This window comes from Larkinella sp. (genome assembly GCF_965227735.1).
In the GTDB taxonomy this organism is placed as follows: domain Bacteria; phylum Bacteroidota; class Bacteroidia; order Cytophagales; family Spirosomataceae; genus Larkinella.
Map to the genome: position 1 here is coordinate 1,499,205 of NZ_OZ245776.1, position 230,686 is coordinate 1,729,890.

The following is a 230,686-nucleotide window of genomic DNA, read 5'->3' on the forward strand; positions in this document are numbered from 1 at the left end:
CACTTCATCAGGGCAATTTCGACCTCGCAGTCGAAAAAGCGTCTCAGCGACTCAATCAGCCGCGCGGGCTCTTTAAGCGGGGCTATGAAACGGCTCCTCAGGTGCTGAAAGAAGCCTTTCGACATGCGTACGATCAGCATCAAACTGTCATCCGGCGGCTCTCCTCAGCCGCACCGGCTGACCCCAATCAGCCTGCAACCTTTCGGTGGGAGACGGTTTTTCAGGAATATGCCCACCTGCAAAACCTGACCGACAACGCCCGGCGCGGCTTCGTTCGGCAATGTCCGGCCTGTGCGGAGTGGCTGGCAGCCTACCCCGCTTCGTATGTGGATCGGCAGAATGAAGTACGGGAATTGGCCGCAGCCGACCGGTACCAGGTTGCTGAACAGGCCTTTACCTTCCGCGAAGAAAACCGTTTAGCGGCCAAAGAAGCTTACCAGCACTACCAGAAAGCACTGAGCTGGGTACCCAACTACCGACAGGCCCGCGCCCAGTCCGAAGCGGTTTTGCCTTTTGCCATTCTCCGCATCGTTGTCGACCCCCTGCATCCGACCCGAGAAATTAGTATCAAGGAGAATCGAAAACTACAACAGCTTATTTTTCAACGCGTTGAACGCAACCCCAAACCATCCCATTTCGTACAGCTTTACCTGCCTACTGAACAGGCGGGCGATGGTTTTCCGATTCATCAGGCCGTCCAGATGCAGGTGACCGGTTATTTGCCCTTCGCCGAAAATACATTCTCCTCTTCCGCCACCATCTACAGCAATCAGGCGTATAAAGTAGGCGAGAAAAAAATCAACGACTCCACCAAAGTCGACATCATGGAGAAAGTCAGTGGCACGTTAACCACCCACCGGCTGGAAATCCGCGCCGGCCTGGATTTACGGATGTGGGCGGTGGATACGCAAACAGGAAACGTCTTGTGGGAAGAACCCCTTGGGGAAAACCGTCACTGGGTTACCGAATGGGAAACCTTTAGTGGCGACGATCGGGCACTCAATGGCAATTTGCTTAAACGGGCCGACCCTTTCCCACCCTCCCGCTGGCAACTCTTCGACAACATGCGCGACGAACTGGCCGACGAGGTTGCCCGGCGACTGCGATCGAAGTACGCGAAGGAGTAGGATCAGCACAGAAGCACCGTCCTAACATCAACATCAGTACCCTGTAAAGCGGGTTCTGCTCCTTTATTTCAAGGTAAAGGCGATATAATTTCCTCCAATTTTCTGGCCTCTGCCGCCACCAGCGGCAATCACCACATACTGCTTCCCGTCAATTTCGTAGGTGATCGGGGTGGCAAAACCGCCCGCCGGAAGCTGGTATTCCCAGACTACCTTGCCGGTTTTTTTATCGAACGCCCGGATCTTTTCATCCCGGGTACCCGCGATAAACACCAGTCCCCCTGCCGTAGAAAGCGGCCCGCCATAGCTGTCGGTTCCGGTGATGGGAATGCCCTTTTTCGTCAGTTCCGGGTATTCGCCCAACGGAACCCGCCAGAGATACTCCCCGGTGTTGAGGTCGATGGCGTTGAGCGTTCCCCAGGGCGGCTTGATGCCCGGATAGCCGTCCTGATCCGTAAACCGCTGCCAGACTTTGCTCACGTAAGCCGGTACGTACGGAAAACCGCCCGGGTTGGCAGCCGCCGGAGCCGGGGCGCTGGCGACCGTCGCCGGGCCGGTTTCCCGGTTCAGCAAAAAGGCAACGATGGCATCGCGGTCTTTTTCGGACAGGTGCTGGAACGAAGGCATCCGGCCACTGCCGGTTTTCAGCAGCGTTTTGATCTCCTCCGCCGAGCGTTTTTTACCAATATCGACCAGCCCCGGCAGTTCCGGTCCGCTACCTTTCCGGTCCTGGCCATGACAGGCTGCACAGTTGGCAATGTACAGGGCATTCCCCGCCGTTACCGGGTTTTTCTGCGTAGTCAGGCTGGCCCGCTCCGTCATAACCAGTTCCCAGGGGTCTTCATTGACGTTCTGGTACAGAATTCCCTGCGGATCGATGGCGTTTCCGCCCCATTCAGCACCACCGCTGTAGCCAAAGAGCAAGGTTCCGGTCGTATTGGGGGGCGCAAATTTGTTGTCCGTTTTTAGTTTCAAAAACCGTTCTTTCACGTAGGCATGGGCTTCCGGCGACAGGTCGGTAATATCGGCTTCGGTATACACCTGCCGGTTGAGCGGCAGCGGTTTCAGCGGGTATTTTTGCGTCGGATACGGATGTTCGCCGGGCAAGCCGTTCGTGGGCACCTTGCGTTCCTCCACCGGAAACAGCGAGGTACCCTTGTCCCGATCCAGCACATACACCAATCCGTCTTTCGTCGCCTGCACTACCGCATCGACGGTTTTTCCGTTGCGTTTCAACGTAATCAGGTTCGGCGGACTTGGGTGGTCGCGGTCCCACAGATCGTGGTGAATCGTCTGGTAATACCACCTCATTTTGCCGGTTTCGGCCTCCAGTGCCAGAATGCAATTGGCAAACAGATTGGCACCTTGGCGGTCGCCCCCGTAGAAATCCGAAGCCGGAGAACCGGTGCCGAAATAAACTACGCCCCGTTTCTCATCCAGCGACAGCCCGCTCCAGTTGTTCGTGGCTCCAATTTTCTTGTACGCATCTTTCGGCCAGGTGTCGTAGCCCAACTCCCCGGGCTGCGGAATCGTATGAAAAACCCACTTCAGTTTTCCGGTCACCACATCAAACGCCCGCACGTGACCGGGAGCCGCATCACCGGATTCGGACACGCTCGACCCCATCACGACTGTGTTCCGGTAGATAATTCCGGGCGACGTGGCCGTCACCGACAGTTTGCTGACGTCATGATCCAGATTAGTCTGTAGCCCTTCGTGCAGATCCACCCGCCCATCTGTTCCGAAACTGGATACGATTTGCCCGCTTTTGGCATTGACTGCGTATAAACTCGACCCTACGGTGTACAAAATGCGTTTCTCGTTCCCATTTTCCCAGTACATCACGCCCCGGTTAGAGTTCAGCCGGTCGTTTTTCGAAGGTTCAAATTTCCAGAGTTGTTCGCCCGTTCCGGCTTTCAGGGCAAACAGTTTCAGTTCGGGCGTGGTGCCATACAAAATGCCGTTCACGACAATGGGCTGGCACTGAATGGCGCGGCCCCGCTTGCGGGCGGGGTCATTCGGATCCGATTTTTCGGAGGCATCATACTGCCAGGCCACCTGCAAATTCCGGACGTTTTCGGTGTTGATCCGGGTGAGTGGCGAGTGCCGGTTGCCGGCTTTGTTTCCCCCGTAAGCAGGCCAGTCTTTACCGGTATCCGGGGCCGTCTTCCGCAGCTCCATACCCGACAGCAGGCAACTTCCCAGCAGCAAACCGGACGCTACCATTTTGTGCATCCCGGTATTGAATCCTTTCTTAAAAAGATTCATTTTTCGAATTTTCATTGATCACGGTTTAGGAACGTACGCGAATACCAGGGACTTTCAGGGTGCCGATAAAATCAATTCTGTCCATTGGCTATCCTCGAACCCGGCACAAATCATCTATAAATAATGCAATAAAATAATACTATTTGTAAAAATATCCATTTACTAGAAAAAGAGACAAATTTCCAGCTCAAAGCAGAACAACGGGAGCCGTTTGCCGTTACTAAATAATAATTGGCAAAAATCGATTATCGCAATACATACCACTTCATCCACGGTTTTCGGCGGCTTAAACCGTCGTTTTAACCGCTGACACAAAATTATTTAGCAACTTATTTATCGGAAGTTTACCTTCGGCTTATCAACACATACAACAACCACATCATGAGTGTCGTCATTAAACCAACCGTCAGTAACATCATCAATCTCTGGTTTGGCGCAGATACGCCCATCCGTCAGTACAAAATCAAACTCAATCCCGATTTGTGGGGCGCTTGCCAACAAACCAATCAAAACTTCACACTGACTCGCAGTCAGCCCATCGAGCAATACCGGAAGTCCGACAAAGTGGCTTTTGCCAAAGCTGTTTTGATGGAACTGGAGCGAAATAAGCAGACACTGGCCACCACGCCCCGCTGTCTGAACTGACCGACAGGTCATAGGTCGCCTTGAAACGTATGCGCCAATGCCGGGTTTTGAGGTTGCTCCGTCAGGAGCTGAACAGCGCAGCGTCGCCGGGCCGCCGGAGCGGTAGCAACGTCAGTTTCCCGCCCTCCCCGTGTGCCGTCAGGTACACAACCGGCTGTTTGATGGGAATCGTTGCGTACCTCACGGCACGCTGGGGTATGAGATACCGTGTCAACTACCGACGCTACGCTGTTCGGTTCCGCCGGAACGGATTGTTCTGTAGAACCATACTTTTACCGAACCCCTCACCGGGTCATGAATTCCCAGGAAACGGTGGTGCAGTGGCAATTCGGGTCTTTGGGCGCGGTCCAGCTACCGGTCAATTCACGTTTTTTGTTCTTTTTCACGTCCAGTTTCGTCCAGGAAAATTTTCCGCGGTCATAGCCGAAGGTTTTGCCATCATCGTCGCAAGGAAAATAATCTCATAGCAGACCGTAAATAGATGGCTTTCCAGACGAATTGCTTATTGAAATACGTACCAGGTTTGACTTTTTGCGGGAATACTGACTTTCAGCGTTAGTTTGCTCCCATCCAGCGGCCGACTCGCAAACGCGCCGTCCTGTTTGCTCACGGCAACCCGGTTTTTCAAACCCGTATAGTATAAATCGACCGTCAACGTTCTCGTAATCGGCTCATCCAGCGGGTTATACACCATCAGCAGGCCTTTCTCTTTTCCGGCGGCATCCACGTGCAGAATGGCGTCGTAATCCCGCCCGTCGGGTCGGCGGAGGTGGATGAGGTCGGCGTCCAGAATGGGGCGGTGTTTCTTGTAAAAGCCCACCCATTTTTTCACCACGGCTTTGGTTTCCGGCGCGTCGTACAACTGCGGTCCGCGGTAACAGGCCTGCACACCCGCCCCGAAAAGATTCGCCATCCGCTGCTCGTAATGCGGTAAATGATCTTTCAACGGTTCGATGGTAGCCGCCGGGCCACCGCCGTGGTATTCGACCAGCGGCACAAACATCCAACCCATCGACGGCGTTTTTTCCCAGGTACCATCGTAGATATTCTGCCGTTCGATAATCTCCTGGTATTCACGGGGCAGCGACCAGTTCGTTTCGCGGTAGCCCATCGCAATCTTGTTGCTCCCCGCCAGAAAATACCAGTCGGGCACGTTCAGGTAAATGCCTTTTCCGCGACACCATTGGTAAAAATCACGGATTCGGGCAAACTGTTTCCACTGCGAATCTTCCAGACCCGCGTGGCCGGGGTGACTCGTGGAAGCGCAAATGTCGCCCGGATATGAACCGTCGTGCTCCAGGATGTCCATGCCGGTTTCTTTGTAAAAGCTGTATAAATTTTCGAAATACCGCTGTCCCCAGGCACTTTCCAGACAGGGCGAATGACCGAAGATGGGAGTCATGCCGGGCTTTGGCATCACCACGTCATTTTCTGTATCGATCGACCGGCTGGCCAGCAGGGAATACCCGCCAATGGCAATGCCTTTCGAGGCAGCGTAGTCCTTCAGTGCCTTCATGCGCTGCCGGTTTTGCCGGGTCGAATCTTCGATGTTAAAACCGCTGCCGAACGTCAGAATGGCCATTTCGAAACCGGCTTCCGCGCACTGATCGACGGCTTTTTTCACGTCGGCGTCGGCCGAACTGCGGATGTGCATCAGGATTGGATTTTCGGTCACCCAGGGCGCGATCGTGCGGTACATTTTCCGCTGCGCCAGCCCCCGGCGTTCCCGGTCACCGGAGTCATAGAGCAATTCCCAAAGCCGCATGCTTTCAAACGACTGCCCGCGAACAATCTTCTGCCCAACGCCCTGCCGGGGTTGGCAAACCAGCACCGACGGCGTTTTGAGGCTGTAATTGACCTGCGTGCGGTACGTCGCGTCTTCCTGCCATTCGACACAGGCATTTTCGGACGCGTTGGGCGCCATTGACTGGAATGCGAAATCGCTCTGGGCAAAAATCGGCGGCAATTCCCAGCGCCGTTTGACTTCCACAGAGTTTTCGGCCTCGGTCACGGCCAGGTGTTCGGTTCGCAGATTGTTCAACACAAAGCCATCAGCCGATGCGGTTTCGACCGTCACCCATTTACTGAGCAGCGGCAAACCGTCGTACAATTCGTAATGCACTTTCACGACCAAACCGTTCAGAAAATCCAGATCAGCCCCCGGATTCTGCGGGCCACCGAGCAAGGTCAACTGCTCAATCCGGCAGCGGCCCGTCGATTGGGAAGCAGGCTGCTCCGAGGTAGCGCCTTTCTGATCGGTTTTCCCGATTCGGATGCCTTTCGGAACCGAGTCCAGGTTGAGTGTGCGAAGCATTTTGTAACCAATACCGTCTTCCGAAACCGACAAAAGCACTTTACCCAACGCCAGTTCGATGCGCAGATACCAGGATTTGGCGGGATCGAAGCCCTCGAAAAACTCCCCCTGATCGCCATTTTGAAAACCAAACTGCCGATTACCAGGCGAAAGATAGAATTTCAACGGCGGCCGATCCGCAAATGTGAGCGCCACACCCGGCCCGTAGTACACACTTTGATCCGTTCCCGAATTGAGTTTGCAAATCACCACGGCGGTTTTTTCGGGCAATGGTCGTTCCGCAAACAGCGTGCTGTTGGCCGGAATCTGAATTTCACCCGCTTTGCCTTCATTCGTAAACGACGCGGACTGATTGCCCGGCGACGCCATGATTTTCCAGTCAGGCGACAGACTCCGAAAACCGTCGTCCAGCAGTTTCGTGCGCCGGTCATCGGACGTCAGGCGGTTTTGGTTATTGTGGATGATGTCATCTGTCGTTCCGTACGTAAACGTAACTTCCAGCCCTTTGGGGGGCCAGTCGGCTTTCTGCGTCGACCAGGCCGTCCGGCGGTTCCACTCCATCCGTTTTTTAATTGGAGAAACCTCATACGACAGCATTTTCAGGCTATACGGATCGGCTTTCATGGTTTTGAGCCAGCTCGTCAGCAGGTAGTTCTGGATGGGCTGGCCGGTCAGCCCGCCCACTTTGATCTCGTGGCCGTTGATCCAGAGAATGGATTCCGGCGACACCGACCGCAGTAGCGACTCCCCCGTCGTCAGGTTATCCAGACCGACCGATGCGCCGTTGGGTTCAAGAGAAAAGGTTCGGGTAATGAGCCCGTTGCTCAGGGCCAGAAAACCTTCTTTGGTTCGATAAACCGCCGATTTCTGGGCTGGGGCAGCCAGAAGCCAGTCAGTTTTGCTCCGCAGTTCTTCGCCGGAATACACCGGCAGACGGGCAATGGATTGGGCATGAAGCGCCGAAACGACGCTCCACAGAAACGCGATGGACAGAACGGGTCGGTAAAGGGAATGGGTCATGGAACTTGATACAAAACAGTCGGTGGTGGGAACGTCTTTTCGGAAAATAAGCGAATTCCAGCCGGTTTCCCGATTCCATCGGGGCTTTTTTTTATTCCTGATCGGCCCAGGCGATGCAGATTGGCAAAATTACTACGAATGCTTTCTTTCCGCGCGCTGTACTTTGTCGTAAACCGAATCGCGGGCGGTTTTGGGCGTTTCGCTTCGCACCGCAGCCCAACCCGTCGGCAGACTTGCTTTCTCCGTCTTCGCCATGTCTAAACCAATCAAGATTCTGAACATCGTCGGTGCCCGGCCTAACTTCATGAAAGTGGCACCCCTTCACCGGGCCTTTCAACACTACCCGCAGGTTCGCTCGATCATCGTTCACACCGGACAGCATTACGACGCCAAAATGAGCGACGTCTTTTTCAGCCAGTTGGAGCTTCCGAAACCCGATTATTTTCTGGGCGTTGGTGGGGGGTCGCACGCGCAGCAAACCGCCCGAATCATGCTGGAATTTGAAACCGTGATGGAAACGGAGCAGCCGGATCTGGTGCTGGTGGTGGGCGACGTCACCTCCACGATTGCCTGCGCGCTGGTGGCCGTTAAGATGCACGTTCCGGTGGTTCACGTAGAAGCGGGTTTGAGGAGCCGGGACCGGCGCATGCCCGAGGAAATCAACCGCATCCTGACCGACAGCATTTCCGACCAGTTGTTCATCACCGAGCAGGCCGGTCTGGATAATTTAAAGGACGAGGGCGTTTGTGCCAAAAAAGTGCATTTTGTGGGCAACGTCATGATCGACTCCCTGGTGCATTACCGCCAGAAAGCCGCCGAAACCAAAACCGTTGAGCAGCTCGGTCTAAAGCCGCAGGAGTACATTTTGATGACAATGCACCGCCCCGCCAATGTCGACACGGAAGCCGGTTTACGGAGCATCCTGCAAATCATCGAAGATACCGCTCCCTACAAAAAAATCCTGTTTCCCATTCACCCGCGGACGCTCCACAACCTGGAAAAATTCGGCCTGTCATCCCGGCTTTCCGCCATCGCCAACCTGACGCTGATGGAACCGCAGGGGTATCTGGAATTTCTGAACCTGATGGAACACGCGGCCCTGATCGTGACGGATTCGGGCGGTATTCAGGAAGAAACGACCTACCTGCAGGTTCCCTGCCTGACCTTCCGCGACAGCACCGAACGTCCTGTGACCGTCGAACTCGGCACCAACCAGTTGCTGGCCGATCTGAACCCGGAAACCGTTCATGGCAAAGTGCTGGAGATTCTGGAAGGCCGTGCCAAAAAAGGCACCATTCCCCCGCTCTGGGATGGAAAAGCCGCCCACCGAATCGCCGAGATTCTGTTTGCCTGACAAAAAACAAACCCGGCCCTAACAGGCCGGGTTGTTCCACGTTTCAAAGAGTTACCCTACCTCCATAGGATAACGCTGCAAGCTAGGCGGTTTCTATTGCGTGGACTATAGTAAATTTTCTATTTTACAGACAAATCAACATTCGTTCGGGTAGACCAACCCCTCCCCTGCCCATATTTGGCTAGTTTTCTACACGACTGCCCCGGGCCATCCGGCTATATTTACAACACAGAGCCCGGACCATGTCCCAGCCGCTTCAACGCAACTATAGCACTTTCATCGTGATTTTTTGGGGTAGAATATCTTGCAAAACAGTTCACTGGCAGACCGGCCTGGCATTGATCATGGCTTTCGGAATATTGACCTCTTCCGTAGCGCAAAAAGTGGCGGATTTAACCGAAGAGCAGGTTCAGCAATTTATTCAGCAAGCCAAATCGAGTGGACTTTCTGAGGCACAAATCGAACAACTGGCCTTATCCAGGGGATTTACCCAGGCCGATATTACGAAAATGCGCCAGCGGGTTTCCGACCTCAACACTGCCCCCAAATCAGAACCGGTTCGCGAGCCAACCGGCGGCCGCACCCAGTCGGAAGACTCGCCGGTTCCTGCTCCGACGCCACCCACCAGCGAAACCGCCCTGCACACCCCGACGGTCTTTGGTGCTTCTCTGTTTACCAACGCGAACCTGACCTTCGAACCCAATCTCCGGATTCCAACGCCCAAAAACTACCAGCTTGGCCCGGATGATGAGCTGATCGTCGATATTTTCGGGAACGCCCAGCAAACCTACCGCAGCCGGATCAATCCGGAAGGCACGATTCGTCTGGAAAACCTCAGCCCCATATCCGTCAATGGGTTGACGATGGAACAGGCCGAACAGCGCATCGTTGCCCGGCTCCGGCAATTGTATGCGGGCCTGAACACCCCTGGCAGTGGCATCCAGGCGCAGGTGTCGCTGGGAAACATCCGCAGCATTAAAGTCACCCTGATTGGCCAGGTCGTCAGGCCCGGCACCTATACCCTGTCGTCACTGGGAACGGTTTTTAATGCCCTGTATGCCGCTGGCGGACCGGACCCCGGCCGCGGTTCGTTTCGCGACATCCGGGTATACCGCGCCAACCGCCAGATTCGCACACTCGACATTTACGACTTTCTGCTTGGAGCCGACCAGAAAGACAACATTCGGTTACAGGATCAGGACATCATTTTCGTCAACCATTATGACACCCGGGTGGTGTTGAGTGGCGAGGTGAAACAGCCCGGTCTGTACGAAGTCAAAAAGGGGGAAATGTTGAAAACTGTATTGGCTTTTGCCGGTGGTTTCACCGACCGGGCGTATACGGCCTCGCTGACCCTGCGCCGGAATACACCCAAAGAACTCGAAATCGGTACCATTCCGGCCACGGCCATCGATGCCTTTGTACCCCAGCGCGGAGATCAGTTTGAGGTCGGCAGCATTACCGATCGCTTTAGCAACCGGGTGGTGGTCAGCGGGGCCGTATTTCGGCCCGGCACATACGCGTTGCAAAACAATGCTACCCTTAAACAGCTCATTTCGTCGGCGGAAGGCTTGCGGGAAGACGCGTTTCTGAACCGGGCTACCATCCGTCGGCTTCGTAAAAACCTCGATCCGGAATTGATTTCTGTTGATCTGGGGAAACTCATGCGGGGAGAAATGACCGACATTCCGCTGCAACGCGAAGACAATGTTACCGTTCTGGCGTACAGTGACCTCCGGGAGAAGCGAACCGTTGCCCTGCAGGGAGCGGTCAACAAACCGGGAACATTCGACTATGCCGACAGCATGAGCGTGGCCAACCTGATTGTTTTGGCGGGTGGATTTACCGAAGGTGCCACGGCCTCACGCATCGAAATTGCCCGCCGAATCCGGAATGATTCCACGGGTTTACCAACCAATCAGAACGTGCGGCTCTTTCAGTTTGATCTGGATGAGCACCTCCGGCTTAGCGAAGCGGATGCCCGTTTCAGTCTCCAGCCTTTCGATGAAGTGTTTGTGCGTACGTCGCCCCGGTACGAACAGCAAAAAATGGTGACCATAACGGGAGAAGTCAACTATCCGGGACGTTACGCTATCCGCGACAAATCGGAACGGATTTCGGATTTGATCGATCGGGCGGGCGGGTTACAAACCAGCGCCTTTTTGAAAGCAACCCGGTTTGTGCGAAAAGGAGAGCTGATCTCGATCGATATTCATCAAATTCTGCAAAAACCAACCGACAGTGGCAACCTGCTTCTGCTGACGGGCGATTCCATCGTTATTCCCCGGAAAGTTGAATTAGTCCGCATCCGCGGAGAAGTCCTGAACCCATCGACGGTAGATTTTAATCAGGCCAAATCGTTTCGCTCCTACATCAACGAATCGGGCGGTTTTACGTCAAAAGCCCAACGCCGAAAAGCATACGCCATTTATGCCAACGGTCAAATCCGGCGGACAAAACAGCTTCTGCTTTTTCGCTCGTTTCCCAAACCTGATCCGGGGATGGAACTGGTTGTTCCATCCAAACCAAAACGGGAAGAAAATAAACTATCGCCCGCAGAGCGGGTGGCTGTCATGACCGGAATCACGTCCCTGGCGGCTGTCGTCCTGACCATCATCCGATTATTTTAACCAGCGACTCTGATGACGACAGCAAACCATGTGACCATCACCCAGTCTCCTCAAGCCGGTTATTGGATGGATTTATCGCCCGGACGAATTGGAAAGGTGCTCTGGCGCAGCCGGACCCGGGTGCTTTCCATCACGGCTCTTTTTGCGGTGACCGGCGTTGTCGTCTCTTTGTTAACCCGGCCTGAATACGTCTCTGAAGCGCGAATTATGCCGGAAATTAGCCAGGGAACGGGCGATGTGCTTCAGAAACTGGCCTCCGTGGCCGGTTTTGCCGGTCTGGAATTTGGCGAAACCGGGGGCGTCGAGGCCGTTCGTCCCGACCTGTATCCCAACGTGTTGCAGAGCACGCCCTTTATTCTGTCGCTGCTGGAACAACCGGTTCCGACCAGCGACGGCGGCAAAACAAGCGTGTCTGCCATGCTAACGACACCGGATTCGTGGTCGTGGCTCACATCCAAAAAGAAGCCGGTCCCGCTCCGGCCCAATGCCAATCCGAACACCCTCCAACTCACGCAGGAGCAGCAGGATTTGCTGGAAGACATTCAGCAGCGGGTTTCGGCGAAAATGGACACCCGCTCCGGCATCATTACGGTATCGGCCCGCATGCCCGATCCGACGGCGGTGGCGGCTGTTACGCAGATCGCCCTGGATTATTTAACCCGATACGTATCGAATTATCGTACGGAGAAAGTTCGCCGTGACCTTGAATTTTATACCAACCGATTGAAAGAAGCGAAACGACGTTTCGAGCTTGCTCAATACAGCCTGTTCCGCTACAACGACCAGCACAAATACATGGTGGTGCAGGCCGCTTCCATGGAAAAACAGCGCATCGAAGCGGAATTGACCATTTCTCAGGTCGTTTATACAGAATTGGCCAAGCAATTTGAGCAGGCCAAAATTAAGGTGCAGGAACAAACACCCGTTTTTAAGGTATTGGAACCCGCCAAAATTCCCCTGAAACGATCGTCGCCCCGGCGCACGGTGCTGGTAATCCTGTATACGCTGGCGGGGTTTGTGGTGGGCAGTATAACGGCGCTGGCAGTGGGGTTCGATGTGATCGGACGGATGCGCCAAAGCCTGGCCGAGTAATCGCACAGAGCCGGTTTGGTAAGCCGGGAATCGTAATGAGTCATTTAATCCCGGAAACAATGTTTCGCCGTGTTTTACATTCCATAGCGGCCAGCGTAGTGGGTCAGGCCAGCCAAATTCTGATCCAGTTGATCAGTGTGCCGCTGCTGATTCAGCATTGGGGATTGACGTATTACGGCGAGTGGTTGCTGTTGTTTACCATACCGTCGTACCTGAGTCTGAGTGATGCCGGGCTCGCTTCGGCCCTCTCCAATGAACTGCTGATTATGGTCAATAAAAAAGACGAGTTGAAAGCGGCCCGACTCCTGGGAAATGGCATCACCGCGATTCTTGGCTTTGGGGGTCTGGGCGCGGTTCTTCTGGCGCTCGGATTGAAACTCACCGGTTTTACGACCTGGCTGAAGATCAACCACATCAGCGAATCGGACGCCTGGCAGACTTTGCTCTTTCTGATGATGTATGTGGTGCTGGCTCTTCAGCAGGAACTCCTCAGCACTATTCCCCGGGCAGAAGGAGACAACGCCAGCGGTCGGATTTGGATTACCGGCACACGTCTGCTCGAATTTGCCGTGGTGATCGTGCTGGTGCGCACCGGTAGCCAGGCTGCTGCGGTGGCAATGGCCTATTCGGTGGTGCGCGGCAGTAGCTGGGCGGGGATGTTTCTGTGGTATCGCCACCGCTACCCCTGGGTTCGTCAGGTCAAAACCGGCTTTTTTCCCCTGGCCGAAATCCGGCCCCTGCTTAGTCCTTCGCTGGCTTTTTTTGGATTTGCACTGGCCAATTCATCGTTCTGCAAGGCAGCACACTGCTCATTGGCGCTTTCATGACCCCGGTTCAGGTGGTGGTCTACACGACACTGCGTACCCTCAGCAATTTTATCCGGCAAATCATCAACGTCCTGACCTCCGCCATCTGGCCGGAATTGACTCGCGCGCTGGTGGCCCACAATTATTCCACGGCGATTCTGCTCCACCGCCGGGTTTGCCAGATTGCGCTCTGGTCGTCGCTGCTGTTTCTGATTGTCCTGGAAATCACCGGTGGATCGATCCTTTCCGTTTGGACCAAAGGTGCCGTACAACCCGAACAACCCGTTTTCACCCTGCTGTTGCTAACGTCTCTCCCCTACAGTTTATGGAATAGCAGCGCCACCACGGCCATCTCGGTGAACCGGCACCAATCGATCGCTCTGGCATTCGTGGTCAGCAGTTTAGGTTCTTTGCTGGCTGCCACCTGGCTGATTCCGTCGTATGGACTGGCCGGCATGGCCATCGGCCTTTTACTGGGTGACGGTTTCATGCTGTTTCAGGTTTTTCAGAACAGCCTCAGCATTCTTTCGGAAGAACGCATCGGGAAACTGGTGCCGTCCCTTGTCACGGATTTCGCGTGGTTAAACCCCTTACGCAAATGAGCAGACTCCGCCAATCCGTAACCGCCCATGCCGGTGCCCGCGACCACTACCAACTGAGTCTGGCGCTGCACGAAGCCAACTGGCTAAATCAGTTAATTACCGAGTCCTATGCCCCGGACTGGCTGTACCAAAGCCTACCCTCTTACGCCCAGAAGCGGTATTGTCCGGGTTTATCGGCGGCTAAAATCAGCCTATCCCTGCCCGCTTCCTGGAAAACCGCGAAAGCGCACGCCCTGCAACGCGACTACAGCTCCGCCATCGATAAAGCAATCAGTCTTACCGCCTTACGAACTGCGGAAGCCGCCGGGAGCAACCTGTTTCTCTACAGCTACTACGCTTTTCAGGCTTTCCAACAGGCCGAACAGGCTGGCATTCCGCACCGGATTTTATTCCAATTGCATCCGCATCCGCTTTCAGTGCGGACGCTTCTGTCGGAGGAGATCGATCGTTTGCCGTTTGCCAGCCAGTCGATTCGGGCTGAAACGGAGTTTTCGCTGGCGGATCAGCGGCTGGAAGGCCTGATCGCCGAACCGCAGTTGGCCACTTCCTGCGTTGTCGCGAGTCAGTTTACCCGAAAAACGCTGATCGAGAATGGCCTGGCCGCCGAGCAGATTCGGGTCGTACCGTATGGCGTCGATACGGCGGCTTTTCCGCAACGCCGGAAGGCTCCTGCGGCCCATCCATTCCGAATCATTTTTGTGGGCCGCATGAACCAGCGCAAAGGGCTGGCGGATCTGTTGCAGGCCGTCCGTTTGCTGAAAAGCCACACCATTGAGGTGATCCTTTGTGGACGCGGCTACATCGACCACAACATTTTAAAAGAATATAAAGACCTGAAAATCAAAGTACACGAAGCCATTGGATTGAGTCGGCTGGTGCAGGAGCTTCAGCAGAGTCACGTGTTTGTTCTGCCTTCGCTGGCGGAAGGTTTCGCGCATGTCATTCTGGAAGCCATGGCGACCGGATTGCCCGTCATCACGACGGAGAACACCTGCGGGCCGGATGTCATCGTGGAAGGAAAGCACGGGTATTTGGTACCCATCCGCAATCCGGAGCGGCTGGCGGTTTTGCTCGATGCCGCCATAGCCGAACAGAACACCTGGTTTGAAATGGGCCGTTTGGCCGCCGTTCAGGCCCGCTCGTTCACCTGGGCGCGGTTTCGGGAAGGAATTCGGGCGGTATACCAGGACCTTGCTGGCACGAACTAAAACCGGTTATGAGAAAAATTCGACTGAGTTTTTATACCAATATTCCAACCCCCTATCAACAGGACTTCTTTGAAGCACTGTCGGTTTATTTTGATTTAACGGTGGTTTACTACGCCAAAACGGAAACGGACCGGCAATGGTCGATCAAAACCGAAAACCGTCCCTATCAAATTCAGTATTTAACGGATACGATTGTTGCCCGGTGGATTCAGAAACGCCTGAAAGATTACCACTATAGCTGGTCCATCATCCGATTATTGATCCGTGACCAAGCCGATTATGTCGTTTTCAGTGGTGCTTACTGGATCCCGAATACGATGGTCGGTTTGATTATTTCTAAATTTAAAAATAAGACCATTGCCTTTTTTGGGGAGCGCCTGACGGATCCAGATTCTCCCTTTAAAAAATACGTGAAGCAACTGAGTCTTATTCCGGTAAAGTGGGCCTGTCAACGCTTGTTTTCGGGTGGAAAAGAAGCGGCACAATCTTATCAATCTTACGGTTTTACATCGTCTATTTCAATCATTCCTTACAATATCGACATCACCCGCTTCGATAAAAACAATTTAAATCATGACAAAATAGATTCCATCCGAAGCCGCTATAAACGCACCAATCAGCTTGTACTTCTTTCATCAGGTTCGCTGATTACCAGGAAGAATATGGCAACCTTAATTAAAGCCGTGAAAAGCAGTGATATGCCCGTTTCTTTCATAATTATTGGTGACGGGAATGAACGTCATTATCTGGAGGAATTGATTGGAAATGATGAGCGCATTCATCTGACAGGATTTGTTCAGGCCAGTGAGTTACCTTATTACTACAACCTGGCCGACATCTTCGTTTTTGCCTCCCGGTATGACGGCTGGGGCGTTGTAATCAATGAAGCGATTGCCGCCGGACTCCCCATCATCAGCAGCGAAAGCGTGGGAGCAGTCCGGGAATGGCTACTCGACGGCATCAATGGATTTGTGTGTCCGCCAAATGACCCCAAAGCGTTCCGGCAATCCATCGAAAAGTTAGTCAACACACCCGGTTTGCTGGAGAGTCAGGCTGCCTACAACCGAAATTTTCGGATCAAAACCAGTTCTACGTATTACGCCAGATTGATGTACGAGGCAATTAAACAAGACTTAGGATGATTTGGCTTTATATATTTCTTAATGCGGTCGTTCTCATCAACGGATTTCGGTACGTTCACCGAATGGGAACCCGACAGGTGATGCCCTTTGCCATCTGCCTGGTTTTATTGTCCATTTACTGCCTTTTCACACCAACGTATTTTTATCTGATTGATCGCCAGACCTCCATGGGAGATGATGGATTATTCCTTTTTACCGGCAAAAATATTACGGAATATTATGAAAAGGGAATGCTTTTTTATATGACCGCCAATGCACTTTTTATAGCCGGTTTTATATGGAAACGGTATCCAATGCATTCGCTCAGGTGTAGGATTAAACCAGAAGTCATTTCACGCCTTCAAAACTGGTCTCTTTTTCTCTATTGCCTTTTTTTCAGTATCGTGTTCATCGATATTGCCATTAGCGGCATCAATCCATTGGATATTTTACTGGGCAGTGCGGATGAAAGTCTGTTTGGGCAGGAGAGCATAACCAATTCGTATTATTTTCGAAACTGTGCCGATTGTATCATCACTACGATTGTACTTTTTGCGTATTTAAAGGGAAACAAATACAAAGTAACGGCCATGACCTTGCTGGCTTTTATTTTATTTGCCATCATGGGATTTCGTTACCGGATCATCTTGACAATTCTGGGTCTTATTCTGGTCTATGGTCTGGATACCAAAACGATCATTCCGTTCAGTCGGATTCTTTTAACCAGCATGGCGCTCCTCTATTTCATTTTTTTTATTACCTACAACCGTTGGAATTTCATACAGGGACGATTTTCGGATTTATCCTACAATCCGGTTGAATTTGAATATGGTGTTTTTTTCGAGCAAACCCGGGCTTCTCTGGCCGATTTTAATTTGATCCGGTATTATGAAGCGAATCCGGAAATCCATCATGATTATGGCCTGACGATGTTTGGCTACGTATTGATTAAAGCATTACCCAAATTCGTTTTCCCCAATGGTGTAAAACCCTACCCTCCCCCCGCGCTTACCGTTCTGGATCATTCCCTGGAATTACCGAAACAATGGGCGAGAACCGGCGAAGCGACGTTGCATTATGGCGCTTTTTACGGGGCATTCGGCGGGTTTGGTTTTGTCATCATGCCCTTTTTGATGGGTTTTTGGCTCCGCTTCGTCGTCAGTCGAAACCCGGCTTTCACTCCCCTCGGTTTTCTAAAACAGGTGGTTTTTTCACTGGCCATTTTCCAGTTTGTGACCCGGGGGTATTTCCCGCAGTTTGTGGATCATTTTGTTTACATCTCTCTTCCGGTTTGGCTGCTAAGCGGGCTGCTGAAACGGTCGACGGTTCTCAGTACACCATGAAACTACTCATTAATGCCTTTAACCTCGCTTCGGCCGGTGGGCTTAACGTAGCCCTGAATTTCCTGAAAAACGTCCCGTTTTTAAAAACAGAGGCCGACCACATTCATGTAATTGCACCACAAGCCTGTGGTTATGAAGCACTTGAATCGAATATCTTTAAAATTCATTACTTACCCAAAGCGCTAAACCACTGGATGACCCGGCCCTTGATGGACCATGTCTGGTATCCGAAGGTATTGAATGAAATCAAGCCGGAAATTATTTTTACCATGGGCAATTTTCCGTCCCCGGTCCCCTACAAACAGGTTGTTCTGTTGCATTTACCCCACCTGGCGTATCCGGAAGACAAAGCCCTCTGGAACCAGGTGGGGCCGGAGATTATCTTCAAGATCAAACTGCGTGACTGGGTTTTTAGAAGGCGGTTAACGCATGTCGACCTTTTGCTGGTGCAGACCCATACCATGCTGAAACGACTGTTGCAGGTGTATCCCCAACTTCCTTCAATACAGCTTTTTCCGAATGCTTACACGTTATTAAACAGCCATTCGACCTATGAATTGCCCGTCAAAAAGCAGCCCAACCTGACGTATTTGATGTGCTTGTCACGCTATTATCCACACAAAAATCTGGAAATCCTCGTTGAAGTGGCCCGGCTAATGAAAGTCCGACAGATGCCCTACCGGATTTTTATTACCATCGAAGCCTGGCAACATCCGAAGGCGAAACGCCTTTTGGAAATGATCGCGCAGGCATCGCTGGCGGATTTCCTGATTCCCATCGGCAATGTTCCCGCCGACGGTGTAGCCTCTCTTTATCAGCAGGTTGACGGGCTGATTCTGCCGACCCTGCTGGAATCGTTCACGGCTACCTACGTCGATGCCATGCACTTTGGCGTTTCTATTTTCACCTCTCAACGTGATTTTGCCGAAGAAATCTGTGGTGAAAGTGCGCATTATTTCGATCCGCTTTCAGCCCAAAGCATTGTCGATACGATTCATGCCGGCTATTCGAACGAGACCAACCGGCAACACAAGATTTCGGCAGGACGTCTGCGTTCAACGACTTTACCCGATTGGCCGGAGGTTAGCCGAACGTGCTGGGAATTACTGGTATCCCTGGCCGAAAACAAGGAAATAAACGTAAAACAATGACCAACTAAAACTGTCCTCCTCTTGAAAACCATGAATCTGATCACAACCCTTCGGTGCTTTCGCCCGCTCATTCTGCCCTTCGTGGGCATAACCGCCTTTCTTTTTCTGGATGCCTGCCAGCCGTCCACCACCGATCCCATCGCATCCGGTTACGACTACCAGCCCCTGGAAAAAGGCAATTACTGGATTTATGAAGTGACGGAACAGCAATTTGCCCTCAACGGCAGCGTAACGACCCAAACGTATCAGTTGCGGGAAACCATCACCCATTCGTACGCGGATGCCGCCAACGCCGACCCGACCGGCAGCGCCACCTTTCGCGTGGAACGACACCGCCGGATCAACGACAGCCAGACCTGGCAACCCGACTCCGCAAACAGCATACGGATCACTGATAATCAACTGGTTAAAACCGAAAACAACTTTTCCTATATCAAGCTGGTGTTTCCGCTCATCGACCAGTTTCAGTGGAATGGCAATGCTTTCAATTCGGCCGGGGAAGACCTGTATCAACTCAAAAATACCGGCAAACCATTCAGTGTTTTGAGCAAATCGTTTCCTGAAACCGCCACCATTGTCCAGCAAAATGACTCGACACTGGTGTCGCAGGACAAACGACTGGAAATCTACGCGCGCGGGGTGGGTCTGATTTATAAAGAAAAAGTACAATTGCAATTCTGCTCTTCAACGCCTTCCTGTGTTGGAAAAGCCCAAATCGACTACGGAATCCGGCAGTATTTTCGCCTGCGCGCCTACGGAAAATAAAACCGCAGCGTTCCGGTTTGGTCCCCAACCGCAGAATGGATGATTTTCTACAGGAACGCCCCCCTGCTTCTGACGATATTTGGTATGAGTACCGGACCAAGAACCGCCAAGATGAATGCGAAACAACAAGTCCACGATTTCTGGAACGAAGCCTCCTGCGGTGAAGACTTATATCTGAAGGGGGAAACGCTTCGTCAGAAATACCATCAGCAGGCCAAAGAACGATACGCCCTGGAACCGTATATTGCCGATTTTGCTGATTTTCAATCATTTGCCTATCGCCAGGTTCTGGAAATCGGGGTAGGCCTGGGGGCGGACCACCAGAAATTTGCGGAAGCCCGCGCCAACCTGCACGGCTGTGATCTAACCGAGCGCGCCATTGCACACACCCGTGAACGATTGGCCTTGTTCAGTTTGCGCTCGGAACTACGGGTCGCTGATGCCGAAAATCTTCCGTATGCAACCGACGCGTTCGATCTGGTGTATTCATGGGGCGTTATCCACCACAGCCCGGATACCCAGCAGGTTGCGGATGAAATATACCGGATTTTGAAACCCGGAGGACTGGCTAAAATTATGATTTATCACAAACACAGCTGGGTAGGCTACCTGCTCTGGCTGCGGTATGCACTCGCCCGGGGGAAGCCCACGACCAGCCTGGCAGCCATCTATGCCAACCACCTGGAAAGCCCCGGAACCAAAGCCTACAGCAAGGCTGAAGCCCTGCGGTTATTCGCCCAGTTTCGGCAGGTCTCCGTTAAAACCGTCCTGACCCACGCCGATTTGCTGACTTCACAAGCCGGTCAGCGGCACCGGAGCTGGCTGCTTACCATCAGCCGCCGACTGTATCCCCGCTGGCTGATTAGAACGTTTTTTCCGGGACACGGACTGTATATGATGATCTCCGCGACTAAATAAGCATTCAGGTAAAGTCCGTTGATCGTTCAGGTTTATAGTCACCCTTTAAATTATTGAATACCAATACTGTAACTAGCCGATTACAACTATAAATCATGAACTTTAAACCGGTTTACTTCTAGCATGTGCGGCATTGCGGGCATCGTCAGTACTTCCATTCCGCCGTCCGTCGATCTCCAATCGACCCTCCGCCACCGTGGGCCGGACGGGGAAGGTGTTTTCAATGCCCCGGGAATCCAACTGGCTCATACCCGTCTGTCCATCCTGGATTTATCGCCCAATGGCAAGCAGCCCATGCAAACCGCCGATGGTCGCTACGTCATTGTTTTTAACGGTGAGATCTACAATCACCTCACGCTGCGGGCTGCCCTGACCGACCGCTATATCTTTCGCTCGACGTCGGACACCGAAACGCTGCTATACGGTTTTGCGGCCTACGGAACAGCAGTTTTCAGAAAACTGAACGGGATTTTTGCCTGCGCCATTTTCGATACCCTCACGCGCCAGCTGGTGCTGGCCCGGGATCAGTTTGGCGTCAAACCGCTGTATTATTACCACAGAAACGGGTTACTGCTCTTCAGTTCGGAGCTAAAAACCATTGCCGCCTATCCGGGAATCGATAAAAGCATCGATTATCCGGCGCTCGTCAACTATCTGCATTTTCTGTATTCACCCGGTATGCAGACGCCTTTCCAGCACGTCAGCAAGCTGTTGCCGGGTCATTTGATTCAGTTGTCGATCGACGAATCCGCGTCCATCTGCATCAAGCGGTATTACGACCTGCCTTTCCGGGGCACCTATTCCGAACAATCCGAATCCCAGTTGCTGGAAGAACTTGACGAGCGGCTTTTCTGCGCCGTAAAACGCCAGTTGCAATCCGATGTTCCCCTGGCTTTTTTTCTGTCCGGTGGCCTGGATTCCAGTCTGGTCATGGCGATGGCCAAACGTGCGCATCCTACCGAGCGGCTGACCGGTTACACCATTCGCACGGCATTCCGGAACGGGAAGTTCGAAGGCTTTGAAAACGATTTGCCGTATGCCCGGCAGGTAGCCGCCCATTTAAACGTCGATCTGGTGGAAGTGGATGCCAATGTAGACATCGTCCGCGATTTCGACCAGATGATTTACCACCTCGACGAACCGCAGGCCGACACCGCACCCTTTAACGTCCTGAATATTTGCCGGGAAGCCCGCAAAAACGGGCATACGGTTTTGCTGGGCGGAACAGCCGGAGACGATGTTTTTTCGGGTTACCGGCGGCATCAGGCCCTGAGTATGGAGCCGTTTCTGAACCGGATTCCGCCCGCCGTGGGTCGCTTGCTAAACCGCACCATCAACCTCGGTACCAACGATGCGCCCCTGCTTCGGCGGCTTCGGAAATTAACCGCCGGTATGGGCCAGCTCCAACACGAACGAATGGCCGATTATTTTGCCCGTCTGCCCCTTGCCACCAACCATAACTTATTCGAAAGCGCTATCGGAAAAACGCTCTACGGCCACCAGCCAAGCCACCAGTTGCTGGCGGCACTCGAACGGATTCCTGATGAAAAAAATTTACTCAATCAATTATTATTCTGGGAGTTGTCATACTTCCTGCCGGATCATAATCTAAACTACACCGACAAAATGAGCATGGCGGTCGGTGTCGAAACCCGCGTACCTTTTCTGGATACCGAGCTGGTAGAATTCAGTACCAAGCTACCGCCCTCGCTGAAAATGCACGGACGAACCACCAAATACCTGCTTCGAAAAGTGGCCGAGCGGTATTTGCCGCAGTCCGTCATTTACCGCCCCAAAACCGGCTTCGGTACGCCCCTGCGCGACTGGCTCCGCACCGGCCAGTTGAACGAAATGCTCCAGCGGTATCTCTCCGTAGAAAGTCTCCGACAACGGGGCATTTTCGATCCGGTAGCCGTAAACCAGTTAATTCGGGATAATCAAAACGGAAAACTCGATGCGTCCTATTCCATCTGGGGATTGATGGCCATTGAGTCCTGGTTCCGCCAATTTGTAGACCTCAACGAATGAAACAACTGATTCTTCACCTGAAAACGGGGAACACCTTACTGGAAGACGTACCGGCCCCACAAGTTCGACGCGGGCAGGTGCTCATTCAAACGCGCCGGACGCTGGTTTCGCTCGGCACCGAACGGATGCTGGTCGAATTTAGCCGCGGCAGCCTGATTTCGAAAGCCCGCCAGCAACCCGACCGCGTGAAGCAGGTGCTGGAAAAAATCCGAACCGATGGCCTGATTCCAACGCTGGAAACGGTTTTTAACAAACTGGACCAACCACTGCCGCTGGGCTACTGCAACGTTGGCGAGGTGGTGGCCCTGGGAGAGGGCGTCACCGATTTATCCGTTGGCGACCGCGTGGCTTCCAATGGACACCATGCCGAAGTAGTTTGCGTTCCGCGGAATCTGGTGGCGCGCGTACCCGACCGTGTCAGCGACGACGAAGCGGTTTTTACCGTCATTGGTTCCATCGGGTTGCAGGGCGTCCGGCTATTGAATCCGACGCTGGGCGAAACCGTGGTGGTCGTCGGCCTGGGGCTAATCGGGTTGCTCACAGCCGAACTGCTCCGGCTGAACGGATGCCGCGTTATCGGACTGGATGTAGACGAAAAAAAGCTGGAACTGGCCCGCAGCCGGGGTGTAATTGCCCTGAATCCGGCGGGTGGTACCGATGCCGTAAAAGCCGTCCTGGCGCTCACCCAGGGCGTTGGCGCGGATGGTGTCGTGATCACAGCCTCGGCCAAAAGCGACGAACTGATTTCGCAGGCCGCCCGCATGAGCCGCAAACGCGGACGCATTGTGCTCGTGGGTGTCATCGGCCTCAACCTGAGCCGCGCCGAGTTTTATGAGAAAGAATTGACGTTTCAGGTTTCCTGCTCCTACGGCCCCGGCCGCTACGACGACCTATACGAACAACAGGGAGCCGATTATCCCCTTCCGTTTGTTCGCTGGACGCAAAACCGCAACTTTCAAACCATCCTGCAACTGCTGGAAACGGGTCAACTGGATGTCAAACCGTTGATAACGGAAGTGGTTCCGTTCGAAAATTTTGACCGGATTTACCGCGAAATTTCCCATTCAGCCTCCATTGCGTCGCTGCTGAGTTACCCGGAAAAACGGAATCTGGAACCGGTCATTCGATTGCGGGAAAGTCAATACGAAGGCGTTGGAACGGCGGTCGCGGGCCTGATTGGTGCCGGTAATTTCACGAGTGCCGTCCTCTTACCTGCTCTAAAACAAACCGGTGTCGCCTTAAAAACCATTGCCAGCGCCAACGGATTGAACGGAACTCTATTGGCCCAAAAATACGGTATTGCGCTCAGTACCACCGACTACCGGGAAGTCCTAAACGATCCGGACATCAATCTGGTGGTCATCACCACCCGTCACCAGCAGCACGCCCGGATGACCCGCGAGGCTTTGCTGGCGGGGAAACACGTTTTTGTCGAAAAACCGCTCGCCATCTACGAAGACGAACTGGAGCAACTGGTGGAGGTGCATCAGCAAACCGACAAAACGGTTCTGGTGGGTTTCAACCGCCGGTTTTCGCCCCACGTTCAGAAAATGAAAGCACTCCTGGGCGGTTCGGCGTCCGGCGATGTTCCAATGAACGTGATCGCCACGATGAACGCGGGTTTTATTCCGGCCAACTCCTGGGTGCATGACCGGGCCGAGGGCGGAGGACGAATCCCGGGCGAAGCCTGCCATTACGTCGATTTGATCACGTTTCTGACCGGCAGCCGGGTGGTGGCGGTTTGCATGAATGCGATGGAGCGGCAAATCTCCGAAACGAGCGATTCAGCATCCCTCCTGCTGCGGTACGAAAACGGTTCGACGGGCGTCGTTAACTACTTCGCCAATGGCAGCAAAGCTTACGCCAAAGAGCGATTTGAGGTGTATTCGCAGGAACGGACGCTGGTTCTGGATAATTTCCGAACGCTGAAAGGCTACGGTTTCAAAGGCTTCTCCGACTTGTCGACCCAACAGGACAAAGGCCACAAAGCGCAGTTTCAGCGACTGGTGGAGCAGGTGCGCACCGGCGGAGAACCGCTGATTCCGTTCGACGAACTGGTCAATACCACCCGCACGATGCTGGCCGCCCTCCAAAGTTTAAAAACCAGACGGTGGGTGGAAGTTGCCGCGGGGGTTAGTGTGATTCAATCGGCAGAACCGTCTCCTATTCTATGAAAAAATGGCGGCTTTATTGGAACACCATCCGGTATTTGCGGACGCAGCAACTGCTTTATCAGTTGGTAAACCGCTTGCGTTCAAAACCGTCATTAACCCTAAAAACCGTTCCGCCCGTCACTAATTTTCTGGCTTTTACAGCTCCCGATAAACCGCAGCGTCTGACTGGACATACGTTCACATTTCTAAATCAGTCCGTTTCGTTTCCAGCGGAGGTCGACTGGAATTATGCAAAAAACGGGAAGCTCTGGCTGTATAACCTCAATTACTTTGATTTTCTGAATCAACCCGGTCTGGATCTTGAGCAGGGTATCAGTTTAATCCGGCAGTTTATGCGCCAGTCGGCGGAATTGAACGGCGGTCTGGACCCCTACCCGGTTTCGTTGCGCATCATCAACTGGATTCGTTTCCTGTCGCATCACCAACTCCGGTTAGCCGACATCAATGTTCATCTCCAGGCCCAGGTTCGGCTGCTGCAAAACCGGCTGGAATACCATCTTTTGGGAAATCATTTGCTGGAAAATGGCTTTGCCTTGCTGATCGGGTCTTTGTATTTTCAGGATCGGCGCTTGTACCAAAAAGCCATTCACCTCGTCCGGTCGCAACTGACTGAACAGCTGCTGCGGGATGGCGCGCATTACGAACGCAGCCCGATGTACCACCAGATTATCCTGGACCGGCTGCTCGACACCTGCCAGGTTCTGAAAAAAGACGATTGGCATGACGATCGCGACGCCGACGGTTTTCTGCTGGAACAGGCCCGGCGGATGCTGAACTGGCTGGTGACGATCACCTTTTCGGACGGAACGATCCCGCTGGTGAACGATGCCGCCGACGAAATGGCACCCACCACCGCCCAACTTCGCGCCAAAGCCGAACGAATCGGGATCAAACCGCAGCGCACTAGTTTATCAGACAGCGGTTTTCGCCATTTCCTGACGCCGAAGTATGAAGCTCTGGCCAAGGTCGGCACCATCGGACCGGCTCATCAGCCGGGTCACGCACACGCCGATGTCTTTCATTTTGAGCTTCACGTCCACGGTCAGCCGGTTCTGGTGGACAGCGGCACTTCTACGTATGAGATCAACGCCCGGCGACAATGGGAACGCAGCACGGCAGCCCACAATACCGTGCAGGTTTTCGATGCCGATTCGTCGGACGTATGGGGCGGTTTTCGCGTGGGACGACGGGCAACGGTCACGCTGCTGGAAGAAACACCCACCCTCATCCGGGCGCAACACGATGGTTTTCAGCACCTCGGCATCCGTCACGAACGCCAGTGGGTCGTGGCTCCCGACCGATTGACAATCATGGACCGGATCGACGACGGGCCAACCGCTGTGGTCCGCTTTTATCTGGCGCCCGGCGTTCGGCCGCTGGTGATAAACCCCAATCGCCTGCGCTTTTCCTGGGGTGACATGGAGTGGCAAAATGCGCTCGAAGTCAGCCAGAAAGGGGTTCAGGTTGCCCGGCAGTTCAATCAGCTTCTGCCGACGCTGGTGATTGAGGTTCAGTTCAAAAAAACAGTACGGACGATAATTACCTGTGTGGAATGAAAATTGTCTATTTTTATCAATACTTCTCAACGCCAAAGGGTTCCTGGGGAACCCGCGTGTACGATTTTGCCAAACAATGGACAGAAAAAGGCCATTCGGTCACCGTTGTCACCAGCATTTACGCGAAGTCGGATTTGAAGGCCAGCCGCTGGACCGAAGAACAAACCATCGACGGCATCCGGGTGAAAATCCTGAACCTCCGCATCGACAACAAGCAGTCACCGCTTCGGCGAATCTGGACCTTTCTCGCCTTCTCGATCTGGTCGAGCTGGTATGCCCTGACGTTGCCCGCTGATGTCGTCGTGGCTTCTTCCGGCCCCATTACGGTGGGCATTCCCGGTTTGGTAGCCCGGTATTTACGGGGTCGGAAGCTGGTTTTCGAAGCCCGGGATCTGTGGCCCGACACGGCCATTCTGATGGGCGCGCTACCTCATCCGGTTCTCCAAAAACTGGCGTACCGGTTTGAGCGGCTCTGCTACCGGGCCGCACACCTGATCGTTGCCCTTTCGCCCGGCATTCAGCAGAACATTGCCCGGCGCTGCGGTTTCGACCACAGCATTTCCATCCCCAACGCAACCAACCTGGATCTGTTCGGGACGCCCGTTGCCAACGTTCCGCTGCCTGCTTTACTGTCGGGTAAAAAAGTCGTTATTTACACGGGAAACATCGGAGCTGTCAATAATTCCACCCTGCTGTTCGAAACGGCCAAAGCCCTGCGCCACCGAACCGACATCGTGTTGCTGCTCATTGGCGATGGACAACAGAAGCAGGAACTTCTGGCAAAACAGCAACAGGACGCCTTGCCTAATTTCTTTATTTATGATTTAATGCCTAAAAACGAATTGGTGGCCTACGTCCGTCAAGCCTGGTTAGCCATTGTCCCCCTCAAACGCGCGCCCCTGCTCGACACCTCATCGCCGAACAAACTGATGGAAGCCCTGGCCGCCGGAACGCCGGTCATCCAGACCACCGATGGTTGGATAAAAACCTTCCTGGAAGAACACCAGTGCGGTTTTACATTTAGTTCGGATGATCCGGCAGCCCTCGCGGCATTGCTCATTTCATTGGCCGACGACCCCACCTGGCGTCCGGCCATGAGCCAGCGGGCAGCGGCTGTGGCCCGGCGTCTGTTCGACAAGAACCAGTTAGCGACCGACTATTTAACCGCTTTAACCAATGTCTGCCAATCCAAACCCCAAGCCACCGACCGCCTTACTGACCGGACACAATGGATTTCTGGGTAAATACCTGGCCCGAAGTTTGACAGAAACCGGGTATCAGGTTTTAACGCTGGGACGAACCGAAGGCGTTATTCGCACCGATCTGGCAACCCAACAACCGGACTTGTCTGGAAATGTCATCAATCTGGTGGTTCACGCGGCCGGAAAAGCGCACAGCCTACCGCAGAGTGTGGAAGAAGTCCAGGCTTTTTTCCAGGTAAACCGGGACGGCACCCGTCGGTTGCTGCAAGCGCTTGAACGGCTGAAAACACGGCCCGATGCCTTCGTTCTTATCAGTACGGTGGCGGTTTATGGGTGCGAAACGGGGGAAAAGATAAGTGAAGAAGTCACTTTGAGCGGAAAAACACCGTATGCTGAAAGCAAAATACAGGCCGAGGCATTGGTGCAAACCTGGTGCGCACAGCAGGGCGTCCGGTGCTGCATTTTGCGATTGCCGCTGATTGTCGGTACCGATGCGCCCGGTAATTTAGGGAAAATGGTGCAGGCCATTCGGCGTGGGCGCTACGTCCACATCGGTGCCGGTTCGGCCCGGCGGAGCATGGTGCGTGCCGACGATGTGGCCCGAATGATTCCGAAAGCCGCCCAGACCGGCGGAATTTATAACCTGACCGACGGCATTCATCCGTCGGTGCGGGAATTGGGGGACGCCGTTGCCCGGCAAATCGGCCAACGAACGATCCCAACGGTTCCAATCGGTTTTGCCCGGATTGTGGCCCGGCTGGGAGATGGCATCAATGGGATCATCGGACGGAAATTCCCCTTCGATTCGATTACTCTGGAGAAAATGACGGGTTCTCTAACTTTTTCGGACCAGTTGGCCCGGGAAAAACTAGGCTGGCAACCGCGTTCGGCCCTCTCTTTTTTCGCTCCGGATTTGGACATCGACCGTAACTTTATCCAACCCGCTGATAAACGGGAACAGACCTATTAACCATTTCGTATGAATCAAAAGCGACCACGGGTTTTACACATCAGCACGGCTCATCCTCCATACGATCCGCGCATCCTGTATAAATATCTGCCCGTTTTAGCCGACCATTACGATGTTTTTTGCGCCATTCCCAACGCTGATCCGGCCGTTGTTCCGGCGGTGCATTTCATCAGGTTGCCCTATTTCAAACGCGTCATTTTGCGGTTTTTGGTTACCTGCCCTTTTATTCTCTGGAAAACACTTCGGCTTCGCCCGGCCCTGATCCACGTCTATTCACCTGAATTTCTGCCATTTGCCTATCTGTACCGCATCCTCGGCACCCGCGTCATCTACGAGGTTCAGGAAAACCTGCATAAAAAAATCCATTTGAAACGCCATAACCGGGGCTGGTTTCTGAAGGGAGTTTTCGCGTTTTTTGACCAGATGGCACGTCGGCATTTTTCCCTGATTTTTACGGAGCATGGCTACCTGACGACCTACACCAACCTCGCAAAACCGCACGCCGTGATCTACAATTACCCGCTGTTGTCTTTCCTTGATACCCACCGACGGCCGTATCGGCAGGCATCCGACCCGGTGGAGTTCTTTTACATCGGCTGGCTGAGTTTCGAACGGTCGATTGTTACCCTGCTGGACGGTTTGGCCCTGGTTAAAACCACGCATCCTCATTTTAAAGTACACTTGTTTGGACATCGTTCTTTTACCGATCAGGACCTGGAAGCCCTTCCGGCTTATTCCATTGTGAAAGATAACCTGATTTTTTACGGCTACACCGATCAGGCCAAAGCGTTTGCGCAGGTTTCCAGGGCGGTGGCCGGATTGGCGCTGTTGAAGCCGATCGGAGATTATACGGAATCGTATACCACCAAAATGTTCGAATACATGGCCCTTGGCCTGCCGGTTATCACCGCCAATTTCCCGTTGTATCGCCCCGTGGTCGAAGGCAATCAGTGCGGTTTTTGCATGGACCCATCCGATCCGGAGGCTTTGGCCCGGCACCTGCGGTATCTGATCGATCACCCGCAGGAAGCTGAAGAAATGGGGAAACGCGGACGGCAAGCTGCGGAGAAATTCTACAATTGGGCCAGTGAACAACCTAAGCTACTGAATCTGTACCAGTTAGTCCTTTCACCGTCTGCATCATGAATGGATTTGTCTATGCTGGCGTGGCCATTTTATTATTTGGGGCGGAAGTGCTGTACCTCCGCCTGGCCACCCATTACCACATTGTCGATACACCCAATCACCGCAGTTCGCACACCCAACTGACGGTGCGTGGTGGCGGCATCATTTTCTGGCTGGCGGCCTTTCTGGCTTTTGTGGTTACGGATTTCGCATCGCCGGTCTTTTTTGTGGGCCTGACCCTGGTGGCGCTGGTCAGTTTTCTGGACGACATCTCTTCCATCTCAACCCGCATCCGGTTTCTGATTCAACTGATCAGCCTGGGGCTGTTGCTGGAACAAACCGGCCTTTGGTCCGAACTGAGCTGGTGGATGCTGCCGGGCCTCATCTTGACTTGTGGCGTGTTGAATGCCTACAATTTCATGGATGGCATCAACGGCATTACGGTTTTTTACAGCACCATCACCATAGCGACCCTGCTGATTATCAATCAGTTTTATATACCATTCACCGGGGCGTTGCTGCTCGTATTTTCACTCATCGGGCTCGTCATTTTTGCGTTTTTCAACGCCCGCCGACAGGCTCTGTGTTTTGCGGGAGATGTTGGCAGCGTGTCGATGGCGTTCATTGTGATTTTTCTGCTCGTCAGTTTGATGCGTGAGAGCGGGCAATTAACGTACGCATTGCTGCTGACGGTTTACGGCATCGATAGTGTTATGACCATTTTGTACCGTTTATGGCGGGGTGAAAACATTTTTCAGCCCCACAAACTGCACCTTTTCCAGTTGCTGGTGCATCAGCTACAATGGCCGCACTTACGGGTTGCCGGTCTGTATGCCCTGACGCAGGCATTCATCAATGGGTATGTGATCTGGCTCACCCACTGGGATGCTCAAATGCAGTTTTGGGGCGGGTTTTCCCTGCTGATGGGGTTGACACTGGCCTATGTTGTCATCAAAAGCCGGTTGATAGCGACTCGCCATAAACCCGGTCAGGGCCGGGAAAAGTCCCAGGTTTTTCGGAGACTAAACTGAAACCCGGTGCTGTTGGGATACAAGGCCCCGTGGTCGAGGGCAAGCGACACCCTGGCCTGCATCCCATGCGCGAAAGCCGGAAAACCCAGTAGCAGCAGGGACGAAAACTGCCCGATGGTGGTAGGAAACGGATGCCCGTAGGTGCCCAGATTCTGACTCATCGAGCATTTCAACTGAAACAGATACCGCTGCGACCAGTTACCGGACACGCCCACATGAAAAACTTTCACCCGGTTGTTGTTGCTAAAAAAGTAATTTTCAACCCTTTGCGCGCGCGGCAAACCGGATCGGGTATGGTTGGTAGGCGGAATAAACGGCGTGCCGATGGTATGACCCCCATACGACCAGCCGTCGATGTATTGTGAATGGTTGAAGTAATTATCCGCACCGCGTTCCTTATCAAGATCCCCGAATTTGGCGCCACCCTGGCTTTGGGTATGGAGCAGTTCCACCAGAACGGTCTGAATCTGAAACCGGTGGCTCGCCGGGCGGTTATTTCTGAACCGGATGCCGTGCAAACCATCCGAAATATTGGTCAGGTAAAACAACGAACCGTCGTCGTAAATACTCTGACGATACAACAGCAGGGAAAACCGTTTGGCGTTGATTTCAAACCCGATATCGAGCGTCCCGAGGTGATTGCCCAGGCGGTTTCCGCGGTCGGCTTTGCTGAAGAGCGTAGTATCAATGTTGTCGCCCCGCGCAGCCAGCGAGGTACCCGTTACGGCATTAAGGTAGTTCCTGAAACCCGTCGGAAACCGCCCGTTTTTGATCTGGTTTTCATTGGTAACCACCTCGCTTCTGCCTGCCCACTGCACCTGATGGTTGAAACCAGCGTAGAACCGAACCGGCCAGCCCGGTTTTCCCAGCCGACCATACAGGGCTTTCTGGTGTAAATAGGAATGCGTGACGGCCCCCTGGTTGCCAAACCAGCCGTGGGCATACAGACCGCGAAAGGCAACCACTCCCCTGGTAAAACCGATCGGCGTATAGTCCGCCAGGGCAAGCTGGACTTTAGGGATCGGCATCGCATTGCCGGACCAGATGTAAGGCCCCGTTCCCAGCGTTGAATCGGCCAGCCCAATGACTTCTTTCCGGCGCCCCACCATCAATTCCAACCCCCACAGCCGCCCTTTCACATAGGCTTCCGGGATCAGAACGGCCGACTTCCGGCTTGCATTTCCCACCACCTCCAGCCCATAGCCCCAGCCGATCAGTCGCCGTTTGTTTTTGATTAAGTTAACCGGTTTGGTAATGTCGCGCAGGAAATTGGCCGAAACTCCGCCCCGGAGGGTTCCGAATGGCGAAGTCGTTGGCACGGTTCCGTACTGGTTGGTGCGCAGCCAGAACGGCGTTTGCTGCGCGGTGCTGGCCGAAAAACCGGTTTCGGCAAAAAGGCTAAGTTCTTTCGCTTCCAAATCCGGCCGAGAAATCTCGACAATAGATCCCAGGGTCGTTGAATCGACCGTTTGCGCCCGGGCATCGAACGGAACCAGACCGGGCAGCATCAGCAGGAAAGGGATTCGGCAGGCTCTGATGAAGTCGATCATGGATTGTTGAGGTTAAACATTACCGGTTGATAATCACCCGCCCGGTCAGGTGCCGACCATCGTCCCGAATAAACTGAAAAACATACAAACCATTGGGCAAAGCCACGCTCCCCTGATCCGTACCATCCCAGTAAAATCCATTTTCGCCGATGCGAAGCGGTTGCCGGAGCGTTCGAACCACCTGCCCGTTCAGGTTCCGAATCACCAACTGCCCGTTGCCCGGCAGTTCCTTTCCGGTAATCGTTAACTGAAAACGGGTCTGCGCCCAAAATGGATTGGGTACCGGCCGGATGACCGACAGACTATCCTCCAGTTTTACCCGAAAATTGATTTCATACGGACTTAAACCGGCTTTGTTGCCACTGACATCGGTGGCCTGAACACGCAATGTATAGACCCCTTCGGCCAGATTCTGCGGGCGGTAGTGGAGTAAAAACCGGTTATTGTCGCTGGCAGGAGTCCAACTCACGTCGGAATGGCCAAGAACCACCCGTTCAAAACCGCATGTTTCGCAGGGTTTGCGCAGCAACAAATCGATGCCGAGCGTATCCCGGCGAATGCGGTACGGATCTTCATCCTGCACACTCACCTGAATCACCGGATTGGGCGAAACCAGCGCACCGTCGGCAATCCGGGTTCCGTCGACGGTTACATCCAGCAACGGATTGAAGAGATCGGGCGGAAAACGCTGGCTCGAATCGGGCAAAACGAGGGCGTACTGATCACCGGATTTCGAAACCGAAAACACCAGCACATTATTGGTTTCGTCTAACTCTTCCACCCGGTTTTCGCCATCCAGGACCAGTTCGTGCCGCGTCGGGCCATCGGCATCCAGCTCGGGTCGAAAGCTGTAATAAACCGTATCCCGAAAGGCTACCGCGGCTCTCGAAACGGTTTTATAGGATTGAAGCGATCCGTCGGCCAGCCGCTTCCGAACCATCAGGCTCAGGCGTTCCTGCGGATGATAACGTCCGGCATTAACCACGATCACCCGTAAACGGACGGAATCCGCGGCATTGTCGGTCCGGAAAACCCCCGAAGACTGCACCTGAAAATCAGCTCTGGGCAACGGAAACAGCCGGAGAGCCGGGTCGCCCTGCAACACCATCTGGTTGGTGTTGCCAATTTGCAGGGCATCTTTGGTCGTAGCCAACACCCGCCGGGTTGTTTCCTGGTGAATAACGCCAATCGGTTTTGAGAAGTAGGTGCTGTCCGTAAAAAGCGTCTTGTAAAATTGCACCGTGAACGTGTTGAGTGGCGTGGTAAATCCTTCGAAACAGTGCGCCAGAATGGCAATGGCTCCTTTGTCCGGCGTCAGTAGCCAATTGGTACTGAGCACATTACCGCCGTAAAAAATATTCCCAAGTCCGCATCCATTGAAAAACATGAGTGGATACCGGCCTTTGTTGTTATAGCCATACACCGGATCGGAAGCATACCCGATGTCGAGATCGGCAACGGTGGGCGATGAATGGCCAAAAAACGTGATCATCGCAACCCCTTTGTTGACCTGGTCGCTGATGTCGATGCGCTCGACGGGAGCATCGGTGGTTTTGGAGCGCGTGGTGACTTCCGAGCCTAAATACGGTTGCTGCACGAGGGCTTTTGCATCATTCAGAATCGCCTTGAAACCAGCCAGTTCCGACTGCGAACGACCTCCGCTCAGGTGCAGAACTTCCTTGCGCCACGGCACATTGGCCGCATTGCTTTCAAACTCTTTCACCTTGTTTCCGTAGTTTAGCACCTCCTGCGCCGAAAGTGTATTGAGCCGCCCCGTGGCCATAGCAGGCACGTTTTCCGGAAAACCGGCCAAACCGGCGGTCAACAGCACATCCGAACCGGGGACATTGCCGATCGTCGGAACCAGATCCAGGTAATACTGATTGGCATTCTTGCGAAACGGGAAATAGACCGACGAGCGGCCTATCAAAAACAGAAACTTGCCGGGGCCGCCCGTCAGCATGTAATCGGCAAACCGCCGAATGGCCAGCGGAGTGCGTTCGCCAAAGCTGAACTGGTTGAACAACTCCTTCATGGTCGCCACGAGCGTATCGTACTGCCCGCCTTTCGCCGACGCCCGGTATGCTGCGTAGGCCCGAACCGGGTCTGCCACCTGCCCCACCGGTTTCATCAGAAGTTCGTGTGAAACAATCAGAAAATTCGGTTTGGCCGGATCAAATTTGCGAAAAACCACCCGTTCCAACCGAACGGGCGTTATAACCCGGGTTGTCACCAGAAGTTGACGCGGGGATGTGGTGTTGGGTACGACCACCTGCCGGGTCGTACCTTCCTGCGTGCCGGTGAGGAGTCGGGCCGCGCCCGGTTCGGTGATGTCGTAAATGACGGTACTGGCCGGGGCATCCGCCAGTTCGAGGTAAGAACGTCCGCCAGCTTTCGGTAGTAGCCGGAGTAGTTGCTGCGTCCCATTTTTTAAGCTGATCGTTTGCGGATACCGAATCCGAACGGTACTCACGGAATAACGATCAAATTCATCCGAACCGCGCGACACGGTGGTCAGCGCCAGGTCCGCCGACGCGTCACTCTTTAGAGTAAAATCCGTGGATTGAAGCGGTGTAGAAAACCGGCTCGGCTGAAACCCACTGAATTTCAGAAGCCCCAACGTCCGACCTGACGCACCGGCGGAGAAATCGACCAGATGTTGATAAGAATCCCGGCCATTCAGCAGCACTTCCAGTTCCGGTTTTTCGGCCGCCGAACTGACCCAGCCCGCAAGGTTGAAAAGCTGCGTATGTGGTTTGTTTTTCTGTTGCATCGGCCCCGTCCAGCCCTCCCCTGCTTCAAAATACACCTCATACTGGCTCACAAAAGGCACTGGACCCGTACTGGGGTTGGTAGACATTTCATCTTTCAGCACCAGCAGTTGCTCGGCAATGTGATATGGTTCCGGCAGCAAACCGGCGGGTCGGGTTTCCTGCGTGGTGACAACCCGTTTGCCCGGTTTTCCGTCGGAGCGCCAGGTCAAAAAATAAGCCGCCGTGTCGGAATACATGCTGTAGTAAGGATGCGGCTGGGCGTTCATCGGTCGGTAGAGCAAGGTATCCTGCAAACCGTCATTGCCTTCGCCTACAAATTCGATGTAATCCGCAGCGTCGAGTTTCTGATCCGATTCGCCGGCAACCAGGATCGCCTGCTCGATTCCGCGCCGGAACAGTTGCAGAGTCGTGGGGTTAACGGACGCAACCGGGATACCGGCCTTTGCCAGATCGGAGGTTGTCAGTCGGTAAACAGCCCTTTCCGTAACCGGGATTCGGAAATAGGACTGGCTGTGATTAATCCATTCGTTTCCGAAGCGGCCCGTTTGGGCATTCACCCCACCGACACCAATCCATAAAAGCAAACCAACGATCAGTTTCCGCATAACATTGTCTGAAAATAAAGCATTGATTTCGTAGTGTCCGTGGATGCAGGAGAGCTTATGGCAACACCTTTTCTCTGGCTGGCAGCAAAACCGGCCGATAGGGTTCCGGAATATAATCCCGCTTGGAAAACAGATCGCTCGCTAATGCCAGCACGATGCAATCCGGCGAAAAATCGTACAATATCCGCCAGTCGGAAGGGAGCAGATGCAGGGCCTGGTTCGGACTATTCAACTGATAGACTGCATCATGCTCCTCAGATTGAATGTATACAGATACCGATCCAGTCAGGCAGAACAAAATGCTGTGATTCTGCTGGTGGCGGTGTTGTCCCCGGCACTGACCCGCTGGCACCTTATAAATGAGGTACGACCGCAGAAAGGATAATCCGGTCAACTCCTCCAGTTCAGCGATCTGGCTCTTAGACGTTTTTAAAGTGTATAACAGGGCCATGACAACGGCTTTTATGTCGGATAACCACCCGGTTTCAAACCCTGAAAGGTTATTAAAACCGGAATGACCATTCCACCCGGAACAGATACAAATCAATCGAAGGAGACGATCTTATTCTGTAGAAAATCATCCATTTCAGGAAGCCGGCGAAACCGCACTCTGGGCAAAGGCGGCAGGGTGACGAAAATAAGCAGAAAGGCGTCGTTCAAAATACGTTTTTTTCTACAAAAGCCGACCCACAACCTGCTTATGTTTGGGAGGATTATCCGGCTTTGCGCAATCTATGTTTACCCCAAAATGGAGCGAAACGGTCTGTAAACAGATGACTCCACGATCCGGCACGATGACTTTTTTACCGTTCTTGCTCTGGACCGGTAGCACGTCGGCGTCCGCCAAACCGGCTATCGATCAACCGGTTTGGCAAACCGTCGGGCTTTTTCTCAGTTGGAATAATCTAATTTTACCACCCGTTCTGGCGAGCTTGCTTGTGGCCGTTCTGGTCTGGTTTTTCCTGCGAATGCGCTACCGAAACCGGCACCAGCAACACCTGAGACTGGATCATGAAACCCAGGATCGCATCTTGCAGCAGCAGAAATTAATATCGGAATTGCGGTTACACAACGACCAGTTAAAAATTTCGAAAGAGAATCTGCACCTGTCCATCTCCGAAAAAGACCGTTTTATCGCGATTTTGATCCACGATTTGCGATCGCCCTTGCGGTATTTATATAAAAACACGGCCTACTTATTCCGAAACTGGAAGCGGGACTCCCACGCCGAACTGGACGATCTGATTACGGAAATCAACAATTCGACCAAGCAAATTCATTTTCTGACGGAAGAAATAATGCAATGGATTTCGACTCAGGATCAAGCGTATGGAGTCCGGATCAGGGAGTATCTATTGCCGGAACTCATCCGTGAACTGGAAGCGTTGTACAAGGAGAATATTCTTCACCACGGCAATACGCTTCAACTCGACATTCCGCCCCGGATGAAGGTGAATACGGACAAATTGCTGCTGAAAACCATCCTGCGAAATCTGATCGATAACGCGAACAAAAACACGGATGACGGCACCATCCGGATTGAAGCCCGGCAGGCTTATCAGAAAGTGGTCATTATGGTATCGGACAGTGGCATTGGCATTTCTCCCACCTTGCTGCGGGATATAAACCGCTATTTCAGCACTTCTGAACCTATGCCGGGCTTAAATACACAGTTTGGCCACGAAATCATCCGGGATTTTGCCCGCTTACTCAATGCGACTGTTTTTTACGAAACCCCCGAAAGTGGCGGCTTACGGGTTTCGCTAACACTACCCTATTGATCAGAAACCGGCCGTTCGCAACCCATCGTTTGGCTGTACGATTGCCCTTCCGGCCTTACCACGACCGATTATTCCCGGTCGGCAGTTCTTCAGACCAATTGTTTTTGCAGTATGTTCGTCATTTGGAACATTTTCAGTATCATGTGCAAACATTCACGGCCTTTTGTCACCTGGCAGTGCCATGTTACGGCATCCTATAGAAAATCACCTTCATGAAAAGTGGACATCCCTTAATCGGTCGTCTGAGTTGGGTTCTGCTGATTTGCTGGTCTTTCAGTTGCGATTTTTACGCAATCCGCAATACCGATCACCAGGCTCACGTAGACAGCCTGATCAACCGGGCCACGGTTCTGAAGTTTTCAAAGGGAATCGAACGTTCCCGGATGTATCTGGATTCTGCCTACGCCCGGTTTCCCGACGCGGGGGTTATGGATAAATACCGCAAATATGATTTTCTGAGAGATAATTACTTTGATGAGAATTTCAAACCCGACTATGAGAAGGTTCAGAGCTATATTGACAGTATGTTTGGGGTTCTTGAACCCGGAATCCTTCGGGAAAGATACAAAAAAGATTATGCCCGTATCTATCTTTTGCGCGGTGGTCTGTTGTATCATCAGAAACGGTACGAAGAAGCGTACAGTCAGTTTTTCCAGGGGAAGATCCTCATGGAATCGACTTTCGACAGTTGTCAAAGCAGTCAGTATACCAGCCGGATCGCCGGGATGAATTACCAGGAAAAAAACTACACCAAAGCCGCTACGTACTATAAACAGGCCTTCCGTGAAGTAATGACGTGTTCGAACGAAGGAAACTTTGATGATTTGTTTGCGAGTCGTCAGGGCTATTTAAGCAACATCGGCTTATGTTACTCAAAACTGGAATTACCGGATAGTGCGTTGCACTACTATGATCAGGCTTTACGGTTTATCGGGCAAAATGAGTACAAATTCCCGAATCAGAAAGATTTTATGGCGATGGCCCGGGCAGTCATTTATGGCAATCAGGCCACCATTTATCTCCAGCAGGGCGACTTTCCACAAGCCGAAACCCTGCTGAAAGAAAGTATCCGCATCAATCGGCAAACCGGCTACTACAACCGGGATGCCCAGTTGTCACAGGCCAAACTTTGTGAAGTCTACCTGACCAATAATCAACTGGAAATGGCGCGCAAAGAGCTACTTTCGCTGAAAATGTCGCTGGATACGCTGCAACACCCGGAAGCCCTGCTGCGGTGGCACCATGTCCAATCGCAATACTACGAGAAGGTTCATCAAATCAGTCAGGCCCATTACCATCTTAAAACTCACCTTGCGCTGAAAGACTCTTCCGATCAGGAGAAGGCGGTTTTTAAAGGTATGGACCAGGCATTGCTGAACCTGGATAGTCAGCACAAAATTGAATTGTTAAATAAAAAAGAGGAACTGAACCGACTGTATCTGATGGGAGCGGCTGCCATTCTGCTGATGGCCTTCGTGATTGCCTATTTGATCTGGCACAGTTGGAAGCGAACCCAGAAAAACCTCTTAAAACTTGCCGCCTTAAACCGGCAAATTATTGGCCGAAATACCCAATTACAAACCACATTGACGGAACTGGAACGAAGCCAGCAGGAAAATGCCCGTTTATTGCAGGTTGTTGCGCATGATTTACGCACGCCAATTGGGGCCATCAGTATGGCGGTCGATCTCTTGCTGGAAGATCAGTTGAGGGTTCATAAACCGCAGTATTTCCTGGAAATGATCAAATCATCTTCAGCTAACTCGCTTATTCTCATTGACAACCTGCTGCATTCCAACGCCACCATCAACAAGATGGAACCGGTTGATTTGCAGGAGTTTCTGGCGTCGTGTGTCGATATGCTGGAATTAAAAGCATTCGAAAAGAAGCAATCCATTTACCTGGTAACCGATAGCGCCCGGATTTTGGTCGACCGTCAGAAAATGTGGCGGGTGATTAGCAACCTCATTACCAACGCCATCAAATTCAGCCCACCTGAATCTACCATCACTGTGGGGCTGGAAAAACGGGACGATGCGGTTCAAATATCCGTCAAAGATCGGGGAATCGGCATTCCGGCGCCATTAAAAGCCACTATCTTCGATTTATTTACGGTGGCCCGACGACCCGGCACCGCCGGCGAAAAATCGTTCGGGATGGGACTCGCCATTTCCCGGCAAATCGTCGAAGCACACCACGGGAAGCTTTGGTTTGAAAGTGAAGAACATCAGGGAACCACCTTTTACGTCGAATTGCCGGTACAATGAAACCCGAACGGCTTTGGCACTGTCTTTTTCCGATAACGTACGGCCGATCTGCCAAAAAAGCCTACGAAGAATCTTCATAGGCTTTCGAACTATTGCGAGATGTAAAGGTTAAATGTTAACGTGATAAAGTCAGGGAGCGGGTGAATTTCCGTCCGTCGCTGAGCCGAATGCTGTAGAAGTATGTTCCGGTGGGCAGGTCTTTGTTGCGATCCCGGCCGTCCCAATCGTTTTGGTAGTCTTTTGATTCGTAAATAACGGTTCCATTGCGATCAAAAATTGTTACCTCCGCAGACAGTTTCCCCAGATTGACAATCGTGAATTTGTCATTGGTACCATCCCCATTGGGCGAGAACCCTTCCGGAATCCGTAGCTCCCCTTCTGCATCTGGATTTGAACCGGAACACAAGCTGGAAAGCGATTTGATGGTCAGATTTTCAAAGACCCCACTGGCTTTGGCCACGTAGGTATCGTAGTCAAACTCAGGAGTGGACTTCTTAAGCACAACCTCACTTAAGCCCGTGACGGGAAAAGCTTTGTCATCATTCCAAACCAGCGTTGTTCCGGCTTTTTCATCCGGATTGACGAGATCGAATTGCAGAGTCGCAATGGGAAGCCAACTCGTGGAAACCGGCGTCGCGTTCTGTTCCGAACCGCTGTAAATGATGTTCAATGAAACGATGCCGCTGGCATTCCGTTCGACCGAACCGTTCAGCGACAGAGGATTGTAGTTCAGGCTGGCATTGTCGCCCTGGCTGGTAAAATTCTGCTGATCGGCAATAACCGGTGCTTTGATCAGGTGAGCATCATACAAAAAACGAAAGTTTGCATTGCCCATCAAAAAGGTGCTGCCATCATCATGGGCCTTCACTTCTACAGCCACCAGCAGCTTCTTTTGAGTGCAATCCGCTTTTTTTAGTTGTAAACGCACATCGAATTTGCCGTTTTGGGCCTCCGCCAGAAGTGAAGAGCAGACCGCGAAAAGAAAGAAAAACCGTTTCATATCCATTGGTTTTACGGAAAATAGAATTCAAACTTCAGAGTTGGATCAAGGAAGGTCCAGTGGCCGAAACCGCTGAACCTTCCATTGATGTCAATGCGGCACTTTGGAATAGCGTCCATTATTTTTCTTCCACAACACACTGTCGACAAAGTTCACATCGGCGTCCATATTGAAGTCGCCATAGCGATACTGATCAAAAATACCGCTCTCGTCCTTCCACAGTTTCGAGTCGAAGAAGTTGATGTCGAAGTTGTCGCTAAAGACGTCTTTTTTACCATCTCCCCCGTACATCATCCATTTTCCATCGACAGCGATTTCACCGAAGGACGGCGGATCAGCAATGGTGTAGGAATCCTGGACGGTAAAGTCGAACAGCAGTTTGTTGTTCACAATGGTCACTTTCGTCGGCGACATGACGCCCATGTGATTCCGGTGTTCAACCACCGCATGGTAGGAACCCGCCGGGATATTGAAGCATGGATTCACGAACGTAATCCGTCCGTCATCGTGCAACAGACCCGCTACCCGGAATACCGGTGTTGTCGACAGTTCATCCGCCCGCAACGAAACCAGCACCCAATCCACCACATCCTGATCGTAGGTAGTCACACTTTCTGTTCCGGTGTAATTCCACGGAGCCGTGTTGTAAGGCTGACCCGCCGGTGTAGCCACGGCAAACTGACCAATTGGGGTCTGACCCGGCAACAAGCCACGCTGGTTGAGCACCGTGTTCATTTTGTGGGTCGAGGTATTGTAAGGGCCCTCCAGCAACACCTTGAGTTCCAGAGTAACACAGGTCAGACACGTACCCGGGGTTACAAACAGCGGTACATCCGTGTCCGGCGACGACAGCCCGTCACTATCCGTTACCCGGATGACTGCTTTGTCGTTACCCGTAAAACCGGGTGCCGGGATGTAAGTGATCAAAATCCGGTGCGTTACCTGATCCACGGTAGCCGTAATCGTCCCGTTCAGTGGTTGCGACAAGACCATGACACTGTGCGTATTGTCGGCGTTGATGTCGAGGATCGGCATGTAGGCTGACGTAGTCGATGAGCAGTTGGTCACAACCGGAACGATTGACAGTGCCGGTGGATTGGGGATATCAACGACCGTGATCGGCACCTCGATCACCGTACACCGGTTGGTTTGATCGCAGATGGTGATACACACCTTATCGGTTCCCACATAGTTGGCATTCGGGGTATACTTGACACACAACATATGCGTCGTGTTATTCACCGTTATCTCTGCCGTACCGTTCTGTGGACCACCGCAAATGGTCGCGGTATGAACATCCGTCGGCGTGTCGACAATGGGGACACAAATTTCCTTCGGATTATTTTTCGTGGTAATAATCGGTTGCGGAATCACCACCGGCGGTGTTCCGGTACAGCCACAAACGCAGCGGATTACCTGGATCGGCACATAAACCTGATCAAAGTTTCCGCATTTATCCGTGACCGTCACGCAGACCTGGTCGATTCCCTGGAAGCCCGGAGCGCCTTTATAGGTGATGAAAAGCTGACGTGTCTGGTTATCGACACCCACCGTCACCGTCGCATTGCTCGTTCCAACTCCGCAAACGGTGGCGGAGAATGAATCGCTGAGGTCAGCGTCCAAAATCTGCATGGTTACCGTCTTGGTGCTGTCTTTACAGATCAGTAGCGGTTGAGCAATGATCAGGGGCGCATCTGTGCATTGCGAACAGGCCGTGCTGCTGGCAACCGAAGCCGAAACCGGCACGGTATTGCGGCATCCACCCGCCGAAAGAACCGTCAGACTATAGGCTCCGGACGTTAGGCCCGTCACCACCAGCTGACCATTTCCTGCGGCCACAAACGGCGCACATTGCGTCGCTGCACCGGCCTTGCTGTAACAAACCGTATAGCTCTGGTTGGCGGTTAATCCACCCAGCGTGACACTGCCATTGGTTCCCGAGCAGGCTGTCGGTGCCGTTGACGTTACCAGCGTCGGCGCCGGTATCGCCATGACCGTGATCGGAACGATGGCCGGAATCGACGTACAGCCGTTGACGGTCTGTATTACCGTGTAATTCCGCACCCCGGTCGTGGTTGGCAAAGCCGTGGCAACTCCGCCGGCAATACTTGACAAGTCTAATCCGGTCCACGTGAAGGGGCCGTCCAGGTTGCTGGAAGCGGTCAGCGTTACGGACTGTCCGATGCAAATGGTGGCACTCGGTGATACCGACACATTCGGTTGAGCCGGTGTCTGACCAACCAGTGTTGCCGAAACCGGCTGGCTGCTGCAGCCTCCATTCGATACCGTCACACTATAAGCCCCCGCTGTCAAACCGTTCATAACGATATTACCCACGTTGTTTGAAGCCAGTTGCAGACAAACCGCTGAACCGACATTGTTAACCCGGTAGCAAACCGTGTAGGTTTGGTTAGACAGCAGCCCGCCCATGGTGATGGCCCCGTTGGGGTTTGCACACGCGCCCGGATCATTTTTGCTAATCAACGTTGCACTCGGTACCGGGTTGACCGTGATGGAGATAGCCGTCCACGACGAACCACAACCGACAATCGACTGTGTCACGGTGTAGCTCAGGGTTCCCGTCGATTGCGGATTCACGGTAACTACACTGCCCGTCGTTCCCAGGAGTCCCTGTCCTTTCCAGGTGAAACTTGCACCAGGCTGACCGGTTGCCGTCAAACTCAGGGGTTGTCCCAGACAGACGGTTGTGCCGGGAGCTACCGTTATCACGGGGTTTGGCAACGCAGGATTCGTCAGCACGACGGCTTTTGGCAAGCTGATGCAACCCAGCTCCGTCACGGTTATATTGGTGTAGGAACCGGCCGATAATCCTGTAATTGTAAGCACGCCATTGACATTGGCCAAACGTTCAGCACAGACCGGTTGACCGGCGTCTTTGGTGTAGCAAACCGTGTACGATTGTCCCGGGGTCAAGCCCATCAGGGTGATGCTGCCATCGGGGCCATTACAAACCGTCGGATTGGTTGCCGATACCGAGAAGGTCGGCGTCGGTTTCACCACGACCGTAACGGTTGCCGGCGGAGACACACAGCCATTGGCCGATTGGGTGGCCATGTAGGTAACAATACCGGTCACATTTGGAATAGCCGTTACCGGACTACCCGTAGCGCTTTGCAGACCCGGCCCTTGCCACTGAATGTTCGTTCCCGAAGCAGTCAGCGTAATGGATTCACCCACACACACCGCCGTGACACTACAGGTCGCCGAGGGGGCAGGCAATCCGCCTACCAGCGTTACCGATACGGCATTGCTCATACATCCGTTTCGGCTGGTGGTAATATTTGAGTAAACCCCTACTCCTAACCCGGTTACTAAAATCCGTCCATTCTGATTAGCTGTCAGGGTTTGACAGAATGGCGCATCCAGGTTTTTCGTATAACAAACCGTATAACTCTGCCCTGCCGTTAAACCGGTCAACGTCAGACTGCCATTATTGGCCGTACAGGTTGTCGGGTCACTCGGGAATGGCAAGACGGCAATCGTCGGACAAGGCGGTGTTGTTCCCGGAATGACCGTGATGGTGATAGGCACCTGGGTACACAGACCCGTCTGGTCGCACACCTGCAAACAGCCTCCCAACGGCTGACCGCTGTAGCCCGCAGGCGGGGTGTAGGTCACACAAACCATGTGGGTTACGTTGTTGACCGCGCCCACCGTGATCGTGCCCGCCGAGGGCTGACCACAAATCGTCGCCGTGTGAATGTCCCCGAAATTCGGGTCGTTGATCTGAACACACACCGTCTGGGGAACGTCCACCGGGGTGATGATCACCGGAGGTACCACCGTTGGCGGCTGGGGCTGCGTCGGAGGACCCGGTTTGGGAATCACCACAATCGGGATGGTCACATCCGTACACAGGCCCGTCTGGTCACACACGTGCAGACACAACTCGTCGGGACCGCTGTAGCCCGCAGTCGGCGTGTAGGTCACACAGATCTGGTGCGTCGTGTTGTTGATCGACACACTGGCCTGGCCGTGCTGCGGCTGACCACAGATCGTGTAGCTGTGCACATCGCCCACATTGGGATCCAGAATCGGATAGCATTCCGTCTTGGGTTCGCCCGTGATGGTCACAATCGGCGTCACCGGAACCACCGGCGGTTTGCCCACCGTGGTGGTTGGCGAAGTCGGAACGATGGTGATGGGAACGTACGTCGTGTCGCACAAACCGCCCTGATCGCAGGTGATCAGACAAACCTGATCCAGGCCCGTGTAACCCACCGTCGGCGTGTAGGTAAAGCAAACTGTGTGGGTCTGGTTGTTGACCGTCATGGGCAGACTCACCGTGCCATGGGCCGGTTGGGCACACAACGTCACCGTGTGGGTATCGCCCACGTTCGGATCGGTGATCGGCAGACAAACCGTTACGGGTTTGCCCGGTTCGGTCACCACCGGATGACCCGGCACCAATGGCGGTTCGTTGGTAGAAGGTCCCGGAATGACCGTGATGGTGATAGGCACCTGGGTACACAGACCCGTCTGGTCACACACCTGCAAACAGCCTCCCAGCGGCTGACCGCTGTAGCCCGCAGGCGGGGTGTAGGTCACACAAACCATGTGGGTTACATTGTTGACCGCGCCCACCGTGATGGTGCCCGCCGAGGGCTGACCACAAATCGTCGCCGTGTGAATGTCCCCGAAATTCGGGTCGTTGATCTGCACACACACCGTCTGGGGAACGTCCACCGGGGTGATGATCACCGGAGGTACCACCGTCGGCGGCTGGGGCTGCGTCGGAGGACCCGGTTTGGGAATCACCACAATCGGGATGGTCACATCCGTACACAGGCCCGTCTGGTCACACACGTGCAGACACAACTCGTCGGGACCACTGTAGCCCGCAGTCGGCGTGTAGGTCACACAGATCTGGTGCGTCGTGTTGTTGATCGACACACTGGCCTGGCCGTGCTGCGGCTGACCACAGATCGTGTAGCTGTGCACATCGCCCACATTGGGATCCAGAATCGGATAGCATTCCGTCTTGGGTTCGCCCGTGATGGTCACAATCGGCGTCACCGGAACCACCGGCGGTTTGCCCACCGTGGTGGTTGGCGAAGTCGGAACGATGGTGATGGGAACGTACGTCGTGTCGCACAAACCGCCCTGATCGCAGGTGATCAGACAAACCTGATCCAGGCCCGTGTAACCCACCGTCGGCGTGTAGGTAAAGCAAACTGTGTGGGTCTGGTTGTTGACCGTCATGGGCAGACTCACCGTGCCATGGGCCGGTTGGGCACACAACGTCACCGTGTGGGTATCGCCCACGTTCGGATCGGTGATCGGCAGACAAACCGTTACGGGTTTGCCCGGTTCGGTCACCACCGGATGACCCGGCACCAATGGCGGTTCGTTGCAATTCATCGGAGCCGGGATGTTCACCACTTGTGGGGGACAACTGCCGTTGCTGGCCGTCAGACTTACCGGCGTTCCCAACGGAATCCCCGTAATCATCTGCGTCACCGCATTCACCATACCGGAACTTGCCGTTACCGTTACCCCCGCTGGTGCAAAGTATTTGACACTGTAGCTGGCGGTTTCACAACTCGTCCCTGCCACACTCACCAAGGGATTCGTACAAACCGTGGGCGTCGTGCAATCGATGCCCCCCACGATCACCGTCTCCGAAGTAGCGCAACCCGCAATACTGGCCACAATCGTCACATTCGATGTTCCCACCACCGTCACCAGACCGCCGTTCATTGTGCCACCAAAGGCCGTGATCGTCGCTCCAGCGTTGGCCGTCACACTCACCACATAGCTCGTGCCGTTGCAAACCGGCTGACCTACTTTCAGACCTGGAACCAAAACACAGGGAGGAACCGTACAATTCGGGGCCACAACCGTGAAGCTGCTCACCGAACCGCATCCACTGGTGGCTGTTACGACCACATTCTGACCTGAAGGTATGCCCGTGATCATGCTCAGAGCAGCATTGACCGTACCCCCGCTGGCCGACACCGTCGCACCTGCACTGACCAGATAGCTGATCGAATACGTGTTGGTCGCCGTATTACACACCGGACCTGTTACTTCCAGCACCGGTTTCTGACAAACCGTACAGTTGGTAACGGCAATGGAAGTGGTGGTTTCTTTCGTAACAGAACAACCTGCTGCCGAACCGGTTACCACGACGGTATAGCTTCCACTATTAGCCAGGGTGGCCGGGTTCACAGTCACCACCGCTCCGTTGGCGGTAAAATTGTTCGGTCCTTTCCATGTATAAGTATAATTGCCCGACGGAAGAACCGTAGCATTTAACACAAAGCTACTGCCTGCACAGGCCGTCGCGCTGCTGATCGTTGCCGTTACGGTCGGTGCCGGATTAACCACTAACGTAACGGTTGCCGGAGCAGAAGTACACCCGTTCACCGTTTGCGTGACGAAATACGTCAAGGTACCCGTCGTCGACGGGGTTACGGTGACGGGGTTGCCACTGGCGGTGACACCTGGCCCGCTCCATTGGAAGAATGCCCCAACGGAACCACCCGCAGTCAGCACCACACTCTGACCCTGGCAAATTGTACCCGGATTTGGCGCTTGCGGGGTTGGCGGAGTCAATGGTCCGTTCAATGTGGCCGAAACCGGAACGGCAACCTGACAACCGAAGGCACTGATGGTTATGTTTGAATAAGCACCTGCTGACAGATTAGTCAAAATAAGCTGACCCGCCGGATTGCTCATCAAAGACTGGCAAATGCTGTTGCCTCCGTTAAAGCTAAAACAGACGGTATAAATCTGGTTCGGTAAGGGACCCGTTAGGGTAATCGTCCCATCATTCAACGTACAGGAGGTCGGATTTGTACTGGCCACCTGGGTAATGCTCGGCGTCGGATTAACCAGCGCTGTCACCGTTGCTGGCATACTTGTACAGCCCGAAACCGTTTGTGTAACCGTATAGGTCAGCATACCCGTTGTAGTCGGTGTGACGACCGCCGGACTGCCCGTGGCCATGAAGCCACCGGGGCCGACCCACTGGATGGTCGCACCCGGCGTACCGGTTGCCACCAGTGTGAATGATTGGCCCAGACACACTACGCCCGGATTGATCGATAAAGGCGTTGGCGGGTTGACCGGATTGTTCAGTGTGGCCGATTTGGGTATACTGATACAACCACCGATACTAACCGTAATATTGGTATAAATCCCGGCTCCCAATCCGGCAATGGTCAGTTGACCTATTCCGTTTGCGATTAACGCTGAACAGACCGGACTGTTTCCATTTTTGGTGTAACAGACCTGATAGCCCTGATTAGCCAGTAGGCCCGTCAGAACAAGAGAGCCGTCCGTGCCGGTACAGGTGGTAGGATTGTTAGCGATGATGGATGCAATATCAGGCAATCCGCTCCCCGTGATCGTTACAACCTCCCCGACCGAACAGCCTTTGCTATCGGTTACGGTTACAGTATACGTTCCTGCTGGCAGATTACCCGCACTGACCGTTTGATTAGCCGCATTGGTAATCATCACCACAAATTGTGGTGTACCACCGGAAATATCAGTTACCACCAAACTCCCCGGTTGACCACAGGTTGCAGGGGTTACCTGGACATTAAAGTCAATGGCTGAGGGGACAGTAATCCCATACGTCTGGCTGCTCACGCAGGAGCCTTCTGTTCGGGTCACGATGTAGTTTCCTGACCCAACGGCAAAGCTTTGCGCTGTAGCCCCATTGGTAAAACCGATCATGCCAACACCAACCTGTGTAATGGTATAGAACACCGTTGGGGATTGCCCGCCCAGGAATACCAGCGAGCCCATCTGACCAGCACAATTCGGCTGATTTACCGACCAGTTGCTTACCGCAGGAGCCTGCGTTGAATTCAGCATGACGGTCGTTGTACTGGATGCACAGGTGGGTATACCACTGGTAGCCACACTGATTGTATAAGCCCCTGACGATAACCCACTCAAAACAGTTGATGTACCAGCGACAGTCGTCGTGACCCCATTGACAGTAAGTTGATAAGTGCTATTCCCAGGAACGGCGGTCCAACTCAGAGAAATACTACCATTGTTGGTCCCGCAGGCCGTTGGCGAAATACCATTGGCGGTCAAACTCAAGCTGGAGGGTCGTTGCGGAACACTGATGGTTTGGTAGGAAACACAGGGGGTATTGCCCGCCGAACTAATCGTAAAGCTATAGTTACCCGAAATCAGACCGGTTACTGCGATAGGGCTGGCACTGGTCATTGTTCCGGTTGCCGCCCCGCTCCACCGGACCGTGTACGGAGAAGTCCCCCCGGTAGCGGTAAATACCAAACTACCATTAGACAGACCACAGTCAGCACCTACGAGCGTGGAAGGTGTTACCTGAATTCCATCCGACTGGTTGATAATCGCTGTATCTGCATAGGTACACGTCAAACCCGCCTGTGTGATGGTTACCAATAATCGGTACAGGCCCGCCGACAAACCATTCAAACTCGACGTATTACCCACGGTCGCATTGTTAACCAGGTTAGTCCACTGATAGGTAACCGTAGCACCTGCTGGTGCTGCCGGCACTACCATCGCAGTGGCACTACCAGTCGATAAACCGCATTGGGTACCAACTGACTGCAGGCTAATATCCCGCGTCGGGCAAAGCTGTGGACAGTTCATAGGAGCCGGGATGTTCACTACTTGGGGAGGACAACTGCCGTTGCTGGCCGTCAGACTTACCGGCGTTCCCAACGGAATCCCCGTAATCATCTGCGTCACCGCGTTCAACACACCGGAACTTGCCGTTACCGTTACCCCCGCTGGTGCAAAGTATTTGACACTGTAGCTGGCGGTTTCACAACTCGTTCCTGCCACACTCACCAAGGGATTCGCACACACCGTGGGCGTCGTGCAATCGATGCCGCCCACGATCACCGTCTCCGAAGTAGCGCAACCCGCAATACTGGCCACAATCGTCACATTCGATGTTCCCACCACCGTCACCAGACCCCCGTTCATTGTGCCACCTAAGGCCGTGATCGTGGCACCCGCGTTGGCCGTCACACTCACCACGTAGCTCGTGCCGTTGCAAACCGGCTGGCCTACTTTCAGACCTGGAACCAAAACACAGGGAGGAACCGTACAATTCGGGGCCACAACCGTGAAACTGCTCACCGAGCCGCATCCACTGGTGGCCGTTACGACCACATTCTGACCTGAAGGTATGCCCGTGATCAAGTTCAGAGCCGCATTGACCGTACCCCCGCTGGCCGACACCGTCGCGCCTGCACTGACCAGATAGCTGATCGAATACGTGTTGGTCGCCGTATTACACACCGGGCCTGTTACTTCCAGCACCGGTTTCTGACAAACCGGGCAGTTCGTTGGTGCCGGGATCAGGATTACTTTATCCAGGCAAGGTCCTGTAAAGTCAGCAATTGGCAGGGTAGATACTGTCAAACTCACCGGGGTCCCCAGGAGAATTCCGGTTATTTTTCCGGTTGCCTGATTAACCTGACCTGAACTCGCCACTACCGTAGTACCGGTGGTTGTTGTGAAATTGACGGTATACGTGGTCGTCCCCGTTTCACAAACAGTACCCCCAATGCTAATTCCCGGGTTTACACAAGGTGTTGAGCAATTGTCCGGGCTCTTTATCTCGACGTTCGTGACGCAATTTCCACTACCCGCACTGATGACCGCGCTCGTTCCGAGTGGAATCGTAATGGTATGATTAACCTGGTTGATAGAACCGTTTGTGGTGGTAACGGTCACCCCTGATTCGGCTGCGAAACTAACCAAATAGACGTTGCCTGACAGGTCGCAAATGGGCTGGCCCACCTCGAGTTGAGGAGGTACGCAGCCGGTTGTACAACTTGCTGGACTCTGTACCGTTAGTGTGCTTTCACAGCCTACCCCGGTAGTCGCAGTAATCCCCACCGGTGTTCCCAACGGGATATTACTGATCGTATTCCCATTGATGGTACCGACATTCGAGCTAACACTGGTCGTGCTGCTGAAAAAGGAGACGGAATACGTGTTTCCATTACAAACCGGACGGCCTGCAGTCAAGGTCGGTTTGCTGCAATATGTACAACTTGCCGGAGGCAACACAATGCCACTAGCGGGGCAACCCGGTGAATTCACCAACAGACTGGCACCTGCTCCAGCCCCGGCGACTACTTCAATCGTACCCGTAGCCTGATTAACCGTCCCGCCCTGGCTGATGGTAACCGTTGTTCCAGCCGTTGCGATGTAGTTAAAGTAATACGATGCTCCTCCCGGTCGGCAAATGGGTCCACTCAGGCTAATGCCCGGATACAGACATGGATTGGTACAATCAGGGCTTCCTACGTTGATTCGGGTAGTGCAGTTCCCTGTACCCGCAGTTACAACCAGATTGGTTCCCGCGGGAACGTTACTAATGGTATTGCCATTGACATTTCCGGCATTGGCAGTCACACTCGTACCGGGATCCACGGCAAAACTTACCGCATACGTCGCTCCATTGCAAATCGGTTGCCCGACCGTCAGTTGGGGTGGCACACAGCCGGTTGTGCAACTTACAGGACTTTCTACGGTCATCGTATTATCACAGCCCGCTCCGGTACTGGCGGTAATTACCACCGGCGTACCTACCGGAATATTACTGATTATATTGTTACCGATCGTGCCTACATTCGAACTGACACTTCCCATGACCATTCCCGCAGAACCTACATAGAAGCGCACCGAATACGTATTGCCATTACAAACCGGAGCTCCCACCGTCAAGATCGGTTTCTGACAGGTGACACAATTGCCTGGGGCGGGCACTGGAATAACCTGCATGCAGGTGCCATTGCTGGCGGTCAAACTCACCGGTATTCCTAACTGAATCCCTGTGATCGTCTGCGTAAGCGCATTCACCACACCGGAACTTGCCGTTACCGTTACTCCCGCTGGTGCAAAGTATTTGACACTGTAGCTGGCGGTTTCACAACTCGTCCCTGCCACACTCACCAAGGGATTCGTACAAACCGTGGGCGTCGTACAATCGATGCCCCCCACGATCACCGTCTCCGAAGTAGCGCAACCCGCAATACTGGCCACAATCGTCACATTCGATGTTCCCACCACCGTCACCAGACCGCCGTTCATTGTGCCACCAAAGGCCGTGATCGTGGCACCCGCGTTGGCCGTCACACTCACCACATAGCTCGTGCCGTTGCAAACCGGCTGGCCTACTTTCAGACCCGCCGTCTGGGTGCAGGAAGGAACCGTGCAATTCGGGGCTACAATCGTGAAACTGCTCACCGAACCGCATCCACTGGTGGCCGTTACGACCACATTCTGACCTGAAGGTATGCCCGTGATCATGCTCAGAGCCGCATTGACCGTACCCCCGCTGGCCGACACCGTTGCGCCTGCACTGACCAGATAGCTGATCGAATACGTGTTGGTCGCCGTGTTACACACCGGACCTGTTACTTCCAGCACCGGTTTCTGACAAACCGTACAGTTCGTTGGCAAACTCAATGTAGCCGTTCCTCTGGCTACGCAGTTCAGGGCGTCGGTCACCGTCAGGGTATAACTCCCCGCCCCTACGCCGGTTAGTGAAGGGGTGTTGGCGCCATTACTCCACAGATAGGTATACGCCGGAGAACCTCCGCTGACGCTTACCAGGGTAATGTTGCCGGTTGTAGTGCCACAGGCAATGGTACTGGCCGACAATTCGGCCACAATACCCAGAGGCTGTGTAATCGTTATCTGGTCACTCGTTTTACAGCCGTTGCCGTCCGTTACGATTACCGTGTATATTCCGGCGGCTAAACCGCTGATGCTGCTGGTCACCGCACCCGTACTCCAGAGGTACGAAACCGGTGCGATTCCGCTCGTCACATTGACGGAAGCAGTTCCGGTGGCGCCCCCCTGACACGAAACATTGGTTTTATTGATGGTAAATTGAGGGCCGCTGACATCATTAATGCTTACCACAGCCGTTACCGAACATTGATTGACATCAGTTATTTTCACCGTATAAGTACCCGCTGACAGCCCGGAAACACTGGCGGTCATTGCTCCGGTACTCCAGAGATATTGGTACCCGGAACTGCCGCTGGCGGTTACCGTTGCCGTTCCGGTTGCCTGACCACAGGCCGATGCGGTTCCGCTGATGGTCGCGGTCAGGTTTCCGGGGGTACTCGGTATGGTTACCAGCGTCACATCTTTACAACCGGACTGGTCGGTTACGGTCACGCTATACACACCGGCCACAACGGCATTAATACCAGCGGTAACGCTTCCCGTACTCCACTGGTACGTATAAGCCGGGCTACCACCGGAAGCTGTTACACTGGCAGCACCGGTTGCTCCTACGCAGGATGCCGGCGTAATCGAAGCGACGGTAAGTTGCGGTCCTCCGGCATTCCCGACCGAAACCAGGGTCGTTGAGAAACAGGCAGTATTGGCCGCATCTGTTACCGTCACGGAATAAACTCCCGTCGCCAAAGCCGATAGCGTGGGCGTTGTCGCCCCGGTGTTCCAGCGATACGTATAGCTACCGCTGCCTCCACTGGCGGTTACCGTCGCCTGACCATCCATCTGGTTACAGTGAGCACTGGTGGAGACGACGTTCAATCCGATGGCACAAGGCGGTTGACAAACCAGAATACCGATGGACGTCGTGGTCACCTGGGTAGTCGAGCACCCTGTGGCATTTGTTACGACGACGGTATAGCTGCCGCTGTTGGCGAGTGACGCGGAATTCACCGTTACCATGGCCCCGGTTGCCGTAAAATTATTCGGACCACGCCAGGTGTAGGTGTAGCTACCAACCGGGGTAACGGCCGCATTCAGGACGAAACTACTGCCGACACAAGCGGTGGCACTGCTGATTGTTGCCGTTACCGCAGGTCCCTGACCACCACCAATGGTAACCGTTGTGCTGGTCAAGCAGCCTCTGGAATCCGTTACGGTCACTGTATACATTCCGGCAATCAATCCGGTACTGCTCGCACCTGCTGTTGTCGTGCCGGAGACCGGGCCGGTGTAAGAAACGACATAACCAGGCATTCCACCTGTGATGTTGGTAACTACCAGACTGCCGGGTTGTCCGCACGTTCCGTCCGTTGGCTGGACGTTGAAACTAATGGCCGGCGGAGCAACAATTTCCAGCGTCTGGGTCGTGATGCAACCCGTTGGTTCCAGGCGGGTAATCACATACACGCCCGCACCCAGTGTGTAGGTTCGTGGAATGTCACCCGTTGTGCTGGCAATCAGCGTATTGTTCAGGTACGCAAGTGTGTATTGTGTAGAGGAAGATTGGCCTGCGCCAAAGGTAATGATGCCGGTTTGCCCCGCACAATTGGGTTGTTGCTGGATCGCCCATCCGGAAACCGCAGGAGCCGGAACAGGGTTGATCGTAACGACCTTACTATCAGACACACACAGCGGATTGCCGCTGGCGATTTGAATGCTGTGCGTTCCCGCGCCAATGATCAGGGTCCGGGAAGTACCGGAAACCGGCGTAACAACGCCATCGACCGTTAGCTGATAGGGCCCTCCGACCGAATTCCAACTGACCACGATGGTACCCGAAGTCCCACAGGTAACGGGTTGGAATACCTGCGTAGCCAGACTCAAACTGGTTGGCAACACCGGAATACTGACGTTCTGTAGTCCCCTGCAACTGCTCCCGATGCCGGTCACCGTAAAAATGTAATTGCCTGCTGACAAACCATTGATTTGTACCGGGCTTCCCGGTGCGTTCATGCTACCCGTGCTGGCACCACTCCAACTCACTGTGTAGGGTGTCGTTCCCCCCGTGACAATCAATTGAACACCGCCATTGGTGGCACCACAGTTGGCTCCACTAATACTGGCCACCGACACATCCGGGCCGGGGGTATCGCTAATCGGCACCTGACCCGTAAATATTTGTACGCAATTACCCGTTGTCTCGGTAATGGTCACAGAATAGACCCCGGCAGTCAGCGCAGAAACCGAAGCCGTATTGCCCACAACCGCATTGGTCGCTACATTTTTCCAGAGATAGGTAACCAGCGTTCCTACCGGAGAAGCCGGCAGCAGCATGGCGTTTACGGAGCCATCGCTGGAATTACAGGAAGGATCTTCCGCCGTAAACGAAATTGAAGCAGTCCGGGGTGGGCAGCAATCAGCTACAGTGACAGACACGGGTGTCGTCGCTGTAACACTGCAACCGTTCAGGTCGGTAACGACGAAGGTATAAGACCCGCTGTTGCTTACCTGGGCCGGAGTGATAATCGGATTTTGGAGTGAGGACGCGTAGCCGTTGGGGCCGGTCCAACTATAGATATATGGCGGAACGGTACCCGTTGTTATATCGCCAAGTAAATTCAGTGAACTACCGGTACAAACCGATGCCGCCACAAAATCGGCTTTGATGACCGGCGCCGGGTTAACGGCTACAACGCCCACCGCGGTTCCGGTACAGGCATTACCGCCCGTCACCACCACGGTATAACTACCCGCGTCCGAAGCGTCTACTCCGGTCAGGACAATCACCGGCCCACTGGCGGTGAACCCGTTCGGGCCAGTCCAGCTATAACTGGATGCACCACCGCTAGCCGACAGCGTTACATTGCCCCCCGCGCAGGCCTGTTGCGGCTGCACCTGCACCGTTGGAGCCGCACCCACCGTCGTGCTAACCACCTGCGCAGCGGTACAGCTATTGACGTCGCTGACCGTCAGCGTGTAGGCTCCGCTCATGGTAATCTGCGCATTGGAACGCGTCAGAGGATTTCCGCTTAATGTTAATCCATCCGGAGTTCTCCAGGTGCTGGTGACGGGTTGAGACCCGCCGGTCAGGGTGGCTGACAGACTCAATACCTGCCCTACACAGGCCGGTGTAGCCGTCAAATTGGCAATGACCGGATTGGGATTGACAAAGACCGTAACGGTCGCGATGCTGGTACAATTGGGTGCTCCGGAGTCAGTCACTACAACCGTGTAGGTTGTGGTAGAAACAGGGGTCACGGTTACGCTCTGGCTATTTCCCAGCACGACATTTGGGCTCCACTGATAGCTAAGCGCACCCAGACTCCCCGTTGTCGTAGCAGAAAGTGTTGTACTTCCACCCACACAGATCGTCATCTGAGTAGCCGAAGCCGTTGCGGTTAGCGAGCAACAGTTGATCACGCTCACGGCCACTGGCGTTGCGGATGTTGCCGTACATTGGTTGGCATCCGTCACCTGTACCGAATAATTTCCGGTATTGGCCAGGGTTGCATTGGCTATCGTTACCGGATTAGCGGTTGTCGTTGTCGAAAAATTAGGGCCCGTCCAGGTAAAAGAATAACCCGGTGTTCCGCCGGAGGGAGTAGCTGAAAGACTCAAACTGCCGCCCACACAGGCGGTTGCCGAAAGGGCCGTCGCTGTAACCATCGGTGCCGGATTGACCGTGACGGTCATACTGGCCGGTGCCGAGACGCAGCCACCTACCGTCTGGGTTACGGTATAGACAAAACTGCCCGCTGTTCCGGGCGAAGCCGTTACCGGATTACCCGTCGTTTGCATCAGGTTCTGACCCGTCCAGGTAAAACTGGCATTGGCAGCACCCGTCGCGGTTAGGGTCAGGCTATTGCCCAGACAGATAGTGGCAGAAGGCGGAAGCGTTGGCGTGGCCGGTGGATTGGGATCCGTTAAGGTGACCGATATCGGTGTGCTTGCACATACACCGATTAAGACCGTAAAAGAATAGACCCCTGCCGATAATCCGGTAACCGTTATCTGACCGGATCCGTTGGCGATCAGGGTTTGAGCGGGCTGCCCCGTTCCATTTTTAGTATACGCTACTGAATAACTTTGACCCGATGCCAGACCGTTTAAGGTCACCGTCCCGTCTGCTCCGGAACAGGATGTGGGATTCGTCATCGTGAAACTGGACACATTGGCTCCATTGACAATCGTCAGGGAAGTGGTAGCCGTTGCCGTACAACTCCCGGCTGTGGTGGCCAAAACTGTGTAGCTATAAACGCCCGGTGCCGATAAGGTAACGGTAACCGGATTTCCGGTCGATGTGGTTAACCCGGGACCACTCCAGTCGTAGGTGCTAAACCCACTGGTTGCGGTCAGCGAAGCTGTGGCGGTTCCGTTCGAAAGACAGACCGGCGGATTGTTTGCAATTGACACCGTGCCCGAACTAAGCCACGAGATGACCACACACGCCTGATCGACAGACGTATTACAGACATCTCGGAGGGAGTTACAGATGGTTACTGAGCCGGGTTGCGTTACCCCATTTACGGTGGGGAAGGTAATGGTATAGGTTCCTGAAACAGGGTCGGTTACGACAGTAGCCTGCGGAACATTCGGATTTTGGGTTACGGTAAAATTGCCCCAAACCTGATTGGCGGTGGAAACGACGGTGGTTCCTGCCGGCAAGTTGGCGGGATTCCAGTTCCGGAGAACCTGGGTAAAATAGTTATCAGAATACGAAGTAGTGGTTGCGCATAGAGTTTTAGTATCGTCTTGAATATCGGGTAATACAATTGTTGGGGAACTAAGTGGCGCATTTTTACAATAGCGCTCCAATGCCGGGACAAAAGCCGCCCGGGGAATCTGGATGGTAATTTCATTATTCAGGTTGGCCCCGAATACACTGAGTACATCATTGCGAACCGGTTCACCATTCACCAGAATCCGCAAAGCCGACGCGCAACCCGTTCCCGGGAACGAAAACAAAGGAACTGCTACGCCCGGTATGACGGGGTCCATCGTCGTTAGCGGACCGGCCGGACCGTCCGGGTCGATATCGATACCAGCCGGGGCCATCCCGACCTGGTGAACGGCCAGGCCGTTCAGCGTGCCTAATGGGGTGGCTCCGACACTGGTGATCAACTCATTATCCAGTACAAAATCCGTCCAGGTACCGTTTAGATTGGTAATCTGGAAGTCGGAATCACGGCCATTGCCCAACGGCGTAGTAAAGCCGTTGGGTGCAATGATCGTGAACTGACCGGTTACGGTACGATGCAACGTGTTGTCGGTTGGAATATACCAGGCCGTGTAGCGATTTGTGGCCGGATCGTAGGTCAATTGAAAATCAACCAGGGGAGTTCTACCCAATGGATCACAACCAGGGACATTTTGTGCCCTGACAGCATTTCCCCACGCTCCTGCCAGAAACAGGAGCATGATTACCCAGGGTTTTAGCCACATATTCACTACAGCTTTCATGTTGATCGTGTTTTTAATTCTGCTACCTGCGTTCATTCTTGTATTTCTCATGATTCGCTCCAAGTTTCTCATCATGCTTACGGAAGTTGCTCTACGATGATAAATGATGGTGTATTCAAAACATTACTTGGGTGCTGAATCATGATGTTGTAAATAATATGCGTATCGTTTTGCTGGCCCTGGAAGATGGTCTTGCCGTTCAAATTAACATCCCCACTGAAATAACCATTTAGAATGAATGACGGAATGTTAAAGAGGTTGGCCGGCGCACTGAGCGGCTCCGTAGTGATCTGGACAAACACTTCCATTGGATCATTCAACTGACTTTGGTAAATGGTTGCGTTGTCCACATTGGCATTACCACCCCACAGCGCATACTTGCCTGGTGCCCATGATATATCCCGGCGTTCCTTGTTCCCGTAGAGGTTGACAATGTTCGGATCGCTGGTATCGTGCCAGATTTCAGCCGGAGTCAGGTTACGGAAATCGACCGTTACGTTCGAGCCGATTACATTCAGGCTACGCGTCGTCTGTGTCATCACACCCAGGTGGTTCCGGTGCCGAACGGCCACGTAATAATCACCCGGTGCAACGTGACTGATGTTCAGACAGGATGTTCCGTCGAGATCGACAATCGTACCATTTCGCAACACCAGTGCCGAGCGGGTGTATTTAACAATCGACGGCGTGGTCTTATCGCGGAATTCGACGAACACCCAGTCAACCACCGAATTCTCTCCCCGATTGGCAAACGTAACCGCCGGGTTGGTGATCGTTTCGTTGAATGGATCCAGTGCCGGGATCGAACCGAGACCACCCGGATAGAAGGTTCCGATATAGGGTATAACCCGGTACGGATCGTTCACAGGAATGATTCCCAGTGCCCGCAGATCATCGCGCATAAGTGGTATGATGTTCCCGCCTGTCGACGCTGTACTGCTTACCGGATTCGTCGGCCAGACCCCATCGTCATCCACCAAAGCGCCCTGTAGGTAGACGTATGGCGTGAAGCAGAAATTACAGTTTCCGATGGTGAGGCTAACCGCCTGACTGATCGTACAGCCGTTCGCATCACCCACCGTTACCGTGTAGCTGCCAGCCGATAAGGCCGTCAGATTCGCCACGACTCCGGAAGCGCTGGTTACCGTGGTGGTATAGGGGGCCATTCCGCCACTGGTTTGAACGATCGCAAGGCTACCACTGGTCAGCGAAGTACAGGTCGGCTGACCGTATTGGACGTTGATCTCCAGACCCGCAGGTTGAGAGATGATCCACGTTTGAACGGCAACACACGAGTTCGACGTTGTGCGGGTTACCAGATACGTACCACCCGGCAGGTTCAGCGTCAGCGGTACATTCCCCGCAGTCTGTCCTACGATGGTATTCGAACCGGCAATCCGGACGACATATTGATCAGTAGCAACACCGGGAGCAGGAACATAACTAAGGGTACCACTGCCATCGGCGCACAGGGCATTCGTTTTCGACCAGCCCGCAATGGCCGTGCTTCCTGTCGTATTGATGAGCACATTCGTTTTGGCAACGGAACAACCGTTGGCATCCTGCACCGTCACCGAATAAGCGCCCGCAGGCAGATTCGGGAAGGTTGGGGTTCTGCTGGTGGTCGAGAGTGTGATGTAGCCGTTGACCGTGTAAAGGAACGGTGCTGTACCGCCGGTCACATTCAGCGCAATCGAACCGTTAGCCGCTCCACAACCCGTTACATCAGTCGGTGTTGCCGATACCTGCATTACTGCCGTGTCATTGTGAGGAATCGTTACTTCCACCAGAGTCCGGCAAACACTGGTTCCTGCCGATACACTAAAAATGTAATTTCCGGCAGGCAGGCTACCAATCAGAACCGAACCGGCACCCGCGGCATTCTGCGATCCGGTAGCGGCACCCGTCCAGGTCACCTTGTAAGGAGTTGAACCACCTGAAAGGGTCAGAATCACACTTCCATTCGATGCGGTACAACTCGCACCGGTCGTTATGGCCACCGTGGCAATTGGGCCGCCGATCTCATTTACATGAACTACGTCAACATATTTGCAGCCGTTATACACGCCACTCTGGGTGGTGACTGTCGCCGTTACGCTGTAGGTTCCGGACGCCAGCCCCGTGATGGTCTGCGAATTCTGTCCGTTGCTCCACTCGTACGTTACAAATGAACCCGCCGGAGCACCCAGTAAGGTAGCCGTTGCTGTGCCGTTTGAGACGCCACATTCTGAATCCAGAACCGACTTGTTGAACGTCAGAACCGGACAGACCTGCGGACAGGGTGGCACGGTAATCAGAACACTGCTCACACCGGTACAGCTATTGATGTCGGTGACCCTAACCGTGTATTGACCCGCCGACAGCGTGTTCAGGTTCGAAACGACCTGATTCTGGCTATTAAAGACAGTCACGGTATAAGGTCCCGTTCCGCCACTGATTTGAACCACCCGGATTTTGCCGTCCTGGTTGCTACCTCCGCCCGGCGCACAGGTTTCACCCGTGTACTGGACGTTGAAGTCGATGCCATCCGGTGCCGTAATGGTAAGGGATTGATACGAACTGATGCAATTGTTATCGCGCCGTTCGATGACATACGTGCCACGCGAAACCGCAACGGCAGCCGTAGTATTACCCGGTACGGTGGCAATCAGCGTGGTGCCGCCCAGGAGAACCCGGTAGGTAACCGTAGCCGCCTGACCACCCGCGAAGGTGAGCGTTCCACTGTTGTCGGGACAAAGCGCGCTCTGCGGTGTCCAGCCTGTCACTGACGGACCACCGGTGGTACCGATGGTGGCCGTAACCGTGGTCGAACAACCATTGGCCGCAGTCACGCCAACCGTATAATACCCGGCCGGTAGATTCGGAATCGACAATGAAGTCGAAGCCTGGGTGGCATATGCTAACCCGTTCAGGGTGTAGGTATAGTTCGGCGTACCGCCGGTCACCGTCACCGCAATCGAGCCATTGCTCGCGCCACAACTACCGGCACTGGTTGGCGTGGCCGTCAGGGTGATATCCGCCGAAGTAGACACCGGCACCGTGACGTTTATGACGCCCTGGCAGTTCGAACCGGTTCCCGTCACCACGAAGGTGTAACTACCCGGTGCCAGGTTCGAAATCAGTACTGACGATGGGTTCGGAGCCGCCTGGGTTCCGCTAACCGGGCCAGTCCAGCTTACTTTATAAGGTGCCGTACCGGCGGTCAGACTCAGAGACACCATACCCGTATTGACCGAGCAACGCGAGGGAGCGATGGCCAGAACGGATGGAATTGGGCCGCCCATTTCGTTAACATTAACAGTACCGACATACTCACATCCGATCGAAGTGCCGTTCGGCGTACCGGTTACCGTAGCGGTTACGCTGTAGATACCCGTACTCAGGCCAACTGCCGTGGGGCCGTTCTGGCCGTTGCTCCAGAGGTAGTTCACTGCACTGCCTGCTGGCAAACCGCCCAGAGAAGCAACCGCTGTGCCGTCATTGGCACCACAATTGGCATCGACAACCACCGTATTGAGCGGCAGTACCGGACAGATTCGCTGACAATCCGGAATGGTGATGAGCAATTGCTGGATACCGGCGCAGTTGTTGACATCCCGCACCTCAATGATGTAGTTGCCAGCGGTCAAACCATTGGTAGCCGTACTGCTGCTGACCATGGTGTTGTTATTGTCCAGAATCCGAATCGAGTACGGTGCTTTTCCACCTTCGATCTGGATGATCTGGATACTGCCATCGTTCTGAGCCACTCCGTTAGGTCCACAGGTCGCAGCTTTGTACTGAACATTGAAGTCCAGACCCGTCGGCGCATTGATGATTAAATTTTGAACGGATGTACACAAATCCGCCGTACTCGTTCGGATGACGGCATAAGACCCGGCACTCAGCACCAGCGTCGTTGCCGTAGCACCGCTGACGGTGGCGATGGTTCCGCCGTTCACCACACTTACCACACGGTAAGATGTCGTGCCGGGTTGTCCACCGGCAAACACCAGCGAGCCAATATCACTCGGACAAGTGGCACTGTTCGCGGTCCAGCCCGCTACCGGTGGTGCGCTCGTATCCCCGATCAATACCGAAACTTCGTTAGCGGCACAACCGTCAGCACTGCGAACACCGACCACATACGAGCCCGCGATGAGGTTGCTCAGGGTGAAGGTCGGCAGCGATGACGTACCAATTACTTGTCCATTGAGTAGATACGTGAACGGTGCGGTTACGCCCGGCTGCAGAGCAACTGCGTACTGGATGCTACCCGTTGGGGACCCGCAGGCGGTGGCATTCGTTGGCGTTGCTGTGACGGAAATCCGTGCGGCATCGTCCCGTGGAATATGAACCGGCACATAACCGGCACAGGTAGCCCCATTAACGGTGCTCGTGATGCGGAAGACGTAATCACCAGCCGCCAGACCGCTCACCGTCTGGTTGCCCAGATTACCTGCCAGCAGCGAACCGCTAACCGGACCGGCGTAGCTGATCACAAAGGGAGCAGTTCCGCTTTGAATGGTGAGGGTCACCTGTCCGTTGGTATTACCCGGACAAGTCGCAGGCAGAACGGCTCCTTTGATGGCAACCGGGCCACCGATTTCATTGACGTTGACCGTATCGACAATGGCACAACCGTTCAGGTATCCACTCCCCTGCACATTGGTCACCGTGGCGGTTACCGAATACACGCCGGCTACCAATCCCGTAATCTGTGGTCCACTGGCGCCGTTGCTCCAGTTATACCCAACGGTTGCACCGCCGGGCAATCCACCGACCAGTGCCTGAGCACGACCATCGTTGGCACCGCAATTGGCATCGACAACCGCCGTACTGAGCGGGAAGTTACACGGTGGCGGGCTGCAACTGCGCACGACAATGGTCGCCGTGGCCGTCGAACTACCGCAACCGGTTACGGCCGACGTATACAGAATCCGGAAGGTTCCGGCCTGAGAAACAATCCCGTTGAACACTGACCCTACCAGCGCACTGCTGCTGGTCAGTTCAGTAAAGGTTCCGCCTGCCGGGAATCGCGTGGCGAGGTCAAAAATTTCATTGTTACAGATTGACAACACAACGCTGCTGGCAGCTACCGGAGCGGGCGTTACGGTTACCGAAACCGGCGTCACAGCGGTTTTACTACAGCCGTTGGCATCGGTAATGACAACCGTGTAGCTGCCACTGTGGGCTGCCGTTGCAGAAACGATATTCACCGTTGGAACCGTTGTCGTTGTGCTAAAATTAGGCCCGCTCCATACGTACGTAACCGGTGTAGTTGCTCCGGAGGCTGTTGCGGTCAGGCTAATGGTTCCACCCACACAAGCCACCGGCGAAATTGCTCCAACAGCCAGGGTCAGATTACAAGGCGGTGCACAAGTTGGGGCGCTTACCTGCGTCACCTGGGTCAGCGAACATACGCTGCTGATGGCGGTGATGGTCACTCCGCTACCCAGTGGTATGTTCGAGATTCGACCCGCCACCAGCGTATAGTTGCCCACATTCGAGGTCACGACAACACCTGTGCCCGCCGTGTAATTCACCGTGTAGGTGCTGCCGTTTCCGTCGCACACCGGGCCACTGATGCTCACCAGCGGACCGCTGTCCGTACAGGTGCTCGTACACGTCGGTGCGGTAATCACCCGAGTCTGAATACAACTTCCATTTGTAGCAATCACCGTTACATTGCTACCAACCACACCCGTCACCAAACCGGTGAGCGGATTGAAGCTGCCACCAATAGCAGTCAGGCTTGATCCCGCACTGGCTGTTACACTCGCCACGTAGGTCGTACCATTGAGACACACCGGTGTTCCGGCCGAGATCGCCACCGTACAGGTGGTACAGGTAGCACCTGTTACAATCGTCTCACTGCTCACGCCACAACCTGCAGTAGCCGTTATAACTACCGCCGTGTTCAGCGGAATATTGTTAATTGTATTCGTAACCAAGTCGATTGTGCCCGCGCTGGCTGTTACACTCGCTCCGTTGCTCACGACAAAGGTCAGTGAGCTTAAGCCCGTTACCGTGTTACAAACTGGTCCGGTCAACGTCAGCACTGGATCCACACAGATTGGGCAATTGGTCGGTGCCACCAGCGTAGCCTGACCGATGGCCAGACAGCCGTTGCTGTCGGTGATCGTCAAGCTGTAGGTGCCCGCCACCACGGCACTCAAACTGCTTGTCGTCATGCCATTGCTCCAACGGTAGCTGTAGACACCCGAACCGCCACTGATGCTCGTCAGCGTGATGTCCCCCGTCGTGCTGCCACAAGCAATCGTCGTCGGTGACAGGTTTGCCAGAATCGACGCTGGCTGAACGATCGTCTTCACATCACCCGCCTTGCAGCCGTTGCCGTCCGTCACCACCACACTGTAAACACCCGCCGACAAACCGCTCAGGCTGGCCGTCGTCGCGCCGTTACTCCACAGGTAGCTGTAGACACCCGAGCCGCCACTGGCCAGAGCCAACGCCGTACCCGTCGCACTGCCGTTGCACAGCACCGCCGTCGTGCTTATTACCACACTCGGACCCGCCTGGTCACTCAGCGTCACATTCTGCACGAATGAACAACTGTTGGCATCCGTCACCGTTACACTGTAGGTACCCGCCACCAGGCCACTGATGCTGGCCGTCGTCGCACCGGTATTCCAAAGATATTGATAGCCGCTGCTGCCGCTGGCCGTCATCGTCGCACTGCCCGATGCCTGGCTACAGGCCGATGGCGTACTCGACATCACACCCGTCAGACTACCCGGAATCGTGCCGATGGTCACCTGGGTGATGTCCAGACACCCTTTCGAGTCGGTCACCGTCACGCTGTACACACCCGACACCACACCCACCAGGCTGCTGCCCGTTGTGCCGTTGCTCCACACGTAACTCAGCGGAGCCACGCCACCCGTTGCCGTCACACTCGCCGTACCCGTCGCACCCAGACAGATCGCTGCACTCGTCGAGACCTTCGTGAATTGCGGACCTTCCACATCGCCCAGCGTCACCACCGTGCTGCTGGCACATCCCGCCACGTCGGTTACCACCACCGTATAGGTACCGGCCACCAGATTCGTCACCCGGGCACTGGTAGCTCCGTTGCTCCACAGGTATGTATACGTTCCCGAGCCACCACTGGCCGTTACCGTGATCTCCCCGTTGGCTTTGCCACAGTTGGTCTCCGTTTGTACAATTGCCAGGGCCGGGGCTGCGGCTGTCGCCGTCACCGATACCACCTGGCTCGAACGGCATCCGTTCGCATCCGTCACTACCACCGTATAACTGCCCGTTGCCAGGTTGTTCAAATTCGTTACCACACCCGATGGACCCGTCACCGTCACCATCGTCGCACCCGTGCCCCCGCTGATGTTGCTCACCGTCAGGCTACCCGGTGCGCCACAAGCGCCCGGTGATACCGATACGTTGAAGTCGATGCCCAAAGGCAGAGCGATCGTCACCACCGTCGTGCTCACGCAACCCGCCAGAGAGGCACTCACTACGTAATTACCAGGAGCTACCGTGAAACTTGTGCCAGTGCTTACCAGTGTTCCCGAAGAAGTCAGCAGGCTGTAAACAACCCCGCCCTGCGGAGACACTACCGCGATCACGCCCGTGCCACCCACACAAAGCGGCTGAACCGTGCTCACCACCAGCGCCGGACCGTTGCTCGTCGGTACCGTCACCGAAGTCGTCGAAAGGCCGCAACCCGCGTTGCCAGCCACCGAAACCGTCACCGCGTAACTGCCACCGGCAAAACCGCTAAACGTCGCACTCGTGCCCGATACCACCGTCGACTGACCGCCCACCGTCACACTGTACGAGCTCACCCCCGCCAGCGCACTCCAGCTTACCGTCACACTGCCGTTGGTGCCCGTGCAGGAAGCCGGGCTCGCCGTCGCCAAAGGTGACAAGGACACCGACCCTTTCGGTGCGATGACAAAGTCTTCCACTGCCGTACAGCCCCTGGCGTCTCTCACCGTCACGCTGTACTGACCCGCCGACAGACCGCTCAGGCTCACCGGACCCGAAACCGCCACCACGCTGCCCGTCACCGGACCACTGTAGCTCACCGTCAAAGAACCCGTCCCGCTCACCGTCAGCAGGGCACTGCCGTTGGACACCGCACAATCCGTCGCACTCGTCGATGACACCACCAAAGACGCACTGCCCACATCGCTCAGCGACGTGATCGCACTGTAAGAACACACCTGACTGCCGTTGGTCACCGTCACGCTCACCGTATAACTTCCCGCGGCTAAACCGCTTACACTCATCACATTCGTGGCCACCACCGCATTGCTCACTACATTCCGCCAGCTCGTGGTGATCACACTGCCACCGGCGACCGTACCCGACAACATCGCCGTGATCGTGCCCGTGGCCTGACCGCACAACGGATTGACCGCGACCAGACTGATATCCCGGCTTTCGCAGGGCGGAATACAGTTGGTCGGCAACACCAGCGTGGCACTGCCCGTAGCGATACATCCTTTCGAATCCGTGATCGTCAGGCTGTACACACCGGCCACAACGCCCGACAGACTCGCCGTCGTCATGCCATTGCTCCACCGGTAGCTGTAGACACCCGAACCGCCACTGATGCCCGTCAGCGTGATGTCCCCCGTCGTACTGCCGCAAGCAATCGTCGTCGGGGACAACTCCGCCAGAATCGACGCCGGCTGGATCACCGTCACCCCGTCGCTGGCTTTACAGCCGTTGCCGTCCGTCACCACCACACTGTAAACACCCGCCGACAAACCGCTCAGGCTGGCCGTCGTCGCGCCGTTGCTCCACAGGTAGCTGTAGACACCCGAGCCGCCACTGGCCAGAGCCAACGCCGTACCCGTCGCACTGCCGTTGCACAGCACCGCCGTCGTGCTGGTCACCACACTCGGACCCGACACGTCATCGATGCTCACTGCAGCCGTGAAGGAACAACCGGCGGCATCCGTCACTTTTACACTATATATGCCCGAGACCAGACCACTGATGCTGGCCGTCGTCGCACCCGTATTCCAAAGATATTGATAGCCGCTGCTGCCGCTGGCCGTCATCGTCGCACTGCCCGATGCCTGGCTACAGGCCGATGGCGTACTCGACATCACACCCGTCAGACTACCCGGAATCGTGCCGATGGTCACCTGGGTGATGTCCAGACACCCTTTCGAGTCGGTCACCGTCACGCTGTACACACCCGACACCACACCCGACAGGCTGTTGCCCGTCGTGCCGGTGCTCCACACGTAGCTCAGCGGAGCCACGCCACCCGTTGCTGTTACACTGGCTGCGCCCGTCGCGCCCAGACAGACCGCCGGACTCGTCGACAGCACCGCCAGTTGCGGGGCTTCCACATTGCCGATCGAAACCACCGTGCTGCTGGTGCAACCGGCCAGATCCGACACCACCACCGTGTAGCTGCCCGCCAGCAGGCCCGTCACGTGACTGCCCGTCAGGCCGTTGCTCCACACATAACTGTACGTTCCCGTACCCCCGCTCGCCGTTACCGTCGCTTCACCGTTCGGCTGACCGCAATTCGCGTTGGTCGCCAATACATTCAGACCGAACGGCTGGCAACACACGGTAACCGTTACCGGGTTGGTCATGACCGCCGATGAGCTACAACCGCTGGCCGAGGTGACAATCACGGTATAGCTGCCGCTGTTGGTAGCCAGGGCACTATTGATCGTTACCATTGCCCCCGTGGCGGTAAAGCTGTTGGGTCCGCTCCAGGTATAGGTGTAGCTTCCGGTCGGGCTGGCACTTGCCGTCAGAATCAGACTACTTCCGACACAGATGGTATTGCTGTTTACTGAAACCGTTACAACCGGCAGGTTATTGACCGTCACCGTTGTCGAAGCCGTACCGGTACAGCCGTTGCCGCCGGTAATCGTTACGGAGTAAATACCGGCATTGGTAAGTTGAGCGTTCAGAATCGTTGCGCTTGGGCTGCTGGTAACCGTCGAGAAGTTAGGACCACTCCAGGCATAACTCGTACCGCCCGGCGTGGCATCAAGCGTTACCGTTTGACCCACGCAAACCGTCGATGGGGTTGCAGCCACTGTCGGCGTCGCGCCAACGGTCACACTGGTCGACTGAACCGCCGTACAACCGACAGCGTCCGTGACGACCACCGTATAGTTGCCGCTCAGGGTGGCTGTTGCCGTCAGGGTCTGGCCGGTTCCGGCGAATCCGCTGGGGCCGCTCCAGGCGTAGGTTAGCGGTGTCGTACCGCCCACACCCGTTGCGCTCAGGCTGATGGGTTGGCCCACGCAGACAATCGCTGGCGTTGCCGCTGCGGTCACCGTCAGGTTAGAGCCCGTGGTCAGAACTTTTATGCTGCTATAGGTACAACCCCGGCTATCGCCCATTGTAATGGTATAGCTACCGGCTGGCAAGCTTGTTACGCTGGCCTGAGTTGATACCACACCCGTTGGACCGGTGATGGTGTAAGAGTAAGGCGCGGTTCCGCCGGAAGGCTGAACCACCGTGAAGCTACCCGATGCCGGAGAAAGACAGGTCGGATTGCTGAACTGAACGTTGAAATCCAATCCGTCCGGCTGATTGACCGTAATCGTCGTTACAGAAACACAGGACGTTGAGGTTGTTCTGGTGATTAAGTAGGTTCCACCCGAAACCGAGTAAGACGTTGGCACATTGCCAAAATTCCGGCCAATTTCGGTTGCGGTTCCGGCAATCGTTACGATGTACTCGTCGGTAGCAATTCCACCAACCGCACCGTATTGAATGATCCCGGTATTTTGTGGGCAAAGGGCATCGGTTTTGGTCCACCCGGCTATAGCGGGTTGACCGGTCGGATTGATCAGGATGTTATTTTTCTGCACGACGCAACCATTGGCATCCATCACTTCCACCACATTGACACCCGCCGGTAAGCCCGATGCGGTGAAGGTCCGTGAAGCACTGGTACCTTTTACGTAGCCGTTCACACTATAGGTAAAAGGACCCGTTCCCCCCGAAACGACCACTTTGATGGAACCATCGGACGCTCCGCAACCACTGGTGTTGGTTGGGGTGATCGCCAGTGTAAAGCCGTTCGGCGTGCGGGTTGGAATCACGACATCGATGACGGATTTGCAACTCGTGGTGGCATCTGTTACCGTGAAGACGTAATTACCGGCTTTCAGGCCCGTGATGTTCACCAGACCCAGGTTGGAAGCAGGCTGCGTTCCGGTGGTGGCACCCGTCCAGGCAATCGTAAAGGGCCCGGTTCCGCTTTGGATATTGATGGCTGCGGAGCCGTTAGAAGCCGTACAACTGGCACCGGCAGTAGCCGATACACTGGCCACCGGACCGCCGATGTCGTTAACATTGACCGTATCCACGTACATACAACCCGCGTAGATGGTATTATCAGCAAACAGGCTGGCCGTCACCGAGTAGACGCCGGAGGTTAATCCGGACGCAACCGGTCCATTCTGGCTGTTGCTCCACTGGTAGGTTACCGTAGCACCGGCCGGTACGTTCAGCAGGCTGGCCGTTGCTTCTCCGTTGGTTTTTCCGCACAGGTTATCAATAACCGAGGTATTGAACGCCAACGGAGGACATTTAAGCTGACAGGGTGGTACGGTGACAAGCGCACCGTTGTTGCCGGTACAGCCGTTGGCATCCACCACCGAAACGAAGTAATTACCCGCAGTCAGATTGGTATGGCTGGCTCCTGCCAGCACCTGACCCTGGTTGTTGACAATCGATATGGTGTAAGGTTTCGTGCCGCCGTTGATCTGAACGATGTCCAGCGTACCGTCGCCGTTGCCGACGCCACCGGGTCCGCAGCTTTCTGCTACGTACTGAACATTGAAGTCGATACCAGCCGGTCCGGCAATGGTAAAGTTCTGGAAGGAGGTACAGGCCCCATTCTTGAGTTCGATGGTGTAGACACCCTGCGGCAGGCTAAAGACAACCGGTCCTGTGGCATTTTCCGGGGTCGTGCCAACTTGAGTGGTCCCCAACAAAATACGGTAGGTTCCCGCACCTGAGCCACCGGCGTAGGTGAGTGATCCCTGATCGAGGGCACAAAGCGCGCTTTGTGACGTCCAGCCCGTTACGGCGGGTGAGCCGGTTTCGTTGATAGTTACGATGCGTTCGGTTTGGCAGCCGTTGGCTCCGCTCGTGACGCCAACCCGGTAAACCCCGGCGGGGAGATTCGGAATGGATAAGGTATTGATAGCCACGGAGGTATACGCCGTTCCGTTGAGCGAGAAGGTATAGTTAGGACCACTGCCCGACGCCGTCAGGTTGATCGAACCATCCTGCGCTCCGCAACTGGAGGTGGGGTTCGGCGTAGCGGCCAGGGTGATGGAGCTGCTCGATGAAACCGGGATCGTGACGTCCAGTACGGTTTCGCACGACGAGTTGGCACTCGTGAACGTGAAGACGTAATTGCCCGCAGCCAGACCCGTGACCGGGAAAGACGAGATCGGAATCGAACCGGATACGGAGCGGGAACTGCTCACCGGACCTACCCAGGTGACGGCCAGGGGCGTCGTACCGGCGGTTACGTTGAATGTCACCGTGCCGGTATTGGCCGAACAGCTTGAAGGAACCACCGTCAGTTGCTCGACTTTCGGGCCACCCATTTCGTTGACATTGACGGTTTCGACATACGCGCAACCGGTAAAGGTTCCTGTCAGCACCGTGGCCGTAACTGAGTAGACACCCGACGACAAACCGGTGATGATGTTGCCAAAAGAACCGTTGCTCCATTCGTACGTAACATCGCTGTCGGCGAAGGTACCCAGCGTGGCTAATGCGTGGCCGTCGGAGGCTCCGCAATTGGCATCCACGACGTAGGTATCCATCGGAATAACCGGGCAAACCACTTTACAATCCGGAACGGTAACAAAGACGCTTTCAACGCCCGAGCAACCTTTCGAATCGAATACTTTGACGTTGTAGATTCCCGGTGCCAGGTTGGTGTACACGCCCGGCGAAACCGCAGCGATCACCTGATTCTGGGCGTTGGTAACCGTCGTTGAATACGGCCCGGTGCCGCCCGCAATCTGCACCACCGTGATCGTGCCGTCGTTGTTGGCCGTTCCACCCGGTCCGCAATTGACTTTGGTATATTCGACGTTGAAATTCAGTCCTTCCGGCACCGTGATGGTAACCGTGGTGAAGGAGGTACAGGCCGACGCCGTCGTGTTTCCTTCAATACTGTAGGTTCCCGCCGGTAGTGTCAGCGTCGTGGAAGTGGCTCCGCTGATGCCGGCCGTTGGGCCAACAATCGCACCCGAGCTTACTTCCCGAACCAGGAACGTGGCCGTTGGCTGACCACCGGCAAAGATCAACTGACCCTGATCGGATGGACAGGTCGGGTTGACCGGCGTCCAGCCCGCAATGACCGGGGCACCGGTTTCCGTGATCGTTACCGGAATTTCGGCGGAAGTACAACCACCCGCCGAACTTACGCTGACCATGTAGACGCCAGCCGCCAGACCCGTTACCGTGTAGGTCGGTAAAGCCGAGGTGCCGAGGGCAACCCCATTGAGCGAGAATGAATACGGTCCGGTTACGCCCACCGCCGGAGTAGCCGTGATGACGATGCTGCCCGAGAACGAACCGCAGGCCGTGGCATTGGTCGGCACGGCGGCAATGGTGATCTGATCGCTGTCGTCTTTCGGGATCGTAATCGCCAGGAAAGACGAACAGGCGGTATTGCTCGTGGCACTACTGATTTCAAAGCTGTAGGAACCGGGAGCCAGATTCGGAATTGTGGTCACACCCAGGGTGGCACCGGTCAGCGAGCCGGTGGCGGCTCCCGTCCAGGAAATCGTGAAAGGTCCCGTGCCGGTGGTGATGTCGATGGCGACGGCACCGTTGTTGCCCAGACAGTCGGCGGAGGTGATCAGGTCGATTTCGCCGATGGGTGCGCCAATGTCGTTGATGTTCACGCTATCGACTACCGTACAAACGCCGGTGGTCGTGGTGATGGTGGCCGTTACACTGTAGACGCCAGCCGCCAGCCCGGTGACGTTCGGGCCGGTTTTTCCGTTGCTCCAGGCAAAACCGGTCGTCGCTCCTGCCGGAAGTCCGCCGATGGAAACCGACGCGGTTCCGTCACTGTTGCCGCAGGTCGCATCGACTTTGCCCGCGCTAACGGGGTAATTACAGGCCAATGGCGTACAATCGCGCACGACGATGGTCACGAAAGCCTGATCGATCGGGCAACCGTTGCCACCGACCGCATACGCTACCGTGAACGAGCCGACACCCGATGCAATGCCGCTAAAGACCGTGCCGGTCATCGACCCGCTCAACACCGAGAAAGAACCCCCGGCGGGGAAGTAGGTCGCCAGGTCGGCGGTTTCGTTGTTACAGATGGACAAGGTTTTGTCTTCCCCCGCCGAAGGTGCCGCGTTGACGGTTACACTAACCGTTGCCGTGGCCGTACAGCTCTGGCCGTCGGTCACCGTCACGCTGTAGAGTCCCGAAGCGGCCGCCGTGACGGGCGAGATCGTCGGATTGGCCGTGTTGGCGGTAAATCCGTTCGGGCCGGTCCAGGCGTAGGAAACCGGGGTCGCCACCGGAGCCGTCGTGCTGTTTCCGGCCGTCACGGTCAGGTTCAGCATACCGCCGACGCAGGCGACGATGGGGTTTCCGGCGGTGGCCGTCAGCGAACAACAGTTGCTGACCAAGACCGGCACCGTGGCCGTTCCCGAACAGCCCGTTGCGTCCGTTACCAACACCAGATAGGTTCCGTTGTGAATCGCGGCCGCCGTAGCGGTTACGAGTGGCGTCGAACCCGAAGCGATAAACCCGTTGGGTCCCGTCCAGGCATAGGTCAATGGCGCCAAACCGCCCGTTGCCGAAGCCGACAGACTCAGTGGCTGACCGATGCAACCACTGCCCGCGGCTACCGAAGCCAGCACATTCAGACCCGGATTGACGACAATCGTACAGGTGATGGTGGTGGACGACGGACAGGAGGCCGGGGCGGCACTGACGCCCCAGACCTGAAACGTGATGGTTTGGGAAACCGGCCCGGTGTTGAACAACGCCTGACTGATATCGCCGGTGCCGGATTGGTTGTTGTCGAGTCGCAACCAGTGGACGACGGTGCCGGGAAGGTCACTGATGAAGCTAATGGCACCCGTCTGACCCGAACAGATGGTTTGGGAACAGACCGAGGGTGTGACCACCGGAACCGGATTGACGGTTACAATGGATGTAGCTGTATTGTTAGGACAACCAAATGAAGTGACCGAAGCGGTATAAGTGAAGGAGGTTGAGGCCGTAACCGATGGAAAATCCGTGACGTTGCCCAAACCGGTTACATTACCCGGCATTCGGGTCCAGACGGTTTGCTCGCCCGAGGGAACCGTGGTGTAGTTGATGGCGACCTGTTCGCCTGAGCAAATCGTGGCCGATGTGAGGCTCGGCGTGATGGTGATGGGCGGACACGCGCCCGCCAGTGTGTAGACCGTGAACGACCCCGGCACAATGGCCGCCGTGGTGGTGATGGAACCCGCCGTGACCTGAGGAGCCAGGCCGGTGAACGTACTCGCGCTGGTGTTCTGAATGAGCGAACCGGTGTCGTAGGCCGACGGAATGACGACCCATTTCGTGCCGTCCCAGCCGACGATGGTAAGTTTGCTGAAGTCCCCTCCTACCATCGCGGTGATGGGAGTGTTGGCATCCCAGGTGAGGGTGATGCGCGCGGGCGTGGTGCCGTCGATGTCCCAGTATTCAACGTTGTCGACTGTGCCGACATCCGTGGCTTTGGCGGTGGTGGGAAAAGCGAGACCTCCGCCGGGCAAAACGCCGTAGGCTCCGCCCATGAGGTTGCTGGTGGTGGCCAAACCGGGATCGACGCCGTAGTAAGCGGCCGTAGTCGGAGCCGCGAATGAGGAAGCCGAAACCGCAGCGGGGCGGTATTTATCGTTGTCACCGATGGGGAAGGTGAACGCACCGGTATTGTAGGTGCGGACGTAGCCATCCACAAAAGCGGTATTGCTCGCGTTGATCCAGGAGCCGTTGGGACCCACGAAGCTGTACATCCCGATGGCGGGTTGCCGCTCGGAGCCAATGATCCCGGCATTGATGGTGCCACTCCCGGTGACGAAGTTGTGCTGCGCATAAATAGCGTCCTCGCCCCCGGTATGCATGAATGTGCTGCCAAAACTGCCCGACTGAGCGTACACCTGTTGGCTAAGGACGGTAAACACAAACGTTATGAAAACCAACAACTTGTGCTTTCTGGTATAATTTCCCATCACCTTATCGCGATTTAATAACTTTATTGATTGACTACTGAATTATGGTACTTACTCCCCTCCCCCAAGCCCCGAAACATCGGCCCGGCCTGCAAGTGGACACTTTACCCCCATGCCTCGGTTTTGCTTCTAAGCCTCGGGTTTGATTCCCAAGCCTTGGTTTGCTCCCTAAGCCCTGGTTTGCTCCCTAAGCCCTGGTTTTGCCCCCAACCCCCTGAAGGGGGCTTAAAAAAACCGGATGCAGAAGCCCCCTTCAGGGGGTTGGGGGCAAAACCAGGGCTTGGGGGCGAATCCTGACCTTGGGACAAACAGTGGTATTGCTGGAAATCAAAAGAACGTTGCGCCTTCGTACCAGTTGGAAGGCTGAAGTTTCAGAATAACGGACTATGCGCTACTCTGAAATTGTGCCGGTGACCTGCAAAAACCGGTCATAAATTTTTATTGACTGACTGATACAATTGTTTGTTGATTGGCATAATCATCACTACCACAGGGAGATAATGCAGCAGCCCCCAACCCTATGGTTGCTGTTGTTGTCCCAATATTAGCCCAATTGATCATGTATGTCTTTACGTTATAATTTCGAACTGGAAGGTTTTTCAGTGCGTGCTTGAAGTTCAGATAATACCCACTACAACCAACGCTTGACTCCTGTACATAATATTGATCTACCAGTTCAAATACCCCGGGAGTTGTCTTATCCACGTAAAGCAGAATAAAAAAAGAAACCAGAGCATTATGACCATTAACGGAATGGTTACCCGTATAGTCGAGTATAACATCATTGATAGGGCTTGTTATTGAGAATGCCGCATTCCGACTCAGATCAACGGCACAAGCAGGAGGTGTAGAACCCAGTGCTGGCAGAGCGCAGTATCCACCACCCGCAGGTCCTCCGGGTGGTATTGTTACTCTAACTCCAGGAGCAGACTGTGAAAATGAAGTTACCCCTGTAGTTTTCACTGCCGGTGCCAATGCCACCCAGCCCGTACCATCCCAATAATATTCGCCTATTTTAGCCGCCAGCGTCGGATAGCTGGTGGTCGATGAGGTAATGGAAGCATTGGTATTGTACACGTGCATCCCCGCCGTCGGGGTTCCCGCCAAGCCCCAGGTGGTGGTGGTGGTCAGGCTGATGCGGGGCATCAACAAGCCCTTGTTGGTGCTTTCCATCTCAATCAGCGAACCGGGGTTGATGGAGGTTGGATTATTGCCCACTTTCATCTGAGCTTGAGCCACCAACGTGCTGGCTAAAAAGGCGATCATCGCGAGCGTATGCTTGATAGAAGTTTTCATTGCTGGTCGTGGTAAAAATTTGTTCCTATTGATAAAATTTCGTTGTTCTCATTGAATCGCCCCGTTCCCCGGTTTTGCCCCAGTCCCCGGTTTTGCCCCCAACCCCCTAAAGGGGGCTTCTGCATCCGGTTTTTTTAAGCCCCCTTTAGGGGGTTGGGGGCAAAACCGGGGACTGGGGCAAAACCGGGGCGGTGGCAAACGGCAACCCGCCCCGGCAAAACCACTCAATTATTCACCGTGATCTGCGACGTGACGGGGGCGCTGGTACACCCATTTTGCGTCGCGGTAAAGGTGTAGAGGTACGTTCCGGCGGGCAACACCTGGTTGATCGTTACACTGCCCGTTCCGGTGCCGGTGCTGGCGGGTGGATTCGGCGTGGCGGGTGTGCGGGTCCAGTTGAGGGTTGCCGTGGGCGGAAAAGCCGTAGCCACAATATTTGTTTGTTCTAACAAGCATATAATTGCATTTCTAGGAATGACCTGCAGGGCCGGAGCCGGGTTAATGGTGAGGGTAACCACCTCGGTGTCGGCGCAATTCCCGGCCTGGGCAGTAACGATGTAGGTAATCGTTTGGGGTACGCCATTGAGGTTGCTGATGCCGGCAAAATTGATGGTTGTTCCTGTTCCACTTTGTCCCAGATTATTGATCCACGTTACGGTGGCTCCGGCGTCGCCCGCCACCACGAGTGTGGTGCTTTGGCCGGAGCAGATCGTCAGACCCGAGCCCGTACTAATACTTAGACTGGGTTGGGTCGCAATGGTCACAGTTGTCGACGAACTTGCTGTACATCCGGCCGCATTGGTAGCCGTCACGCTGTAGACGCCACTGGCTGCGGTGGTGGTGACGGGGATGGTCGGGTTCTGCTGATTGCTCACAAAACCGTTCGGTCCGCTCCAGGCGTAGGTGGCAAAACCGCTCGTGGCCGACAAAGACAGGGTGCTGGCACTACACAGCGGGCTGTTGCTCGTCGCCATCACGGTCGGGGCGGTTGGGCTATTGATGGTGGCCGACAGCGCGGTCGTACAGGTCGGGTCGCCTATGGCCTGAACCACAACGGTATAGCTTCCCGGGGCGAGGTTGGCGATGGTGAAGGGACTCGCACCGAGGGCCTGAGCCGCTCCGCCATTCACACTATATTGGTAGGTCTGCGAACCGGTGTAGGTGACCAGAATGGAACCGCTGTTGGGCGTGACGCAACTCGTGACCGAGGTCGGGGTGGCCGTCGCGACCAGGTCGCAGCAGTTGTCGACCACAATGGTGCAGGTGATGGTGGTAGACGACGGACACGAAGCCGGGGCGGGTGATTCGGCCCAGACCTGGTAGGTATACGTCAGGGATGTGGGGCCGGTGTTGATCAGCGACTGGCTGATGTCGCCCGTGCCGCTCGATGGTGCCGGGGAGGTTGGCGTCCGCACCCAGTGAATGGTGGAACCGGGAATGGTGGTGGTGAACGTAATGGCACCGGTTTGGCCCGAACAGATCGTTTGCGAACAGAACGAGGGCGTCACGATGGGAACGGGATTGACCAGAACCGTGGTGACGGCGGTCAGGCTGGGGCAACCGAAGGACGTAACCGCAGCGGTGTAAGTATAGGTGGTGGGGGTACTGCCGGTGGCGGTCGGAAAGTCGACCACGTTGCCCAGGCTCGTCAGGTTGCCCGGCATCCGGGTCCAGATTGTTTGTCCGCCCGTTGGGGTGGTGGTGTAGTTGATGGCGACCTGCCCGCCCGAACAGATGGTCTGGCTGGTGAGGTCGGCGACAATGTTGGTGGTGGGGCATGAGCCCGCCAGCGTATAAACCGTGAAGGAACCCGGCACCACGGTGGCATTGGTGGTGATGGAACCCGCCGTAATCTGAGGCCCCGGCCCGGTGAAGGCACTCGCGCTGGTGGTCAGCGTCAGCGAAGCCGGATCAACCGTCGACGGAATAGCGACCCACTTGGTGCCGTCCCAGCCGACGATGGTGAGGTTATTCAGGTTGGCACCCACCATCGAAGCGATGGGCGTGTTGGCATCCCAGGTGAGGGTGATGCGCGCGGGCGTGGTACCGTCGATGTCCCAATATTCGACGTTGTCGACCACGCCGACGGTGGCGGCTTTGGTGGTGGTGGGGAACGCGCCACCCGCGGGCAAAACGCCGTAGGTGCCGCCTTTCAGGTCGCTGGTCATTGCTGAACCCGGATCGACGCCGTAGTAGGCCGCCGTGGTGGGGGCTGCTGCGGACGAAGCCGACACCGCGGCCGGGCGGTATTTGTTGTTGTCGCCGATGGGGAACGTAAACGCGCCGGGGTTGTAGGTCCGGACGTAGCCATCCATAAAGGCGGTATTGCTCGCGTTGATCCAGCTACCGGCCGGGTTGACGAAGCTGTAGACCCCGATGACGGGCAACCGCTCCGATCCCACGATCCCGGCGTTGATGGTGCCGCTGCCGGTGACGAAATCGTGTTGTCCCAAAATCCCCATCTCCATTCCGGTATGGACGTAGGTGCTGCCAAAACTGCCGGATTGTGCCCGTACGCCCTGGCTTATGACGGTTAGCACAAACAGCCAGAGAACTTCCCACCGGTGCTTTTTCGTAAAATTCCCCATCATCTGATTGCGCGTTAAATGCGTTGTATATGAACTGGTTAATGATTTTATTCTTATTTCGTTTCGGGCTGTTGCGACGGCCACTACCCTACGGTTGTGCTGTTTCGACGCTTTTGCCCCGTTCGTCGGTTTCGCCCCTAAATCCCCTAAAGGGGACTTGGACAATGCTTTGGACGACGCTTGTTACTCCCGCTCGGTGTCCAAGTCCCCTTTAGGGGATTTAGGGGCAAAAGCGTCGGCAAAATTTGCTTTGCCAAGCAATTATTAATCACCCTTTACTCCCACTCCATCAACACCCTGCCAACAGGTCAGGCAGCCTGTCGATGCCGGATTACTTCCACCTCGGCTCCCCGTTCGATGGCTTCATTCATTCAAGTCATCCAGACGATCCCGAACCGTTTCATCGCTAATGGAATCTTGCTCGGACTTATCATAAATAGCTAACAGAAAAAAGTTTTAAGATCCCGCTCAAAATCAGCCGTAACTTCTACTTTATAACTCATTAACAGTACTTTCGCTTTTTGCCCCGTTCCCCTAAAGGGGACTTGGACAATGCTTTGAACGATGCTTGTTACTCCCGCTCTGCGTCCAAGTCCCCTTTAGGGGAACGGGGCAAGAAGCGAAAGGGTATTGAATTATCAGACGTAAGTCCTCATTAAGCAGTTCTCTGGCTGATTTCAACTTTATTTTCCCCTCCACGTGCAACTGCGCCTGGCGATAGCCCCGTTCAATGGCGTCCAGAATTTCTTCGTTCGTTGGCGAAACGTCTTCCGTCTGAGCGTCACCCTCGCTTTCAATTCGTATCTGCGCCTTTAACGACTTAGCCAGTTCCAGAAACAATTGCTTATACCGGGCGTCCGTTTCGATGATCAGTACCATGTCGAATCCAGTTAGTTAGTGCTTACCAAAATTACACAAAATCGGCAGTTTCTGTTCATGCACCGTTTCCGGATGCATTGGGTTCCCTGCCTTTGTCGCTTGAATAGCCGAGTGACAATAAATTAGTTAGTTCGCAATTTTGTAGGCATAAAAAGAGGATACTACTATGCCAAAAATCGACCCGGTGGCTGGCGTGGCTGCCGCGGTTAAATTTATAGTGTCTCCTGCATTCAGGAACACGATATTTGACACGGAAGCCGAAAAGGTTACCACATTCATCTGTGAACAAGCTTGACCAACAATTGTACCTCCATTCACAACCAGTCGCAAACAAGCTGCATTAAAGACTGATGCCCCAATTGCATTGTTATCAAATTGCGTGGAGCCGAATACCTGATAAAATCCAGTTGAAGGAGCCGTGAAGGTTCCAGTAGGCGGATCGAAAGAATTGGTGGGATCAGCGGTTTCTGCCTGAAATGTGACATTCTGGTAGTTAGAAGGCCCTACCGATGAATACATGTTTTGCCTGGCCTGCGTGGTTGTTCCCGCAAAAATGGTAAGGCTTACACTTTGCCAACTTGCCCCCCCCACGGCATCAGACGTCAACACTTTTCCCGTCCCTTCGGTCCCATCCTGAATCGTCAATTGACCAGTGGTTTTATCGACTTTCACCTTGCGGTTGGGCGTGGAGGCTTCCACTTCGAGGTTAGAGGTGGGAGCGGCAACGGTGGGGTTGGTCCCGATTTTCACCTGAGCCTGGACCACCAACGTACTGGCAAACAGGGCGATAACAGCGAGGGTATGTTTGATTGCGGTTTTCATGGATATGCGTTGTAAAGAGTTGTTTAAAAATCAATTCTGCACCACGACCTGCGACGTGACCGGGGCACTCGTGCAACCGTTCTGCGTTGCGGTGAATGAGTAGTCATACGTGCCGACGGGCAGGACTTCATTCACGGTTACGCTGCCCGTTCCGGTGCCACTGGCCGGGGCCGGAATCGCCGGGGTCCGTGTCCAGTTGATCGTGGCCGTGGCCGGGAAAGACGTTGCCGTCACGGTCGTCATTTCCAGCGCGCAGACCACCGCCTGTTTGGGTACCACCTGCAGGGCCGGAACCGGTTTGATGGTCAGCGTCACCACCTTGCTGTCGGAACAGTTTCCGGCGCTCGCCGTCACCACATACGTGATCGTCTGGGGAGGACCGCTGATGTTGTTGATCCCCGCAAAGTTGATCGTGGTTCCGGTGCCGCTTTGGCCGAGGCTATTCACCCAGGTGACATTGGCCCCACCGTCGCCCGACACCGTCAGCGTGGTGGCCTGGCCCGAACAGATCGTCAGACCCGAACCGGCTGTAATACTTAGACTGGGTTGCGTCGCAATGGTCACAGTTGTGGAGGCCAAACCGGTACAACTAATGCCGTCGGATACCGTGACGGAATAGACGCCACTGGCTGCGGTGGTGGTGTTGGGAATGGTCGGGTTCTGCATCGTGCTCACAAAACCGTTCGGCCCGCTCCAGGCGTAGGTGGCAAAACCGCTCGTGGCCGACAACGACAGGGTGCTGGCACTACACAACGGGCTGTTGCTCGTAGCCGCTACAATGGGGTTGCAGCAATTGTCGACCACAATCGTACAGGTGATGGTGGTGGACGAAGGGCAGGACGAAGGTGCCGGACTGACGCCCCAAACCTTGAACGTGATGGTCTGCGACGTAGGGCCGGTGTTGGTCAGGGCCTGGCTGATGTCGCCCGTACCGGTTTGGTTGTTATCGACGCGCAGCCAGTTGATGGTGCTGCCGGGAATGCTGCTGGCAAAGGTGATAGCACCCGTTTGCCCCGAACAGATCGTTTGCGAACAGATGGAGGGCGTTACGATGGGAACCGGGTTGACCGTCACCGTGGTGACCGCCGTCAGACTCGGACAGCCGAACGTGCCGGTGACCACGGCGGAGTAGGTGTAGCTGACCGGCGTGGTGCCGGTAGCGGTCGGGTAATCCAGCACGTTGCCCAGTTGAACAAGGTTGCCCGGCATCCGGGTCCACTGGATTTGGGAACCGGCGGGGGTGGTGGTGTAGTTGATGGCCACCAGCGCACCCGTACAGATGGTGGTGGAGGTGATGTCGGGCACAATAGTGGTGGGCGGACAGGCCCCCGCCAGCGTGTAAACCGTGAAAGATCCCGGCACCACGGTGGCGTTGGTGGTGATGGAACCCGCCGAAACCTGTGGGGCCAGGCCCGTGAAGGCACTCGCGCTGGTGGTCAGCGTCAGCGAAGCCGGATCGACCGTCGACGGAATGGCCACCCACTTCGTGCCGTCCCAGCCGACGATGGTGAGGTTATTCAGGTTGGCACCCACCATCGAAGCGATGGGGGTGTTGGCATCCCAGGTGAGGGTGATGCGCGCGGGCGTGGTGCCGTCGATGTCCCAGTATTCGACGTTGTCGACCACGCCGACGGTGGCGGCTTTGGAGGTGGTGGGGAACGCGCCACCCGCGGGCAAAACGCCGTAGGTGCCGCCTTTCAGATCGCTGGTCATCGCTGAACCCGGATCGACGCCGTAGTAGGCCGCCGTCGTGGGTGCCGCGAAAGAGGAGGCCGACACCGCGGCCGGGCGGTATTTGTTGTTGTCGCCGATGGGGAACGTAAACGCACCGGAGTTGTAGGTTCGCACGTAACCATCGACAAAAGCCGTATGGGCCGCGTTGATCCAGGAGGCACTGGCCCCCAAAAAGCTGTACAGCCCGATGACGGGTTGCCGCTCCGAGCCAATGATCCCGGCGTTGATGGTGCCGCTGCCGTTGATGAAGTCGTGCTGCCCCAGGATAACCGTCTCAATTCCGGTGTGGGCATAGGAACTGCCCACACTACTCGATTGAGCGTGTACCAACTGGCTGATGACGGCAAGCACGAGCATCCAGAGAACGGCCCATCGGTGCTTTTTAGTAAAATTCCCCATCATTTGATTGCGCGTTAAATGCGTTGTATATGAACTGGTTAATGATATTATTCTTTTTCGTTTGGGGCTGTTGCCGCTGTTTTACCCCGTTCGTCGCTTCCGCCCCTGTTGACGGTTTTGCCCCTGTTGACGGTTTTGCCCCTGTTGACGGTTTTGCCCCTAAATCCCCTAAAGGGGACTTGGACAATGCTTTGGACGACGCTTGTTACTCCCGCTCGGTGTCCAAGTCCCCTTTAGGGGATGTAGGGGCGAAACCGTCAACAGGGGCGAAAGCGACGGCCCGGCAAAAGCGTCGAAATACAGACTAGAATAAATTGCTTGTAAAAGCAATACAATAAACATGCTTTTATCCTTACTCAATCAACCCATCAGGCAGCCTGTCGGTGTGGCATTCCTCCACCTCGGCTACTCAAGACCTGTTTTGTTTTAAGGCACATAATAAAGCGACATTGACCCGGTGTATACGTTTGTTGCACATCCGGGTGGTTCATAATTGACCGAATAGGTGACTTTGATAGTTACAATGTCATTAGCATTCAAATGCAAAAGCTCATTAATTGCATTAGTCCACCCACCCGCGCGTCTTGTCAAATTATTATTACCAGCGAAAACGCCCGTTGCAACTCCATTAATGTATAAATTCATAGATGTTGCAATGAGCGCATTGACGTCCGTGCATCCTGCACCGTTTTGAAGGCCGGTGATACTATTTAACTGATAGTAACCAGTTACAGGCGCTTTTAATCCGTTGCCAACTTTTGCTGCTCCTCCTTCTGTAAATTCAGTAGTAGTGTATTGCACCTCCTGAGATTGAAAATTGCTTGTAAAGACCGGAGTAAAACCTCCTGTTACTCTAATCTTGGGCAATTGATCAATCGCAGTAGCGGGAATTTTTTGCCAACTCGCCCCTCCAACCGCGTCAGATGTCAAAATTTTACCCGTTCCTTCGGTCCCATCCTGAATCGTCATTTGCCCGGTCACCCGATCGACTTTCACTTTGCGGTTGGGCGTCGAGGCTTCCACTTCCAGGTTGGCGTTGGGGTTGGTGACCGTCGGGTTGGAACCGATTTTCATTTGGGCTTCTGCCACGACCGTACTGGCGAAGAGGGCAAAAACGACGAGGGTATGTTTGATGGCGGTTTTCATGGTATAAATTGTAAAGAGTTGTTTAAAATCAATTCTGCACCGTGACCTGCGACGTGGCCGGGGCACTCGTGCAACCGTTCTGCGTTGCGGTGAACGTATAGGTGTACGTGCCGACGGGCAAGGTTTCGTTCACCGTCACGCTACCCGTTCCCGTACCACTGGCCGGAGCCGGTATTGCCGGGGTCCGTGTCCAGTTGATCGTGGCCGTGGCGGATAGAGCCGTTCCGGTGACGGTCGTCATTTCCAGCGCGCAGACCACCGCCTGAACGGGAATCACCTGAATGACCGGGGCCGGGTTGATGGTCAGCGTCACCACCTTGCTGTCGGAACAGTTTCCGGCACTCGCCGTCACCACATACGTGATCGTTTCGGGGGTGGCGTTGGTGTTGCCAATCCCGGCAAAGAAAATCGAGGTACCGGTGCCGCTTTGGCCGAGGCTATTCACCCAGGTTACTGCCGCCCCGCCGTCGCCCGACACCGCCAGCGTCGTGCTTTGTCCCGAACAGATCGTCAGACCCGAACCGGCTGTAATACTTAGACTGGGTTGCGTCGCAATGGTCACCGTGGTGGAGGCCAAACCCGTGCAACTGATGCCGTCGGATACCGTCACGGAATAGACGCCACTGGCTGCGGTGGTGGTGACGGGGATGGTCGGATTCTGCATCGTGCTCACAAAACCGTTCGGCCCGCTCCAGGCGTAGGTGGCAAAACCGCTCGTGGCCGACAGCGACAGGGTGCTGGCACTACACAACGGGCTGTTGCTCGTGGCCGCTACCACCGGATTGCAGCAGTTTTCCACGACAATCACGCAGGTGATGGTGTTTGAACTGGGGCAACTCGCGACCGAAGCCGGGTAGGTCGCCCAGATCTGGTAGGTATACGTCAGGGAAGTCGGGCCGGTGTTGGTCAGCGACTGGCCAATGTTGCCCGTGCCGCTCGACGGAGCCGGGCTGGTGGGCGTTCGAACCCAGTTGATGACGCCCCCCGGAATGCTGGTGACGAAGGTGATGGCCCCGGTTTCGCCCGAACAGATCGTTTGCGAACATTGCGAGGGCGTCAGGATCGGCTGCGGATTGACGGTCACGATCGTGGTGGCCGTATTGCTGGTGCAACCAAACGCACTGGTCACCACAGCGGTGTAGGTGTAGCTGACCGGGGCGGTTCCGGGGGCGGTGGGGTAATCGAGCACATTGCCGAGGTTGGTCACATTGCCCGGCATCCGGGTCCACTGCACGGTTTGGGCCGCGGGCGTGGTGGTGTAGTTGATGGCGACTTCGCCCCCCGAGCAGGTCGTCAGGGAGGTGATGCTGGCCGTTACGCTGGTGGGTGGGCAGATGCCCGCGAGGGTGTAGACGATGAACGATCCCGGCACTACAGTGGCGTTGGTGGTGATGGAACCCGCCGAAACCTGCGGAGCCAGGCCCGTGAAGGCACTCGCGCTGGTGTTCTGGAGCAGCGAAGCAGCATCGACCGTCGACGGAATGGCCACCCACTTCGTGCCGTCCCAGCCGACGATGGTGAGGTTGCTGAGGGTCGTGCCGACCATCGCGTTGATGGGCGTGGTGTTGTCCCAGGTGAGGGTGATGCGCGCGGGCGTGGTGCCGTCGATGTCCCAGTATTCGACGTTGTCGACCACGCCGACGCGGGTGGCTTTGGATGTCGTGGGAAAAGCGAGACCTCCGCCGGGCAAAACGCCGTAGTTGCCGCCCATGAGGTTACTGGTGGTGGCCACACCCGGATCGACGCCGTAATAGGCCGCCGTGGTGGGCGCTGCTGCCGACGAGGTCGACACCGCGGCCGGGCGGTAGCGGTTGTTGTCGCCAACCGGAAAGGTGAACGGGCCAGGGTTATAGGTCCGGACGTAGCCATCGACAAAGGCGGTATTGCTGGCATTGATCCAGCTTCCGTTCGGATTAACCATGCTGTACATCCCGATGGCGGGTTGCCGCTCCGAGCCAATGATGCCGGCGCTGATGGTGCCGCTGCCGGTGACGAAATTATGCTGCGCATAAATGCCGCCCTCCCCTCCGCTGTGCATGAAGGAACTGCCAAAACTGCCCGACTGCGCCCGTGCCAGTTGGCTGATGACGGTCAACACAAACGTCAGGAAAATACCCCATCTGCGTTTTCTAGTAAAATTCCCCATCATTGACTTTGCGTTAAATGCTTTATGTGTTTACTCTTCAATCAATTGTCGTATTCAATATTTGATTTGACAATCAAATAATCTACCAATCCAATGTGCATTCCCTATAAAACGAACTGGCTTTCAAATAATCAACTAGTTACTTCTTGCCACCACCATTCAAACTCAGCGATAGGGTGATTTTCGGCCAATAATTGCAATTAAGATATTGGTATCAAGGACGATTCTCAGACCGGTAATGTTCATTAGCCCAATTTTTCATATCTGCTTCGGTAAGATTCTGGTTCTGTTCATTAACGGTTTTTCTGCAACGACTCCAACGCTTTGCCGTGCTGATGAATCATCACAATGACGGGTGCGACCCACCGATTGCCACCCTTTTTATATTCCGGAATACTTCAGGAACGCTACACTTTTATACTCATACGAAAGCCAGGGTTCGCGTGATTTCCCAAAATATTGTTCCGAAAGTAAACCGGTTCAAAGAAATACGTTCTGCTTTTATTTCGAGATGAAAGCACCCGTAAAGTTGAAAAAGAAAAACGTTGAGGTTTGCCCAGGTTGGAGACTGGCATTGAATCTCATATCAACCACATCACCGGCGTTAAGTGGCATTATAATCGTACCTGCTCCCGCTATACCACTGCCAATAGAACAGTTTGCGACGCTTAAATACCTAGTTAAAATCCCATTTACATAAATAGGCACATATACGCCTTGTAAATAGCTTAGGTTCGTTGAAGAATAAATGGTACTGAATTGATAAACCCCAGTTCCATTGGCCGGTACGGTAAATGAATTAGTCGCCAAATTAAAACTGTTATTTTTATCATAATTCTTGACCCCAAAGATCGCTTTATCAGTAGCCGAAGCGGCCACCGTCTGGTTAGCGGTATTGGAAACCGAAAACAACACCGGAGAATCCTGGATGCCCAGCGGTGCCAATGCCACCCAGCCCGTTCCGTCCCAGTAATATTCTCCCACTTTGGCCACCAGCGTCGGGTAAGCCGTGTTGGTCGAGGTGATGGACGCATTCGTATTGTACACATGCATCCCCGCGGCCGGGGTTCCCGCCAGCCCCCAGGTGGTGGTATTGGTCAGGCTGATGCGGGGCATCAACAGCCCTTTGTTGGTGCTTTCCATTTCAATCACCGAACCGGGGTTGATGCTCGTCGGGTTGTCCCCGACTTTAAACTGGGCTTTTGCCACCAACGTACTGGCAAAGAGGGCAAGAACGACGAGGGCATGTTTGATCACGGTTTTCATGGCTATAAGTTGTAAAGAGTTGTTTTAAATTAGTTCTGCACCGTCAGCGGCACCGTTACCACCTGGCTCGTACACCCGTTCTGCGTTGCCGTGAAATTGTAGGTGTAGTTGCCCGCTGGTAAGGCTTCGTTGACCGTCACACTTCCCGTTCCCGTACCACTGGCCGGGGCCGGAATCGCCGGGGTCCGCGTCCAGTTGATGGTCGCGGTCGCCGGTTTCGCCGTGGCGACAATGTTGGTCATTTCCAGGGCGCAAATCACCGCGTTCTGGGGAACCACCTGCAAAGCCGGGGCCGGGTTGATGGTCAGCGTCACGATTTTGCTATCCGAACAATCGCCCGCTTTCGCCGAAAACACGTAGGTGACGGTTTCTGGCTGGCCACTCACGTTGCCAATACCGGCAAAGACGATCGAAGTGCCGGTGCCGCTTTGTCCCAGGCTGTTCACCCAGGTGACTGCCGCTCCGCCGTCGCCCGATACGGCCAGCGTGGTGCTTTGTCCCGAGCAGATCGTCAGACCCGAACCGGCTGTAATACTTAGACTGGGTTGCGTCGCAATGGTCACCGTGGTCGACGCCAGTGCCGTACAACCGGCCGCATTTGTCGCCGTGACACTGTAGGTGCCACTGGTGATCGTAGATGCGTTCGGAATGGTTGGGTTCTGCTGGTTGCTCACAAAACCGTTGGGGCCGCTCCAGGCGTAGGTTGTAAACCCGCCGGTGGCCGCCAGCGCGATGGTGCTTCCGGCGCAGAGCGGACTGTTGCTCGTGGCCTGTACCGTCGGCAGAACCGGGCTGCCAACCGTGGCCGTCAGTGACTGCATACAGCTTGGGTCACCCACCGCCTGAACAACAATCGCGTAGGTTCCGGCGGCCAGGTTCGGCACGGTAAACGGACTGGCTCCCAGGCTCTGGAACGCTCCGCCATTTACACTGTATTGGTAGGTCTGCGAACCGGTATAGGTCAGAACAACGGCCCCGCTGTTGGGCGTGACGCAACTCGTGACGGCAATCGGAACCGCCGTAGCCGCCAGATCGCAACAGACCGAGAGGCTCACCACCGAGGTAACGGCAGTCGTTGCGCAATTGGCAGCATCCGTTACCACGACGGTGTAGCTACCCGCAAGCGTCACATTCGAAACCGTCGGATTTTGCAGGTTGCTGGTGAAACCGCCGGGGCCGCTCCACGCGAAGGTGTAGGAACCGGCCGGCGTCACCGTAGACGAGAGTGCCAGCGAACCGCCCGCACAAACAGCCGCCGGGGTAGCACCCGCCACCACCGTCAGGTTCGAGCCATTGGTCAGGGTCACGACCTCGCTCAGCGTACAACCCCGGCTGTCGCCCATCGTTACCGTGTAGCTGCCCGGTGTCAGATTGGCCGCCGTGCCGCCACTGCCCACCACGCCCGTTGGACCGGTGATGGTGTAGGAATACGCGGCACCCGTTCCGCCCGATGGCTGCACCACCGTCAGACTTCCCGAGGTGGGCGACAAACAAGTCGGGTTTTTGTATTGAATATTGAAATCCATGCCCGTGGGCTGGTTCACCGTGATGGTGGTGACCGATACGCAGGACGTGGAGGTGGTTCTTGTAATCACGTAGGTACCACCCGGAACCGTCAGCGACAGGGGCGTTCCGGCCGTTGCCTGACCCATGATCGTGGCCGTATTGGCAATCGTGACGACGTAGGTAGCACCCGCATCCGTTCCCGGATTGGTGTATTGAATCGTGCCGTTTTCGTCCGGACAGTTGGCGTCCGTTTTGGTCCAGCCCGCGATGGCCGGTTGGCCCGCCGGGTTGATGATGACATTGGTTTTCGTCACCGAGCATCCGTTGGCATCCGTCACCGTGATCTGATACGTTCCGGCGGGCAGACCCGTGCGGGTAAACGTCCGGACGTTGCTCACGCCTTCGATGTAGCCGTTCAGGCTGTAGGTGAACGGCCCTACCCCACCGGTTACGGTGATGACGATTCGACCGTCGTTGGCTAAGCAACTCGTAGCGTTGGTCGCTACCGCCGTGGCGTTGATCACCGTCGTGCTGTTGCTCGGAATCGTGACGTCCAGCACGGATTTACAGGTGCCGTTGCCGGTCAGTGTAAAGACGTAATTACCGGATTTCAAACCGGAGATTGTCACCGGAGCCGCACTCGGCTGGGTCTGACTCCCGGTGGTTGGGCCGGTCCACGAAATCGTGAAGGGTCCCGTACCGCTCAGGTTCAGTACCGCGCTGCCGTTGGCAACCGTACAACTCGCGGCTGTGGCCAGTTGCAGCGACAGGATGGGGCCACCGATGTCGTTCACATTGACGACTTCGACGTATTTACAGGCATTGTAGACATTGTCGGCGGAAGAAACCGTGGCCGTAACCGAGTAGGTGCCAGCCGCCAGTCCCGAAGCCACCGGGCCGTTGGCGCCGTTGCTCCACAAATACGTTGCCGTGGCTCCGGCTGGCACCACCAGCAGATTCGCCGTGGCCTGACCATTGACTTTCCCGCATTCGTTGTCGATCACTGTCGTTTCGAACGTCAGAGCCGGACATTTAATCTGGCAGGGTGGCACGGTGACCAGGGCGTCTTCATTGCCCGGACAGCCGTGGCTGTCTACCACACTGACTTTGTAGTCGCCCCCACCCAGGTTTTGCAGGTTCGTTGCGGCAATACCGGTTGTCAGGTCGGTAACGGTTATTGTATAACCCGGTGTTCCGCCGTTGATCTGAACCACTTGCAGCGTACCGTCGCCATTGCCCGTGCCACCCGGTCCGCAGGATTCCGGCGTGTACTGGACGTTGAAGTCGATGCCATTCGGTACGTTGATCGTGAAGCTCTGGAACGAGGTACAGACGCTGCTGCCCACCGTTTCTTTCCGCTCGACCACGTACACCCCTTTTGGTACGCTCACCGTGGCGGAGGTATTGCCCGGAACCGTCGTGATAACCGTTCCACCCGAACCGAGCAACACCCGGTAGGTTACGTTGGCCGCCTGTCCACCGGCGAAAATCAGCGTTCCGTCGTCGGTCGGGCAGGTTGCGCTCTGCGACGTCCAGCCCGACACCACCGGTGCCCCGGTTTCGCCAATGGTTACCGTCCGTTCGGTTTCGCAGCCGTTGGCCCCACTCACAACCCCGACGGTATAGACGCCCGCCGGTAGTCCCGGAATGGTTAAGGTATTGATGGACACGGAGGTATAGGCCGTGCCGTTGAGGGAGAAGGTATAATTAGGACCGCTGCCCGACGCCGTCAGGCTGATCGAACCGTCCTGTGATCCGCAACTTGAAGCCGTGTTTGGCGTAGCCGCCAGCGAAATGGCGCTGCTCGACGAAACCGGGATCGTGACATCCTGCGTACTCTTGCAGGACGAGGTGCTGCCGGTTAGCGTGAAGACGTAGTTGCCAGCCGCCAAACCCGTGCGGTTGAAAGAGAAGCCGGAGCCGGTGTTGCCAATGTTGGCAGAACCACTGCTCGGGCCGGTCCACGACACCACATACGGCCCTGTGCCGCTGGTGACGCTGAACGAAACCGAACCGGTGGCACCCGTACAGCTTGAGGGGTTGATGATCCGGCTTTCAAATACCGGCCCGCCGATGTCGTTGACGTTGACCATTTCGACGTAAGGACAACCCGCGAAGGTGCCGGTCAAAACCGTAGCCGTTACCGAGTAGACCCCGGCGGCTAAACCGTTGGTGTTTTTGCCGGAGAAGTTATTGCTCCACTGGTAATCGACGTCGTTTTCACTGTAGGTACCGAGTTGCGCGACGGCCCGACCATCGGAAGCTCCGCAATTGGCATCCACCACGAAGGTATTCATGGGAATAACCGGGCAAAGCTGCTCGCAGTTGGGTACGGTGACGAAGATGCTTTCAACACCCGAACACCCTTTCGAATCGAATACTTTGACGTTGTAAACGCCCGGTGCCAGGTTGGTATACACGCCCGGCGACGAGGGCGCAATCACCTGATTCTGCGCGTTGGTCAGCGTGGTCGAATACGGGCTGGTGCCGCCCATGATCTGGACGACCGAAACCGTGCCGTCGTTGTTGGCTACGCCACCCGGCGCGCAGGTTACTTTCGTGTATTCGACGTTGAATTTCAATCCTTCCGGCACCGTGATGGTCACCGTGGTGAAGGACGTACAGGTCGACGAGGTTGCCGTGCTTTCGATGCTGTAGGTTCCCGCCGGTAAGGTCAGGGTGGTGGAAGTGGCACCGCTGATGCCCGCCACCGGGCTGACAATGGCACCCGTCGTGACTTCCCGAACCACGAAGGTGGCCGTGGCCTGACCGCCCGCAAAGACCAACTGGCCTTTGTCGGCGGGGCAAATCGGATTGACCACCGTCCAGCCGGTGATGGCCGGTGCGCCGGTTTCGAGGATCGTTACCGGAATTTCGGCCGACGAACAACCACCCGCCGAGCTGACGCCCACGGTATAGACCCCGGCTTTCAAACCCGTCACGGTGAAACTCGTGTTGGCCGAAACGCCCACCGCCACGCCGTCGAGGGAATACGAGAACGGTCCCGTTACGCCCACCGCCGGAATGGCCGTGATAACGATGCTACCCGAGAACGAACCACAGGCCGTGGCATTGGTGGGGGTGGCCGTCACGCTGATGCGGTCGCTGTCGTCTTTCGGAACCGTGATCGGCAGGTAGGAAGAACAGGCGGTATTGGTGCTGGTGCTGGTAATTTTAAAAATATAAGAACCGGGGGCCAGATTCGGAATTGTGGTGACGCCCAGGGTGGCACCGGGCAGCGAGCCGGTGGCGGCTCCCGTCCAGGAAATCGTGAAAGGTCCCGTGCCGGTGGTGATGTCGATGGCGACGGCTCCGTTGTTGCCCAGACAGTCGGCGGAGGTAATCAGGTCGATTTCGCCGATGGGCGCACCGATGTCGTTCACCTGCACGCTGTCGATCACCGTACAGGCTCCGTTGGCGGTAGTGATGGTGGCCGTGACGCTGTAGACCCCAGCCGCCAGCCCGGTGATGTTCGGGCCGGTTTTTCCGTTGCTCCAGGCAAAACCGGTGGTGGCTCCCGTGGGAAGTCCGCCGATGGAAACCGACGCGGTTCCGTCACTGTTGCCGCAGGTCGCATCGATTTTACCCGCACTGATGGGGTAATTACAGGGTGGCGGGGTACAATCCCGCACGACGATGACGGCCAGCGCGGGGGCCGAACACACATTCCCCGGCGCGTAGGCCACCGTATAGGAACCGACGCCGGAGGCAATGCCACTGAAGATGGTGCCGGTCAGCGACCCGTTGAGGGCCGAGAACGAACCACCGGCGGGGAAATAGGTGGCCAGATCGACAGTGACGTTGTTGCAGATGGCGAGGGTTTTGTTCTCGGAAAGCGAGGTCGGATTGACCACAATCGTACAGGTGATGGTGGTGGACGACGGACAGGTTGCCGGGGGCGAACTGACGCCCCAGATTTTGTAGGTGTAGGTTCCGGCGGTGGTGAAGAGCTGGCTGATGTCGCCCGAGCCGGTGGCCCCGTCTTCGACCCGCAGCCAGTTGACCGTTGTGCCGGTGACACTGCTGACAAAGGTGATGGCCCCGGTTTGGCCGACGCAAATGGTTTGCGAACAAACCGAGGGCGTGATGACCGGTACGGGGTTGACTGTCACCACGGTGGTGGCGATGTTGCTCGGGCAACCGTAGATGCTCGGGATTACGGCGGTGTAGGTGTAGCTGACCGGCGTAGAACCCATGGCCGTGGGGTAATCCGTGAAATCACCGGCCCCCGTCAGGCCACCCGGCATCCGCACCCACTGCACCACCTGTCCGGTTGGGGCGGTGGTGTAGGAAACCGAAACCGGTGCGCCAGAGCAGACGGTCAGGGCGGTGGGGTTGGCCGTGATGGTGCCGCCACCGGGGTTGATCACGATCTGGTAATCCTCCACTTCGCCGTCAGACGCCGAACCGCCCGGCGTGTTGACCGTGATGGTGGGGTCGCTCGTGAGCCGGACGCGGGCGTAGGTCGTTCCCGGTACCAAACCGCTGATGCCCGTCCAGGTGAGGGTGTAATTGCCTGCCGTTCCCGCAGGAATCGACACGCCTTCCGAGGCTTCGAACGTGCCGTTCTGGTTGAAGTCGATCCAGCCGATGAGACGGGCGGAGGGCGAACCGGTGTTGTTGACATCGACCACCAAAGCGGTCAGGCTGGTGGTGGCCGTACAGAGAACGCCAAAGGTTACGGCGTCTTCGTCGTTAATATTATCGAGGTTATCGCCGTTGGCGGTGCTGGGAAAACCGTCGGTTTCAATATCGAGCAGTGTCCCCATGCGCAGATTGGCCGATCCTTTGTGGGAAGGACCACCGCTGGCAAGGCTGGTTTTGTAGGTATCCGGTGCATCACCGAAGTCGCAACCCACGCCGATGGTGATGTCGTCGATGCCAAAGTCGTTACCATAAACACCCAAGGTCTGTTGATTATTTCGAACAACAAAATCAGCCACACCATTGATATCTGCCGTAAATTCCAACTGAAATTGTTGCCAAGTTGGAACTCCATTTACCATGTGAATATCTCCAGTTGTCGTAGAGGCCAATAAAGTACCATCTGTTTTACGGGATTCCAGTAAAAGGTTAGGCAGAATAATATTATCTGTATTAAAACCTATAGCATAAATGGAAAGATAATAAGTTGCTCCCGGCACCAAACCGGTAAACCGACGCCTAAATACCTCGTCTTTAGCAAAGCCCCCATTTACAAACATGTAATATCCTCCTACATCACCGGGAGTATGGTCAACATAGCTCGAATTTCCTATAAAAGTATTACCGGCGTCATTTACAATCGCGTACTCTCCATTTCCCAAGACAGACCCAGTACCGAAATTATTGTAATGATAAGGAGTGTAGCCATTGGGCAGTACCGGCCCATATGAACTGGTAGTTGTTCCGGCAACTCCGAAAGTTTCTACATATGGACTACCACAGGTGTTGACGATAGCTGAACTAATAATGTTGACATTGTCAAACTCAATGAAGCTAGACTGACCAGTAGTGACGGTAACGGTGGCTGTGCGCGCTGACAGGTTTGTCGAAACGGTTCCTCCCGACGTAATAATGTTGCTCAATTGCCAGGTTGATGGCGGAGTAGACTCGGTGATTGTATAGGTTCCTGGAGCTACATCAAATACAACAGTATTGGTGTTGGTTGTGCGAACCGAATGATCATCGAGCCAAGTTCCATCTTCCGTCCGTTGCATCAACCTTCCAGATTGTGAAGAGTATGCTAAATAACCGGCGTATTGAGTTAGATAGGGAACATCGCCATCTGATCCTGCGGAAATACCACCAAAGGAAGTTCTCAAGCCTGAGCTACCCGGATCGTTAACAAAAGAACCACCCAAACCACCAATCAGTCTATGCATCTGTCTTCCAATGGAACTGACAGCCCAAACTGTTCCATCAGCGGCAACAGTGATATCATCATAAGCGCCCGGATACGTATTCGTTACAGTAGCTGTAGAACCAGAGATGGTAATCCGGTAAATATTCACACCATCGATAACCCATACAGCTCCATCGGGTGCTACATCCAGCCGAGTACCGCAAATATTCGGGAACGCAGTAAAATCATTAAATCCGTTATTATACCGGTTTAAGACTGCGCAGGAAGAAGAGCCCGCCAGCACGTAAGTGAATTGGATAGCTCCTGCCGATAATCCTACATCAACGATGTTATTGCCACCAAACCCGATAGTTGAAACACCGTCAGAATGAAACAAAACGCCACTACTTGCAAACGTAACATTACCATCCTTATCCGAGTCCAGTCGATTGCCAGTGGCACCACTCAAAGCGACCCAAGAAGTACTTCCAGTGCTCCGGTGGTAAATTTGTCCGACACCTCCACCCGATGGCGGCATTTCTGCCACCCACACCTTATTGTTATTACCAACCCCTACATCCTGCAAAGGTATATATGCGGCATCATCCGTCAGGTTAAACGTACTCCCCCCCGGAATGTTGGAGGTAAAGCCAAACTGCTGCCCCGCCGTTTCGGACTGGGCTTTCTTGGCAATGGTGATGGTGGCCTGGGCCTGCACCCGCTGCGCCCCGATGAGGGTGGTGAACAAAAACCCGATGAGTACGACCCACTCCCGCCAGCGACCGGCGGAAGACCCGTGTACTTTCGGCAGGATTGGGTCGGATAAACCCCGGCCACTACCGGTTGAGGGTATAGCTGGATGAGAGATCGTTGTAGAAGGTAACCACATGGTCGTACTGGTTATTTGTTTGTTCACGCAATATTTTGATACCGAACCCATACTCGTATCGTTTAATCTATCTGCTGCTATTCTTGCCCCGGTTTGCTCCCACCCCCCTGAAGGCCGGGCGCGCCGGTGCCGGGCTTTGGACGACGCTTATGTCCGGTTTTACTCCCAACCTTCGTTTCGCCCGGGATTTGCCCCCAACCCCCTGAAGGGGGCTTATGCATCCGGATTTTTAAAGCCCCCTTTAGGGGGTTGGGGGCAACGCTTATGTCCGGTTTTATTCCCAACCTTCGTTTCGCCCCGGATTCGCCCCCAACCCCCTGAAGGGGGCTTCTGCATCCGGATTTTTAAAGCCCCCTTCAGGGGGTTGGGGGCGAAACCGGGCTTGGGGGCGAAACCAGGCTTGGGGGCGAATCCGGGCTTGGGGGCGAATCCGGAGATAAATCCGGTTGCCTTATCCGTAAAAAGCTTCTAATCCGATCCAGCACCGAGGGCAGATGGTGAAATACCTCTTCGTTGCTAAACCGTAGCACGGTGATTCCAAACTCTTCCATCAATCGGGTGCGCCCTTTATCGTATTCCATCTGCTCTCGTTCCTGGTGTATGCCCCCATCGATTTCGACAACCAACCGGGCCTTATGACTATAAAAATCAGCAATAAAATGGCTCAACGGGTGCTGTGACTTAAACCGAAAGCCCTCCAGTTGATTGGCTCTCAAAGCCTTCCAAACTATTTTTTCAGCCGGTGTCAACATTCTCCTTAGTTCATCCGCTTTCCGAAATAGCTCTGGTGTTGCGCCATAAAACATGTCGGTCGCCATGGGCTTCTTCTTTTTAGTTTACATCTGCTCTTTCGACTGGTTTCGGTCCCCAAGCCCGGTTCGGTCCCCAACCTTTGTTTCGCCCCGGTTTCGCCCCCAACCCCCTGAAGGGGGCTTCTGCATCCGGATTTTTAAAGCCCCCTTCAGGGGGTTGGGGGCAACGCTTATGTCCGGTTTTATTCCCAACCTTCGTTTCGCCCCGGATTCGCCCCCAACCCCCTGAAGGCCGGGCGGCCGGTGCCGGGCTCTGGACAACGCTTATGTCCGGTTCTACTCCCAACCTTCGTTTCGCCCCGGTTTCGCCCCCAACCCCCTAAAGGCCGGGCGGCCGGTGCCGGGCTTTGGACAACGCTTATGTCCGGTTCTACTCCGTGTCAAAAGCCCGGCACCGGCCGCCCGGCCTTCAGGGGGTTGGGGGCGAAACCGGGGTTGGGGGCAAATCCGGGGCGAAACTACTGCTGCACCGTAATGGCCACCGTCGCGGGCAGCGTGCTGCTGCAACCGCCGTTGGTCGCGGTGAAGCTGTAGGTATACGTCGCCGGGGGCAACACCTGGTTGATCGTTACACTGCCCGTGCCACTGCCCGACGCTGCGGGTGGGTTCGGCGTGTTGGGCGTTCGGGTCCAGGTAATGCTCGCCGTGGCCGGATTGGCCGTGGCGGTTATGTTGGTTTGCTCCAGGTTACAGATGATCGACGCATTCGGGACCACCTGCAAACGCGGTTCCGGCTTGACCACCACCTGTACAATTTCTTCATCCGAACACGATCCGGTGCTGGCCCGAATCCGGTAGGTGACCACCATCGGCACCGTTCCGGCGTTGACCAGCGTTCCCGACGTAATGGTCGTTCCTGTTCCGGTTTGCCCCAGGCTGTTGGTCCACGAAACCGGCGCGCCGTTCGAACCCGCCACAATCAGCGTCGTGGATTGGCCCGAGCAAATCGTCTGGCTGGGTGAACCGGTCACCGTTAAATTCGGCTGGGTTGCCACGACCACGGCGGTGGTAGCCGTTCCCGAACAACCCTGGGTATCGGTCACCAGCAGGTTGTAGTTCCCGCTTTGGGCCGTGGTCGACAGCGCGAGCGTCGGGTTCTGAACCGCACTCACAAAACCGTTCGGCCCCGTCCAGGCATAGGTGTAAGAACCTGATCCTCCCGCGGCTATACCCGTCAGCGACAGGCTGCCCGTCGTACAAACCGGGCTGTTGCTGGTCGCGACTACATAGAGCGAACCGACATTGAGCGTAACCGTAGCGGTTTTGACGCAGGACGTGCTGGCCGTGGGGTCCGAAACCGTCACGGTATAGATGCCCGCCGTGGCCGAGGTGGCGGCTGGCAGGGTCGGGTTGGCGGCATTGCTGGTGAAACCGTTCGGCCCCGTCCAGAAGTAGGTCACCGCTCCGGCATTGCCCGAAATGGAGGTTGCCAGGGTGACGGCCTGCCCCACGCAAACGGCGGTTTGGCTGGCCGAGGCCGTGACCGTCAGGCTACAGCAGTTGTTGACCATAATCACACAGGTAATGGTGGTGGACGACGGACACGAAGCCGGGGCCGCACTGACACCCCAGATTTTGTAGGTGTTGGTTCCGGCGGTGGCAAAGAGTTGGCTGATGTTGCCGGTTCCGGTGGACCCGTCTTCGACCCGCAGCCAGTTGATGGTGGCCAACACGGACGATGTGAAGGTAATGGCTCCGGTTTCGCCCGAACAGATGGTTTGGGAGCAGACCGAGGGGGTGATGACGGGAACGGGGTTGACGGTAACCCCCGTCGTGACGGTTGTCGATGAGCAACTTCCGGCGGCATTGCTGATCCAGGCCGAATAGGTATAGCTCACGGGCGTGGTGCCGGTTGCTTGTGGAAAATCCGTCAGGTTACCAACACCGGTAATACCGCCCGGCATCCGCATCCACTGGACTGTCTGACCGGTTGGATTCGTGGTATAGTTGATGGTTACGGGTGCGCCCGAACAGATGGTAGCTGGTGTTGCCAGCGTGGCGGTTGGTGGCGGAATGATGCAGAACGGAATAAAATAATCTTCAACTTCGCCATTGGAAGCCGCACCATTGGCACTATTGCTTGCCAAAGCATCCGTTGTAATCCGGAAACGGGCGAAAGTGCCGGTGGAGCTTCCCGTGACGCCCGTCAGCGTGGCCGATGGCCAAACCAATTGCGCGGACGTGGCGCCCTTGGCGACGGTTACACAAACTGATTCGCTGGCGTCGAAGGTGCCGTTGTTGTTCCAGTCGATCCAGCCGCAGAGGTTAGCCGCCGTGGTCGTGTTATTGCTAAGGGCCACATTGACGGTGTAATTGGAAAAACTCAAGCCATTGGTTCCCTGAATCACCGGGAATGATGAAACGCCGTCTTCGTCGTTAAAATTTGACGTATTATCGCTGGTGGCCGTAACCGACGCGACACCATCGGCTTCTGAGTCGATGAGGTTCCCTAGTTTTAAGGTGACAACCCCGTTGGGATCGGTTTCAACAATATGCCCAGCCGCGGAAGTCGTGCGGCTGACATTGTAGCTGGCTGGTGCATCGCCAAAATCGAGACCGGGGCAACTGGTGATGTTTTGCCCCAGAAATCCGGCCAAACCCGGTTTGGAAAAGACCTGCACTATAATTTCATTTTGACCCAACTGCCAATTGTTCTTCAGTACCGTTTGCGTTTGGTTAGACAGGAAGAACCCCCCGCCCGGCAAACCAAACTGCGGAGCCTGCCCGACGCCATTGATGTAAATATTTTGGGTTTCGTTATCGGATAAAAAGTTGAGTGTCAATTTAAAAGCTGGCAACAAATAGGGGTCAGTGATGTTGAACCGATACCGGAAAAAATACGAATTCGGATCTCCAGGAATAGCTGTAGGATCAATCCAACTGGCGTCATAGGAAGTCTGCGTATAACTGATCCAATTGGCATTGCCAAAGGGGCTGTTGGCCCAGGTTCCGGGCACCTTGTTACCGGTAACTACTGCTGGTACAAACGTGGCATTGGCAATGGCTGAAATGGGGATTGGTTGCCCATAGTTTCCCCCGGCGTTCGGCACCCAGGCGGCTTCCCAATTGGCATCAAGCCGGTCTATTGCTGCGATGCCCGTGCCGGTAGCGTTGGTTCCGGTATTCAACAAATTGGCATTAACGCAGGAAATATCATTCAAAACGGGTGGTGAACAGACAATGGGCAGTAATTCATTGATAACGCCGTACGAGCCCTGGTATGTGGCGTTGACAATTAACCGCATGTACCGGGCATTGACAGCCGTCGTAAAATCAACTTCCAGTGGATTACCGATGGATTTTCCAGCATCGAGAACAAAAGCCGAAGCCGGATTTATAACATTTTGTTTGGCAATGCTTCCCGATTGAATGGTCGTAAAATTGATTCCGTCATTGCTGGACTGCACGGTGTACAAATAGATGTCCTGAGCCGCTGCGGTTCGGGGATAATAGATAAACCCTACTAAATTTTGAGATGTGCCATAGTCAAACGTTATGTAGCTGCCGATTGGATTAGCGGGAGTAGCCCAACCTCCTCCGTCTATGGTGCTACCATCGATTGCTCCGGTTGGTGAAAAACCGGCAGCCGTTGCTGACGCCGTGGCCGACCAGCCCGGTTGTGGTTTCAGCACGGTGCGGTTGGCACACGACGTGGCGGCATTGTTGGCAACACACACCGACATGTTATCGAAATTGGCATAATCCGTCCGGGCGGCAAAACGGAAGGTGTACGTTCCGGCGGGTAATACGGATGAAATACCGCTTGCTGTCACCCAGGTTTGGTCACCCAGCGCTGCGTTTAACGTAACGATACTGGACAGTGCGATCTCATAGGTTGCTGTAGCGTCTAAAATCTGGATAAAGGCATCCCCTCCTACGTATCCCGATCCGGGCACCGACGAAACCCGATTGGAAAACGATCCGGAAAATGCGATTGCCGCGGGAGCGGTCAGTGTAAACGTTTGATCCATGATCCCTAAAGATCCTTGCAAATCGATGTATTGGCTCCCGTTGGCAGGGGTAGAGGGAATTTGGGTGAGGACACCACTCGGTCTAAAGACGTTTACCGTCGTTGGATCGATCGAATGGTTGGTCCAACCCGGTATGGAAGCGACCAGATTGTTCGTATTCGCCGTTACCACCGGCGACTCGAAGCTTGGGTTGGTCAGCAGGTTGGGGCCGCTGCACTGCGCTTTTGCTGCGGGGATCCAACCGATGGTCAGGATCAGCAACAATACGAAGCAGAGATTTCGTCGCCCGACCGGCCACCCGGTTTTGGTTAATCTGGTAAAAGCGGGAGAAGCCAGTATACCGGCCACCCCCTTAGTCGGATGCATGCCCCGGTTGGTAGTATAAATGTTCATGGCTGACGGGTTTATTCTTCCCAAAACCTGATGATGCTGAAACGAAAATAGGTGCTTCATAATGAATTTATAACTAAGCGTTATAACTGCCGCATCCACGGCCCGACTCAATTGTTTACCGTTAGTGGCACCGTTACGGGGCTGCTCGTACATCCCCCTTCCGTTGCCGTAAACGTATAGGTATAATTTCCGGCCGGTAAAGTCTCATTGACGGTTACGGTTCCTGTTCCCGAGCCACTTGCTGGCGTTCGCGTCCAGTTGATGGTGGCCGTTGCCGGGGTGCTTGTTGCTTTGACATTGGTTTGTTCCTGAGCGCAAATGACGGCCTGTTGCGGAATGACCTGCAAAATCGGTACGGGTTTTATGATGATATCGACGGTTTTACTATCCGAACACGCCCCGGCGTTGGCCGACACCACATAGGTGATGGTCTGCGGTTGTCCGCTCAGGTTGGTGACACCGGCAAAGTTGATCGTCGTTCCCGAGCCACTCTGCCCGAGGTTGTTGGTCCAGGTCACGGGCGCGTTGTTGGCCCCTCCCACGTTCAGCGTTGTACTTTGTCCGGAGCAAATCGTCAGACCCGAACCGGCTGTAATACTTAGACTGGGTTGGGTGGCAATGGTCACTGTGGTTGACGCACTTCCCGTACAACCGACCGCATTGACGACCGATACGGAGTAGACCCCACTCGCCACGGTTGTGGCCGTGGGAATGGTCGGATTTTGCAGGTTGCTGACAAAACCGTTGGGGCCGCTCCAGGCGTAGGTGGTCAGGCCGCTGGTGGCCGACAATGACAGGGTGCTACCGGCACACAACGGACTGTTGCTGAAGGCGTTGATCACCGGCGAAACGGGTCCATTGACGCTTGCCACCAACGTTTGCGAACAGGTTGGTGTTCCGACAGCCTGCACCACGATGGTGTATGAGCCAGCCGCCAGGTTGGTGATGATGGCCGGGCTTGCTCCCAGCGCCTGGAACGCTCCGCCATTGACCCGGTATTGATATGTCCCGGTACCAGTATACGTAATGGCAATGGAACCGGTATTGGGCGATAAACAACTGGTCACAGAAGTTGGCAAGGCGTTGGCTACCAGATCACAACAGTTATTCACCACAATGGTACAGGTAATCGTCGTGGACGACGGACACGAAGCCGGGGCCGCACTGACACCCCAGATTTTGTAGGTGTTGGTCCCGGCGGTGGCAAAGAGTTGGCTGATGTTGCCGGTTCCGGTAGCCCCGTCCTCGACCCGCAGCCAGTTGATGGTGGCCGACACGGACGAGGTGAAGGTGATGGCTCCGGTTTGGCCCGAACAGATGGTTTGCGAACAGACCGAGGGGGTGATGATCGGACGCGGGTTGACGGTGACGACGGTGGTGGCGACGTTGCTCGGACAGCCGTAGAGGTCGGCAATGATGGCCGTGTAGGTATAGGAGGTTGGCGTTGTGCCGGTGGCACTGAGGGCTTCGCTCACGCTGCCGAGGGCGGTGACGTTGCCCGGCATCCGCACCCAGCGAACGGTTTGCCCCGCCGGGCTGGTGGTGTAGTTGATGGAAACCAGATCGCCCGAGCAGGTGGTGAGTGCAGTGGGGCTGGCCGTGATGGTGCCCCCACCGGGGTTGATCACAATTTGATAGTCTTCCACTTCACCGTCAGCAGCCGAACCGCCGGGGGTAGCAACCGTAATGGTGGGATCGCTCGTGAGCCGGACACGGGCGTAGGTCGTTCCCGGTACCAAACCGCTGATGCCTGTCCAGGTCAGCGTGTAACTTCCCGAGCTACCCGCGGCAATGGTAGCGCCTTCCGAGATTTCAAAAATGCCGTTTTGGTTGAAGTCGATCCAGCCAATGATCCGGGCGGTGGGCGCTCCGGGGTTGTTGACGTTGACGACGAGGGCCGTCAGGCTGGTGCTGCCGGTGCAAAGTACGCCGAAGGTGACGGCGTCTTCGTCGTTAATGTTGTCCAGGTTATCGCCGTTGGCGGTGCTGGGAAAACCGTCGGTTTCGATATCGAGCAACGTCCCCATCCGCAGGTTGGCCGAGCCTTTATGCGAGGGACCGCCGTTGGCGAGGGTGGTTTTGTAGGTATCGGGGGCATCACCGAAGTCGCAACCGACGCCGATGGTGATGTCGTCGATGGCGATGTCGTTGCCATCCGTTCCTAATAGTTGCTGGTTATTACGGACAATAAAATCAATGGTGCCTGATGCATCCGCAGTAAACTCCAACTGGTATTTATGCCATTGTATACCATCGTACAGAATATCACCAGATGTATAGGACGCGAGAAGAGAGCCATCTATTTTCCGGGCTTCCAAAATGAGGTTGGGAACGATTCGGGCATTGGTAAAATTTTCCGCATACAAAGAGAGGAAATACGTTGCTCCTGGAACTAAACCAGTGAACCGACGGCGAAAATACTCATCGGGTGTGTGTCCGGAATTGATAAGTACCATATAACCTCCTACATCTCCCGGCGTATGATCAAGCTTGCCGGGAATTCCGACTGTAGCCATATCATTCAAGAGAAAATAGTTTCCACCCGCAAGGAGTACCGGGTCATAGTGGTACGATGTGTAACCATTTGGTAGAGCTGGACCTACGGTTGGGGTCGTTGTTCCCGCAGAACCAAAGTCTTCGACATATGGAACACCACAAGAATTGGAAACAACCGCCGAATTGATAAACGCGTTATCGAACTCCACATAGCCTGCTTGTCCCGCTGTTACAGTAATAGTTACGCTACGAGTTATTATGTTAGGTGAAGCAGTCCCGCCAGCCGTTCGTACATTGGTTAACTGCCAAGGGGAAGGTGGACTATTTTCGGTAATGGTATAGGTGCCGGGAGCTACATTGTAACTTACGGTATTGGCATCAACTGTATTAACAGTGTGATCGTCGAGCAATGAATCATCTTCATTTCTCTGAAATAATCGTCCACCAACATACTGTATTAAATACGGCGTATCGCCATCTGATCCAGCCGAAACGCCTACAGTAATTTCACCACCAATATTGGAATCTATTACAAAAGCCCCCCCTTGTAACCGATAAGGCATTAAATTCCCGTTGACAGCCCAAACGGTTCCATCTGCAGCTACGGTTACATCCTGCCAAGTGTTTGGATAACTGCCAATAATACTAAAGGCTGTGCCCGATATTGACAAATGGTAAATCACACCAGCGTACACCAGCCATACCGTTCCATCGGGAGCAACGTCCAACCGAGTTCCGCAGGCTCCGGGGACTTGCACAAAACCAGCTCCATTATAAAAATACAAATCTTTACAGGCCCCGCTGCCCCCCAAGGCATAGATAAACTGTGAAGCGCCTGCCGAAGCGCCAACATCGACAAAAGTAGGCCCCCCTAAACGGGTTAAGCTTATGCCATCCGAAGTGCTATAGACATCTCCAATCGAATTAATGATGTAAGCCGTTCCATTTTGATCCACATCTATTTTATTGGCAAAAATCGTCGTTGCCGTCCAGTTGGTGCTTCCCGGATTGCGGTAATACACCAGCCCATCTACACCAGATGTTGGCTTTGCCACCACCCAAACTCTATTAGTAACTCCTACACCCACATCCTGCACGCCAATAAAAGCCGCATTATCCGTCAGATTAAACGTACTCCCGCCGGGAATGGTGGACGTAAAGCCAAACTGCTGACCTGCCGTTTCCGACTGCGCTTTCTTGGCAATGGTAATCGTGGCCTGGGCCTGCACCCGCTGCGTCCAGGCCATGATCAACAACAACCCGACGACCCAGGTCCACACCCGCCAGCGACTGGTGGCAAGCGGGACAACCGTCATTCTGGTGAGGTCGGCATAACCCCGCCCGTGAGCGGTGGCGGGTAAACCGGGATGGTGAATCGGTGTAGAAGGTAACCACATGGTCGTACTGATTATTTGTTTGTTCACGCAATATGCTGATACCGAACCCATACTCGTATCGTTTGATCGTTCTGCTGCTTCTTTTGTCCCGGCTTTGCTTCCAACTCCGGATTCGCCCCCAACCCCCTAAAGGGGGCTTTGGACGATACTTATGTCCGGTTTTACTCCGTGTCCAAAGCCCCCTTTAGGGGGTTGGGGGCGAATCCGGGGCAAAACTACTGCTGCACCGTCACCGGCACGCTGGCGGTTTGGCTGCTGCACCCGTTGGTGCCGACTGCCGTGAATTGGTACGTGTAGGCACCGACCGGCAAGGTCTGCTGAACGGTTACCGAACCCGTGCCACTGCCGCCCGGAACCGGCGGATTGGGCGTGTTGGGCGTTCGCGTCCAGTTGATGGCGGCCGTGTTTGGCAGCGCCGTGGCCGAAACCGTGATCTGCTCCAGATTACAGTAGACGGCCGCGTTGGGCGTCACCTGCAAAACCGGTTCTGGATTGACCGTCACCACCACCAGTTCCTGATCGGTACAGGCGGCCGACATCGCCGTCACCACGAAAGTGACGGACTGAGGCTGGCTGCTCAGGTTGCGAATGCCGGTAAAATTGATGGCCGTTCCGGTTCCGCTCTGGCCGATGCTGTTGGTCCAGGTCACGGTCGCTCCACTGTCGCCCGTCACATTTAGCGTCGTAGCCACGCCCGAGCAAACCGTCAGGCTGGGGGCTCCGCTGATCGTCAGATTGGGCTGAACACCCACGGCGACGTAGGTGGTGGCCGTTCCCGAGCAGCCCCCCGCGTCGGTGATCACCACCGTGTAGGAACCGCTTTGGGCCGTGGTCGACAGCGCGACCGTCGGGTTTTGAACCGCGCTCACAAAACCGTTCGGCCCCGTCCAGGCATAGGTGAAGGTGCCGCTGCCCCCGGCGCTCAGACTGGACAACGACAAAGTACCCGTCGTACAAACCGGGCTGTTGCTGCTGGCGGCCACATAGAGTGAACCGACCGTAATATTGACCGAAGCGGTTCGGCTACAGGTGGTACCGGAGGTCGGGTCACTCACCGTCAGGAAGTAGGTTCCCGCCGTGGCCGAGGTCGCGGACGGAATCGTGGGGTTGGCGGCATTGCTCGTGAAACCGTTGGGGCCGCTCCAGGCGTAGGTGACCGTGCCGACATTGCCCGACACCGACGATGTCAGGTTGATGGCTTGCCCGGTGCAGACCGCCGTCGAACTGGCCGACGCCGTCAGCGTCAGGCTACAGCAGTTGTTCACCACTACCACACATGTAATGGTGGTCGACGACGGACACGAAGCCGGGGCCGCACTGACACCCCAGATTTTGTAGGTATTGGTTCCGGCGGTGGCAAACAGTTGGCTGATGTTGCCGGTGCCGGTGGCCCCGTCCTCGACCCGCAGCCAGTTGATGGTGGCCGACACGGACGAGGTGAAGGTGATGGCTCCGGTTTGGCCCGAACAGATGGTTTGGGAGCAGACCGAGGGGGTGATGACGGGAATGGGGTTGACCGTGACGACGGTGGCCGTTGAATTGATCGGACAACCAACTATGGCAGCCGTTGAAGCCGTGTAGGTGTAACTTTCGGGCGTGGTGCCGGTGGCAGTTGGGTAGTCGCTGATGTTGCCGATCCCGTTCAGGTTGCCCGGCATCCGGTTCCAGAGTACCTGCTGACCCGTGGGCGTGGTGGTGTAGGTGATGACGGCTTCGGCACCCGAGCAGATGGATAGGCTCGTCACGCTCGGTGTAATCAGTACATTGGGGCAGATGCCCGCCAGCGTATACACGATGAACGAACTGGGCACGACCGGGGCATTCGTGGTGATGGAACCGGCAGAAACGACGCTGGCCGGACCCGTAAACGAACTCGCGCTGGTGTTCTGCACCAGCGAACTGGCGTCGAAGGTCGACGGAATGGCTACCCATTTCGTGCCGTCCCAGCCGACGATGGTCAGGTTGCTCAGGTTGGTGCCAACCATCGTACTGATGGGCGTGCTGGCGTCCCAGGTGAGGGTAATGCGGGCGGGCGTGTTGCCGTCGATGTCCCAGTATTCGATGTTATCGACCGTGCCGACGCCCGTGGCTTTGGAAGTGGTCTGGAAAGCGGGGCCACCGCCGGGCAGAATCCCGTAATTGCCGCCCATCAGGTTGCTGGTCATCGCCATCCCCGGATCGACGCCGAAGTAGGCCGCCGTGGTGGGTGCCGCACTCGATGAGGCCGAAACAGCCGCCGGGCGGTATTTGTCGTTGTCGCCGATGGGGAACGTAAACGCACCGGGGTTGTAGGTCCGCACGTAGCCATCCACAAAAGCGGTTTGGCTGGCGCTGATCCAGCTTCCGTTCGGATTGACGAAGCTGTAGAGACCGATGATGGGTTGCCGTTCCGACCCGATGATGCCGGCGTTGATGGTGCCGCTGCCGGTTACGAAATTGTGCTGCTCATAGATCGCCGTTTCGGCTTCCGAATGGGCAAACGTGCTGCCAAAACTGCCGGATTGAGCGTGTCCCCATTGGGCTATGACGGTAAACACAAACGTCAGTAAGCCGCCGAATCTGTGTTTGTTAGTAAATATACCCATCATCGAATTACGAGTTAAAACCACTATTATTGAATACGGATATTGAATACGGAATGACTGAATCGGTCTGGAATGTAAGAACGCTGCGCCTTCGTACCAGTTGGAAGGCTTGAGTTCGAACGGGCTGTCAGGCTCGCCCGAATAGTTTAAGAGTCTCACTGTTCAATGGAATTGAACCTGATCAATTGGATAATTTGGTAATTTCGAGAATCGCGGTTCCAAACCGCCAGCCGCCAGCACTGCCCCCGGCAGCATCACCGGCCGTTACCCAGACCGTATCCCCCGCATTCAGTTTTAGCAGCGCGGGTGTCGTACGGGCAAAACCAGCCCCGGCAATAACATTATCGTTGAATAAAAGCCGGTCTGCAGTTCCATTGACCATCAAATAGGCATAACGGCCCGTGGCATAGCCCAATAATTCAGGAATACCGCAGTCGACGTTGAAGTTGACCAGATAGAAGCCCGCAGACGGTGCGGTAAATTTGTCGGTAGCTAAACTAAAATTAGACCCTTTGTCAAATTTCGTTGAAGTGAAATTGACCATAGCTACCGCTGTGATGGTCTGAGAACCCGAAAATTCTACGCGAAGTACGACGTCCGCACTCTGCGCCCCTCCTAACGCCACCCAACCGATTCCGTCCCAGTAGTATTCCCCGATTTTTGCCGCCAGCGTAGGGTACAAAGTGTTGGTCGACGTAATGTTCGGGTTGGTATTGTAAACGTGCATGCCCGGCGCGGCCGGCGCGGTGCCCAGGCCCAGTACCGGTGCCCAGGTGGTGGTGTTAGTAAGGGCAATTTGCGGCATCCGCAGACCCCGCGTGTTGCTTTCCAGTTCGAGCAGCGAACCGGAATGGATGATGGTCGGGTTATTACCGATTTTCACCTGCGCCTGCACCGCGACGGTACTGGCGACGAACGCAACGAGTGCCAGGGTGTATTTAGTCAATGTTTTCATTGGATGAGGTAAATAGTGAGTCATCTTCTTGGTTTTTTTACGGTTTTTTATCCCGGCTGGCCGGGCCGCACCACCGGTGCGCATTCGGATTGGGTCAGTCCTTCGGCGGTGGTGCCGACTGGGCCAAATCCGGCGACCGGTATTCAGCACGAACGCCCGGTTTTGCTTCGCGCCTGGTTTTAGGAAGCGATTTTGCGGGTCGCTCCCCGGCACTGGCCAGCAGGTTTGCATCCAGCAGCAGCAGTTTTTTCGGGTGGGTCATCGCATCGGTTTCCGTTTGCAGGGTTATTCCCGACCGAATCAGACGGCACCCCGGCAGAACCGCTACTGTCGCCAGCGGCAGAACCCGGAGCTGCGCACCCGGCAGCATCGCCAGATTTCCGCGTTCGATGGTCAGCGATTTCCGAATGGTCAGGTTGCCCTTCAACGTCAAGCCCTTCGGATTCCGGACGACCAGATGCTGAATCGTTTTCGCTTTGGCGTCGATGGTTTGGGGCGTTTCTCCCGCCAGCATCAGTGTTCCGTCGCCATTCACATCGTGCGCCAGCGTCAGGCTGTCTGTAAACACACTCACCACGGCGGTTTCCATGAGCTGCAAATCTCCGATCACCGTCATGCCCGTCTGGGCGCGAACGGCGCTTTCCACGAAGGAAAGCAGGAGGATAAGCAGGGTGGAAAGTCGGTTCATTTGGTTTACGGTTTACGGTATTCGGTTTACGGTATGCGGTATGCGGTATGCGGTATGCGGTTTATCGTTATTAGTTTAAATTAATCACCTTACTGTCATTCAGTTGATCCGAAAACCGTAAACCGAATACCGTAAACCAGTCTACTGCTCAATTATTGACAATGACCTGCGTCGTTACCGGTGCGCTCGTACATCCTCCCTGCGTGGTGGTAAAGCTGTACGTATACGTTCCGACCGGCAGCGTTTCGGTCACCGTGACACTCCCTGTTCCCGTTCCGGTGGCCGGGGCCGGGGTTGCCGGGCTGCGGCTCCAGTTGATGATCGCCGTGGGTGATTGGGCTACTGCCGTCACTGTAGTTTGTTCCAGCGCACAGACGATGGACTGGAGCGGTGTTACCTTCAACGTAGGCATCGGGTTGATGGTCAGGATGACGGTTTTGCTGTCGCTGCAGGAACCGGCATTGGCCGAAACCACGTAGGTGAGTGATTGCGGGCTTCCGCTCACGTTCAGCAAACCCGGAAAGTTAATCGTCGTTCCGGTGCCGCTCTGACCGAGGTTGTTCGTCCAGTTGACCGTTGCTCCACCGTCGCCCGTGACCGACAGCGTTGCGGGTTGTCCCGAGCAGATCGTTAGACCCGAACCCGTTGTAATACTTAGACTGGGTTGCGTTGCAATCGTCACAGTTGCCGACGAAGTTGCCGTACAACCTCCCCCACTCGAGGCTGTTACGGTATAGATACCGCTAGCCGCCGTGGTGGCATTCGGAAGGGTTGGATTTTGCTGGTTGCTGGCAAAACCGTTGGGGCCGCTCCAGGTATAGGTCGTAAACCCACCGGTTGCGAACAGCGTCAGCGTGCTGCCTGCACACAGCGGACTGTTGCTGAACACCGCAACGGTCGGAGAACCCACCGTGACGGTGACTGCTGCGGTTCGGATACAGCCCGTACTTGATGACGGATCGCTGACCGTGACCGTATACGTACCGGCGGTCAATGAACTGGCCGACGGAAGGGTCGGATTTGCCAGCGTACTCGCAAAACCGTTGGGGCCGCTCCAGGCGTAGGTCACCGGGCCAACATTGCCCGTGACGGTCGAGGTCAGGTTGATGGCCTGCCCCACGCAGACGGCGGTGTTGGTGGCCGCAGCGGTGACGGTGAGGTTACAGGGAACGGTACACTGATTCACCACAATCACACACGTAATGGTGGTCGACGACGGACACGAAGCCGGAGCCGCGCTGACACCCCAGATTTTGTAGGTATTGGTTCCGGCCGTATTGAACAGTTGGCTGATGTTGCCGGTTCCGGTGGCCCCGTCTTCGACCCGCAGCCAGTTGATGGTGGCCGACACGCTACTCACGAACGTGATGGCTCCGGTTTGGCCCGAACAGATGGTTTGGGAGCAGACCGAGGGCGTGATGACCGGGACGGGGTTGACGGTGACGACGGTGGTGACTACATTGCTCGGACAGCCAAACGCACTGGCAATCCAGGCGGTGTAGGTATAACTGACGGGCGTGGTGCCGGTGGCGGTTGGCACGTCGACCACATTCCCGACGCCGGTTAGACTGTCCGGCAGGCGCGTCCAGTTGACCTGACTTCCTACGGGATTGGTCGTGTAATTAATAGCGATCTGCGTCCCCGAACAAACCGTCCGGGAGGTGATGTCGGGCGTAATGGTTCCCCCGCCGGTGGAAATCGACAGGCGGTAATCTTCTACTTCGCCATTGCTGGCCCGACCCGCCGGGGTGCTGTTGGTGATGGCCGGATCACTCGTGAGTCGCAAACGGGCGTAGGAAAAACCGGCGGAAAGGCCACTCAGGCCACTCCAGACCAGTTGGTAACTGCCGCTCGAAGGGGTGTTGACTGTGGCGGCTTCCGAAGACTCGAATACGCCGTTGCGGTTAAAATCAATCCAGCCGATGAGTCGCGCCCCCACTGTGCCGGTGTTGGTAACCGGAACCGTCAGCGTGTAACTGGTCGAAGTGGTACAGAGATTGGCAAAGGCACTGACGCCGTCTTCATCGTCGGAGCCAATGTTGTCATCACTCTGGGCAGCCGCATTGGCCGTGGCCGGAATGCCGCTCGCTTCAATGTCCGGGGCTACGGCGCCGATGTGCAAACCGGGTGTAATCAGGTGACTGGCCCCGCCGGTTGCCAGCGAAGTCAGATACGTATCAGGAGCATCACCAAAATCCAGCGGACATTGTGATACGGGAATGATGGCACTGGCGATGGTTCCCGGTGCATAACAACTGGCATCGGAGCGCACCAGGTATTTGATGGTGTCTGTTCCGACAAAGGCCAGGTCCGTGAGGGTATATACCAACTGGTTGCTGACAATCTGAGCCGTACCGTGCAGGGGCTGCTGCGTGATTTGATCGATGTACAAATTGCCCGTCGCGTTGTTGACATCGTTGGTCAGGGACGCAATGGTAGTGCTTGTTTGGCTGCAATTGGTAATCCCCGTCGCCTGATCGTTGAGTGCGGTCGGAGGAGGAATCAGCGATAAAAAATCCGGAAACCGGTAACTAAAGGTATTGACGGGTAAGGGAAAACTTACGAAACCATCTACCACAGGGTTTTCAATATTAAACGTGGAGCGAACCGCCCGGTTTGTTCCGTAAGGATCCCCGCCATAGCCGTTGGTATTTACCCACAACTTTCCATCGGGGCCCGTCTTCAAGCCTAAAAAGGGAAGGTTAGGCCAGCCATTTCCATTTCCGTTGATATTTCCAATATCAACGCCAGTTTGCATGTTATAGGCCCGGAGAGCACCCACACCGTTTGCTGCTATGGAAAAATAGAGCCACTTGCCACTCGGTGAAAACTCCGTACCATAGGCAATAAAAGTTGATGGCGGACTGTAAAAATTAGCAGCATTCGTTACCCCCGATATCGCACCGGTCGTATTGTTAAAATCACCTACATAAAGATTATAACCACCCAAATATCCTAAACTCAGCGCAAATTTTCCGGTTTTCTGATGATAAGCGATTGAACCCAATAACCAATAATAGGGATTACCAGCAGCAGTCCAGGCGGTCGACCAGTTAACACCAGCTATTGTATACGTCGATACCGGCGTGGCGGTTACTGTACCGGCAGCGGTTACGGCATACACTTCAATCCGGTTCGTCAAAACATTATTCAGGATCAGCCAGGCACCCTGGTTATCCGGACGAGCGACCACAAACATCGACTCGGTAAACGCGTTCGTAGTCAAGATGCGGGTTGGTTGCTGGGTTACCGCCCCCAAACCAGCATTGGCATTCATATCGATCTGTCCGATGTAAATGGACCCCGGTTTTGCCGAACCTCCCCACTCATTGGCGTCATTGATGAAATAAAGGAATTTTCCGCAGTCGCCCGTGGCAACGCCATTGGGTTTTTCGATGACCGCCACGCTTTGTGCTCCGTTTACACTTTGTACCCATCCCCCAGCCGGGTTAGCCACCGGGGCCGGGGCCGGGAATACCAGATTCCCCCCCTGCATGACCTGATGGTTTCGGTTGATGATCTCATTCCCCGAGGTATAGAACATCAGTTGCCCGGTGGTCGGATTGGTCGCGACAAAGCAGCCTTCGGCTCCAAACGGGGTATACTGGTTGTTCAGGGCTGAGGGTTGGTTCGTCGCATTATCAAAGCTGATCCCGGCCGTTGAATTTCCAAAGTACCAGATATGATCCTGGAACTGCGCCCGGGCCTGTGAAAAGGGCAGCAACAGCAGCAACAACAGCCCAACGGCCCATGAGGCACAACTTCCTTTGTCCCGACGGGTGGCAGACTCCATCGGAGTCGTTCTGTAAACGGTTCTGGTATTCATAATAACCTATTTTCTACAATGTCAATCCTACACTGACTATGGAAATTTCCGATCCTTTCCCCGGTTGCCGGAGCGGCACCGGTTTTAATTATTGACCGAAACGGTCACCACGACGGGCAGGCTGGTGCAACCGCCCTGCGTCGCTGTGAAGGTATACGTGTAATTTCCGGCGGGTAAAGGTTCGTTGACTGTTACATTGCCCGTTCCCGTTCCGCTGGCGGGGGCTGGTGTTGTCGGTACCCGGTTCCAGTTGATCGTGGCCGAGGCCGCGGTGGCGGTGATGCTGGTTTGTTCCAACGCACAGATGACCGAGTTCAACGGAATCACCTGCACGACGGGGGCCGGGTTGATCGTAACCGTTATGATTTCGGTATCCTCGCACGAACCTGCCTGAGACGAAAGCGCGTAGACGACGGTTTGGGGTACGCCACTCACGTTGACGACGCCCGCAAAATTGATGGTCGTCCCGGTGCCGCTTTGGCCCAGGCTATTGGTCCAGGTAACGGGCGCACCTCCATCACCGGTGACGTTCAGGGTGGTGGCTGCACCCGAACAAACCGTCAGGCTGGGCGTACCGCTTACGGCCAGATTAGGCTGCGTTGCCACGACAACCGCCGTCGTCGTACGGCCCGAGCAGCCGCTCAAATCCGTAGCAGTGACGGTATAGCTGCCACTTTGGGCGCTGGTGGTCAGGGCGAGGGTCGGGTTCTGACTCGCGCTGTTAAAGCCGTTCGGACCCGTCCAGGCATAGGTATAAGAACCGCTTCCCCCTGCGGCCACAGCCGACAGAGACAGGGTTCCACTGGTACACTGCGGACTGTTGCTGCTGGCGAATACGCTCAGCGAACCAACCCGGATTTCAACCAGATAACCGGCAACACAGGACGTGCTGGCCGTTGGATCCGTAACCAGCAGGGAATACATGCCCGTCATGGCGGTGGTGGCCGCGGGCAAAGTCGGGTTGGCGGCATTGCTCGTAAAACCGTTGGGGCCGCTCCAGACATAGGTCACTGCGCCCAGATTCCCCGTTACCGTCGACGACAGGGTCACGACCTGCCCCACGCAAACCGCCGTTTGGCTGGCCGACGCGGTGACGGTGAGGTTACAGGGAACGGTACACTGATTCACCACAATCACACACGTAATGGTGGTCGACGACGGACACGAAGCCGGGGCCGCACTGACACCCCAGATTTTGTAGGTATTGGTCCCGGCCGTATTGAACAGTTGGCTGATGTTGCCGGTTCCGGTGGCCCCGTCCTCGACCCGCAGCCAGTTGATGGTGGCCGACACGCTGCTCACGAAGGTGATGGCTCCGGTTTCGCCCGAACAGATGGTTTGGGAGCAGACCGAGGGCGTGATGACCGGGACGGGGTTGACGGTGACCGTTACGACCGTAGAGGACGTACAGCCAAACTCGCCGGTCACGGCAGTATAGCTTACGAGAATTGGGGTCAGCCCGTTGTTCGCTGGTGCCGTTACCATCGTTGATGAGAATCCGGCGGTTCCGTCACTGCCTGTCCACCGCACCGGTGAGCCTGCTGGCGTTGTTGCAAAGGTTACACTGGCCTGCTGCCCGGAACAGATCGTCAGGCTGTTTTGGCTGGCGGTAAGCGAAGACGGTGTACAAACAATTGTTAGCTGATAATCTTCTACCTCCCCATTGCTCAAAGGACCGCAACTGGCTAAAGCGTTGAAAGCAGGATCCGACGAAAGCCGAAAACGAGCATAAACCGGTCCGGCGATGAGTCCCGAAAGACCATTCCAGGACACATTGATGTTCCCATTCGTCCCGGTTGGCACGGTGGCAACGGCAGACGCTTCCCCGGTATCGAAGGTTCCATTTCGGTTAAAATCAATCCAGCCAACCAGACTGGCTACAGTGCCTGTCGTATTTTGTACCGTTACCGGAACCGTATAGACCAGCGTAGAGGTTGTCAGCACCGGGAAAGCGGCTACGCCATCTTCATCGTCCGGCAAAATTGACGACAAGACAGAAGACGGAATTGGTTGCTTGGTAACGTTCGGTCCGGCGTAAGAAACCGTCAGTAAGGCACTAAAATCGTTCCCCTGCCAGTAAAGCACTTCAATCTGATGGCTACCGGGTGCCAGTGTAATGGTTCCGGATCGTTCGGTGGGCGTTTGTGCAAAATCATTATTAACAACGGTAGTACCATCAATCTTCAGAATCGATCCGTCGTCGGAATTGGTATAGAACGTATACACGCCCGCATCTTTGATAGTAATGTATCCTTTCATTCGAATCCCGTACATATTAGGATCGCCTTGATTGGCAGGAACTACCCCGAAGCTCGATACCAGACCGGTTACAGTAGCGCCCGAGGCAGGAATGTTAGCCGTGCTTCCCACCACACCATTGTAATATTCATACGTCAAAAATCCATCCCCGTTGTTATCATCTCCATCTGGAAGTGCCCCTGCTGCTGCGGGGATACCGTCCGTATTGCCATCGATCAATGCTCCCATTTTCAGGCCGGACGTAATCAGGTGACTGGCTCCGTTTGAGGTTTGCTCCGTACAATAGGTAGCGGGCAAATCGCCATAGTCACGCGTCAGATTTAAAGTAAAAACCGGTCCGAATTCCGACGTATTGTTTAAGGCATCGGTGGCGGTGGCGGTTAGTTTCAGGATGTTATTGACAAAAGCCGGAAGCGAATTTTGAGGAATAATTACCTGAAAGCGGTTGGCATTGGCATCGGTATTGCCATCGGCCACCGAATAGGATCCCGTCGTGGCATCCAGATCAATACCGACCGACCCTTCCTGAAACGAATAGAAGAAGTGTTCCCCCTCACCGTATTTGAAGCTCAAGCTTCCGCCGTCCGCGGTGTTATCGGCAGCAAACAGCTCGATTTTAGCTGCGGGTCGCGCAAATCCCGACACCACCAGATCTCCATTTGAATTGATGACGGCACTGCTAATGATCGGAAAATCATAGCCAATATTTCCCAAGCCAGTAGTGGTTATCCCATTGTTGATCGTTACCCCATTTCCCTGATCCCGGGTATTTGCCGTTGTTTCATCGGTCAGGTCAATCCCAAGCGTTCCATTGTTAAAAGTTGAATTCTGAGAGACCAGATTTCCGTTTCCGTTCGCAACCAGGATGGCCGGGCCACCACTGGCCGTGATGACGTTTTTCAAAATCTGATTGTTGAAGGTTGCCGGTCCACCAAAGGTAACAAACTGATTTACTGCTATTCCAGCCGTTTCCTGAACCAGTTGACCAGCTCCGATAATGGTGTTATTGCGAATGATATTATTACTGGCCCCCTGCAACAAGTGCATGCCATTGGCACCGGGTTTGAATATATAATTCCCCTCTATCAAATTATAATTAGGGTGATTAACCAGTGTGATGGCATCGCCAACCGTCGAAGAGAGCCCCGCCTGTATAATTTTATTTTGCTTGGTTACATTGTTATTCACGCCCAAGCCATTCAGGATGATTCCTCCGCCATTTAAATTATAGCCTACGATGTTATGGCTTACCTCAACATTGCTTCCCAGAATTTGCAATATACTACCGGTAGTAGCCAGGCTATTTCCTGAAAAAATACCCGTCGCGGTTGGCCCCAGGAAACAGTTCGTTATTTTAATGTTACTGACGCCCGGTTCAATTTCAGCCAAAGTTCCGTTCGTCGGCGATGAATTGGGCCCTACTACGGCAATGTTATCCATGACGGTTCCATCCGCTCCGGTGTTAATAAAAAAGCCTAACGTAGTAACACTGGGAAACGTGACTTCCACTTCAGGGCAATCGAAAGCCGGGATGGTGACCTGATCCACCCCTACCGTAATGGCTTCGCTGTTTAGACACGCGGTATTCGAACGCCCCGAGTTAATGGCCTGAGATTTCCCGTCAATGAAGACCGATCCTGAGATCAGAATTCCAGTCGGCATCGTAATTTTTGCGACATTGTTGGCATCCAACAGCGCGGGCGGTATGTTAAATTGAACAACATCCGCACCTGGATTTGCATTCGCATCCAGCAGTGCCTGATGAAATGACCCCGCACCCGTGGCATTGGTATTAGTAACCACATAGATATTGGCGAAAGCCGGTGCGACCATGCCCAGAATAACCAGAATCGTTCCGAATAAATGATAGAACAGAGATCGGGTCTTTCCCTTATCCTTTTCTTTTCCAGCAATAATCTCAAGATTCATAGCATTCATGCAGTTAAAAAGTCTTCGATAAGTATCCGGCCCGGTCTTCATTGCTGTACAGTTACGGTGACTGATTGGGATGAACTGGTGCAGCCATCATACGTTGTCGTAAAATTGTACGTATACGTGGCTGGTGGCAATGTTTGCGTCAGCAATACGCTGGTTGTACCGGTGCCACTGGCGGGTGGTGGATTGGGCGTGTTGGGGGTTCGGGTCCAATCGATCGTTGCTCCCGTCACGAGCGCGGTGGCCTGGACGGTCGCCGTTTCCAAATTACAGACAATGGAAACCGTGGGTGAAAGCTGGAGAATCGGTATGGGCTTTACTTTGATATACACTATCGCATTGTCCTGACACCCATTGGCCTGTGCGTCAACGACAATTTTAATGATTCCCGCTTCGCTGGCGTTGTTGGTTATGGTTCCCAAATTAATAGTCGTACCCGTGCCGGTTTGGCCAGTCGATGCCTGCCAGGTTACAGTAGCCCCGTTCGAACCGGAAACCGTCAACTGCGCGGGTGATCCGGAACAAATGGTGTAGGTGTCGTTGGGCAGACCAAAACTTAAATCAGGCGCATCGGTGATGACGACCGCGGTGATGGCCGATCCCGAACAACCATTGGTTGCAGTGACCACTAAAACGTAATTGCCACTCGCACTGGCTGTCGGATTGACGATGGTGGGATTGGGTTGATTGCTTGCAAACGAATTCGGTCCGGTCCAGGCGTAGGTAAAGGGAGCATACGTCAAGTCGGGTACGTTCGCATATAACTCCAGTGTTCCGCCCGAACAAACCGGACTGTTGCTGCTCGCCATTACACCCAGCGAACCGACATTGACCGCCACCGAAGCCGTTCGGATACAGGAGGTTGAAGAGGTTGGATCAGAAACGGTAACGGTATACAAACCGGAGGTGGCCGAAGTGGCCGCGGGCAAAGTCGGGTTGGCGGCATTGCTCGTAAAACCGTTGGGGCCGCTCCAGGCATAGGTCACTGCGCCCAGATTCCCCGTTACCGTCGACGACAGGGTCACGACCTGCCCCACGCAAACCGCCGTCTGGCTGGCCGACGCCGTCACCGTCAGGCTACAAATGGTTTCGATTCCCGCCAACGTATACACTGTGAAAGAACCCGGCACCACCGTGGCATTCGTCGTAATGGAACCGGCCGAAACCTGAGGTCCCAGGCCCGTGAAGGCACTCGCGCTGGTGGTCTGAACCAGCGAAGCCGGATCGACCGTCGACGGAATCGTAACCCACTGCGTGCCGTCCCAGCCGACAATGGTCAGTTTGCTGAAATCAGTGCCGATCATCGCGCTGATGGGCGTGTTGGCATCCCAGGTGAGGGTGATGCGCGCGGGCGTGGTGCCGTCGATGTCCCAGTATTCGACGTTATCGACCACACCGACGGTGGCGGCTTTGGAAGTGGTGGGAAACTCGGGGCCTCCGCCGGGCAGAATGCCGTAAGTCCCTCCTTTTAAATCGCTGGTGGTGGCCAGCCCCGGATCGACGCCGAAATAGGCTGCGGTGGTGGGGTTGGCACTGGACGAAGCCGACACGGCTGCCGGGCGGTAGGCATTGTTATCGCCAATCGGAAAAGTAAAGGGACCGCTTTGAAGAGTCCGCACGTAACCGTCGACAAAGGCCGAACTGCTGGCCCCAACCCAACTTGCGTTGGGGTTGACGAAGGTGTACATGCCGATGGCGGGTTGCCGCTCGGAGCCAATGATCCCGGCATTGATGGTACCACTCCCGTTCTGGAAGTCGTGTTGTCCAAAAATACCCATCTGCCCGCCGGTATGGACGAACGTACTGCCCGTGCTGCCGGATTGAGCCTCTGCCCAGCGGGCCATGACGGTCAACACAAATGTCAAGAGAACTCCCCATCTGTGCTTTCTGGTATACTGTCCCATCATCTTCGTTGCGATTTAAATCCTTTTATCTTTTTGTACTGATTGACTGACTTTCAATCTTTAATTGATTGAGCAAGCAAATTAATTGTTCGTTATTTTTAACAATCAGGGTTACTGAGGCCGTTTGCCTTTTTTACTGATACTGCAATCATTATTGACTTTATTTGTTCTTAGGACTTACGTCTGATAATTCTTTACACTTTCGCCTTTGCCCCTAAATCCCCTAAAGGGGACTTATAGCATCCGGATTAAGCTGCGTCCAAGTCCCCTTTAGGGGATTTAGGGGCAAAAAGCGAAAATCCTATATTTGGATTTTCAGCGAGCTTTCGTTGCAAATCCATCAATTCTGCCTGTAATGAAGGAAACTTTTTCAGCAAGCGTCTGGCTTCCCGCTTAAAGTTTTCGCTAACCCGGATTTCGACCTTCATTCTTTCTGCAACTCAGACAGAAAATCGTCTAATTTCTGCAAAGGTTTCCCCAGTGCGATGGAGTCGTGGACTTCTTTTAATCCCTGCTGAATACCCGTCATCACACGGACTTTTTGATGTAACTTTTTATAGCGCATCTGCATATTTTTCCAATCCTCAAGCGGAATTTGAACCATGCCCTGTTCATTGACGATATACCGCATAGGTGAATACCGGTTTTTGTTCACTATGCACCAAAATTACACAAATTCGCCCATTTCTCTTCACTCCGACACCGTCCACCTGCCGCACCTGCCCCCGATCCCAGGAACCGCCGACCCGGTTTGCCACCGCTCTGCCTGATGATTAATTCGAGATTTTTGTAATGGTCATATAAGCAGGCGCGCATGTCCCAGTCCAAATCGAGTTCACCGGAGGTTGGCCATCGGTCTGCATAGTATATCCCTCAAGAGAAATTCCATCACCTGGAGCCAACTGACCTGTATAAACCACTGATTGCCAGTCACCAGCAGGTGCTCCCATAGCAGTCACTCCTTTAAATAACGGGCCACCGTTTTCTGAAGTGATCCAGATCCGGGTCCAAAGTGCAACGGCTGCTCCCGTGGTACTGTTGCAGGATAGGCCAACCTGCACTGAATAGGTACCTGCCGTTGAGGCAACCCATCGTTTAGTCGTAGCATTCCATCCCGAACCGCCAATGGTCGGCGTCAACGGAATACGTTGATCAAGTTGATCGTGTGCTGTCCATGCTGGAATAACGTAACTAGTTGTTAGTTTTCCGCTAAATGCGGTTACAGGGATATTTAGCGTCGCTGGTTCCTGCCAACTCGCTCCCCCCACGGCATCCGATGTCAACACTTTCCCCGTCCCTTCTGTGCCATCCTGAATGGTCAACTTGCCGGAGGTTTTGTCTACTTTCACCTTGCGGTTGGGGGTCGAGGCTTCTACTTCCAGATTGGATTGGGTTTCGATGACCGTCGGATTGGAGCCAATTTTCACCTGAGCCTGGGTGGTTAATGCACTGAAAAGAAGGGCGGTTATCGCCAACGTATGTTTGATAGCGGTTTTCATGAGTGGTTCAAATATGAGAATGACAGAAATAGGAACAGGAACGGACGGGGCAGATCAGGCCCAGGGGGGTGTTGCCGTTCGGGGTAAAGAAGGAGCCTGGTACCTTTCGGCCGCACGGTAAATCACGGCGGATTCGGCGGATATCGACATGGTCACTACCCAGTGAAAATCGGTCGGCAGGCTATAAACATCCGGATGCTGGTTTTGGGCCGTCGGGGCCGTAGTTCGATCGGGTTTGAAACCGTCCGGCAGCGGACTGAACCGGCTTCCCGGTAACACCAGCAGCCTTGCCTGCGGAGCCAGCACCAGGCTGGACTTCGGCAGCACGTCGAGATGGCCGCGCTCAACCACCAGGGACTGGCGGACGATTAGTTTGCCCCGCACTTTCACGACAGTAGGATTGACAATCACCAGGTGGCTGACGGTTTTGTCGGCGGCTTCGATGACCTGGATTTCGTTCCCGGCCATCACCAGCCGACCTTCTCCCCCGAGGTCGGCGTTCAGGGTCAGTTGATCGCCAAAAAAACCGATGGATGCGTCGGCTGCTACGGAACAATCCCCAAACACCGTCAGGCCCGTCTGGGCTTGAACGGCGCTTCCCAGCAGGGGAAGCAGGATGGTTAGTAACAGCGAAAATGGTTTCATCCCGGTTTGGCAGATGCATATTCATCCGCATTGATCGTTGGCGATGGTATTTGTATTCTATTATTTGCTTACCCAAGCAATTATACTCAATCGGTGTCGTTTTACTTGAGACCGAAGCACCTGCAATTTGTCACTTTCCAATCCAAATTTATACACTTTTTTTCCTTATTTAGGTCTATTCCAAACACTTAACGGATGGCTGTGGCACAACCAGCGCACGGTCCCGGCAAAAAAAAATTACGTTTTTTTCAAACTTCGTGATAGTACCCCGTTGCCGAAACTTCAGCAACGGGGCGAACTACCAGAACGGGGAAATATGGTGTGTGTATAGTAAATAATTGCTTGCAAAAACAAGTTTTGTTATTCCTTTTTAATTCTCTTTCCCGTCATAGACAGTGACTACAGGTCTTCAAATACTGTACCCCATTCAATTGAAAAGTCCGCCAATGTGCGAACGGGAATCAAACCGGGCTGGTAAAAATCGGCAACCAGTTGATACCGATCACCTTCCAGCACAAAAACCGAGATATTTTTCTCACCCGGTGCGACGATCCAGTATTCCTTTACCCCGTTTTCCTCGTACAGATCGAACTTCTCTTTGGTATCGCGGGCCATTGAGCCTGGCGACAGAATTTCGATGATCCAATCCGGAGCACCGATACACCCCTGTTCATCGAGTTTAGCCGGATCACAAATGACGCTAATGTCCGGCTGCACGACGGTTTCGATCTCTTCGTTGGTTATGACGTGCGTAGTAGATAAACGCACATCGAATGGCGCATGATAGACCTGACACGTTTTTCCGCGGAGATATTGCTCGGTTTCCGCAAAGAGCCGTCCGGATAGGCGTTGATGAATCCGTTTCGGTGCCGGGCTCATTCGGGCGACTTTTCCTTTTATCAATTCGACCCACTCGTCCAATTGCCAGGTCAGGTAATCGGCATAGCTATATTTTTTACTTAGGTCGAGCTGCGAAAAGTCGGTGATGGTTGCCATAGGATTCTGATAAAGCGGTTTTAACAAATTTAGGCATGATTTACCATAAAACCCGAACCAGTAACGCATCATTCCGCTTGTTGAATTTCCTGTTCCTCATCCGGTGGTCGTCGTTTCGTTCGTTTTCGTCGTTTCGCCGATTGGGATTGAGCCCCCTCCTCGAATACAGTGTGAATGAGTTTCGCGACCAGTTCATCCCGTTGACGACCGGTGGCATGGTGTAACTGGATGACATCGATTTCGAATTTCCGGTTTGGCGATGATTTTGATCCCATTAGTGTGCAGATTACGATGAGGACTAAACGCAACAGCAAAGCCGGGCCAACCCGTTGACCCGGCCTTGCTTATAATCGTCCTTTTTTCGTTTGCGTAATGGTGATGGGAATACAGGCGGTTGGTTTGCAGCAATCTCCGTTGACAAAAATAGCCGGGCAACAACCCTGGATCGGGCACTGCGCGTTGGAAGCGGTAAATGAGTAGCTGCCGGCGGTCGTCACCTGCAGGGATAAGCCGGTAGCGCCCTGAATGATTTGTCCGTCTTTGTACCATTGAATGCCCGTATACCCGCTGGGTAAGCCAATCTGGTAGGTGTCGCCATCGCAAATGTTGACCGGGATGGCGATGCAGGCCACGCCGATGTCGTCTTCCAGCAGGTTATCGTTGTTGGGTGTCGAGTCAGTATCGGGCTGGTCGGCTTTGCTGACTTCGGCTTTGTTAAACCAGGTGCCCACCGTGGTTACTTTTGCGGTGATGACCAACTGAACGGTAGCCCCCGCATTGACTGTACCAACGGTCCAAATCCCGGTATTGGCGTTGTAGGTTCCGTTGCTGCTCTGGTACATCAATCCCGCCGGTAGCAAATCTTTTACTTCGACGCCGGTGGCATTGCCTCCCCCGCTGTTCAACAAGGTCAGTGTATAGGTAATCACCTCATTCAGCGCCGGTTGTGATTTACTAACGGTTTTGGTGAGCGAGAGGTCGATGGATTGAACGGTTGTTTGGGTCACGGTGATCCGGAGCCAGGCCTGGTCGCAAACCGTCGGATTGTTTTGCTTACAGACCTGATACTGAACGCTGTCTTTACCGACGTAGCCATTGGTGGGCGTGTAAATGTAAGAACCATCAGGGTTGATGGTAATCGAACCGTGTTTGGGAGCCGTAACGGGCGTCGTGGTCACGACCAGGGTCAGCGGGTCGGTGAGGTCGTTGGTGCGAACATTGCCGTTGACGGGCGTATTGACGGGCGTGGTGGCGATGTCGTCGATGGCATTGATGGAACAATAGTCGGGAATACAAACCTGCAGATTACCGAAAATGCCGCCAGCCGCCACGTTTTTGAGTTCGTACCCACCGGTTGCCTGCGCATTGGTGATGTACTCATTCATCCCGGTAACCGGAAAAATGGTATCGGTATGCCAGACGATGGAAAAGCAGTTGTTTTGAATCAGTTGCGTATTGACGATATCGAACTGAATGGTCGAAACGGTGATCCAGTTGATGCCAACGGAAGCGGCTCCGGTTCCCGAACCACCATAGGTGGTGTTGAGCGAAACGGTTCCTATGGTGGGCCCGAACGAACTGCCGTTCAGATTCTGGATTCCATACCGGACATCGCTCGCCGGAGCCTGGCTGGAAAAATTTTCCTGCGTCAGAATGACCGGATTTTTGATGATTCGGGGGTCATAATCGAATCGGTAGTTCGCATCGCCCATCAGAAACGTACCCTGCGTATTGCTGGCTTTCACCTGCACGTTGATAACGGCTTTGCCGGTGGTACAGTCGATGGTCTTAACCAAAAATCGGACGTCGAATTTTCCATTCTGAGCGAATGAGGCACTCACCGCTAACAGAAAAAGACCCGCAAGGAGGTAGATTTTTTTTTTCATATTCATCAACGACTAACTACGACAAGTGCTATGACTCCAACTGGTTTTTTACAATGTATTTCATCAAAAACCGGCTCCGGCCACGTTTCCGGCCCTTTCGGGAATAACATTCGTTAATGTAGACTTCCTATTGAGAAAAAAGTCACACTAATATTTTTGTGTGTACAAAATATTATTCAGGCAAAAACCGTCATATCTGTCGAGCTTAAAAGTAGACATACGATGGCTTTCCGGCTTACGGCGTTTTCAAAATCCGCTCCAGCATCTGCTTTCCGCCCTGGTTATCGGCATTCAGCTCAATTGATTTCCGGTACATCGCAATGGCTTCTTCTTTCCGGCCATTTCTGAACAGCGCTTCGCCGTAGCTGTCATACACATTCCAGCTTGCCGGAAACAAGGTTACATTGAGTTTGAAAATGCTGAGGGCTTCGGTTAGTTGTCCCCGCCCCATCATCCGATACGCCCAGTCGTTCAGATCGGTTTCGGATGGTTGGAAAGCCGCGTTCTTTGCTTTTTCTTCCTGAAATACCGCATAGGCCTGCTCAAAACCCCGTTTCCGCAACTGCATGTGGAGCGTGGTAATGGGATCGGATTTCGGAATTTCCGGATTATAAAAACCCGCCAGTTCGTCAATGAATTCTTCCGGAGAAGAACCGGCCAGGTTGGTTAAAACGATGATGGCCAGGTCGTCTTCGGGGTAAACAAACAAAGCCGAACGACCACCGCCGGTGGTAATCATGGCCCGGTGGCGGGGTCGTGGTTTGGTTACCCAGCCCATCGCCCACTGCGTCGGCGTTCCGTCATTGTAGTTTCCCGGCGTCCAGAGGGTCGCGAGGGCGGTTTTGGTTCGAAAAAGTTTGCCCTGTTGCAGCGCCATGACCCAATGGGCCAGATCCTCCGCCGTGCTGTTCATGCCCGAAGCCGTCCGGCGAAAGGCTGGAAAAATTTCGTACGAATTAGTGATTTTGCCTAGCGGATAGGCTTGTCCATCCATTCGGGTCACATACCCGTACGACTGCGTTTTGTTTGGAATCACATCGCGGGAATCGCCAAAACCGGTGTTGGGCATCCCTGCCACCTGAAACTGCCGCTCCCGGAAAACCTCCGCGAATGGTTTCTCCCGGAACTGATCAATGATCTTCCCCAGTAAGGCATAGTTCGTCTGGTTATACAGAAATTGCGTTCCGGTCGGAAAATCCATAGGCATGGCTTTCGTTTTCGCCCAGGCCGTTTCTTCATCCATCACCCGGCCCATCGGCGCGGAGTCGATGACCCGGAGAATGTCCGGCAATCCGGAAACGTGCGTCAGCAGTTGCCGGATCGTGACGGGTTGCCAGCTTGCCGGCAGGTCGGCGAGGTAGCGGGATACCGGAGCCGCCAGGTCTACTTTCCCTTCTTCCACCAACTGCATGATGGCCACGCCGGTGAAGGCTTTCGTGCAGGAATTGATCGAAAAAACACTCTGGGTGGTCACCGGTGTCCCATACTGGAGATTACCGATCCCGTACGATTTGAGCAGAACGAGTTTACCCCGCTGAACCACCGCCACCTGAAGGCCGGGAATCCGGCGTTCCTGCATTTCGCGCCGGATCAGGGTTTCCACCTGGTCGGTTTGGGCCAGCGAGGCCGTGTTGATGAACAGGCCGATAAGTAGTAAGGTCATGACTGCCATCCGTAGCAGCCGGGGATCAAGTTTGTCGTTCATTGTTTTTGTTGTCTTTTTCGGGGAGAATATCGTTCAACGGTGTAAAGACCAAAGATTCGTCACCACGTTGCGCGGGAAACTCCCGGAACAACCAAAGGTTACACGCAGACGTCAATTTTAATGTCAACCGAACGGTTTTAAGGCAAGGACGAAAGAAGTATATATAATTAAATTATATATTGCAGAAAAATACCGCCTTTGCTATGCTTGTTCCGACTTTTTCTATAGGCATCCGTGCCCATCTCCTCTTACTCCTATCCGGTTGGTACACGACGACCCAGGCACAATCCAATCTGTCCGAAAAAATCCGGCAAATAGAAAATCATCTTTTACCAGCCATCGTCGTGGAGGGCGAAGAGGTCGAACCGCTCAACATGGCTGATCGGATGAAGCAACTCAGAATCCCCGGACTCAGCATTGCCGTGATCAAAGACGGAGAAATAGAATGGGTAAAGGGCTACGGGTTTGCCAGTCAGGAAGAGCAACGGGCGGTCAATGAAAACACCATGTTTCAGGCGGCTTCGATCAGCAAACCGCTAACAGCCCTCGCAACGTTGCACTGGGTTGAAAAAGGAATGTTCTCCCTGGACACGAACATCAATGCCTACCTGAAAAACTGGCAAGTTCCTGATACGAAATACACAACGACTGAAAAAGCAACGCTCCGGCGAATCATGAGCCACACCGCCGGGTTGACCGTACACGGTTTTCGGGGGTACGCAGCAAACGAAGAAATACCGTCCCTCATTCAGATTCTGAAGGGTGAAAAACCGGCTAATTCACCGGCTGTTCTACCGGACACGGTTCCCGGTCGCATCTTCCGGTATTCGGGGGGAGGGTATACGGTTTTGCAAAAAGCATTGGTCGATCAGCTCAAAAAACCGTTTCCAACGCTGATGCACGAGACGGTTTTATCGAAACTCGGGATGCACCACAGCAGCTACGAACAGCCACTCGCGGAGCGGTTTCGTACTTTGGCCGCCACTGGTTATCAGAGCAACGGCAAGGCTCTCAAAGACCGCTACCATACCTACCCCGAAATGGCGGCTGCCGGTTTATGGACTACCCCTTCGGATCTGGCTCGCTACATCATCGACATTCAGCAATCGCTGCAAGGCAAATCCAACCGATTGATTTCCAAATCAATGGCGGAGCAGATGTTAACCAAAAACCTGGATTGGTATGGTCTGGGGCCGATGATGCAAAACGAGGGAGATTTGCTGCTTTTTATTCACGGCGGCTCCAACAAAGGTTTTCGCAGTTTGTATGTAGCGCAGGCTAATCACGGCAACGGCGTGGTGATTATGACGAATTCGGACAATGGTTTCACGATTATCTACGACCTGATGCGAAGCATCTCGAACGTGTATGGCTGGAATTTCTACCGTCCCATGTCCGTTAAAAAATTCACCCTGAATCCCGGGCAGATCAGCCGGATCGTTGGAAAATACGACATGACGCATTATTCATTTGAGATGATTCAGACCAACGGTAAAATGTATCTCAAACCAAACTGGGATGAACCGGCGGTTGAAATGATTGCTGAAAGCCGGGAGGTTATGATTGACCGGGACGGACAGCACCGGCTGGAGTTGCTATACGACGATGCTCATACCGTTGTAGGTGCCCACATATTCGGAGATGCCTTCAAGAAAATGAAATAAAGGAGCCAATGCTGGTGTCAGGCAAACGAGTTTTTCCTAACTTCCCGGCTCGTGCTTTTCAAGACCCGATTCACATGGAAGACCAACTCTTAGGCCTGCACCACATCACCGCCATCGCCGGAAATGCCCAGCGAAATTTCAATTTTTACACGAAAATCCTCGGGCTCCGGTTTATCAAAAAAACCGTCAATTTCGACGATCCGAACACCTACCATTTCTACTTCGGCGACGAAGGCGGATCACCGGGAACCATCCTGACGTTCTTTCCGTGGGGAACCGTTCAGCCGGGCCGCAGAGGCACCGGCATGGCGACCGAAATTGGCTATTCCGTTCCCGAAGGAAGCCTGGAATTCTGGCAAAAACGCTTCGTGGATCACAACGTCATTTACAACAAACCGACGCAGCGATTCGGCGAAACCTACCTCCCTTTTCTCGATCCCGATGGCCTGAAACTCGAACTGATCGTTTCCAAAACCGCCGACGACCGGAAACCGTGGGAGACGAACGACGTTAGCGCAGCCGTTGCCACCAAAGGATTTCACAACGTGACGCTGACGCTGGAAAACATCAAAGGCACCGCCGATATTTTAACCGATGTCTTTGGTTATCAACTCATCGACCAGCACGTCAATCGCTACCGGTTTGCCACCAGCGCGGTCGACAATGCGAATCTGGTGGATCTGGTGGAAGTGCCGGGCGAAGCGCGCGGGCATGTGGCCGGTGGCACCATTCACCACGTCGCGTTCCGGGTCAAAGACGAAGCCGTTGAGAAACACTTTCAGGAAAAAATTGCCGCCAAAGGTTTGCAGGTTACCGATCAGATCGACCGGAATTATTTCCATTCCATCTATTTCCGCGAACCGGGCGGTGTGCTGTTTGAAATCGCAACCGACAATCCCGGTTTTACGATAGACGAACCGCTGAATGAACTGGGGACGCATCTGAAACTACCCGCCCAGTATGAACCCCGCCGGGCGCAAATCGAGGGGCAGTTGCCGGTTTTGGTGTAAATTGAAAATGGGTAACTCCGTAAATTGATTACCCATTTTCAATTAGTTGTCCGTATACGTTTACGTTGGTCTAGTTGGTTTTATTAAATAACCGGGACGTTATTACCCCGTCAGGGGTTCAACAGCGCAGCGTCGGTAGATAAGGTTATCCCCGTCCCTGCGTGCCGTCAGGTACGTAACGCTTTACCTCAACCATGCTGTCGCGTGCCTGACGGCACGCAGGGATAGGGTGATTTCATTTTTTTGACTACCGACGCTACGCTGTTAAATCCCTTCGGGATAAATAGGGATTATTACAAATACACCCTCACCATTTGCTGCCAGTATTCGGCCCGGTGCGCCCGGCCTTCCCAGACGTACAAATCGTGCGGAATCTGCTTTTCGCCCAATGAAAAACTCAGGGCCCGGTTGTTGTCGAAGAAGGGATCCTGCTGACCGATGGCGATCAGGAAATGCATCCGGCGCAGCAACGCCAGCGTGCCTTCGTCGTGGAGGTTGGGCAAAAAATGCGTGGGGGTATTGAAGTAAATGGTTTCGTCGTAGTAGGAATCGAACAATCCGCGAAAGCTCTCCACGGGTGCCGACAAGTCATACCGCCCGCTCAGGGCGACCACTTTCCCGAACCAGGCAGGATGCCGCAACGCAATGTTCACCGCGTGAAAAGCGCCAAAGCTACAGCCCAGGGCGATCATGAACGGCTGGGGATTTTTCATCCGGGTGAAGGGCAGCACTTCTTCCAGAATGTAATTTTCGTAGTGCAGATGACGGTGTACACGCTCGTGCGGAGGAATCCATTTGCTGTATAAACTCTCGGCATCGATGCTATCGACGCAGAACAGTTGCAGATTCCCGCTTTCGAGTTTGTCGGCCAGAGCATCGACCAGACCAATGTTTTCAAACTCGTAAAACCGCCCCCGCCGGGTCGGAAACACCAGCACCCGCGCACCGGCATGACCAAACACTAAAAGCTCCATGTCGCGGTTCAGCCGGGGACTAAACCATTTTTGGTATTCGCGATGCATACAACTTCTTTATTCGGCAGGCAAGATGCATCCTTTTTTAATTACCGAACAGCTTTTTAGTTAAACAATTTGTTAAAAAATCTCAGGATGCTGCAACAACGTCTGTTGCCACAATGTATAGCCTGTCCGGTTCAGGTGCAGGCCATCGCTGTCGAACAGTTCCCAGCGGGGGCGTCCTCCCCCATCGAGCATCGGCGTGAAGACGTCCACAAAGTGATAACCGGGCAGGGTTTCGATTTTCTGCTGAATCAGGTGATTGGCAAACCGGATGCGGTCGATGATGTGCCAGCGGGCGGGGCTGGGCTTGATGGCCACAAAGGTAAACGGTGTTTCCGGCATGTATTGCTGCATTTTACTGGTCAGCGCGCAGAAGAACAGATACACTTCCTCCGGATGACGTCCATCGCCCAGGTCGTTGTCGCCGGCATAAAACACGATGGAACGCGGTTGGACCGGCAGTACCAGCCGTTCAAAAAACCAGCCACAGGCCGCCAGTGTCGAGCCCCCAAAACCAATATTCAACACCTGTTCTCCGGAAAAATCGTGGTCCAGCGTTTTCCACAGGCGGATGGAAGAACTGCCGTAAAAAACCGTGCGGTTGGTAACTTCTGCGGTGGAGCGAACCTTTTTTTCAAGTTGATGGACCTCGTCTTCGTACCAGAACATAGGGGTTTGGGGAATAGATACGCAAAAATACAGCTTTGCACTGAACGTACCTACGGACTTCAGGCAATAGCCAGCCGAAAGTAAAAAGCCGCCCCCGGTTCAACCCCTTCTTTCAACCCGATTTCTCCGCCCATTGTCTGAATAAATTCCCGGGAAATGGCCAGGCCCAGGCCCGTACCGCTCACCGAACCGTTCTGGCCGGGAGCGCGAAAATACCGGTCGAAAACCCGCGCCCGGTGTTCGGGGCGCAAACCGGGGCCGTAATCCCGAACCACAAACTCCACCTGATTGCCAAGCTGCTGAGCCGAAATATGAACCACATTTTCTTCGGGACTGTGTCGGATGGCATTCGACAACAGGTTGACCAACACCCAGGTGGCTTTGTCGGGATCGGCTTTGATCGCGGGCAAATCCGAAAAACCGGACACCTCAAACCGCACCTGCCGCTGCTGGGCCGCCACTTCCAGCGCGCGGGTTGCATACTGCACCAGATCCGACGGATCGACGGCCTTGATCGTCAGTTGAATCTGACCCGATTCCACCTGCGCCAGATTCAACAGCTCACCGGTGATGTTCAACAACCGGTCGGCGTCGTTGCGGACGTGATCAACCAGTTGCTTCTGTTCTTCGTTCAACGCGCCCACCCGCTGATCATCCAGCAGTTTCAGACTCATCTTGATGGCCGAAATCGGTGTTTTCAACTCGTGGGAAACCGTTGCGATGAAATTCGTTTTGGCCAGATCGCGCTCCTGGTAGGCGGTTATGTTTTCCAGTACAATCACCCACCCGGCGGCCACCGGCTGGTTTTCGCCGGTGCGCGTCAGCGTGACGACGTGCGTCTGCCGGTTAAAATAGCTTTCTTTTCCTTCGTCGACAATTTTGAGTAAACCGCCCGCCACCTGGGGTTCCGTCGCCGGTTCCACCAGATTCTGGAGCAGCGTCCGCAGCAAATCATTGGTCAGGGCCGCATCCGGCGCGTATTTTCCGATTAGTTCGGCTTCCTGAACGCCCAGCAACCGGCAGGCAACGGGGTTCACAAACCGGATTGTCTTTTTCTCGTCCAGTCCGATAATTCCGTTGTCCATCAATTGAATGAGGGTATCGATGCGCTTCTTTTCAAACAGCACGTCGGCCAGTTTGGTGTGCTCATACTCATCCAGTTTGTGCGCCATCGAATTGAACGCCCGCGCCAGATCACCAAATTCGTCGTTGGATTTAAAATGCAGTCGCTCCTCAAAATTCCGGCTGGCCACTTCCTGAATACTGCGCGTCAGTTCGCGCAGCGGATTGGCAATGTAGCCGGGAAAATTGATGATGAACGAAAACAGAATCAGGAAACTGAAGGTGCCGGTAACAGCCAGCCAGATCAGCGCATCTTTGGCGGTTTGCTCGGCCACGGTATTTTTCCGAAACATGGCCTGCTGGTTAATGGCTCCCAGTTGCAGCAGGTTCTGTTGAATCCGGGCCACCGTCAGGGAGTCATTCCGACTTCCTGATTTCAACCGGTCGAAGTCTACGCGCACAGCTTCCACCAGTTCCTTCTCCCCTTCTTCCGTCAAATTTGCTTCCTGCCGACGCAGTGACGTGTCGAAGGCCTTGATTGAATTGGGGTCGGAATTGCGCGTCAGCAACGCTTTCTGCATTCCGCCAACGAATTGAAGGGAGGTATAATTATCCTTCAGAATGGCCCGGGCGTCGTCCGATAATTGGTTCAGGTAATACATTCCCAAACCGCCCAGCAACAGCATAACGGCAAACAAGAATCCGAGCGCCAGCGATAGTTTTAGTTTAATCGTCATGACAGAATAACTAAATCAATGTCCGATTCCGATAACATAGTGAGCAACTGATTGAATGCATGGGTCCGCAGAATCACCTGGAAGAGGTTGAAATGCGGTTTGCCGATGCAGACCGTGGTAATCTTGCGCTTTTCACACTCCTCAACCAGCGCATTAAAGATACTCGTGTTTTTTACCCGGATCACCTCGGCCCCCAATTCCGTCGCCAGTTTTAAATTATTGATCAAATGCCGTTGCACATCCAGCTTGATGCGGTTGGGGTCTTCGGCGGGCGTCTGCACATAGAGTACACACCACCGGGCCTGGTAATAAGCCGCCAGGCGGGCGGTTTTGCGAATCACGCGCCGGGCCACGACGTGGTTGGTGCTGATAGACGCCATCAGCCGTTCGTGCCGAAACTGGGTGTTGACGGGCAGCGTGGTTTCCACTTTCCGTTCCACTGCCGTCACCACTTCCTTGAGCGCCAGTTCGCGGAGTTGCAGGATTTTTTCCGCCTGAAAGAAGTTGCGCAGGGCGGTTTCTACCTTGGCCGGATCGTAGATTTTCCCTTCTTTCAGACGTGTAATCAGTTCATCTACCGTTAGATCGATGTTCACCACTTCGTCGGCTGCCTGCAAAACCCGGTCGGGAACGCGCTCGGCAACCTCGATTCCGGTGATGTCGTGAACCTCGTCATACAGACTTTCGATGTGCTGAATGTTCACCGCACTCACCACGTTGATGCCCGCATCGAGAATGTCGAGCACATCCTGCCACCGCTTTTCATTTTTCGAACCGGGAATGTTGGTGTGCGCCAGTTCGTCCACGATGACCAGTTCGGGATGCCCGTTCAGAATCGTTTGCAGATCCATTTCTTCCAGCTCGCGGCCTTTGTAAAACACCTTCCGTCGCGGAATCATCGGCAAACCCGCGATCAGTGCCTGGGTTTCGGACCGGTTGTGGGTTTCCACGTACCCGATTTTTACGTCGATTCCTCCCCGCAGCAAGGCGTGCGCTTCCTGCAACATGCGGTAGGTTTTACCCACGCCCGCACTCATCCCGATGTAAATCTTGAATTTTCCCCGGCGCGACGCCTGAATGAGCCGGAGAAAGTGTTCGGCGGATTGATCGCGGTCGTTTTCCATTGTTTTCTGAGAGGATAGAGGATAGACAAGAGAGTAAAGACGCAATTTCCTCACGAAGAACTTTTGTCTTTACTCTCTTGTCTATCCTCTCCCTTCTATTTAAAAACTGATCGCCAGTGAGGTTGTCAGTGCGTTGTTGGTTCGTTTGGCCGGGCTGGTTGCGGTTTCGGCAAAAATCGCATCCTTGCTGTTGAAACCCCGGTATTCGATTCGCCAAACGGCATTTGGCAGAATATGGTAGTCATAGTTGACGGAATAGCCCCAGGTTTTAAAACCGTTGGGCCGTTCCGCCGATAGTGTATTGATAATCACTCCGTTCGGATCATTGTAATACTCAACCCGCCCGGCAACGTAGCTTTTTGAACTGGTGGCATACCGGAAAAGGATCACCGGCGAATACCAGACGTATCGCTTCAGTATTCCCTCATCAACGATCGGTTTTCGCTCGGCTCCGATGTCGAAGCCCAGCGTAAGTCCGAACTTGCCGGTTGGGTTGATGATGGCATAAAAGTTATTGAAAAACCGGGGCTGGTCCAGTGAATCTGCATGATCGGCTCCCAGAAACGTGCTCCAGTTTAGGGTCACTTTTGAACTCGGCCTAAACTGTACCTGCGTACTGAAAGCCGGTTTGGTATACCCCGGTAAGCGGTTGATCCGCTGCCAGCCGTTGAGCACTGATCCCAGCAACGTCCATTTTCCGTTCGGCGTGTTATACGTCAGCTTGGCTCCGGCCAGGTAATACGGCGAATTTTCGGCTAACATGCTGCGTGTCAGCGTCCAGCAATCCCTGGAAACCGCACTTTCGAAACCGATGTGCGACGAAAAAACACCGGCATCGAGCCATAAATCGCGGTTTTTGCTAAGCTTCACACCCGCATTGGCTTCGTAAATATTGCGGAGCAGCGGCTGCTCGGCGGCATAATTGTATTGGGCATACGTCCCGACCTGAATGGCCAGATTGGCGCGGACTCCCTCATTCGCGTAGGCCGCTTTGAGAAAAGCCAGATTCACATTGACTTCCCGGTTTCGCTTGTGGTTATACAGAAAACCGGGGCGTTCCTGCGCCCGGGGCTGGTCCAGATCCTGAACGTAATACAGTTCGGCGTACCCGGAAAGGGTGAGACCGGAAGCAGAAGAGTTTGTACTATCTACTGATTGAGCGAATGAATATTCATTGCCTAAAGCCAGCAATGGGATGATGATGAAAAGCTTTTTCATGATTTTAAACGGACCAAAGACTAAAGTCGGTGCGATCCCGATACTCCCAAACAATACATTTTAGAAGGATCACACAAACGAATTGACTTTCAATAACCAGGTATTCTTACACATTTTATCGGTCATCCCTACGGGATTTGTTGCATCTGATCGGCGCCTGATTCGGCGGGTTGAAACCCACCGCTACAACATGATTCATCCCTACGGGATTTATGTATTCGATCCTGACTACATTGGGGGGATAGAACCCACCGTTACGAAATGCTTCATCTCTCCGGGATGATCAAATCTAAAAATCCCGTAGGGATGAAGCATCTTGTAGCCCCCGGTTTGAACCGGGGGTAGAGATGAATGAGGTAGGTCTAAAATCCCGAAGGGATGACCGATAAAATACGTAAGAACGTTTAAACTTAAAACTTACTAAATTCGTTGGGCACTTAATTCGTCTAAACTGACATTCAGACGCAATACATTCACTTTGGCCGGGCCGAAAAGCCCCAACAGAGGCCCTTCGGTTTGGCTATCAACCAGTTGGTTTATTTTTTCAACGGAAATCCCGCGTACGCTGGCAATGCGCGCCACCTGAATTTTGGCCGCTGCGGGCGACAGATCCGGATCGAGACCGGAGCCGGAAGCCGTCACCAGTTCCACCGGAATATCGGCTTTCTGAACGCCCGGATTATGCACCAGAAACGTATCGATCCGCGCCTGAACGGTTTTCAGGTAATCCGGGTTGCTCGGACCTTTGTTGGAACCCGCCGAACCGGCTGCGTTGTAATCCACCGCCGACGGGCGGCCGTTGAAATACCGGTCTTCCGTAAACGACTGCCCAATTCGGGAATATCCGACCACTTTTCCGTTGACGACAACGGTTTCACCCTGGCCACCGCCGGGTACTAACCGGGAAATACCGGCCACGAGCAAGGGATACATGACCGCTAACAAAACCAGCATAACGAGGGTCAGTCGAAGGGCCGGGAAGAGATGAGTTTTCATTTTTGTATTTGATTAAACGAATAAACCGACTACTAAATCCAATGCTTTGATGCCGATAAACGGCGCGATGAGCCCGCCAAACCCGTAGATAAACAGATTCCGGCGGAGCAGCGCACTGGCCCCAATCGGTTTGTATTCCACACCCCGCAGCGCCAGCGGAATCAGCATCGGAATGATGATGGCGTTGAAAATAACCGCCGATAGAATGGCCGACTCCGCGCTGTGCAACCGCATGATGTTCAGACTCTGCAAGGCCGGTATCGAAACCGTAAAAAGCGCCGGAACGATGGCAAAATACTTGGCGACGTCGTTGGCAATCGAGAAGGTCGTCAGCGTTCCGCGGGTAATGAGCAACTGTTTGCCAATCTCCACGACCTCGATCAGCTTCGTCGGGTCGTTGTCCAGATCGACCATGTTCCCGGCTTCTTTGGCGGCTTGTGTCCCGCTGTTCATCGCCACGCCTACATCGGCCTGGGCCAGGGCCGGGGCATCGTTGGTGCCATCGCCCATCATCGCCACCAGCTTGCCGCCGGTTTGCTCGTTGCGGATGTAGTTCATTTTGTCTTCCGGTTTGGCTTCAGCGATGTAGTCATCGACCCCGGCTTTTTCGGCGATAAACTTGGCTGTCAAGGGGTTATCACCCGTTACCATGACGGTTTTAACGCCCATTTTCCGCAGCCGGTCGAAGCGTTCGGCAATACCGGGTTTGATAATATCCTGCAACTCGATGACCCCCATCACGCTATCGTTTTGGGAGACAACCAGGGGCGTTCCCCCATTCGCAGCAATTTTTTTGGCCTGCTCTTCAGTCTCTTCCGGGAACGCATGACCTGCGCGTTTGACCATTGTCCGAATGGAATCCGTCGCGCCTTTGCGAATCCGAAGCAGACCGTTGCTTTGATCCGGCAGGTCGATCCCCGACGAGCGGGTTTCGGCGGTAAACTTGATCAGCGTCGCGCCGGTGGTGCTCAGATTACGCGTAACCTCCGTGCCGGCCAACTCCACAATCGACTTGCCTTCCGGTGTTTCATCGGCCAGCGAACTCAGTGCGCTGGATCGGATCATGTCGGTTTTGGAGACGCCCGGCGCGGGATAAAAGTGGGTGGCCTTCCGGTTTCCAATCGTGATCGTCCCGGTTTTGTCGAGCAGCAGCGTATCGATGTCGCCCGCCGTTTCGACGGCCCGGCCCGACTTGGCAATCACGTTGGCCCGCAGCGCCCGGTCCATCCCGGCAATTCCGATGGCCGACAGCAAACCGCCAATGGTGGTTGGAATCAGACAGACAAACAGCGAAATCAAGGCCGCAATCGTGATGGGCGTATTGGCGTAATCGGCAAACGGTTTCAGCGCGACGCAGACGATGATAAAAATCAGCGTAAAACCGGCCAGCAGGATCGTCAGCGCAATTTCATTCGGTGTTTTCTGGCGACTGGCTCCTTCCACGAGTGCGATCATTTTATCCAGAAACGATTCGCCCGGCTGGGTGGTCACCTGCACTTTAATCCGGTCGGACAGCACTTTGGTACCACCCGTTACGGATGATTTATCACCTCCGGCTTCGCGAATGACCGGGGCCGATTCGCCCGTAATGGCCGACTCGTCGATGGTGGCCAGGCCTTCGATAATCTCGCCATCGGACGGAATGATGTCGCCGGTTTCGCAAACAAACACGTCGCCTTTCACCAGTTGCGACGACGGAATGGTCTGGACTTCGTTTACTTTCATGTTTCCTACCGCGCGAATCACTTTGGCGGGGGTTTCCTGCCGGGTTTTCCGCAGCGATTCGGCCTGCGCTTTCCCCCGGGCTTCGGCAATGGCTTCGGCGAAGTTGGCAAACAGGACGGTAATCAACAGAATCAGGGTGATGACGGTATTATACCCCAGCGTTCCCTGCGAAGTGTCGCCTGAGAGAGCAATGTACGCCGTTACCAGTACCATGATCAGCGTGCCGATTTCGACCGTGAACATGACCGGGTTCTTGATCAGAACCACCGGATTTAATTTGATAAATGACTCCCGAATGGCTTTCCCAACGAGCTCGCGCTGGAAGAGGGAGGATTGTTTTGGCTGTGCCATAATGTTATCTTTGAAAAAAATGTCTTGTGTTATGACCGTTCATCAGGCTGTTATTGAATTAGCCGTTCAGGAAATTGGTTATGAGTCTGTTTATGATTACGCGGCTGAAAAGCTTCGGGACTCCTTATTGGCCGAGATAAAGGTTAGTTTAGATGCCATCGCCGTCTTTGAGAAGAAGTATGGAATGGATTACATCCGTTTCCGCTCGCAGTTTTTCGAATTAACTCAGTTTGCTTTGTTCGAACGAGAAGACGATAGTATGGACTGGTCTGCCGAATTGGAACAATTACGTTTACTCGAAAAGCGTTTAGCACAGCTGCTGCCCAATGCAATTTCCTGATCTATCTTCTTTCCATTCCATTATTAAGAATCAGGAAGTCGTACAGGTAAAACTGCGCCCCGACCTGGTGCATTTTAAGCTTAAAATCACGTTTATCGACGATTCGATACTGCATGTTCGGGAGAATCATTTACCGGTTTCAAACTGGCACGAATATTCTTACCAGTGGCAAGACTCCAATCATCGGCTCATCCATCGATGGGATAATTCCCATGAACGTCATATGGTATCTGTTCCACCCCACCATCAGCACGTTGGTTCCGAAGAAAATATTCAGCCTTCGGAACCGATGACGCTGGAAAAAGTGCTTGAATACATTGCCAGTCAGCTGTCACTTCAGTGAAAAATACTCCGCCAGCGGCCCCAACGCCAGGGCCGGGAAGAACGACAGCGCGGTGATGATGAAAATAACCGCGAAAATCATCAGTCCAAACGTAGCCGTATCGACCGGCAAAGTTCCCGACGATTCAGGGACGTACTTCTTCTTCGCCAGCAAACCGGCAATCGCAACGGGGCCGATGATCGGTAAAAACCGCCCCAGCAACAGCACAATTCCCGTTGAATAATTCCAGAAGAAATTGTTGTCGCCCAGCCCTTCGAAGCCCGAGCCGTTGTTGGCGTTGGCCGAGGTGAATTCGTACAGAATCTCCGAAAAACCGTGAAAACCGGGGTTGTTTAGCCAGGCGGAAGGCTGAATGGCCCAGTCGGCCTGGCCGTACTTCATAAAAATCCAGGCTCCCAGCGCCGTGCCGCCTTTCACCAGCAGCGCGCTCATCAGGGCTACAATGGAGGCAATCTTGATCTCCCGCGCTTCGACCTTCCGGCCAAACAATTCGGGCGTCCTGCCCACCATCAGCCCCGACACGAAAACGGCGATGATCAGAAAATAGTAAAAATTGAGCAAACCCGCACCGACCCCGCCGTAGAACGCGTTGACCATCATGCCCAGCAGTTGCATCGCACCCGAAAGTGCCATCGAACTGTCGTGCATCGAATTGACCGAACCGGTGGAAATGATCGTGGTTACGATGCTCCAGTAGCCGGATGCCAGGGCACCAAACCGAACTTCCTTGCCTTCCATCGCGCCCGTCGGTTGCGAGATGCCCATCCGGGCAATGGCCGGGTTGCCGCCCAGTTCCGAGCTAATCGTGGGAATAAGCAGACAAAGCATCCCGATCGTCATGACGCTGTAGACGACCCAGGCGAATTTCCGGCGGTTAATGTAGAATCCCATCGCAAAAATCATCGCGATCGGAATCAGCACCTGCGCGATCATTTCGACCATATTGGTCAGGTAGTTAGGGTTTTCGAGTGGGTGCGCCGAGTTGGCGCCGAAATAACCGCCCCCGTTGGTTCCCAGGTGTTTAATGGCGATCAAAGCAGCCGCCGGGCCCCTCGAAACGCCCACGGTATCGCCCTGCAAGGTAACGATGGTGTCTTTGCCATCGAACGAAGCCGGGGTGCCATTGAACGCCAGAATCAGGGCGACAATCAACGATCCCGGCAACAACAAACGGGTGATGGCTTTCGTAAAAAGCACGTAAAAGTTGCTGACGGTTTCAACGCTTTGGGGCATGAAGGAACGAAACAGCAAAACCGCTGCGGCAATTCCGGTGGCCGCCGAAACGAACATCAGGAACAGAATTACCCCGATCTGTGTCAGGTAGGTCAGGCCCGTCTCCCCCGAATAATGCTGCAAGTCGCAGTTCACCACAAAACTGATGGCGGTATTGAACGCCAGATCCGGGGTTTGCGACGGGTTGCCGTCCGGATTGAGCGGGAGGCTCCCCTGGTTCAGCAACATCACGAATGCGTAGACCAGCCAGACGGCGTTGATCGTCAGCAGGGCCACCAGGTTTTCTTTCCAGTTCATATCCCGATGGGGGTCGATGCCGCCCAACCGGTAAATCAAACGCTCCAGTGGAGCCATAAAATCGAACGCATTGGGTTCACCTTTGAATACTTTAGCAAGATACTTGCCGAGCGGAATGGCCAGCAGGACCGTCAGTCCGTACATGACCACTACACCGATCCATTCTGTTGACATGGTTGTATGGGGTTAAAATTTTTCCGGTTTCATCAGCACGTACAGCATGTACGCGAAAACCAGCAGTGCGACAATAAAAACAAGCGTGATCATGGGGTACGATTAGATTTTTTCGAACCATTCGATGGTTTTGTAAAAAATAACAAAGCTCAGGAGTGCGGTAACGACGAGCAAAAGAAGCGTGGCCATGCGTTGATTAGTTAGTGTTGCTAATCAGTTGGCAAAAAGGAGTCCGGGGGTTTAACACCTCAACCACCTCGGTACAAATATTTGATATACAGATACTTAATACCTATAATATTTTTATAGAGTAGAATACAGAAAAACAAACCCTACCAAAATGGTGTGATTATTTTTCAGAACGGGAAGGAATTAATAGGCTGCGGGATCAGTGAAGGTGTATGATCCGATGAACCTAAAATGGATGAGAGGAATTGACAGTGGGTAGGAATCAATACTTCCTTTTATTCAGGTAAATCTTTCTCTCGTCGAAAGATTTACCTGAATAAAAGGAAGTGTCAACGGATGTGCTTACTTCTCAAACTGAAAAATCTGATCCATTAAAATCCACTTCTGGCCTTCTTTGGCCCAGGGCAGCGGCTCCTGAAATTTCCACATCAGTTCTTCCCACCGCTGCACGTGCGGATTGACGGCATCCAGTGCGGCTTTCTTTTCGAAGGTAAAATCATCGTCGGTTTCCAGAATCATGACCATGCGGTTTCCGGTGCGGTAAATTTGCAGATCCAGAATGCCGGATGCCAGGTCATTCGCCCGGACTTCCGCCCAGCCGCGGCCTTTGGCGTGCCACTGTTCGTATTCGGCGATCAATTCGGGGTCATCTTTCAGGTCGAGGGCGAGACAAAATCGTTTCATGGTCTATGGTTTTCAGTTTACGGTTTTTGGTTTACGGTAGCTGACGCATGCCGACTACCGTAAACCAAAAACCGTAAACCGTATACTAAGTAAAATACTGCTTAAACGCGGCAATCGTTTGCCTTGCAGCCTCATCAGGATCGGGCCAGGGAAACGCTTCGGCGGAAATATATCCTTGATAATCAATACCTTGCAAAGCCGTTACAATGGCCATCATGTCGGTGTGGCCAAATCCAATCGGTCGGCGGTTGCTGTCGGCAAAATGGACGTGGCCGATGTATGAACCAGCCGACCGGATGCTGTCCGCCAGCGACACTTCTTCGATGTTCATGTGGAATAAATCGGCCAGCAGCACCACACGCCGGGTTTCCAGCGATTTCAGGAAAGTAACACCGGTTTCAAGCTGGTTGATCAGGTTGGTTTCGTAGCGGTTCAGCGGTTCGTAAATCAAGTTGACGCCTTGCTCCTCCGCCCGTTTTCCCAGACTATTCAAACCCTCGGCCAGCCAGGCCAGTGCCTGTTCTTTTTCAACGCCCGGAACCGCGTTACCCTGCATCGACCCGATAATGGCCGGAGCACCAAAGCGGGCACCAAAGGTCATCATGTCCGAAATGAACGCAACGGCTTTTGATCGAACCGCCGGATCGGGGTCGGTCAGCGTCAGGCCGTGCAGCACCTTCCCGGCTCCGGTGCCGACGGCCGCAATGTCCAGCCCGAACTGATTGCTCAGCGCCATCAGCCGGTCGATGCTGACGGCATCCGCCGAAGGCGTGAACAGTTCGACGGCATCGAATCCCAGATCTGCGGCCTTGGCCATGCTGGTCGATAAGTCGTGCCAGTAAATCCAGGGGCCGGTTTTGATCGAAGGAACCAACGCAATGGTGACGCAGGATTTCATGAATTCACACTGTTATCAAAATCAACCATAATTTTCGTAATCGGCCCCGGATTTTCCGACCAGTCGGCCAGGGCGGCTCCGGCTTCGTCCAGCGAAACCACCCGACTAATCACGGCATCGACCGGAAATTTACCCGCTTCCAGGTATTCGATCACATCCGGAAAATCGCCGAGGCAGTTGCGGGAACCCAGAATTTCGATTTCTTTCCGAACAAACGTTCCGGTATTGTAATCGACCGGTTTTTTGGCGTAACCGATGTACACCACCCGACCGGTGTAGGCCACCTCTTCCACAGCCGCGCGATACGTCATGGCATTGCCCACGGCTTCGATGATCACATCGGGGCCGTCACCGTCGGTGATTTCCAGCAGGGCTTCGTGCAAATCGACCTTCGTGGTATTAATCGCATGAGCAGCACCCGCCAGTTTGGCAATCCGCATTTTGGAATCGTCGATGTCGATGGCAATCACCTCGGCCCCGCGGTGGACGGAGGCCGCAATGGCGCCCATCCCGACGATGCCGCAACCGATCACGGCCACCTTCTCGCCCGCCGAAACCCGCCCCCGCGCGGCCGCATGAAACCCGACCGTCAGCGGCTCCACCAACGCCAACTCCCTGACCGACAGAACCGAAGAAGCATGCAATTTCTGATACGGCACGCTGATAAACCGGGTCATGGCTCCCGGACGACGAACACCCATCGTCTTGTTATCCTGACAGGCATTCGGTCGGCCTTTCCGGCACGAAACGCAATGGCCACAATTCAGGTACGGATTGAGCGTCACTTTCATGCCCGGTTTAAATGCGTCGGGAACCTGGTTGCCGGTTTCCAGAATGGTGGCTCCCACTTCATGGCCCAGCACATTCGGGTATTCCTGCAACTCGAACAACCCGCGAAAACCGTTCAGGTCGCCCCCGCAGAAGCCGACCATATTGACCTGTAAAAGAACGTCTTCCGGCCCAAAATCCGGTATTTCAATGGTCCGAACTTCCGTTTTTCCGGGTTCGACCAGCACCAAGGCGCGTTGATTAGTCATGTTGAAAAGAGGGCTTGGGAAGGTTGTTTTCCGGTTTTCCTTCAAACCAGAGCTGGTTTTTAACCGGGGCCACCAGCGTTTCGATCCTGTGAAGGAGTTCATCGGGAATCGTTAACCCGAGTGCCCGGATGTTCTGTTCCAGTTGCCGCTGCTCCGACATGCCGATAATGGTTGTGGCAATCACCGGATGGCTGACTGCATATTTCAAAGCCACATCGCTCAGTGCCAGCCCGTATTCCCGGCAAAGGGCCAGGAGTTTCGGTTGCAAATCTTTCACGGCCTGCGGAGAACTTTGCCAGGCCGGAATGGGCGCATCCGACAGAATCCGTTGCATGAGCGGGGCCGCGTTCAGTAAACCAAATCCTTTTTCGAGCGAAAGCGGCACCAGTTCGTCGTTGATTTCGTCGGCGAGCAGCGTGTAATGGCCCCACGACAAGACCGTATCGACCTCGACCTCGCGGGCGACTTTCGACAGATACCGAACCGGCAAACCCGAAAATCCAATGTACCGGGCTTTCCCGCTTTCCTTTATTTTCTGCACCGCCGGAAACGCTTCCTGAATCACCTGATCGTGGTCACCAAACTCAATGTCGTGAACGGTTAGCAAATCGACGTAATCCGTTTGTAGCCGTTCCAGCGATTCATCGATGCTGCGCAGGATGCGGTCGTAGGAAAAATCGAACACGCCATTGCCGTAGCGACCGCATTTTGTGGCCAGAAAAACCGAATTCCGTTTCGTTTTCAGGGCTTTTCCCAGACGGGTTTCGGCCAGAGTGTCGCCGTAAAACGGGGCAACGTCGAAAAAATTAATGCCGTGATCGATGGCCGCGTGAACGGCCCGAAACCCCTCCTCTTCGTTTGTTTCATCAAAAACATTGCCCAACGGCGACGCTCCAAAACTCAGCAGTGAGACGGTTAAATCAGTTTTACCCAGTTTACGATATTCCATAGTTACTTTTACGAACCATTTTTCCCAAAACGGGCACTTGTTCTTAAAACCGTTTAAATCGATCCGAATCCAGCTTCTTTAAGTCCTGAAAGCCCTATTTCTACTTTTATATTCCCCGAAATAGCCTCTGGTCAGGCGGTTTTCATTCGAGTATCCTTTTTTTAAACAATTGATTAAACTTTTTGATTAACGCATTTGTTTGTTAGTTTTACAGAGTCAACATTTGAACCACTAATCAACAGGACAATGAAGTGCATCTCAGAATCAACCGAAGAACGCATCAAGGAAGCGGCCAAAACCGTGTTTCTTGAAAAGGGCTTTGATGGTACGACGACGCGGGATATTGCCAAGGTGGCTGGCATCAACAGTGCGCTGATGAACTATTATTTCCGCAGCAAGGAGAAGCTGTTTCAGTCGATTTTCAATGACATGTGTACGCTGATGTTCGAGGGTATGCTCGATCTGGTCAATCGGCCCATCAGTCTGCGCGATAAAATATCGAAACTGATGGATCACCAGTTTCAGATGATGATGCAGAATCCGAATCTGACCATCTTCATCATGAATGAATTACACCGGAATCCGGAACGGCTGTATGCCACCGTTGGCATGGCTAAAAAGATACCGGAGTCGATTTTTCACCAGCAAATCGAAGATGCCATTGCGCAGGGGATCATCACCCCGATCGATTCACACCACATCATGACGATGATCATTGCCAACATTCAGTTTCTGTTTGTGTCCAAACCGATGACAATGCTGGCCCAGGGACTGGACGAAGCGGGTTTCAACGCCTTTGCCAAACGCCACATGGAATACGTCAAGAACATGATCTGTGATTATCTTTTCAAACCCGAACTGAGTTCGTAATTTTTTTGTTCGCGCCTTAATCAGATGATTAAACCGGTCGATTTAATCATTCATGAAATTTTCTTCAATCCATGGCTTAACTACCCAATGACATGACACAGGCCAATACTCATCTGCAGGCGTTCAGGCACGACACCGTTTTTAAGGAAGAAATCAGTAAAGTATCCGATTTTAAGTTTGGACAAACCGTTGCGAATGTTTTCGACGACATGGTCAACCGGTCGGTTCCGTTCTACGAAGAAATTCAGCGCATGATCGGTGAACTGGCGGTCGATTACACCCAACCCGGCACCGTCGTCTACGACCTGGGCTGTTCGACCGGCACGACGCTCATCAACATGAACCGCCGGATTCCCGACGACATTCGCTTCATCGGCATCGATGATTCGGCGGAAATGCTGAAAAAATGTGAGGTAAAAATCCAGGAACTCGGCATTTCCCGCCCTTATGAGCTGCTGGCGGGCGATATTCAGCAGGATGTTGCCATCGGCAATGCGTCGGTGGTGGTGCTGTGTCTGACGCTCCAGTTCATCCGGCCGATTCACCGGCAGAAGGTACTAAAGAAAATATTCGATGGTCTCGTGCCGGGGGGAGCGCTGATCCTGGTGGAAAAAATTCTCACGGAAGATCACCAGTTTAACCGCGACTACATCACCTATTACTACGACTACAAACGACGGCAACACTACAGCGACCTGGAAATTGCCCAGAAACGGGAAGCCCTGGAAAACGTTCTGATTCCTTACAAACTCTCGGAAAACCGCCTTCTGTTGCAGGATACGGGCTTTTCACACGTCGAAACCTTTTTCCAATGGTATAACTTCGCCGGCATCATTGCGGTAAAAAACGAAGCAGCGTCATGATCGGAATCGGAAACTTCTTCTTCAAATACCGGAATCTGATTTTCATTTTTCTGTATCTAGCCCTGTTTATTCCGTCGCCCCCGATTTTTTCGACGGCGGTTTTCGGCCCCTCGTTTTATGTCTGGCCCATCGGTTTGGGGCTTCTCATTACGGTCAGCGGTCAGCTCATCCGGGGGGCCACCATCGGGCTGGCATATATCGTCCGGGGTGGAAAGGACAAAAAGGTCTACGCCGAAACGCTGGTGACGGAGGGAATCTTCAACCACTGCCGGAATCCGCTCTATGTGGGCAATGTTCTGATGTTGCTGGGGGTTGGCATTCTGGCCAATTCGCTGCTGTTCACGGGCGTTTTCATGCCGCTTTTTCTGTTCATCTACCAGGCCATCGTCATCGCCGAAGAGACTTTTCTGCGAAACAAATTTGGCACCGCATTCGATCAATATTCGCACCAGGTCAACCGCTGGATTCCGGACCTGCGCGGCATCGGCCGAACCTTTTCCAGTATGCAATTCAACTGGGTGCGGTGGGTGCTGAAAGAGTACAATACGCAGTATGTCTGGCTCACCGGCATTACCCTCATTCTGTTTCTGAGGTACCCCGTTTTATTCCAGTCCGATCACCGGTACACCCTGCTGGGTTTTCTCTTGGCCCTGTGGCTGGTGCTGTATCTGTTCGTGCGGTATCTGAAAAAATCCGGCCGGATGCAGGCCTAGCCCACTATCGATGCAATTCAAACCCGTTAGAAACCGCCTGAGGAGATCAAAAACCGCTAATCAATCGTTTTGATCAATTGATTAAATTTTCTGGTTAAAATGTTTGCTTATCCAATTTCAGGACTTTACCTTTGACCCGTCATTCTACCAACACCATGAAATGCCTCACTGACACAACCGAAGAACGCATCAAGGAAGCAGCCAAAACCGTGTTTCTTGAAAAGGGCTTTGATGGTACGACGACGCGGGATATTGCCAAGGTGGCTGGCATCAACAGTGCGCTGATGAATTATTATTTCCGCAGCAAAGAGAAGCTGTTTCAGTCGATTTTCAATGACATGTGCACGCTGATGTTCGAGGGTATGCTCGATCTGGTCAACCAACCCATCAGTCTGCGCGATAAAATATCGAAGCTGATGGATCACCAGTTCCAGATGATGAAACAAAATCCAAATCTGACCATTTTCATCATGAACGAGCTGCGCCTGAATCCGGAACGGCTGTATGGAACGATCGGGATGGCCAAAAAACTACCGGAATCGATTTTTCACCAGCAGATTGAAGATGCCATTGCGCAGGGGATCATCACCCCGATCGATTCACACCACATCATGACGATGATCATTGCCAACATTCAGTTTCTGTTTGTGTCCAAACCGATGACAATGCTGGCCCAGGGACTGGACGAAGCGGGTTTCAACGCCTTTGCCACCCGCCACATGCAATACATCAGAGACATGATCTGCGAGTATCTTTTTAAACCTGAATCGGTTACCTGATATTTTTTTGTACCGGATTTAATCAACTGATTAAACCAAACAATTTAATCATCCCAAAATCCTGTTTTTAGTCCATCAATCCGCTTTACTTACACTTTTTGACATGAAACGTACACCATGGTATCTCGGCCTGATACTCGCTTTCACCAGCACACTCACTCAGGCTCAAGACCTTACGCTCCAACAATTGATCGACAAGGCCCTCACCAGCAACCTCAGCGTGCAGTCGGCCCAATTTGACGAAACCAAAACGGAAGCCCGTATTGCTGAGGTGAAAGCCGGGGCAAGACCCTCCGTCAACCTGACCGGTGATTACAAACGGTATCTGAAGATTCCGGGACAGGTTGTTCCTGCATCGGCCTTCGGTGGCCCCGAAGGCAGCTATTCCGTGTTGGCTTTCGGTCTGCCCTACAATCTTTCAACTTCGGTGCAGGCTTCCCAGGCGTTGTATAATCCGTCGGTGATGATTGGGTTGAAGGCCGCCAAAACCAGCCGCGAAGTGTCGGCACTGCAAACCCGGCAGGTGAAAGAAGATGTCGCCTACAACGTGGCCGCCACCTATTACAACCTGCAAACGACGGCCCAGCAAATGGCTTTTCTGCGCCGGAACATCGTTTCGTCCGACAAGATGATCCAGATTACGGATCTCCAGCGGCAGAACCAACTGGCGAAAGGCGTGGATGTCGACCGGCTGCGGTTGAGCAAAACCGCATCGGAAACGCAGATCGAATCGTTGCAGGCGACCTACAACCAACTGCTGAACCTGCTGAAATACCTGACCGGAACCCCGCAAAGCGAGCCACTGGCGGTACTGACCCAGATCGATGAAACAACGCCGACGGTGACTTTCGAAGCCCCCAACATCAACCGCACGGATCTGCTGCTGCTCGACCGCCAGAAAGCCCTTAACGCCCTGGATCTTCAAAACATCAAAGCCGGTTTTTTACCCACGGTTTCGGCCTACGGTGTTGCCAACAGCACAGTGTATGCCATCGGCGGGGATAATTCCTACCTCAAAAATGTGCCGGGGTATTGGGTGGGTCTGCAACTGAACTGGAACGTGTTCGACGGGATGGCCCGCAAATCCAGAGTGACGCAGAAAAAACTCGATAACCAGAAGCTTGAAACCCAGCTCCAGCAAACCCGCGAGTCGATTACGATGGACGTGACCAACGCCCGGAACAAACTGCTGGTGGAACAACGAAACCTGACGACCAACCGCGCGCAGGTGACACTCGCCGAAAAAATCTACACCCAAACGCAACTTCAATTTAAGGAAGGCACGGTCGGCATCAGCGAAGTCATTCAGACCGAAGACGAGCTGCGCAACGCCCAGAACACCTACCTCAGCACGCTGGTCGCCTTTCGTTCGGCCGAACTCGACTGGAAAAAAGCAACCGGAAACCTCATTGTCAATCCATAACATACACAACCTGTTAACACCATGAAACGCATCATCATTGTACTCGTTCTCGTTGGCACCCTCGGCCTGACTGCCTGGACGCTCCTCGACAACAAAGAAAAAGTAGAGGCCAAAGTCTATAAACCCGACGCCGACCTGAAAGTGGGCGTGCGGACGGCCACCGCCGAACTCCGCAACCTGTCGGAAGAAACCCTGTTCCTGGGTTCGTTTTTGCCCAACCGCGAAGTCGAAATCCGGCCACAAGCCGGTGGCCAAATCACGCAGTTACCGATTGAAGAAGGCCAGTTGGTTGGCGCAAACCGCCTGATTGCCAAACTGGACGACGAACAACTTCACTACCAGATCGAAGCCCTGCAGGTGACCCTGGAAGGCTACCAGAACGACGTCCGGCGGTATGACGCCCTGGTGAAAGGCGATGCCACCCCGGCCATCAACCTCGAACGGGCGCAACTGAACATCCGGGCCACCGAAGCGCAGATCAAACAACTCAAAAAGCAGATCGCCAACACGACCGTCACCGCTCCTTTCTCGGGCATTGTAACCCAGAAAATGGTGGAAAAAGGTTCGGTCGTTTCCGTCGGTTCGCCAATTGCCAAAATCACCGATATTTCATCGCTGAAACTGGTGGTCGATGTACCGGAAAAAGCCATCAACCAGTTCCGCGTTGGCCAGTCGCTGCCGATTGAAACCGAAGTGTACCCCAACGTCCGGTTTACAGGACGCGTGACAATGATCGGTGCCGAAGGCGATGCGGCCCACAACTACCCGGTTCAGATTACGGTGAGCAACTCCGGTGCCAATCCGCTGAAAGCCGGCATGTACGGTTCCATTGCCAACCAGAACAAGCTGAAAACGCAAACGCTGTCGGTGCCGCGTCAGGCCATCATGGGATCGGCCAAAGCCCCGCAGGTGTACGTAGTTGAAAATGGTAAAGCGGTTCTCAAAACGGTAGAAATTGGTGCAACCACCAACCAGTATTACGAAATCACGAAGGGTTTGCAAGCGGGCGATCAGGTGGTCACCAGCGGTCAGATCAACTTACAGAACGGCACTTTGGTCAATGCACAATGAAATTATTGAGTGAATGAGTGAATGAGTGGTTGAGTGGGCCGCCGATGCGGTGAAATTTCCAGTCGCGAACCTTCAATCACTCAATCGCTCAATCACTAACTCACTCAATAAAAAAGTCTATGAACTTCTTCGAAACCATCATCAAGCGCCCCTCGATGATTATCGTGCTCTTCGCGATATTGACCATCGGCGGTATTTTTTCCTACCAGATGTTGAGTTATGAGTTGTTGCCGGAATTTTCGGTACCAACCATCACCATCACCACGGTTTATCCCGGAGCGGCTCCATCGGAAGTCGAAACGGAAGTCAGCAAAAAGCTGGAAGACGCCATTTCCGGACTCGATAACCTCGATGATATAAAGGCCAATTCGTTTGAGAATGCCTCCGTTATTGTCGTTGGTTTTAAACCGGGTACCGATGTCGACAAAGCGCTGGAAGACGCCCAACGAGCCATCAACAAAATGGTGAGCGACTTGCCCGAGGACGTGGAAACGCCCTCGCTGTCGAAAATTTCACCCAGCGACCAGCCGATTATGCAATTACTGGCAACCTCTTCCCTGCCGAACGAGGTGTTTTATCAGCAGATGGAAGACAAGTACCTGCCGGTGATGCAGCAGATCAAAGGTGTGGCTGAAATCACGATGGTGGGGGGCGAAAAACGGGAAATCCGCGTCAACGTCGACGACGATAAGTTGAACTACTACGGTTTATCACTGCTCCAGGTGACGCAGGCCATCAACCAGGCCAACCTCGATTTTCCGACGGGAAAGGTTAAAAGCACCTCGGAAAACATGACGCTGCGGTTGGCGGGCAAATTCAATTCGCTCGATGACATCCGGAAACTGGTAATCGTGACGCCGAAAGATGGCAGCCCGATTCGGGTGGGTGATGTCGCCAATGTAACCGACGGTTTAACCGAGACCTCCAGCATCAGCCGCTACAACGGACAGAACGGGATCGGTTTGTTCGTCAAGAAACAATCCGACGCCAATGCGGTTGAAATCAGCCGGTTGATGCAGGAAAAACTGGCGCAGATCGAAAAAGACAACGCCAAAGACAAGGTCCATTTTGCAATTGCCTACGACAGCAGCGTGTTCACGCTCGAATCCGTGGAAGCCGTAACGCACGATTTGATTCTGGCCGTGGGGCTGGTGGCAGTCGTGATGCTGCTCTTCCTGCACAGCTTCCGGAATGCCTTCATTGTGATGGTATCGGTTCCGGCGTCCCTGGTTTCGGCTTTCCTCTTCATGTTCGTGATGGGTTATTCGCTCAATTTGATGACGCTGCTGGCCCTGTCGCTGGTAATCGGGATTCTGGTCGATGACTCGATTGTGGTGCTGGAAAACATCCAGCGACACCTGGAAATGGGCAAAAACCGCTGGCAGGCCACGCTCGACGGCATGAAGGAAATCGGTTTTGCCGCCGTTGCCATCACGCTGGTGATTGTGGTGGTGTTTGTGCCGATTACGTTCGTGGATTCGGTCATCGCCGATTTGCTGCGTCAATTCTCGCTGACCGTTGCTTTTGCCACCATGACCAGCCTGATCGCCAGTTTCACGCTGACGCCCTGGATGACGTCCCGGATGGCGAAACTGGAGCACCTGAACCCGAAAAATCCGTTTCAGGCGTTTCTGCTCTGGTTTGAAAAAGGGTTGACGGGTTTGACCAACTGGTACCACGGCAGCCTGAAATGGGTATTGACGCACAAGCTGGCCTTCACCGGTATTCTGATTGCACTCTTCGTGTTCACTGGCTGGGTGATGAGTCTGGGAATCATCGGATCACAGTTTGTGGCGGAGGGCGATCAGGGAAAATTCCTGCTGACGATGAAAGTCGACAAAAGCGCGTCGCTCCAACACAACAACCTGACCACCCGCCAGATTGAGGATTACCTGCGTAAAAAACCGGAAGTCCGCAGCATTTTCACAAACGTAGCCGGAGCCAGTACTGGTTTGAACAGCACCGGACAGGGCGAAACCAACCGGAGTGAATTGACGATTGAACTGGCCGGAGCCAGCGAACGGCCGGGTCACCAGCCTACGGAAGCGTACATGATTTCATTGCGGAAAGAACTGGAGCAGCGTTTTCCCGCTATCGAGTTCAAATCTTCGGTGGTCGGTATTGTCAATTCCGGTACGGCTCCCATCGAGATTTTCCTCAGTGGCGATAACATGGACCAACTGCTGGCCTCGGCCAATGACCTGGGAAACCGCATTCGGAAAACACCGGGAGCCAACGACGTCAACGTGTCCATCGAATCGGGCAACCCGGAGGTACGTGTGGAAATCGACCGTGAGAAAATGGCCAAACTAGGACTTGACATTCAAACCGTTGGTGCCACGTTGCAAAATGCCTTCGCCGGTAACGACGACTCCAAATTCCGCGACGGCGGTGAAGATTACGACATTCGCATCATGCTCGACGCCTTCGACCGGAAAAACCCCGACGATGTCAGGAACATCAACTTTGTCAGTCCGCTGGCCGGTCGTACGGTTCGGTTATCGGAATTTGCCAACGTGAGCCTGAGCAACGGCCCTTCACTGCTGGAACGCAAAAACCGCCGGTCGTCCGTGACCGTAACGGCCAACGTGTTAGGCACCGGTTCGGGCACGCTGACGGCAATCATACAGGCCGATCTGGCAAAAAATCCGCTGCCGGCTGGCGTAACCGTTAGCTGGGGTGGTGACGCCAAGAACCAGAGCGAAGGCTTCGGTTCGCTCGGAATCGCGATGCTGGCCGGTTTGATGCTCGTGTATTTCATCATGGTGCTGCTCTACGACAGCTTTATCTACCCGCTCGTGGTGTTGACCTCGGTGCCGGTTGCGGTGGTGGGTGCCTTGCTGGCCCTGGCGCTGAGTTCGTCGGACATCGGGATTTTTGCCCTGCTGGGGATGCTGATGCTGATTGGTCTGGTGGTGAAGAACGCCATTCTGATCGTCGACTTTGCCAATCAGCAGAAAGCACAGGGCGTTCCTTACCGGGAAGCGATTCTGCACGCAGGTGAAGAACGGCTGCGTCCGATTCTGATGACGACCATCGCCATGGTGATCGGGATGATTCCGATTGCAATCGCCAGCGGAGCCGGTTCGGAGTGGAAAAACTCCCTGGCCTGGGTGTTGATCGGCGGTCTGACCAGCTCGATGATCCTGACGGTTTTTCTGGTTCCGATGGTGTATTACCTCGTCGACCGGACGCAGGAGTGGTTTTCAGGCCGCTTCAGCAAAACCAAAGCGACCAAAGAGGTAGCCGAAACCGCGGTTTACTAATTGCATGACGATTGCCTGCACCGCTCCCGGGCGGTGCAGGCACTAAAAAATTGACTTCCTATTTTCCTTTTACAGTTATGATCGCTGAACAAATTGACAACCGCCTGCACGACCTGCTCGTCGGCATGGGCATCAACCAAACCGCACTAACGGATCACACCAACTTTAGCAAAGACCTGGGGCTGGATTCGCTGGACATTACCGACCTGTTGCTGCAGGTCGAAATCAATTTCGGCATTCGCATTCCGGATCAGGAATGGTGGAAGCTCGAAACGTTTGGTCAATTGAAAGAATACCTGGCTCAGGAAACGCAGTTTGACTAGACCCGGCTTGACCACACCATTTTGATTTACGTATAGACCTCACCGTCGTCAACTCTTGTCGATGAAAACCTATGAACATTCTCTTAACCGGTGGAGCGGGTTTTATTGGAACCCATCTCACTAAAAAACTGCTCGATGAAGGGCACATTGTCCTGGCGGTCGACAACTTTGGTTCCAACTACGACCCCGCTTTGAAACGCCGGAATGTGGCCCCTTTCGAAAGCCGACCGGGTTATTATCTGTTTGAAGGTGATATTCGAGAGTCCAGTTTTCTGCATCTGTTGTTCGGCACCTACGCCATCGACGTGGTGGTACACCTGGCCGGCCTGGCCGGAGTGCGCCCGTCGCTGCAACAACCGGCTGCTTATTTCGATACCAACGTAACCGGGACGGTAACGCTGCTGCAAACGATGCGGGATTTCAAGGTCGGCAAAATCGTGTTTGCGTCCTCGTCGTCGGTCTACGGCGAGCGCAACGAAATCCCGTTTCGGGAAACGGACCGGATCGAAGAACTGGCCTCTCCCTACGCCATTTCCAAGCGGACCGGCGAGATGCTTCTTCAAAACTACCACCAGCTTTTCGGCCTGCATGCCTATTGCCTGCGGTTTTTTACGGTTTATGGCCCCAACCAGCGGCCCGACATGGCCATTTCCCGCTTCATCCAGCGGTTGTTCGACGGCGAACGGATTCAGCTTTTTGGCAACGGACAGAGTCTGCGCGACTACACCTACGTGAACGACATCGTAGCTGGTGTTGTCCGGGCCATCGAACGGGTCAACGGGTTTGAAATCATCAACCTGGGGGGTGCCCGCCCCGTTGCCCTGACTGATCTGGTTCGGAAACTCGAACAGTATACCGGCCGCAAAGCCCGGATTGATTACCGGCCCGAGCAGCCCGGCGACGTCAGCCAAACTGCTGCCGATCTGACCAAAGCCGCGCATTTGCTGGGCTACCAGCCGCGCGTTTCGCTCGAGGAAGGCTTGCAGCGTATGGTGAACTGGTTTCAGGCAGAACATACGTCGTTGCTGGAAGAAAAGTAAAGTACCACACCGTCAAGTCGATAGCCATGTCAACGGCGCACGTTTTTAATTCCAATCCCTTTCACGCGCTCTACAGCCGCTCGCTGGGCATCACCCGGTTCTGGAGTCTGATGGGGATCATTACGCTGGTGAAAGGCGTCTATGTCTATTATGGCCCCGATCTGTTCACGGAAGAAGCCCAATACTGGCTCTGGTCGCGGCACCTGGACTGGGCCTATTACTCCAAACCGCCCCTGATTGCCTACGTCAATTCCCTCAGTTCGGGGCTGTTCGGGATTTCGGCCCCGGTGGTCCGGCTGAATGCGGTTTTGTGCGGACTGGGCATTTCGTATTTCGTTTTCCGGCTGGGGGTCGAGCATTTTCGCAGTCACCGGGTCGCGGTGCTGGGCGTGGTGCTGCTGAACGTCAGCCCGTTTTTTGTAACCGCAACGCTGTTTTTCACGACGGATTCGTTGCTGATGCTCGCCTGGGCTGGTGCATTGCGGTATTTTCTGCGCTACGCCGATACGGGTCAGCCCGGCGACGGCTGGCGAACGGCCGCTTTCGTGGTTTTCGGAATGCTCGCCAAACCGACGATGGTGCTTTTCGGGTTCGTGGTCCTGGCGGGTAGTGGCCGGGATTTCGCCTTGATTACCCGTCGGTTGCTCGCTTTCGCACTACCGGTTTTGGTGGGTCTGCTGCCTTCCCTGATCTGGAATTACCAGCACGACTGGGTGACGTTCCGGCATATTTTTACGCTGGCGGGCGGCTCGGGGACTTCGTTCCTTCATCGCAACGCCCTCGGTCAACTGCTGGAATTTGTGGGTGGTCAACTGGCCTACGGTTCAATTTTTATCGTCGTCGGCCTGTTGCTGGCCCGCCCCTGGAAACTCCTGACGGTCGACCACGCCCGGCTTTTACCATTGTGGCTGGCTCCGGCACTGATTCTGGCGGGGTTTGCGGTTCTGTCGGTTCACAAGCGCGTGGAAGTCAACTGGCCGTCGGCGACGCTGGTGGCCTGGCCGCTGGTGGTTTCGTACCTGTTGCACCTGCGCTACCGCCGGTGGTCGGAAACGCCCCGGGTGGCCTGGCCCGTGGGGCTCTCGGTGGCTACCCTCCTGCTGATTCTGCAACCCGGCTGGCTCGATGCCGTCGCCGGACGTCCGGTTTTACCAATCAAAGCCGATCCGCTGTACCGGCTGGCAGGCTGGCGGCAAATCGGCCAAACCGTCGATGAGTTCGTGAAAGATCTGCCGCCAGGACACTTTGCGATTGTGAGCGACAGTTACCATACGGCGTCCGAACTGGCATTTTACGTCGAAGGGCATCCGGACACCTACTGCCTGCCCAACGAAAACCGACGCATGAACCAGTTTGATTTCTGGCCACCGCCCCCCGCTTCGCAGCGGCAGAACATCGTGTATGTGAGTGAAGATCCCCTGTCGCCGGACGCCCGGGCGCAGTTGGGTCCGGTATTGCGGGAGGAGGTCTGGCCGGTGTATTACCGAAACGCGCTCGTCCGAACCATGTACCTTTACCACGCGCAGGGGTATTATCCCGGAACCGTCAAAAAACCGGTACTGTATTGAGAATTAATACTGCCACAACGCAACTCACGGATTGGCTTCGTTGTTCAATAAACAAAAACATCCACCTTGCTTTTGCCCTTGGTGTCCATCCGAACGCAAGCGTTAAGCGTGCTATTTGCTGAAAATTATACAAAATCATGGAAACGACCCTTTCTGTTTCCCCATCTGTCTCTTTTCCGTTCGAAGTCAAGTTGTCTTTTCAGCCCTTCGTTGCCTTTCTAAAAGCGCAGCAGGAAAAAAATTTCACCAATACCGCTCTGTCTGGTCTCTACGACCACCTCCTGGAGCAGTTTGAAACCATACCCACGGCGGACGAAACACCGCTCGAAGATTTGCTCGGACCGGACCGGTTAGCGAGCCTTTTTCAGTTGGCGTCGCTGGCGGTTATGCCGTTGTCTGCCACCGGTCAGCACATTGCCTACACCTTCGGATTACCCATTCCGATGAAGATTCTGTACCAGTCGGCCCGGTTTACGCACCTGATTGAGCAATTTCCGGATTTGTTGTCGGAACTGCCCAAGGACATCTGTGCGGAAGACAAGCTGCGTTTTTTGTACCAGCTCGTTCTTGAAAAGTGTTACAAGGTGCCGCCCGGCAGAAATGCCACCCCCAGCTTTCGGTTTCAAAAACACAAAAACGGACTCACCCGGTATTTCCGGATCGACATCAACAACACGTTTATTGAGCCGCATCTGAACCGTTCGCTGCCCGCCCTGCAATCGTCCTGGATTGATTTTGCCAACGGAACCGGCCCCCTGCCAGAAGCTGAGGATCAGTTGCCGCTTGGCGAATTTACGTCCGAAGGCTTTGCTTTTTTTGTGGTAGAAGACATTACGGAGGCCGAAACCGTTCAGCAATTGCAGGCGGTTTTCACCCATTTGCATTCAGACTCCGAACCGGTTATTTACCGCCGTTTTGAAACCGCCCTGCGCAATCTGGTCGGCCAGACCGACCTCCAGATCAGTATCGTTCCGTTTTCGCAGGTGAATGGTTTTTACGTCCATCAACCGGAGGTAAGCGCACGGAGTGTTTTCTTCCGGCATTCGAGCACGGTCATCGACGGCTACGACCCGGCCACGCAGTCCATCATTCACAACCTGATCCTGAATCCGGCCCCGCTCCTGTTTCCGGACCTGAAAGGGCTGCCCGGCAACGAGCAACTGCTTTTGACCAAAAAAGGGATTCGCAGTTTCGCTTTTTACCCGGTCGTGAACGGAAGTGAAATGCTGGGTGTGCTGGAAATGGCCAGCCCGCATTCGACGGCGTTCGGAGACGACGTTCTGGAGACGATTCAGCGGGTGATTCCACTCGTACAGGAATTGCTGCGCTATCAACTGCATCAGTTCAAACAAAATCTGGAGCGACTGATCAAAACCAAGTTTACGCCCCTGCAACCCGCCGTTGAATGGAAGTTTAACGAAGTGGCCTGGGAATACCTGCGGCTCGATAACAGGGAGTCGTTCAACAGCGAGGCTACGCAGGTGCGGTTTCCGCAGGTCTATCCGCTCTATGGCGCGATCGACATCCGGAATTCATCGAACGAACGCTACAAAGCCGTGCGCCAGGATTTCGCCGACCAGTTGGACACCATTCAGACGCTGCTGGGACAGGCTGAGTTGCCGGACGAACTGGCGCTGCCGAATCAGCTTATTGCCACGGCGTATTCCTGGCAAAACAAGCTCACGACCGGGCTGAATCCGGAAGACGAACTGGGCATTTCGGACTTCCTGACGCTGGAAGTCAATCCGTATTTCCAACATCTGCGGCTAAATGATCCACAACTGGAAACGCCGATCCAGCGGTATTTCAAGCGCGTGAATGCCACCACCGGGCAATTCAATCAGGCGTTGCAGGTTTACGAACGGAGTGTGGAATGGCTCAATACCGCCGTCAATACGTTCATCGAAAAAGAAGAAAAACAGCTCCAGACCATTTATCCGCATTATTTCGAGCGCTACCGGACCGACGGAATGGAGTATACGATCTACGTCGGCCAGTCCATTGCACCCCAGAAGCCCTTCGAACCGGATTTCCTGCGGCATCTGTATGCGTGGCAACTAAAGTCGATGATGGAACTGGCTTCCCTGACGCACCTGCTGTTGCCCCGCCTGCCCCTGGCGTTGCAAACCACCCAACTGATTCTGGCCCATTCGCAGCCGGTGGACATCAGTTTTCGGCAGGACGAACACCGGTTCGACGTGGAAGGCTCCTACAGCATCCGGTATGAAGTATTGAAAAAGCGGATCGACAAGGCGTATATCGCCGGAACCGAGGAACGGCTGACGCAACCCAACACCATTGCGCTGGTGTATTCAAACCGCCGGGAAGTAACTGATTATCTACCCTTTATTACGGCTTTGCAGGAACAGAAGAAGCTGACGCCCGAAATCGAATACCTCGATCTCGAACCGTTGCAGGGGGTTGCCCGGCTGAAGGCCATCCGCCTGCACCTCAACTACCCGGAACCGGCCCGTCAACGCTACGAACGTGAAAGATAACCAACCGGTGCGGGGCATTGAAACCATGTTTCGCACCACCTCGACCAACCACGTCTACCTGAGCGACATTGCCGACAACAAAGCCAACATCCTCATTTCGGTGAACTCGATCATGGTTTCCGTTATCGTTTCGGTGCTGGCCCTCCAGATTGACGAAAACCCGACGCTGCTGGTGCCGATGGTGCTGATTCTGACTTCCTCGCTGCTGACCATCGTCTTCGCCATTCTGGCCACCCGCCCGAATGTTACCAAAGGCACGTTCAAGCGGGACGATGTGAAAAAGAAGAAGGGCAACCTGCTCTTTTTCGGTAATTTTCACCGCATGAGCCTGGAAGACTTTGAGTGGGGAATGAGTGAACTGATGCAAGACAGCCAGTATCTGTACGGCACCATGACCCGCGACATTTATTACCTCGGGCGCGTGCTGGCTAAAAAATACCGCCGGTTGTGGATTGCCTACAACATTTTCATGTTTGGCTTCGGCCTCTCGATTCTGGCGTTTCTGATCGTTTTTCTTCGCACCATGCTCATTGCCGCCCTGAGTTATTAGCCCCTTCTACCCCCCTTTCCCGCTTGTTGTGTTTGCCTCCGGAACCGGCCATCGGTGGTCGCTTCCGGATTATTTTGATCCGACAAATCCGTTTTTAAATTCATACCGTATATCTGTTTGCTCAACCGCTTACTTTTTGATTTTTCTCTGGTAAGTACCTCATTGTTTTCATATTATACCCCGATCATACTTTTGCTCTGGTGCCGAAATCCGGCATTTGAACGGCCTTTCGGATCGTTTTTTTGAGCACAAAGACAGTCCGATAAATTAATAAATTCCTAACCTGATAAAAATGAAATTAATTATGAAAAAAAGTATATTTGCCAGGTTTAGTTCGTACAGTGCCCTCTGAAGCGAAAGAACCGGAAAAGCCCGGTACCAGTGCAGAGGTTTCTTTTCCAATGAGTGTATTTGTAAGTGCCTATTACGAAAATGCGCGCGTTTTTATGCGGATGCCAGCGTCTCCGTGTAAAATCAACTGATGCTTCCCCAATAGCGAGATTGTAAAAACCGGTAAACCGGCGGGTCGTTTTTCTAAAAAAACAGAAAGCGGCTGTTCTATTCGTCACATTCTATCGACAACCTGCTCGTTAACGTTTCCTATTTTTTTTCACTTTCAACCATACTCACTATGGCCATCTCTCCTATGCTTTTGGGTCAACTAAGGCGTTTAGCTCTTAGTTGTGTCCTGCTGCTGCTGACCATCGGCAGTTTTGCCTCCAGCCACCGGGAAGCTCCCCTGATCTCGAGCGATCCGCTGGCCGACAACACGGACGTCTACGCGTTCAAGAGTCCAGATGATCCGAACACCATCACGATCATTGCCAATTACATTCCGTTTGAGTTGCCGGAAGGCGGACCGAATTACTACAATTTCGGCTCCAACATCCGGTATGAGATTCACATCAAGAACAAAACGACCACGGCGACCGACGACATTACGTACCGGTTTACGTTTACGAACAGCAACCAGGATGCGACCACGTTTTTCAACATCCGGTTGGGTCAGCAAAACCTGAAAACCGTCTACCGCTGCGAAAAAAGCACCAACGGCGGGGCAACCTGGATCACCATCGTCAACAATGGGGTTGTGCCGCCGGCCAACATCGGACCCCGTTCCATCGAAGGAAGTGTCGGCCTGGGAGCCAGCTCGTATAACACGCTGATCGAACAGGCAATCGCCACGGCATCGTCGGGCGAAAAAGTATTTTGCGGCCCCGCCGACGATCCCTTCTTCGTCGATTTGGCGGGGGCTTTCGACGTGGGTAATTTCCGGCCTGAAGGCAACAAAATCAATCCGCCCAAAGATGGCCTTGCCCGGTACAACGTTCACAGCATCGCCCTGAAAATACCGGTCAATCTGTTGCAGAAAGATGGCAAAAGCGTTGCTCAGGCATCTACCATTCTTGACCCGGATTTCGTCATCGGCGTGTGGGCATCGGCCAGTCGCCGGCAGATCAAAAGTTTGAATTCAGGGGGCGATGTAGGCTACGACGGCGGCTGGGTGCAGGTTTCACGCCTGGGCATGCCGCTGACCAACGAAGCCGTCATTCCGATTGGCATGAAGGACAAATGGAATGCGATGACGCCCTACGGCAACAACGATCTGCAGTTTGCCGCCAATTTTAGCAATCCCGAATTGGCCCTCTACATGGACGATTCCAAATTTGGCGGAGCGGTCGGCTCGTTGAAAGACCTTCGGATTCAGGCCAACTCGCTGGGTGCCTTCGACTTCCGCAACGAAAAACCGGGCTTGTTTTCCCTGAAAGGCAGCTCTGCCCTAACCGGTACAGCTCTGGACGATGCCGTTTTCGGCACCATCCTGCTGCCCAACAACGCCAGTCCCCGCGCCGTCGATCTGCTGCCCATTTTCTACACCGGCGTGCCAAATCTGAGACCCTATCAACTCGCCACGGGAAAAGGCGGCAATCCGCTGGCGGCCGGAAAACCCTTCATTCACAACTTCCTGCCCACCCTGGGAGATATGCTCCGGCTCAACATGGCCGTTCCGGCAACGCCCCGCAACCACGCCAAATTCAGCACCCTGGGGCTGGTGGGAGCCGCCGTGCTGGGGCTGACCGATCCGATGTACACCAATCCCAACCTCCAGTTCATTCCGAACATGGACGGTTTTCCCAACGGTCGGCGGCTGGAGGATGACGTAACGACGATTGAACTGCAGGCCGTCGGTGGCGTGGTGCTGGCCGCCATTGGCCTGTGGTACGATGACTTCGTGCCGGGTGGCAGCCCGGTGACTCCTCAACTGGGCAAAGTACTGGGTTTTACCGCCGGTATCACCAAAAATGATACGACCCTCAAAGCCTCATTCCCCTATGTTCAGACACCGTGGAGAGGGTTCAATTATACCAAAACGACCAAGTTTTAAGCCTGCCATTCGGATAAACCATGAAAAAGATACTTACCCTTCTTTTGGCGATACTGCTGTATCTGCCCTCTGGTCAGGTGATGGCGTCGAGTCACCGGGAAGCCCCGCTGATTTCGACCGATCCACTGGCGGATAATACCGACGTCTACGCGTTCAAAAGCCCAACCGATGCGGAAAAAATTGTCCTGATTGCCAATTACATTCCGTTCGAAGATCCGGCGGGTGGCCCTAACTGGTACACGTTCGGCGAGAATATCCGATACGAAATCCACGTCGACAACAATACCGCAACGCCTGGCGACGACATCACGTACCGGTTTACGTTCAAAATTGTCAACGAAGATCCGACCACGTTTTTCAACATCCGGCTGGGCAAGCAAAACCAGAAAGCTACCTACACCTGCGAACGGAGTACGAACGGCGGCACAAGCTGGACGACCATTGTGAACAACGGCGTGGTGCCTCCGGCCAACATTGGGCCACGCTCCATCGAAAATGCAACCGTCGGTCTGGGCGCTCCATCCTACAACGCGCTGGCGAAACAGGCCATTACCGTAAGCTCGACGGGCGAGCGGATTTTCTGCGGCCCCATCGACGATCCCTTCTTCGTCGATCTGGGCGGAGCGTTTGACGTCGGGAATTTCCGGGCACCGGGCCGCGACGGGTTGGCGCGCTTCAACGTCCACACCATTGCCATTGAAGTGCCGGTTTCGACCTTGCAGAAAGGCGGCAAAAGCGTTGCTCAGGCATCTACCATTCTTGACCCGGATTTCGTCATCGGCGTGTGGGCATCGGCCAGCCGCCGGCAGATCAAAACCATCAATTCCGGTGGCGATGTAGGCTACGATGGCGGCTGGGTGCAGGTTTCACGCCTGGGCATGCCGCTGACCAACGAAGCCGTCATTCCGATTGGCCTGAAGGACAAATGGAATGCGACGACGCCCTACGGCAACAACGATCTGCAGTTTGCCGCCAACTTTACCAATCCCGAACTGGCCCTCTACATGGACGATTCCAAGTTTGGTGGGGCGGTTCCGGGACTTAGCGCCCTCCGGATTCAGGCCAACTCGCTGGGTGCCTTCGACTTCCGCAACGGAAAACCGGGCTTGTTTTCCCTGAAAGGCAGCTCTGCCCTAACCGGTACAGCTCTGGACGATGCCGTTTTCGGCACCATCCTGCTGCCCAACAACGCCAGTCCCCGCGCCGTCGATCTGCTGCCCATTTTCTACACCGGCGTGCCAAATCTGAGACCCTATCAACTCGCCACGGGAAAAGGCGGCAATCCGCTGGCGGCCGGAAAACCCTTCATTCACAACTTCCTGCCCACCCTGGGAGATATGCTCCGGCTCAACATGGCCGTTCCGGCAACGCCCCGCAACCACGCCAAATTCAGCACCCTGGGGCTGGTGGGAGCCGCCGTGCTGGGGCTGACCGATCCGATGTACACCAATCCCAACCTCCAGTTCATTCCGAACATGGACGGTTTTCCCAACGGTCGGCGGCTGGAGGATGACGTAACGACGATTGAACTGCAGGCCGTCGGTGGCGTGGTGCTGGCCGCCATTGGCCTGTGGTACGATGACTTCGTGCCGGGTGGCAGCCCGGTGACTCCTCAATTGGGCAAAGTGCTGGGTTTCAACGCGGGGGTTACTAAAAACGATACGACCTTCAAAAGTGCCTTCCCGTTTGTGCAGGACCCCTGGCGCGGTTTCATCGGCAGCAGCTATGAGCCAAATCAGAAGCTGGCCGTAACCGTGCAGAATTACAACTGCACCACCGGCGACATCACCTTCGGACGCATCGGGGGCGACCCAGGCCGGACGGTCGAATACCGGGCTGCGGGCGTCGTCAACGGTGTTTATGGCACCAGCGTCAACCGGCAGATCGAGTTTGGGGTGCGTAACGATCCCAACAACAGCACGATTATACTCATGGGCCGGTATGTCGGGGATGCCGCTTCGGAGGTGAGTTACACCTTCAACTTCCGTACGCACTGTGCGCCGGCGCGCATCTCGGCAGAATCGGAGCCGCTATCCGTTCGTGTTCTGGGCAATCCCTCCTCCAAAACCGAGGTGACGGTGGAAGTAACCGGCGCCACCGGCCAGTCGCTGCATTTCTCGGTGATCAACAGCCAGGGGCAACAGTTTGGCGAACACGCGGTGCCCACAGCGGGCTCGGTCGAACGCCGGACACTCCGGCTGGGCCAACAAACCGGCGTCTACTTCCTGGAAGTGAAAACGCCAACGGACCGCCAGATTATTAAAGTGCTACGGCAATAAACCGTTGCGGATCAGGCCGGGAGTTGGATTTACTCCTCAATTCCCGGCTTCTTTCAACGAAAATAAACGATTCCTCATTCCTCCGCATCGGCGGTTTCGATTCATGGCAACACTTATTCTTCCTTTCCGACAACTCGTTTCGACAGGCATCACGAGTCTTCTCTCCCTCCTCCTGCTGGCACAGATCAGTTGTACTGAACGCAAAAAAACGGGTAGCGAAACAGCAGCTTCACCCGGTTCGACCCTGGAAATACCGCCCCTGTTCGAGCGCCGGGGCGTGTTAGCCACCGCCGTTGAATGGCCGCGTACCAAAGAAAAAGTAAACGATCTTCAGAAAAAGATCAAAAAAACACCCGGCGATGTCAAACCACGTTTGCAGTTGGCCGTCATTTACCTGTCCGAAGCCCGCATTACCGGCGAACACCCGTATTATTACCCGGCGATTTTGACCATTCTGGATGGCGTCCTGGCGATGGACCCCAAAAACTTTGAGGCTACAACCTTTAAGTCGTCCGTCAAAATGTCGCAACACCAGTTTGACGAAGCCCGTGAACTGGCCGAAAAAGCCCGGCAGATCAATCCCGACAATGCCTACGTGTACGGTGTGCTGGTCGATGCCAACGTTGAACTGGGACATTACGACGAAGCCGTGGCGATGTCGGACAAAATGCAGCAACTGAAACCGTCGCTGGAATCGTATTCCCGGGCATCGTACCTGCGCGAAATCTACGGCAATTACCCCGCTTCGATCGAAGCCATGAAGCTGGCCGTTCAGGCGGGTTTACCCGGTTCCGAACCGCATTGCTGGAGCAAAAATATTCTGGGTCACCTCTACGAAACCACCGGTCGGCTGGCCGAAGCCGAACAGCAATATGACGGAATTTTAGCCCTGCGGCCCAGTTACGCCTTCGCGCTGGCCGGAAAAGCCCGAATCCAGAAAGCCCGCAAGGAATACGAAAAAGCGTTGACCACACTTGAAAAAGCCGCCGGAATTATGCCCGAGTTTTCGTTCCACGAAGAAATGGCCGAGATTTATGCCCTGCAGGGTGAGAAGGAAAAAGCGAAGAAAAAGTTTGCCGAAGTAGCCACGATGCTCGACGAAGACGCCCGCTCCGGCCACGCCGTCGATCTCGAACGTTGCAAACTCTACACCAAAGCCGGGCAACTGGATTCGGCCCGGATTTACGGGTTGAAAGAATACCGGAAACGGCCTGAGAACATCGACGTCAATCACGCGCTGGCGTGGGTCTATTTCAATCAGAATGACCTGAAAAAAGCGCAGGAGCACATGCAGGTCGCGCTGAAAACCGGAAGCAAAGACCCCGAACGGCTGCAACAGGCCGCTGCCATCGAAGTAGCGCTGGGTCACGTTGAACTGGGAAACCGGCTCGTTGCGCAGGCTCGGAAAATAAATCCTACATTCGCATTTTGATCCCGAATGAATGCGATTTGACAACTAACCCGGTTTTATGAAACGAACGCTTTATGCCCTTTTTCTGACTGTCATCAGCCTTCAGGCGTTTGCTCACCTCGGCGGCATTTCCGGTACCGTCCTCGACCAGACGACCAATCTGCCCCTGCGTGGGGTGGTCGTGCAACTCACCGGCTTGGGCAAAGGCACGGTGACCAATGAGTTGGGGCAATACCGTTTCGTGGGGCTGGTGGCGGCTCCCTATAAAGTCGAACTTTCGCACATCGGTTTTAAGTCGCTGGTTCTCAACGTAACCATCAAGGATGACGAAACGATCACGCTGAATACGGTTTTGAGTCGGTCAGCCATCGAGTTGCGCGAGATCGTCGTTTCATCGCAGCAGGCGCATGACCAGCAACTCATCAGCAGCCTCGACATCCGGATGCGGCCCATCACCAACTCGCAGGAAATTCTCCGGATGGTGCCGGGTTTGTTCATCGGGCAACACGCGGGGGGCGGAAAAGCCGAGCAGATTTTTTTACGGGGATTCGATATCGACCACGGCACCGACATTCGCCTGACGGTGGACGGAATGCCGGTCAACATGGTTTCGCACGCCCACGGACAAGGTTACGCGGATTTGCACTTCGTCATTCCGGAACTGATCGAAGGCGTCGATTTCAGGAAAGGGCCTTACAACGCGGAAAAGGGCAATTTTACGACGGCGGGCTGGGCCGATTTCCGCACCCGCACCACACTCGACAAAAGTTTTGCCAAGCTGGAAGTCGGGCAGTTCAACACCTACCGCGCCGTGGCCGGGCTGGATCTGCTGGGCGAAAAAGGGCGTACCCAAAAACAGTCGGCTTATCTGGCCTCCGAATATTCATATTCCGATTCGTACTTCGACCATCCGCAAAACTTCAAGCGACTGAATGTTGTGGGCAAATACCACGGCCACCTGTCGGACCAGACCAACCTGACACTGACGGGGTCGACGTTCTGGAGTAAGTGGAACCATTCCGGCCAGATTCCCGACCGGGCGGTGGCGTCGGGCTTAGTCGGTTTTTTCGGCTCCGTCGACCCGACCGAAGGGGGCGAAACGAGCCGCACCAATGTCAACGCCGAACTGGTGACGGTGACGCCCGGCAATTATACCATCAAAAACCAGGTCTTCTACAGCAACTACAACTTCGAGCTGTATTCCAACTTCACTTTTTTCCGGGACGATTCGCTCAACGGCGACCAGATCCGGCAGAAAGAACGCCGGAATCTGTTTGGCTACAACGGCAGCATTTCGCGAACGGATTTTGTCGGCAAAACCCGGTTTGTGTCCACGGCAGGCCTTCAATACCGCCAGGATCTGACGCACCACACCGAACTGTCGCACACCCGAAACCGAACCGAAACGCTGGAACGACGGCAGTTTGGCAACATCAACGAACGCAACGCCAGTGCCTACGTGGATGAACTGATTCAGTTTTCCGATCATTTTTCGCTCAACGCCGGGGTTCGGCTCGATTATTTCCGGAGCCAGTACGACGATTTGCTTCAGCCGACGGACGGACTGAAACGGGCGGACGCAGCCCTGGTTTCGCCCAAACTCAATCTGTATTACACGGTGAATCCCCGGTTTCAGGTGTATCTCAATACTGGAAAAGGCTTTCACTCCAACGACACCCGCGTGGTGGTTCCGCAGAACGGAAGGGAGATTTTGCCGCCGGCCTACGGTTCTGATTTAGGGGTAATTTTCAAACCGTTCCCCCGCTTGCTCATCAACGCGGCAGGCTGGTATTTGTGGATGCAACAGGAATTCGTGTATGTCGGTGACGAAGGCGTGGTGGAACCCAGCGGAAAGTCACGCCGGTACGGGGTCGATCTGTCGGTCCGCTACCAGTTGACCCATCACCTGTACGCCGATCTGGATCTGAATACCGCCAAACCCCGCGCCATCGGCGCCGAAGCGGGACAGAACTACCTGCCCTTGGCGCCAACGTTTACCTCGACCGGCGGCCTGACGCTCCAGAATGCAGGCCGGTGGAGTGGTTCATTGCGGTATCGCTATCTGGGAAACCGGCCCGCCAACGAAGACAATTCCATTGTGGCGCAATCGTATTTTGTGACGGATTTGCAGGTCAATTATTCGCGGCCCCGCTACCAGTTCGGGCTGTCGGTGCAAAATTTACTGAATACCCGCTGGAAAGAAACCCAATTTGCCACCGAAAGCCGCCTGCGTGGCGAAACCGCTCCGGTCGACGAAATTCACTTTACGCCCGGAACGCCCTTTTTCGCCCGGTTGAGCTGGACTTTTTTCTGGTAAAAACACACTTTTGACCCTTTTATCGAAACCAACTGGCCTGATATTTGCTATTTTTTTGACATACCCGCAAGGGTAGGACAGAATTAACATACAGCCCGGCCAATCGAGTCGGGTTTTGTTTTTACTTTTAGTATACTTGCACAAACATATCTGTCGATTGTGGTTTTTTGTAAAAAAGTGAGATGTACCTTAAAAAATAGTTGTGTGTATGACTAACTTATTCAGTAAAACGAGAGAAACCGTCATCGCGGGTCAATTCAAAAGCCAGACCACCCTCTTCTCGATGACGCCATCAACCCGGTTCGAGCGGAGATGCCACATCCTGTACGAATCATACAGCCGCTTTATCGACGATGGTGAAAAACTCCTCGCGGCCGATATTCTGAGCATCATGAAAGACGTGCTCGATGACGAAATCAAGGCCCTGAATACCCCGGCTATTTCCAATAAATAATTAATCAAACACTACGGAATTTCATTGACCGTCCGGATCGACCGAATCACCAGTCAATCCGGACGGTTTACTTCGTTTTTTCGGTCGGCCAGTCCGGCGAGCGGTTTCTTTGTTTCGTTCAACCAGACCTTCCGATGTCTGGCTCTTCATCCAATCAAAACGAAACCATGAAAACCGTCTTCCTGCTGAGTGCCATTTTGATCGCCTTTCTGTGCTGCAACCATTCCGTTACGCCCGAAACGCCACCCAAAACCTACGGTTTTTCAGCCGTCGACAACTACCTTGAGGAGAACCTCGGCGTCTACCAGGATAGTGTACTGGTGCTGGTTTCCCAGAACGGGCAGGTGATTTACCAAAAAGAAGTGAACCTGACCACAGGGACAAACCGGCTGATTGCATCGGCCTCCAAATGGCTGTCGGGCGCGGTGATCATGGCGCTGGTCGATGAAAAGAAGCTGGCGTTGACCGACACCGTTGGCAAATTCCTGCCCATTTTTACAAAATACGGCAAGGGCAACATCACGATCCGGCAGTTGTTTTCGCACACCGCCGGTTTTCCGGGCGACTCCCCCGAGAAGTTCGAATACCGGCGCGACCTGACCCTGGCGCAAGCCGTCGATTCGCTGGCGGTGTATACCAAACTAACCAACCCGCCCGGCAAAGCCTTCAATTACGGCAGTGCGAGTATGCACGTTGCCGGACGGATTGCCGAACTGGTTTCCGGCCAATCCTGGCAGATGCTGTTCAATGAGAAAATTGCGGTTCCCTGCGGGATGCAGGCCACATATCTGCTGACCAGCCTCCGAAATCCGTTAATTGCCGGTGGTGCCCGAACCTCGGCCCGTGATTACCTGAATTTTCTGGAAATGATCAACCAGAAAGGGGTGTTCAAAGGCAAGCGGGTTTTGAGCGAGCAGGCCATCACAGAAATGCTCAGCGACCAAACCGCTGGTGCCACGATTCAGGGAACGCCCTACCCCACCAATCCGTACTCACCCCATCCGACGGTCGGCGTTCGCTACGGCATCGGAAACTGGCGGGATGTGGTGGATGCCTCCGGGAAGGCTCTGGAAACCAGCAGCCCCGGCCTGTTTGGCGCGCACCCCTGGCAAGATTCCAAAAACAACGTAACCGGCATTATTTTCACGCGCACCACAACCCGGCAAAGTGCCACCACGAGTCTGAAAATCAGGGAGATGATTCGGGCAGTTGTTGAGAAATAAAGACCGGTTTCAAAACGGCAGCGCGGGCAAACGGACCGACACCGTGGTTCCCTGATGCGGCACAGATTGAATCTGAAGTACGCCCTGGTGCAGGCTGATGATCTTTTCCGCCAACGTTAGTCCCAGGCCAAACCCCTGAATACCGCCTACGTTACCGGCCCGCATCATGGGCAGAAACACATCGGACAACTGCGCTTCGGGAATGCCGATGCCCTGATCGACGACATCGATAACGACCCAGGAAGGCTGATAAGTTACCTGAACCTGCACAGGCTGGTGGCTGGAATATTTACAGGCGTTGTCGATGATGTTGATCAGGGCCGTGCGCAGCAGACTGTTGTTGCCGACCACTTTGATCACCGAACTGCTTTCCGTGAAAATATCAGTCAGTTGGAGTTCAATGGCTTGCTCGGGGTATTTTTCCTGAAAATAAGTAACCGTATCCAGAATGGTGTCGACCAGATTGATGTCTTCCAGCAACCGCGACGGGTTCAATCCTTCCACTTCGGTCAAACGCAGCAGGGAATTGGCCAGGTCGATCGCGCCATCCAACCGAAACAGGGCTTTCTCAATGCTCTGGTGGGTGGCTTCCAGCGTCTGATCGTAGGCCAGACTCGTTTCCAGCATGCCCTTGACCACCGTCAGGGGCGTCCGGATTTCGTGGGAAGCATAGCCGATAAAATGTTCGTGGCTCAGTGCCAGTTGCTGCAACTGGCTCAACAGGTCATTGAATGATCCGGCCAGATAGCTGGCTTCGTCCGGTTGGGGTTCATGAACCAGCCGAAACGAAAAATCGTTGACCGTGGCCGCGTTGATCTGACGGATGAGCTGATCGAAGGGGTACATGGCCCGGCTGGCAAATAAAAAACCGGCCAGGATAATCACCACCAGCGAAAGAAAATTACCGCCGATCAGGATGGCCACCAGATTCCGGCTGGTCTGTCGCCCGCTCAGGTCATAGGCCGTCACAATGGCCACATAAACCTGATTCTGATGCCGGAATGAGAGCGCAACGCCTTCTTTCGGGGCTTCCCATTCCGGGCTGTTATACGTAAAATACACCTCTTCGCGACGGGCCTCCTCCAGCAATTCGGGCGTTGGCGGGTAATCGTCTGGCCCGGTCGAGGCATAGATTCGCTGGTTTCGGTCGTCAAAAAGCGTTTCATGCTGCTCGGGCAAGGTCAGGTAGGTCGATTGCTGAAATTCACTGCGGTTTTGAAAGTAGGTTTGAGCCGCCAGCGCCCGGCGCTGCAGGCGGGTCTTCATCAGCGAACTCCGGTAGGATTCGTAGGCCTGAAAAATAAACACGGAGAACAGGATGAGCAAAGCCGCCACCAGCAGACCAAACGCAATGGTTATCTTCTGTTTGATGCTCATGGTTCGGCACCGATCATATATCCGACCCCAAAAACCGTATGCAACAGTTTCGGTTCTACGGTATCAATTTTCCGGCGCAGGTAGTTGATATACACGTCCACGACGTTGGTGTTGGTGTTAAAATGCACATCCCAGACGTTTTCCTGAATGCTCACCCGGCTCACCACCCGCCCCTGATTGGCCAGCAGGTACTCCAGCAGGGCATATTCCCGCGCCGTCAGGCTGATGCGCTGCCCCGCCCGCCAGACCTGGTGCGACTGCGTATCGAGTTCCAGATCCAAAAGTTGAAGCCGCTGGGGTAGCAACGGCCGGGGCGAATTCCGCCGGGCGAGGGCTTTCAGCCGAAAAAGCAGTTCTTTAAAAGCGAACGGTTTGGTCAGGTAATCGTCGGCACCGGATTCAAAGCCCAGTACTTTGTTGTCCAGACTCCCCAACGCTGTCAGCAGAATGACGGGAATAGCTGGCCAGTTCTGCTTGATATACCGGCACAGATCGTAGCCGTTCATGCCGGGAATATTCACGTCCAGCACGACCACATCAAACCGGTGTTCGTTGACCAGACTCCGGCCAATAACGCCGTCGAACGCCATCGAAACCGAAATCCCTTCAGACTGCAATCCTTTCTGGATGAACTGCGCCAGTTCAACATCATCTTCTACAAGTAAGACATTCATAGGCTGTCTACCGTCTTTTTTCAGGCTAAATGTAGCAACAAAGTAACCAATTCGGGGGATTGCCCCGGACTCTAACCAAATTCTAATAACTCACTAATCAGCCTTTAATGGAAGGGGTGGTTATTTTGAAAAGGAATGGTTGCGGCCCGTAAAGCCTGATTCTTATTTTGAAACGCACTATGATTCAACGTCATCTGCTTACCCTTGTTTTTTTGCTGGGAAGCTCTCCTTATTTATATTCCCAGACGCTAACGCTGGAAGGAGCGGTTGAAGCCTCCTTTGCCCAATATCCCACGCTGACGGCTCAGCGATCGGCGCTGGATGCCATCCGCGCCAACGTCCGGGTGGTCCGCGACAACCGACTGCCCAATGTCCGGCTGCACGATCAGATCAATATCGGGACCGCCAACGGGATTTCGGGATCGTATTTTTCACTGGGTCTGATCGTGCCGACCTCGGGCGGACGCCGGGCCGAAAACCGCCCGGATCTGGCGTCGGGCAACGTGGCGCTGGCCACCGCCGACTGGGAAATCTACAACTTCGGGCGGTTTTCGGCGGAAGACAAGCTCGTTCGCAGCGATGTCGCCGTCAGCGAAGCGAACCTCCAGCGCGAGCAGTTCGGATTGCGCCAGACGGTCATCAGCAGTTACCTCGATTTATACTGGACGGAGCAGAATCTACTCATCGAAGAACAGAACCTGGCCCGGGTCGACACCGTGCGCCGGATCATCGTCAACCTGGTTCGCAACGGCGTTAAGCCTGGCCTGGATTCTTCGCTGGCCAACGTCGCCCTTTCCCGCGCCCGGCTGGCCTACCTCCGGATGCAGGAAGAACGGCAGCGCGCGCGGGTTCAACTGGCCACGCTGACGGGTCGCCCGGCCGAAGAGGTAAAAATCGACACCGCCTTCCGGGTGGGGCCTTTGCTGGTTCCGCTTTCGACCTCGCTCACCCCACCCACGCATCCGCTCCTGCGGGTTCAGGAACGAATCGTCACCCGGCAAACCGCCGAGATCGACCTGATCCGAAAATCCGCCCTTCCGAGAATCTCGCTGCTGGCGGCCACCTGGGCGCGGGGCTCCAGTCTGGACGTCGAAAACAACTACGGCCCGGTGGCGAAGGGGTTGGCGTATAGCCGTACGAACTACCTGCTCGGCATTGCCGGAACGGTCAATCTGATGGATTTTCGACGGGCCTCTCACCGCATCAAACTCCAGCAATTCCGGATTGAGGAAGCCCGCAACCAGTTGGCCGTGGCCAAGCTGCAACTCCAGAATGCGGTAGGAATTGCCGACGCTCAGCTTGCCGTCGTTCAGAGCGAACTGACCGAACTGCCCTACACGCTGCGCTCGGCGCAGGATGCATACAACCAGCGGTTTTCGCTCTACAACAACGGACTGGAAACCATTTTGAGCCTGACCGACGCCCTGACGCTGCTCACGGCGGTGGAGAAAGAAGCCGTGCAGACCCGCGCCCAGGCCGTGCAGCTTCGGTTGCAACGCGCCCAGGCAACCGACAATTTTGAGGAATTCTATTCGCTGTTCCGGCGCTAACCCAACCTAAATTTCCTACTTATGTCTTTATTAGCAACGTCGTTGAAACGCCCGATTGCGGTTTTGGTACTCGTGACCGGAGTCGTTGTGTTTTCGATTCTGTCGGCAATGCGGATTCCCATCGACATTTTCCCACGCCTGAACTCCCCGACCATTTACGTGATCGAACCCTACGGCGGAATGTCGCCCGCGCAAATGGAAGGTTTCTTTGCCACCCGGATGCAGGACCAGTTTCTGTACATCGGCGGTATTCGGGAAATTCAGAGCCGCAGTGTGCAGGGACTAACCATCGTAAAGCTGGCTTTTTATGAAGGGTCCGACATGGCCCAGGCAGCCGCCGAAGTGGCGATTCAGGTAAACCGGGCCATGAAATTCTTCCCGCCGGGCGCACTGCCCCCGCAGGTGGTGCGCTACGATGCGTCGTCGGTGCCGATCGGTGATCTGGTGTTTTCGAGTAAAACCCGTTCGCTCGCGGAAATTCACGAACTGGCCGTCACGCGCATCCGGCCCCTGTTTTCCACCGTGCCGGGCCTGACGGCTCCACCCCCGATCGGTACCAACTCCCGTACAATTGTCATCAATCTGAACCCCGACAAAGTCCGGAGCCTGAACCTCTCACCCGATGAAGTGGTGGAAGCCCTGGCCGCCAACAACGCCATGACGCCCTCCGGTAACATCCGGATCGACAATACGACCTACATCACCACGCTGAATTCGCTGGAAGACCAGGTGGCCGATTTTAGCCGGATTCCGGTCGTGACGCAGGGACACCGCACCGTGTTTCTGGGCGATGTGGCCACCGTGCTCGACGGTTCGGACGTCACTGCCGGGTATGCGCTCGTCAACGGCAGCCGCTCGTCGTACATCCCGGTTGTTAAAACCGCCGATGCTTCGACCTGGGACGTGGTTACGCGGCTGAAGGCCAAATTGCCCGAAATGCGCAACCTGCTCCCGGAAGATATTGAGGTGAATTACGAATTCGATCAGTCCGTGTTTGTGATCAATGCTGTTGAAAGCCTGCTGTTTGAAGGCGGGCTGGGGGCTATTCTAACGGGCCTCATGGTGTTGCTCTTTCTAGGCGACTGGCGCTCGTCGGTCATCGTGATCATCACGATTCCGGTTTCCATCATTGCGGCCGTTTTGGGGTTGAGTCTGGCCGGACAAACGATCAACATCATGACGCTGTCCGGGCTGGCGCTGGCCATTGGGGTGCTGGTGGATCAGGCCACGGTAACGATTGAGAATATTCATCAGCACCTGGACATGGGCAAACCCCGCAAGCAGGCGATTTTCGATGCCTGTAAGGAAGTCGCCCTGCCGTTGCTGCTGATCCTGCTGTGTATTCTGGCGGTTTTTGCGCCCTCGTTCATTATGACGGGCGTTCCCCGGGCCATGTTCCTGCCCCTGTCGCTGTCGATCGGTTTTGCCATGACGGTTTCCTATTTTCTGGCCCAGAGTCTGGTGCCGGTACTGGCCAACTGGCTCATGAAAGACCATGTTCACAAAGCGGATCACGAAGCGAAGAAACCTGGCTTTTTCGAGCGGGTCCGCGTCGGATTTGTGGGTCAGACGGGGCGGTTGCTTCGGCGCAACGGGCTCATTCTAAGCTTGTATTTCGTCGGCGTTCTGGCCCTGGCCGGCGTCGGTTTTGTATTGATCGGGAAAGATATGTTGCCGGTAACGAACTCCGGCCAGATGGTGATCCGGATGAAAACGCCCGACGGCACCCGGCTCGAACGGACCGAAGAACGCGTAAACGAACTCCTGGCGCTGGTGGATGAGGTGTCGGGGGGAAACCTGGCGGTTTCGTCGGCATACGTCGGGGTTGTACCGACCAACTACGCGACCTCCAACCTCTACGTGAATACCAGCGGAACCAACGATGCGGTTATTAAAGTGGGACTGACCAAGGGCTTTCACACCAACATGCAGGACCTGAAAGAGCGCATTCGGCTGGCGGTTCAGGACCAGCTTCCCGACCTAACGCTCTCGTTCGAACCCGCCGATCTGACCGAAAAACTCATGAGCGGGGGCGCCAGCACGCCCATTGAGGTGATGGTGGCCGGGCGTAACATGAAACAGATTGCGGGGTATGCCAACCAGTTGGTCGACAGCCTGGCCGAAGTACCGTACCTGCGCGACGTCCGCATTCTTCAGCCGCTGAAATTTCCGGTTATCAACATCACACTCGACCGGCAGAAACTGGCCATGATGGGACTGAATCTCCAGCAAGCCGCCCGGTCTATTACCGCGTCCACGTCTTCGAGCCGGTATACCGAAAAAAACCAGTGGCTCGATAAACAGTCGGCCTACACGTATCAGGTGCAGGTTCAGATTCCGGAATACGACATGCGCAACATGACGCAACTGGAGTCGATTCCGCTGGTAGCGGGTCAGACACGGCCCGTACTGGGCGATGTCGCCACGTTTTCTATCGACACCCTGCCCGGCGAATATGACCGCATCGGCCCCCGCCGGTTCGTCACGGTTTCGGCCAACGTCCACCACCGCGATCTGGGCACGGCCACGCAGGCCGTGGAAGCCACCATTGCCAAACTGGGCGAAACCCCGAACGGGCTCATCACGGAGGTGAAAGGGATGTCGTCGCTGCTGACCGAAACGCTCGACAGCCTGCAACTCGGGCTGGGCATTGCGGTGCTGGTCATTTTTCTGCTGCTGGCGGCCAACTACCAATCCTTCAAGCTGTCGTTTGTGGTCCTCAGCACCGTTCCCGCCGTCATCGTGGGGTCCATTGGGCTGCTGCTGTTGACGGGCAGTACGCTCAACCTGCAATCGTACATGGGCATCATTATGTCGACCGGTATTTCCGTCGCCAACGCCATCCTGATCGTCACCAATGCGGAGCGTCTGCGGTGGGAATACCGCAACGTGACGCGGGCGGCCATCGACAGTGTGGGTCTGCGGCTCCGACCGGTTCTGATGACCTCGTTTGCGATGGTGGCCGGTATGGTGCCCATGGCGATGGGCACGGGCGAGGCCGGGGAGCAGGTAGCTCCGCTGGGCCGGGCCGTCATTGGCGGACTGATCGCGTCGACCCTGGCCGCGCTGTACATCGTGCCGCAGGTTTACGTCTGGTTGCAGCGAAGCACCAATTACGTCGATCCATCCCTGCTGCCCGACGACACGACTGCCGATCATCCGGACGTTGAAACTCCCGATTTTGAACCCCAAACCGTTCATCCTTAAGCATATGAAAATTACCAAATATAGCAGTGTGCTGGTCCTGCTGGCACTTGGCACCCTGAATGGCTGCAACTCGTCAGACTCGGGGCAGACCATTCTGAAAAAGAAAAAAACCACCAAACCGGTGGCCGAAACCCAATACCGCATCGGCGCCGTGTCGCGGCAACCGGTGGGGCAAACCGTGCAATTGCCGGGCGAATTTCACCCCTACCAGGAAGTTACCATCTATCCCCGGGCTACAGGTTTTGTGGATCGGGTGCTGGTCGACCGGGGTTCGGCGGTTCGCAAGGGTCAGGTGCTGATGATAATCGACGCGCCCGAAACCGAAGAGCGGCTGGCGGCTACCCGTTCCAATTCGCTCAAAGCCCAGGCCCTGCTGGTGGCCAGTCGCGAGCATTACCGGCGGCTGCTGGCCAGTAACAAAGTCCCCGGTTCCGTATCGGCCCTGGATCTCGAAACCGCCCTGGCGCGGGTGCAGGCCGACAGCGCGTCGTTGCTGGGCGAAGAAGCCAATTACCGCGCCATGGCCAAGCTCAAGTCCTACCTGACCGTTGCGGCCCCGTTCGATGGGTTCATCACCGAGCGGAACGTTCACCCGGGGGCGTTGGTCGGAACCGGTGCGCGGCAGGATCGGCCCATGCTGGTGCTGCAACAGCAAAACCGCCTGCGCCTGGTTTTCGATGTTCCCGAGACCTACAGCAGCCAGCTCCGGAAAAGCGAAGCGCTGGCGTTTACGGTCAGTGCCATGCCGGGGAAGGTCTTCAAGGGTAAAATTAGCCGCCGGTCGGGCACGATGAATCAACAGTTTCGCTCCGAAACGGTGGAGATCGATGTAGACAACCAAAACCGCCTGCTTCAGCCCGGCATGTTTGCCGACATCAGCCTGTCGGCCAACGGAACGCCCGGTGCGCTGGCGGTTCCCACGTCGGCGGTGGTTGCCTCCACGGAGGGGCAATACGTCATCAAAGTCGAGGACGGCCGGGCCAAGCGCGTGGCGATTCGGCGGGGTCAGAAATCCGGCGACATGATTGAAATTTTCGGTGATTTGCGGGACAACGACAAAGTTATTTTCAACGCCCGTGAAACCATCAAGGAAGGAACGGCGATTCAGTAAAATGAGTGATTCGGCAAACCGCTCGAACCGAAACTTTAAAGAACCCCTCCGGTTATACGAAGTACGATGGAACAACCCAACAGACTTCCCACCAAGACGCCGGGGCCAGCCGATTACCTGGCCAACGAACGAACCTTTCTGGCCTGGATACGGACCAGCGTAGCCCTGATGGGGTTCGGGTTTGTCATTGTCAAATTTGCCCTTTTCATTCGCCAGCTCGGTGTGGCGCTCGGCGAAGGTACGGTTTTGCCCTCGAAAGGGTATTCGGCGGTCATCGGCGTGTTGATGGTGGCTCTGGGGGCAATTCTGGCACTGCTGGCCTTTTTTCGGTACCGATCAGTCGAAAAACAACTCAACGAAAACGTTTTCTTCCCCTCTCAACGGCTTTCGCTCCTGCTGACCCTGAGCATCGTGATCGGGGCTATCCTCCTGATTCTGTATCTTTTACCCGGTATTTAACCCCGTCTGCCGTTCAAAACCGGGCGGTGTCCAGCGACGAGAACAGCAGATGGCGCAGAAAGGTCAGCAAGGGATCTTTGCTTTCAATCCGGCCAGGCGGTTCAGCTCCGAAATCGGTCAATGCTGGCAGGTGTTGCATAAAAAACGCCTGGTAATGAGCAGTCTCGATCAGGGAGCTGGCCCGCGACCGGGCGTAGGGATAGCCGGGGCGGTATTCCAGAATGATGCCGGCAATGCGGCTGCATAAATCTTTGTACGGTTTGAAGAGTTGCTCTCGATTGTCTTCCGTCACGTGATGGGTCAGATACGCTTTGCTCGCTTCCTGAATCACGATGCTGTGCAAAGCCGGAATATCCATGTCGTCTACCGCTGTCGATATGTGGAGTTGCGGCAGGTCTTTCAGCAGCAGCAGCTTCAGAATTCGTTCCAGTTTCTCCCGCGAATCGGTCAGATTGTTGGTCTGGAACAGCACCTGGTATTCCAGCCACTGCCAGTACCAGGCCACCAGATACACCAGCAACCGGTGTTTGTTTTCAAAATACCGGTAAATACTGGACTCTTTGGTGCCGATCCGGTCCGCCAGTTTGCGGAAGGTCATCTCTTCAAACCCAATTTCGGCCATCAACTGAATGCCCTGCCGGACAATCCGGCGACCCAGTTCCGAGCCCTCCGGATCACGCAGAAAAAGCTTCCCGTTCATCCGAACCACTACAGTATATTCCATTTAGCGCGTCTATTTACTGTGTAACAGAAAATAACTCCACAAAGAAACAAACTTTCAGGAATAAAAGTTATGTTTGCAAGAATGATAGTTTTACTATCAGTTAAGAAAGCAATTTTATGGCAACTATAAATTCATACCAACAACCTCCACCAACGCCCACCCAACGGCTTCTCCGGCTGCTCGGAACCGAAAAAAAAGACATCGGGTACATTTATCTCTACGCGCTCATAACGGGCCTGATCAGCCTTTCGCTGCCGCTCGGTATTCAGGCGGTTTTCAATCTGGTGTCCAGCGGACTGGTGTTCAGTTCGGTCTACGTCCTCATCGGTCTGGTCGTGGTGGGTGTGCTGATAGCAGGTTTGCTGGTGGTGGGCCAAATGACGCTGGTGGAAGTTTTGCAACAACGCATTTTCGCCAAAGCAGCTTTTGAGTTTGCCTACCGGCTTCCCCGGATTGAGCCCGAAGCACTCTCGGCGTATTACCCCCCCGAGTTGATGAACCGGTTTTTCGATGTGCTGACGCTTCAGAAAGGATTGCCCAAATTGTTAATCGACCTGACAGCGGCCGCGGTGCAGATTCTTTTCGGGCTCATCCTGCTGTCGTTTTACCACCCGGTTTTTCTCGGATTTGGTTTTTTCACCCTGCTGGTCATTTTTGGCGTTAGCTGGATCTACGGCCCCCGGGGCATTCGTACGAGCCTGGACGAATCCAAATACAAATACAAGGTGGTTAGTTGCCTGGAAGAGTTTGCCCACGATCTCCCCCGCTACCGCCACCAGAATGACCCGGAGCCGATCGACCGGATTGACGAATTGGTGGCTAATTATGTATCCAATCGCAATTCGCATTTTGGCGTTTTGAAACGTTTTTTTTACAGCGCCATTGCCTTCCGGACGCTGATCACCGGCGGTTTGCTGATTCTGGGAACTTCGCTGGTCATCAGCCGGGAAATGACGCTGGGCCAGTTTGTAGCGGCTGAACTGGTGATTGTCCTCATTTCCGGATCGGTCGAGAAACTGATTTCGGGCATCGACACGGTTTTCGACATGCTGACTGCCGTCGAAAAAATTGCCAACGTAACGGATTTACCACTCGAAACCGACTCAGCAACCCATGCTTAATATATCCAATCAACGGGTCGATGAGGCACTACTCACCCATTATCCGCTCAAAACCCTCCGTACCCTGCCCCAGCCCGAGAGCGGTCGGCGGCTGGGTCGCTGGATGCTGGGCATGTTACTCATCGGCCTGTGTGTCATGTTTTTACCGTGGCAGCAGAACCTCAACGGCGAAGGCACCGTCACGGCACTGACCCCCCAGGATCGTCCGCAAACCATCCAGAACGCCATTGCCGGCCGGATCGAACGCTGGAAAATTCAGGAAGGGCAGTACGTTAAAAAAGGGGATACGATGCTGGTGATCTCCGAAATCAAAGACGAATACTTCGACCCCAAACTTCCCCAGCGGCTCGACGAACAGCTCGACGCCAAACAGGGGAGCCTGGAAGCCACCAATGCCAAAATCTCGGCCCTCGACGGACAGATTGCCGCCCTCAAAACCGGTTTGCAGGTCAAACTGGCGTCGGCCCGGAACAAAATTCGCCAGAGCGAATTTAAAGTGACCAGCGACAGCACGGACCTGATCGCCGAACGGAAGAATTACCAGATCGCCCTCGACCGGCTGGAGCGGTACGAAATAGGCTACAAAAACGGACTGTTTTCACTTACCGACCTCGAATCCCGGCGGCTGAAAGTGCAGCAGGACTACGCCAAGGTGATTGCGTGGGAGAACAAGCTCAACGTTTCGCGGCAGGAACTGGTCAACGCCCGGCTCGATCTGAACACGATTCAGGCCGATTTCCAGGAAAAAATTGCCAAAGCCCTCTCGGATCGCAGCTCGGCGGTTTCATACCGCGCCGAAGCCGATGGTGAGATTTCCAAAATCCGGAATAAAATCAGCAGCGTGGACGTTCGGCGGGGGCTCTATGTGGTGCGCGCTCCGCAGGATGGCTACGTGGTTCGCTCGTTGAAATTCGGAATTGGCGAGACCATCAAGGAAGGCGAATCCATCGCCAGTCTGCAACCCGCCAACCCATCCATTGCCGTCGAACTCTACGTTCGGGCGATGGACGTGCCGCTGATTCAGCGTGGGCGCGAAGTCCGGCTTCAGTTCGATGGCTGGCCGGCCATTCAGTTTTCGGGCTGGCCGACGGTGGCGGTCGGTACGTTCGGGGGTGAGGTGGCCGTTATCGATGCCGTCAGCAGTGTCAACGGGAAATACCGCCTGCTGGTGCGGCCCAAAGCGCGGCCCAGCGATCAGCCCTGGCCCAAGCAGTTGCGCGTTGGCTCCGGTGTGTATGGCTGGGTCATGCTTGATGACGTACCGATCTGGTATGAAATCTGGCGGCAGTTGAACGGTTTTCCGCCCAGTTTGAAAGAAGAACCTAAAGAGGAAAAGAAGGAATGAAGCGTCTCACCCTACTCTATGGGCTTTTGCTGAGTTGCGCGGTATTCAGTCCAACGTTCGGGCAAACGCCGACGCCCTCCCCGGATACAACGGTTTTTTCGGCGGCTGATTTCTACCGGGTGGTGGCCCGGCACCACCCGATCGTCCGGCAGGCGGCTTTGCTGAATGAAGAAGCCCGGCAGGAAATTCGCCAGGCACAGGGGGCGTTCGACCCAAAGCTGTTTTCGGCCTATGACCGCAAGGAATTCGGTAATAATCTCTATTACGACAAGTGGCAATCCGGCTTGGCGATTCCGGTTTTGCCGGGTGGCATCGACGTCAAGATGACCTACGACCGCAACCGGGGCGAATACCTGAATCCGGAATACCGGGTGCCTTCAACCGGTCTGGCGGCTGTGGGTCTGAGCGTTCCCATTGGTCAGGGTTTGCTGATCGACGCCCGGCGCAATGCCTTGCGTCAGGCGCAGTTGGCGGTCAATCTGGCGGATGCCGATCGGTTGAAACTGATCAACAAAACGCTGTTCGATGCGGCCAAAACGTATTGGGACTGGTATATGACCTTCCAGCAGTATCAGTTGATCCGGCAGGGCTACCAACTGGCCGACACCCGGTTTCGGGCCATGCGGGAACGGGCCGCTCTGGGCGATGTTGCGCCCATCGATACCACCGAAGCCCTGATTACGGTGCAGGACCGGCTGGTGCAACTCCAGCAGGCGGAAGTCGACTGGCAGAACGCCCGCTTGCGCCTGACGGCGTTTCTGTGGATCAGCGATGATTCGAATACCCCGCCCAAACCGGTTGACCTCCCCCTGGCGGTGGTGCCGCAGACCGCTCCGCTTGATCGAACCACCGAAGCCCAACTGCAAAATCTGCTGAGTCGGGCGGCCGAACAGCACCCTGAATTACTGAGTCTGGCGGCCAAAGGACAACAACTGGCGGTGGAAGAGCGGTTTCGGCGGTCGTTGCTGCAACCCCAGATCACGCTGAATGCCAGTCTATTGAGCCGTACGCCCTTGACTGGACTGGGATACGATGGCCCCAGCTACTACGCATTTCGACCCGAAAACCACAAAATTGGTCTGGATTTGACGTTTCCGATCTTCCTGCGAAAAGAGCGTGGCAAACTTCGGCAGGTGCAGATCAAAAGCCAGCAGTTGAATCTTGAACGGCAGCAAACCGGCCGCGACATTGCCAATGAGGTACAGGCTGCCTGGAACGAACTGAAAACGCTGGAGGGTCTGATTGCCGTTCAGCAACAGACGGTTGCCAACCAGCAAACGTTGGTACGGGCCGAGCAGCAGAAGTTCGACATCGGTGAAAGTTCGCTGTTTTTGATCAACAGCCGGGAAACCAAACTGATCGACTTGCAGGTCAAACTGGAAGAATTGCGGGCCAAATATCAGAAAGCCGTTGCCGCTCTCTGGTACGCAGCCGGAACCAATACGGGATCTTTGTAATGATAGGTCATCCCTACGGGATTTATTGCTTGTGGGCTTGCGCTTTCGGCGGGTTAAAACCCACCGTTACAAAATGATTCATCCCTATGGGATTGGACAATCCAAAAATCCCGTAGGGATGAATCATTTTGTAGCCCCCGGTTTCGACCGGGGGTAAAGATCGAGATGGTTTTAAAATCAATCCCGTAGGGATGACCCATCTTGTAGCCCCCGGTTTCGACCTGAACCGTGAACCTACGGCAAATACCGGTTGAACTGAAGCCCCTGCCCATACACCGCTGTGATCAGCAAGGGGTCCATGCCTTTGCCGGAAACCACCAGCGACTTCCGGGCGTCGCCGGTAATGCGCAAACCACTTTCGCGGGGCATGAGCGGTTTGAAGTGACCATGTCCGTCGCCCAGCAGCACCAGCCCGAACGAAGCATCCTGTCGCCCCATGTTGACTTCGTTCGGGTAAAAATTGCCGGTCAACACCGCATCCAGCTTGCCATCGTGGTTCACATCCTGCGGAATAATCTCAAAAACCGGCGATTGCTGCGCCAGTCGTGGCAGGGGCGATACGTTAAATTCACCATTGCCCAGGTTCTCGATGTAGGCACTTTCCAGGTACGTGGCCTCCACCTGATACGCTCCGTCGAGGTCGTCGCGGGTCAGCAACTCGTCAAACGTCACCTTCGCGTAGTCGGCATACCGCTGGTATTTACGCCGGAACTGAATCACCTGCTGGTTCAGCGCATCGCGGGGGATAGCCGGATATTGAACGCCCTTGATGAAATACCCCATCAGCGGATCGAACGTACCGTCTTTGTTAAAGTCTTTCGCGATCATCTTGATCGGCTCTTTTTCCGACGCCCGGTAGAGCGTATTCAGTCCTTCGTTGCCCGCGATGTAGTCCAGATCGCCATCGTTGTCAAAATCACCCTGGGCGAGGGAGTTCCACCAACCTTTTGATTGAGTGATTGTGTGATTGAGCGATTGTGTGAAGGTTTTTCCGGCATTATTTTTCAAAAATGTAATCGGCATCCATTCGCCGGTGATTAGCAGGTCGGGCCACTGGTCGTTGTTGGTGTCGGTCCAGAGGGCGGTGCAGACCAAACCGGCTTTCAGGAGCGATGGGCAAAGCTGGGCGGTGACGTCGGTGAACTGGCCGGAACCGTTTTTGGTGTCGTTGCGAAGCAGATAACTCCGGGCCGGAAGCGGATACTGGCCGGGGATCTGCCGCCCGCCGACGAACAGATCAAGATCGCCATCGCGGTCATAATCAGCCGCTACCACGCAGGAACCGCTGCCCGACACCTCCGGCAAGGCATTCGCCGGGGCCGGACTAAAACCACCTTTGCCGTCGTTCACGTACAGCCGATCCTGGTAAAAGGATTTGTCGGACGCAGGCCGTTCGGCTCCCCCGCCAACCACGTACAAATCCAGGTCCTTGTCCCCATCGGCATCGAACAACAGGGCGGCAGTATCGTCACGATTGGAATGAATCGGGAACGGTTTTTTGGTAAAACCGCCGGTTTTGGTTCGGATCAGGAAACAGGCTTCGCTGCCCCGGTAGGTTCCCCCCACGAAGCAATCGGCCAGACCGTCACCGTTGATGTCGCCGGATGCCAGCGCAAAACCGGTGCGCGACAGCATTTTGTGCAAAGCCGCCGTCTGCTTGAAATCCACAAAACCCGAAGAGCGGTGTTGGAAATCCAGCGAAATCTCGTCCGTCACATTCACAAACAAGGGTTGGGCGGTTACCGGATTCGCTTTGACTTCGTTCTTTTTGGCCTGACTAAAACGAAGCGTCAGGCGTTGGTTCGCCGGAATCCGGTACTGCTTTTCGGACAAGCCGCCCGGCCATTCCACCAGCAACGAATCAATCATCACCGACTTTCCGAGTCCAAAATGCAGCAGCGGCTCGACCGACGACTGAAAACCGCGCACCACCGAGAGTTCGGCGTATTGCGGTTGCCCACCCGCCCAGAGCGTCACTTTGGTACCAATGCCCTGCCGGTTGCCTGCCTGGCCCGCCAGTTTGAGGGATAGATAGTGCGCCGGATTCTGCTGCTGCGCCCGGTTCTGGTAGACCAACGCTTCGGAATCGATGGTGTTGACGACCAGATCCAGATCGCCGTCGCCGTCCAGATCGGCATAAGCCGCGCCGTTGGAATACGACAGATCGGCCAGCCCCCAAGCCTTCGAGACATCCGTAAAAGCCAGATCACCAGCATTTTGGTAGGCATAATTCGGCACTTTCACCTCCGGCACTTTCTGGATCAATTCTTCCCGCTTGTCCTTCTGAAACTCCGCCGTACCGAATCCGGAAAACTCCTCGGTAAACTGAATAAAATCGCGGTCGGTCACATCCCGGCGGTAGCCGTTGGTAATGTAGAGATCCTTGCGACCGTCGTTGTCATAATCGGCCAGGAGCGCAGCCCAGCTCCAGTCGGTTTTGGCAACCCCGGCCAACAGTCCGATTTCACTGAACAGAGGCACCGTATTTTTCCCCGCTTCGCCCCCATCAACGCCCAGATTTAGTTGCAGCGAATTGCGCATGTACTGCATCTGGTAGCGATATGGCTCGGAAATGCTCAGTTCCTTGCGGTCATAATCCTGCCCGGCGAGCATCGTTTTCTGCCGCGCGTTTTCTTCCGGTAACATGTCGAGCTGGAAAATATCGGGCAAACCATCGTTGTTAAAATCAGCTACATCGACACCCATGCCGTACAGGCTCGTGTGGGCCGTCGATTGCCGGATTACGTTGCTGAATGCGGGATTTTTGGGGGCGGTTTTTCCGGTATTCAGATACAGAATGTCGCTGCTGATGAAGTCGTTCGAACAATAAATGTCGGGATAGCCGTCTTTGTTAAGGTCACTGATGGCCAGGCCCAAACCCAGCCCTTCGTAGACAATACCGGCCTCGCGGGAAATGTCCTTAAAAACCGGGTGGCCCTGCGGCCCAACGCCGTCGTTGCGATACAGTTTGCCGGTGCTGGGATACGAACCGTCGTTGATGGTGGGCCGCAAATAGTTCGGATTTTGCAGATCGGGGCCGGTATTGAGCAGATAGGCATCGAGGTCGCCGTCGAGGTCGTAATCAAAAAAAGCGGTTTGGGTCGTAAAGCTGGCATCCGCCAGACCGTAGGCAGCGGCCATTTCCCTGAAAACCGGGTGTCCATTCTGAACACCCTGATTGATAAACAGCAGGTTCTCCGAATGCGGCATGGCTGGATGTTTGGCCACGCTGACGTAAATATCCAGCCAGCCATCGTCGTTTACGTCAGCCATTGAAATCCCGGTACACCAGCGGTTGGTGGTCAGCCCGGCGGCTTCGGTAGCATCCTCAAATTTCCAGTCGTGCGTCGTGGAATCGATGCGGTTTAGATAGAGTTTACAACTGACCTGGTTGCCCCCGAAGAACACATCCGGTTTGCCGTCGTTATCGACATCGCCGACGCCGACGCCCCCGCCGTTGTAGAAATTGGTGAATGAAAACGCGTTTAACGAATCGGTGGGTTTAAGGGTATTGGCAAAGGAAATCCCGGTCTGACCAGTCGGCATCTGCTCAAAAAGCGTCGGCTCCGACTGTCGGCAGGCCGTGCATCCGACGATCAACAGAAGAAAAATCCGGTATAAAAAAGAGGAAAAACGCATGGATTTTACGGACAATAACGACGGGCTGAAAGCGAATAAAGCGAGGAGCAAGCGGTTATTTACCGTTGCCCCCCGCCTTCTATACTACTTCATCAGGTTAACTAGCAAAAATCAATACCCCGGGTTTTGATTAGTTGGCTCAATTTTCGGGTTATTGTCCACTTCCTGCTGCGGAATGGGCAGCAATTCGTGTTTGTTTTTCTGGAAATACGTAAACGGCTCGGTTTTCAGTTTACCTGCTTTCCGCCAGCGCAGAATATCGCGGTTGCGGATTTGTTCGCCACTCAGCTCAACACGCCGTTCGTGCACGATGGCGGCAAACACCTGATCTTTCGTGCTCACCGGATAGGCCGCCGTCGGATACGCGGGCATCGCGACACTCTTGCGGGTGCGAACCATATTCAGGTATTTGACAGCTTCAGTAATGGAACCGATTTCGTTTTCCACCTCGGCCATCGCCAGCAGGGTTTCGGCATAGCGCATGATCCGCTGGTTGATGCCACCGGTCAGAAACGTCTGATCGGTTTTATACATCAGCGAGAATTTCCGCCAGCTTACTTTCATCGTTTTGCCATCGACCACCGACGAGTTGCCGTTCTGGGCGGCATCCGTCAACACGTTTTTGTCCAGGTTATACTTGTCACCCGTTACGTAAAACGATTTGGCAAACCGGGGATCGGTTCCGGTGGCGGTTTTCTCGAATTCATTCAACAGACTGTTGGATGGAATCACGTTCCGCCAGCCGATGGCCGAATACTCCTGCGTCCGCACGGTTTCTGTCCCGGCGGTTGCGCCGTTTCCGTCGGCATCCCAGTTGTAGTTTCCACCCGCCGGGAAGAAATTGATTTCGAAGATGGATTCCTTATTGAACTCGGTTTCCTCGATAAAATTATCCGAAAACTCATCCACCAGGCTGTACGTACCTGAGGTGATGACTTTTTGCAGTTCGACCTTCGCATTCGTATAATCGGCCTGTTGCAGATACACCCGGGCCAGCAGCATCTGAGCGGCTCCTTTGGTGGCCCGGCCCTGGTTGTCGGTATTGTAGGTGGCTGGCAGGGCTTCTGCGGCTGCTTTCAGGTCGGCGATGATAAAATCGTATACCTCTTTTTCGGTTGCCCGGGGCAAAGAGCCTTCCACCGATGTCACGTAGTTTTTGTACAGCGGAACACCGCCCCACATTGTCACCAGATCAAAATACGACCAGGCGCGCAGAAAACGGGCTTCGGCCAGCAGCCGGGCTTTGTCGGCCGCCGGGATGTCAGCCACGTTTTCAGACAAATCGATGGTGGCATTGGCCCGGTGAATCAGGCGGTAAAATCCCTGCCAAACGGCTCCCATGACGGAATTGCCGGTATCATGGCTACCGAGCAACAACTGGTTACGGGGCGTTTCGAGTTGTCCACCACCGGCCGCAACGTCGTCGCTGCGCAAATCCTGGAGGAAGAACCACTCCCGCGAGGTGAGCGTATTGGCTTTTGCCATGGCATACACGGCGTTGACCGCACTACTCAGTTCCGCGCCGTTTTTATAGAAGGTGTCGACCGTGACACCATTCGGGTTCAGTTTGTCCAAATCACTTTCCTGACAGCCTGCCATCAGACCCAGAACAAGCACCCCGGATAAAAGAAATTTATTTTTCATCAGAATCGTTCGTTTAAATCTATTCACTGAACTAGTACCGGTTCTGCGGATCAGAACCCGATATTCAAACCGATCAGGAGCGTCCGGGGCTGCGGATACTGACCGTAGTCGATCCCGTTCGTCAACAACTTGGTGTTGTCACCCGCCGTTCCATTGATCCCGATTTCCGGGTCCAGACCGCTGTATTTGGTAAAGGTCAGCAGGTTCGTCGACGAAACGTAGATCCGTGCTTTCGTCAATGTGTTCATCGTGAGTTTACCCAGGATCGTCGCCGGAATGGTATAACCGATGCTGATGTTTTTCACCCGCATGTAGGAGCCGTTTTCGATAAAACGATCGGACGTACGGCTGTTATTGTTCGGATCACCACTGATGGCCCGGGGCACATCAGTGCCGGTATTGGTCGGGGTCCAGGCATCGAGAACCCCTTTCCCGGCGTTGAACAACCGCAGCATTCCTTCTTCAATCACTTTCGTTCCGTTGTAGATTTTATTGCCGTAAACCCCCTGCAGATAAACAGTAAAGTCAAAATTCTTATAGTTGGCTCCCAAATTGACCCCGTAGCTAAACTTCGGAATGTAACTCCCAAGATACGTCCGGTCACTGGCATCGATTATTCCATCGCCATTGATGTCCTTGAAACGAATGTCCCCGGGCGATGTGTGCTTGGTCGCATCATATGACTCGCGGGAGTCGGGACGGTTCTGGCGAGGAGCATTGAATACCTCATCGACGGTCTGGAAAATACCGTCAACCTGCCAGCCATAGAACGATTGAATGGGTTGTCCAGCTTCGGTCTTGGTAATATCGAAACCGCCAAAATCGTCATTTTTACCGGAATAGAGCGTGGCACTCGGCGTCGCCAGATTGGTAATCTGGTTGCGGGTCACGTCCATATTGGCCGACACATTCCAGCGAAAATCGCCTTCGTTCTGGCTGTAGCCTACCTGGAACTCGTAGCCCCAGTTTTTCATGCTCCCGATGTTGGCCAGTGGCGGAGACGCATACCCAATGGAATTCGGAATCGGAACGTTCAGCAACAGACCATCGGTTTTCCGGTTGTAGACTTCCGCCGTGAAGGTCAGTTTGTTGCCCAACAGGCCCAGATCGACCCCGACGTTGGTCATGGTCGTAGTTTCCCACTTCAGATCCGTGTTGCCCAGGGCACTGAAATACGAACCGAGGACTTTGTTCGCACCAAAGACGTAGTTGGTGTTGTCGGCCGAAATCAGCGACTGCCAGGCGTAGCTACCGATGCCGTTAAAACCGGTCTGGCCGATACTCCCCCGGATTTTCAGTTCCGAGATGGCGGGCACCGATTTCATGAACGCTTCTTCGCTCACCCGCCAGCCCAGTGACGCCGAGGGGAAGGTTCCCCATTTGTTGCCCGGTGCAAACCGCGACGAACCATCCCGGCGAACCGAGGCACTGATCAAATATTTACCGGCAAAATCGTAGTTGACCCGACCGATGTAGGAAATCAGGCTGCTTTCGTCGCGGGTGCTCGTCACGCCCGGATTCGAAATACCCTGCAACACGTCGATGTCATTATTCGGGCGGAAACCGTTTCCGTTCAGGCTTGAGCTCCGGAAGTTCTGTTTTTCAGCAACGGCGGTCACGTTGACGTAGTGCTTGCCAAACGTCTTGTCGAAGGTCAACTGGTTGGTCAGGATGGGTGAATAATACGACGAGCGATTGTCCTGAACCTCATTTTGGACACGGCTTTTATACCCATCGTTGTAAATCGGAAAGATGTTCGTACCGATATTGGTAACAACGTCGGCTCCAAAACTGAACCGGTATTTCAGAAAGCTGGTGAATTTGATTTCCGTAAACAGGGTTCCCAGCAACTTGACGCGCTGTGTATAACTTTTATCCTGCAAGGCAATCCGAACCGGGTTGTCGGGGTCCGTACCATCGGCTGCGGTTGGTGAGCTGTAACCACCGACTTTGGTCGGATCAGAAACCGGCCAGTAGGGCAAGTTCCGGATGGCCTGCATGATCGCCGTACGACCACCCCCAAAGCCCTGCTCACCGCGCATCTTGTCATACGAGAACATCAGGGTCTGCCCGAACGTCAGAAATTTAGTCACCTGGTGATCCGAGTTCAGCCGAACGTTGGCCCGTTTGTAGTTGGTTCCGATCAGAATCCCTTCCTGATCGAAATACCCGGCGGAGGTAAAAAACCGGGAGACATTGTTCCCGCCCGAAACCGAAAGCTGGTGTTGCTGAATCGGTGCCGTGCGGAGCAAAACGTCCTGCCAGTCGGTAGCGGTTTGGGCGAAGGTCTGCGTTGCCCCCGTATAAATCGGCGTGTTCAGGTTACTCAGACGGCTGGGCATCGCAATCCCGGCATTACCCAGCAGCGCAGTAGCGTATTGGGTGTATTCCTGGGTATTGAGCAGATCCAGTTTTTTCCAGGCACTCTGGGTTCCAAAATACGTATCCAGATTTACGTGCAGTTTACCATCTTTCGAGCCTTTTTTAGTCGAAATGATCACCACCCCGTTCGACGCCCGCGAACCGTAGATGGCCGCAGCACTGGCGTCTTTCAACACCTCCAGCGATTCGATGTCTTTCGGGTCGAGGTTGTTCAGATCACCCGATGGCACGCCATCGATCACATACAGCGGCCCGGATGCGTAGTTGATGGAACCGACCCCCCGGATGCGTACGATCGGCGACTGACCGGGGCTCCCGTTGTTGACCACCCGAACGCCCGGCACGCGGCCCTGCATGGCCGACTCGGCACTGATTACGGGCAGAGCCGTGAGTTCCTTGGGGGTTACGGACGAAACCGCCCCCGTTACCGAAGCCCGTTTTTGGGTTCCGTACCCCACGACGACCACCTCTTCCAGCGCCCGCTCATCTTCCACCAGCGACACATTCAGCATGGTCTGTCCGTTCACCTGTACTTCTTTGGATGCGTAGCCGACGAAGCTGAAAACCAGCGTGGCATTGGCGGGCGCATTGATGGAAAATTCACCCTGTCCATTCGTGTTGGTTCCCCGGGTCGATCCTTTAATGACTACACTTACCCCCGGCAACCCGCCACCGGCGGCATCCGTCACTTTTCCGCGAATGTCTTCCAAAGCCCGCTCCGCCGAAAGAACCGAATACCCGATTCGCTCCAGCTTGGTGATGTTCAGATCGGCCGACGTTACGGGTTCTGTGCCGGTTTGGGGTTCGAAGACTTTCTTTTCGATCTGATTAATTTTTCGAAAAAACCGGTTACCTTTTTCTTTCGTGGCGACAATGACGTAGAAGTTGGCCTGAATTTTCTCGAAAGTCAACCCCTTGTCCGACAGCAAATTCGTCAACGCTTCTTCCACCGTCCGATCGCGCCGTCCGGTCATCACCACCTTCGTATCGACCAGATCCGTCCGGTAGATGAACGAAACCCGGTAGTGTTTTTCCAGTTCCGACAAAGCCGCCTTGAGTGTCACCACCGGCGCGGCAATGTCTTTCTCCTGTTGTCTTACCCGCTGCCCGTTCGATGCAATCAGTTGAGCGTAGGTCGGCAGGGTTCCGACTACCAGCACTCCCCACAGAAACAAGACTATTTTTTTCATGCGTATATAGGTTATTCAATTAGGATGTAGTTGGATTTTCGGGTAATTTTTAAGTCAAACAGGCCGGAAAGCCCTTTCAGAATCGTGTCGGCATTTTGGCCCGGAATGGTGCCGGAGAATTTTTGTTGCAGCAAGTCCCGATCCCGGATTTCGACCTCCAAACCGTAGGTATCTTTCAGAAGCTGGGCAATTTCGGCCAGGGTCGTTCCGTCAAAAATCAGCTTGCTGGTGCGCCAGGACGACTGAGCCACCGCGTTGACGGGCTTTTTATAAAAGTTCTTTGTTTGCGTATCCGCGTAGAACATCTCACCGGGCTTCATTTCCAGGTGGTTACCGGGCTTGTCGGAAACCCGCATTTCAATACGGCCTTCGTTGAGCACCACTTTCGTCTGGGTTTTGCGGGTGTAGACATTGAAGCGCGTCCCCAACACTTCGACGTTCATCTGGCTGGGCAGATGAACCTGAAACCGCTGGTGGTTTTTGGTGTGAACGACTTCAAAAAAAGCCTCCCCTTCCACCCACACTTCGCGGGGCTGGTCGGCCTGCCAGTGGTCGGCAAACCGGATGGAGGAGTTTCCATTCATCGTTACAATGGATTGATCAGGCAGCACCACACGGCGGGTCTGGCCGAAATCGGTATGCAGGGATAGCAGTTCGGGGGTGGCGGTTTTGCGGTAAAAGAAGAGCGAGCCGGTGGCCAGCAGCAGTACGCCGATGACAGCCGCAGCCATCCAGGTCCAGCGCGGTCTCGTTCGGCGAAAGGGCGATTCGGTCCGGGTGCTGGCTGCATTGCGCTTCGTCGACTGGATTCGTCTAAACAACCGCTGGGCATCGAGTCGCTCGGTAGCATTGAGCGGAATCGCTGCCGGTTCGTTCAGATCGGCATCGAGTAGTTGCTGCAACTGGCGTTGTCCGTTAATCGTTGCCAGATGCAACAATACGATTCGAGCCTCCTCCGGAGTACACTCATTCCGTACGTACTTCTGTAGAAGTTGTGTATCCATTAATAGAGATTAGGAAATGTTCTATTCATTCCTAATTAGATACACATAAGCAGACCGGAAGTATTACTGATCGGAGAAAAAATATTAATGGAATAAAAAGAAGAGCAACAGGGGCAGGATTCCTTCCAGGTCGGCGTGTTTGCTGAGGTAGTCTTTTAAAAACCGGGTAGCCTGCGTGAATTGCGACTTGACGGTATTGACCGAGATGGATAATTGTCTGGCAACCTGCTCATTGTCCAGGCCACTGAACACCCGTAACCGGAACACTTTTTCCCGTTGGGGTGGTAGTTTCTGCATCCCTTGCTCCAGAATAGTCCCATATTCCTGCAATTGAAACGCGTCGCTGGTGGTGTCTTCCCCGTTGAGTTCTTCCATTTCGGCAGAAAGATATTCCCAGATCGACTGGTGGTTGTTGCGAATCACGTTCAGGACGTGGTTTTTCATGGAAACCGACAGGAAGTTCTTGATGGAGTAGGCCTCGTTCAACGCGTCGCGGTGGTCCCAGAGTTTGAGAAAGATGTCCTGAACGGCATCTTCGGCCAGATCCGGATTCTTCAAAAACTTGATCCCAATCGCGAGCAGGTGTTTGTAGTAGCAGTAGAAAATTTCCTCAAAAGCATTTTCGTCACCCGCTTTCAACCGCAGGGTGATCTCCTTTTCAGCGTCTTGACCCAACCGGATGGGTAGTTTTCGAATCCGCATGAACTGACCTTTTGGCTATTTTCGATGAAAGAGACGGAATGCTTTGTAACTAATAGCTAAAGTAGGCATTAAAACCGTACTATTCCAATAAAAAATTCTCTTTAAGCCAAGTATATTGTCAATTTAACACTTATTTTTTTAAGAATAATTCAACAGGTAATTACTTAATCGAATAAGCAGCAATTTGGTGTGAATGGTACCGGGCATTTCGGCGGTCTATTGCTTCACGGTTGCAGCAGCGGGTGTTGTTTCCAGCACCCGAACCGGTCCCAGCAGGCCCGACGGCAGCAGGGGCGAATCGGCCCGGTAAAACGGCATGGTCGTGAACGTAATCTTGCTGTTCACAGCGGGCTGGGCGTCACCGATCAGGCGGTTTACCCAGAGGTTCGTCACCTTAATCTGTACGGTATTGCGACCGGTTTTCAGCGCCGGGGTGATGTCGATGCGGAACGGTTTTTTCCAGACGGTCCCCACGGTTTTTCCGTTGACAATCACCTCGGCGATGTTCTTCACCTCGCCCAGATCCAGGATGTACGACGCATTTTTCGTCACTTTCGGCACATCGAACGCATTGTCGTAGGTCGCCGTACCGGAGAAGTATTTGATGCCCGGATACGTATTTTCCGTCAACGACGCCAGTGTGTTGAACGTGGCCTGCGCGGGAGCGCCCCGCCCCTCCTGAAAAGCCACTTTCCAGGCACCCGCCACATTGACCATGGGCGATTCCGTTACGGCGGGTTTGGTGTAGGAAGTCGCCGTGGCTTTGTCGCGGAAAACGATAAAATACGCTTGCCACGACTCAAACTTCAACGGCACAATCGTGCGTCCGTCTTTGATCCGGTAGGATACCCTTTCGGTTTTACCCGTCTCAGGATTCCACAATTCCGGCACTTTTCCCGTTACCCGGAAACTTACCGTGGCCTCGTTTGGATTGTCGCTGCGGTTGTCGAGCCAATACAGGTCTGCCTCGGCGGTTTGGCGGTGGACATACAGAATCCGGGCTTTGGCTCCGGTAATGTCCACATCTTTCGGAACGTTCATCTCGCTTAACACCGCATCCACCGGTTTTGTCGAGACATTCGGATTGCTCCAGATTTGATTCACTAACGCCGTAAACTCACCCGGATTGTCGCTCAGGCTCGGGGAGCGCTCGGGCTTGACACCCGCCACGTGCATACCGGCTTGAACCAGTTCACCGAGTTTTTTCAACACGGGCAACGTCATGGTTCTTGCCGACGAATCCAGCACCATCAGGCGGTATTGCTGACCGCTCGGCGTCACCATCTTCCCGTCTTCCACCCGCAACGCGCTCTTCACCACCGTGGCATTGGCAAAGTCAAACGCATAACCGTCCGGGATAGCGGGCAGTTTCTGGGTGCATAACTGGGTGATGTTGTTGTTCTCGCCATAATAATACAGCACATCTACGACCGGTTTGCCCTGCTGGAGCAGGAAGCAACTGCGGCCCAGGTAGCTCATCCAGACGTTGGCCTGCTCGGCCCAGGTTTCCTGCCGGGTAAAATACTGCCCGAAAGGCCCGAGCGACAGTCCCGGTTTTTTGTCGTCCAGCGGCTGATGCACCGACGTGTGTACCACGAAGCGGTTTAATCCCGATGCCATTTCCAGATCGGCGGTGCGCTTCAGTTTCTCGGGATGCCAGCTAAACGCATTACCAACGGAAGTCATCGACTCGGCGGCCACCAGATTTTGTCCATAAATGTGCGCCACCGAAGCCGCTTCCCGAATGTCGGCTTCGCTGCGCACTTCCTCGTCGGCACCACCGGCCAGACTGCCCGGCGTCCACATGGCCGACATCGGTATATCGGCCTTGCGCTTCACGTCCATGCCGTCGGCCAAATAAATCCGACCACCTTCGTGCGATTCGGTATACCGTTTCATCCCGCGGGCTTTCAGCGCATCGCCAATGACTTCGTAGTGGTTTTCAACAATCAGTTCACCGATGGTTTTCCGGAAATCCCACAGAAATTTCTCGCTGGCGTCGGCACTTTTCACGACCCGTCCCGTCAGCACCGGCAACCAGGGTTTGAGGTCGTAGCCGCGTCGTTTCAGAAATTCTTCGGGCATGGCTTTGGTCCAGGTCATGTGTCCCGCTTCGTAGCTGTCCAGCACCATGTATTGCAGCCCCTGCGCACCCATCTGGCCCCCGGTGGCATCCTTATACAGATCCAGATACGCATCGATGTATTTTCGAACGGCCACGTTGTCAAGCTTATCGACTTCCAGTCCGGTGGCTTCGGGCGAAGCGGGGTGGTTGTTGCGGCCCGTCAGCGAATACCCCAGTCGCATGATCACCCAGTCTCCACCGGTCGGCGGGGTCCAGTTCAGCGTTCCGTCGGCACTCATGTTGGCGGTCAGGTCCACCACATCCTGGGTCGGAATGGCGTCGGCATCGGTTTTGATAAGCGAGTGCGTATTTTCTTTCCACGGACAAAAACCGGCTTTTTCTTCAAACAGATCCACGCGGTCGGTGTTGTGCAGCACCAGTTCCGCCACCGGCACACCCTCCGGTTTGCCCGGCGCGGCACTTCCCCCCATCATGGCCGCAAACGGATTGCCCTGGGGTTCCAGCGTTTTAAACGTAACCCGGAAGTATTTGGCGGTGGTGGGCAAAATGCTCATCGTGTTTTGGGGAACCGTACTGCCCCGGATCACCACCACATCCCGGAAGTTGACACCGTCGTCGCTCACTTTCAGCGTCCGGTTGTCGGGCGCTCCTCTGAATTCGGCCAATGCGCCCCCGCTGGTGGCGCCCACAATGGTAAACGCCTTGACCGTCTGCGGGCTGTCGAATGCATACTGAATCCACATGTCCTGACCCACTTCCATCGGCGGCAGCATCGTGGTTTTTGCCAGATCGCCGTCGGTCAGTTCGGTGAGGCTGAACGTTCCACCACTCGACGTGATTTTTGGATTTAATGTAGCCAACGATTTCTCAGCCGCAGGCAGGCGGTAGGCAATAACCGCAGCATCGGCGTAGTAGCTTTGCGGTTTTCCCGCCGAACCGCCGAGCATGGCGGCTCCGAGCGGTACATTCTGGAAATTACCGGTGGTGTTCGGCGGCTGGGGAAGTTTCCCCGAAAAGGGGCGGGACGCGTTCGGCTGCCCACCCGGAACGCGGGTTTCGGTCCAGACGTACTTTTTCATGCCGTCGCTGGCAGGCACCCAGGGACCACCCGTCACGCTCCAGCCCGGCGACCCGGCAATGGCCATTTCGAGCTGGAGTTTCTGGGCCAGATCGGTGGTGTGCTTGAAGGCGTCTTTCCATTCGGGAGTCATGAACACCAGCTTTTTAGGCGTCACGGCGGGCGTAAACAAGCTGGCGTCGAAATTCTGAAAACCGCCAATGCCGACGCGGTTCATCCATTCCAAGTCTTTGGTGATGCCTTCTTTGGTGATGTTGCCGTTCATCCAGTGCCACCACACGCGGGGCTTGGCGGTATTGGGCGGAGTCTGAAAACCTTTTTGGAGCGCGGAAGGCTGCGCAAAGGCCAAAGCCGGGAGCAGCCAGGCCAGAACCGTTATTTTTTTCATAGAGATTGGTCGTTGGGGTATCAGGCGGTGAGCCGTGCGGACTCTCCTGAGCGAAAAGCCAACAAGGGTCCAATATTACTTTATCCCTTCCAGGACTTTCGCTTTTTGTTCTGTTCCCTCATTGATATTTAATAACCACCGAACGAATGGTCATCAGCCCACTGCTTTAGCTGTGGGTAACGCGAAAAGTAATCTCATGCTAACAGAACCGTTTGAACGGTTTAATCGGCCAGCAAACCGTTCAAACGGTTCCGGAATAATTCCGTTTCGTTTCAATTTACCCCACAGCTAAAGCAGTGGGCTGATGACCATTCGTTGGCAGTTATTTTGTTTAAATCAATCAGCCGACTTCCGTTAAAATATTGCTTAGAAATGAGAATAAACGAACAGAGCAAGGAAGAGGAAAAAATCGGCCTTTTCCTTGCTCATGCGTCAGTGCAGCCCAATAAAACCGGTTTCTATTTCAGCCGTTTTGCCTTGGCTTCAAAGCTGTTCATCAAGGTGCCTTTGAGGTTGTCGTCGTCTACCTTCGTCAAATCGATGGTCACATCGTAGCCCTGGGCCGTAAACGCCATCGACAGGTTGTCGCCTTTTTCATCGAGGGTGGTTATGGGAATTTTCGCCGTCGAATCGGTTGCGTTGATGAGCTGACCGGTCAACTTGCCGTCTTTCCGAACCAGATCCGCCGTCAATATAGAATTGCCATTGGGGGTCCCAATAATGGTAATTTCCCATTTCCCGGCGAAAAAGTCAGGGGGTGTTGTGGTTTGAGAAAAGCTCCGGGCGCAAACGCTCAGGAGGAAAATGAACAGAAACAGGCTTACTTTTTTCATGACTAGATTGGTTTAAACGTGAAACTTCTGGCGTACTACTTGTCCCCTTTGAAAGACATGCCCTGAACCTCAAGGGTTAACGAGGTAACTTTTTTGTCGGCACCGCGACTAAATTTGAACACGGAATCATTTCCGCCTTTAAATTCATCGGTTCCAGGCCCGGGCGTGAGCTCGCCTTCCTTATCACCCGCCTTCATGGACAGCCGTCCTGCTTTGGGGGTAATTTCGATGTACTCAAACGGAAGCCCGGACATCCTGTATTTCCCAGCATACGCTTCCAGATCCTGAGCCGACAAACCAGATGGTGTAGACGTTGGTGTCGAAGCCGGTTTTGCACTGGTTTCCGCTGACTGGCGCGTTTGGAATTCCAGATCGATCACAACAAACAAGGCCTGACCGGCGGGGGCTTTATCATTCTTAAAGACCAGATACACATCGTGAAGTCCCGTGGCGTCCGACAGTTTAGCCACCACCGGCGGGGGCATGCTGGTGACACTCCCGCCCTCACCCGGCGAAATGAAGGCGGTTTCGCCGACGAGTTTGCCGGTTGGTTCATCCAGCCGCACCTCGATCGTGCCACCAGCCGCGTTCAACTGGGATTTTGGTGCCGAAGCGGTAAATTTAATCTGTTCGATACCGGTTAAATCCAGGTTACTGAACCCAATACTCGAGTTTTTGACCGAGGCAATGATGACGGTGCCGTATTTCATGACACCTTCGATTTTGTCGGCTTTCCCGGCGGGGAGCTTCGCACTGCGCAACACCAGCGTTTTTTCGGCTGTAATCGCGGGAATACCGGGGCTGCCTTTGTCCCGATAAGCCGCCCGAACCAGATACCGGCCTTCGCCCTTGTCACCCGCGGGTAGATTCATGGTATATCTTCCCTTAACCGGCAGCGAAGGAGAAGCCTGCTTCTTTTCGGCCAGACTCAGGATGTAGCGCACCATTTCCTGCGCATCGGTCTGCGACAATTGGGGGTGGGCACTCATGGCGACATCACCCCAAACGCCACCACCACCGGAGATCACTTTTTTGGCCAGACGCTCGGCGGCACCGGCATCGCCTTTGTATTTCAGAGCAACTTGCTCATAAGCAGGCCCCACCGATTTTTTATCGACACTATGACAGGCCTTGCAATCACTGCTCTCCATCAATTTGAGCCCTTTGACGACCTGCGCGGACGCATCGGCGCTGCGGTGTCCCTGCGCAATCTCCGCCAGATCGTAACCCTCGGCTAAATAATCGATATTGACGGCGACTTCACTGGGTCTGATTTTCCCGCTGGCCAGACTGCCATCTTCCTTGTCCTGAACCTTCACTTCATAGGCAAACGGTTGTCCCGGAAAGAAAAAGGTCTGGTTGCTGTTTTTGGTTTCGAATGCCAGCACCGGTTCTTCATTTCCGGCCATAATTTCCAGGGTCCGGCTGCTGCGGCCGCCTTTGGCATCGGTTACCGTCAACGTGGCTTTGTAAATCCCGGCTTTGTCGAAGCTAACAGTCGGGTTCGCTACCGGGAAGGTTCGGACGGCACCGCCAGCCTGGGGTCGAACCGTCCAGATGTAGGTCAGGGCATCGTTGTCAAAATCCCTGGTGCCTTCCGACGAAAGCCGGGCTTTGAACGGGATCGAACCTCCTTTTTTGGACGTAGCGACCTGGACGAGCGGTTTGCGGTTGCCGCCATTGTACTCAATCCGTACCAGTCGGGCGTCGTCGTTCTGCGTAAACCAGCCGCTCCCGTATTCCAGCATGTACAGATCGCCGTCCGGGCCAAACTCGATATCCACCGGATTGGAGAATTTATAGCCGGGCATCAGCCGCTCCATCGACGCATAATTGCCGTTCGCGTCCAGCGTCACCGCCATCAGCCAGCCGCGCATCCATTCGTAGATGATCAGTTTCCCATCGTAATAATCCGGGAAAGGCCGCTTCGCCTGCGTGAACTGGTCCCGGTGAAAAACCGGCCCGGCCATCGCCGAACGACCACCGGCTCCCATCAGCGGAAACTCTTTGGATTCGGCGTACGGGTACCAGATGAAGGCTTTCTGAGCCGGTGGCAACTGGTTTAAGCCGGTGTTATTGACCGAATTGTTGACCGGTTTTTCGGGATCGTAGAGCGCGCCGGACTGGCCGGTGGCAAAGTCGTACCGGAAATAGGGTTTATTATCGCCGACGAAATACGGCCAGCCGTAATTCCCGGCTTTCCGCGCCTGTCCGATTTCATCCTGACCGGCAGGGCCGCGTTTTTCGCCCGGTTGTCCCGCATCCGGACCAATATCGCCCCAGTAGAGAAAACCGGTTTTGGAATCGACCGAGATGCGGAATGGATTCCGGTGGCCCATCGTGTAGATTTCCGGCCGGGTTCGGCGGGCGTCCCCGTTCGGCGTTCCTTTTGGAAAAAGGTTGCCTTCCGGGATGGTGTAAGAACCGTCAGTTTCCGGATGAATCCGCAGGATTTTGCCGCGCAGATCGTTCGTGTTGGCCGAGGTCATCTGGGCATCGAAGGGCGACCGACCGGGGCGCTCATCCGCCGGGCTGTAGCCGTTGGATTGCTGCGGATTGATGTTGTCGCCGGTCGACAGGTATAAATTTCCGTGGGAATCAAACGTCAATGAACCACCCGCATGACCGCTGATTTCGCGTTGCGTCGCCACATCCAGAATGACTTTTTTAGAACTCATCACCAGTTCGTCGCCTTTCAACTCGTAGCGGACCAGACTGTTTTTAGCGGCTGTACCTTCGGGCGAATAATACAGGTAAATCCAGTGGTTCTGCGCAAAATGGGGATCTTTGGTCAGACTCAGCAAACCGCCTTCGTCTTCGCCAACTTTTCCCTCTTTGTCAGTGACTTTGGTGTTCACCGGAATGTGCGCAATGACTTTGATTTTGCCGGTCGTGGGGCTATAGAGCTTAACATTCCCCCGGCGCTCCACAAACAACACGCGGTTATCCGGCAACACGGTCAACTCCATCGGCTCGTCAAGTTTCTCGCCCAACACCACTTTTGAAAACCGGTTTTCTTCGGGCAGTCGTTTCGTTTTTGCTTTGGTATAGTCCAGCGGTTTTGGCGAATCGCCCCCCATCGCGTAGTGTAACCCGGCTCCCAGGTGCTTCAAAAACAGCGGTTCCGAAAAGCTGGCGTCGGTGTGGCCCCCCGCCGTGTAGAACGAACGTCCGCCGTCGAATTCCTGATACCAGGCCATCGGGTGATTGTCGCCGTTGGTGCCGCCCTGATAGGTTTTTTCATCGATGGTCATCAGGACGTGCAAGGCCGGACTGATGTTTTTAAAGGAATAAAATTCGTCTTCCCGCTCCCAGCGTTCCGGCAGAAACCGGGTAGACGGGTGGTTTTTGTCCACCACCACAAAGGTTCCCTTCTGGATGTTGTTGGGCATCGGATGGTTGGCAAACCAGGCGCCGGCCAATTGATTGTACCAAGGCCAGTCGTACTCGGTATCCGTCGCCGAGTGAATGCCCATGTAACCTCCGCCCGACTGGATGTAGCGTTCAAAAGCGTTCTGCTGCTGGGCGTTCAGTACGTCGCCGGTGGTGCTCAAAAAGACGACCGCCCGGTAGCGTTTCAGATTTTCTTCGTTGAAGCGGCCCCCGTCTTCCGTGGTATCGACGGCGAATCCCTGTGCTTTACCCAGTTGGAAAATAGCTTTCTGACCCGCCCCGATAGACGCATGACGAAAGGCCAGCGTTTTACTGAACACCAGAATGCGGGGTGGGTCTTTGACGAACCCATACGACCAAAGTCCGGTGGCTAAAAAGCCCACCAGCACAACTCCGACCAACCAGCGGAGGGAATAAGGAATACGTTTTTTCATCGCTTTTGAATGGACTTATTACCGTATAAAATTGAACTAATCTCTAAAGCGTAAATTTTACGAAATAAAGATAGAATGCTTTATTGTATTTCGTAAATTTTACGGAATAATTTTTTTTACCTTTGGCTTATGAACTCGGAAGAAGAAGTAAACGACTTTGTTAAAAACGGCCATCAACAGTATCTGCCCCACCTCAGCATCGACCCGGTCATTTTTGGCTACCACGATCAACAACTCAAACTATTACTCCACAAGTGGATCGGACTGGATGGCTGGGGGCTACCGGGCGGTTTTATTCAGCGGAGGGAACCGTTGAGCCAGGCCGCCCACCGCATTTTACAGGAGCGAACGGGTCTGGAAGACGTATTCCTGCAACAGTTCTACGTTTTTGGGGATTCACCCTACCGGCTCCAGGAGCGAAGCGCCCGTGAGTTTACTGAAAAATACGGCCTCGTCGTTGAAAAGGATAACTGGCTGTTCGAACGAACGTTATCGATTGGCTATTTTGCCCTGGTGGATTATTCGAAGGTGAGCGTCCGGACGGATTTTTTCACGACTGAATATCGCTGGTGGGATGTTAGTGACATTCCTCCGCTTTTATTCGACCAGAACGAGGTAGTGGAAAAGGCTCTGGCAACCCTTCGGCTTCAGATTTATCACCAGCCGATCGGGCTCAATCTGTTACCCGAAAAATTCACCCTGGCGGAAATCCATTCGCTGTATGAGACGATTTTGGGTAAGGAACTGGACCAGCGGAATTTTGCTAAAAAGCTCGTGAGTTTGGGGCTAATCAAAAAACTGGCAGAACAGCGGGCCATTGGTCCTCACCGGTCTCCGTATCTGTATCAATTTGAAAAGGAAGCCTATGAGGATGCCCTGAAACAGGGAATCGTGCATACCTACTAAGAGCGAACGGGCCGGGCGTACGGCTCTTCGCAGGTATGCCGACCGGTTTTTACTTCAGTTTTTTCAGCGTACTTTTCAACTCCTGTACTTCTCCGGACGTGCTGCCGGAGCTGTTAAACAGGGTGTTGGCGTTCTCAAACTCCTCATAAAAGGCGGTGTTGGCATCCCTATCCACCGACAAGGCCGCCCCGTTAAGGGTGATGCCCGCAAACAGCCCTTTGCTGCGTGAATATGAATACACTTCCGCTTCCAGTTTGGAATCCGTGCTGGCAGTTGAACTTCGCCCCATCGGCCCGGCTGCAACGGACAAATCACCGCCGAGCGTGAAACTCCCGCTGCTCATGTCGAGCAACGTCTTGCTGCTTTTAAAAACCAGCACCAAATCCACCGCCTGAACGCCGATCTGGAAGCCAAAGCTTCCGCCCGTTAAGGTTACAAAAACCGGGTCACTCCAGTCGCCCTGTTTATTCCTGACCAGCGCAATCCCTTTGCCTCTTTTCCCGCCCACCACAAAACCGGCATTGATCAGTTTGGGAATAATGACAATTCCTTCCGAAAGGTCCAGGAGCTTCTGGGGTATGGATTCCTTCATCTGGGTGAACTCCGTCAAAATGGTATTGGCGGCTTCGAGTTTGGCGGTTTCTTTCTGACCCGGAGTTCCGGAATTCGGCTGGGCCATCGACGGGGTTGATGCGATACTAAACCCACCAATCGAAACGGCGAGCAGGAATGCTTTGAAATTCATGATACTTTAAGTGTAAAGTGTACGGTTTGCCTTAGCCCAGAAACGGATTATCCGGCAACCGGTCGGTGGTTGTATGGGAAGATCTCCTTTGCTGTTGTCAACGAATCGCAACCGAACGATAGTACCCGGTTTTGTTTTTTAACAGAATTTAAGACCCAAAGCGATGCCGACTGGCAAAACCGCGGGCGACGCGACGGGTTGTCACCGCTCTTCGGAAGGTTCTCCCCGAAACAGGGCCTGCTCGTCGGCACTCCTGCTTTTCAGGACGATCATGGCATGTTCGTAGCCTTTCTGGACAATTTTATCGAAAGCCGACCACTCCATCAGACCAAAGCGACTTACATCGGGGTTGAAATACAGATCGACATATTGCCGGATCTGGCTGCGCTGCGACGAGCTGTACAGCAAGGTCGAATTGAGGATAATCGACGCCAGGGAAGGCAGGCGGTATTTCCGCAGCTTTTTGGGCCTAAACCGGTCACGAAGCAATTTAGCGGGGCCGGGTATGCTGGCGATGGTCAGTTTCCGCGTTTTTTCAACGACCAGGTCGATGCCAATGATCCGGCCAACGGGCATTTGCCGCATCACATCGGCCGGAAAATTGTTGAATGTTCCGCCATCGATCAGAAAATCATCGCCGTCGATGACGGGCGGAAACACGCCCGGAATGGCCGTTGTGGCTTTCAGGTATTTGACCAGCGAACCACGGGTGTGTACCTCCGCACGGGCCTGCGTGTAATTACTGGAAACAACAAACAGGGTCAACCAGCTATCTTCCAGATCCGGTTCGTGGTCGTTCAGGAATTCCGTAACGGTATCCCGGATCATCCGTTCCATCCGCTGCCCGCGAATGAGCGAAATCATCGGCAACCAGTTGTAATCTTTGGTTGGGTTGAAAAAAGCGCCTTTCCGTGCGTGTTTCCGAACGATTTCGGCCGGTTGATCGAACGAAACCGCACTGGCGATCAAACCGCCAACGCTGGTTCCCCCCACAAAATCGACGGGAATACCGTGTTCTTGAAGTGCTTTCAGAACGCCGACGTGCGCAAATCCCCGGGCGCCCCCTCCGGCCAGCACCAGACCGATGGCGGTATTGCTTAAAATCCGGCTAAGCCGGGCCAGATCCCGGTCGGAGCCAGCCCGGATGTGGTAATGAGCCCGAATCCGGGGGCGTTTGCTCAGCCAGCCAGCCGTTTGCCGGGGAATCAGGGTATCGGCCTGATGCACCAGCACCAGGGTTTCCACCTGTCCGGTAATCAGCCCTTTATGATCCAATTGAATCTCCGGAGGTGTCAGATCGGACGCCTGCTGCGCATCGGCAAACTGCACGATGTCGTCGGCCTGGTGGAGGCAGAATTGCGACCATTCCGTCAGCAAACCGGTGGGTTCCGGCGGATCTGCTACCAGCAGCAGAAATTCATACTGCGACTCCAGGTGGTCCAGCCACCTGGACAACCTACGAAAAGGCGTCGGATCCGCTTCCCGATCCGGGCGTTCATTGGCCTGATGGGAGAACTCGTTCATCCGGTCGCCCGACAGCAGATAGACGCTACCTTTGCTGCGCAAAAGCTCGTTCAGGTTGCGAGCCATTCCCGCAAGATCGATGGTCGAATGAAGGGCCAGCAGGCAAATCGTGACCGGTTTTTTGTGGGATTTACCCGGCAAGGGCGTATTTTTCAGCCGGTAGATAATGCGTTTCGCCATGTTCAGAGCCACCGCAGGATGATGAGCGATGACCTCCTCGAACGCTTTTTTCGAGAGCCTGACCAGGCTGCTATCCCGCAGCGCAAAAATCGACGCATTCCGGGGATCGCCGGTAATGAGCGCCGTTTCGCCGACGGTTTCACCCCGGATAATTTCACCGATCTTGCGAAACTCCCCTCCGCCTTTCGTCACCAGTGCCTGCAACCGGCCGCTCATGACAAAATACAGCGAGTCACCGGGGTCATCCTGACGAAAAAGGCAATCGCCACCCTGAATTTCAACCCCTTCCAGAAGCGGGGTGATGGTGGATAAAACCGTGTCATCAAAATCACCGAATAATTCGGTCAAACTGCTGTAAAGCAGGTTATTCTGGAAGGGATCAGGCTGAATTGGCATGGAATTAAAAAAGTAAAAACCGTGATAAAGGAATAGTGGCCCCAAAATAAGATGCAAACCAGTGTTTTACCAGCGATCGGCGCGCGTGGTCCCAATAAAAGCCATTCTAACCTGAGTATCGCGTTTAATCGTCGTGTATTGTGCAATTTTTAACGGCTTTCATACTAAATTGGGCCGTTAATCGCCTTATGGTTCCTAAACCTTTATGAAATCAGTTATTCTGTTCCTCAGTCTGCTTATTCTTTCTTCTGCCCGTTTTTTCCAGCAATCCCCACCGGGGTTGTCTGGCCAACCGCCCGGCACCGGTAAACCGCTGCGTATCAAACAGGATGCCAAAACCGGTACGATTTCGGTTTTCCGAAGCGACGGCCAAAAGCCGATTGTGGTTCAGAATGCAAGGCCCGATTTCCGGCCTTACCTCCACCCCATCACCGCCCCCGACGGCAAGGGCATTCTGACCGAATACAGCCCCGGCCACCACAAACACCAGACTGGTTTATACTGGGGCTTTACCCGCGTCAACGGCCGGGATTACTTTCATCATCCGGAGGGCGATTACTGGCGCCGGGTTTCGGCCACGGTGACCAAAGCCACCGGAACCGACGTCAAATGGCAAACGGTGTATGATTTGCTGGACGAAAAAGGCGAAGCCGTTCTGCGGGAAACCCAGAACTGGACAATGCGCGAAAAAAACGGAAAATTCCTGCTGGATCTGGAATGGAAAGGCAAAGCCATCACCGACATTACGATTGGTAAATACGATTACGGCGGGCTGTTTCTGCGAATGCCCTGGCGTGAAGGCATAAAGGGCGAAGTGATCAATGCGGCCCGGCAGCGCAACGAAAAAGCGGAAGGCCAGCGCGCCATGTGGGTCGATGCCGGGATGCAGGTGGAAGGCCGGACGGATCTGGCTCACATCGCCATTTTCGATCACCCGGAAAACAAAGGTTATCCGCAAACCTGGCGGGTCGACAACCAGCTCGGCATTGGCCCCGCCCGCGCCCGAACCGGCGACTGGAAAATTGAAAAAGGTGATACGGAAACCATCCGCCATCAGGTCGTCGTTTACACCGGCGAACTGAACGATGTGGAACTGACCAAAACCTGGAGCGAATTTAGCGGCAACACGTCGATGTATAATACCTCGACGTTGTGGGGCCTTGCTCAGAAAGAAGGGCTGGAAGCCAAATTTCTGACTCCGCAGGCAGCGGTTGAAAGCATGACAATGCCGGAGGGATACAAGGCCAACGTCTGGGCGTCGGAACCGATGATGACCCAACCCATGGCCTTTTGCTGGGATGACCGCGGGCGACTCTGGGTGGCCGAAAACCGCGACTACGAATCGCGCGGATACGGTTTTTCCAAAGCCGGGAATAGCCGCATTCTGATTCTGGAAGATACCAACGGCGACGGCGTGGCGGATAAACAAAAGGTTTTTCTGGACAGCATCGCGTTCCCTTCCGCCATAGCCGTAGGTTTCGACGGCCTGTTTCTGGGTGCGCCCCCCAACCTGCTCTTCGTGCCGGATCGCAACAACGATGATCGGGCGGATGTGAAAGACATCGAGGTTCGGCTGACGGGCTGGGGCATCCGCGACCGGCACGAAACCCTGAACAGCCTGCATTGGGGCCCCGATGGCTGGCTCTACGGTTTGCAGGGGTTTGCCACCCCATCGAAGGTGCGGAAACCGAACGGAAAAGGGAAACTGTATAAACACAATGACCCGTTTCCCGAAGACATTTTGGAGGGCGAAGGGGTCGACATCAACGGGGGCGTCTGGCGCTATCACCCCACCAAAGACCGGTTTGAGGTCGTGGCCCACGGCTTCAGCAATCCTTGGGGCATCGACTACGATGCCAAGGGCCAGCTTATTATGACAGCCTGCGTTATTCCGCACCTCTGGCACGTCGTTCCGGGCGGTATTTACCACCGGCAGGGCGGGCAGCATTTCAATCCGTACGTCTATAACGACATCAAAACCATTGCCGACCACAGCCACCGATCAGCCCACGGCGGGGCGCGGGTGTATCAATCCGATGCCTTTCCGGCGTCGCAGCAGGGTCGGATTTTCATGGCAAATATCCACGAACACGCCATTCTGGCGGATGTGCTGGAACCCAAAGGATCGGGTTTCGTCGGCCATCACGGGGCCGATTTTTTACAGGCCAACAATGCGCAGTGGGTGGGTTTCAGCATGGAAGTCGGGCCGGATGGCGGGCTTTATGTGCTGGACTGGCACGATGCGGACATTTGTGGAAAAGAAGTCCTGAACAGCGAAACCGGCCGGATTTTCCGGATTATGCCCAAAAACTCAGGGGCGGAAAACTGGACGGGGCGGTATTCGGATCTGACCAAAATGACCGATCAGCAGTTGGTCAATCTGCAAACTGTCAAAAGCGACTGGCACGCCCGCCGTGCGCGGATTATTCTGCAAAACCGGGCCGCAAAGGGGAAACTCGACAGCCAAACCCACGCGCAACTCCGACAGCTATTCGAGACGAATGCCAACGCCGACTGGCGGCTCCGGGCCTTGTGGACGCTGCACATCACCGGCGGTTTCGATGAAAAAACACTCACGAAAGTCCTGGACGACAAAGACGCCTACGTTCGGGCCTGGGCCGTTCAGCTGCTGTGTGAAGACCGGAACCCTTCAGCGACTGTTCAGGAAAAAATGGTTCGGATGGCCCGCGAAGACCCATCGGCGGTGGTGCGGCTTTATCTGGCGTCGGCTCTGCAACGGGTAGACACGGAATCGCAGTGGAAAATCGCCGGAGAATTGATGGCCCACGGCGAAGACAAAAACGATCACAACCTGCCCAAAATGATCTGGTTCGGTTTTGAACCGCTCGTCAAAACCAATCCGGCCCGGGCGTTAGACCTCGCAGCCCGTTGCGAAATTCCGATGGTAGCGCGGTTTATTGCCCGTCGAATTGTGGATGCCGATCAAACGCCAACGTTGATTACGGCGCTCGGAAAATCACCCAAAACGCAGGTGAGCCTGCTGGAAGGTATGCGCGACGGTCTGGAAGGACGCACGGATCTGGCAACCCCGGCCAACTGGAAAGCGGTTTATGCCCAATTAAAAGCCAACCCAAAAACCGCCCCGCTTGCCCAGCAGGTGGCCCAGCAGTTTGGCGACACGGAAACCGCCCGGAAGTCGCTGGCGACGCTGAAAGACCGGAAAGCGCCCCTCGACCAACGTCTCAAAGCCCTGAAATCCATTGCGGGTCAGCAAAGGCCCGAACTCCTGGCGGAATTGCCCGCCTTGCTGAACGAGCCGAATCTGCGCAGCGAAACCATCCGCGCCATTGCCGGGTATGACCGCGAACCGCTGGGCGAACTGCTGCTGGCCCGGTATGCGGATTTCAGTCCCGCCGATAAACTTCAGGTGGTGCAAACGATGTCGTCCCGCCCGAAATACGGCTGGCAACTGGCACAGGCGTTGAAAACCAACAAGATTCCGAAACGGGATGTGCCGACCTATGCTGCCCGGCAGTTGTTGCGGGTGGTGGGCAGCGGTTTTGTCGAAATCTGGGGACCGATCGAGCAGCACGGTATCGACGAAAAAGCCTACACCCGCTACCAGAAACTGCTCACTGACCGGGCGTTGCTGAGTGCCAATACCGTCAAAGGCCGACTGGTTTTTCAGCGAACCTGCGGGCCTTGCCACAAAATGTACGGCGAAGGCGGCAGCATTGGGCCGGATATTACGGGCTCAAACCGGGGAAACGTGGATTATCTGCTCAGCAATATTCTCAATCCGAGTGGCGAAATTCAGGACGACTACAAGATGGTGGTGGTGACAACCCGCGACGGGCGCACGTATTCCGGAAATGTGGCCGGCGAAAACGAACGGCAACTCACCCTACGCGTGGTGGGTCAGGATGCGGTGGTTTTAAACAAATCCGATGTGCAGTCGCGCGAAGTGACGCCGAATTCCATGATGCCTACCGGTTTGCTCGATGCCCTGACGGAAGATGAAGTCATTGACCTCGTGGCTTTCCTGCGGACGACCGCGCCGGTGAAACAGGCGAAAAAGTAACGTCATTTAGGGGTCCTTCATGGGGTTTTCCAAACGAATGGTTCATTCATCCCGAAGATGTTTGTCGAAAACAGAGCTGGCAGTATTATGGGTCAAGTTTTTCAAATGAATGGTTCATTTCATCCCGAAGATGCCCGTCAAAAATAGGGCTGGCAGTATTATGGGTGGAATTTCCCAAATGAATGGTTCATTTCATCCCGAAGGGATCAAACAGCGCTGCGTCGGTAGCGATGGGCATTTCGACCGCTGCGTGCCTTTGGGTACGCGACCGATGTTGGGAATTGGTTGCGTGCCCAAAGGCACGCGTGGAACGCGGAACAACCTTGCTGGCTACCGACGCTGCGCTGTTCAGCCCCTGACGGGGCAAAATGCCCTGGTTACTAAAAGACGTTACCCGAAAAAAATAGATTACGCTTCGACCGCCTGTAGTTTTGTCAACTGGCTGGCAGCCGCCAGCATATCGACTTCGCGGAAGGGAGCTGCCATGAATTGAAAACCGATGGACAGCCCATTTTCGTCGGTGCCGTTCGGAATGGAAATGGCCGGGCAACCCACTACGTTGGCCTGCACCGTAAAGATGTCAGCCAGATACATTTGCAGCGGATCGCTGGCTTTCTCACCAATCCGGAAGGCCGTCGTTGGCGTTACGGGGGAAGCGATCAGATCATAGTGGGCAAACAGCGCGTCGGTTTCATCCTTGATCAACCGGCGAACCTGCTGGGCTTTGGTGTAATACGCGTCGTAGTAACTGGAACTGAGGGCAAAGGTGCCAAGGATGATCCGGCGACGGACTTCATCGCCAAAACCGTCGGTTCGGGATTTTTTATAGAGTGACTCCAGATCCGTAGCGTCGGGGCTTCGGTAACCAAACCGGACACCATCGAACCGGGATAGGTTGGAACTGGCCTCAGCGGTAGTCAGAATATAATAGGTAGGCAAAATGTGTTTCAACAGCGGAAAATCCACCGGTTCGACGGTGTGACCCAGCTCGCGCAAACGGTCCAGAGCTTCCTGGGTTTTCTGCCGAATAACCGGATCAACCCCTTCGCTTTCAACCCCTTCACGCAGGTAACCGATCCGCAACGGGCGGTTTAGCGTCAGTTGCTGGCTATACGCCGGAATGTCGTTCCGGCTCACGGTGCTGTCGAAGTCGTCGGCACCGGCCATAATTTCCAGCAGCAAAGCCGCATCCTCGACGGTATGGGTAATCGGACCGATGCAATCAAAAGACGACGCGTAGGCAATCAGGCCCCAGCGCGAAACCCGGGCATAGGTAGGTTTCAGCCCCACTGTACCGCAAAAAGCCGAAGGTTGGCGCACGGAACCGCCCGTATCCGACCCCAGCGAAGCCAGGCACAACCCCGCCTGCACCGCCACCGCCGAACCACCTGACGAACCGCCCGGCACACGGTCGGGATCATCCGCATTCCGGACCGGACCAAAGGCCGAATTCTCGTTGGAGGAACCCATCGCAAATTCGTCGCAGTTCTGACGACCAATAATGATAACGTCCTCGTCGATGACCCGCTGCACGGCAGTGGCTGTAAACTGCGACACAAAACCGTCCAGAATCCGGCTCCCCGCCTGAACACCGTGCTGGTTGTAACAGAGTACATCCTTGATGCCCAACACCATGCCCGCCAGCCGACCCGCCTTTCCCTTTTTCAGTTTCGCATCCACTTCATCCGCCCGCTGGCGAGCTTCGTCGGCATAAACCGCCACGAACGCATTCAGGTGCTGGTGGTCGTCAATTCGCTGGAGGTAGTGCTCCACCAATTGGCGGCAGGTAATGGATCCAGCGGCCAGATCGCGCTGGATTTCAGAAAGGGAATCGTACGGTTTTACGGGCATAACAAAGTACGGCTGGTAGAAAAAAAGAGACAACAGAACGACCGTTCAGGCCGAGCTGTTGTCTGAATGAAGTGGATTAAATATCGAATATTGAATAGCGAATGGTGAATATCGAAAGCAACCAGAGTCAACTTCAGTATTCGTTATTCGGAGTTCAATATTCAATACTTACCAGCTATTATTTCACATTCGTATCGCGAAGTCCTTCTTCGATGTTTTCGCGAACGTCTTTGGTAGCGTCTTTAAATTCTTTAATGCCTTTGCCAAGGCCCTTCATCAGGTCAGGAATCCGTTTTGCACCGAAGAATAACAGGATCACCAGACCGATCAAAAGCAGTTCCGTTCCGCCGAGTGAGCCTAAAAATGCATAAATTGTGAGTAATGCCATGATAGTATGAGTTATGAGTGTATGCAGAAACTCTTTACAAAAGTAACGATTATTACGAATTTATTGTGTACTAAAAAAACGATTTCACCCAATTTTAATCGACGAAGCGTGGTTGCGCTCCCACTCGGTAAACCGGTTGATATCATCGGATATCGAACTGACCAGCCACAGAATCAGGGCAATGTCGTCGGTCATGCCCAACACCGGCAACACGTCCGGAATAAAGTCGAGTGGCGACACAAAATACACCAGCACCGCGACCATGCGCAGCAGCGTTTTGCCGGAAATGGCCCGGTATTCGCCTTTGGCATACGCCCGCACCATCCGGACCAGAACGTTGATCTGGTCTTTGGCCGCCGAATAACTGGCTCCTACGCCCAGAACGCGGGTTTTGTCCGCCACACGGTGCAACAAATCAAGCATACTCTTTCCGCTTCGGGTATACCGTGACGCCTTTGCGGTGGAGCGCCGGAAGAAAAATGAACTCAGGATGGCCGTTAATAAGCGACGGTTTGCCATAGTTGGATGTGATCTAATGTCCCTGGATAGCTGGACACCCTAATAACACATTTTCTACCCCAATTGTCTTATTCTGTAAAAAAAAGCTTCTATTTACAGCACCAGTGTCCCCCGGCTCCCCTATTTTTGTACCGTTCAAAACAGTTGTCAGTTAATAAACCATTAACTCTATGAAAATTACCGTAGTAGGTGCCGGGGCCGTCGGAGCGACCTGTGCCGATAACATCGCCCGACGTGAATTAGCCGAGGAGGTTGTGCTCCTGGACATCAAAGAGGGTCTTAGCGAAGGCAAAGGTTTAGACATGCTTCAGGCGTCTACGTTGTTGGACTGTGACGTCAAAATCACCGGTTCCTCCAATAATTACGAATTAACTGCCAATTCGGATGTGGTCGTGATTACTTCGGGGATTCCGCGCAAGCCGGGCATGACCCGTGAAGACCTGATTGGTACCAACGCCAACATTGTAAAAGGCGTTACCGAAAATATCTTAAAACACTCTCCAGACGCTATTTTCGTCATCATTTCCAACCCCATGGACACGATGACGTACCTGGCGCTGAAGGCATCCGGACTCCCCAAAAACCGTATAATCGGATTAGGAGGAATTTTGGATTCGGCCCGTTTCAAAACGTATCTGTCGCTGGCACTGAAGTGTTCACCCAACGATTTGCAGGGCGTGGTGATCGGCGGACACGGCGATACGACCATGATTCCGCTGACGCGTCTGGCGACGTACTCGGGCGTTCCGGTTAGCCAGTTCCTGGATGCCGAAACGCTGCAAAAAGTAGCCGCCGATACGATGGTGGGTGGAGCAACGCTGACCAAACTGATCGGTACCTCGGCCTGGTATGCACCCGGTGCCGCCGGTGCGGCCCTGGTCGAAAGCATCGTTCGCGACCAGAAACGCGTCATTCCGTGCTGCGTTCTGCTGGAAGGCGAATACGGCCAGTCGGATATCTGCCTCGGCGTACCGGTGGTCATCGGCCGCAGTGGCTGGGAAAGCATCGTGGATTTCGACCTCAACGAAGACGAGCAGGCGGCATTCAACAAGTCAGCCGACGCCGTTCGGAATATGAACGACATTCTGAAAACGCTGGATTTGTAAAAAAAACCGTTTGCCGATACGAAAAAAGGACACCATAACGGGTGTCCTTTTTTCGTATCGGCAAACGAAAGGTTTATTTAGTATTAAAGGCCTCAGGATTTGATCGTTATCTCCACCGTCCGACCGACAGCATTTCGCGGGCTTTTTCCCCAGGCCCCCAGGTCATAGGCAACATATACTTTATTATCGGTTTTCATCTCCTCAATAGCCATGTAATGCGTAGTCATGACACCGGAGGTCATGCGGACCACGTTAGGCCAGGTTTTCCCATGATCCTGACTGAACGCCAGGTAGTTGCCATTCCAGGAATGGTCCGGGTATTTCCAGCATGCTTTCTGGGGAACGCGAATACCGAATGCCGCCACCAGCAAGCCGCTCCGAAGCTCAATCAGATCAGGGTCCACCACCGCGCCCCGAAGCTCGTCGGGATTGGATTCATCGAGCGGTTTTCCTTTGGAGTCGGTTTTGTTTCGGAGCCAGTCGACCCAGAGTTCCGTCCGGTAAATATCCAGTCCGGCAAAAATCCGCGGCTGGTGCGGGCTCCAGGTGGCCCCATTGTCATCCGAAAACGACTCCCGCAGTTCACGACCGGTCCGCATGAAACAGAGCAGTCGCCCGGCATTGGGTCCCTTGCTGATCCGGGCAATGACGGGTTCATCGAGTCCTTCCGTGCCGATGTCGGGGCCAACGGCGATGGTGGCAACCTGTTTCCAGTGCTTTCCTTGATCGGTTGAGCGCACCAGCAAGACCCGGGTCTTCATCATACTGGCCATGTAGGTCGAGGGCGTCCGGTCTTCTTTGGTCCACCCGTAAAATGTGGTCAGCAGGTCTCCGTTGGGCATTTCCAGAATTCGACGGTGCAGCCGTTGGGCTTCGTGCGGGTGGCCACCGTCGTCTTTGGAAGCGTAAAAATCAGCGCCGGGCAGATCGAACGGAACATCCACCGGCCCCTCCAGCGTCTGCCAGTCGTCCCGGGAAGTATACAATTGCCCCAACCCCTGTCCGTCTTTTTTTCCCGGTACAATGTACGTGTCCAGCGCGACCAGCATGCCGTCCTTCAACTGAATACCGCCCCCTTCCAGATTCACACCGTTTTCACCGGGTTTCAGCGGGATGTTCGTCCAGGTTTTGGCGTCATCACGGGAAATGTACGTTCCCATCGCCCGTTCGTAGTGCATCCGGGGTGAGGGAAACGGTTTTTCCGGCAGTTGCGCCTGAACAATGATCGCGCCGGTTTTGGTCACCAGCATGAACGGCTGTAATCCCTTCGGAACAATCACCTTTTCTTCGCCAAAACTCAGGCGTAACCGGCCGTCGGCTTCCACCATTTCCGGGACATTTTCGCCAGTTCCGTCCAAACCGGCCGGTTCCGTTTCAGCGGCAGAACGTCCCCACTGCTTTGGCGTCAAGGCCGCCAGCAGAGCGGTTTTTTGCAGAAAACTTCTTCGTGATGCGTTTCCGGCAGCGTTTATTTCCATCGTGTTCGTGTTTCTAAAATACCTTCATAGACAAAGTTAGATGCCCCTCTTTCAGCGTTCTACTACTTTTATCTTCATTTGTGATATTATTCTTCTTTTTTGAATCAGGCCTGTTCTGGATAGTTGTTGGGAAGCAGCTCACAAACAATTTTAACATTTCATTAACCTTCTTTTACAGGCTCTTAACAGACGCCAGAATAACAACCTTTAGCTTTGTTGAAGTCTCTAAAAACAAAAATAGAAATGACTAAACTCCTGCACGTATGTGCTTTAATGATGTTTGTTCTTTGCAATCCCTGTAAAGGAAAAGACAAAACTGACCTATCAAAAGACACGATCAAGTCCGAAACCAAAGACACAGTCACTTCCAGGGTGCCTACTAGTATGGTTCGGAATATAAAGCAAGCTAAAAACGGAGACATTTTGATTGCCTCATGGAAGGGTGTTTTTCAATACGATGGAAAATCATTTACCAATATAACAAGTAACATACCTTCGCCCAGCTTCTGGGATGTCCTGGAAGATCGAAAAGGAAATCTTTGGTTCGCTACCAGAGATTCAGGTGTCTATTATTACGATGGTAAATCCTTTCAGCATTTTACAACAAAGGATGGGCTTGCCAGTAATATGGTTTTTTCTATTTATGAAGATAAGGCCGGCGTTATTTGGTTCGGCACGGGAGGTGGAGCAAGCCGTTACGATGGAAAATCTTTTCGAAATATTACAACCGAAGGAGGACTTTCCAATAATGATATTACTACAATCATTGAAGACAAAACAGGGAAATTCTGGTTTGGAACAAGGGGCAATACGCTCGTGTATGATGGAAAAACATTTACCGTTTTAAAAAACAAAGACGGCAAACCTTTTACGAATATTCGTTCTATAATCGAAGATAAAAAAGGCACTATTTGGCTTGGGGGAAATGATGGCCTTTGGCGCTATGATGACAGCACATTTACCAATGTTACCCAGAATTTTGTTGGTTTTGTCTACGAAGATAGCAAAGGAAACATCTGGACTACTGGTGAAGTAAAACCCAATGGGTATTGGGCGCTTTTCCGTTACGATCAAAAGTCCTTGTCTAGTAAAAAGCCAACTGTAACCGAAATAACGTCAAAATATGAAGAAGATAATAAAAACTGCCTTTTTGGGATTTTAGAAGCTAATGATGGAAGTATTTGGGTTGGCGGCTTAGATGGGGTGTATCGTTATGATGGAAATAACTTTAAAAACCTTAAACGTAAAGAGGGTCAAAAGTAATGTGTGTTGCTGACTTTAAAATCATTTATCAATTAGTATTAAACACTATAATTTCTGTACTATTATCCAAAAGCTATCAGTTGCTCATTTAACTTTAATGATTGCCCCTTTGTTCTTCGGTTGCGGTGGATCGGTAAAAGAGGAAAACAAAAATAATGCATCGGCAAGCGCCGTAACTTTGGAACATGTTGCGAGTGAAAAATATAGTATCGATACGACTGAAAGTGTTATAACATGGAAAGGCTCAATGCTATTTGATATAGACGAAGAACACGCAGGGTACATCTATCTATCAAAAGGAGAGTTGATGATTGAAAACGGGCAACTTATGGGTGGTAGAGCTGAAATAGACATGAATTCAATAGAATACAAAGACAAGGCGAGTAAAAACACGCCGGTTAAACACTTAAAATCGCCTGATTATTTTGATGTCGAAAAATTCCCCATTTCTATATCGCAATTACCAACATTGAATCATTGAGGGGTCACACTATCGTTAAAGGTGATCTGACCATTAAAGGTGTTACATACCCGGTTACTTTTCCAGCCAGAATAAAAGTTCAGGACGGAATTGTAAAAGCGAATGGCAAGTTGATCATTGATCGGACAAATTGGGGTATCCGTTACAGATCAGGAAAGTTTTACGATAATTTAGCGGATCAAGCTGTTTCAGATAACATTGAACTCTATATGAAGATCGTAGCAAGAAAATAAACACCTGAATCCTTTTCCGACGCATAAAAAAGAGCGGTCTTCCGAGCCGCTCTCATTTTCATCATGAGTTGCTTAAATGAAGACCTGGTATTGTAACACAAGCTGACCACGCCGTCCCTGCGCGTCAAGCTGGCCGGTGGCCGGTAGCGCGATGTAATACGGGCGGTTTTGATAGTCGAGCGTTAGTTTGGAATTGTGGCCTTTGATCAGCCAGTTCAGGCCGAGGTTGTAAACACCCATGATTTGATTCACCCGGTCGTAGTTGCCAAGCTGGGCCTGTGCGTAGGGCATCAGCGTTCCGTTGCTGCCCAGCAAATCCTGGCGGAATAAATAACCGGTTTGCACGTAAATCACATCACCCGTTCCGAACATCGGAAACGCATTGCCCTGCGTTCCGCCCAGCCCGCCGACCGACTGCGTGGTGCCGCTGGCCGGGTTCATGATCCCGTTGTAGCGCAGGTAATTTTTGCCGTAATCGAGGTTGAAATATCCGAGGTAGGCATTGATGGCGGAGCCTTTCGCGCGGTTGACCGGCATGTCCAGAAAAGCCGCTACGGACCACAGATTCAGGCTCTGGTAAACCGTGTCGGTCGCCGTAGCGCCGGTGTGCCAGACGGCGTTTTTCTGCGAAATAAAACCGGCTTCGAGGTTGAGGATTTTCTTTTTCCCCAAATACGTACCCGTCATGTAGCCCGGCGTCTGGTTGGCCTCTTTGTCGAAAAACTGGTACAACAACAGGCCCTGAAACTGCTTGGTGTGGCCTTTCAGCGCAAAATTGGCGTTGGGTCCCAGCGCCGGGGGAGCCGCCCCGTTGGTCTGAATCGGGAACGGATCGCTGATGGCCACCCGGTAGTCGATCCGACCGACCTGACCCCGGGCGTACAGACTCAGTTTCCGGGCAAACTCATCGGTTTGATCGACCGTCGCCTGGGCAAAAACCGGCACATCCATCGACAGGATCGAACTGACACCGGGCTGTGTGAAGCGCGACAAGCCGTTCACAATGGTCAAACCACCCCCGATTTTCAGGTAATCCCGGTTCTTGAAAACCAGGTATTCCGCCACGGCATCGTGAAAAAACGCCTGTACTTTTCGGTTTGAAACCGTTCCGGTGGTGTTGAAAGCCGGGGATGCATTCAGAAAATTGAAGTTGTTCATCCCAAACTGGAAATACACCAGAACCCGATCGTTGATTTGCCCGAATAACTGAATCCGGGTCCGGCGCAGGCCAATGTCGAATGTCTGGTCTTTGGCATCCCCAACCACCGTCGTGCCGGGGTTGCTCTGGTTGAGCCGCAACCAGGTCTGGTTCAGAAACGTGACTTTGAAAAAATGGGAACCCGACTCGTTCAGGTTGTATTTCAACTCATTTTTTTCCGATACCGGTTTTGGTCGGGCGGTTTTGCCCGAAGCCAGCGAATCGGCGGATGGTTGGGCGAAAATCGAATGACTGCTTACGAAACAAAGAATAGCTAGTATTTTTCTCATCAGGAGGTGGTGTAAGGGATGTGAGAGCTGAGACAAGAGAGAAAAGACGCTTCTCTCTACCTGGTCTTTTCTCTCTTGTCTCGATTCTCTTTTCCAAAAAAAACAAAGACCGAACCCCCAAAAGTAGGCGGTTCGGTCTTTAAATTCTGCTAAAATGTGATTTAATACGGCTAAAACCGCACTAAAATGCGTTTAGCGCACCCACTCGCAGGCGGGTTCGCCCAGCAACGACTCCAGCCACTCCTGACCGGGATCGATGGGTGCTCCATCCGGCGCAGCCAGGACGGAAGGGGCAGGCACCTCCGCCGGATTCTGTTCATACTGCCGAATCAGGTGCGAAATCAATCCGTAAGAAGTGTCGCCTGCCACCGCAGGACCGACCAGCATTTTGATGCGCAACACAGACCGGTGGGCCAGATCCCGCACCGAACCGTCAGCTTCTTTGTTTTGAGCCAACGCGATGAGTTGTTCGGCTACCTTCAGATCGGTCATGCGGTTGATCACACCAATGTACGTTTTGTCGAGCGGTCGTTTGTAAACTGATTTAAGTAGCTGATCAAGAACCTCTTCCAAACCAAGTTGGGCCGGATCGAAGGCCTTCTGGTGAACCAGCCGGGCGCAGCGTTCCGGGTTGAGCATCATCCGCAACGTCATCGCCACGGCCGCTTCGGGTGGAGCCAGCGGATCGAACGTCATGCCCGTCCGGCGTTTGAACACCTCCCGCGAATTGGGGCTGTACCGGAACGGCCTCGGTGGAATGGATTTCAACAGCACCGACGGCACCGTCAACACCTGTGGGCGGAGCGTAGACAACAGAGCATCCAGCGCCCGGCGTTGTTCGCTCGCCGGAACCACCGACAAAACCGGCTGTCCATCGCCCCGCAACGCATTGGTATACGTTTGTCCGCCCAGCACCTTGGCGGTCGCTTCGACCTGGTACCGGTGAAACAGGTACATTGGCACAAAAACCTCTTCCAGCGTTGCCATGGGCGTTCCCGCCGGAATTTTCTTTTCGTTAAAATGATCCAGAGCCACCCGCCGAACCTCCATGGTGCGCTTCAATTCATCGACCGCATTGCCGCCATTGTCCCACAAGTGCGTGGCCGGGTGGGCGCTGCTTTCGGGTCGGGCGTCCTGATCGGTCAGAAATGTCAGCCCTTTGGCGTGCATCTGCTGAACGATTTTGTTCAACTCCTGCTTCTCGTTGGTTCCCGCCGGAAAATCCTGGTAGCCCCAGATGATGCTCCATTTGTCGTAGTCGCCAATGCTCAGCGTGTAGGCATCCGACAGGTCGATGGCCGCGCCTTTTACTTTGGCCACCATCGTCGGATAATCCATCACCGACGCCCGGTTTTGGGTGCTGGCAATGTAGTTGTGGGGCAGTCCCAGCGTATGGCCCACTTCGTGCGCGGCCAGTTGCCGCAGCCGGTTGAGCGACATCTGCATCATTTCGGTTACGTGCGAGGTGTCGGTGTCGAAGTTGCCAACCAGTCCCTGCGCAATCAGGTAGTCCTGCCGAACCCGCAGCGAACCCAGCGTCACTTTTCCCTTGATGATTTCACCCGTCCGCGGATCGATGATGCTCGCACCGTACGACCAGCCGCGCGTGGAGCGATGCACCCACTGAATCAGGTTGTAGCGAATGTCCATCGGGTCGGCATCGGCGGGGAGCAGTTTCACCTGAAACGCATCTTTGTACCCTGCCGCTTCAAACGCCTGATTCCACCAGGCCGTGCCTTCCATCAAGGCCGTGCGAATGGGTTCGGGCGTACCCGGATCGAGGTAATAGACAATGGGCTTAACGGCCTCGCTGACAGCCGCTTTCGGGTCTTTCTTTTCCAGCCGGTGCCGCGAAATATACCGCTTGATGATCGGCTGGCTCACGGGCGTTGCGTAGTCAAAATATTCAATACCGCCGTAGCCGATGCGCGGATCGAACTCCCGGGCTTTGTAACCCGCTTCCGGCAACTGAACGAAGGAATGGTGCTGCCGCATCGTTACGGCGGTTGGTGTCGGCACCACCGAGCGCAGGTAGGCACCGGGGGTGTCGCCGGTCAGCGTGATGGTGACTTCAAATTCTGTATTTTGCGGAAACGATTTGGAATGTGGCAGATACATGGCGCAACGGCTGGCATCGAGCCGGAAATTTCCCTGGCGCGTCTGGCTGATGGCCTGCACTGCTCCTACTGCATCGAGCATCAGAAACGGCGTCAGATCGACCAGCACCCGCCGACCCGTCGGACCGCCTTCCTCTTCGGCCACAATGTCGAACCCCCAATGCACCGATTGCGCAAACGACTCTTCGACCGCCCGGCGTTCGAGGGCGTCGCTGGTGATGGCGCGGTATTGGTAATTCGGTTCGACCATCAGCACTTTGGGGCCGGTGCGCTGAAATTTGACGATGTGTTCCTGACCCAGCCGCCCGCGATCGAGACCGATGTCGTTGGAACCGATGCCCGACGCCAGGGTCGGATAATAGAGAAGTTCGGTATCGAACTTGTCAATCTCCAGCCAGATTTTCCCTTTTTTGGCATCCCAGTAAAACGTCATAAAACCGGCTTGCTTTTCCATGCCTGCCGTATACGACGCAATAGTGGGGGGAGTGCCGGTCGAAGCGGTCTGGGCAACCGCCGAAGTAGTAATCAAAATGGTTAATGCGAGGAGTAGTTTGTTCATAAAGTGCAGGTTCGTATTCTTGCACTAAATATAGAAAAGGGATGGCTCTGAACCCAGAACCACCCTTTTTTTTAACCACTTTATTAAAATACCGGCGGTATTTCGCCTTTTTTACTTCAATTCAAAGGTCACTTTCACCTGCGCCGGAATCCGGATCGTCTGCGGAATATCGAGTAAACCACCGCCATCGTAACTGGCCCGGGCTTCCATCATCATTCCACCAGCAGAATACCTTCTTTGCAAAACCGGGTCGGTTTCCTCCGTATCGCGCACACTCAGCACGGTTCCCAGCGTTCGCCCGGCGGCTTTGGCCAGAATGACCGCTTTTTCGCGGGCCACTTCAACGGCCTTTTCCAGCACCAGATTTTTGCTGGCCTCCTGTTTGGTCGAACGATAACCGGCCTGAAACCGGTTGAAACCGCCGTTGATCAGCGCCAGTTGCAGATCCGGATACCGTTCCGGTTTATTCAACTCAAAAATGACTTGCTGATTGGTGATGACTTCCGGCTTCTGCTGGCCATTCTGGTAGATCGACCCATCATTTTTCTGAACCTGCAGTAAGGTATACCGGATCTCTTTCTCGTCAATCTGGTAATCTTTTAGTAACTTCACTAACCGTTTTTCGGCAGCCTGGTGGGCAACATACGCTTTCCGGGCGTCGACCGGGTCCGAAAATTGCAACGTAACCGTGATGCGAACCTGATCCGCCGGTAATTCCAGTTCAGCGTCGCCCAACACCACAATCCGGTTGACGGGCAGATCCGGCGTCTGCGCAACAGCCGACGAATAAAGACTCAATACGCTCAATACAAAAAAACTAAGTTTCCGCATGGTTATAAAAGATTACTTGTTGTTAACCGTTTTTGAATAAGTGATCATTTCGTTATTTTTGATTGCCCAAAACCATTCACACCTCACACTCGTCTTAAGATTCTCTGGATCAACCTGGTAATGCGTTATTTTATTCTTTTGATATTCCTGGGCCTGATGGGGCTTCACGGTTGCAAGATTCCTTCCGGAAAACCGGATGATCCCGTCGCTCCCGTCACCACCGTGTACAAAATCAAAGCCGGTGGCAATTACGCCGATCACAACGACTTTTCGTATACCGCCAAAACGACCTTGTCGTTCAGCGTCATTTTCGACAGTTCTGCCGTTTATACCAACAAAATCCCCGAAAACCAGCACGACATCAACAAACTGTACGGTTTTTCGGACTGTAATGTTCAACACAACACCTCCAGCGCCCGGTTTGGCTGGAACTGGCGGGACAAAGCCCTCCGGATTTATGCGTATTGCTACCGCAACGGCGAACGCGTTTCAGAAGAACTCGGCACCGCTGAGCTCAACAAGCCTGCGGACTATCAAATCAGCATCGTCGGCGGCAACTATGTCTTCACCTTCAAAGGCAAGGAGACCACCATTGCGCGGGGTTGCAACATTGTGCAAAGCAATCAACGCTACCGGCTCTATCCGTATTTCGGTGGTGACGAACCGGCTCCCCACGACATCATCATTTCGATTACCGAAAAATAATTACCCCAATCCCGGAATTTGCAGCAACCGGTTCGGATCTGGGCAAATCGCCAGGTACCGTTCCCGATCCACCAGCGAGCAAACGCCCGGAAAGTCTCCCGTATGACCCCATAAATCGGTCATCAGTTGGAAGTGCAGGTGCGGAGGCCAGTCGCCATTCTCGGGATACGGGCCAATTTCAGCGACTTTTTCTCCGGCTTTGAAAGGCTTTCTTACCGTTAAGCCCCACAACGACGAACGGCTGAGATGGCCATAAAGCGCAAAAAGCGGTTTTTCGTCCAGCCGGTGTTCAAGAATAATCGTGGGGCCGTAGTCGCCGAAGTGGTTGTTGTCCTGAAAACTGTGTACCACACCGTCGAGCGGGGCAAAAACCGGTGTTCCGGCTTCGGCCCAAAGGTCGATTCCCAGGTGAATGCAGCGGGATGCTTCGGCTTGATTAAAGTGCGGACTGCGCCGGTAGATGACCCGGTGTTCGTTGTAACCGCCCACGCCCACCACGGCACCCTGTCTGCGAAGTTTCCCAAAAACGTAGTCGGTAAAAACCGCCGTATTGGTGAGATCAATGCCGTCAAGTTCCGGATTATTGGCGGTAAAATCCAGAAGCAGGTACGGGTCGGTGCGAAAATCGAAGGGCAGTATCATGGTGCAAAGTTGGTCAGTTTTGTCAATACCCGAACAAGTTTTGGGAGATTCCGGCGTATCCTCTATATTTAATGTCCTGATTCCTGAAAAAACACCCGATTTTCATACTCATACTCACTCATCAACCTAAACCACCGAATGCAAGCCACCGCAACCCCTGTCTCCACCTCCACCAAACATCCTACGGGCCTGTATGTCCTGTTTTTCACCGAAATGTGGGAGCGGTTTAGCTACTACGGTATGCGGGCCATCCTGCTGCTCTTTTTGATCGACAACGTCCGGGGGGGCATGGGCCTCAGTGAAATGGAAGGAGCCGCCATCTATGGCTTGTACACAGCTTCGGGTTACCTCCTTTCGCTGCCCGGTGGCTGGATTGCAGACAACATTCTGGGACAGCGAAAATCCATCTGGTACGGCGGTTTTGTCATCATGTTTGGGCATATTCTGCTGGCCATTCCGGCCGGGAGTGCCTTGTTTTACATCGGTTTAGCCACCGTTGCCATCGGAACGGGTTTGCTAAAACCCAACATCAGTTCCATCGTTGGCGAACTCTATCCCGAAGGTGGTGCCCGGCGCGATGCGGCTTTTTCCATTTTCTACATGGGCATCAACATGGGCTCGTTTCTGGGCATCACCATTGTCGGGTATCTGGGGCAGAAAGTGGGCTGGCATTACGGTTTTGGCGCGGCTGCCGTCGGCATGTTGTTCGGCCTGGTGGTCTTCCGGATTTTCGGCCAGAAATACCTGAGTGATTACGGAAATGTCCCGGCCAAAGCCGAAGCATCTACCGACACAACCAACCAAAACCGCAGTCTGTTTTTTGTAGTGGGCCTCGTTGCCATTCTCGCTATTTTGCAGTTTACGGGCATTCTGGATCTCACCACCGCGCAGGGCCTGGCCAAAGGCGCCGGGGTTATCATTACGCTGACGGCGGTCGGTTATTTTCTGTTCATTCTGCTGGCGGGCGGGCTGACGCTCGTCGAAAAGAAGCGGGTGGGTGTTCTGTTCGTATTCTTCCTGGGTTCTGCCGTCTTCTGGGCGGGTTTTGAGCAACAGGGATCGTCGCTTCAGATTTTCTCAGACCGGTATACGGATTTGAATCTTTTTGGCTGGCAAATGCCCTCAAGCTGGTTCCAGAATTTCAATCCGGCGTTCATTCTCATCTTCTCCCCGGTGCTGGCCGCGCTCTGGATTTACCTGGGAAACCGCAACCAGAACCCGGCGCCCCACCTCAAATTCGCCGTCGCGCTGCTTCTGCTGGGACTGGGGTATATGGTGATGGTGGTGGCTTCCAAAATTGCCTTGACCGGTCAGCTCACTTCCCCGATCTTCCTGACCTTCACCTATTTGTTTCACACGCTGGGTGAGCTTTGCCTGAGTCCGGTGGGGCTGAGTTCGTTCACCAAGTTGGCGCCCAAACGCTACCTCAGTCAGTTGATGGGAATCTGGTTTGTCGGCACCTCGCTGGGCAACCTGATCGCCGGTTTGTTTGCGGGCGGTTTCGACGAAGGGAATGTCCAGCAAATGCCCGAAATGTTCATGAGCGTCGTCTATTTCAGCTTCGGCTTCGCCCTCCTGATCCTGCTCTTCTACAAACCGCTAAAAAGCTGGCTGGGAGGGGTGAAATAAAGAATGATGGATTATGAATGGGCTCACGGATAAATTCATCATTCATAATCCATCATTCCCTTACCCCCCCGCTTTCTTCCCCTTATACCCCTTCCCCGTGAGCCAGGCCAGGACTTTGTCGCGGTGGTCGCCCTGGATCAGGATTTCGCCATCTTTGGCCGAGCCGCCGGAGCCGCATACGGTTTTTAGCTGTTTGGCTACTTCGGTCAGGTCGGCGTCGGTGCCGATGAAATCGCGGACGGCCGTCACGACCTTCCCGCCCCCCTTGCGATCGAGCCAGATTTTCAGGTTCTGCTGTTCCGGTTTCAGCGTTTTCGCTTCGGAAGCACCGGATTGGTACGCAAAATTCGGGTCCGTCGAATAGACGATTCCGAAGCGGGATTTATCGTTGTTACTTTTCTTACTCATCGTTTTTAGTCATTTTAGTTCGATCGCTACGCGACCGATAGAGAGAATATACCTTTATATTCTACAAACATCCGGTCGCTACGCGACCAAAAAGCTACGACGAAACCATTCTATCGAATCACCAGCAAACTCGACGGCACCACCTGCACCGTTGCCGTGTCGGTGTCGAGCAAAACCGGCTCTCCATCAACGTGAATCAACAGCGGCCCCGCTCCTTTCACCACCACCGACCGGGCGGGCCGCACCGTCAGGTAGTTCGACTGATCGAGGGTTTTGTTAAAAAGCCGCCATGCCAGCAGGCCCACTGCGCTGCGGGGGAACGGTTTGAGCAGACAGACATCCAGCAGCCCATCGGCGACGTTGGCCTGGGGGGCAATCCAGGCATTGTTGCCAAACTGCCCGGCGTTGGCCACGGTCAGCGAGAAGAGCGGCTGCGGTTTCCCGTCAATTTCATAAGTCTCCGACTGGTAGTTCCAGAATGCCCGGTAGGAGGTTCGGATGTAGGTGGGCAACCCCCGAATGGGCTGACGGGCAAATTCCCGGGCCACATACGCATCGAAACCTATCCCCGTGGTGCAAAAAAAAGCGTGCTCATTGATTCGCCCGCTGTCGATCACCACCGGGCGACCCTGAATGGCCCGTTGGATGGCTTTTTTCGGATTGAGCGGCAACGCCAGATGCCGTGCCAGCCCGTTTCCCGAACCCACCGGAACGATGCCCAAAGCAGTTTGCGTGTTCAACAGTGCGCAGGCGGTTTCATTCATCGTGCCATCGCCCCCGATGATCACCACCCGGCGGATGCCCTGCCGAATGGCGTCGGTGGCCAGTTCAGTGGCGTGTCCGGGATGCGTCGTAAAGCGTGCTTCGGGTGTAAAACCAGCGTCGACGGCTATTTTCAACAGAAAATCAATCCATTGCTGCTTTTTTTGTACCGAAGCCGTCCCCGACAGGGGATTGACAATCGCCAGCAAAGTTGGTTGCGCCACGGTCAGGAGAAGAAAATAAACAGAATCAGGATAAACACAATGATAAAAATGTAATACCAGCCATCGGAAAAGATATAGGGCTTATATTCCTCGTAAAATTTGCGAATTTTATTCATTAGTATTGGGAAGCAATTACACCTCTTCAAAGTACGGGATAAAATGAAAAAACTATTCGGCTTCTTTCTTTTTTTGTTCATCATCACCGGTTCCCAGGCCCAGACGCCCGCCGACCGCAAAGCGATTCTGGCCATTCTGGATCGCCAAACCGCCGACTGGAATGCCGGCAATACCACGGCTTTCATGAACGGCTACTGGAAGTCGGACTCGCTGACGTTTATCGGCAAAGTGGGCGTTACGTACGGTTATGAGGCAACGCTGAGTAATTACAAACGCCGGTATCCGGACCGGGCGGCCATGGGAACGCTGAAGTTTACCATCCTGAAACTGGAGTTTCAGGCCAGCAATGTAGCGTATGTGATCGGAAAATTTCACCTGACCCGCCCGAAAGTCGGCGATGCGGAAGGACATTTTACGTTACTTTGGCGAAAAATTAACGGACAATGGGTGATCGTCAGCGACCACTCCAGCTAATCACGTTTACGTTTTTATGACTTCTTTTGAATTAAACGCCGTTCACCGGCATGCCTTCCGCTTTTCACAAACCGACGTCGAAGCGTTTGCGCGCGTTACAGGCGACGACAATCCGTTGCACCTCGACGCGGAGTTTGCCAGCCAGACGCCCTTCAAACGGCCCATTATTCACGGCATGTTGGGTGCCAGCGTGTTCACCAAAATTCTGGGAACGCAATTTCCCGGACACGGTTCGGTGTATTTGAAACAAACGCTGGACTTTCTGCGGCCCATGTTTGTCGATACAGACTATGAAGCGGTTTTTACGGTGGTTTCCACCAATCCGGACAAACACATCGCGGAAGTATCGACCGAAATCAAGGATGCCCAAACCGGTAAGCTAACGACGCGTGGCGTGGCGACCTTGATGTATAAGAAGTCCTGAACGCCGGATTCATTATCCTCCAAAAACCAAACAAGCCCGACGAATCGCCGGGCTTGTTCGGTTGGGAGTAAGTTGCTGTTTACTCTTTTGCATTTTTCTGACCTTGCACTTCAGAGCGAATCTCCTGAGCCAGTGTCTTCAAATCCTGCATGCCTTTCCGTACGCGGGTACCGGCAGCCTGATTGCCTTTTTCGTAGAATTTCTCGAAATCGCCTTCCAAAGACATGACCAGATTTTTTATTTCATCGAAACGTGCCATAACAGTTCGTATGGGGGGTTAAAAAGTTGTGAAAAATGCCCTAAAACGCTCAAAAACCGCGTTTTTGACGAAATATACGCATTCTATGATTCAGCGCAAGAAAACCGTCAAAAAAAACGTTGGAAAAATCCAAATAAAGCACGTTTCCTTACTAAACGGTCATTCTGCCACCGTTTTTGCAACTTCTGAGGGCACCAGAGCAGAATCAATCAAGACCTGGTGGGCATTTTCACGATAAAATCCGCGGTTCAGCTTTTCAGACACTGCACTGAAGGCTTTCAGCGTGTAGTCAACATCTTCGAGCGAGTGAGCGGCCGTTGGGATGATCCGCAACATGATGACACCTTTCGGAACCACCGGGTAAACGACAATGGAACAGAAGACGCCCATGTTTTCGCGCAGGTCGCGAACCAGCACCCCCGCTTCCTGAACACCGCCTTCGCTGTGGAGGAAAACCGGTGTCACCGGCGAGGTCGTATCCCCGATGTTGAGCCCGCGCGCCCGCAAACCGTCCTGCATTGCCCGCACGTTCTCCCACAGTTTTTCGCGGAGTTCCGGTTGGGTTTTGATGAGTTCGAGCCGCTTCATGGCCCCAACGACGTAAGGCATCGGCAAGGCTTTGGCATACGTTTGTGAACGCATGTTATATTTCAGGTACATAATAATGTCGTGGTCACCGGCAATGAACGCGCCAATGGCCGCCATCGACTTGGCGAAGGTCGAGAAATACAGGTCGATGCCATCCTGACACCCCTGCAATTCGCCCACACCGGCACCCGTCGCCCCCATGGTTCCGAAACCGTGGGCGTCGTCGACCAGCAATTTAAAATCATATTTCTCCTTCAAAGCCACGATCTCTTTCAAAAGGCCGACTTTGCCCGACATGCCGAAAACGCCTTCGGTAATCACCAGAATACCGCCCCCTTTTTCAGCGGCTTTTTTGGTGGCCCGTTGCAGGTTTTTCTCCAGGCTATCGATATCGTTGTGGTTGAATTTGTAGTATTCGCCCATCTTGGCTTTGTGTAACCGAATACCGTCGATCAGACACGCATGACATTCGGCGTCATAGACGATCACATCCCGGTAATCGACCACGGCTTCGATGGCCGACATCACCCCCTGGTAGCCATAATTGAGCAGAAAAGAGTCTTCCTTGCCCACAAACTCCGCCAACTGTTTCTCCAGTTCTTCGTGCAGATCCGAATTACCCGACATCATCCGGGCGCCCATCGGGTACGCAAGACCCCAATCCTTAGCCGCTTCCGCATCGATTTTCCGGACTTCGGGATGGTTGGCCAGCCCCAGATAATTATTCAAACTCCAATTGAGCATCTTCCTCCCCCGAAACATCATGTGCGGCCCTAACTCGCCTTCCAGCTTGGGAAATGCAAAATAATGGTGCGCGTTATACTCCCGCGATGACGAACCGATGGGTCCGAGGTTGGTGCGTAATTTCTCAAATAAATCCACTTTATTGCGCTATTTACCGGTTTATAATGAGTTTGTTAACCACATTAGTACAAAAGTAAATTAAAATCTGTCAACCGCAAAGCGGGGGTTGGTTTTAGAAATTACCGCCGGAAATTAGGAGCAGGCAGCGAGAAGGCTATTTTTGCAGATACATTCCGGTTCGGTTATCTGCTGCAACAAGGCCCTTCTGCCACCGAAATCCGAATGATCAACGATTCTCATTCCATGGCTAACATTCAGAAATTACTCGTCGCCAACCGCGGTGAAATTGCCCTGCGAATCATGCGAACCGCCCGCGAAATGGGCATTCGCACCGTAGCCATCTATAGCGAAGCCGACCGCCAGTCGCTCCACGTCCGGTATGCCGACGAAGCCGTGTGCGTGGGGCCGCCCCCCTCTTCCGAATCCTATTTGCGGGCCGATGCCATCATTGAAGCCTGTCGGCAAACCGGTGCGGATGCCATTCACCCGGGCTACGGTTTTTTGTCGGAAAACGCCGGTTTTGCGCGCGCCGTCCGCAACGCCGGGCTGATCTTTGTCGGGCCGTCGCCGGAATCCATCGAAGTGATGGGCAGTAAGCTGGCGGCCAAAGCGGCCGTTGCGTCCTATAATATCCCGATGGTTCCCGGCACGCCCGAAGCCATCACGGATCGAGACGACGCCCGGAAGACGGCCGCCCGGATCGGCTACCCGATTCTGATCAAAGCCAGTGCGGGCGGAGGAGGCAAAGGAATGCGGATTGTGGAAAACGACGCGGAGTTTGACGAAGGCATGAACCGGGCCGTCAGCGAGGCCACGTCGGCCTTCGGCGACGGGTCGGTTTTTATCGAAAAATACGTTACCTCGCCCCGGCACGTGGAAATTCAGGTGCTGGGCGATCAGCACGGCAACATCATTCACCTTTTCGAGCGCGAGTGTTCGGTTCAGCGCCGTCACCAGAAGGTGGTGGAAGAAGCACCATCGTCGGTGTTGACACCGGAAATTCGGGCCGAGATGGGGCGCTGTGCGGTCGAAGTGGCGCGGGCCTGTGGCTATTACGGAGCCGGAACGGTGGAGTTTATCGTCGACGACCAACTGAATTTCTATTTTCTGGAAATGAACACCCGGCTTCAGGTCGAACACCCGGTGACGGAACAGATTACGGGCATCGATCTGGTAAAACAGATGATTTACATTGCCGAAGGGAAACCGCTGGAAATCAAACAGGAAGATTTGAAAATCAATGGTCACGCCATCGAAATCCGGGTGTATGCCGAAGATCCGGCCAACAACTTCCTGCCCGACGTCGGAACGCTGGAAACCTATGTGCGCCCCCAGGGCAACGGTGTTCGGGTCGACGACGGTTTTGAACAGGGCATGGCCATTCCGATTTATTACGATCCCATGATTGCCAAACTGGTGACAACGGGAGCCACCCGCGCCGAAGCCATCGAGAAGATGATCCGCGCCATCGATGAATACCGCATTACGGGTGTGCAAACGACGCTGCCGTTCTGCCGGTTTGTGATGCAGCACGACGCCTTTCGCTCGGGGCAGTTCGACACCCATTTCGTCAACCATTATTTTACACCCGATAAACTGACGCCTGAAACCAGCCTGGAAGAAGCCCAACTGGCGGGGGTTTTGGCGGCCTGGCTGTTTCAAAACCGCCAGCAGAAAACCGCCCCGGAGGTCGTTGTCACCGAGCCGAAAAGAAGTAAGTGGAAGGAACGACGGCTGGGTTGACCAGACTTTGGAAATTTCAACTGTAAAATGATGAATGTTAAATGTAAAAGTGTAGAGCGCTTAGCTATTTTTACATTTAACATTCATCATTTTACAGTTGAAATTCTTTTTATTTCCGCTTCTGTTTCTAAAAAAACCAAACAATCGCCGAACGGGAAACGAAGTAATTACAACGGTTGTGTAACTTAGCGCAGAAAACTAATTCTTTTTCCAATAAACCCTATGAAAAACCTTTTGGTATTTTGCAGTGCAGTGCTTCTGCTGGGAGCCTGTTCAAAATCATCCATGACCGCGTCCAAATCAGCCTCATCGCCGAAAGCCGACAAAGGCTGGGTCAGACTTTTCGATGGAAAAACGTTCGACGGCTGGAAAGTGGGCAAAAATGCCGACTCCTTTAAAATCGAGGATGGAGCCATTGCGGTCAATGGTCCCGTTGGACACCTTTTCTACATGGGACCGGTGAACGACCACAACTTCAAAAACTTCCAGTTCAAGGCGAAGGTGATGACCCTGCCCGGTTCCAATTCCGGGATGTATTTCCATACGCAGTATCAGGAAGAAAGCTGGCCTAAAAAAGGCTTCGAAGTGCAGGTAAACAATTCGCACACCGACTGGCGCCGGACCGCCAGCCTGTATGCCATTCAGGATGTAAAAGAGACGTATGTCAAAGACAATGAGTGGTATACCGAAGAAATCATGGTTCAGGGTAAGAAAGTAACCATCAAAATTAACGATAAGGTGGTTAACGAATACACCGAACCGGAAGGCGTCGACCGTCCCAAAGACATGGCCGAGCGCAAAATCGGCAGCGGCACCTTCGCCCTGCAGGCCCACGACCCCAAGAGCAAAGTCTATTACAAGGACATTATGGTGAAAGTGTTGCCGGATTAAGTATAGACAAGAGAGTAGAGAGTAGAGATAAGAAGTGTAGATTCCTGTTTTTTGTCTTTCTTCTCCTGTCTCTACTCTCTTGTCTTTTTCAAAACATCTTCCGCGCTTCCGGGTTTCTTAGGTATCAAATAACGAGAAACACCATGCATCATTTTGAAACCCTGACGGAAGCGATGGAAAGTCTGCGCGAGCGCGGCTACACGCACGATTTCGAGCCAAAACGCGATTATCTGGAAGAAAGTGGTTCTGGCTTGAAAATAAAAAGCGACGAAATTACCGTCGATGAATTTCACCGTTTTGAAGGCACCTCCGACCCGGGCGATGAAATGACCCTGTACGCCATTTCGACGACCAACGGGATGAAAGGCGTTTTTGTGTCGCCACAAGGCACTTATTCCAATGAAGTGACGCCCGAGTTGATGCAAAAATTTTCGCTCGCCGAGCGGCCGGAAACCAATCTGGAGGGTTCGGTGAAGCCCATTCATGGCGTCGGACTCGGGTCCAACGGGCAGTAAACAGGAAGCCGTTTACACGATATACTTGCAATCGCCCCCCCGCGCAACGTATATTTGCTGACGACCCGGTGGCAATTATCGATTTTTTTTAAAAATTGAGGACAATCGCAACCGGCTCATCGTCAACTGCTAACTGTTTTTTGCTAATTTTGCGCTCTTTTGAGAGATGCTCTTTTCTTGACCGTATGAAGCTGTCCGAATTTAGGTTTGACTTACCCCAAAGTCTTGTTGCCTTGTATCCGCCCGAACGTGGGGAAGCGCGGCTGATGGTTGTTGACCGTAAAACGAAAACCATTGAACACAAACAGTTCTCCGATATCCTGTCGTATTTTGGTGACGGAGACGTGATGGTGATCAACAACACCAAGGTGTTCCCCGCACGGCTTTACGGTAATAAAGAAAAAACCGGTGCTAAAATTGAAGTTTTTCTGCTGCGCGAACTGAACCGTGAAATGCGGTTGTGGGACGTTCTGGTCGATCCGGCCCGGAAAATCCGGGTAGGAAATAAATTATATTTCGGTGATAGTGACCTGGTTGCGGAAGTAATCGACAACACGACCTCCCGCGGCCGAACCATCCGGTTTTTGTTTGAAGGCTCGCACGAAGAATTCATGAAAGCCATCGACGAACTGGGCGAAACACCCTTGCCCCGCGAAATCAAACGCAAAACCGAAGACTCCGACCGCGACCGCTACCAGACCATCTTCGCCCAGCACGTGGGCGCCGTGGCCGCTCCAACGGCCGGTTTGCACTTCACGAAAACCATCATGAAACGGATGGAAATCAAAGGCATCCACTTCGCACCGATTACGCTGCACGTGGGCCTGGGAACCTTCCGGACGGTCGATGTGGAAGATCTGACGAAACACAAAACCGACTCCGAAAACTACGCGATTACGGATTCGGCCGCGAGCATTGTCAACACGGCACTAGACAACAACCGGCGCGTCTGCGCCGTCGGAACTACCTCGCTGAAAGCTATCGAATCGTCGGTATCGGCTAATGGTCGGCTGAAATCGGTCGAAGGCTGGACAGATCGGTTCATTTTTCCGCCGTACGATTTTAAAATTGCCAATTCCCTGCTGACTAATTTTCATCTGCCGGAATCCATTCTGATCATGATGACCAGCGCTTTTGGCGGGTATGATCTGATTAAACAAGCCTACGAAGTTGCCATTCAGGAGAAATACAAATTCTTCAGTTATGGCGACGCGATGTTGATTCTTTGATAGACAAGAGACGTGAGACAAGAGAGTAAAGACTTCAAAAATAGGTCTTTATTCTCTTGTCTTTTCTCTTTCATCTCGTTCTATGCGTAACCTTTACGTCATTATTGTCGCCGGGGGGAGTGGTAGCCGGATGGGTGTGAATACGCCGAAGCAGTTTCTGTCGATTGGCGGTTTGCCCATTCTGATGCACACCATCCGGCGGTTTCGATTCTATTCATCAGATTTACAAATTCTGGTGGTATTGCCGACGGAACAGATTCCGGTTTGGGAAGCCCTCTGCCGGCAGTATCAATTTGACGAACCGGTTTTGGTCATCCCGGGCGGAAAGACGCG

138 protein-coding genes and 1 pseudogene (2 of these 139 only partly in view) are annotated in these 230,686 nt (G+C 54.2%); 67 read left to right on the top strand and 72 right to left on the bottom strand.

The genetic code is table 11. The features are described 5' to 3' along the window. Positions 1-1,127 carry the 3' portion of a hypothetical protein gene (locus ACO064_RS05965; protein WP_421826480.1) on the top strand. It extends 70 nt beyond the left edge of the window, so only the last 1,127 of its 1,197 coding nucleotides appear in the window; the start codon falls outside the window, past its left edge; it ends in the stop codon at positions 1,125-1,127. Between the two features lie 63 nt (positions 1,128-1,190). Here ACO064_RS05965 and ACO064_RS05970 read toward each other — a convergent pair whose 3' ends face one another. Next, positions 1,191-3,407, bottom strand: coding sequence for a PQQ-binding-like beta-propeller repeat protein (locus tag ACO064_RS05970; RefSeq protein WP_421826481.1), 2,217 nt, complete (start codon positions 3,405-3,407; stop codon positions 1,191-1,193). A gap of 366 nt (positions 3,408-3,773) precedes the next feature. On the opposite strand from ACO064_RS05970, the gene ACO064_RS05975 reads away from it, so the two are divergent. Next, entirely contained in the window at positions 3,774-4,037 is a 264-nt protein-coding gene (locus tag ACO064_RS05975) for a hypothetical protein (RefSeq protein WP_114410163.1), read from the top strand. 61 nt (positions 4,038-4,098) lie between these two features. On the opposite strand, the gene ACO064_RS05980 is transcribed toward ACO064_RS05975, so the two are convergent. From ACO064_RS05980 to ACO064_RS05990, 3 genes are all read right to left on the bottom strand, one after another. Next, positions 4,099-4,221, bottom strand: a complete 123-nt coding sequence (locus tag ACO064_RS05980) for a hypothetical protein (RefSeq protein WP_421826482.1) — start codon at positions 4,219-4,221, stop codon at positions 4,099-4,101. 318 nt (positions 4,222-4,539) lie between these two features. Next, the gene (locus ACO064_RS05985) at positions 4,540-7,371 is read right to left on the bottom strand and encodes a hypothetical protein (protein ID WP_421826483.1); all 2,832 of its coding nucleotides are present in this window, start codon (positions 7,369-7,371) and stop codon (positions 4,540-4,542) included. Positions 7,372-7,503: 132 nt separating this feature from the next. Continuing rightward, the gene (locus tag ACO064_RS05990; RefSeq protein WP_421826484.1) at positions 7,504-7,626 is read right to left on the bottom strand and encodes a hypothetical protein; all 123 of its coding nucleotides are present in this window, start codon (positions 7,624-7,626) and stop codon (positions 7,504-7,506) included. Positions 7,627-7,636: 10 nt separating this feature from the next. Here ACO064_RS05990 and wecB point away from each other — a divergent pair, with 10 nt between their 5' ends. From wecB to ACO064_RS06080, 18 genes are all read left to right on the top strand, one after another. After that, a complete protein-coding gene (gene wecB / locus ACO064_RS05995; protein ID WP_421830995.1) occupies positions 7,637-8,725 on the top strand; it encodes a non-hydrolyzing UDP-N-acetylglucosamine 2-epimerase in 1,089 nt (362 codons plus the stop codon). A gap of 344 nt (positions 8,726-9,069) precedes the next feature. Continuing rightward, positions 9,070-11,355: an SLBB domain-containing protein gene (locus tag ACO064_RS06000; RefSeq protein WP_421826485.1), complete on the top strand. Its 2,286-nt coding sequence runs from the start codon at positions 9,070-9,072 to the stop codon at positions 11,353-11,355. A gap of 12 nt (positions 11,356-11,367) precedes the next feature. Beyond that, entirely contained in the window at positions 11,368-12,447 is a 1,080-nt protein-coding gene (locus tag ACO064_RS06005; protein WP_421826486.1) for a Wzz/FepE/Etk N-terminal domain-containing protein, read from the top strand. A 59-nt stretch (positions 12,448-12,506) separates the two neighbouring features. Then, positions 12,507-13,274 (top strand): hypothetical protein, encoded by a 768-nt coding sequence (locus ACO064_RS06010; protein ID WP_421826487.1) that lies wholly within the window; start codon positions 12,507-12,509, stop codon positions 13,272-13,274. Continuing rightward, the gene (locus tag ACO064_RS06015) at positions 13,271-13,855 is read left to right on the top strand and encodes a lipopolysaccharide biosynthesis protein (protein ID WP_421826488.1); all 585 of its coding nucleotides are present in this window, start codon (positions 13,271-13,273) and stop codon (positions 13,853-13,855) included. The genes ACO064_RS06010 and ACO064_RS06015 overlap by 4 nt, the downstream gene beginning before the upstream one ends. Continuing rightward, on the top strand, positions 13,852-15,063 hold the full coding sequence (locus tag ACO064_RS06020) for a glycosyltransferase family 4 protein (RefSeq protein ID WP_421826489.1): 1,212 nt from the start codon (positions 13,852-13,854) through the stop codon (positions 15,061-15,063). Before ACO064_RS06015 ends, ACO064_RS06020 begins: the two co-directional genes overlap by 4 nt. Before the next feature lie 8 nt (positions 15,064-15,071). Then, positions 15,072-16,205: a glycosyltransferase gene (locus ACO064_RS06025; RefSeq protein WP_421826490.1), complete on the top strand. Its 1,134-nt coding sequence runs from the start codon at positions 15,072-15,074 to the stop codon at positions 16,203-16,205. 80 nt (positions 16,206-16,285) lie between these two features. Then, positions 16,286-17,527 (top strand): hypothetical protein, encoded by a 1,242-nt coding sequence (locus ACO064_RS06030; protein ID WP_421826491.1) that lies wholly within the window; start codon positions 16,286-16,288, stop codon positions 17,525-17,527. Beyond that, positions 17,524-18,678 carry a glycosyltransferase gene (locus ACO064_RS06035; RefSeq protein ID WP_421826492.1) on the top strand — a complete coding sequence of 385 codons (1,155 nt, stop codon included), beginning with the start codon at positions 17,524-17,526 and terminating at the stop codon, positions 18,676-18,678. Before ACO064_RS06030 ends, ACO064_RS06035 begins: the two co-directional genes overlap by 4 nt. 30 nt (positions 18,679-18,708) lie before the next feature. Then, entirely contained in the window at positions 18,709-19,443 is a 735-nt protein-coding gene (locus ACO064_RS06040) for a hypothetical protein (RefSeq protein WP_421826493.1), read from the top strand. Positions 19,444-19,554: 111 nt separating this feature from the next. Continuing rightward, entirely contained in the window at positions 19,555-20,361 is an 807-nt protein-coding gene (locus ACO064_RS06045; protein WP_421826494.1) for a class I SAM-dependent methyltransferase, read from the top strand. A gap of 123 nt (positions 20,362-20,484) precedes the next feature. Continuing rightward, the gene (gene asnB / locus ACO064_RS06050; protein ID WP_421826495.1) at positions 20,485-22,389 is read left to right on the top strand and encodes an asparagine synthase (glutamine-hydrolyzing); all 1,905 of its coding nucleotides are present in this window, start codon (positions 20,485-20,487) and stop codon (positions 22,387-22,389) included. After that, on the top strand, positions 22,386-24,563 hold the full coding sequence (locus ACO064_RS06055; protein ID WP_421826496.1) for a bi-domain-containing oxidoreductase: 2,178 nt from the start codon (positions 22,386-22,388) through the stop codon (positions 24,561-24,563). Before asnB ends, ACO064_RS06055 begins: the two co-directional genes overlap by 4 nt. Beyond that, the gene (locus ACO064_RS06060; protein ID WP_421826497.1) at positions 24,560-26,119 is read left to right on the top strand and encodes a heparinase II/III domain-containing protein; all 1,560 of its coding nucleotides are present in this window, start codon (positions 24,560-24,562) and stop codon (positions 26,117-26,119) included. The genes ACO064_RS06055 and ACO064_RS06060 overlap by 4 nt, the downstream gene beginning before the upstream one ends. After that, positions 26,116-27,363: a glycosyltransferase family 4 protein gene (locus ACO064_RS06065; protein ID WP_421826498.1), complete on the top strand. Its 1,248-nt coding sequence runs from the start codon at positions 26,116-26,118 to the stop codon at positions 27,361-27,363. Before ACO064_RS06060 ends, ACO064_RS06065 begins: the two co-directional genes overlap by 4 nt. Continuing rightward, on the top strand, positions 27,296-28,291 hold the full coding sequence (locus tag ACO064_RS06070; protein ID WP_421826499.1) for an NAD-dependent epimerase/dehydratase family protein: 996 nt from the start codon (positions 27,296-27,298) through the stop codon (positions 28,289-28,291). Before ACO064_RS06065 ends, ACO064_RS06070 begins: the two co-directional genes overlap by 68 nt. Before the next feature lie 9 nt (positions 28,292-28,300). Beyond that, positions 28,301-29,437, top strand: coding sequence for a glycosyltransferase (locus ACO064_RS06075; protein ID WP_421826500.1), 1,137 nt, complete (start codon positions 28,301-28,303; stop codon positions 29,435-29,437). After that, complete coding sequence (locus ACO064_RS06080) at positions 29,434-30,447, top strand: hypothetical protein (RefSeq protein WP_421826501.1); 1,014 nt, start codon at positions 29,434-29,436, stop codon at positions 30,445-30,447. Before ACO064_RS06075 ends, ACO064_RS06080 begins: the two co-directional genes overlap by 4 nt. Here the strand turns inward: ACO064_RS06080 and ACO064_RS06085 are convergent. The 3 genes from ACO064_RS06085 to ACO064_RS06095 are packed head-to-tail and all read right to left on the bottom strand — an operon-like array spanning position 30,405 to position 35,827. Further along, positions 30,405-31,997 carry a capsule assembly Wzi family protein gene (locus ACO064_RS06085; protein WP_421826502.1) on the bottom strand — a complete coding sequence of 531 codons (1,593 nt, stop codon included), beginning with the start codon at positions 31,995-31,997 and terminating at the stop codon, positions 30,405-30,407. The two genes, ACO064_RS06080 and ACO064_RS06085, sit on opposite strands and share 43 nt — an antisense overlap. 19 nt (positions 31,998-32,016) lie before the next feature. Continuing rightward, positions 32,017-35,376, bottom strand: coding sequence for a C25 family cysteine peptidase (locus ACO064_RS06090; protein ID WP_421826503.1), 3,360 nt, complete (start codon positions 35,374-35,376; stop codon positions 32,017-32,019). 55 nt (positions 35,377-35,431) lie between these two features. Next, positions 35,432-35,827: a sugar 3,4-ketoisomerase gene (locus tag ACO064_RS06095; protein WP_421826504.1), complete on the bottom strand. Its 396-nt coding sequence runs from the start codon at positions 35,825-35,827 to the stop codon at positions 35,432-35,434. Positions 35,828-36,149: 322 nt separating this feature from the next. Here ACO064_RS06095 and ACO064_RS06100 point away from each other — a divergent pair, with 322 nt between their 5' ends. Then, positions 36,150-37,157 (top strand): sensor histidine kinase, encoded by a 1,008-nt coding sequence (locus ACO064_RS06100; protein ID WP_421826505.1) that lies wholly within the window; start codon positions 36,150-36,152, stop codon positions 37,155-37,157. A 212-nt stretch (positions 37,158-37,369) separates the two neighbouring features. After that, on the top strand, positions 37,370-39,424 hold the full coding sequence (locus ACO064_RS06105; RefSeq protein ID WP_421826506.1) for a tetratricopeptide repeat-containing sensor histidine kinase: 2,055 nt from the start codon (positions 37,370-37,372) through the stop codon (positions 39,422-39,424). Positions 39,425-39,539: 115 nt separating this feature from the next. On the opposite strand, the gene ACO064_RS06110 is transcribed toward ACO064_RS06105, so the two are convergent. The 11 genes from ACO064_RS06110 to ACO064_RS06160 form a co-directional block, all read right to left on the bottom strand. Further along, positions 39,540-40,424 (bottom strand): gliding motility-associated C-terminal domain-containing protein, encoded by an 885-nt coding sequence (locus tag ACO064_RS06110; RefSeq protein ID WP_421826507.1) that lies wholly within the window; start codon positions 40,422-40,424, stop codon positions 39,540-39,542. A gap of 90 nt (positions 40,425-40,514) precedes the next feature. Continuing rightward, on the bottom strand, positions 40,515-57,566 hold the full coding sequence (locus ACO064_RS06115; protein WP_421826508.1) for an Ig-like domain-containing protein: 17,052 nt from the start codon (positions 57,564-57,566) through the stop codon (positions 40,515-40,517). 77 nt (positions 57,567-57,643) lie between these two features. Continuing rightward, complete coding sequence (locus ACO064_RS06120; RefSeq protein ID WP_421826509.1) at positions 57,644-73,726, bottom strand: beta strand repeat-containing protein; 16,083 nt, start codon at positions 73,724-73,726, stop codon at positions 57,644-57,646. Positions 73,727-74,212: 486 nt separating this feature from the next. Then, entirely contained in the window at positions 74,213-75,070 is an 858-nt protein-coding gene (locus ACO064_RS06125) for a hypothetical protein (protein ID WP_421826510.1), read from the bottom strand. A 224-nt stretch (positions 75,071-75,294) separates the two neighbouring features. After that, a complete protein-coding gene (locus ACO064_RS06130; RefSeq protein WP_421826511.1) occupies positions 75,295-77,661 on the bottom strand; it encodes a hypothetical protein in 2,367 nt (788 codons plus the stop codon). A 1,002-nt stretch (positions 77,662-78,663) separates the two neighbouring features. After that, positions 78,664-79,359: a hypothetical protein gene (locus ACO064_RS06135; RefSeq protein WP_421826512.1), complete on the bottom strand. Its 696-nt coding sequence runs from the start codon at positions 79,357-79,359 to the stop codon at positions 78,664-78,666. Between the two features lie 30 nt (positions 79,360-79,389). Continuing rightward, a complete protein-coding gene (locus tag ACO064_RS06140; protein ID WP_421826513.1) occupies positions 79,390-81,495 on the bottom strand; it encodes a hypothetical protein in 2,106 nt (701 codons plus the stop codon). 423 nt (positions 81,496-81,918) lie between these two features. Next, positions 81,919-82,638, bottom strand: a complete 720-nt coding sequence (locus tag ACO064_RS06145; protein ID WP_421826514.1) for a hypothetical protein — start codon at positions 82,636-82,638, stop codon at positions 81,919-81,921. A gap of 28 nt (positions 82,639-82,666) precedes the next feature. Next, positions 82,667-84,787 carry a hypothetical protein gene (locus ACO064_RS06150; protein ID WP_421826515.1) on the bottom strand — a complete coding sequence of 707 codons (2,121 nt, stop codon included), beginning with the start codon at positions 84,785-84,787 and terminating at the stop codon, positions 82,667-82,669. A 498-nt stretch (positions 84,788-85,285) separates the two neighbouring features. Next, positions 85,286-86,050 carry a hypothetical protein gene (locus tag ACO064_RS06155; protein WP_421826516.1) on the bottom strand — a complete coding sequence of 255 codons (765 nt, stop codon included), beginning with the start codon at positions 86,048-86,050 and terminating at the stop codon, positions 85,286-85,288. A gap of 29 nt (positions 86,051-86,079) precedes the next feature. Next, positions 86,080-92,499, bottom strand: coding sequence for a GEVED domain-containing protein (locus ACO064_RS06160; protein WP_421826517.1), 6,420 nt, complete (start codon positions 92,497-92,499; stop codon positions 86,080-86,082). Between the two features lie 1,269 nt (positions 92,500-93,768). Between ACO064_RS06160 and ACO064_RS06165 the strand changes: the two genes are divergently transcribed. Next, positions 93,769-94,206, top strand: a complete 438-nt coding sequence (locus tag ACO064_RS06165) for a hypothetical protein (RefSeq protein ID WP_421826519.1) — start codon at positions 93,769-93,771, stop codon at positions 94,204-94,206. A 419-nt stretch (positions 94,207-94,625) separates the two neighbouring features. On the opposite strand, the gene ACO064_RS06170 is transcribed toward ACO064_RS06165, so the two are convergent. The 14 genes from ACO064_RS06170 to ACO064_RS06235 form a co-directional block, all read right to left on the bottom strand. After that, positions 94,626-95,087, bottom strand: a complete 462-nt coding sequence (locus ACO064_RS06170; RefSeq protein ID WP_421826520.1) for an endonuclease domain-containing protein — start codon at positions 95,085-95,087, stop codon at positions 94,626-94,628. Between the two features lie 452 nt (positions 95,088-95,539). Continuing rightward, positions 95,540-99,445, bottom strand: coding sequence for a discoidin domain-containing protein (locus ACO064_RS06175; RefSeq protein ID WP_421826521.1), 3,906 nt, complete (start codon positions 99,443-99,445; stop codon positions 95,540-95,542). A 107-nt stretch (positions 99,446-99,552) separates the two neighbouring features. Beyond that, positions 99,553-103,338, bottom strand: coding sequence for a GEVED domain-containing protein (locus ACO064_RS06180; protein WP_421826522.1), 3,786 nt, complete (start codon positions 103,336-103,338; stop codon positions 99,553-99,555). Between the two features lie 215 nt (positions 103,339-103,553). After that, on the bottom strand, positions 103,554-105,875 hold the full coding sequence (locus tag ACO064_RS06185; protein ID WP_421826523.1) for an immunoglobulin domain-containing protein: 2,322 nt from the start codon (positions 105,873-105,875) through the stop codon (positions 103,554-103,556). Positions 105,876-106,104: 229 nt separating this feature from the next. Next, a complete protein-coding gene (locus ACO064_RS06190; RefSeq protein WP_421826524.1) occupies positions 106,105-106,878 on the bottom strand; it encodes a C1q-like domain-containing protein in 774 nt (257 codons plus the stop codon). Positions 106,879-106,972: 94 nt separating this feature from the next. Then, positions 106,973-107,566, bottom strand: a complete 594-nt coding sequence (locus ACO064_RS06195; RefSeq protein WP_421826525.1) for a hypothetical protein — start codon at positions 107,564-107,566, stop codon at positions 106,973-106,975. Between the two features lie 148 nt (positions 107,567-107,714). Further along, complete coding sequence (locus ACO064_RS06200; protein WP_421826526.1) at positions 107,715-111,359, bottom strand: GEVED domain-containing protein; 3,645 nt, start codon at positions 111,357-111,359, stop codon at positions 107,715-107,717. Between the two features lie 117 nt (positions 111,360-111,476). Continuing rightward, positions 111,477-115,580, bottom strand: coding sequence for a PA14 domain-containing protein (locus ACO064_RS06205; protein WP_421826527.1), 4,104 nt, complete (start codon positions 115,578-115,580; stop codon positions 111,477-111,479). 47 nt (positions 115,581-115,627) lie between these two features. Further along, a complete protein-coding gene (locus ACO064_RS06210) occupies positions 115,628-117,430 on the bottom strand; it encodes a hypothetical protein (protein WP_421826528.1) in 1,803 nt (600 codons plus the stop codon). Between the two features lie 308 nt (positions 117,431-117,738). After that, entirely contained in the window at positions 117,739-117,918 is a 180-nt protein-coding gene (locus ACO064_RS06215; RefSeq protein WP_421826529.1) for a hypothetical protein, read from the bottom strand. Continuing rightward, positions 117,915-118,121 carry a hypothetical protein gene (locus ACO064_RS06220; RefSeq protein ID WP_421826530.1) on the bottom strand — a complete coding sequence of 69 codons (207 nt, stop codon included), beginning with the start codon at positions 118,119-118,121 and terminating at the stop codon, positions 117,915-117,917. Before ACO064_RS06220 ends, ACO064_RS06215 begins: the two co-directional genes overlap by 4 nt. Before the next feature lie 142 nt (positions 118,122-118,263). Beyond that, on the bottom strand, positions 118,264-118,989 hold the full coding sequence (locus ACO064_RS06225; protein ID WP_421826531.1) for a hypothetical protein: 726 nt from the start codon (positions 118,987-118,989) through the stop codon (positions 118,264-118,266). 54 nt (positions 118,990-119,043) lie between these two features. Next, positions 119,044-119,634, bottom strand: a complete 591-nt coding sequence (locus tag ACO064_RS06230) for a hypothetical protein (RefSeq protein WP_421826532.1) — start codon at positions 119,632-119,634, stop codon at positions 119,044-119,046. 399 nt (positions 119,635-120,033) lie between these two features. Further along, complete coding sequence (locus ACO064_RS06235) at positions 120,034-120,630, bottom strand: Uma2 family endonuclease (protein ID WP_421826533.1); 597 nt, start codon at positions 120,628-120,630, stop codon at positions 120,034-120,036. 35 nt (positions 120,631-120,665) lie between these two features. Between ACO064_RS06235 and ACO064_RS06240 the strand changes: the two genes are divergently transcribed. Further along, a complete protein-coding gene (locus ACO064_RS06240) occupies positions 120,666-120,854 on the top strand; it encodes a hypothetical protein (protein ID WP_421826534.1) in 189 nt (62 codons plus the stop codon). Between the two features lie 120 nt (positions 120,855-120,974). Here the strand turns inward: ACO064_RS06240 and ACO064_RS06245 are convergent, their stop codons facing one another. Both ACO064_RS06245 and ACO064_RS06250 read right to left on the bottom strand, forming a co-directional pair. Beyond that, a complete protein-coding gene (locus ACO064_RS06245) occupies positions 120,975-122,516 on the bottom strand; it encodes an Ig-like domain-containing protein (protein ID WP_421826535.1) in 1,542 nt (513 codons plus the stop codon). A 235-nt stretch (positions 122,517-122,751) separates the two neighbouring features. Continuing rightward, complete coding sequence (locus ACO064_RS06250) at positions 122,752-124,221, bottom strand: serine hydrolase (protein ID WP_421826536.1); 1,470 nt, start codon at positions 124,219-124,221, stop codon at positions 122,752-122,754. Between the two features lie 203 nt (positions 124,222-124,424). Between ACO064_RS06250 and ACO064_RS06255 the strand changes: the two genes are divergently transcribed. Continuing rightward, positions 124,425-125,885, top strand: coding sequence for a serine hydrolase domain-containing protein (locus ACO064_RS06255; protein WP_421826537.1), 1,461 nt, complete (start codon positions 124,425-124,427; stop codon positions 125,883-125,885). Between the two features lie 74 nt (positions 125,886-125,959). Continuing rightward, the gene (locus ACO064_RS06260; RefSeq protein ID WP_421826538.1) at positions 125,960-126,895 is read left to right on the top strand and encodes a ring-cleaving dioxygenase; all 936 of its coding nucleotides are present in this window, start codon (positions 125,960-125,962) and stop codon (positions 126,893-126,895) included. Between the two features lie 293 nt (positions 126,896-127,188). Here ACO064_RS06260 and ACO064_RS06265 read toward each other — a convergent pair whose 3' ends face one another. From ACO064_RS06265 to kdpB, 7 genes are all read right to left on the bottom strand, one after another. Then, the gene (locus tag ACO064_RS06265) at positions 127,189-127,917 is read right to left on the bottom strand and encodes an esterase family protein (protein WP_421826539.1); all 729 of its coding nucleotides are present in this window, start codon (positions 127,915-127,917) and stop codon (positions 127,189-127,191) included. 72 nt (positions 127,918-127,989) lie between these two features. Next, positions 127,990-128,583, bottom strand: a complete 594-nt coding sequence (locus tag ACO064_RS06270) for an SGNH/GDSL hydrolase family protein (RefSeq protein WP_421826540.1) — start codon at positions 128,581-128,583, stop codon at positions 127,990-127,992. Between the two features lie 59 nt (positions 128,584-128,642). After that, positions 128,643-130,382 carry an ATP-binding protein gene (locus ACO064_RS06275; protein WP_421826541.1) on the bottom strand — a complete coding sequence of 580 codons (1,740 nt, stop codon included), beginning with the start codon at positions 130,380-130,382 and terminating at the stop codon, positions 128,643-128,645. Continuing rightward, the gene (locus tag ACO064_RS06280; RefSeq protein WP_421826542.1) at positions 130,379-131,506 is read right to left on the bottom strand and encodes a sensor protein KdpD; all 1,128 of its coding nucleotides are present in this window, start codon (positions 131,504-131,506) and stop codon (positions 130,379-130,381) included. The genes ACO064_RS06275 and ACO064_RS06280 overlap by 4 nt, the downstream gene beginning before the upstream one ends. Before the next feature lie 99 nt (positions 131,507-131,605). Further along, complete coding sequence (locus ACO064_RS06285) at positions 131,606-132,724, bottom strand: porin (RefSeq protein WP_421826543.1); 1,119 nt, start codon at positions 132,722-132,724, stop codon at positions 131,606-131,608. Positions 132,725-133,144: 420 nt separating this feature from the next. After that, positions 133,145-133,720 (bottom strand): K(+)-transporting ATPase subunit C, encoded by a 576-nt coding sequence (locus tag ACO064_RS06290; RefSeq protein ID WP_421826544.1) that lies wholly within the window; start codon positions 133,718-133,720, stop codon positions 133,145-133,147. 12 nt (positions 133,721-133,732) lie between these two features. After that, positions 133,733-135,796: a potassium-transporting ATPase subunit KdpB gene (gene kdpB, locus ACO064_RS06295; RefSeq protein ID WP_421826545.1), complete on the bottom strand. Its 2,064-nt coding sequence runs from the start codon at positions 135,794-135,796 to the stop codon at positions 133,733-133,735. A gap of 31 nt (positions 135,797-135,827) precedes the next feature. Between kdpB and ACO064_RS06300 the strand changes: the two genes are divergently transcribed. Together ACO064_RS06300 and ACO064_RS06305 are read left to right on the top strand one after the other, a co-directional pair. Beyond that, a complete protein-coding gene (locus ACO064_RS06300) occupies positions 135,828-136,136 on the top strand; it encodes a hypothetical protein (protein WP_421826546.1) in 309 nt (102 codons plus the stop codon). Then, complete coding sequence (locus tag ACO064_RS06305; protein WP_421826547.1) at positions 136,123-136,479, top strand: toxin-antitoxin system TumE family protein; 357 nt, start codon at positions 136,123-136,125, stop codon at positions 136,477-136,479. The genes ACO064_RS06300 and ACO064_RS06305 overlap by 14 nt, the downstream gene beginning before the upstream one ends. Here the strand turns inward: ACO064_RS06305 and kdpA are convergent. The 6 genes from kdpA to ACO064_RS06335 form a co-directional block, all read right to left on the bottom strand. Beyond that, positions 136,468-138,183 (bottom strand): potassium-transporting ATPase subunit KdpA, encoded by a 1,716-nt coding sequence (kdpA, locus tag ACO064_RS06310; protein WP_421826548.1) that lies wholly within the window; start codon positions 138,181-138,183, stop codon positions 136,468-136,470. The genes ACO064_RS06305 and kdpA overlap by 12 nt on opposite strands. 12 nt (positions 138,184-138,195) lie before the next feature. Next, positions 138,196-138,276, bottom strand: coding sequence for a potassium-transporting ATPase subunit F (locus ACO064_RS06315; protein ID WP_150880822.1), 81 nt, complete (start codon positions 138,274-138,276; stop codon positions 138,196-138,198). Positions 138,277-138,714: 438 nt separating this feature from the next. Then, positions 138,715-139,056 (bottom strand): L-rhamnose mutarotase, encoded by a 342-nt coding sequence (locus ACO064_RS06320; protein ID WP_421826549.1) that lies wholly within the window; start codon positions 139,054-139,056, stop codon positions 138,715-138,717. A gap of 85 nt (positions 139,057-139,141) precedes the next feature. Continuing rightward, the gene (locus ACO064_RS06325) at positions 139,142-139,954 is read right to left on the bottom strand and encodes a TIM barrel protein (protein WP_421826550.1); all 813 of its coding nucleotides are present in this window, start codon (positions 139,952-139,954) and stop codon (positions 139,142-139,144) included. After that, on the bottom strand, positions 139,951-140,991 hold the full coding sequence (locus ACO064_RS06330; RefSeq protein ID WP_421826551.1) for a zinc-binding alcohol dehydrogenase family protein: 1,041 nt from the start codon (positions 140,989-140,991) through the stop codon (positions 139,951-139,953). The genes ACO064_RS06325 and ACO064_RS06330 overlap by 4 nt, the downstream gene beginning before the upstream one ends. Then, the gene (locus ACO064_RS06335) at positions 140,984-141,940 is read right to left on the bottom strand and encodes an aldo/keto reductase (protein WP_421826552.1); all 957 of its coding nucleotides are present in this window, start codon (positions 141,938-141,940) and stop codon (positions 140,984-140,986) included. Before ACO064_RS06335 ends, ACO064_RS06330 begins: the two co-directional genes overlap by 8 nt. A 246-nt stretch (positions 141,941-142,186) precedes the next feature. On the opposite strand from ACO064_RS06335, the gene ACO064_RS06340 reads away from it, so the two are divergent. The 18 genes from ACO064_RS06340 to ACO064_RS06425 all read left to right on the top strand — a co-directional run bounded on the left by ACO064_RS06340 (position 142,187) and on the right by ACO064_RS06425 (position 166,974). Beyond that, entirely contained in the window at positions 142,187-142,810 is a 624-nt protein-coding gene (locus ACO064_RS06340; RefSeq protein WP_421826553.1) for a TetR/AcrR family transcriptional regulator, read from the top strand. Between the two features lie 92 nt (positions 142,811-142,902). Then, on the top strand, positions 142,903-143,673 hold the full coding sequence (gene cmoA, locus ACO064_RS06345) for a carboxy-S-adenosyl-L-methionine synthase CmoA (protein ID WP_421826554.1): 771 nt from the start codon (positions 142,903-142,905) through the stop codon (positions 143,671-143,673). Beyond that, the gene (locus ACO064_RS06350) at positions 143,670-144,386 is read left to right on the top strand and encodes a methyltransferase family protein (RefSeq protein WP_421826555.1); all 717 of its coding nucleotides are present in this window, start codon (positions 143,670-143,672) and stop codon (positions 144,384-144,386) included. Before cmoA ends, ACO064_RS06350 begins: the two co-directional genes overlap by 4 nt. Positions 144,387-144,541: 155 nt before the next feature. After that, on the top strand, positions 144,542-145,165 hold the full coding sequence (locus ACO064_RS06355) for a TetR/AcrR family transcriptional regulator (RefSeq protein WP_421826556.1): 624 nt from the start codon (positions 144,542-144,544) through the stop codon (positions 145,163-145,165). Between the two features lie 103 nt (positions 145,166-145,268). Beyond that, positions 145,269-146,588 carry a TolC family protein gene (locus ACO064_RS06360; RefSeq protein ID WP_421826557.1) on the top strand — a complete coding sequence of 440 codons (1,320 nt, stop codon included), beginning with the start codon at positions 145,269-145,271 and terminating at the stop codon, positions 146,586-146,588. 21 nt (positions 146,589-146,609) lie between these two features. Continuing rightward, complete coding sequence (locus tag ACO064_RS06365; protein WP_421826558.1) at positions 146,610-147,659, top strand: efflux RND transporter periplasmic adaptor subunit; 1,050 nt, start codon at positions 146,610-146,612, stop codon at positions 147,657-147,659. Positions 147,660-147,778: 119 nt separating this feature from the next. Further along, complete coding sequence (locus ACO064_RS06370; protein WP_421826559.1) at positions 147,779-150,925, top strand: efflux RND transporter permease subunit; 3,147 nt, start codon at positions 147,779-147,781, stop codon at positions 150,923-150,925. Positions 150,926-151,002: 77 nt separating this feature from the next. After that, entirely contained in the window at positions 151,003-151,248 is a 246-nt protein-coding gene (locus tag ACO064_RS06375) for an acyl carrier protein (RefSeq protein ID WP_114408411.1), read from the top strand. A gap of 71 nt (positions 151,249-151,319) precedes the next feature. After that, positions 151,320-152,288, top strand: coding sequence for an SDR family NAD(P)-dependent oxidoreductase (locus ACO064_RS06380; RefSeq protein WP_421826560.1), 969 nt, complete (start codon positions 151,320-151,322; stop codon positions 152,286-152,288). Positions 152,289-152,314: 26 nt separating this feature from the next. Further along, a complete protein-coding gene (locus ACO064_RS06385; protein ID WP_421826561.1) occupies positions 152,315-153,856 on the top strand; it encodes an ArnT family glycosyltransferase in 1,542 nt (513 codons plus the stop codon). A 137-nt stretch (positions 153,857-153,993) separates the two neighbouring features. Next, complete coding sequence (locus ACO064_RS06390; protein ID WP_421826562.1) at positions 153,994-156,354, top strand: GAF domain-containing protein; 2,361 nt, start codon at positions 153,994-153,996, stop codon at positions 156,352-156,354. Beyond that, on the top strand, positions 156,344-156,904 hold the full coding sequence (locus ACO064_RS06395) for a Pycsar system effector family protein (protein ID WP_421826563.1): 561 nt from the start codon (positions 156,344-156,346) through the stop codon (positions 156,902-156,904). Before ACO064_RS06390 ends, ACO064_RS06395 begins: the two co-directional genes overlap by 11 nt. Positions 156,905-157,535: 631 nt before the next feature. Beyond that, positions 157,536-159,290, top strand: coding sequence for a DUF4331 domain-containing protein (locus tag ACO064_RS06400; protein ID WP_421826564.1), 1,755 nt, complete (start codon positions 157,536-157,538; stop codon positions 159,288-159,290). A gap of 20 nt (positions 159,291-159,310) precedes the next feature. Then, entirely contained in the window at positions 159,311-161,569 is a 2,259-nt protein-coding gene (locus ACO064_RS06405) for a DUF4331 family protein (protein ID WP_421826565.1), read from the top strand. Between the two features lie 103 nt (positions 161,570-161,672). Then, entirely contained in the window at positions 161,673-163,001 is a 1,329-nt protein-coding gene (locus ACO064_RS06410) for a tetratricopeptide repeat protein (RefSeq protein WP_421826566.1), read from the top strand. A 37-nt stretch (positions 163,002-163,038) separates the two neighbouring features. Beyond that, the gene (locus ACO064_RS06415) at positions 163,039-165,297 is read left to right on the top strand and encodes a TonB-dependent receptor (protein WP_421826567.1); all 2,259 of its coding nucleotides are present in this window, start codon (positions 163,039-163,041) and stop codon (positions 165,295-165,297) included. 208 nt (positions 165,298-165,505) lie between these two features. Beyond that, on the top strand, positions 165,506-165,751 hold the full coding sequence (locus tag ACO064_RS06420) for a hypothetical protein (protein WP_150880593.1): 246 nt from the start codon (positions 165,506-165,508) through the stop codon (positions 165,749-165,751). Positions 165,752-165,918: 167 nt separating this feature from the next. Then, positions 165,919-166,974: a serine hydrolase domain-containing protein gene (locus tag ACO064_RS06425; RefSeq protein ID WP_421826568.1), complete on the top strand. Its 1,056-nt coding sequence runs from the start codon at positions 165,919-165,921 to the stop codon at positions 166,972-166,974. Between the two features lie 9 nt (positions 166,975-166,983). Here ACO064_RS06425 and ACO064_RS06430 read toward each other — a convergent pair whose 3' ends face one another. Both ACO064_RS06430 and ACO064_RS06435 read right to left on the bottom strand, forming a co-directional pair. Further along, a complete protein-coding gene (locus ACO064_RS06430; protein WP_421826569.1) occupies positions 166,984-168,351 on the bottom strand; it encodes a sensor histidine kinase in 1,368 nt (455 codons plus the stop codon). Continuing rightward, on the bottom strand, positions 168,348-169,025 hold the full coding sequence (locus ACO064_RS06435) for a response regulator transcription factor (protein WP_138991402.1): 678 nt from the start codon (positions 169,023-169,025) through the stop codon (positions 168,348-168,350). The genes ACO064_RS06430 and ACO064_RS06435 overlap by 4 nt, the downstream gene beginning before the upstream one ends. Before the next feature lie 179 nt (positions 169,026-169,204). On the opposite strand from ACO064_RS06435, the gene ACO064_RS06440 reads away from it, so the two are divergent. The 4 genes from ACO064_RS06440 to ACO064_RS06455 all read left to right on the top strand — a co-directional run bounded on the left by ACO064_RS06440 (position 169,205) and on the right by ACO064_RS06455 (position 175,352). Then, the gene (locus tag ACO064_RS06440) at positions 169,205-170,575 is read left to right on the top strand and encodes a TolC family protein (RefSeq protein WP_421826570.1); all 1,371 of its coding nucleotides are present in this window, start codon (positions 169,205-169,207) and stop codon (positions 170,573-170,575) included. A gap of 21 nt (positions 170,576-170,596) precedes the next feature. Beyond that, complete coding sequence (locus ACO064_RS06445) at positions 170,597-173,782, top strand: efflux RND transporter permease subunit (RefSeq protein ID WP_421826571.1); 3,186 nt, start codon at positions 170,597-170,599, stop codon at positions 173,780-173,782. Between the two features lie 4 nt (positions 173,783-173,786). After that, positions 173,787-174,893 carry an efflux RND transporter periplasmic adaptor subunit gene (locus ACO064_RS06450; RefSeq protein ID WP_421826572.1) on the top strand — a complete coding sequence of 369 codons (1,107 nt, stop codon included), beginning with the start codon at positions 173,787-173,789 and terminating at the stop codon, positions 174,891-174,893. Positions 174,894-174,959: 66 nt separating this feature from the next. Then, on the top strand, positions 174,960-175,352 hold the full coding sequence (locus tag ACO064_RS06455) for a YidH family protein (RefSeq protein ID WP_421826573.1): 393 nt from the start codon (positions 174,960-174,962) through the stop codon (positions 175,350-175,352). Between the two features lie 13 nt (positions 175,353-175,365). On the opposite strand, the gene ACO064_RS06460 is transcribed toward ACO064_RS06455, so the two are convergent. Continuing rightward, a complete protein-coding gene (locus tag ACO064_RS06460) occupies positions 175,366-176,076 on the bottom strand; it encodes a TetR/AcrR family transcriptional regulator (protein WP_421826574.1) in 711 nt (236 codons plus the stop codon). A gap of 116 nt (positions 176,077-176,192) precedes the next feature. On the opposite strand from ACO064_RS06460, the gene ACO064_RS06465 reads away from it, so the two are divergent. The 3 genes from ACO064_RS06465 to ACO064_RS06475 are packed head-to-tail and all read left to right on the top strand — an operon-like array spanning position 176,193 to position 179,999. Next, on the top strand, positions 176,193-177,197 hold the full coding sequence (locus ACO064_RS06465; protein ID WP_421826575.1) for an ABC transporter transmembrane domain-containing protein: 1,005 nt from the start codon (positions 176,193-176,195) through the stop codon (positions 177,195-177,197). After that, entirely contained in the window at positions 177,190-178,542 is a 1,353-nt protein-coding gene (locus ACO064_RS06470) for an HlyD family secretion protein (RefSeq protein WP_421826576.1), read from the top strand. Before ACO064_RS06465 ends, ACO064_RS06470 begins: the two co-directional genes overlap by 8 nt. Then, entirely contained in the window at positions 178,539-179,999 is a 1,461-nt protein-coding gene (locus ACO064_RS06475) for a TolC family protein (RefSeq protein WP_421826577.1), read from the top strand. The genes ACO064_RS06470 and ACO064_RS06475 overlap by 4 nt, the downstream gene beginning before the upstream one ends. Before the next feature lie 234 nt (positions 180,000-180,233). Here the strand turns inward: ACO064_RS06475 and ACO064_RS06480 are convergent, their stop codons facing one another. From ACO064_RS06480 to ACO064_RS06515, 8 genes are all read right to left on the bottom strand, one after another. Continuing rightward, positions 180,234-183,638, bottom strand: a complete 3,405-nt coding sequence (locus ACO064_RS06480) for a VCBS repeat-containing protein (RefSeq protein ID WP_421826578.1) — start codon at positions 183,636-183,638, stop codon at positions 180,234-180,236. 111 nt (positions 183,639-183,749) lie between these two features. Next, on the bottom strand, positions 183,750-185,282 hold the full coding sequence (locus tag ACO064_RS06485) for a RagB/SusD family nutrient uptake outer membrane protein (RefSeq protein ID WP_421826579.1): 1,533 nt from the start codon (positions 185,280-185,282) through the stop codon (positions 183,750-183,752). Positions 185,283-185,332: 50 nt separating this feature from the next. After that, positions 185,333-188,854, bottom strand: a complete 3,522-nt coding sequence (locus ACO064_RS06490; protein ID WP_421826580.1) for a SusC/RagA family TonB-linked outer membrane protein — start codon at positions 188,852-188,854, stop codon at positions 185,333-185,335. Between the two features lie 11 nt (positions 188,855-188,865). Then, the gene (locus ACO064_RS06495) at positions 188,866-189,858 is read right to left on the bottom strand and encodes a FecR domain-containing protein (RefSeq protein WP_421826581.1); all 993 of its coding nucleotides are present in this window, start codon (positions 189,856-189,858) and stop codon (positions 188,866-188,868) included. Between the two features lie 84 nt (positions 189,859-189,942). Beyond that, a complete protein-coding gene (locus tag ACO064_RS06500; RefSeq protein WP_421826582.1) occupies positions 189,943-190,560 on the bottom strand; it encodes an RNA polymerase sigma-70 factor in 618 nt (205 codons plus the stop codon). A 216-nt stretch (positions 190,561-190,776) separates the two neighbouring features. Continuing rightward, positions 190,777-194,112: a glycosyl hydrolase gene (locus ACO064_RS06505; RefSeq protein WP_421826583.1), complete on the bottom strand. Its 3,336-nt coding sequence runs from the start codon at positions 194,110-194,112 to the stop codon at positions 190,777-190,779. Between the two features lie 458 nt (positions 194,113-194,570). Further along, positions 194,571-194,945 (bottom strand): hypothetical protein, encoded by a 375-nt coding sequence (locus ACO064_RS06510; protein WP_421826584.1) that lies wholly within the window; start codon positions 194,943-194,945, stop codon positions 194,571-194,573. Between the two features lie 35 nt (positions 194,946-194,980). After that, positions 194,981-198,772 carry a ThuA domain-containing protein gene (locus tag ACO064_RS06515; protein ID WP_421826585.1) on the bottom strand — a complete coding sequence of 1,264 codons (3,792 nt, stop codon included), beginning with the start codon at positions 198,770-198,772 and terminating at the stop codon, positions 194,981-194,983. Between the two features lie 129 nt (positions 198,773-198,901). Between ACO064_RS06515 and ACO064_RS06520 the strand changes: the two genes are divergently transcribed. Then, positions 198,902-199,678, top strand: a complete 777-nt coding sequence (locus ACO064_RS06520) for an NUDIX hydrolase (RefSeq protein ID WP_421826586.1) — start codon at positions 198,902-198,904, stop codon at positions 199,676-199,678. 49 nt (positions 199,679-199,727) lie between these two features. Here ACO064_RS06520 and ACO064_RS06525 read toward each other — a convergent pair whose 3' ends face one another. Together ACO064_RS06525 and ACO064_RS06530 are read right to left on the bottom strand one after the other, a co-directional pair. Continuing rightward, the gene (locus tag ACO064_RS06525) at positions 199,728-200,423 is read right to left on the bottom strand and encodes a lipid-binding SYLF domain-containing protein (RefSeq protein ID WP_421826587.1); all 696 of its coding nucleotides are present in this window, start codon (positions 200,421-200,423) and stop codon (positions 199,728-199,730) included. Between the two features lie 201 nt (positions 200,424-200,624). Then, on the bottom strand, positions 200,625-202,523 hold the full coding sequence (locus ACO064_RS06530) for a patatin-like phospholipase family protein (RefSeq protein WP_421826588.1): 1,899 nt from the start codon (positions 202,521-202,523) through the stop codon (positions 200,625-200,627). A gap of 205 nt (positions 202,524-202,728) precedes the next feature. Between ACO064_RS06530 and ACO064_RS06535 the strand changes: the two genes are divergently transcribed. After that, the gene (locus ACO064_RS06535) at positions 202,729-206,565 is read left to right on the top strand and encodes a PVC-type heme-binding CxxCH protein (RefSeq protein ID WP_421826589.1); all 3,837 of its coding nucleotides are present in this window, start codon (positions 202,729-202,731) and stop codon (positions 206,563-206,565) included. Between the two features lie 408 nt (positions 206,566-206,973). Here the strand turns inward: ACO064_RS06535 and gatA are convergent, their stop codons facing one another. The 3 genes from gatA to ACO064_RS06550 all read right to left on the bottom strand — a co-directional run bounded on the left by gatA (position 206,974) and on the right by ACO064_RS06550 (position 209,323). Then, entirely contained in the window at positions 206,974-208,416 is a 1,443-nt protein-coding gene (gene gatA / locus ACO064_RS06540) for an Asp-tRNA(Asn)/Glu-tRNA(Gln) amidotransferase subunit GatA (protein ID WP_421826590.1), read from the bottom strand. A gap of 178 nt (positions 208,417-208,594) precedes the next feature. Then, positions 208,595-208,804: a Sec-independent protein translocase subunit TatA/TatB gene (locus ACO064_RS06545; RefSeq protein WP_114408458.1), complete on the bottom strand. Its 210-nt coding sequence runs from the start codon at positions 208,802-208,804 to the stop codon at positions 208,595-208,597. Positions 208,805-208,888: 84 nt separating this feature from the next. After that, the gene (locus tag ACO064_RS06550; protein ID WP_421826591.1) at positions 208,889-209,323 is read right to left on the bottom strand and encodes a YkvA family protein; all 435 of its coding nucleotides are present in this window, start codon (positions 209,321-209,323) and stop codon (positions 208,889-208,891) included. Positions 209,324-209,493: 170 nt separating this feature from the next. On the opposite strand from ACO064_RS06550, the gene mdh reads away from it, so the two are divergent. Next, positions 209,494-210,429, top strand: coding sequence for a malate dehydrogenase (gene mdh / locus ACO064_RS06555; protein WP_421826592.1), 936 nt, complete (start codon positions 209,494-209,496; stop codon positions 210,427-210,429). 92 nt (positions 210,430-210,521) lie between these two features. Here the strand turns inward: mdh and ACO064_RS06560 are convergent, their stop codons facing one another. Continuing rightward, on the bottom strand, positions 210,522-211,907 hold the full coding sequence (locus tag ACO064_RS06560) for a sialidase family protein (protein ID WP_421826593.1): 1,386 nt from the start codon (positions 211,905-211,907) through the stop codon (positions 210,522-210,524). Between the two features lie 243 nt (positions 211,908-212,150). On the opposite strand from ACO064_RS06560, the gene ACO064_RS06565 reads away from it, so the two are divergent. Beyond that, the gene (locus tag ACO064_RS06565; protein ID WP_421826594.1) at positions 212,151-213,170 is read left to right on the top strand and encodes a ligand-binding sensor domain-containing protein; all 1,020 of its coding nucleotides are present in this window, start codon (positions 212,151-212,153) and stop codon (positions 213,168-213,170) included. Between the two features lie 247 nt (positions 213,171-213,417). Continuing rightward, a pseudogene (locus ACO064_RS06570) lies at positions 213,418-213,884 on the top strand (YceI family protein). A gap of 72 nt (positions 213,885-213,956) precedes the next feature. Here the strand turns inward: ACO064_RS06570 and ACO064_RS06575 are convergent. The 3 genes from ACO064_RS06575 to ACO064_RS06585 form a co-directional block, all read right to left on the bottom strand. Continuing rightward, positions 213,957-215,372 (bottom strand): hypothetical protein, encoded by a 1,416-nt coding sequence (locus tag ACO064_RS06575; protein ID WP_421826595.1) that lies wholly within the window; start codon positions 215,370-215,372, stop codon positions 213,957-213,959. 192 nt (positions 215,373-215,564) lie between these two features. Further along, positions 215,565-218,048: a zinc-dependent metalloprotease gene (locus ACO064_RS06580; protein ID WP_421826596.1), complete on the bottom strand. Its 2,484-nt coding sequence runs from the start codon at positions 218,046-218,048 to the stop codon at positions 215,565-215,567. A gap of 111 nt (positions 218,049-218,159) precedes the next feature. Next, positions 218,160-218,879: an SIMPL domain-containing protein gene (locus ACO064_RS06585; protein WP_421826597.1), complete on the bottom strand. Its 720-nt coding sequence runs from the start codon at positions 218,877-218,879 to the stop codon at positions 218,160-218,162. 120 nt (positions 218,880-218,999) lie between these two features. On the opposite strand from ACO064_RS06585, the gene ACO064_RS06590 reads away from it, so the two are divergent. After that, positions 219,000-219,584, top strand: coding sequence for a hypothetical protein (locus tag ACO064_RS06590; RefSeq protein WP_421826598.1), 585 nt, complete (start codon positions 219,000-219,002; stop codon positions 219,582-219,584). Here the strand turns inward: ACO064_RS06590 and ACO064_RS06595 are convergent, their stop codons facing one another. Next, on the bottom strand, positions 219,585-220,226 hold the full coding sequence (locus tag ACO064_RS06595; protein WP_421826599.1) for a peptidoglycan DD-metalloendopeptidase family protein: 642 nt from the start codon (positions 220,224-220,226) through the stop codon (positions 219,585-219,587). Between the two features lie 138 nt (positions 220,227-220,364). Between ACO064_RS06595 and ACO064_RS06600 the strand changes: the two genes are divergently transcribed. After that, positions 220,365-221,855 carry a peptide MFS transporter gene (locus ACO064_RS06600; protein ID WP_421826600.1) on the top strand — a complete coding sequence of 497 codons (1,491 nt, stop codon included), beginning with the start codon at positions 220,365-220,367 and terminating at the stop codon, positions 221,853-221,855. A gap of 60 nt (positions 221,856-221,915) precedes the next feature. Here ACO064_RS06600 and ACO064_RS06605 read toward each other — a convergent pair whose 3' ends face one another. Together ACO064_RS06605 and ACO064_RS06610 are read right to left on the bottom strand one after the other, a co-directional pair. Next, positions 221,916-222,263 (bottom strand): translation initiation factor, encoded by a 348-nt coding sequence (locus ACO064_RS06605; RefSeq protein ID WP_421826601.1) that lies wholly within the window; start codon positions 222,261-222,263, stop codon positions 221,916-221,918. Between the two features lie 110 nt (positions 222,264-222,373). After that, on the bottom strand, positions 222,374-223,249 hold the full coding sequence (locus tag ACO064_RS06610; RefSeq protein ID WP_421826602.1) for a diacylglycerol/lipid kinase family protein: 876 nt from the start codon (positions 223,247-223,249) through the stop codon (positions 222,374-222,376). 159 nt (positions 223,250-223,408) lie between these two features. On the opposite strand from ACO064_RS06610, the gene ACO064_RS06615 reads away from it, so the two are divergent. Both ACO064_RS06615 and ACO064_RS06620 read left to right on the top strand, forming a co-directional pair. Continuing rightward, complete coding sequence (locus tag ACO064_RS06615; RefSeq protein WP_421826603.1) at positions 223,409-223,840, top strand: YybH family protein; 432 nt, start codon at positions 223,409-223,411, stop codon at positions 223,838-223,840. A gap of 16 nt (positions 223,841-223,856) precedes the next feature. Continuing rightward, a complete protein-coding gene (locus tag ACO064_RS06620) occupies positions 223,857-224,264 on the top strand; it encodes a MaoC family dehydratase (protein ID WP_421826604.1) in 408 nt (135 codons plus the stop codon). Between the two features lie 79 nt (positions 224,265-224,343). On the opposite strand, the gene ACO064_RS06625 is transcribed toward ACO064_RS06620, so the two are convergent. Together ACO064_RS06625 and ACO064_RS06630 are read right to left on the bottom strand one after the other, a co-directional pair. Next, complete coding sequence (locus tag ACO064_RS06625) at positions 224,344-224,523, bottom strand: histone H1 (RefSeq protein ID WP_114408473.1); 180 nt, start codon at positions 224,521-224,523, stop codon at positions 224,344-224,346. 159 nt (positions 224,524-224,682) lie between these two features. Beyond that, positions 224,683-225,993, bottom strand: coding sequence for an aminotransferase class I/II-fold pyridoxal phosphate-dependent enzyme (locus ACO064_RS06630; RefSeq protein WP_421826605.1), 1,311 nt, complete (start codon positions 225,991-225,993; stop codon positions 224,683-224,685). Positions 225,994-226,218: 225 nt separating this feature from the next. Here ACO064_RS06630 and accC point away from each other — a divergent pair, with 225 nt between their 5' ends. From accC to ACO064_RS06655, 5 genes are all read left to right on the top strand, one after another. Continuing rightward, positions 226,219-227,718: an acetyl-CoA carboxylase biotin carboxylase subunit gene (accC, locus tag ACO064_RS06635; protein WP_421826606.1), complete on the top strand. Its 1,500-nt coding sequence runs from the start codon at positions 226,219-226,221 to the stop codon at positions 227,716-227,718. A gap of 222 nt (positions 227,719-227,940) precedes the next feature. Further along, positions 227,941-228,609 carry a 3-keto-disaccharide hydrolase gene (locus ACO064_RS06640; RefSeq protein WP_421826607.1) on the top strand — a complete coding sequence of 223 codons (669 nt, stop codon included), beginning with the start codon at positions 227,941-227,943 and terminating at the stop codon, positions 228,607-228,609. A 143-nt stretch (positions 228,610-228,752) separates the two neighbouring features. After that, complete coding sequence (locus ACO064_RS06645) at positions 228,753-229,124, top strand: hypothetical protein (RefSeq protein ID WP_421826608.1); 372 nt, start codon at positions 228,753-228,755, stop codon at positions 229,122-229,124. Positions 229,125-229,309: 185 nt separating this feature from the next. After that, a complete protein-coding gene (gene queA, locus ACO064_RS06650; protein ID WP_421826609.1) occupies positions 229,310-230,353 on the top strand; it encodes a tRNA preQ1(34) S-adenosylmethionine ribosyltransferase-isomerase QueA in 1,044 nt (347 codons plus the stop codon). 82 nt (positions 230,354-230,435) lie between these two features. Continuing rightward, positions 230,436-230,686, top strand: partial view of a 2-C-methyl-D-erythritol 4-phosphate cytidylyltransferase gene (locus ACO064_RS06655; protein ID WP_421826610.1) — the 5' end (the start) only. The gene runs 430 nt beyond the window's last position; 251 of the gene's 681 nt are visible here — the first part of the coding sequence; it begins with the start codon at positions 230,436-230,438; its stop codon lies beyond the right edge, outside the window.

Bases quoted from the DNA above. Each gene is read 5' to 3' on its own strand.
- ACO064_RS06030 (WP_421826491.1), top strand. From the start codon at position 16,286: ATGCCCTTTGCCATCTGCCTGGTTTTATTGTCCATTTACTGCCTTTTC.
- ACO064_RS06495 (WP_421826581.1), bottom strand. From the start codon at position 189,858: ATGGATACACAACTTCTACAGAAGTACGTACGGAATGAGTGTACTCCG.
- ACO064_RS06010 (WP_421826487.1), top strand. From the start codon at position 12,507: ATGTTTCGCCGTGTTTTACATTCCATAGCGGCCAGCGTAGTGGGTCAG.
- ACO064_RS06575 (WP_421826595.1), bottom strand. From the start codon at position 215,372: ATGAGAAAAATACTAGCTATTCTTTGTTTCGTAAGCAGTCATTCGATT.
- ACO064_RS06025 (WP_421826490.1), top strand. From the start codon at position 15,072: ATGAGAAAAATTCGACTGAGTTTTTATACCAATATTCCAACCCCCTAT.
- ACO064_RS06445 (WP_421826571.1), top strand. From the start codon at position 170,597: ATGTCTTTATTAGCAACGTCGTTGAAACGCCCGATTGCGGTTTTGGTA.
- gatA (WP_421826590.1), bottom strand. From the start codon at position 208,416: ATGCCCGTAAAACCGTACGATTCCCTTTCTGAAATCCAGCGCGATCTG.
- ACO064_RS06325 (WP_421826550.1), bottom strand. From the start codon at position 139,954: ATGAAATCCTGCGTCACCATTGCGTTGGTTCCTTCGATCAAAACCGGC.
- ACO064_RS06005 (WP_421826486.1), top strand. From the start codon at position 11,368: ATGACGACAGCAAACCATGTGACCATCACCCAGTCTCCTCAAGCCGGT.
- ACO064_RS06370 (WP_421826559.1), top strand. From the start codon at position 147,779: ATGAACTTCTTCGAAACCATCATCAAGCGCCCCTCGATGATTATCGTG.
- ACO064_RS06225 (WP_421826531.1), bottom strand. From the start codon at position 118,989: ATGAAAACCGCTATCAAACATACGTTGGCGATAACCGCCCTTCTTTTC.
- ACO064_RS05990 (WP_421826484.1), bottom strand. From the start codon at position 7,626: ATGGCGAAGACGGAGAAAGCAAGTCTGCCGACGGGTTGGGCTGCGGTG.
- ACO064_RS06070 (WP_421826499.1), top strand. From the start codon at position 27,296: ATGTCTGCCAATCCAAACCCCAAGCCACCGACCGCCTTACTGACCGGA.
- ACO064_RS06275 (WP_421826541.1), bottom strand. From the start codon at position 130,382: ATGACGATTAAACTAAAACTATCGCTGGCGCTCGGATTCTTGTTTGCC.
- ACO064_RS06165 (WP_421826519.1), top strand. From the start codon at position 93,769: ATGAAACAAAACGCCACTACTTGCAAACGTAACATTACCATCCTTATC.
- ACO064_RS06605 (WP_421826601.1), bottom strand. From the start codon at position 222,263: ATGAGTAAGAAAAGTAACAACGATAAATCCCGCTTCGGAATCGTCTAT.
- ACO064_RS06490 (WP_421826580.1), bottom strand. From the start codon at position 188,854: ATGAAAAAAATAGTCTTGTTTCTGTGGGGAGTGCTGGTAGTCGGAACC.
- ACO064_RS06390 (WP_421826562.1), top strand. From the start codon at position 153,994: ATGGAAACGACCCTTTCTGTTTCCCCATCTGTCTCTTTTCCGTTCGAA.
- ACO064_RS06055 (WP_421826496.1), top strand. From the start codon at position 22,386: ATGAAACAACTGATTCTTCACCTGAAAACGGGGAACACCTTACTGGAA.
- ACO064_RS06180 (WP_421826522.1), bottom strand. From the start codon at position 103,338: ATGTGGTTACCTTCTACACCGATTCACCATCCCGGTTTACCCGCCACC.
- ACO064_RS06135 (WP_421826512.1), bottom strand. From the start codon at position 79,359: ATGAAAACCGCAATCAAACATACCCTCGCTGTTATCGCCCTGTTTGCC.
- ACO064_RS06095 (WP_421826504.1), bottom strand. From the start codon at position 35,827: ATGGCCCTGTTATACACTTTAAAAACGTCTAAGAGCCAGATCGCTGAA.
- ACO064_RS06355 (WP_421826556.1), top strand. From the start codon at position 144,542: ATGAAATGCCTCACTGACACAACCGAAGAACGCATCAAGGAAGCAGCC.
- ACO064_RS06170 (WP_421826520.1), bottom strand. From the start codon at position 95,087: ATGGCGACCGACATGTTTTATGGCGCAACACCAGAGCTATTTCGGAAA.
- ACO064_RS06640 (WP_421826607.1), top strand. From the start codon at position 227,941: ATGAAAAACCTTTTGGTATTTTGCAGTGCAGTGCTTCTGCTGGGAGCC.
- ACO064_RS06410 (WP_421826566.1), top strand. From the start codon at position 161,673: ATGGCAACACTTATTCTTCCTTTCCGACAACTCGTTTCGACAGGCATC.
- ACO064_RS06560 (WP_421826593.1), bottom strand. From the start codon at position 211,907: ATGGAAATAAACGCTGCCGGAAACGCATCACGAAGAAGTTTTCTGCAA.
- ACO064_RS06595 (WP_421826599.1), bottom strand. From the start codon at position 220,226: ATGATACTGCCCTTCGATTTTCGCACCGACCCGTACCTGCTTCTGGAT.
- ACO064_RS06145 (WP_421826514.1), bottom strand. From the start codon at position 82,638: ATGAAAACCGCCATCAAACATACCCTCGTCGTTTTTGCCCTCTTCGCC.
- ACO064_RS06200 (WP_421826526.1), bottom strand. From the start codon at position 111,359: ATGGAGTCTGCCACCCGTCGGGACAAAGGAAGTTGTGCCTCATGGGCC.
- ACO064_RS06250 (WP_421826536.1), bottom strand. From the start codon at position 124,221: ATGAACGACAAACTTGATCCCCGGCTGCTACGGATGGCAGTCATGACC.
- ACO064_RS06510 (WP_421826584.1), bottom strand. From the start codon at position 194,945: ATGAAAAAAGTAAGCCTGTTTCTGTTCATTTTCCTCCTGAGCGTTTGC.
- ACO064_RS06085 (WP_421826502.1), bottom strand. From the start codon at position 31,997: ATGATCGACTTCATCAGAGCCTGCCGAATCCCTTTCCTGCTGATGCTG.
- ACO064_RS06485 (WP_421826579.1), bottom strand. From the start codon at position 185,282: ATGAAAAATAAATTTCTTTTATCCGGGGTGCTTGTTCTGGGTCTGATG.
- ACO064_RS06415 (WP_421826567.1), top strand. From the start codon at position 163,039: ATGAAACGAACGCTTTATGCCCTTTTTCTGACTGTCATCAGCCTTCAG.
- ACO064_RS06565 (WP_421826594.1), top strand. From the start codon at position 212,151: ATGACTAAACTCCTGCACGTATGTGCTTTAATGATGTTTGTTCTTTGC.
- ACO064_RS06550 (WP_421826591.1), bottom strand. From the start codon at position 209,323: ATGGCAAACCGTCGCTTATTAACGGCCATCCTGAGTTCATTTTTCTTC.
- ACO064_RS06195 (WP_421826525.1), bottom strand. From the start codon at position 107,566: ATGAACCGACTTTCCACCCTGCTTATCCTCCTGCTTTCCTTCGTGGAA.
- ACO064_RS06040 (WP_421826493.1), top strand. From the start codon at position 18,709: ATGAATCTGATCACAACCCTTCGGTGCTTTCGCCCGCTCATTCTGCCC.
- ACO064_RS06600 (WP_421826600.1), top strand. From the start codon at position 220,365: ATGCAAGCCACCGCAACCCCTGTCTCCACCTCCACCAAACATCCTACG.
- ACO064_RS06645 (WP_421826608.1), top strand. From the start codon at position 228,753: ATGCATCATTTTGAAACCCTGACGGAAGCGATGGAAAGTCTGCGCGAG.
- ACO064_RS06015 (WP_421826488.1), top strand. From the start codon at position 13,271: ATGACCCCGGTTCAGGTGGTGGTCTACACGACACTGCGTACCCTCAGC.
- ACO064_RS06535 (WP_421826589.1), top strand. From the start codon at position 202,729: ATGAAATCAGTTATTCTGTTCCTCAGTCTGCTTATTCTTTCTTCTGCC.
- ACO064_RS06020 (WP_421826489.1), top strand. From the start codon at position 13,852: ATGAGCAGACTCCGCCAATCCGTAACCGCCCATGCCGGTGCCCGCGAC.
- cmoA (WP_421826554.1), top strand. From the start codon at position 142,903: ATGACACAGGCCAATACTCATCTGCAGGCGTTCAGGCACGACACCGTT.
- ACO064_RS06425 (WP_421826568.1), top strand. From the start codon at position 165,919: ATGAAAACCGTCTTCCTGCTGAGTGCCATTTTGATCGCCTTTCTGTGC.
- ACO064_RS06465 (WP_421826575.1), top strand. From the start codon at position 176,193: ATGGCAACTATAAATTCATACCAACAACCTCCACCAACGCCCACCCAA.
- ACO064_RS06480 (WP_421826578.1), bottom strand. From the start codon at position 183,638: ATGCGTTTTTCCTCTTTTTTATACCGGATTTTTCTTCTGTTGATCGTC.
- ACO064_RS06175 (WP_421826521.1), bottom strand. From the start codon at position 99,445: ATGAACATTTATACTACCAACCGGGGCATGCATCCGACTAAGGGGGTG.
- ACO064_RS06255 (WP_421826537.1), top strand. From the start codon at position 124,425: ATGCTTGTTCCGACTTTTTCTATAGGCATCCGTGCCCATCTCCTCTTA.
- ACO064_RS06270 (WP_421826540.1), bottom strand. From the start codon at position 128,583: ATGTTCTGGTACGAAGACGAGGTCCATCAACTTGAAAAAAAGGTTCGC.
- ACO064_RS06215 (WP_421826529.1), bottom strand. From the start codon at position 117,918: ATGAAGGTCGAAATCCGGGTTAGCGAAAACTTTAAGCGGGAAGCCAGA.
- queA (WP_421826609.1), top strand. From the start codon at position 229,310: ATGAAGCTGTCCGAATTTAGGTTTGACTTACCCCAAAGTCTTGTTGCC.
- ACO064_RS06305 (WP_421826547.1), top strand. From the start codon at position 136,123: ATGCAATTTCCTGATCTATCTTCTTTCCATTCCATTATTAAGAATCAG.
- ACO064_RS06065 (WP_421826498.1), top strand. From the start codon at position 26,116: ATGAAAATTGTCTATTTTTATCAATACTTCTCAACGCCAAAGGGTTCC.
- ACO064_RS06400 (WP_421826564.1), top strand. From the start codon at position 157,536: ATGGCCATCTCTCCTATGCTTTTGGGTCAACTAAGGCGTTTAGCTCTT.
- ACO064_RS06420 (WP_150880593.1), top strand. From the start codon at position 165,506: ATGACTAACTTATTCAGTAAAACGAGAGAAACCGTCATCGCGGGTCAA.
- ACO064_RS06210 (WP_421826528.1), bottom strand. From the start codon at position 117,430: ATGGCCCGCTGGGCAGAGGCTCAATCCGGCAGCACGGGCAGTACGTTC.
- ACO064_RS06405 (WP_421826565.1), top strand. From the start codon at position 159,311: ATGAAAAAGATACTTACCCTTCTTTTGGCGATACTGCTGTATCTGCCC.
- ACO064_RS06060 (WP_421826497.1), top strand. From the start codon at position 24,560: ATGAAAAAATGGCGGCTTTATTGGAACACCATCCGGTATTTGCGGACG.
- ACO064_RS06230 (WP_421826532.1), bottom strand. From the start codon at position 119,634: ATGAAACCATTTTCGCTGTTACTAACCATCCTGCTTCCCCTGCTGGGA.
- ACO064_RS06130 (WP_421826511.1), bottom strand. From the start codon at position 77,661: ATGATGGGGAATTTTACGAAAAAGCACCGGTGGGAAGTTCTCTGGCTG.
- ACO064_RS06625 (WP_114408473.1), bottom strand. From the start codon at position 224,523: ATGGCACGTTTCGATGAAATAAAAAATCTGGTCATGTCTTTGGAAGGC.
- ACO064_RS06205 (WP_421826527.1), bottom strand. From the start codon at position 115,580: ATGAATCTTGAGATTATTGCTGGAAAAGAAAAGGATAAGGGAAAGACC.
- ACO064_RS06430 (WP_421826569.1), bottom strand. From the start codon at position 168,351: ATGAGCATCAAACAGAAGATAACCATTGCGTTTGGTCTGCTGGTGGCG.
- ACO064_RS06235 (WP_421826533.1), bottom strand. From the start codon at position 120,630: ATGGCAACCATCACCGACTTTTCGCAGCTCGACCTAAGTAAAAAATAT.
- ACO064_RS06080 (WP_421826501.1), top strand. From the start codon at position 29,434: ATGAATGGATTTGTCTATGCTGGCGTGGCCATTTTATTATTTGGGGCG.
- ACO064_RS06455 (WP_421826573.1), top strand. From the start codon at position 174,960: ATGGAACAACCCAACAGACTTCCCACCAAGACGCCGGGGCCAGCCGAT.
- ACO064_RS06045 (WP_421826494.1), top strand. From the start codon at position 19,555: ATGAATGCGAAACAACAAGTCCACGATTTCTGGAACGAAGCCTCCTGC.
- ACO064_RS06350 (WP_421826555.1), top strand. From the start codon at position 143,670: ATGATCGGAATCGGAAACTTCTTCTTCAAATACCGGAATCTGATTTTC.
- ACO064_RS06500 (WP_421826582.1), bottom strand. From the start codon at position 190,560: ATGCGGATTCGAAAACTACCCATCCGGTTGGGTCAAGACGCTGAAAAG.
- ACO064_RS06035 (WP_421826492.1), top strand. From the start codon at position 17,524: ATGAAACTACTCATTAATGCCTTTAACCTCGCTTCGGCCGGTGGGCTT.
- ACO064_RS06140 (WP_421826513.1), bottom strand. From the start codon at position 81,495: ATGATGGGGAATTTTACTAAAAAGCACCGATGGGCCGTTCTCTGGATG.
- ACO064_RS06090 (WP_421826503.1), bottom strand. From the start codon at position 35,376: ATGCGGAAACTGATCGTTGGTTTGCTTTTATGGATTGGTGTCGGTGGG.
- ACO064_RS06615 (WP_421826603.1), top strand. From the start codon at position 223,409: ATGAAAAAACTATTCGGCTTCTTTCTTTTTTTGTTCATCATCACCGGT.
- ACO064_RS06505 (WP_421826583.1), bottom strand. From the start codon at position 194,112: ATGAAAAAAATAACGGTTCTGGCCTGGCTGCTCCCGGCTTTGGCCTTT.
- ACO064_RS06385 (WP_421826561.1), top strand. From the start codon at position 152,315: ATGTCAACGGCGCACGTTTTTAATTCCAATCCCTTTCACGCGCTCTAC.
- kdpB (WP_421826545.1), bottom strand. From the start codon at position 135,796: ATGGCACAGCCAAAACAATCCTCCCTCTTCCAGCGCGAGCTCGTTGGG.
- ACO064_RS06330 (WP_421826551.1), bottom strand. From the start codon at position 140,991: ATGACTAATCAACGCGCCTTGGTGCTGGTCGAACCCGGAAAAACGGAA.
- ACO064_RS06290 (WP_421826544.1), bottom strand. From the start codon at position 133,720: ATGAAAACTCATCTCTTCCCGGCCCTTCGACTGACCCTCGTTATGCTG.
- ACO064_RS06315 (WP_150880822.1), bottom strand. From the start codon at position 138,276: ATGATCACGCTTGTTTTTATTGTCGCACTGCTGGTTTTCGCGTACATG.
- ACO064_RS06000 (WP_421826485.1), top strand. From the start codon at position 9,070: ATGGCTTTCGGAATATTGACCTCTTCCGTAGCGCAAAAAGTGGCGGAT.
- ACO064_RS06590 (WP_421826598.1), top strand. From the start codon at position 219,000: ATGCGTTATTTTATTCTTTTGATATTCCTGGGCCTGATGGGGCTTCAC.
- ACO064_RS06340 (WP_421826553.1), top strand. From the start codon at position 142,187: ATGAAGTGCATCTCAGAATCAACCGAAGAACGCATCAAGGAAGCGGCC.
- ACO064_RS06150 (WP_421826515.1), bottom strand. From the start codon at position 84,787: ATGATGGGGAATTTTACTAGAAAACGCAGATGGGGTATTTTCCTGACG.
- ACO064_RS05985 (WP_421826483.1), bottom strand. From the start codon at position 7,371: ATGACCCATTCCCTTTACCGACCCGTTCTGTCCATCGCGTTTCTGTGG.
- asnB (WP_421826495.1), top strand. From the start codon at position 20,485: ATGTGCGGCATTGCGGGCATCGTCAGTACTTCCATTCCGCCGTCCGTC.
- ACO064_RS06105 (WP_421826506.1), top strand. From the start codon at position 37,370: ATGAAAAGTGGACATCCCTTAATCGGTCGTCTGAGTTGGGTTCTGCTG.
- ACO064_RS06155 (WP_421826516.1), bottom strand. From the start codon at position 86,050: ATGAAAACCGTGATCAAACATGCCCTCGTCGTTCTTGCCCTCTTTGCC.
- ACO064_RS06440 (WP_421826570.1), top strand. From the start codon at position 169,205: ATGATTCAACGTCATCTGCTTACCCTTGTTTTTTTGCTGGGAAGCTCT.
- ACO064_RS06545 (WP_114408458.1), bottom strand. From the start codon at position 208,804: ATGGCATTACTCACAATTTATGCATTTTTAGGCTCACTCGGCGGAACG.
- ACO064_RS06190 (WP_421826524.1), bottom strand. From the start codon at position 106,878: ATGAAAACATTGACTAAATACACCCTGGCACTCGTTGCGTTCGTCGCC.
- ACO064_RS05970 (WP_421826481.1), bottom strand. From the start codon at position 3,407: ATGAAAATTCGAAAAATGAATCTTTTTAAGAAAGGATTCAATACCGGG.
- ACO064_RS06520 (WP_421826586.1), top strand. From the start codon at position 198,902: ATGAACTCGGAAGAAGAAGTAAACGACTTTGTTAAAAACGGCCATCAA.
- ACO064_RS06515 (WP_421826585.1), bottom strand. From the start codon at position 198,772: ATGAAAAAACGTATTCCTTATTCCCTCCGCTGGTTGGTCGGAGTTGTG.
- ACO064_RS06435 (WP_138991402.1), bottom strand. From the start codon at position 169,025: ATGAATGTCTTACTTGTAGAAGATGATGTTGAACTGGCGCAGTTCATC.
- ACO064_RS06245 (WP_421826535.1), bottom strand. From the start codon at position 122,516: ATGAAAAAAAAAATCTACCTCCTTGCGGGTCTTTTTCTGTTAGCGGTG.
- ACO064_RS06300 (WP_421826546.1), top strand. From the start codon at position 135,828: ATGACCGTTCATCAGGCTGTTATTGAATTAGCCGTTCAGGAAATTGGT.
- ACO064_RS06335 (WP_421826552.1), bottom strand. From the start codon at position 141,940: ATGGAATATCGTAAACTGGGTAAAACTGATTTAACCGTCTCACTGCTG.
- ACO064_RS06265 (WP_421826539.1), bottom strand. From the start codon at position 127,917: ATGCATCGCGAATACCAAAAATGGTTTAGTCCCCGGCTGAACCGCGAC.
- accC (WP_421826606.1), top strand. From the start codon at position 226,219: ATGGCTAACATTCAGAAATTACTCGTCGCCAACCGCGGTGAAATTGCC.
- ACO064_RS06475 (WP_421826577.1), top strand. From the start codon at position 178,539: ATGAAGCGTCTCACCCTACTCTATGGGCTTTTGCTGAGTTGCGCGGTA.
- ACO064_RS06240 (WP_421826534.1), top strand. From the start codon at position 120,666: ATGATTTACCATAAAACCCGAACCAGTAACGCATCATTCCGCTTGTTG.
- ACO064_RS06470 (WP_421826576.1), top strand. From the start codon at position 177,190: ATGCTTAATATATCCAATCAACGGGTCGATGAGGCACTACTCACCCAT.
- ACO064_RS05975 (WP_114410163.1), top strand. From the start codon at position 3,774: ATGAGTGTCGTCATTAAACCAACCGTCAGTAACATCATCAATCTCTGG.
- ACO064_RS06280 (WP_421826542.1), bottom strand. From the start codon at position 131,506: ATGGAAAACGACCGCGATCAATCCGCCGAACACTTTCTCCGGCTCATT.
- ACO064_RS06125 (WP_421826510.1), bottom strand. From the start codon at position 75,070: ATGAAAACTTCTATCAAGCATACGCTCGCGATGATCGCCTTTTTAGCC.
- ACO064_RS06285 (WP_421826543.1), bottom strand. From the start codon at position 132,724: ATGAAAAAGCTTTTCATCATCATCCCATTGCTGGCTTTAGGCAATGAA.
- ACO064_RS06365 (WP_421826558.1), top strand. From the start codon at position 146,610: ATGAAACGCATCATCATTGTACTCGTTCTCGTTGGCACCCTCGGCCTG.
- ACO064_RS06450 (WP_421826572.1), top strand. From the start codon at position 173,787: ATGAAAATTACCAAATATAGCAGTGTGCTGGTCCTGCTGGCACTTGGC.
- ACO064_RS06360 (WP_421826557.1), top strand. From the start codon at position 145,269: ATGAAACGTACACCATGGTATCTCGGCCTGATACTCGCTTTCACCAGC.
- ACO064_RS06525 (WP_421826587.1), bottom strand. From the start codon at position 200,423: ATGAATTTCAAAGCATTCCTGCTCGCCGTTTCGATTGGTGGGTTTAGT.
- ACO064_RS06220 (WP_421826530.1), bottom strand. From the start codon at position 118,121: ATGCGGTATATCGTCAATGAACAGGGCATGGTTCAAATTCCGCTTGAG.
- ACO064_RS06530 (WP_421826588.1), bottom strand. From the start codon at position 202,523: ATGCCAATTCAGCCTGATCCCTTCCAGAATAACCTGCTTTACAGCAGT.
- ACO064_RS06110 (WP_421826507.1), bottom strand. From the start codon at position 40,424: ATGAAACGGTTTTTCTTTCTTTTCGCGGTCTGCTCTTCACTTCTGGCG.
- ACO064_RS06620 (WP_421826604.1), top strand. From the start codon at position 223,857: ATGACTTCTTTTGAATTAAACGCCGTTCACCGGCATGCCTTCCGCTTT.
- ACO064_RS06380 (WP_421826560.1), top strand. From the start codon at position 151,320: ATGAACATTCTCTTAACCGGTGGAGCGGGTTTTATTGGAACCCATCTC.
- ACO064_RS06460 (WP_421826574.1), bottom strand. From the start codon at position 176,076: ATGGAATATACTGTAGTGGTTCGGATGAACGGGAAGCTTTTTCTGCGT.
- mdh (WP_421826592.1), top strand. From the start codon at position 209,494: ATGAAAATTACCGTAGTAGGTGCCGGGGCCGTCGGAGCGACCTGTGCC.
- ACO064_RS06115 (WP_421826508.1), bottom strand. From the start codon at position 57,566: ATGAAAGCTGTAGTGAATATGTGGCTAAAACCCTGGGTAATCATGCTC.
- ACO064_RS06580 (WP_421826596.1), bottom strand. From the start codon at position 218,048: ATGAACAAACTACTCCTCGCATTAACCATTTTGATTACTACTTCGGCG.
- ACO064_RS06375 (WP_114408411.1), top strand. From the start codon at position 151,003: ATGATCGCTGAACAAATTGACAACCGCCTGCACGACCTGCTCGTCGGC.
- ACO064_RS06260 (WP_421826538.1), top strand. From the start codon at position 125,960: ATGGAAGACCAACTCTTAGGCCTGCACCACATCACCGCCATCGCCGGA.
- ACO064_RS06075 (WP_421826500.1), top strand. From the start codon at position 28,301: ATGAATCAAAAGCGACCACGGGTTTTACACATCAGCACGGCTCATCCT.
- kdpA (WP_421826548.1), bottom strand. From the start codon at position 138,183: ATGTCAACAGAATGGATCGGTGTAGTGGTCATGTACGGACTGACGGTC.
- ACO064_RS06100 (WP_421826505.1), top strand. From the start codon at position 36,150: ATGACTCCACGATCCGGCACGATGACTTTTTTACCGTTCTTGCTCTGG.
- ACO064_RS06585 (WP_421826597.1), bottom strand. From the start codon at position 218,879: ATGCGGAAACTTAGTTTTTTTGTATTGAGCGTATTGAGTCTTTATTCG.
- ACO064_RS06320 (WP_421826549.1), bottom strand. From the start codon at position 139,056: ATGAAACGATTTTGTCTCGCCCTCGACCTGAAAGATGACCCCGAATTG.